The following is a 226,635-nucleotide window of genomic DNA, read 5'->3' as shown; positions in this document are numbered from 1 at the left end:
TCCTCCTGGAGGCACTGAGTTTCGTCGTCGACTTCCACCGCGACGACACGGTCCTGGAGTTCCTCGCGGTGCGCCGCATCCTGGAGCCGGCGGCCACCGCGATGGCCGTCGGCCGCATCACGGACGCCGAACTGGACGCGCTGACCCGGCAGTTGGACGCCCTGGGCGCCGCCCCTTCCGTGGAGGAGCTGGTCGCCTGCGACCTGGAGTTCCACCGCGGCATCGTGCAGTCGTCCGGGAACTCCGTCCTGTGCTCGCTGCTCGACGGCCTCTCCGGACCCACCACCCGGGCCCGCGTCTGGCGCGGCCTGACGCAGGAGGACGCCGTCAGCCGCACGCTCCACGAGCACCGGGCGATCCTGACCGCGCTGCGGGACCGCGACGCGGAGGCGGCCAGGTCGTGGGCGACGGTGCACATCGCGAGCGTGGAGCAGTGGCTGCGTTCGACGCTGTGACCCCGCCGCGCGCCCCGGCGCGAACCGAACCCGCGCGCCCCGCGCGAATCGGCCGTTTCCCGGCGATGTGGATGGGCAGTGATCACGCACTCCCCCACGCAAGGGGGCTGCGGACGGGCCCCGCCGACGCCGTAAGGTTGGGGCGTACGCAAGGGAACGTCGGAAGGAGGCCTGGGTGATCGAGCTCGAGGGGGTTCCCGAGCTGGTCGACCCGGTCATGGTGGCCGCGTTCGAGGGCTGGAACGACGCCGGCGACGCCGCCTCCACCGCGGTCGCGCATCTCGACAAGGAGTGGAAGGGCGAGGTGTTCGCGGCGCTCGACGCCGAGGATTACTACGACTTCCAGGTCAACCGCCCGACCGTCTGGCTGGACGGCGGGGTCCGCAAGATCACATGGCCGACGACCAGGCTCTCCGTGGTCCGCGTCGGCGGCGACAAGCCCCGTGACCTCGTCCTGGTCCGCGGGATCGAACCGTCGATGCGCTGGCGCTCGTTCTGCAACGAGATCCTCGGCTTCGCGCACGAGCTGGGCGTCGAGCTGGTGGTGATCATGGGCGCGCTGCTCGGCGACACCCCGCACACCCGCCCGGTACCGGTCAGCGGCGTCACGTCCGATCCGGACCTGGCCCGCACCATGGACCTGGAAGAGACGAAGTACGAGGGTCCGACGGGCATCGTCGGCATCCTCCAGGAGGCGTGCACGCACGCGGGTGTCCCCGCCGTCAGCCTCTGGGCGGCCGTGCCGCACTATGTCTCGCAGCCGCCGAACCCGAAGGCCACGCTCGCGCTGCTCAACCGCCTGGAAGACCTGATCGACCTGCGCATCCCGCTGGGCGAGCTGGCCGAGGACGCGCGCGCCTGGCAGCTGGGCGTGGACCAGCTGGCCGCCGAGGACAGCGAGGTCGCCGAGTACGTCCAGTCCCTGGAGGAGGCGCGGGACACCGCGGAGCTGCCCGAGGCCTCGGGCGAGGCCATCGCCCGCGAGTTCGAGCGGTATCTGCGGCGCCGTGACGGCGGCGACGGTGCGGCCTACCTGCGGGACGCGCCGAGCGACCGCACCCGGCCCCCGAAGCCGAAGCCCACGCAGCGGCCCGGACAGGGCACGGAGGGCGACGGCGACAGCGAGGACTCCGGAACCGGTGATTCCTCGGACGACTGAGGACCTTCTCCGGCACGGTCATGGGCGGCACCCGCGAGGGTGCCGCCCATGGTGCTGTTCATGAACGAAGTGCTGTTCATGAGCCAAGTGACGCTCATGAACCAAGTGCCGCTCATGAACCAAGTGCCGCTCATGGCCGAATTGCACGGGGTTCCCGCTTCAACTTCTCTTCAAACGCTGTTGCGGAAAAGAGGGGTGGACGCGCGGCCGAGCCCGTAGCAGGGTGTGCCCCGAAGGCGCGGCCCAGCGCACAGCACGGCACCCGAAGGACCGAAGGGAGCGGTGAAGCGATGACCGAGCAGGCAGACCCGGCGCGGGACCCCGGAGCCGGCGGACCGGGCCCCGACGGAATGGGATTCACCTACCGAGGAGCCGAGCAGGAGCTGATCGTCGTCGCCCGGCCCGAGGCCCGGCTGCGCGCCGGGGAGCGGGACGTACGCTCGGCATCCGGCTCCGACGTGTCGGCCCTGAACATGTTCCTCTCCGACGAACAGCTCGGCCTGGAGCCGCTGTTCGGCAACGAGGACCGGCTGCGGGCGGCGGCGCCCCCGGGCGCGGGCGAAGAGGACGTGCCCGACCTCGCCCTCTTCTACCGCGTGCGCGGCGGCGAGGACCGCGCCCAGGAACTGCGCTCGCGTATGGCGGCGCTGCCGGGGATCGACACGGCGTACGTCAAGCCGGGCGCCGTCCCCGCCGCCATCGACCCCGCGCACACCCAGCCGCAGGACCTCGACGAGGCCACCCGGCGCCGCAAGGAGGGCATGCCCGTCACGCCCGACTTCACCAGCCGCCAGGGCTACTTGAACCCCGCCCCGCAGGGCGTCGACGCCCGCTGGGCCTGGCAGCGCATCGGCGGCTCCGGCGAGGGCATCACCGTCATCGACGTCGAGGGCGCCTGGCAGCTGCGCCACGAGGACCTCGCCGCGAAGCTCGCGGGCGTCGTCGTCGGCACCCCCATCCAGGACGTGGCCTGGCGCAACCACGGCACCGCGGTGATCGGCGTCATCGGCGGCGACCGCAACACCCTCGGCGTCACCGGCATCGCGCCCCAGGCCGTGACCGCGGCCGCCTCCTTCCAGCCGCTCGGCACGGCGGCCACCATCCACGCGGCGGCCGACCGGCTCAGCCGCGGCGACATCATCCTGCTCGAACTGCACCGCCCGGGGCCGAGGTTCGACTTCGAGCCGCGCGACGACCAGAAGGGCTACATCGCCATCGAGTGGTGGCCGGACGACTACGCCGCGGTGCGCTACGCCACCGCGAAGGGCGTGCTCGTCGTGGGCGCCGCGGGCAACGGCGCGGAGTCCCTGGACGACGCGGTCTACGAGCGCAGGCCGGACGGCTTCCCGTCCTGGTGGCGCAACCCGTTCAACCCCACCAACCGCTCCTCCGACGCGGTCCTGGTCGGCGCGGGCGCGCCGCCGCCCGGCACGCACGGCCGCGACCACGGCCCCGACCGCTCCCGTCTGGCGTTCTCCAACTACGGCGCCCGCGTGGACGCGCAGGGCTGGGGCCGCGAGACCACCACGACCGGTGGCTTCTGGGACCGGCCAGGGGATCTGCAGGGCGGTGCCGAGGAGATCGCCTGGTACACCGACACGTTCTCCGGCACGTCCTCCGCGTCGCCGATCGTGGTCGGCGCCCTGGCCGCGCTGCAGGGCATGCTGAAGGCATCGGGCCAGCAGCTGATGACACCGGACCGGGCCCGCGCGGTGCTGCGCTCCACGGGCTCGCCGCAGCAGGACGCGCCGGGCAGGCCGGCGTCGCAGCGCATAGGCAACCGCCCCGACATCAAGGCGGCGGTCACGAACCTGCTGCCGTCGGCGGTGGGTTCGGGGCGGGCCGAGCGGTACTGGGACGAGCTGCTCCCGTACCCGCCGGAACTCCCGCCGAGGCTCCGGCTGTTCGTGGCCGGGGAGTGGCGCAATCTCGACAACCCGTCCCCCGAGACGCGGCAGGCGGTGCACGCCGCCTTCGCCGGGGGCAGTCCGGACGTACGCGTCTGGTTCGCGGACGACGAGGTCGTCGGCCTGGTCGTCACGGGCTGAGGCACCACCGGCACGCAAGCACGCCGGCACACCAGCACTGCTGAAGGACCACAACCATTGAGGGAAGGTGGCACCCGCATGAGCACCACCCCGCAAATGAGTCAGTTGGGTCAGCAACAAGGCCAGCAGTACGGACAGTACGGACAGCAGCACGGCCAGCAGCAGTACGGCCAGCAGAGCCCGAGCACGGCCCCGCCGCAGCAGTTCGGCCAGCAGCAGTCCCAGCAGCAGCCGTTCGGCCAGCAGCAGTACAGCCCCCAGCAGGGCATCCAGGGCCAGCCCGGGATCCAGGGCCAGGGCATGCAGGGCCAGCAGGTCCCGCCGCAGCTGCGCCAGCAGCTCCAGCAGCTCGGCCAGCAGCAGCCGTTCCAGCAGCTGCTGGAACAGTTCGGCCAGGAGCAGATCCCGCAGGCGCAGGCGCCGGAGATCTCCACCCAGGCCCTCACGTCGAACGTGGCGACGGCGTTCTGGGACGTCGTCCAGCCGCTGCCCGGCCAGGCGTCGATCCTCTACCTGTACGTCGACAACGCCTGGCGGGCGTTCATCAACCCCAACCCGCAGACCCACGACGAGGTCCAGGAGGCGTTCGCCTTCGGGCAGCAGGTGCGCGGGTACTACGACACCAACAACCCGAGCTACCTGCTGGCCATCGTGGTCACCAAGTGACCCCCGCGCTCATCCGACTCCTCGCGTGAACAGACGGCGGCGCCGGGCGGAGTCCTTCCCGCCCGGCGCCGCTCCCTGCCCTCTCAGGCGCAGGTGAACCGGGCCGCGGCCCAGTCCGCGTGGTCCCCGCTCTTGGAGCCGTTGGTGTCGGTCACCTTCAGCTCCACGTGCCGGGCGCCGCGCACGTCGACGTCCACCGGCACGGTCGCCGACGCCCCCGTCACCTTCGGCGACGTCCACAGCACCTTGCCGTCGGCCTCGACGGAGAAGGCCACCTCTCCATAGCCGTTGATCTCGTCGTCGATGCCCGCGTCCGCGGTGAACTTCGAGCAACGGCCGCCCGGATAGACCCCGATGACGGAGTCGGCGTGCGTGCCGATGCCCTTCTCGTACGTCTTTCCCGCGAGGGTCAGCGTGCGTCCGTCACCGGCGGCCGACTCGCCGTTGCTGCGGTCGCGTTCGGCGGGGCCGTAGCCGTTGGTGGACTTCAGCCACACCATGTCGCTCGCCCAGGTGTCCTTGCCCGGCGCCTCTGGCATCACGCCGAGCGCGAACCGGCCGGTGGCGGTGCGGTCCTGGCCCGCCGAGCGGTAGCGGGCGCTCGCGGTCAGCGACTTCTCGCCGGGGTCCGCGCCCTTGGCCGGGGTGAGCGCCACCTCGACGCGGCGCGTGGCACCCGCCGGGATCCGGTCGACCTCGGCGTCACCGACGGTCCAGCCCTCGGGGGCGTCGAGCGTGACGTCGACGCCGGTCGCGTCCTTGGTACCGGCCGTGACGTCGACAGCGACCTTGCCCTGCGTACCGGCGCCGAGCTCCTGGCCCGCGGGGACGCTCACAGCGGCGCTCGCCCCGGGCACGGCGCCACCGACGGCACTCGTGTCCTTCAGCCTCAACGTGAAGGCCCGGTCGGTGCGTTGGGACGCCGTCTTCACCTCGACGACGCCGCCGCGGTCGTCCCGGTCGTAGAACCAGCCCTGCCCGGCCCGCTCGTACGCGGCCTTCGACGTGAGCCGCGGCAGCCGGTGCCCGCCGAGTTCCACACGGCTGGGCGCGTCCCCGGTGTGCAGCGTGAAGGTATAGGGCCGCGAGCGCTGCTTCCCGGCGAACTGCCCCTCGCCGGCCCCGATCCGCACGCTCACGTCACCGGCTCCGGAGCGGGGTGCGTCGACCTCGGCGCGCTGCGTGGCGTACTTCCCCTCGCGGTGCTGCCGGGTCACGCCGTCGTCCTCGTACAGCTCGAAGGAGGAGTCGCCCTGCGGGTAGATGTCCCAGGCGAGCGGCGAGTCCGCCTTTCTGTCCTCGTAACTCCGGATGCCGCCCGGCCACATCGGCACGGTCGCGCCGCCCCTGACGAACAGCGGCAGGGTGTCGAGGGGCGCGCTGTAGCCGTCGACGGTGGTGGGCCCCTGGTAGGTCCGCCCGGTCCAGTAGTCGGTCCAGGTGCCCTTGGGCAGATAGATGCCGTCGCGTGTGGTCGTGTCCTTGTACACGGGCGCGACGAGGAAGTCCTCGCCGGTCAGGAACTCGTACTTGGCGGCGTCGGTCGCGGCCCTGGGGTCATGGGGGTACTCCAGGGCCAGCGGACGCACGGCGCCCACGCCGGTCTTCGTCGCCTCGTGCCCGTACGAGTAGAGGTAGGGCAGCAGCGACTCGTGCAGCTTCAGATACTTGCGGTTGATGGAGGTGTACGGCTCCCCGTACCTGAAGGGCTGCTTGTCGCTGGCGGCCCAGCCGTCCATCGTCATCGTGACCGGCAGGAACATCTTCCACTGCAGGTCGCGTACGTACGTCTTGGGACTGCCGCCGAAGATGCCGTCGACGTCACCGGTCGTGTAGGCGAGGCCGGACATGGTGGACCCCGCGTACGTCGGGATCTGCCAGCGGATGTACTCCCAGCTGCCGCTCTGGTCGCCGGACCACTGCACGCCGCAGCGCTGCGCGCCCGACCAACTCTCGGGGGCCCAGGTGAAGCCGCGGGCATCGCTGTTGTCCTCGATGCCCTTGTACGCGTCCTTGCAGCCGTCGAGCGCCTTCTTGTAGCCGTCGCCGACCCAGGCGACGTCCAGTTTGGCGACGCGCTGTCCTGCCTTGACCTGTTCGGCGATCTTGTCGAGGCCGTCCTCGGTCCACAGGCCCATCTTCATCTTGCGCTCGGCCAGGCCCTTGGAGGTCTCGGCGAGGTTCTCGTAGCCGCAGCCGTAGCCGTCGTTGACGAGCATCCAGCCATTGGGCATGTCGTTCTCCACGTATCCGTCGGCGACCTTCAGGGAGTCCAGGGTGTGGCGCTCGCCGCGGTTGGCGTTGTGGAGGTAGCAGTCGGCGTCGCCGATCTCCATGCCGTAGATCGGCGGCAGGAAGGGCTTGCCGGTGAGCTTCGTGTACTGCCCGATGACGTCCTTGGCCGCGTCGTCGCCCTTGCCCGCGAAGTAGTAGGCGTCGAAGCGCTGTTCCTTCGCGGTGGCGGTCACGGGCTCGGCGAAGTCGTAGGTGTTGGGCGCGTAGGTGTTCCTGTATACGCCGTATCCGGCCGAGGAGAGGTAGAAGGGAACGGAGTTGGGGTGCCCGCCGTCGTCCCAGTCGTAGTCGACGCTCACCTCGACCTTCTTGCCGCGGTGCGAGGTGTTGCCGCGGCCGTTCTGCATCCCGGCGCCGTAGAACTGCTCGTCGGCGCCGCGCGCGAGGCTCTGCGTGGTGGTGTCCTTGCTCCAGGACAAGCCCTTGGACTCGGCCCAGACCCGGCTGCCGTCGGCGCGGTACAGGGCGAAGCGGAGCGGTGACTTGTAGGCGCGCAGCGTCACCTTGGAGGTGCTCAGTTCGTATCGGTCGCCCTTGTCCGCCCACTTGGTGCGCGGCGCCTTCCCCTGCGGCAGGACGATGTCCTTGCCGGTGGGGTCGGTGAACTTCCCGTCGGGGGCGAGTTCGAGACGGAAGGTCTCCGTCGAGACGAAGCTGACGCGGGCCTCGGCCTTGCCCGCGGTCAGGCGGTAGACGGGGCCTTCGGCGTCGAAGCCGGTGACGTCGCCGACGGTGGTCGCGGGCTCGTCGGCGGCTCGTGCGGTGCCGCCGGGCCCCGCGAAGGCCGCGAGCAGGCCCAAAAGGGCGGCGGCCGCCGCCGATCTGAAGCGGGTGCGAGATCTCATGGCGGAGGTCTAGCGCCTCAACGGGTGCCAGGGCCATGGACTTTGATGGGCCGCTCCTGGATTTCCGGAGCGGCCCATTCGGGAAGGGTGAGCCGGACGATCTTCATTCGTGGACCCGTCCGACGAACGAGGACAGGACCACGAATCAGCCCGTCCGGCTTTTGAGGGCGAGCCCGAAGGGCGATCGGCCTCAGCGACAACCAGCGTTACAAGGCGACGCCCAGCAACGCGTCGACGGCACGCGAAACAACACCGGGCGCCCCCTCGTCCGTCCCGCCGTCGGCAGCCTGCGCCTCGGCCCAGCGGTCGACCGCGGCCAGCGCGGCCGGCGCGTCCAGGTCGTTCGCCAAAGCCTCGCGGATCTCCTCGACGAGCGCCTCGGCGGACGGCCCGTCGGGACGCGAGACGGCGGCGCGCCAGCGGCCGAGCCGCTCCACGGCCTCCTGAAGGACCGCGTCCGTCCACTCCCAGTCCGCGCGGTAGTGGTGCGCGAGCAGGGCGAGGCGGATCGCGGCCGGGTCCACGCCGTCGCGCCGCAGCTTCGACACGAAGACGAGGTTGCCCTTGGACTTGGACATCTTCGCGCCGTCCAGGGCGACCATGCCGGCGTGGACGTACGCCTTGGCGAAGGGGAACTCGCCGGTCAGGACCTGGGCGTGCGAGGCGCCCATCTCGTGGTGCGGGAACGCGAGGTCGGATCCGCCGCCCTGCACGTCGAAGCCCATCCCCAGGTGGTCGAGGGCGATGGCCACGCACTCGATGTGCCAGCCGGGCCGCCCGCGGCCCAGCGTGCCGCCGTCCCAGCTCGGCTCGCCCTCGCGGGCCGCCATCCAGAGCATCGGGTCGAGCGGGTCCTTCTTGCCCACACGCTCCGGGTCGCCGCCGCGCTCGGCGGAGAGCAGCTTCATGGCGGCGGCGTCGAGCCCGGACACCTCCCCGAAGTGGGCGTCGGACTCGACGGAGAAGTAGATGTCGCCCTCGAGTTCATAGGCGGCGCCCATGTCGCGGAGCCGTTCGACGAGCGGCACGATGCCGGGTATCGCCTCGACGGCTCCGATGTAGTGCTTCGGCGGCAGGAGGCGCAGCGCGGTCATGTCCTCGCGGAACAGGGCGGTCTCGCCCTCGGCGAGCTCGACCCAGTCCTTGCCGTCGCGGTTGGCGCGTTCCAGGAGCGGGTCGTCCACGTCGGTCACGTTCTGGACGTAGTGAACCTGCCGCTTGGTGTCGAGCCACACGCGCTGCACGAGGTCGAACGCGTTGTAGGTCGCCGCGTGACCCATGTGGGTCGCGTCGTACGGAGTGATGCCGCAGACGTAGATACGGGCGACGGGACCGGGGTCGAGGGTGACGAGTCCACCGGTCGCGGTGTCGTGGATCCGGAGGTCGCGGCCCTTGCCAGGAAGGGCGGGGACCTCAGAAGCGGGCCAGGCATGCATGCCTTGAGCCTAACCGGACGGGGCGTCCGCATACGAGTGGGGGATCACACGGGCGGCCAGGGAATAGCGGGCCAGTCACCGCTCGGCTCCGGGTGTCGCCCCGATTCCAGCAGGGCGGCCACCCGCGTGCGCAGCGCCTCGGTCTCCGCGCCGGTGATCAGCCCGCCGAGCCGCTCGGCCAGCGCCGCGCCCTCCTTGAGCCCGTCCTGAAGGCCCTGCAGGACCTCGACGGCCTCACCGGTCAGCGGCTCCCCCGCCCAGCCCCACAGCAGCGTCCGCAGCTTGTTCTCGGCGTGGAAGGTGACGCCGTGGTCGATGCCGTAGAGGCGGCCGTCGGCGGCGAGCAGATGGCCGCCCTTGCGGTCGCTGTTGTTGATCACCGCGTCGAGGACCGCGAGCCGCCGCAGCCGTACGTCGTCCGCGTGCACGAGCAGCGCCGTGCGCTCCTCGTCGACCTGGGCGAGGCCGACCGCCTTCCAGCCGTCGCCCGCCTCCTCGCCGTCCACCAGGGCGAGCAGCTCCGCGTCGCCCGAGGCGTCGATCCACAGCTGGCACATGCCCTCGCCGTGGGGCCCGTCCCGAAGGACGGTCGGCGGCACGAGGTCCCAGCCGGTGGCCCGCGACACCTCGTACGCGGCGACCTCGCGCTGCGCGAGCGTGCCGTCGGGGAAGTCCCACAGGGGGCGCTCCCCCGCGACGGGCTTGTAGACACAGGTGGCTTCCTGGCCCTCGTACGCGACCGTGCAGTAGAGCACCGCGTTCGAGGCCTCACGGATCCGGCCGCGCACGGTCAGCTCGCCGCGGGTGAGGAGCGCGACGGGGTCGGCGACGGTCACGCTCCCCGCCGGTATCCGTTCTGGCGCGGGCATACGTGTCCTTCCGGGTCGAGCGGGAGGCTGCACAGCGGGCACGGCGGGCGGCCGGCGTTCACGACGTCGAGGGCGCGCTTGGCGAAGGCGCGGGCCTGCGCTCCGGTGAGGCGGACGCGCAGCATCGGCGGGCCGTTCTCCTCGTCCTGCAGGAGCCTTTCCTCGGCCTCGGCGAGGTCGTCGTCGGAATCGGCGTCCAGCTCGACGAGCGCCTGCGCCTCGACGATCATCCGCTCCTGCTCGCCGTCCCAGGCGAGGGCCATCGTGCCGACGCGGAACTCCTCCTCCACGGGAGAGTCGAGCGGCGCGCTGTCGGTGATCTCGGCGGGCGCGACGGCCGGCACGGCGGCGTTGCCCCCGCTGCGGCGCACGACCTCGTCGAGGAGCTCCTCCATACGCTCGGCGAGCGCGGCCACCTGGGTCTTCTCCAAGGCGACGCTGGTCACCCTGATCCCTGCTGAGGCCTGGAGGAAGAAGGTACGCCGTCCGGGCAGCCCGACCGTTCCCGCGACGAAGCGCTCCGGCGGGTCGTAGAGGAACACCTGACGGGACACGTCCTGTCTCCATTGGATCGACTGCAATTGGATCGACTGCAAGGGGGCTGCTGTTTCAACCGCTTCACCCTACTGCGGGCGACGATCACGGTGCGCCCGCACCACCCCCCACCGTGGCGTCGCCGCTCGGCGGCTCCTCGCGCGGCGCGAGGGAGGCGAAGTCACCGGTGTCCCCGAGGCGTACGAGGAAGGGGCGCAGCCGGGTGTAGCGGATGACGGTGACGGAACAGGGCTCCACGGAGATGCGCTGGAAGAGGTCGAGGTGGAGCCCGATGGCCTCCGCGACAAGGGACTTGATGATGTCGCCGTGGGAGCACATCAGGTAGACGGCGTCCTCGCCGTGGTCGCGCTCCACGCGCGCGTTCCACTCGCGGACCGCCTCGGCCGCCCGCGTCTGCATGGCCCGCATGGACTCGCCGCCCGGGAACGCGGCGGCGGACGGGTGCCGCTGGACGACCTCCATCAGCGGCTCGTCGGCGAGCTCGGCGAGCTTGCGGCCCGACCAGTCGCCGTAGTCGCACTCCCCGATGCGGTCCTCGGTGTGCGCCTGCAGTGCGGGCCGCGCGGCGAGCAGCGGCGCGACGGTCTCCCTGCAGCGCTGCAGGGGGCTCGTGACGACCTCGGCGATGGGCAGCGGGGCGAGCCGTTCGGGCAGCGCGGCGGCCTGTGCGGCGCCTCGCTCGTCGAGGGCCACGCCGGGGGTCCACCCGGCGAGCAGACCCGCGGTGTTGGCGGTGGAGCGTCCGTGCCGGACGAGGATCAGCGTGGGCATGCGACTCAGCCTAAGCGTCCGTGAAGGTGCAACAGGTGGGGAGGCTGGGAAGAATGCGCAGTGTGATCGTCGACTGCGCCATCTATCGCGAGGGCCGTCGGACCGAAGGTCCCAAGGACTTCTCCGACGCCCTCGACGAGGCGCGGGCCACCGGCGACGCGTTCGTGTGGATCGGTCTGCACGAGCCGACGGAGGACGAGTTCGACACGGTCAGCCAGGAGTTCGGCCTTCACCCCCTGGCCGTGGAGGACGCCCTCAAGGCCCATCAGCGCCCCAAGCTGGAGGTCTACGACGACTCGCTGTTCATGGTCCTCAAGCCGGTCGTGTACGAGCCGGACAGCGACGCCGTCTCCTCCGGCGAGGTCATGATCTTCGTGGGCGACTCGTTCGTGGTGACCGTCCGCCACGGCGAGGGCGCGCCGCTCGGCGTCGTACGCCACCGCCTGGAGGCCGACCCCGACGTCCTCAAGCACGGCCCGACCGCTGTCCTGTACTCGATCGCCGACGCCTCGGTGGACCACTATCTGGAGGTCGCCGACGAGTTGCAGGCCGACCTGGAGGTCCTGGAGTCGGAGGTCTTCTCACCGGACGGCGGGGGCTCGCGCAACACGGCCTCCCGCATCTACACGTTCAAGCGGCAGATCCTCGAATTCCGCCGGGCCACGGGACCGTTGGCGCTCCCCCTGGCGCGCCTCTCCGGAGCGGGCCCCTTCGGCCCCGCCGTGCCGTTCGTGGACGAGACGGCCCAGCCCTTCTTCCGGGACGTCAACGACCATCTGACGCGGGTCAACGAATCCGTGGAGGGCCTGGACCGGCTGGTGACGGACATCCTGTCCGCGCATCTGGCGCAGATGAGCGTGCGGCAGAACGACGACATGCGGAAGATCTCGGCGTGGGCGGCCATGGCGGCGGTCCCCACGATGATCGCGGGGATCTACGGCATGAACTTCGACCACATGCCCGAGCTGCACTGGTGGTGGACCTATCCCGCCGTGATCCTCCTGATGGTCCTCCTGGAGGTCGTCCTGTACCGGATGTTCAAGCACCGCGGCTGGCTCTAGCGCGGCACCGCGTCAGGCGAACTCGGGGGCCGACGCGGCGGGTCCGCCCAGCGCGTCGCGCCGCTGGGGCATCTTCAGGGACACCATGCGCCGCCAGCCGCCGGACCTCTCGTACCCGTACATGGCGTGGATGCCGGCGGCGAGCAGTCTCTGCTTGGCCGGGGACCAGCCGAGGATGCGCCCCATGTGGTCCATCACGGCGAGGCTCACATCGCGGTAGACGCGGATCTCCGCGAGCGCGCACTCGCGCAGGGTGTGCTGGATGGCACGGCCGTGCCCGGCGTGCGCGAACCGGAGCAACTCCTCGTGGCAGTAGGCGAGATGGTTGTCCTCGTCGTTGGAGATCATCCGCACCGCGCGGCCGATGTCCGGGTGGTCGGCGAAGTACTTGAGCAGCAGCCGCATCTGTTCGGAGGCGCGCTGCTCGGTGACTCTGCTGTGGGCGAGGTAGGTGACGATGTCCTGCACGGTGAGCGGCTTGTCGGCCTTCAGCTGTTCGTGCGCGAGTCCGATGCCGTGCTTCTCCAGGAGCATCGTGTAGTCGGTCTCGTGCGGGATCTCGACCGGTTCCAGGCCGCGCTTCCTCATCAGCGCGTTGAAGATCCTGCCGTGCTTGTCCTCGTCGGCGCCGTGCCGGACGATCTTGGGGGCGAGCGCGCGCTCGCTCTCGGGGACGAGGGCGGCGATGCGGCCGTTCTCCCATCCGCCCTGAGCCTCACCGCTGGCCGCGATGGAGCAGAAGAGCCGGAACGACTCGTCGTGATCGAGGATCTCTTCGAAGACACTCTTGGCCGACAGCATCACTGGCACCTCCATGCCCTGTGCGCGAACCTCCGCAAAGAAATAGTCAAGTGCGTGGTTCACCAGTGGGCAACAGCTGTACAGGTCGGCTCCGCCGAACGAAGGACACGGGCGAGGCCCCGAAGCCGTAACCGAGGGCCTCGTGACGCGTTGTTCCCCGTGACGGCCGTGGCGGGGAAGACCCCCCGAGCCCCCACCACGGCCGCAGACTTCTCTTTCTTTCCTTGCGCTCTTTCCTAGCGTTCCCTACGCGAGGCCGGCCCGCTCCAGCGCTTCGGTGCCGGCCCGCAGCGAGGCGAGGCGGTCCTCCAGCGCGAAGCCCGCAGGGGCCAGTGTGAGCGTGGTGACACCGGCGGCGGCGTAGGCCCGCATCCGGTCGGCGATCCGGTCCACCGAGCCGAGCAGGGTCGTCGAGTCGATCAGCTGACGCGGGACGGCGGCGGCCGCGCCCTCCTTGTCGCCCGCCAGGTACTTGTCCTGGATCTCGGCGGCCTCCTTCTCGTACCCCATGCGCTGCGCGAGCTGGTTGTAGAAGTTCTGCTTGCGGCTGCCCATGCCGCCGACGTACAGCGCGGTGTACGGCCGGAACATGTCGGCCAGGGCGTCGACCTGGGAGTCCTCGCCGACCGCCAGGGGCAGCGTCGGGACGACGTCGAAGCCCTCCATGGTCTTGCCGGCCTTCTCGCGCCCGGCGCGCAGGTGCTTGATCGCCGTCTCCTCCAGGTGCTCGGCGGCCGGGAAGATCAGCAGGGCGCCGTCGGCGATCTCGCCGGTCTGCTCCAGGTTCTTCGGGCCGATCGCGGCGACGTACAGCGGGATGTGCTCGCGCTGCGGGTGGACGGTCAGCTTGATGGGCTTGCCGGGGCCGCCGGGCAGCGGCAGCGTCCAGTGCTCGCCCTCGTAGGAGAGGCGCTCGCGGGTCATCGCCTTGCGGACGATCTCCACGTACTCGCGCGTGCGGGCCAGCGGCTTGTCGAACTTCACGCCGTACCAGCCCTCGGAGACCTGCGGGCCCGAGACGCCGAGGCCCAGGCGGAAGCGGCCGCCGGAGAGCGAGTCGAGGGTGGCCGCCGTCATCGCGGTCATCGCGGGCTGCCGGGCCGGGATCTGGAAGATCGCGGAGCCGATGTCGATGCGCTCGGTCTGCGCGGCCACCCACGACAGCACCGTCGCCGCGTCCGAGCCGTACGCCTCGGCGGCCCAGCAGACCGCGTAGCCCAGCTTGTCGGCCTCCTTGGCGACCGCGAGATTGTCGGCGTCCATTCCGGCGCCCCAGTAGCCGAGGTTGATCCCGAGCTGCATGGCCGATCCCCTTACCGGTTTACTCATGAGTAACGTCCCTGTGCCGGGGACTGTAGCGCGCGGCGCCGGATCCGTCAGTGACGGATCGAACGAGTGCCGGAACAGGGCGGGAGCAGCGGCCGATTCCGGGGCGATGCCAGGTCGATTCCCCTCGAACCGGTGGTCGAGTTCTCCACAATCGCTGGTTTGTCCACAGCCTCGCCCGCCGCTGGGGTACGGCCAGTAATCTCAGCGCCCATGGAGCAGAGGCATCTCGGCCGGACCGGCCTGCGCGTGTCCCGCATCGGACTCGGCACCCTCACCTGGGGTCACACCGAGGAGAACGACGCCGCCGACCTGTTGAAGGTGTTCTGGGAGGCGGGCGGCACCCTCGTCGACACGGCCGATGTGTACGGCGACGGGGAGGCCGAGTATCTGCTCGGGCGTCTGATCGAGCGGCTCGTGCCGCGGCGCGACCTGGTCATCTCGACCAAGGCGGGCAGCGTGCCCGACCCCGAGCGCCGCTTCGACGGCTCCCGGGGGCATCTGCTGGCCGCGCTCGACGCGTCGCTCGCCCGCCTCGGCACGGACCACGTGGACCTGTGGCAGGTGCACGCCTTCGATCCGGACACGCCTCTGGAGGAGACGCTGCAGGCCCTGGACATCGCGGTCAGCAGCGGGCGGGCCCGCTATGCCGGGGTCTCCAACTTCTGCGGCTGGCAGCTCGCCAAGGCCGCGACGTGGCAGCTCGCGCTCCCGGGCACCCGCACCCGCCTTGCCGGCACGCAGATGGAGTACTCCCTGCTGCAGCGCGGCGTCGAGCGCGAGGTGCTGCCCGCGGCGGTCGACCTGGGGGTGGGCCTGCTGCCGTCGTCCCCGCTCGGCCGGGGCGTGCTCACCGGGAAGTACCGTCACTCCACCCCCGCCGACTCGCGCGGCGGCTCGGACCAGATGGCGCCCTTCGTCGCGCCCTACCTCGACGACACCGCGAGCCGCATCGTCGACGCGGTCGCCACGGCCGCGGACGGCCTCGCGGCGAGCCCGCTCCAGGTCGCCCTCGCGTGGGTGCGGGACCGCCCCGGAGTGACCGCCCCGATCATCGGCGCGCGCAACGCGCAGCAGCTCACGGCCGCATTGTCAGTGGAGACCCTTAGTCTTCCTGACGAGATCTGCCAGGCGCTCGACGACGTGTCGGCGCCCGTGCACCGCTATCCCGATCACGACTGGAGCACCCTGTGAGTACGGAACCCGCTGCCGCGGAGGAAACCGCGCCGGGGACGCCGGACGCCGCGGCCACGCCCCCCGCCGAAGCCGCGCCCGACGCCGCACAGGCCACCGAGAACACCCCGCCCACCGGGCCCGAGCCGGACGACGAGACCGAGCCGGGTGCGGCCTCCGAGGCCGCACCGGACGGGGCCGGAGCCTCGGAGGGTGCCGAGGACTCGTCGAGCGAGGAAGCCGGGGCGGACGCCGCGCAGGACGCCGGGGCCGCGGCGGACGGGACGGCGGCCGAGGGCGAAGCCGCTCAGGATGCCGAAGGCTCGGGCGAGGTGTCCGAGGCCGAGGCCGAGATTGCCGCGCAGCGGGAGCTTCGGGAGCGGATCGAGCAGCGGAAGGCCGCGAAGGAGGGGCCGATCGACGCCGGGGCGAAGCTGAGCGGGACGGCGGCCGACCTGCTGGCCGCCGTGCGCGCCGTGGAGAGCGGCGAGAAGCCCGTCGCGAGCGCCTTCAGGGAGCCGGAGCCCGCACCGCGCAGGCCCGCGCCGTCCCCCGCCCCCGAGCCCGTGCGCCCGCAGCCGTCCACGACCGCGGCGGCACCCCCGGAGGAGGCCGTCGACGCGGTCCGCGCCGTGCTCGCCGAGGGCGGCGCCCCTACCGCGCTCGCCGCGCCCACGGCGGCCGCGCTCGGCGAGGGCGCCGAGGAACAACTGCGCGCGGACCCCTGGCAGTTGCTGCGGGTCAGCGGCGTGCGGCCCGAGCAGGCCGACGGCTTCGCCAGGGCCCTGCTCGGCCCGCAGTGCGGGCCCGACGACGAGCGCAGGGGCCGTGCGATCACCGTATGGCTCCTGGAGCAGGCCGCCGTCGCGGGGCACACGGCCCTCGACGCGGCGGCCCTGACCGCGGCGCTCGGACAGCGCACCGTGCCCGATCCGGACGCGGCCGTGCAGAGCGCCCTCGCCGAGGGCGACGCCCTGGTCTTCCAGGACGCCGTCGAGGGCACCGAGCTGCCGGTCCAGCGGGCCGGGGAGGACGGCGAGGAGGGCACCGAGGAGGAGCCGGAGCGCCCGGTCCGCGTCCTGATCGGCCTCGAGCGGTACGCACTGGCGGAGGAGAGCCTCGCCGACGGCCTCGCCCGCGTGATCAACTCCCTGGCGAAGGACGACACTTCCGGCCCCGGGGACGCCGGCTGGGAGGCCGCCGCGGCACAGGCGTCGGGCTCCACCGCCGAGCTGATCCGGGCCGTCGCCGGGCACGGCCTCGTGCTGCACTCCGGCGGCGAGGAGGCCCGCGCCGAGCCCGCCGCGCTGGTGACCGCCGCGGCGGCACTGGGCCTGCGGGTGTGCGCCGCGACCCACAGCGCCGACGGCCGCCGCCGCCTCGCGCGGGCCACGGGCTCGGACGAGACCGCGGTCACCGTGGCCGGCCTGCTCTCCGGCGCACAGGGCCCCGGACGCGACGCGGACGGCGCGCTCGCGCTGGATCTCCTGGTCGTCCTGGACGCACCGCAGTTGGACGTGGAGACCGCGGCGATGCTCGTGGAGTCCCTGCCGGACGGCGCCCGTCTGGTGCTCAGCGGCGACCCGGGCGTGCTGTGGTCGGCGGGCCCCGGGCGGGTGTTCGCGGACCTCGTCTCGGCGCGCTGCTGCCCGCACGTCGTCTCGCGCGCCCCGGACCCCGGCCCCATCGGAGAGTTGACGTCCGGCATCGGCATCGGCGAGCTGAACCAGGTCGAGGCCCCCGGCAAGGAGGTCGTGCTCGTCCCCGTGCGCGACGCGGCCGAGGCGATCCACCGCACCGTGCAGCTCGTCGCGGACTCGGTGCCGAGGGCGATCGGGGTGCCCGCCGAGCAGACACAGGTCATCACGCCAGGACACGGCGGCGCCGCGGGCACCCGCGCGCTCAACGCCGCGCTGAAGGAGCGCCTCAACCCGGGCCCCGGCCGCTTCGGCGGCTTCGACCCCGGCGACCGGGTCGCCCACGTCCCGGCGGCGGGCCGCACGACGCTCGGCCGTGTGGTGCGGGCCGACGCGGAGGGGCTGCACCTGGAGTGCGACGGCGCCCCCGTCGTCGTACGCAAGGAGCGGGTGGAGCAGGAGGTGCGGCACGCCTGGGCACTCACCGCGCACCAGGCGACGGGGCTGCGCTGGCCCGCGGTGGTCGTGGTGCTGCCGGGTGACGCCGCGCAGTCGCTGACCCGGCCGTGGGTGTACACCGCGTTCAGCCGCGGCGAGCGTCATCTGTCGGTCGTGCAGGGCGTGGAGCAGGCACTGCCGCGCGCGGTGGCGGAGCGCCCCTGGAAGGACCGCACGACGCGCCTGCGGACCCTGCTGCGCCCGCAGGTGCCGACGGCGACGGCCTGACCTCGTCCGGTACGGCGTCGAGCCCCTCCCCAAGGGGAGGGGCTCGACGGTCGCAGGAGCGATTCGGCGCGGGCGGTGGGCGTCAGCGGCCGGTGCTTTGAGCTCCTCCTGCGCCGTGGCCCTCGCTCTCCTCGCTCTCCTCTTCGATCTCATCGATCTCATCGATCGGCACCGCCACGTCCGGGTCGATGTCGACGTCGACGTCGTCCGTGTCGAGGCCGTCCAGACCTTCGTCGTCCAGTTCGTCGTCGAAGACCGTGCTCACGTCGAAGCGGCACACCACCCGGTGCGGGTCGACCTGGTCGAAGGCGGCGTCGAGCCACTCCCCCGGCTCGGCGGGGGTGTCCGCCGCGGTGACCCAGAGCGTGGAGTCACCCTCCTCCAGGCCGAACTCCTTGTGGCGTGAGGCGATTTCGTCCGGTTCGAACTCCCCGAAGAGGACACCGAGCGCGCCGTGCACGGTGTCGGCGGGGCCCGTGCCCTCCTCCCCGCCCGCGTCGAGGTCGGCGACCCGCTGGGCCTGGGCGAGGAGTCGCTGCGGCTCGGCCACGGCGTAGTCACGGCGGATCAGCACGCTCAGCGCGTTCGCCTCCTCCGGGCCCTGGTACGGCGGCAGCGCGTCCTCCGTACCGGGGATCTCGAAGGGGGTGACCTCGTCATAGCGGTCGTAGAGGAGTTCGTCGTACTCCTCGGCCGCGGCGGCGAGTTCGTTGAACGCCTCGTACACGGCCGGATCGTCCTCGCCCGACCTGCGTTCGACCGCGGCCAGGTGGCGGTCGAGCGCGGTCTTGACCGCCTCGGCGGCGGCACGTACCTCGGCAGCGGTGGGCTGCGCAGCATCAGACATAGTGCAGACGCTATCCGTACCGGGCCCATGCCCGCACAATAGATGCGATGCCGGAATACGAATTTGTCGACGTGTATGTACCGCGCGGGGTCACCCGCAAGGAAGCCACGCGCCTGCTGACGGACCACGCGGAGTACGGACACTGGGAGTTGGACCGCCTGAGCCTGCACCGCGACGGCAGCCGCAGAGTGCGGCTGAAGCGGCGGATCATCCGCCAGGTGAGGGCCACCTGGTGAGCGCGGACAGGGGCGGCTGAACCGAGAGACGGAGAACGCGGGAACCTCGGCGAAGGCGGCGAAGGCGGGAAACAGGGAAACAGGGAAACGGAGCGGGCCCCGCTGACGCGGGGCCCGCTCCGTTCCTGCCTGCTCGGCCGTGCGGCTCAGGCGGTCGCCCGCGCCCTCCGGTAGAGCACGGTGCCCGCGAGCAGCGCACCGGCGCCCACCGGCAGCGCGAGCCCGAGCGGCACCTCACTGCCGGTCTCCGCGAGCTGCGACGTCCCCTCGGGCGGGGTGACGATCTGCGTGCCCGGGTGGTTCGGCGTTCCGCGGTCGACCGGGGTCTCCGGCTTCTGCGGGTTTCCGGGCTGCTCGGGCTTGCCGGGCTGTTCCGGCTTGCCCGGCTGCTCGGGCTTGCCCGGCTGTTCCGGCTTCCCGGGCTGCTCGGGGTTGCCCGGCTGCTCCGGCTTGCCCGGCTGCTCGGGTCCCGTCGGGGGCTTCTCGCCGCCCGGCGGGGTCACCGAGTCGTCGGACTCGTTGGCGCAGTCGTTGCCCGCGGTGGTGTTGCCGAGGCCGCCGATGGTGACGCTGTTGCCGCAGACGTTCACCGGGGCGTTCACCGGCAACTGCACGTCGTTGCCCGAGGCGACGCCGGGTGAGTCGCTGGTGCGGCCCTCCGCCTTCGCCCCGCCACCGGAGGGCTTGTGCGAACCGCCGCCCCCGCCGACCGAGGCATTGGTGCAGTTGTTGCCCGCCGCGGGGTTGAGGACCCCGACGACATTCACGGTGTTGCCGCACACGTTGACCGGAACGTCAACGGGAACCTGGACGGAATTGCCCGCCAGCACGCCGGGGGAATTCGAACTGCTCCCGTTGGCACCCGAGTCCGCGTGTGCGTAGCCACCGCTGACGGCGAGTACGCCGGTCGCGGCCGCCACGGTGATCAGGCCTTTGCGCGTGACCTGTCGCATAGCTGTTCCCTGCCTTTTACCTTCCGGAATACGTCCGGGCCTCCTTGCCAGGACGCGGAATGCCCGACGGCCCCGGAGCGCATGGCGCGCACTCCGGGGCCGACGGACTCAGACCCTCAAGGGGTGAGGCACAACAACGTCACTTGTTGATGCAGGTGTTGCCGAAGGTGGGGTTCAGCAGCCCGATCACGGAGACCGTGTTGCCGCAGGCGTTCACCGGCACGTGGACCGGCACCTGGATGACGTTGCCCGAGACAACACCGGGGGACTTCACGGCGGCACCCTGGGCACCGGCGTCGGCAGCGGCGACGCCCGCACCAGCGAGCACGAGACCACCAGTGGCAGCCGCAGCAGCGACGACCTTCTTGATCATTGTTCCTCCTTGTTGGCAATGCAGTCCCAGCCGCGGACTGCATCACCTGTAACGAGGAGAAACTTATGGGGCTACGAGCCTATGGTTCCTTTCACTCTTTTCAGTCAAGTACGTACGCGCTGGCGATTATTGGAGTGTCGTTTCAGCGCGCAAAGCGGCCGGTTCCCATCAGGAAACGTCGCGTCAGGAAGCGTCGATGAAGCGGTCGAGGACCCGGACCCCGAACTTCAGGCCGTCCACCGGTACCCGCTCGTCGACGCCGTGGAACATGCCGGCGAAGTCCAGCTCCGGCGGCAGCTTCAGCGGCGCGAAGCCGAAACCGCGGATGCCCAGGTCGTCGAAGGACTTGGCGTCCGTGCCCGCGGAGAGCATGTACGGCACGGCGCGGGCGATCGGGTCCTCGGCCCGCAGCGCCGTCTGCATGGCGTCGACCAGGGCGCCGTCGAACGTGGTCTCCAGGGCCTTGTCCGCGTGCACGTCCTCGCGCCGGACGTTCGGGCCGAGGATCCGGTCCAGGTCGGCGAGGAACTCCTCCTCGAAGCCCGGCAGGAAGCGGCCGTCGACATGCGCGGTGGCCTGCCCGGGGATCACGTTCACCTTGTAACCGGCGCCGAGCTGCGTCGGGTTGGCGGTGTTCTTCAGGGAGGCGCCGATGAGTTTGGCGATGCCGCCGAGCTTGGCGAGCGTCTCGTCCATGTTCTCCGGGTCGAGCTCGGTGCCCAGGGCGTCGCCGAGTTCGTCGAGGAAGTGGCGCAGCGTCTTGGTGACGCGGATCGGCCAGTTGTACCGGCCCAGGCGCCCGACGGCCTCGGACAGCTCGGTGATCGCGTTGTCCTTGTGGATCATCGAACCGTGCCCGGCGGTGCCGTCCACGGTCAGCTTCATCCAGTGCATGCCCTTCTGGGCCGTCTCGACGAGGTAGAGCCGCAGGTTCTCGTTGACGGTGAAGGAGAAGCCGCCGACCTCGCTGATCGCCTCCGTGCACCCCTCGAAGAGGTCGGGGTGGTTGTCGACGAGGTGCCGCGCGCCGTACGTGCCGCCGGCCTCCTCGTCCGCGAGGAAGGCGAGGACGATGTCGCGCGGGGGCTTGCGGCCGCTGCGCATGCGCTCGCGGACCACCGCGAGGGTCATCGCGTCCATGTCCTTCATGTCGACGGCGCCCCGGCCCCACACGCAGCCGTCCGCGATCTCGCCGGAGAAGGGGTGGTGCGTCCAGTCCGCGGCGTTGGCCGGCACGACGTCCGTGTGGCCGTGGATGAGGAGCGCGGGGCGCGAGGGGTCCTCGCCCTCGATCCTCGCGACCGTGGAGGCCCTGCCGGGGTGGGACTCGAAGATCTTCGGTTCGAGGCCCACCTCGGCGAGCTTCTCGGCGACGTACTCGGCGGCCTTGCGCTCCCCCGGGCCCGAGTGGTCGCCGTAGTTGCTCGTATCGATCTGGATCAGTTCGCGACAGAGGTCGACGACCTCGTCCTCACCGGTGACGGCCTTGCCCGTGCTGGACCCGCTCACGCTGGTTCCTCCCGCATTCGCTGCTGGTGGTCCCCTTCATCCTCTCTCCCCCGGGCCTCGGGCCCAAGGGCGGGCGGGGGTCGTCATCAGCCGTTCACAGGGGACGGCGGGGGTGATCGAGTACCCCCGGAAGCCTGGTAATGTTCTCTGTGTCGCCGCGGGAAACACCCCGCGAAGACAGACACCTTGTCCGGGTGGCGGAATGGCAGACGCGCTAGCTTGAGGTGCTAGTGCCCTTTATCGGGCGTGGGGGTTCAAGTCCCCCCTCGGACACCGGCAAAGACCCCAGTCGATCGACTGGGGTCTTTCGCGTTCCCCGCCTTGAGTGGCGGCCGCCTGAGCGGCCGCCCGTGGGGTTCCCCGGGCGGTGGGGTCCCCCGGGCGGCCACCCGCGGCTAGGTCGCCGCTCGCAGCGTGAGCGCCATCGTGAGGCCGCCGCCCGGGGTGTCCTCGGCGGTGAGCGTGCCGTCCATCGCCTCCGTGAAGCCGCGGGCGACCGCGAGGCCGAGGCCCACGCCCGCGCCGCGCGGGGCGTCGCCGTGGCGCTGGAAAGGCTCGAAGATCCGGTCCTTGGCCTCGTCGGGGACGCCGGGGCCGCGGTCCACCACGCGCAGTTCCACGCGGTCGGCGATGGCGCTGGCCGAGACCAGGACGCGGGAGCCCTCGGGGCTGTACTTCACGGCGTTCTCGACGATGTTGGCGACCGCCCGTTCCAGGAGCCCCTTGTCGACCGTGACCATCGGCAGGTTCTCGGAGATGTCCAGATCGACGCTGCCTTCCGGTACGCCGCCGAGGGCCATGGGGACCACCTCGTCGAGGTCGATCTCGCGGATCAGCGGGGTGACGGTGCCGGTCTGCAGGCGGGACATGTCCAGGAGGTTGCCGACCAGGTGCTCCAGGCGGTCCGCGCCCGCCTCGATGCCTTCGAGGAGCTCGGCCTCGTCCTCCTCGGACCACTCCACGTCCTCGGACCGCAGCGAGGTCACCGACGCCTTGATGCCCGCGAGCGGCGTACGCAGGTCGTGGCTGACGGCGGCGAGCAGGGCGGTGCGGATGCGGTTGCCCTCGGCGAGCGCGCGGGCCTCCTTGGCCTCGCCCTGGAGACGCTGGCGGTCCAGGACGACGGCGGCCTGCGCGGCGAACGCGGCGAGCACGCGGCGGTCCTCTGCGGGCAGGACGCGGCCGGACAGGGCGAGCGCCATGTGGTCGCCGACCGGCATGTCGACGTCGGCGTCCTCGGGGCGCAGGAGCGGACGGCCCTCGCCCACGCGGCCCGCGCAGGTCCAGGGCTCCACGTCGCTCGCGCGCTCCAGCAGGGCGACGGACTCCATGGCGAAGGTCTCGCGGACCCGCTCCAACAGGGCGTCCAGGCTGGTCTCGCCGCGCAGGACACTGCCCGCGAGGAAGGACAGGATCTCCGACTCGGCGCGCAGTCTGGCCGCCTGCGCGGTGCGCCGGGCGGCGACGTCCACGACGGAGGCCACCGACACCGCGACCCCGATGAAGATCGCCAGGGCGACGATGTTCTTCGGGTCGTTGATGGTCAACTTGCCGATGGGCGGCGTGAAGTACCAGTTCAGGAGCAGCGAACCGAAGGCCGCCGAGGCGAGGGCCGGCCAGGCGCCGCCGAGCATGGCGGCCGCGACGGTCAGCGAGAGGAAGAGCAGCATGTCGTTGGCGAGGCCGACGTCGGGCGCCATGCCGTGGAGCAGCGCGGTGAGCACCACCGGCCCCGCGACGCCGATCAGCCAGCCGGCGAGGCGGCGGCTGCGGCCGAGCCGCGCGGCCCTGGCCACCGGGAGGCCGCGGCCGCTGCCGACCGCGTCGTGCGTGACGAGGTGGGCGTCGAGGTCGGGGCCCGAGTCGCGGGCGACGGTCGCGCCGACGCCGGGCCCGAAGACGTACTGCCAGCTCTTGCGCCGTGAGACGCCGAGGACGATCTGGGTGGCGTTGACGCCGCGCGCGAAGTCGAGCAGCGCGGCCGGTATGTCGTCGCCGATCACATGGTGGAAGGTGCCGCCGAGGTCCTCCACGAGGGTGCGCTGGACGGCGAGTTCCTTGGGCGATGCCGAGGTGAGGCCGTCGCTGCGGGAGATGTAGACGGCGAGGACCTCGCCGCCCGCGCCCTTCTCGGCGAGGCGGGCGGCGCGGCGCAGCAGGGTGCTGCCCTCGGGGCCGCCGGTGAGGCCGACGACGATGCGCTCGCGGGAGCCCCAGATCTTCTTGACCCGGTGCTCGGCGCGGTATTCGTTGAGGTATTCGTCGACGCGGTCGGCGGTCCACAGGAGCGCCAACTCCCGCAGGGCGGTGAGGTTTCCCGGCCGGAAGTACTTGGAGAGGGCGGCGTCGACCTTGTCGGGCTTGTAGATGTTGCCGTGCGCCATGCGGCGGCGCAGCGCCTGGGGCGACATGTCGACCAGCTCGATCTGGTCGGCGCGGCGCACCACTTCGTCCGGCACCGTCTCCTTCTGACGTACGCCGGTGATCGATTCGACCACGTCGCCGAGCGATTCCAGGTGCTGGATGTTGGCGGTGGAGATCACGTCGATGCCGGCCGCGAGGAGTTCCTCGACGTCCTGCCAGCGCTTGGCGTTGCGCGAGCCGGGGATGTTGGTGTGCGGGAGCTCGTCGACCAGGGCGACCGCGGGGCGGCGCGCCAGGACGGCGTCGAGGTCCATCTCGGTGAACACCGAGCCGCGGTACTCCAGTTGCCTGCGCGGGACGATCTCGAGGCCGTGCAGCATGACCTCGGTGCGCGGCCGGTCGTGGTGTTCCACGAAGGCGACCACGCAGTCGGTGCCGCGCTCCACGCGGCGGTGGGCCTCGGAGAGCATCGCGTACGTCTTGCCGACGCCGGGAGCCGAGCCGAGATAGATCCGGAGCTTGCCGCGTGCCATGGGTGGGTGAGTCCGTCCGCCGGGTGTCAGCTCTCGAAGCGGTATCCCATGCCCGGCTCGGTGATGAGGTACCGGGGATGGGAGGGATCCGCTTCCAGTTTGCGTCTCAACTGGGCCATGTAGACCCGTAGATAGTTGGTCTTGGTGCCGTAGGAGGGGCCCCACACGTCCTGCAGCAGCTGCCGCTGGGTGATGAGGCGCCCCGGGTGGCAGATGAGTATTTCGAGGAGCTGCCACTCCGTGGGGGTCAGGCGTATGTCGTGGCCGCCTCGGGTGACCTTCTTGGCGACCAGGTCGACGGAGAAGTCGTCGGTGGTGACCACGACGGTCTCGTGGGCGGCAGGGGCCGATTCGGTGCGGCGGACGGCGGCGCGCAGCCGGGCGAGGAGTTCGTCCATGCTGAACGGCTTGGTGATGTAGTCGTCGGCGCCCGCGTCGAGCGCCTCGACCTTCTCGTCGGAGGCGCGCCGGGCGGTGAGGACGAGGACCGGCACGCGCGTCCAGCCGCGCAGTGCCCTGAGCACGTCGATGCCGTCCATGTCGGGCAGGCCCAGGTCGAGTATGACGACGTCCGGCTGCCGGGCGGCGGCCAGGCGCAGGGCGGTGGCCCCGTCGGGGGCCGCGTCCACTCCGTACTTGCGCGCCTGCAGGTTGATCACGAGTGCCCGTACGAGCTGTGCGTCGTCCTCCACCACAAGGACCCGGGTCATCGGTGTGCCGCCTTCTTCCGCGTGGCTCTCGTCGGTGTGGGTGTACGTGTCGTGGCCGCGGGAGCCGGCGGTGCCGGGCGTGTGCCCGGTCCGTCGGCTCCCGCCGGTGACGGTTAAGCCCATCAGCCCTTCTCGGCCAGTTCCTTGAGGGCGACGTTGAGCTGGAGGACGTTGACGCGCGGCTCGCCCATGAAGCCGAGGATCCGCCCGTCGGTGTGCTCGTCGACCAGCTTCTGGACCTGCTCGACGTCCAGGTGGTTCCTGGCCGCGACGCGGTGCGCCTGGAGGTCGGCGTACTGAGGGGAGATGTGCGGGTCGAGGCCGGAGCCCGAGGAGGTGACCGCTTCGGCGGGCACGTCGGAGGGCTTCACCTTGTGGTCCGCGGTGGAGTTGTCCTTGATGACGGCCGCCTTGGCGTCCTTCACCTGCTTGATCAGGTCCTTGTTGTCGCCGGCCAGGTTGGTGGCGCCGGACACGATCAGGTTGTACTGCGTGTTGACGCCGTTGGCCTGGTTGGAGCCGAGGCCGTTGGAGGGGCGCGGCTGGAACCACTTGAGGTCCGGCTCGGGCGTCTCCTGGCCCTTCTTGAGCGGCAGGTCGTAGCGCTGGCCGATGAGTTCGGAGCCGACGACCTTGCCGTCCGCCTTCACCTCGGAGCCGTTGGCCTTGTCGTTGAACAGGGCCTGGGCGACGCCGGTCACCGCGAGCGGGTAGATCACGCCGCAGATCACGGTGAGGACGAGCAGGGCGCGCAGGCCTGCTCCTATCAACCGGGCTGTGTTTCCTACGGAGTTGTTCATGGCGATCAGCCGATTCCGGGGATGAGGGAGATGAGTACGTCGATGATCTTGATGCCGATGAACGGGGCGACGAGCCCGCCCAGGCCGTAGATGCCGAGGTTGCGCCGCAGCATCTTGTCCGCGCTCATCGGCCGGTACTGCACGCCCTTCAGGGCGAGCGGCACGAGGGCGATGATGATCAGCGCGTTGAAGATGACCGCGGAGAGGATCGCGGACTCGGGCGACGACAGGTTCATGATGTTGAGCTTGTCGAGGCTCGGGTAGGCGACCGCGAACATGGCCGGGATGATCGCGAAGTACTTCGCGACGTCGTTGGCGATCGAGAAGGTCGTCAGGGCGCCCCGGGTGATGAGGAGTTGCTTGCCGATCTCGACGATCTCGATGAGCTTGGTCGGGTTGGAGTCCAGGTCCACCATGTTCCCGGCCTCCTTGGCGGCCGAGGTGCCGGTGTTCATGGCCACGCCGACGTCCGCCTGGGCGAGCGCGGGGGCGTCGTTGGTGCCGTCGCCCGTCATCGCGACCAGCTTGCCGCCGGCCTGCTCGCGCTTGATCAGCGCCATCTTGTCCTCGGGCGTGGCCTCGGCGAGGAAGTCGTCCACGCCCGCCTCGTCCGCGATCGCCTTGGCGGTCAGCGGGTTGTCGCCCGTGATCATGACGGTCTTGATGCCCATGCGGCGCAGTTCGTCGAACCGCTCGCGCATGCCTTCCTTGACGACGTCCTTGAGGTGGATCACCCCGAGGACCCGGGCACCGTCAGCGTCTTCCAGAGCCACAAGCAGCGGCGTGCCACCAGCCTGTGAAATCCGGTCGTTGAGCTCCTGCGCATCCTCGGCGACCTCGCCACCACGTTCCTTGACCCAGGCGATGACCGAACCGGTCGCGCCCTTGCGCACCTTGCGTCCGTCGACGTCCACGCCGGACATACGGGTCTGTGCCGTGAAGGGCACCCACTCCGCGCCGGTCAGCTCGCCCTGATGCCGCTCGCGCAGGCCGTACTTCTCCTTGGCGAGTACGACGATGGAGCGGCCCTCGGGGGTCTCGTCGGCCAGCGAGGAGAGCTGGGCGGCGTCCGCGACCTCGGCCTCGGTGGTGCCGCGCACCGGCACGAACTCGGCTGCCTGGCGGTTGCCGAGCGTGATGGTGCCGGTCTTGTCGAGCAGCAGGGTCGACACGTCGCCCGCGGCCTCGACGGCCCGGCCCGACATGGCGAGGACGTTGCGCTGGACCAGGCGGTCCATGCCGGCGATGCCGATCGCGGAGAGCAGGGCGCCGATGGTCGTCGGGATCAGGCAGACGAGCAGCGCCGTCAGGACGATCATCGAGGTCTGGTCGTCGGCCCCCGCGTAGATGGCGAAGGGCTTGAGGGTGACGACGGCGAGCAGGAAGACGATGGTGAGGGACGCGAGGAGGATGTTCAGCGCGATCTCGTTGGGCGTCTTCTGGCGGGCCGCGCCCTCGACCAGGTTGATCATGCGGTCGATGAACGTCTCGCCGGGCTTCGTCGTGATCTTGATGACGATGCGGTCGGAGAGGACCTTCGTACCGCCCGTGACGGCGGAGCGGTCGCCGCCGGACTCCCGGATGACGGGGGCGGATTCGCCGGTGATGGCGGACTCGTCGACGGACGCGACGCCCTCGACGACGTCACCGTCGCCGGGGATGATGTCGCCCGCCTCGCAGACGACCAGGTCGCCGATCTTGAGGTCGGTGCCAGGCACCCGCTCCTCGTTCTTGCCGACGAGCCGGCGGGCGACCGTGTCGGTCTTGGCCTTGCGCAGGGTGTCCGCCTGCGCCTTGCCGCGGCCCTCGGCGACGGCCTCGGCGAGGTTGGCGAAGACCGTGGTCAGCCAGAGCCAGACGGTGATCGCCCAGCCGAACCAGTCGGTGGGGTCCTTGATCGCCAGCACGGTGGTGACCACCGAACCGATCAGGACCACGAACATGACCGGGGACTTGACCATGACGCGCGGGTTCAGCTTGCGGAACGCGTCCGGCAGGGACTTCAGGAGCTGGGCAGGGTCGAAGAGACCCGCGCCGACCCTGCCTTCGTCGGCGGACTTGTGGCCGGTGGGCACGTCCTGGTGGGGGGCGAGGGTGGCGACCGAACCGGCGTCCGGCCCGTGCTCCTCTATGGCTTGCTTCTTGGTGTTTGTGCTCATGACGCCAGCCCCTCGGCAAGCGGTCCCAGCGCGAGGGCGGGGAAGTAGGTGAGACCGGTGATGATCATGATCGTGCCGACCAACAGCCCGGTGAACAGCGGCTTCTCGGTACGCAGGGTGCCCGCCGTCTTCGGGATCGGCTTCTGCTCGGCCAGCGATCCGGCGAGCGCGAGGACGAACACCATCGGCAGGAAGCGGCCGAGCAGCATGGCGAGACCGATCGTGGTGTTGAACCAGTTCGTGTCCGCGCTCAGGCCGCCGAAGGCCGAACCGTTGTTGTTGGCGCCGGAGGTGAAGGCGTACAGGATCTCGGAGAAGCCGTGCGCCCCGGAGTTGAGCATCGAGTCCTTGGGCGTGGAGAGCGCCATCGACACGGCCGTGAAGCCGAGCACGAGCGCCGGGGTGACCAGGATGTAGCAGGCCGCCAGCTTGATCTCGCGGGTGCCGATCTTCTTGCCCAGGTACTCCGGCGTACGGCCGACCATCAGGCCCGCGATGAACACCGCGATGATCGCCATGACGAGCATGCCGTACAGGCCGGACCCGGTGCCGCCGGGCGCGATCTCGCCGAGCTGCATGCCCAGCATCTCGATGCCGCCGCCGAAGCCGGTGTACGAGGAGTGGAAGGAGTTCACGGCGCCGGTGGAGGTGAGCGTGGTGGCCACCGCGAAGATCGACGAGCCGCCGATCCCGAACCGGGTCTCCTTGCCCTCCATCGCGCCGCCCGCGAGGTCGAACGCCGGGCCGCCGTGGTGGAACTCGGTCCACATCATCAGGGCGGTGAAGCCGATCCAGATCGTCGCCATCGTGGCGAGGATCGCGTAGCCCTGCTTGACCGAGCCGACCATCTTGCCGAAGGTCCGGGTCAGCGCGAACGGGATCACGAGGATCAGGAAGATCTCGAAGAGGTTCGAGATCGGGTTGGGGTTCTCGAAGGGGTGGGCGGAGTTGGCGTTGAAGTAACCGCCGCCGTTCGTGCCCAGCTCCTTGATGACCTCCTGGGAGGCGACGGCGCCCCCGTTCCACTCCTGCTTGCCGCCCATGAACTGGCCGACCTCGTGGATGCCGGAGAAGTTCTGCAGGGCGCCGCACGCGACCAGGACGAGCGCGCCGATCACGGAGATCGGGATCAGGATGCGGACCGTGCCGCGCACCAGGTCGGCCCAGAAGTTGCCGAGCTCGCCGGTGCGGGAACGGGCGAAGCCGCGCACCAGGGCCACCGCCACGGCGATCCCCACGGCCGCCGAGACGAAGTTCTGCACGGCGAGGCCGCCGGTCTGCACGACGTGGCCCATGGCCTGTTCGCCGGAGTACGACTGCCAGTTGGTGTTCGCCACGAACGAGGCCGCGGTGTTGAACGCCTGGTCCGGGTCGATGGCCTTGAAGCCGAGCGATCCGGGCAGCGAGCCCTGCAGGCGCTGCAGCAGGTAGAGGAAGAGGACGCCGACCGCGGAGAAGGCGAGGACGCCGCGCAGGTACGCGGGCCAGCGCATCTCCGTGTCCGGGTTGGCGCCGATGGCCTTGTAGATCCACTTCTCGGCGCGAAGGTGCTTCTTCGAGCCGTAGACCCGGGCCATGTAGTCGCCGAGCGGCCGGTAGACCAGGGCGAGCGCGGCTATCAGGGCGAGCAGCTGGAGCACACCAGCAAGGACGGGGCTCATATCCGTACTCAGAACCTCTCCGGGAAGACGAGGGCGAGGACGAGATAGCCCAGCAGGGCGACGGCCACGATCAGGCCGACGATGTTCTCGGCGGTCACAGCTTCGTCACCCCCTTGGCGACAAGTGCCACCAGCGCGAAGACCGCGATCGTGGTGACGACGAAGGCCACGTCGGCCATCGTGAGCTCCTGTAAGGAAGTGGATGGGTGAATTGCTTGGTTCGGCGGTCAATCGCTTGGCCCGCCGGTTAGAGGAAAGCGCCCTTTCGGCCGTGTTCGGCCGCCGTTGACGCCCTCCATACGGCGTCAGGAGTGCTCTTGACGGGTCTCTTACGAGAGCTCCTCACGAGAGGCGGAAGCGCAGACGGCAGATGGCGGCGTCGGTGTCCCTGCGGACGGCGTGGGCGACCACCGCGCCGCGCTGGTTCTGCAGGATGCGCTGCCAGGCACGGGCCGGTTCGGCCTCGGGGATCAGGACCGTGACGCGGGTGCCGGGCTCGGCGGCGGCGAGCGTGCGGACGTACGCGGCGATGGGGCGGCCCAGGGTGCGGCGCTCGGTGGGGATGCGGATCAGGTCCACGCCCGGGTTCCACAGCGCCCAGTCCCGCTCCAGGGCCTCGACCTGCGCGCGGTCCTCGGGGTCGGCGTGGCACACGGTCACCGCGCGCACCTCGTCGCCCAGCGAGACGGCGGCGGTCAGGGCCTCGCTGGTGAGGCGGGAAAGGGAGGAGACCGGGACGACGACGAGGGAGCGGTCGCGGTGGGGGCACTCGGGGACGCGGCCGAGGCCGAGGCGCTCGCCGATCTTGGCGTAGGCGCGGTGGACCGTCTCGAAGGCGGCGACCAGCAGGGGCAGGGCGACCACGATCAGCCAGGCCCCGTCGTGGAACTTGGTGGCGGTGACGACGATCGCGCTGACGCCGGTCAGGACCGCGCCCAGGCCGTTGAGGAGGGCCTTGCCCTGCCACCTCGGGCCGCGCTCACGGCGCCAGTGGACGACCATGCCGGTCTGGGCGATGGTGAAGCCGACGAAGACGCCGATCGCGAAGAGCGGGACGAGGGTGTTGGTGTCGCCGCCGGAGAAGAGCAGGAGGGCGGCGGAGATCCCGGCGAGGGTCAGGACGCCGTGCCGGTGGACCTGGCGGTCGGCCTTGAGGGCGAACACGTGCGGCAGGAAGTTGTCGCGGGCGAGCAGCTTGAGCAGGACGGGCAGGCCGCCGAAGGAGGTGTTCGCGGAGAGGGCGAGCAGGATCATCGTGGCGAACTGGATGACGTAGAAGGCCCAGTTGTGGCCGAGTGAGGCGTCCGCGAGCTGGGCGAGGACGGTGACGCCCTCGACCGGCTGGAGGTGGAAGCGGGAGATGAGCACCGCGAGGCCGATGAGCATGACGCCGAGGACGGCGCCGAGGGCGATCTCCGCGTGCTGGGCCCGCTTGGCGCGCGGGGCGCGGAAGGACGGGACGGCGTTGGCGATGGCCTCGACGCCGGTGAGCGCGGAGCAGCCGGAGGCGAAGGCCTTGAGCAGGAGCAGGGCGCCGACGGTGGTGGCGTTGTCGGCGAGGACCGAGGCGTGGCCCGCGGCGGCCTCGGTGCTGACGGGCGCGGAGCGGAAGAGGCCGACCACGATGAGGGTGAGCATCGAGAGTACGAAGATCGCGGTCGGGGCGATGAAGGCGCGGGCGGAGTCGACGATGCCGCGCAGGTTGACCGCGGTGATCAGGACGAGCACGGCCAGGCAGATCCACAGGCGGTCGCCGTAGAGCCCGGGGAAGGCCGAGGTGAGGGCGGCGACGCCGGCGGTGACGGCGACCGCGACGTTCAGGACGTAGTCCAGGACGAGGGAGGCGGCGGCCACCAGGGAGGTGCGCCGCCCCAGGTGCGTCTTGGCCACGGCGTAGGAGCCGCCGCCGTCCGGGAAGGCGGCGATGACCTGGCGGTAGGAGGCGACGAGGACCGCGAGGAGCGCGGCGATGGCGAGGGTGACCGGCAGCGTGAAGCCGAGCCCGTGCCCGCCGGCCGCGGCGAGCACGAGCACGATCGCCTCGGGCCCGTAGGCGACGGAGGCCATCGCGTCCAGGGACAGCGCGGCAAGCCCGGTGACGGCGGTGAGCCGATGCCGCTCCCCACTGTCCGGAGGCTCCTCGTCGAGGGGCGCGGTTCCCGGCTCGGAGGTCAGGACGGACATGCGTACTCCTTCTGAAGCCCCGGGGGTACGGGGCGGACGGGCCCCGGGGGTACGGGGCGGACGGGCCCCGGGGGTACGGGGCGGACGGGCCCCGGGGGTACGGGGCGGACGGCCCTGGGGCCTGAGGTGGCGGACGGATGGTGGTCGGGGTGGCGGACGGATGGGGGGTCGGGGGTGGAGGACGGATGGGGGGGCGGGGGTGACGGACGGATGGGGGGCGGGGGTGACGGACGGACGGGGTGGGCGGACGGACGGTCGGGGGTGACGGACGGACGGGGTGGGCGGACGGACGGTCGGGGGTGACGGACGGACGGTCGGGGGTGACGGACGGACGGACGGTCGGGGTGGGCGGGGCCGACGGCCCGGGGCGGTCGGGTCCGGCGCTCGGGAGCGGTCGGATCCGGCGCTCGGGAGCGGAGGACCCGTCGCCCGGGAGCGGAGGACCCGTCGCCCGGAGCGACGGAACCCGACACCCCCAAGCGACAGCCCCGCCCCCAGAGCCGGGCGGACCCGGCCCCCGGAACCGAGCGGACCCGGCACCCCCGAACAGACAGACCCACCCCCCGGAAGCAACCGGACCCGACAGCCGAAGCCGACAGGGACCGGTGCCACGGAACGGCAGACCCGTCGCCCGGAGCGACGGAACCCCACACCCCCAAGCGACAGACCCGACAGCCGGAGCCGACGGGAGCCCGTGCCACGGAGCGGTGGGGCCTCGTGTCAGGTGGTCGGGTCCGGGCTTGGGCAGGTGCGATCAGGTTCTGTCCGGATTCGGTTGATGCAGCGCACTCCTTGCGCGTTCTTCGCGCGGAACGGCCCGGTCTTCACGCACTTTTGACGCTCAGGGGCGACGATGAGGGGCATGGTCGTGAAGTCCCCCCGCCGTCTGCGCGCCTGGCTCCTCGAAGGGCTCACCGATCGGTCGTCTCGGCACCAGGGGCCGCACGGGACCCCGCCCGTCGACCACGAGGGCCACACGTGGTGGCGTGTCATGTGTCTGACCGGCGTGGACTATTTCTCCACGCTCGGCTACCAGCCGGGCATCGCGGCGCTCGCCGCCGGGCTGCTCTCGCCGCTCGCCACCCTCGTCCTGATCGCCCTCACCCTGCTCGGCGCGCTGCCCGTCTACCGCCGCGTCGCCCACGAGTCCCCGCACGGCGAGGGCTCCATCCACATGCTGGAGCGGCTGCTGCCCTGGTGGTCGGGGAAGATCTTCGTGCTCGTGCTGCTCGGGTTCGCCGCCACGGACTTCATCATCACCATCACCCTGTCCGCGGCCGACGCCTCGGCGCACGTCGTGGAGAACCCCTTCGCCCCGCACTGGCTGGACGGCGAGAACGTACTGATCACGCTCGTCCTGATCGCCGGCCTCGGCGCCGTCTTCCTCAAGGGCTTCCGCGAGGCGATCGGCGTCGCCGTGACGCTCGTCGGTGTCTTCCTCACGCTCAACCTCGTCGTCCTCGTCACCGCGGTCTGGCTGGTCCTCAGTGAGCCCGTGCACGTCGAGGACTGGTGGGGCGCGATGACCGCCGAGCACTCCTCGCCGTTCGTCATGGTCGGCGTCGCGCTGCTCGTCTTCCCGAAGCTGGCGCTCGGCATGTCCGGCTTCGAGACCGGCGTCGCGGTGATGCCCCAGGTGCGGGGCGACGCGACGGACACGTACGAGAAGCCCGCGGGCCGCATCCGCGACACCCGCAAGCTGCTGACCACCGCGGCCGTCATCATGAGCTGCTTCCTGCTGCTCTCCAGCCTGGCCACGACGATCCTGATCCCGCAGGACGACTTCAAGAGCGGCGGCCCCGCCAACGGACGGGCCCTCGCCTATCTCGCGCACGAACACCTGGGCGAGGCCTTCGGGACCCTCTACGACGTCTCGACCATCGCCATCCTGTGGTTCGCGGGGGCCTCCGCACTCGCCGGACTGCTCAACATCGTGCCGCGCTATCTGCCGCGGTACGGCATGGCCCCAGAGTGGACGCGGGCGGTGCGGCCGCTGGTCCTCGTCTTCATGGCGATCGCGGTCGGCATCACGCTGTGGTTCAACGCCGACGTCGACGCGCAGAGCGGCGCGTACGCCACCGGGGTCCTCGTCCTGATGCTCTCCGCCGCCTTCGCCTCGACCGTGGCGGTGCACCACCGCGGCAACCCCAGGGCCGCCCTCGGCTTCGGGCTGATCACCGCGGTGTTCGCGTACACCTTGGTGACGAACGTCGTGGAGCGGCCCGACGGCATCAAGATCGCGGCGCTGTTCATCCTCGGCATCGTGCTCACCTCCTTCGCCTCGCGCGTGCACCGCGCCTTCGAACTGCGCTCCGCGGGCGTGGTGTTCGACGCCGCGGCGGCGCGGCTGATCGACCAGGTCTCCGCCTCGGGCCCGGTGCGGATCATCGCGAACGAACCGCAGGAGCACAGCACCGTCGAGTACCGCGCCAAGGAGTACAGCCAGCGCGAGCAGACCCACATCCCCGGCGGGAAGCCCGTCCTCTTCCTGGAGGTCTTCGTCCGCAACTCCTCGGACTTCACCACGGAGTCGACGGTGCGCGGCGACGAGAAGCACGGGGCGCGCAGGCTGCGCGTGGCGGGTCCCGGGGTGCCGAACACGATCGCGGCCGTCCTGATCGCCATCCGCGACCGCACAGGCCAGGTCCCGCACGCCTACTTCAACTGGACCGAGGGCGATCCGCTCGGCCATCTCCTGCGCTTCCTCGTCTTCGGGGACGGCGAGGTCGCGCCGGTCACCCGTGAGGTGCTGCGCCGCGCCGAGCCGGACCCGGAGCGCAGGCCGCGGGTGCACGTCGGCTGACCGCTCGCCTCAGGGGACGGGGCGCGCGCAGGGCAGCGAGAGCACCATCGTCAGGCCGCCGCCCGGGGTGTCCTCCGGGGTGAGCGTCCCGTCCATCGCCTCCGTCAGGCCCCGCGAGAGCGCGAGGCCGAGGCCGAGGCCGGTGGCGTTGTCGGTGTCGCCGAGCCGTTGGAAGGGCTCGAAGAGCCGCTCGCGGCCGACCGCGGGAAGGCCGGGGCCGCGGTCGACGACGCGGAGTTCGACGCGGTCGTCGAGCGCGCTCGCACAGACCAGGACGGGCTCGTGGGGCGGCGAGTGGCGGGCGGCGTTGCCCATCAGGTTGGCGATGACGCGTTCCAGGAGCGGCGGGTCGGCGAGGACGTCGGGGATCCTCGCGAGGTCGTCCAGGTCCTGCACCTCGATGTCGGCTCCGTCCTGCGGCAACGAGTCCAGGGCGGGCGCGAGGACCTCTTCGAGCGCGGTGGCCCGCACCCTGAGGTGGAGCGCGCCCGCCTGCAGGCGGCTCAGGTCGAGGAGGTTCTCCACCAGGCGGTCCAGTTTGGCCAGGGACTCGTCGGCGGTGGCGAGCAGCGCGTCGCGGTCCTCGTCGGAGAATTCGACGTCACGGCTGCGCAGGGAGGCGACGGCGGCCCACCCGGCGGCGAGCGGCGTGCGCAGGTCGTGGCCGACCGCCCGCAGCAGCGCGGTGCGCATCCGGTCGGCGGCCTTGACCGGCTCGACCTCGGCGGCGGCCTCGGCGAGCCGGGCGCGCTCGACGGCGGCGCCTACGTGTGCGGCGAAGGCGGCGAGGACGCGGCGGGCGGAGGAGGGTAGGGGGCGGCCGCGCAGGACGAGGAAGGAACCGGTTCCTATGGGGACGGCCACCGAGGCGCGGCCGTCCCCGCTCCCGGCGCTGCCCTTGTCGCCCTCGCCGTCGGGGAGTCGGTCGACCAGTTCGACGGAGTCCATGCCGAACGTCTCCCTCGTACGTTCGAGGAGCGCGGGGATGGCGTGGTCGCCGCGGACGATGCTGCCCGCGAGCGAGGACATCGTCTCGGCCTCCGCGGTGGCCCGTGCCGAGCGGCGCGAAAGGCGCAGGGAGCGGTCGACGACGGCGGCCACGGTGGCCGCGACGACGGCGAAGACGCCCAGCGCCACCATGCTGTTGGGGTCGCCGAGGGTGAAGTGCCCGACGGGCGGCATGAACCAGTAGTTGAGCAGCAGCGATGCCGTGACCGATGCGATCACGGCGGAGGTGACGCCTCCTATGCAGGCCACGCCGACCACGGCGAGCAGGAACAGGAGTGCCTCGCTGGTGAGGTTCAGCGGGCCGCGCAGCCGGTCCAGCGCGAGGGTCAGGAGCACCGGCAGGGCGAGCCCCGCCACGGGGCCCGCGACGAGCCGCGAGAACGGCAGCGTGCGGCGGCGCGAGGGCAACAGCCTGCCGCGGCCCGCGCGTTCGTGGGTGACCATGTGGACGTCTATGTCCCCGGACAGCGCCACAACGGTCTCGCCGATGCCGCTGCCCGTCAGGAAGCGCTCCAGACGGCCGCGTCTGCTGGTGCCGAGGACGAGCTGGGTGGCGTTCTCCGCGCGGGCGAACTCGACCAGGGCGGTGGGGACATGGTCGCCCACGACCGAGTGGTAGCTGCCGCCGAGGCTCTCGACGAGGCGGCGCTGGCGGACGAGGGCGGCGTGCGAGGCGCCGGCGGCGAGGCCGTCGCTGCGGGCCACGTGCACGGCGAGCAGGTCGCCGCCCGCACCCGGGGAGCCGAGGGCGCGGGGCAGGAAGCCGATGCGGGCGGCGCGCCGGATGAGGGTCTCCCCCTCGGGGCCGCCGGTGAGGGCGACGACCACGCGTTCGCGGGCCTCCCAGACGCCGTCGATGCCGTGCTCGGAGCGGTAGCGCTGGAGCCGCTCGTCGACGTGGCCCGCGACCCAGCGCAGGGCGAGTTCGCGCAGGGCGGTGAGGTTGCCGAGGCGGAAGTAGTGGGCGAGGGCGGCGTCGACGTCCTCGGGCGCGTGGATGTTGCCGTGCGCCATGCGGCGGCGCAGCGCCTCGGGCGGCATGTCCACGAGTTCGATCTGGTCGGCGCGGCGCACCACGCGGTCGGGGACGGTCTCGCCCACGGGTACGTGGGTGATCTTCTCGACGACGTCGTTGAGGGACTCCAGGTGGCGGATGTCGAGGGCGGTGAGCACGTCGATACCGGCCGCGAGGAGCTCCTCGATGTCCTGCCAGCGCTTGGGGTTGCGGCCCGCGCCGGGGGCGTTGCCGTGCGCCAGCTCATCGACGACGGCGAGTCCGGGCCGACGGGCGAGCAGGGCGGCGAGGTCCAACTCGCCCGGGGCACGGTGGTGTTCGGGCCGACGGCCAGGACCTTCGGACCCGGCGGGGCGTCCGGCCCCGGCACGGCGGTCGGACCCGGCACGGCGGTCGGACCCGGCAGGCGCCAGTATCTCCAGGCCCTCCAGCATCGCCTCCGTGTGGGGGCGGCCGTGACAGGTGGCCAGGCCCACGACCACGTCGGTGCCGCGGGCCGCCCTGCGGCGGGCCTCGTCGAGCATGCGGTAGGTCTTGCCGACGCCGGGGGCCGACCCGAGATAGACCTTCAGCTTTCCGGGTCGTACGTCACTCATCGTCGTACGTCACTCATCGTTCCGGCGCTCCACATCCTCGGCCCGCGAGGCTCTCTCCCGGGCGGGCGCCCTTGGGGAGAGTGCCTCACCGGTGCCCCCAACGGCCGCCGGGGGCACGGCCCTTGACGTGGCTCTGGCGTCCTGGCCCCGGACCTTGACGGCGCCCTGACGCGGGCGGCTACGGCCGCAGCTCCGCGAGGCGCGCGAGGGCGTCGCGCGCGGACTCCCGCTCCGCTTCGCCGAGCGCGAGCTCCTGCGCCCGGGTCAGCATCCGCCCGGCCAGCTCGTCGTCGCCGAGCCGCTGGGCGATGTCGCCGCGCAGGACCAACAGGCGCAACTCCTGTTCGGGGGTGGGACGTTCGCCGGTGAGACCGAGGGCACGGTCGATGATCCTCGCGGCGCCCGGCAGGTCCTCCTTTGAGTCGGCGAACAGGTCGGCCATGTGCAGCGCCCGCGCGAAGGTCTCCTTGGGGGCGGGGCGGTGCGACTGGTCCTCGCCGATCGGCTGCCCGACGCGGATGCTGTTGCCGCCGGGGTCGGTCATCAGGAACTGCCGCATGCCGTAGGACATGTCCTTCAGCGGGCCGATACGGGGCAGGCCGCGACTGGGGATCCTTCCGTACGCGGCCTTGAGTCCGGCGCGGAAGGCGGTGTGCAGCGCTTCGACGTCGTCGGTGACGACGTAGCACCCGGAGTAGGACTCCTTGGGGTCGTACCCCTTCATGCCGAAGAACTGCAGCTCCATGACGCCGAGTTCGACGACGGCGTACGGATAGGGACTCTTCTGGACGAAGGTCGTCTCGAAGCCCAGCGCGGTGTAGAAGTCGACCACCGGCTGGATCGTCCGGCACGGGAGGAGGGGGGTGGTTTTCTCGGCCATGCCATCCACTCTAGTCAAATTTGAGTAGTGGCGCCCGTGGATAACTGCGCCCGCGGACAAGACGCCCGCCCGGCCGCGTCCCCCTCGTGATCGCGGCCGGGCGGCCGACGTCCCCCGTGGTGATCAGTCTGCGATGCCCCGAACACCGGTTCGCTCTTCCTTGACGCCGCCCTGACGCCGCACGCGGCGCCCTTGACGGAGGCTTGACGCGGAGTGCGCGACATCCGTATGGGAGGCGCAAATACCCCTCGTCACCGGGGGTTTCACCGCTCCCGGAGCCTTAGATTCCTCGGCATGCTTCCCCCCGCCCCCGCCCCCGCGGCACCGGCCGCCCCCGAGGCCCCGCCCTCCCCCGCCACCGCCCCGCGCGCCGCGCGACGCCGCCGCCCCGCCGGACTCTTCGAGCCCCGTCAGCTGATCGCCTCCTTCCCCGAGGCCGTGCGCAAGCTGCATCCGCGGGCCCTGGTCCGCACCCCCGTGCTCTTCGTCGTCGCGGTCGGCGCCGTGCTCACCACGCTCTCCGCGGTGCTGCACCCCGCGGTGTTCACCTGGGTCATCAGCGCCTGGCTGTGGCTGACGTTGATCTTCGCCAACCTCGCCGAGGCGGTCGCCGAGGGCCGCGGCCGCGCTCAGGCCGCCTCGCTGCGCAAGGCCCGCACGGACACGGTGGCCCTGCGCCTTCGCGACAACTGGCGGGTCGGCACCGACGTCGACCACGCGACGACGGAGGCCGTGACGGCCGCCGAGCTGCAGCCGTTCGACTTCGTCCTGGTCGAGGCGGGCGAGGCGATCCCCGCCGACGGCGAGGTCGTCGAGGGCGTCGCCGCGGTCGACGAGTCCGCGGTCACCGGCGAGTCCGCACCCGTCGTCCGCGAGTCGGGCGGCGACCGCAGCGGCGTCACCGGCGGTACGACGGTCCTCTCGGACCGGATCGTCGTGCGGGTCACGTCGCGGCCCGGCAACTCGTTCCTGGACCGGATGATCTCCCTGGTCGAGGGCGCGTCCCGGCAGAAGACGCCCAACGAGATAGCGCTCAACATCCTGCTCGCCGCGCTGACCGTCGCCTTCGTCCTGGTCGTCGTCTCGCTCCAGCCGATGGCCTCGTACGCGGGAGCCGCCCAGTCCACGACGGTCCTGGTCGCCCTGCTCGTCACCCTCATCCCCACGACGATCGGCGCGCTCCTCTCGGCGATCGGCATCGCCGGCATGGACCGGCTCGTGCAGCGCAACGTCCTCGCGATGAGCGGGCGCGCGGTCGAGGCGGCGGGCGACGTCAACACGCTGCTGCTCGACAAGACGGGCACCATCACGCTCGGCAACCGCGAGGCGGCGGCGTTCGTACCGATGCCCGGCGTCGACGAACTCGCCCTGGCCGACGCCGCCCAGCTCTCCTCACTGGCCGACGAGACGCCCGAGGGCCGCTCCGTCGTCGTCCTCGCGAAGAACGCGTACGGGCTCCGGGAGCCCGCGGACGGCGAGTTGAGCCAGGCGCGGTTCGTGGCGTTCAGCGCGCAGACCCGGATGAGCGGCGTCGATCTGCGCTGGGAGAACGGGGCGAGCTGCTCCATCCGCAAGGGCGCGGCGGCGCAGGTGATCGGGTGGGTGGAGATGTACGGCGGCCGCGTGCCCCACGAGGCGCGCGCATACACCGACGCCATCGCGCAGTCGGGCGGCACACCGCTGCTTGTCGCGGTGCACGACTGGGACGGGCCGCGGGTGATGGGCGCGATCCACCTCAAGGACGTCGTCAAGGACGGCATCAGGGAGCGCTTCGCCGAGCTGCGCCGCATGGGCATCCGCACCGTCATGATCACCGGCGACAACCCGCTCACCGCCCGCGCCATCGCCCAGGAGGCGGGCGTGGACGACTACTTGGCCGAGGCGCGGCCCGAGGACAAGCTCGCCCTCATCAAGCAGGAGCAGGAGGGCGGCAAGCTGGTCGCGATGACGGGCGACGGCACCAACGACGCCCCCGCGCTCGCGCAGGCCGACGTCGGCGTGGCCATGAACACGGGTACGTCGGCCGCGAAAGAGGCCGGGAACATGGTGGACCTGGACTCCAACCCGACCAAGCTCATCGAGATCGTCGAGATCGGCAAGCAACTCCTCATCACCCGGGGCGCCCTGACGACCTTCTCGATCACGAACGACGTCGCGAAGTACTTCGCGATCATCCCGGCCATGTTCGCGGGCGCGTATCCGGGCCTGGAGGCGCTGAACATCATGGGCCTGCACAGCCCGACCTCGGCGATCACCTCGGCGATCATCTTCAACGCGCTGATCATCGTCGCGCTGATCCCGCTGGCCCTGCGCGGGGTCCGCTACGTCCCGGCGTCCGCGCACGACCTGCTGCGCCGCAATCTCGCGCTGTACGGCCTGGGCGGGCTGATCGCGCCGTTCGTCGGGATCAAGGTGATCGACCTGCTCATCTCGATGATCCCCGGGCTCGCGTAGCCGTTCTCAGAGCCGGAGCGCGTGCCCCGTCGTCGCGTCCACGTGGTCCGGGACCTCCTCGTGCCGGTCGCCGACCGTCGGCGTCCCGGTGGGCTCGAAGAGGAGGATCCGGGCGCCGTCGGGGGCGTACGGCTTGTGCTCGGTGCCGCGCGGGACCGTGAAGACCGAGCCCCGCGCGAGCGTGACCCTGCGCTCCCCCGCCGGTTCGCGCAGGTCGATGTGGAGCTCGCCGCCGAGCACGAGGAAGAACTCGTCGGTGTCGTCGTGGACGTGCCAGAGGTGTTCGCCCTCGACCTTGGCGACGCGTACGTCGTAGTCGTTGACGGAGGTGACGATGCGGGGGCTCCAGAGGGCGTCGAAGGAGTCGAGAGCCCGGTCGAGGGAGATGGGTTCGCGGGTCATGGTGGCGGGTTCGCGGGTCATGGTGGCGGGTTCGCGGGTCATGGTGGCGGATTCGCGGGTCCTGACGGCGGATTCGCGGGTCCTGACGGCGGATTCGCTGGTCCTGACGGCGGATTCGCGGGTCCTGACGGCGGATTCGCTGGTCATGGCGGCGGATTCGCTGGTCATGGCGGCGGATTCGCGGGTCATGGCGGCGGGTTCGCTGGTCATGGGCCGATCCTCGGCCGTGGCGCGCCTTCCCCGTGAGTGCTAGAAATCGCATATGGCGCAAGAATCCTCTCAGCCCGCGGCGCGGACACCGCTCCACCGCGTCGTCGTCATCGTCGACGAGAACTCCAACCCCTTCGAACTCGGCTGCGCGACCGAGGTGTTCGGGCTCCGCAGGCCCGAACTGGGCCGGGAGCTCTACGACTTCGCGCTCTGCTCCCCCGAGCCGGACACCCTGATGCGGGACGGGTTCTTCACGCTCACCGGGGTCGCCGGACTCGACGCGGCGGACACCGCGGACACGGTGATCGTGCCCAACAGGCCGGACACCGAGGTGCCCCGGCGGCCCGCCGTCCTGGACGCCGTCCGCCGGGCGCACGCGCGCGGCGCCCGCCTGGTCGGCTTCTGCAGCGGCGCCTTCACGCTCGCCGAGGCCGGGGTGCTCGACGGGCGCAGGGCCACCGCGCACTGGCAGTGGGCGGACGCCTTCCGCGAGCGGTTTCCGGCCGTGCGGCTCGAACCGGACGTACTCTTCGTCGACGACGGCGACATCCTCACCGCCGCGGGCAGTTCGGCCGCGCTCGATCTGGGCCTGCACATCGTGCGCCGCGACCACGGCGCGGAGGTCGCCAACTCCGTGAGCAGGCGCCTCGTGTTCGCCGCCCACCGGGACGGCGGCCAGCGGCAGTTCGTGGAGCGCCCCGTGCCCGACGTCCCCGACGCCTCCCTCGCGCCCCTCCTCGCCTGGGCACAGGAGCGGCTCGGCGACGTCGCGAAGCCGGGGCGGGCGGGCGCGGGACCGCTCACCGTGGCCGGGCTCGCGGCCCGCGCCGGGGTCAGCCCCGCGACCCTGCACCGCCGTTTCCGCGCCCAGCTCGGCACCACCCCGCTGGCCTGGCTCACCGGCGAGCGCGTGGCCCTGGCCTGCCGACTCATCGAGCGCGGCGAGGAACGCCTCGACGTGGTCGCGCGCCGCAGCGGCCTCGGCACCGCCGCCAATCTGCGCGCCAGGCTGCGCCGCGAGACGGGGCTCAGCCCGTCCGACTACCGCCGCAGGTTCGGTCCCGGCACGCCCCCGGCGGCTGGCCGGATCCCGGCTGCCGCCCCGGCCCGCACCCCGTGAAGACTGGCCTCCCCCACGCACCGGGCGCAGCCGGCCATCGCGCGCCCTCGGCACCGAGCAGAGGCGGACCGCCATGCCGAACGGAGCGCAGATCCTGATCAACGGCCTCGTGGACGGGGGCGTCCGCGTGTGCTTCGCCAACCCCGGCACCTCCGAGATGCACTTCGTCGCCGCGCTCGACGAGGTACCGGAACTGCGGCCTGTGCTCTGCCTCTTCGAGGGCGTGGCGACGGGCGCCGCCGACGGGTACGGGCGGATGACGGGGCGCCCCGCGTGCACGCTGCTGCACCTCGGCCCCGGCCTCGCGGGCGGTCTGCCCAATCTGCACAACGCACGGCGGGCCGCGACGCCCGTCGTCAACGTCGTCGGCGACCACTCCCTGCACCACAAGCGGCTCGACGCGCCCCTGGAGTCCGACATCGGGGCGCTCGCCCGCACCGTGTCGGCCTGGACGCGACGTACGTATTACGCCACCGAACTGGCCGGTGACGTCGCCGCCGCCGTCGCGGCGGCGACCGGTCCGCCCGGCGCCATCGCGACGCTGGTCGTGCCCGCCGACGTGTCCTGGTCGCAGGCGGGCAAACCGCAGGCAGCCCCGCGTCCGCCCGCGGCGCGGCGCGGGCTCGTGTCCGTGGACGCGGTGACGGGCGCCGCCGCCGCGCTGCGGTCCGGCGAGGGCGAGGGCGTGGCTCTGCTGCTCGGCGGGGAGGCGGTGCGGGGCGCCGGGCTCGCGGCCGCGGGGCGGGTCGCCGCGGCCACCGGGGCGAAGCTGCTGTGCGAGACCTTTCCCGCCCGTCTTGAGCGGGGCGCGGGACGGCCCGCTGTCGAGCGGCTCGCCTACCTCGCGTCGGGCGCGCAGCGTCAACTCGCGGGCTTGCGGCACCTGGTGCTCGCCGGGGCCGCCTCGCCGGTCGCCTTCTTCGCCTACCCCGGGCAGAGCGGCGGCCTCGTTCCCGAGGGGTGCGGGGTGCATGTGCTCGCGGCGGGCACGGAGGACGTGACGGCGGCGCTCGAAGGGCTCGCCGAAGTGGTGGGGCCGTGCGCGAGCCCCGCGCGCGTGGAGGCGGCCCGGCCCGCGCTGCCCTCCGGTGATCTCACCGCCGAGTCGGCCGCCGCCGTGATCGGGGCGCTGCTGCCGGAGGGTGCCGTCGTCGTCGACGAGGCGAACACCTCCGGGATCTGGCTGCCGGGCGCGACCGCGGGGACGCCGCCGCACGACTGGCTGACGCTGACCGGCGGTTCGATGGGGCAGGGCCTGCCGCTGTCCGTCGGGGCGGCGGTCGCCTGCCCGGACAGGCCCGTGCTCGCGCTGGTCGGCGACGGGGCCTCGATGTACACGCCGCAGGCCCTGTGGACGCAGGCGCGGGAGGGGCTCGACGTCACGACGGTCGTCTTCGCCAACCGCTCGTACGCGATCCTGAATCTGGAGCTGCGGGCGGTGGGGGCGGTTTCCGACGGCGCGCGGTCCCGCCGCCTCCTCGACCTCTCCGACCCGCCGCTCGACTTCGTCGCGCTGGCGCGGGGAATGGGCGTTCCCGCGGAACGGGCCGCCACGGCCGAGGAGTTCGCGGCGCTGCTGAAGCGGGGCCTGGCGGAGCCGGGGCCGTTCCTGATCGACTGTGCGGTGCCCGCGCTGGCGTAAGGGCGGTTCCTCTCCCCGACCCCGCCCCTTCCCGAACATTCCGGCTCCGCCGGACGGGCTGGAGGATTCGGCCAGGCCGGAGAATCCAGCCTCCGGCGTTTGAGGAGCGGGGCCCGGGGCGGAGCCCCGTGGTGGACCAGCGTCAGGTGTCCCACAGGCTCTCGTGGCAACGGTGTGCATCCGTCAGGCCGTTGGTGAAGTACCTCTCGTAGTACTCCGACTCCACATGATGGACCTGGAGCCATACCCCTGGAACGTGGATCGCATCCGTATGCGCGGGAAAGCGCCGGTGCGTCGTCAGGATGTACTCGCAGATGTCCCGCGCACAGGCGACGACCCTGTCCTCGTACTCGCTCGCCTCCGCCAGGTACCGCTGGCCGTACTCCTCCTTGTAGATGCGGGCGAAGACGTCCTTGTCGCCGTAGACGCCGCCGGGGCCGAACTTGGCGCGGAGCACCGCGTCCACCGCCTCCCTCATCGTGCGGTGCGCGGGCGGGCACGCCGCCTCGATCAGGGGCTCGCCCTCGGGCGAGGTGAGTCCCACCGGGTGGGAGCGCACCGCCGCGTACTTGGGCAGCGGGACGTGCCAGCGCCACAGGTCCGGCAGACGCCAGCGCGGGGTGACGAAGGTGAATCCGAGCATCCGGCCGTAGGTGCGGGAGAACTTCGGGTCGCCCAAGGCTATTTGGGGGTTGATGGAGGCGTGGATCCAGGCGCCGAGGCCCATCGCCTCGGCGGTCAGCATGAGGTTCTGCAGGAGCAGGTCCGCCTCGATCTGGGTGCGCAGCGGGCCGAGCGCGCCCAGCGGCAGCTTGATGTCACCGTTGAGGAAGCCGTTGCGGACCCACTTCTTCACACCCGCCGGACGGTAGAAGTTGCGGTCGTCGACGAGCGTGGGACGGACGTCGTCCGGCTGGGTCAGCAGGTACATCAGGGCGTTGATGTACTGGTGGGAGAGGTCGACCACCGGGAACAGCACGGTCGTTCCCGGGAGGTTGGACAGGAAGCGGTTGGAGTCCAGGTAGGCCGGGAAGTCGCGCAGCCCCTCGGCGACGTCCAGGCGGTGGTCGAGGACCCGCACCTTCGCCTGCCGCGCCCGCTCCACCAGGCGCGTGGCGTCGAGGGGTTCGGAGGGCGCAGGGGGCAGTCTGCGCAGGAAGTACGTGCCCGAGTCGTTGATCAGGAAGAAGTGCGTGCCCTGCGCGTTGTCCGGGCTGCCGGCGGTGCGGCCCGCCATGGTCATGTTGGGCTTGGCCATGATCGGCTTGCCGTCACGCGGGTCGTCGAAGGGGCGGTCCGGCATGGTCAGGCCGGTGCAGCCGGTCAGCGCGATCAGCACCGCCTCCTCCAACTCGGTGAGCGGGCGCGGCTCGTGGGGCGAGCGGTAGCTCATCGAGCCAGCGGGGACGGCGGCGCCGCGGCTCACCCGGTGGGTGCGACGGCGCCAGACCGTCTCCAGGAGGGGCCGGCCGAACAGGTCGGCCAGCCCTTCATGTCCTGCCGTGCCCTCGTGGCCGTGGCCGCCCTCAGCCGCCGGCACGTCCGGTCCCGTCCTTCACCGGCTGCACCTGGCGCCACGGAGCGAACGCGCTCGCGTCGCGCGGCAGCAGGCCCGCGAGCTCCGGGCAGTGGCGCAGCAGCACGGACTTCATGCCGCCCTTCTGGACCCAGTCGATGCCGAGCGGGGTGTAGATCTCGGGGCGGAAGTCGACGGTCAGGAAGCGGTCGCTCTGCAGCCGCCGGGTGGCCATCAGGATGAAGATGCGGAAGGCCGTGTCGCTGAAGCCGAATCCGTGCGGCGGGTTCTCGGCGAACAGGCCGACCACGGTGTCGATCTCGTCGACCGAGCGGTAGACGTCCTTGAGGCGCGCGACGGTCTCGGGGTCCTGCGACAGGTCCTCGAAGCGCCGGATGCGCTGCTTGTGCAGGCCCTCGCGGAAGTCGTTGTACCGCGGCACGCCGCGCCTGCGGGTGCGCACCAGGTCGACGACGGACAGGTCGATGATCTCGCCCTCGCGCTCGAAGTGCTGCAGTGCGCGCGGGAAGTTGTGCAGGGTGATCGCGCCGGGGTGGGCGATGCCGAAGGAGTAGAGCGTGTCGGCGAGGCCCGTCTTGCGGATGGCGGCCTCGGCGGCGGCGCCCTGGATGTCGTTGAAGGTCAGGGTCTCCAGGCGCTGCCCGAAGTGGTGCTCGCGCATCTCGAAGTCGTCGGGGATGAGCGGGTGCATGCGGTAGACGGTGACGAAGTCCTCCGTCAGGGAGTACGGCGCGCTGTGGTGGTCCGGCAGCGTCTCGGGGATGCCCTTGAGCGAGTGGGACTCGAAGAGCCACAGGCCGAGCTTGTTGAGCCAACTGGACGGCGGGCCCTCCCAGTTGGTGTGCAGGCCGATGTCGATGGCCTCGGTGGCGAGGATCGCCGGGGTCCACTCCACCGTATGGATCTTGGCGATGAGGGCGGAGACGACGAGGCGCGCCGTGTGGTAGACGCTCTCCTGGCTCATCGACGGGTAGGCGTGCCGCAGCGCGTCGCAGACCGCGTTGTGCTCGCGGGCGAAGAGGGTGTGCATGGCGCTCAGGCCCATCCACCAGCTCTCGGAGAAGCCGGTCAGCGGGACGCCGTTCTGTCCGATGGGCAAGTGCCCCTCGTCCAGGCGGAGTTTGGCGCCGCCGTCGGCCTCGCGCAGGAACCGGGCGGTGTGTTCGTTCTCGCCGTACACCTCGGAGCCGTCCCACCAGTGCGACGCGGTGTTGGCGAAGAGGATGGGCGGCTGGTCGCCCGGCAGCTCGATGCCCTCGTTCTCGGCGAAGCGCATCACGCGCTCGGCGGGCCCGCCGGGGGTGTTGGTCCAGGTGCTGCCGGGCGGCAGCGGCACCTCGACGGACTTGCCGCCGATCTTGTGGCGGCGGTGGTTGACCCAGTCGTGCACCTGGAACTGGATCCAGGCCGCGGCAAGGACGTTCAGCGAGGTCGCGGGCAGGAAGGTGTCGCGGTGCAGGAGCCTGCGGCTGACCGTGACCGGGTTCGGGGTGTCGAAGAGGTCGGGCCGGTAGTCCGGCTTGAGGTTGCGCCCGAAGGCGGCGCCCACGGATCCCATCGTGGGCTTGGAGAGGTCGTTGTACGTGCCGTCGTAGGAGCGGGCGGTGCGCAGCTGTTCGTCGGCCGGGGCGGGCACGGGCACGGCCCTGGGCGGCGCCTCGTGGACGTCGGTGTCGATGAGGTTGAAGCGGCGCAGCGCCTTGCGCAGGAAGACGAGGTTGAGCAGACCGGCCTCCACCGGCAGCTTGTACCACGGCACATAGCGGTTCAGGAGCCGGAAGGCGGCGCCGACGGGAGCGCCGAGCACCTTGTTGCGCAGCGGCTCCTCGGTGACGAAGCGCACGCCGTGGCGGTACGCGGCACTCGCTTCGTACGCGGCCTTGCGGGCGCGGTTGAGGTTGCCGAGGGGGCGGAAGTCGTCGGTGGTGAACCACGGGTTGAAGCCGATCACCTCGACGCGTCCCCCGGCGGCCCGCGCGTCGGCCGTGTCGAGGTCCTGGCTCGGCACGGTGAGCGTGGCCACCGGCACGGCGGGCGCCACGGACTCCAGCCACTCCACCGAGCCGTCCTCCACGGGCGTGCGCCGCTCGTCGACGTACCGCTGGACGCAGAGGTCGAAGGCGACGTCCTGCCGGGCGAGGCGGGTCTCCAGCTCACGCCGCAGGTACTGCGGGTCGCTGTGCTCGCCGCCGGAGCGCGCGGCGCCGTTGCCCGCCGGGCGCAGCAGATAGCGCACCGGGCCCGCCTGACCCCACAGGATGGCGCTGCGGCTCCAGTACGTCTCGCCCGCGAGGCTGTTCACGGTGTGCCGGGCGGCGGCCTGGACGTTGCGGCGCATGCGGGTGGCCGTGGAGAAGCCGACGGCCAGCGGGAGCTTGACGAGGAGCCCGAACGCCTTCTGCAGCGGACTCGCCGCGCCCGCCATGGCCTTGGCGAAGGCGACGAACTCGCGGGCGTCACGGGCGTGCGAGACCGGGTGGTTGGTGGCGAGCAGGTCGTGGCTCTCCTCGGCGGAGACGGCCACGCGCACGGCGGCGCCGCGCAGATCGGGCGCGCCGTCGGCCTGCCGGATGCCGCTCGCGTTGGAGAGCCGCAGGGTCGCGGTGTACTCGGCGCCGGGCTGAGCGAAGCCGCAGCGCAGCGCGTCGGGCAGGTCGTCGTGGAAGCGGAGCCGGGCGTTCTCCACGCCGAGGGCGGCCTTGGCATGCAGGGCGCGCTCGGGCCCCGCGGCCTTGGCGGCGCGCCGGTTCTTCTCCTGAACCTTCATCAGTTCCTGCGCCAGGCGCTCGAAGAGGCGTCGCTCCGCTTCGGGGCTGCCGCCCATGTAGCGCTCGTAACTCTGACTCTGACTCTGCTGGTGCTGTCCGGTGTCGGTCATCGGGCGCCAACTTCCTTCGCGCGGCGTACGGGAGGGCTGCTTACGGGACAGGGGGCAGGCAGACGCTACTGGCGGCACCCGTCGGCCGCAGCGGCGGTTCCCGCCTATGTCCACGACAACCCCGAGACCTCGAACAGGCGGGCGGGCCAGGGCATTTGTGCCCGTGGGCGGCCCTCCCGCGCGCGCGAGGACGAGTGATGGGTGCCCCGTTCACACCCCGTGTGAATCCTCACTCCCCACCAGTCCCACGCGCGGTGTACACGGGATGGCCGGGTCCCGACGGGTGCCCGACGCGGCGTCGCCATCCGGTTGACGGTGCGCCGGGCCCGGTGGTGTGCTCGCAAGTCCGGTGCGCCCGAGGCCCGTCGGGGAGGACGCCATGCGGAACGACTTCGCCAGGGGACCGAGCTTCGCCGAGCTGCGCCCCTTCAAGACACCCACCGAGGGCGAGCCGGGGCGGACGGTCTTCCCCGTCCACCCGGACCTGGTGGACCTGCTGGCCGCGGACAAGGGGCCGCCGGACACGGAGGGCCCGGTCCCGCACACGATGGCGACCTGCGCCGCCTACGCGTACGCGGGTGCCGGCAGGGTGGGCGACCCCAGGACCGTCGCCATGATGATGTCGCGACTCGGCCTCGAGGAGAACCGCTGCCGCGTCTTCGAACAGCGCGTGGACGCCATGTACATCGCCTCCGCCGCGTACTTGGTGCAGGACAAGGACCGCCGTGTCGTGATCCTCTGCTACCGGGGCACCCAGCCCGAGGACATCATCAGCATCCTCACCGACGCCGACGTGCGCCCCGAGACGCTCGCCGTGGACCTCGCGGGCGAGCGGCACCAGGTGCACGCGGGCTTCTACCGCAACATGCGCGCCACCCGGCACCTGATCATGCAGGCCCTTGACCGGGCCGCGCGGGGCGAGTCGATCGACCCGGAGGAGAAGGGCGTACGCGGCCACGGCATGGAGGCGCTGTACATCACCGGGCACAGCCTCGGCGGCGCCATGGCCGCGCTGATGGGCGTCGTCCTGGCCCACGAGTCCCGCTACGCCGCGATCGCCGAACGCCTGCGGGCCGTCTACACCTTCGGACAGCCGCTGCTGGGCGGCCCCGACTTCGCCGACGCCTGCGCGCGGGCCACCGACCCGCGGGGCGAACACGTCCTGCGCGACCGCCTCCTGCGGTACATCTTCGACCGCGACGTCGTGCCCGCCCTGCCGCCGCGGCCCGTCGGGCCTTACGCGCCCTTCGGCCGGGAGTTCCACTACCGCAGGCCGCGCGGGACGGCCGACGGCGCGCTGGCCCTTGCGGCGGAGACGGCGATCGACGCGGTCTCGCTGCCGGGCGATCTGCTGCGCGGGCGGCTGCGGGAGATGGCGGGCCGCAGGGCGCGGGCGGCGGGGCGTTCGCTGGCCGCGCTCGCGCGGGGGCAGCGGCACGGCGGCTGGACCGAAGTGCGCGATCCGGGGCTGCACTATCCGCAGATGGACAGCCTCGCGGGGCTCGCGGTGGTGGCACCCCTCGCGTTCTTCGCGGCGCGGCTCGCGCTGACGCGGACCATCCCGTTCACGTACTCCTTCGAGGACCACGGGCCTGGGCACTACGTCAACGCGCTGGCTCCGCCGGGGGTGTTGAGCGAGTTCGGGGACGTGTTGTGACGGAACCCCAGGAACCCCAGGAGCCCTAGGAACCTCAGGAGCCTCAGTCGATGAACGTGCCGTCCACGTACACCCACGCCCCGTCCACGCGCTCGAACCGGCTCTTCTCGTGCAGTGCGTCCGGGCGGCCGCCGTCGGTGTACCGGGCCCGGAAGGTGACCGTGCCCGTGGAGTGGAACGCGGTGCCCTCGGCGGTCTCCTCGATGTCCAGGCCGACCCAGCGCATCCCGGGGTCGAACTCCACGCGGGGCGGCCGGGTCCGCGGGTGCCAGGTGCGCAGCAGATAGCCCTCGTCCCGCACCGCGAAGGCGCTGTACCGGGACCGCATCAGCTCCTCGGGGGTGCTCGCCGAGGCCTCGCCCCGGTGCAGCCTGCCGCAGCACTTCTCGTACGGGAGGGGGTGGCCGCAGGGGCAGGTCGTGGGGCGTGCGGCGCGGGAGGCGCGTGCGGTACGTCGGGACATGCCGCCCATTGTGGCTGACCGCGCGAGGGCGTCAGGCCTCAGCCCGCGGCCTCAGGTCCACGGCCTCAGGGCGCCAGGATGTCCAGCTCCTCCAGGGCTCCCAGCGCGATCTCCCGCGTCAGCGCCTCCGCGCGGACCGCGTCGCCCTCCCTGACCGCCTCCGCGACCTTGACGTGCAGGGTGACGGCGGGCGGGTCGGGGTCCTCGAACATCACCTGGTGCGCGGTACGGCCGGTCAGGACCTCGGCCACGACATCGCCGAGCCGGGCGAACATCTCGTTGCCGGAGGCGTTGAGGACGACCCGGTGGAAGGCGACGTCGTACTTGAGGTAGTCCTCCAGCTGGTGGCCGCGCGAGTGGGCGACCATGCCGAGCGCGCACTCGGTGAGCTCCGCGCACTGCGCCGCCGTGGCGTGCCGGGCCGCGAGCCCCGCGGCGACCGGCTCGACCGCCGAGCGCAGGACGGTCAGGGAGCGCAGCTGGCGCGGCCGGTCGGCGCCGGCCAGCCGCCACCGGATGACCTGCGGGTCGTAGACGTTCCACTCCTCGATGGGCAGCACCGTCACGCCCACGCGGCGCCGGGACGCGACCAGGTGCATGGACTCCAGGACCCGGACGGCCTCCCGCATCACGGAGCGGGACACCTCGAAGCGCTGGGCCAGCTCGTCCGTGCGCAACACGCTGCCCGCCGGATACTCGCCCGCCGTGATGGCGGGCCCGAGGCTTTCCAGTACGCGGGAGTGCAGCCCTCGGGCCTGTGCGGTCATGACGAAAGCCTACGAGGAGGACCACGGGAACAATAAGTCAGACTTTTATGTCACAGACTCTTGAATTCGTCAGACCTAATGGGTTTCAGTGACGTGAACGTGCGGACCGGGGTCCCCTCCGACCCCGGTCCGTACGTCCGATGTCGATGAGGACATGAAGACAGCGAGGCACCAGCGATGAGCACCCCCCACGTCGTCGTAGTCATGGGCGTGGCAGGCACCGGCAAGACCACGATCGGCCCCCTGCTCGCGGACAAGCTCGGCGTTCCCTACGCCGAGGGCGACGACTTCCACCCGGCGGAGAACATCCGGAAGATGTCCTCCGGTACGCCGCTCACCGACGACGACCGATGGCCCTGGCTCGACGCGATCGGCGCCTGGGCCCATGGCCGGGCCGGCAAGGGCGGGGTGGTGAGCAGTTCGGCGCTGAAGCGGGCCTATCGGGACCGGCTGCGGGCTGCCGCTCCGGGTGTCGTCTTCGTGCACCTCACCGGCGACCGGAAGCTCATCGAGGACCGGATGTCGCAGCGGCAGGGCCACTTCATGCCTACGGCGCTTCTCGATTCGCAGTTCGCCACGCTTCAGCCTCTCGGGGCGGACGAAGCGGGTGTCGGCGTCGATGTCGCCGGGACGCCCGAGGAGATCACCGCTCGGGCTGTCGAGGCGCTTCGCGGCCTCGAACCCCGCTAGCAGTATTTCGTCTGCGGGCCGGATGTGGCTGGTCGCGCAGTTTTTCGCGCCCCTGAAGGGGCACTCCCCCACCCACGTACAAGGAAACGACCGTGACCAGTCTCAGCGTCGAGATGCTGGCAGCGGACCCCGTCGAGCCGATCACCTCGGCGGGCCATGCCCAGCTGGGGATCGCCGTCCTCGCGGGCATCGCCGTCATCGTCCTGCTCATCACCAAGTTCAAGCTGCACGCGTTCCTCGCGCTGACCATCGGGTCGCTCGCGCTGGGGGCCTTCGCGGGCGCCCCGCTCGACAAGGCCATCAAGAGCTTCACGGACGGGCTCGGCTCGACCGTCGCGGGCGTGGGTGTCCTCATCGCGCTCGGCGCCATCCTCGGCAAGCTCCTCGCCGACTCCGGCGGCGCCGACCAGATCGTCGACACGATCCTCGCCAAGGCGGGCGGGCGCGCGATGCCCTGGGCGATGGTGCTCATCGCCTCGGTGATCGGACTTCCGCTCTTCTTCGAGGTCGGCATCGTCCTGCTGATCCCGGTCGTCCTGATGGTCGCCAAGCGCGGCGGCTACTCGCTGATGCGGATCGGCATCCCCGCGCTGGCCGGACTCTCCGTGATGCACGGGCTCATCCCGCCGCACCCCGGCCCGCTCGTCGCGATCGACGCGGTCAAGGCCAACCTCGGCGTCACGCTGGCCCTCGGCGTCCTCGTCGCGATCCCCACGGTGATCATCGCGGGGCCGCTGTTCTCGAAGGTCGCCGCGCGTTGGGTGGACGTACCCGCACCGGAGAAGATGATCCCGCAGCGCCCCTCGGAGGACCTGGCCAAGCGCCCCGGCTTCGGCGCCACCGTGGCCACCGTGCTGCTGCCCGTCGTCCTGATGCTGGCCAAAGCGCTGGTGGACATCGTGGTCGACGACCCCGAGGCCACCGTGCAGCGGGTCTTCGACGTCATCGGCTCGCCGCTGATCGCGCTCCTCGCCGCGGTGATCGTCGGGATGTTCACGCTGGGCCGCGCGGCCGGGTTCACCAAGGACCGGCTCTCCACGACCGTCGAGAAGTCGCTCGCCCCGATCGCGGGCGTCCTGATGATCGTCGGCGCGGGCGGCGGCTTCAAGCAGACGCTCATCGACGTCGGCGTGGGCCAGATGATCCTGGACTTCTCCAAGGACTGGTCGATCCCCGCGCTGCTGCTCGCCTGGCTGATCGCGGTGGCCATCCGGCTCGCGACGGGTTCCGCGACGGTCGCGACGATCTCGGCGGCCGGTCTGGTGGCGCCGCTGGCGGCGGACATGTCGACCTCCCACACGGCACTGCTCGTGCTGGCCATCGGCGCGGGTTCGCTGTTCTTCTCGCACGTCAACGACGCCGGGTTCTGGCTGGTGAAGGAGTACTTCGGGCTTGACGTCGGGCAGACGATCAAGACGTGGTCGGTGATGGAGACGATCATCTCCGTCGTCGCCGGAGCCCTGGTTCTGCTCCTGTCGTTGGTCATCTAGCGCGCCGTCTCCCGGGGCTCCGCCCGGACCCCACTCCTCGGACGCCGGAGGGGCTGAGTTCTTCAGCCCCTCCGGCGTCCGGCGTCACGCTTCGGGGCCGCCCGATGCCTTCTCCAGCTGGAACGCCTCGTTGCCGAGGCCGATCCGCGCATGCGCCGCCGGATTCCGGGAGCGCAGGATCGCTCCGTAGACCACGCCGATCACCGCCGCCGCGAAGACGATGCCCGGAAGCACCCAGCTGAGTGCCGAGCCCTCGCCCGCGCCCACGAGGACGTCGAAGTCCTTGACGGTGTAGCCCGCGATGACGAGCAGGCCGACCGCCGCGAGCGCGGACGCGGTGATCCGCCAGGCCTGGGCGCGCGCCGCGCCGCGGCGGGCGAAGAAGACGATGACGGCGACGGACGCCGTGGCCATCAGCAGGATCACGCCGAGCGCGCCGATGTTGCCGCCCCAGGTGAACAGGTGCAGGACGGGCGCGGTCGGGTCGCCCGCCTTGCCGTCGTCGGCGACGGCGAAGCCGATGACGACCGCCACGGAGACGACGGTCTGCAGCAGCGATCCCGTGCCGGGGGCGCCGGTGGAGGTGTTGGTCCGGCCGAACGCGGCGGGCAGCAGCCCCTCGCGGCCCATCGCGAACGCGTACCGCGCGACGACGTTGTGGAAGCTGAGGATCGCCGCGAACATGCCGGTCACGAACAGGACGTGGAGTACGTCGGTGAAGGCGCCGCCGAGCCGGGACTCGGTGAGGTTGAACAGCAAACCCGCGCTCTGTTCCTGGGCGGCCGGGACGATCCCCGAGGGGCCCGCCGCGACCGTGAGCGCCCAGGAGCTGAGCGCGAAGAAGACGGCGACGAACCCGACGGCGAAGAACATCACGCGGGCGACGACGACCTGCGGACGGCTGGTCTCCTCGGCGTACACGGGGGCCTGCTCGAAGCCGGTGAAGGCGGCGATGCAGAAGCAGAGCGAGGTGGCCACGCCCGCGCCGGTGAGCGTCTCCGGGTTGAACGCGTGCAGCGACAGGCCTTCCTCGGCCGGGTCGGCGATGGCCGCGATGTCGAAGATGACGACGAGCGCCACCTCGATGAGCAGCAGCACGCCGAGCACGCGCGCGTTCAGGTCGATCTTCAGCCAGGCGAGGACCGCGACGACGGCGACCGCGACGAGCGCCGGGATCCACCAGGCGACCTCGACATCGGCGTACGTCCGCAGGAGCCCGGACACCTCGAAGCCGAGCATGCCGTACAGACCCGCCTGCAGGGCGCTGTAGGCGACAAGGGCGACCAGCGAGGCACCCGCGCCCGCGGTGCCGCCGAGGCCGCGGGATATGTACGCGTAGAAGGCGCCCGCGTTGTGGACGTGCCGGCTCATCTCGGCGTACCCGAAGCTGAAGAGCGCGAGGACGACGCCGAGGACGAGGAAGAGCAGCGGCTGCCCGACCACGCCCATCACGCCGTACGTGGTGGGCATGACACCGGCGACGACCATCAGCGGCCCGGTCGCGGCGAGCACGGAGAGCAGCAGGCCCGCCGTGCCGAGCCGGCCGGCGCGCAGCGCCCGCTCCTGTCCCTTGTACGTGCTGATGCCGGTGTCACCCGTGGGGTCGCCGAGGGCTCTGGTGCCGCTCGTGCTCGAACTTCCCGTCGCCATGGCGCGGTCGTCCTTTCGGAGGTGCTGATCGGGGGTACGCATGGTCAGGCCGATCCGATTGCCGCGGCCCGCGCGGCGTCGAACGCCTGGAGCGGGTCCCGGTCCGGGTACGACCAGGGGGCCGGCGTCGCGTGCCGTCCGATGCGGTGGAAGAGCGCGGCGGCTTCGGCCGCCCTGCCCTCGCAGGACTTCGCGTGGGCAAGGAAGTTGAGGTCGACGTGGCAGCGCGGGTGGCCCGGCTCGTCCGGGGTCTCCCACTCCAGCCACCAGTCGAAGGCGGCCTTCATGACCCCGCGGGCGCGGCGCCCGGTCCAGTGCCCCGAGGCGACCGGATCGGTGGGCTCCAGGCCCGCGGTGGCAAGGACGCGGTAGCGCTCGGCGTGCGCGACGACGGGCAGGACCGCCAACGACGAGTCGGCGGGCGCCTGTTCCACGGCCCAGGACGCGAAGTCGTACACCTCGTGCAGCGGGTCCTGGCCCGCGCCGGGGCGCCGCTCGGCGAGCCGCGCCACCATCAAGTGGTGGGCGTGGTGGTGCTCGGGATGGCGGTGGCGGACCTCGTCGAAGAGGCGTACGACGTCCTCCTCGCGGCCCAGCGAGCGCTCCAGCAGGAGCAGCGCGAGCCAGGGAGTCGGGTCGGCGGGGACGCGCGCGGCCGCCTCGCGGCACTGGGCGCGCACCTTGTCCGAACGGGCCTTGCCGCGCAGCGCCTTGTGCACGGCGGCGAAGGCGAGCAGCACTTCGGCGTCGTGGCTCTCGGGTTCGGCGAGCCGCCAGTCGCGCGCCCACGCGGCCGTGGTGCTCTCCTGGCCGAGCACGTCGAAGCGGTGGCCCCTGCGGTCCCAGTCGTCGCCGGTGGCGGCGAGCAGCGCGCGGGCCTCGGTCCAGCGCCCTTGGGCCAACGCCGCTCGTGCGGCGACGAGTTCGGCGTCGTCGAGCGCGGCGTCGAAGACGTGCCCCGCGGTCTTCTTGCGGGAACGGCCCAATGGGGGTGGGGGTGGAGACACCGCGGGACGCCCTCCCCGGCGCGGCTTGCGTACGGATGATCACGCACAGCAAAGCGGTAGGCAGCACTCCACGTCAAGGCCCGGCGGTTCGTCCCCCCTTCACCAACTCGTTTCAAAATCCTCAGACTTCGCCCGCCACCTGGGAGAACCCCCTCTTGGCAAAGACGTGCTCAACTCACCTCGCGGGCGGCGGCGCGGCCCGCCGTGCGCCCCGAGAAGAGGCAGCCGCCGAGGAAGGTGCCCTCCAGCGAGCGGTAGCCGTGCACTCCCCCGCCGCCGAATCCGGCGGCCTCCCCGGCGGCGTACACACCCGCCAAGGGCTCGCCGCCCTCGGTCAGAACGCGCGAGGAGAGGTCGGTCTCCAGGCCGCCGAGGGTCTTGCGGGTCAGGATGTTCAGGCGCACGGCGACGAGCGGTCCCGCCTTGGGGTCGAGGATGCGGTGCGGGGCCGCGGCCCGGATGAGCCGGTCGCCGAGGAACTTGCGGGCGCCGCGGATGGCCGTCACCTGGAGGTCCTTGGTGAAGGGGTTGGCGATCTCGCGGTCGCGCGCGGCCAGCGTGCGGCGCAGTGCCGCCTCGTCGATGAGGGGGGCCGCTGAATGTCCGGTGAGGGCGTTCATGCCGCGCACCAGCGCGCCGAGCTCCTTCTCCACCACGAAGTCGACGCCGTGGTCCATGAACGCCTTGACGGGTCCCGGCACTTCGGCGCGCGCCCGGTCGATGACGCCCCGCACGGACTTCCCCGTCAGATCGGGGTTCTGCTCGGAGCCGCTGAGGGTGAACTCCTTGCCGATGATGCGCTGGTTGAGGACGAACCACGTGTGGTCGTACCCCGTCCTCATGATGTGCTCCAGCGTGCCGAGCGTGTCGAAGCCGGGGAAGAGCGGCACGGGCAGGCGCTCGCCCCGCGCGTCCAGCCACAGGGACGAGGGGCCCGGCAGGATGCGGATGCCGTGCCGGGCCCAGATGGGGTTCCAGTTCTCGATGCCCTCGGTGTAGTGCCACATGCGGTCGCGGTTGATGAGGTGCGCCCCCGCGGCCTCGGCGATGCCGAGCATCTTCCCGTCGACGTGCGCGGGCACCCCGGAGACCATCTTCTCGGGCGGAGTACCGAGCCGCTCGGGCCAGTTGGCGCGTACGAGGTCGTGGTTGCCGCCGATGCCGCCCGAGGTCACGATCACCGCCTGGGCCCGGAACTCGAAGGTGCCGGTGACCTCACGGCTGCTGGCCTTGCCGCGCTCGACGGCCGAGGGTTCCAGGACCTCGCCGGTGACGGTGTCGAGGCTGCCCGCGCTGCGCGAGAGCCCGGTGACGCGGTGCCGGAACCTCAGCTGGACGAGGCCGCTCGCGACCCCGGCCCGCACCCGCCGCACGAACGGCGCGAGCAGCCCCGGGCCCGTCCCCCAGGTGATGTGGAAGCGCGGCACGGAGTTGCCGTGCCCCTGCGCGTCGTAGCCACCGCGCTCGGCCCACCCGACGACGGGGAAGAACCTGACCCCCTGCCCGTGCAGCCAGGACCGCTTCTCGCCGGCCGCGAAGTCGACGTACGCCTCGGCCCACCTGCGCGGCCAGTGGTCCTCGGGCCGGTCGAACGCGGCCGTGCCCATCCAGTCCTGCAGAGCGAGCGCGTGGGAGTCCTTGATCCGCAGCCGCCGCTGCTCCGGGGAGTCGACGAAGAAGAGCCCGCCGAAGGACCAGTGCGCCTGGCCGCCGAGCGACTGCTCGGGCTCCTGGTCGACGAGGATCACCCTGCGGCCCGCGTCGACGAGCTCCGCGGTCGCCGCGAGCCCGGCGAGCCCCGCCCCGATCACGATCACATCTGCGTCGTACGCCATGGCGGTCGTCCTCCTCGACAGGGGCCCGCAAGGTTACCGGCGGGTCGGATTCCTCGACAGGTCAGATCCTGAACAGCCCGGTGACGCACGTCAACCGACAGACGCGGGGAAGTCGTCAAGCTCAAGTGCGCGCGGACGTCCCGGTGCCGCTATCGTCGGCCGGGTCTCCGCCTCGTGCCCCGGCTCGGGCGCCTCCGCGGCGCTTGGCGCACCACGGCCGCCGGGCCGTCCCCGTCTCCTCCCCCGGGTATGCGACGTGTCTCTCCTCGTCCTCGTCCTCGCCGTCGGTGCCGCCTGCTGCCTCGGCTCCGGCTTCGTGCTCCAGCAGAACGTGGCGCGCCACGCCCCGCTGGGCGACTTCCTCTCGCCACGACTCCTGCTCGACCTGGTGCGGGTGCCGCGCTGGCTCGCCGGGATCGGCCTGATGGTGTGCGGCATGGCGCTCGGCGCGGCCGCCCTCGGGCACGGCGAACTCTCGCTCGTCGAGCCGCTGCTCGCCACGAACCTGCTCTTCGCCCTCGCGCTCTCCCGCCACCAGAGCGGGCAGCCGGTCGGCCGGCAGGGCTGGGCCGGGCTCGCGCTGCTCGCGGGCGGCGTCACGGCGTTCATCGTGGCGGGCGAGCCGCGGGGCGGCGACGCGGTGACGGACCCGGTGCGGCACTGGCTGTTCATCGGTGTGATGGTGGGCGGCGCGCTGCTGCTCACGGCGTACGCGAAGCGGTCCAGGCTCGGCGCGGGGCCGGTGCTGCTCGCGCTCGCGGCCGGTCTTCTGTACGGGGTGCAGGACGCGTTGACGCGGGTGAGCGCACAGCGGTTCGCGGCGGACGGCTGGACCGGCCTCGTCACGGCCTGGCAGCCGTACGGGGTGCTCGTGCTCGGCGTCGCGGGGCTGGTCCTGGTGCAGAGCGCGTTCGAGACGGCACCGCTGCGGATGTCCCTGCCCGCGCTGACGGCGGCGCAGCCGCTGGCGGGGATCGCGTGCGGGGTGGGGTTCCTGGGGGACCGCCTGCGGGCCGACGCGGGGGCGTTGGCGTGGGAGGGGGGTGGCCTCGCGGCCGTGGTGGCGGGAGCGGTGTTGCTGGGGCTGCACCCCGCGATGCCGGGCGGGGCACAGGCGCCCCGTCAGGGGCGCGGGGAACTGCGCGACAAGCCACATCGAACCCGCAGGATTCCTACGGCCTCACAACTCTGACGAGTCGCTTTTAATAATGGCCATCATTAGAATGGCGGCATGGCCAGAACCTCAGGTCCTGAGACCCGCGACAAGCTCATCCGCGCCGGCGAGCAAGTCTTCGCCGAGCAAGGCGTGGACGGCGCCCAGCTGCGCGACATCGTGCGGCTCGCGGGACAGAGCAACCCTTCCGCGGTGCAGTACCACTTCGGCTCCCGCGGCGGCCTGCTCGACGCCGTGATGGCCACCCGGCAGTCCCGCACCGAGCGGGTCCTCGCCGCCGAGCTGGCCCGCGTCGGCGACGGCACCGACCTGCACGGACTGCTCACCGCCCTGGTGGCCGCCGAGGCCACCGAGCTCCGCACCGAGCGCGGGCGCCGCTGTCTGCGCGTCTCCGCCCAGCTCAGCCACGAGAGCGGCGTGCGCACCCGCACCCCGCACCCCACCATCGACGGCACCGTCTACTGGACGCTGATCGGGTGGCTCGAAGACCGCGTGGCCGACCTCGCCCCCGGACTGCCCGAACCGCTCCGCCTCGAACGGCTCGACCTCGCGCTCACGATGATCGGCGCCGCCATGGGCGACCGAGCCCGTCAGTACCTGACGGGCACCACCCCCCTGACCGGCGAGGAGCTCTTCCTCGCCGACCTCGTCGAGACCACAGCTGCTCTGCTGCTCGCCCCGCCACCCCGCCTTGGAGGCACCTCATGACCCAGCACGACCTCACCGGCAAGACCGTCGTCATCACCGGCGCCGCCCGCGGCCTGGGCGCCGAAGCCGCCCGCCAGGCCGTCGCCGCCGGAGCGAACGTCGTCCTCACCGACGTCCTCGACGACGAGGGCAAGGCCACCGCCGCCGAGCTCGGCGAGCGCGCCCGCTTCGCGCACCACGACGTGACGTCGGAGGAGGACTGGCAGCGCGTCGTGGACCTCGCGGTCGCCGAGTTCGGCGGCATCCACGGCCTCGTGAACAACGCGGGGATATCCACCGGGCAGTTCCTGGAGTCGGAGTCCGTCGAGCACTTCCGCAAGGTCCTCGACATCAACCTCACCGGCGTCTTCATCGGCATGAAGACCGTCGTCCCCGCGATGAAGGAGTCCGGCGGCGGGTCCATCGTCAACATCTCCTCCGCCGCCGGGCTGATGGGCCTCGCGCTCACCGCCGGGTACGGCGCCTCGAAGTGGGGCGTGCGCGGTCTCACCAAGATCGGCGCGGTGGAGCTCGGCACGGCCCGCATCCGCGTCAACTCCGTCCACCCCGGCATGACGTACACCCCGATGACCGCCCAGGTCGGCATCGAGAAGGGCGAGGGCAAGTACCCCAACACCCCGATGGGCCGCGTCGGCGAGGCGCACGAGATCGCGGGCGCCATGGTCTTCCTGCTCTCGGACGCCGCCTCCTACGTGACGGGCGCGGAGCTCGCCGTCGACGGCGGCTGGACGGCCGGACCCACCGTGAAGTACGTCATGGGGCAGTGAGGTTGGATGGTCGGCATGAGTGACTCAGCAGCCGGACAGGCCGACCCCCGAGAAGAGATGATCACCATCGTCGACGAGAACGACGAGGTGGTCGGCGAGTCCCCGCGCGGTGAGGCGTACGCGCGGGGACTGCGCCACCGCTGTGCGTTCATCCAGGTGCGGGACGCGCGGGGCCGTCTGTTCGTGCACCGCCGCACCCCGACCAAGCTGGTCTTCCCCTCGCTGTACGACATGTTCGTCGGCGGCGTGGTCGGGGCGGGCGAGTCGTGCGACGACGCGGCGCTGCGCGAGGCCGAGGAGGAGCTGGGCGTCAGCGGACTGCCGCGCCCCACGCCGCTGTTCAAGTTCCTCTACGACAACGGCGCCGGGCAGTCCTGGTGGTCGTACCTCTACGAGGTGCGCTGCGAGCTGCCGGTGAATCCGCAGGTCGAGGAGGTCGCCTGGCACGCCTTCGTCACCGACGAGGAGTTGGAGCGGCGGCTCGGCGAGTGGGAGTGGGTGCCGGACGGACTCGACGCCCATCACCGCCTGAGGGCCTTCCGCGCGGGCTGACCGGCGCGGCTTATCGTGCGGCCGTGAGCAATTTCGTACAGAACCTGAAGCTGTGGTTCGCCCCCGAGCGCATCCGCGAGGACGGCGACACCCCCGACTACCGCTTCTCGCTCGCCAATGAACGCACCTTCCTGGCCTGGCTGCGCACCGCGCTCGCACTGATCGGCGGCGGCTTCGCCGTGGACCAGTTCCTGCCGGACCTGCGCTGGGGATGGCGGATCGGGCTCGCGCTCGCGCTGCTCGCCGCGGGCGTCCTGTGCTCGCTGCGCGCGGTCAACCACTGGGTGCGCTGCGAGCGGGCCATGCGGCGCGGCGAGGACCTGCCGGCCAGCCGCTTCCCGACGGTGCTGAGCCTGGCGGTCGCGGTGGTCGCGCTCGCCATGGTGGTGGTCGTGCTCTTCGGGTGGGAGGGGTGACGCAGCCCGGTCGGGGCGCCGCCGGACACGTCCGCGACCCGGGCCTTCAGCCGGAGCGCACCCGCCTCGCCTGGCGGCGCACGACGCTGTCGGCCACGGTCGCCGCGGTCCTCGCCGCCCGCGCGGTCCTGCACCACGGGCCCACCGCGCTCGGCGTCCTGGCGTGCGCCCTGTGTCTGCTGCTCTGGCTCGGCTTCCTGACGGTGGCGCACCACAGGATGGTCGCCCTGACGGAGTGCCGCCCCCGGACACTGACGTTCCGGGCGGCCCGGACGGCGGCGGGGTGCACGGTGGCGCTCGCGGTGTGCGCGGCGGTGATGGTGCTGGTGTGACCCGGGACGGCCTCCACGGGCTGGTTCAGTCCCCCGAATCCACGGGTTCGGCCCCCCACTCCACCGTCACGACGATCTTGCCCCGCGTCCGGCCCTCCGCGCTCAGCCGGTGCGCGTCGGCCGCCCGCTCCAGCGGGAACGTCTCGTCGACGTGGACCGTCACGACGTCCTGCTCCGCGAGATCGGCGAGGCGCGCGAGGTCCACGGCGTCGGGGCGTACGAAGCAGTAGTGGCCGCCGAGCCCGATCACCCCGCCGTCCGCGATCGACGCGAGGCGGCCGCCGGGCGCGAGGAGCTCGGCGGAGGCCTTGAGCGTGTCGCCGCCGACGGTGTCGAACGCCGCGTCGACGCCCTCGGGGGCCAGCGCGCGCACACGCTCGACGAGCCCTTCCCCATAGGTGACGGGCTCCGCGCCGAGCTCCCGCAGGAAGTCGTGGTTGCGCTCGCTCGCCGTGCCGATGACGCGGGCGCCCGCGTGCCGGGCGAGCTGCACCGCGATCGAGCCGACGCCGCCCGCCGCCGCGTGCACGAGGACGACGTCGCCCTCGGTCACCGCGAGCGGCCCGGTGACGACCTGGTAGGCGGTGAGCCCGGCCAGCGGCAGGCCCGCGGCCTCCTCGAAGGTGAGGTTGCGCGGCTTGCGCGCGAGGGTGCGCACGGGCGCGGCCACGTACTCGGCGAAGGTGCCGCGCGAGAGGAAGTCCTCGCGTACGTATCCGATGACCTCGTCGCCGACGCTGAACTCCGGGACGGAGGCGCCGGGTTGGACCACCACGCCCGAGACGTCCCAGCCGGGGATGACGGGGAAGACCGGGTCGAGGGCGGCATCGAGGTAGCCCTCGCGGCACTTCCAGTCGACGGGGTTCACGGCCGCGGCCCGCACCTTCACCAGGACGGTGTCGGGGCCGACCTTGGGGTCGCGCACCTCGCCGTACTCGAGGACTTCGGGGCCGCCGTAGCTGCGGTAGCTGATCGCCTTCATGGGGTCGCCTTCGCGGAGGTCATGGAAACATCAACAAGGCTCCCATAACGGCACCAATAGGGCATCGAGGGCTAGCCTGAGAGGGTCACCCCTCCCCGGAAGTCACAGAAGGTGCGCGTCATGACCACGCTCCACCACGAACACCCGGTGCACGACCACATCCACGGCCCGGCCTGCGGCCACCCCGAGGTGCCGCACGGCGACCACGTCGACTACGCGCACGACGGCCACATGCACCGTCTGCACACCGACCACTACGACGAGTGCGAGCCGTCGGGCCACACGGCCCACCAGGGCCATGACCATCGCCACGGTGACGGCTGCGGGCACGATGCCGTGACGCACGGCGATCACGTGGACTACCTCCACGACGGCCACCGGCACGCGGAGCACGACGGGCACTGGGACGACCACTAGCCTCTGGACGGCATACCGACTGGTCGGCATCATGGGGTGGCAAGCCACCCACCACGCCGATCAGGAGCGAAGATGAGCTCAGACCACCCGCCGGGCCTCGACCTCGACCAGTTGCGCGGCCACCTCGACCGCGAGCGGCCCGGCCTGGTCGGCGGGCCCCTCACCGCCCGGCTCATCGAGGGCGGCCGGTCCAACCTCACATACGCGGTGACGGACGGCGCCTCGCGCTGGGTGGTGCGGCGGCCCCCGCTGGGCCACGTCCTCGCCACGGCGCACGACATGAAGCGCGAGCACCGGGTGATCGAGGCGCTGCACCCGACGGCGGTGCCGGTGCCCACGCCCGTGATCCTGTGCGAGGACGACTCCGTTCTCGGAGCGCCCTTCTACGTGATGGAGTTCGTGGAGGGCACCCCGTACCGCACCGCGGAGGAGCTCGCGCCGCTCGGCCCCGAGCGCACCCGCGGCGCCGTACTCGGTCTCGTCGACACCCTCGTCGACCTGCACGCCGTGGCCCCCGCGGCGGTCGGGCTCGGCGACTTCGGGCGGCCCGAGGGCTTCCTCGACCGCCAGCTGCGCCGCTGGGGCAAGCAGCTGGACGCGTCCCGCAACCGCGACCTCGCCGGCATCGACGAGCTGCACTCGGCGCTCGGCCGCGCGCTGCCCCCGTCCCCCGCGCCGACCGTCGTGCACGGCGACTACCGCCTGGACAACGTCCTGATCGGCGACGACGACCGGATCAAGGCCGTCCTGGACTGGGAGATGTCCACGCTCGGCGACCCGCTCACCGACCTGGGCCTGCTCGTGATGTACAGCGCGAAGCTGGAGGTGCCCGACTCCCCCGTCAGCACCACCGCGGGCGCGCCGGGCCACCCCGACCCCGCCGAGCTGATCGAGCGGTACGCCGCGCGCTCGGGGCGCGACGTGTCGGCCGTCTCCTGGTACACGGCCTTCGCCTGGTTCAAGCTCGCCGTGATCCTGGAGGGCATCCACTACCGCTACACGCTGGGCCAGACGGTCGGCGCGGGCTTCGACCGGATCGGCGAGCTGGTCCCCGTGTTCATCGAGCACGGCCTCACCACGCTCCAGGGACGACAGGAAGGCTGAGGCAGAGCCATGGACTTCGCATTCGACGCCCGCACCGAGGAGCTCCGCGGGAAGCTGCTCGCCTTCATGGACGCGTACGTCCACCCGGCCGAGGCCGTCGCCGACGAGCAGCGGACACTCCTCGACTCGCCGTGGCAAACCCCCGCCGTCGTCGAGGAGTTGAAGGCCGAGGCCCGCAGGCAGGGCCTGTGGAACCTCTTCCTGCCCGACGCGGAGCACGGCGCAGGGCTCACCAACCTCCAGTACGCTCCGCTCGCCGAAATAACCGGCCGTTCCCCGCAGTTGGCGCCGACCGCGCTGAACTGCGCGGCGCCCGACACCGGCAACATGGAGGTGCTCGCCCAGTTCGGCACGGACGAGCAGAAGAAGCGGTGGCTGGAGCCGCTGCTCGCCGGGGAGATCCGCTCGGCGTTCGCGATGACCGAGCCTGAGGTGGCGTCCTCCGACGCCACGAACATCACCACGCACATCGAGCGGGACGGCGACGACTATGTCATCACCGGCCGCAAGTGGTACATCTCCGGGGCGATGAACCCCGACTGCAAGGTCTTCGTCGTGATGGGCAGGACAACGGCTGCCGAGGGCCCTGACGGCGCCGACATCCGCCGCCGGCAGTCGATGGTGCTCGTCCCGCGCGACACCCCGGGGCTCGAAGTCCGGCGTGCCATGCGGGTGTACGGGTACGAGGACCACTACCACGGCGGTCACGCCGAGGTCGTCTTCGACCGCGTACGCGTCCCCGCCGCGAACCTGATCGGCGAGGAGGGCGGCGCCTTCGCCATCGCCCAGGCACGGCTGGGTCCGGGCCGGATCCACCACTGCATGCGGCTGATCGGCATGGCCGAGCGGGCCATCGAGCTGATGTGCCGACGGGCGGTGTCGCGCACGGCGTTCGGCAAACCGCTGGCCCAGCAGGGCGTCGTACAGGAGTGGATCGCGGACGCACGGGTCGCCGTGGAGCAGCTGCGCCTTCTGGTCCTGAAGACGGCCTGGCTGATGGACACCGTCGGCAACAAGAGCGCGCACACGGAGATTCAGTCCATCAAGATCGCGACCCCGCGCGCGGTGGTCGACATCCTCGACCGGGCGGTCCAGCTGCACGGCGCGGGCGGCGTCAGCCAGGACTTCCCGCTGGCCGAACTCTGGGCAGCGGCGAGGACGCTGCGCTTGGCGGACGGTCCTGATGAGGTGCATCAGCGGTCTTTGGCGCGGCGGGAGTTGAAGAAGTACCTGTGAGGGGCGCGGCGGGACGGCTCTTGGCTGCGGGTTCGTCGTGGTTGATCGCGCAGTTCCCCGCGCCCCTTACGGGGCGCGGATCAGTAGCCGCCCGATGGAGTATGGTCCGCCAGCGCCAGTGCGCGTACGAAGCGGCGTACGCGCAGGAGTTGGCGGGCCGTGAAGCGGACGGGGCGGGAGCGGCCGGGCGCGTACGCCGCGGCCCACAGGGCGGGTAAGCGGTCCATGCCTCCAGCTTGGCCACTTCGCGGCCGTCGCAGAAGAGGGCCGCTCACCTCACGGGCGCAGCGCCCTCAGCAGCAGGTCCGCCAGATGGTCGGCGACCTGCTGCGGGGTGAGCGGTCCGTCGGGGCGGTACCAGGTGGAGAGGTGGTGGACGGAGCCGAAGTGGTAGTCGACCACGAGGTCCGCCGGGGTCGCCGTGGAGAAGACGCCGGACTCCTGGCCCTCCTCGATCAGGGCCCGGAACCGCTCGTGGTACCGGCGCCGCTCGGCCCGCACCTGCTTGTTCTTCTCGGGGCTCAGGTGGTGCATGGAGCGGAAGAAGATCGACGCGTCGTCGAGGTTGTCGATGGTGGTGACCACGACGTCCGCGGCGGCGTCGCGGACCCTGCGCTCCACGGGGGCGTCCGCGTCCGCGATGGCGTCGAGCCGCTCCTGCTGGACGCGGAGCATCCGGGCGTAGACCTCGTGGAGGAGGTCGTCCTTGGACCCGAAGTAGTGGTACAGCGCGCCCTTGGTGACGCCGGCCGCCTCCACGATCTCCTGCACCGAGGTGCGGTCGTAGCCACGGTCGGCGAAGAGCCGGGTGGCGGCGGCCAGCAGCCGCTGCGGGACGGGCGTGCCGTCACCGTCCGTCGTCCTGGCCACTGCCGCCACCTGCCTTTCGCCTCACTGACTGTTCCGTGAGCGGGAACGCAGTTCCCGCCGGAGGATCTTCCCACTTGTCGTCTTCGGCAGCTCCGTCAGGATCTCGACCTCGCGCGGATACTTGTACGCGGCGAGCCGCTCCTTGCAGTACGCGGCCAGCTCCGCGGGGTCGGTGTCGCTGCCGGGACGCAGGCTGACGTACGCCTTGACGGTCTCCCCGCGGTAGCTGTCCGGCACCCCGACGACGGCCGCCTCGCGCACCGCCGCATGGGTGTACAGGACGTCCTCGACCTCGCGCGGCCAGACCTTGAAGCCGGACGCGTTGATCATGTCCTTCTTGCGGTCGACGACGTAGAGCCAGCCGTCCGGGTCCATGAACCCGATGTCGCCGGTGCGCAGTTCACCGCCGGGGAAGGTCTCGGCGCTGGCGTCGGGCAGGTTCCAGTAGCCGGGCACCACCTGGGGTCCGCGTACGACGATCTCGCCCTGCTCACCGAACGGGACCTCGCGGCCGAGGTCGTCCAGGATGCGTACGACCGTCTCGGGACCCGGGACACCGACGGCGAGCGTCCCGGAGGCCGGGTCGACCGGCGCCTGTTGTCCGGGCGGCACGGAGGCGCAGGGCGCGGTGCACTCGGTGAGGCCGTAGCCGTTGTGGAGGTAGGGCCCGAAGGCCGCGCGGAACCGCTCCACGAGGGCCGGCGGCAGCGGCGCGCCGCCCGAGGCGACGAGCACGAAGGAGTCGAAGTGCGCCCGGGTCGCCGCCGGGTGGGCGGCCAGTGCCATGAACGCCGTGGAGGGGCCGACCGTGAACGCGGGGCGGTGCTCGGCGAAGGCGTCGAGGACCACCCCGGCGTCGAAGCGGTAGGTGAGCGCGAGCGTGCCCGCGTTGGCGAGGCAGCCCGCGACCTGCGCGACCATGCCGGTGATGTGGAAGAGCGGCGCCATCGCGTAGTAGCAGGCGCCCTCGGGTATCCCGGACCCGGTGCGCTGGCGCTCGGCGTTGTAGGTGATGTTGCCGTGGGTGTTCATGGCGCCCTTGGGGGTGCCGCTCGTGCCGGACGTGTAGCTGATCAGCGCCACGTCGGCGGGGCCGAGGGTGCGTTCGGCGGGGGCGGGAAGGCCCTGGCGCGCGACCGCGAGGAGGTCGTCGGCGTCGGCGGCGACCGGCAGCCGCTCGAAGTCGAGGACCCGGGTGTCGTTCCGGCTCTGCAGGTCGAGCTGGCAGGCGGTGAGCACCACGCGCACCGGCGATTCCGCGGCCGCCTCCCGCAGATACGTCTCCCAGGCGCGGTCCGAGCAGATCAGCGCGGCCACGCCCGCGTCGGCGAGGACGTGGCCGACCTCCGCAGACTTGTACATGGGGTTGACGGGGACGACCGTGGCGCCCGCCTTCCACGCGCCGAGGAGCGCGAGCACGAAGTGCGGGGTGTTCTGCAGGAGGATCGCGACGCGGTCGCCGCGGGCGATGCCGCGCGCGGCCAGATGGCCCGCGACGGAGTCGGTGAGGGCGTCGGTCTCGCGGTAGCTCAGGCGGCCGTCGAAGTAGGCGAGGGCGGTGCGTTCGGGGGCGCGGGCGACGGCCTCGCGGAAGGCGTGCGGGACGGAGGGGGCGGGGCGCACGGGGGCGCGCTGGGCGTCGTTGAGGCGGGCGAGCCAGGGCTTCGCCGCGTAGCCGTGGTCGCCGTCCTGCCGGCCGCTCACCGCTGCGTCGCCTCCCACTTCTGCTGGATGTGGTTCATGCCCGTCAGCCACTTGTCGGGGGTGGCGGCGCGGGCCTGGTAGTACGCGTCGACCTCGGGGTGCGGCAGGATCAGGAAGCGGTCCTCGGCCATGCCCGCGAAGAGGGCGGTGGCGACGTCATCCGGCTCGATCGCGGTGGGCGTGAGCACGAGGTCGCCCGCGCTGCCGGTGGCGGCGAGCATGTCGGTGCGCACGCCCTGCGGGCAGATCGCGTGGACCTTGATGCCGCGGTGGCGATAGGTGAGCGAGAGCCATTCGGCGAAGGCGTACGCGCCGTGCTTGGTGACGCTGTAGGGCGCGGCGCCGATCATGGTGAGCAGTCCGGCAGCGGAGACGGTGGAGACGAAGCGGCCGCCGCCGCGCTCCAGCCAGCCGGGCAGCAGCGCGTGCGCCGCCCGCACATGCGCCATGACGTTGACGTCCCAGGCCGCGGCCCACACCTCCTCGGGCGCGGCCTCGGTGCCGCCGGAGCCGAGCCCGGCGTTGGCGCAGTACACGTCGACCGTGCCGCCGAGGGCCTCGGTGGCCTCCGGCACGATGCCCGACGCGTCGCCCGGCACGGCGATGCCGTCCACCTCGTCGGCGACGGCCTTCGCCTTGGCGCCGTCCAGGTCGTTGACGACGACGCGGGCTCCCTCGGCGGCGAAGCGGCGGGCGAGCGCGGCCCCGATCCCGCCTCCCGCCCCGGTGACGACGACTCCCTTGTCCTGCAGGGTCTCCACGATCGGTCTCCTTCGGCCTGCGGCTTCGGCTTGCGGCTCGACTGCGGCTTGCGGCTCGGCTCCGACGGCAGACTAACCAGTCGGTATGTCATGGCGAAAGAGGGCCGACCAGGCCGGGTTCGTTCATTTGCCCGGCCCCTGCCACTAGCGTGCGGGGCCATGAACCTCTCGCGACGCGGGCTGCTCGCCGCCACCGCAGGAACCGCCCTCGCGCCGTCCGCAGCGGCGTCGGAAGCCCCCGCCCACGGGCCGAAAGAGCCCGGGGCGCACGGGCCACACACCGGTTTCGAGCGCCTGGCCGCCGACGGCTACGCGCTCCTCGCAGGGCGGCGGGTCGGCGTGGTCACCAACCCCACGGGCGTCACGCGCGACGTGCGGCACGTCGTGGACGTCCTGCACGCCGACGAACGCGTCGACGTGGTCGCGGTGTTCGGCCCCGAGCACGGCTTCCGCGGGACCGCGCAGGCGGGCGGGTCCGAGGGGCGGTACGACGACCCGGCGACGGGGCTGCCCGTGTTCGACACCTACCAGAAGAGCGGCAAGGAGCTCGCGGAAATCTTCGCCGCCTCCGGCGCGGACACGCTCCTCTTCGACATCCAGGACGCCGGTGCCCGCTTCTACACGTACATCTGGACTCTCTACGACTGCATGGTGGCCGCGCGGCTCGCGGGCAGGCGCCTCGTGGTCCTCGACCGGCCGAACCCCCTCTCGGGCCGGGAGGCGTACGGGCCCGTCCTGCACAAGGAGTTCGCGAGCTTCGTGGGGCGCAAGCCGATCGCGCAGGCGCACGGGATGACGGTCGCGGAGCTGGCGCTGCTGTTCAACGGGGAGTTCCTCAAGCGCCCGGTCGAGCTGGAGACCGTGCTGATGCCGGGGTGGCGGCGCGCCGACTTCTTCGACGCCACCGGGCTGCCGTGGGTGCCGCCGAGCCCGAACATTCCGACGCCCGACACCGCCCTCGCCTACGCGGGCACCTGCCTCTTCGAGGGGACGAACCTGTCGGAGGGGCGCGGCACGACCCGCCCCTTCGAACTCCTGGGCGCGGAGGGCGTCGACCGGCGGTGGGCGGCCGCGCTCGGCCGGCTCGACCTGCCCGGCGTGCACTTCAGGGAGGCGTACTTCTCCCCCACGTTCTCCAAGTTCGAGGGGAAGACCGTCGGCGGCGTCCAGCTCCATGTGCACGACCGCGAGGCGTACGACCCCGTGCGCACCGGCATCGCGCTCCTGGTGACGGCCAGGAAGGCGTGGCGCGGCTTCGCATGGCGCTCCGACCACTGGATCGACAGGCTCACCGGGTCCGCGCGGGTGCGCACGATGATCGACGCGGGCGCGGACACCGACGAGGTGACGGGCGCCTGGGCGAACGAACTGGCCCGCTTCCGCGCGGTGCGCCGCCGGTATCTGCGCTATCCGTGAAGGGCGCGGTCAGACCCGCACGCTGCCGTGCAGGATCCTCGCCAGTTCCCGCGGACGGGAGAACATCGGCCAGTGCCCTGTGTCCATCTCGACGAGCCGCCAGCCCTCGCTGCCCAGCAACTCGGCCACGTCGTCCATCGGTTCGGCCCCGTCCAGCAGGCACTTGACGTACGTCGCGGGCAGCTCGGCGAGCGAGCCCGTGAGGACGGCGGGCTCGGTCAGGGTGGCGCCCGGGTGCGGCGTCGACCCGCTCGCGATCCGCGCGACCTGCTCGCTGTCGAGCCCCTGCCCGTCGAAGTCGGCCGCGGTCAGGGGCGCCCAGAAGCCGTCGTTCTCGGCGAGGGCGGCCTCGAACACCTCCTGGCCCTGCCACCAGCCGGAGGCGAACGACTCGCCGTCGACCGGGACGTTGGCGTCGACGAACACCACGCGGGCGAGCCGGTCGCCGATCCGCTCGGCGGCCTGGCCGACCGGGATGCCCGAGTAGCTGTGCCCGACCAGGACGACGTCACGCAGATCGAGGCGTTCGACTTCGCCGACGATGTCCTGGACGTGGGTCTGCTGCCCCGCGGGCACGTCCTGTCTGTCGGCGAGACCGGAGAGCGTCAGCGGATGGGCGCCGTGTCCTGCCGCCCGCAGGTCCTCCGCCACCTCCTGCCACGCCCACGATCCGAGCCACGCCCCTGCCACCAGTACGAATTGGGCCATGGCGGAGAACGTACACGCCCCGGCCGTGGTGGGGCAGACCCCACCGCGCATGTGGGTGCCCGCTCCATGGCGCCGCACCCGCCGCGCACGGGATCGTGATCTTCAGGTCGATTCAGGCGAGTTGAGGAGGTTCGGCATGACACGGGTGATGCGCCGGGGGGTTCCGCTCCTGGTGGTGGCGGCCGCCGGAGCGGGGGCGCTGATCGCCCCGCAGACGGCGGGGGCGACGCCGCGCCCCGCGGATCCGGTCGCGGCGATCGAGCGCGCGGCCCACCCCCTGCGGTCCACCGATCCTGGCGGGAGCACGCAGGACCTGCGGCCGCTCGACCGGATGGTCGGCGACGCCTCCGTGGTGGGCCTGGGCGAGGCGACGCACGGCTCGCACGAGTTCTTCACGATGAAGGAGCGGGTGTTCCGCCACCTCGTGGCGGAGAAGGGGTTCACCACCTTCGCGCAGGAGGTGAGCTGGACGACGGGCCTGCGCTTCGACGCCTATGTGCGGGGTGGTGGCGGCGACGCGCGCGAACTGGTCCACCGCGAGCTGGCGAAGACCCCGTGGGACACGGAGGAGTACGTCCATCTGCTGCGTTGGATGCGGGCGTACAACGACGAGCACCCGGAGCGGCAGCTGCGCTTCATGGGCAACGACCTCAACTACCCCGTGCAGGGCGTCGAGTTGTTCGACGGAGTGCGGGACTACGTGCGCGCGCACGAGCCGGACCTGCTGCCCCGGATCGACGAGCTGTACGCGCCGCTGCGGCGCCTGACGGACGGCGACACGTACATGGGACTTCCGCTCGCCGAGCGCAAGGCGCTGGCGAAGAAGGCGACCGCGGCGTACGACCTGCTGAAGACGCACCGGCCCGCCAAGAGGGACAACACCTTCGAACTCGCCCTGCACCACGCCCGGTCCGTCGCGCAGACCGGGGACATGTACGCCTTCCCGCTCGACACGGCAGAGGGCCGGAAGGCCGCGATGCTGTACCGCGACCGGACCATGGCGGACAACACCGCGTGGTGGCAGCGGTATGCGGGCGGCAAGGTGTTCCTCTCGGCGCACAACGCCCATGTCGCGTACGAGTCCTACGACCCGCGCTATCCGAAGATGCAGGGCGCCTTCCTGCGCGACCGGCTCGGGAAGCGGTACGCGAGCATCGGATTCACCTTCGACCAGGGGTCGTTCATGGCTCAGGGCCGGGACGACGAGAAGTGGAAGTCGATCTCGTTGGGCCCGGCGACGCTCGGGATGAACGAGCACACGCTCGACAAGGTGCGCTTCGACGACTACTTCGTGGACATGCGGAGGCTGCCCGCCGACACCAGGAAGTGGCTGAGCACCGCGCGCGAGACCCGCAGCATCGGCTCGGGATGGCCCGACGGCCCCTACAAGGTCCGCCTCGCACCGTCCCACGACATCCTCGTCCACCTCCACGAGGTCACGGCGGCCCACCGCCGGTCTCAGTGATCGAGACCGGCCGTACCAACTATTGACTGGCCCCTACATCCACCACGAGAGTGCCGCTCGTGCAGAGCGAAGCGACAGAGACAGCGAAACAGCAGGTCCAGGGCGAGAACCAGCCGTCGGACACCAGCCCCGAGAGCATGCGCCGGGTGGCCGTGGCCTCCTTCATCGGGACGGCCATCGAGTTCTACGACTTCTACATCTACGGCACGGCGGCCGCCCTCGTCCTCAACGAGGCGTTCTTCCCGACCCTCGATCCGGTCAACGCCACCCTCGCGTCGTTCTCCACGTACGCGGTGGCGTTCGCGGCCCGGCCCATCGGCTCGGTGATCTTCGGGCACTTCGGCGACCGGGTGGGCCGCAAGTCGGTCCTGGTGGCCTCGCTGCTCCTGATGGGCCTCTCCACCGCCCTCGTCGGACTCCTGCCCGGCTACGGCACATGGGGCATCTGGGCGCCGGTCCTGCTGATCCTGCTCCGCTTCCTGCAGGGCATCGGGCTCGGCGGCGAGTGGGGCGGTGCGGCGCTGCTCGCGGTGGAGCACGCGCCGAGGAGGAAGCGCGGGATGTACGCGGCCTTCCCCCAACTCGGCCCGTCCGTCGGGTTCTTCGCGGCGACCGGCGTCTTCTGGCTCCTCTCGTCCGTGCTCTCCGACGACGCGTTCCGCTCGTGGGGCTGGCGCGTGCCGTTCCTGCTCTCGTTCCTGCTGGTCGCCGTCGGCCTGTTCGTGCGCCTCAAGATCAGCGAGACACCGGTCTTCGCCAAGGTCATGGCGGCGCAGGAGGCCAGCAAGGTCCCCACGCTCGACGTGCTGCGCCGCCACCCGCGCGAACTGCTGCTCGGCGCGGGCGGGATGGTCGTCGCGTACGGCCTCTTCTACACGGCGACGACCTACTGCCTCTCCTACGCCACCGGCACCCTGCACATCTCCCGCAACACCATGCTGGGCCTGTCGCTGGTCGCCTGCCTCTTCCTCGCGGCCGGCACCTGGCTCGCCGCGACGCGCTCCGACGGGGACGGGCGGCGCAAGCTGGTCCTCGCGGGCGCGGGGCTCGCGGTGGTGTGGGGGCTCGTGCTCTTCCCGCTCCTGGACACCGAACAGCCGGTGCTCGTCGCCCTCGCGATCGGCGGCGCGCTGTTCTGCATGGGTGTGGTCTACGGCCCCATGGGCGCCTATCTGCCGGAACTGTTCTCCACGAACGTGCGCTACTCGGGCGCCTCGCTCGCCTACAACCTGGGCGGCGTGCTCGGCGGCGCGGTCTCGCCGCTGGTGGCCACCCGGCTGCAGTCGGCGTTCGGTTCCTCGTCGGTGGGCTGGTACGTGAGCGCCATGGCGGTCGTGTCGCTGCTCTGCGTCCTCGCGCTGCCGGAGACACGGGAACGGGAACTGGCGTGAGCTGCGCGCGAATTCACGTGACGCAGAATTCGCCACACGTCTAGACCACATATCCGGGAACGCGGAACGCCGAATTCAACGGCTGAGCCACCAGCGTTCGTTCTCCTTGGACAACGCGTCCCACAAGAGGTTCAACGGGTGTCCCGGACCGCACGACGCCCGGTCCCCGCGCCGCGTGAACACCCCTACCAGAACCTCCGTCCTCGGCCCGACGTCCCCGATGATGTCCAGGCGTCGCAGGCCCCCCGCCTCGGGCAGGCTGCCGCTCTCCGCGGCCTCCCCGATGCCCTGCGTGACCAGCATCGCCCCGCTGACCACGCCCGAGCGCAGCAGCTCGAAGCCGTAGTGCGCGGCCTCTATCTCGGCGGCCACGGACAGGTGTTGGCGGTAGTCGCTGCCGTACCAGGCGGTGAGGAAGCGGGCGATCAGGCCGCCCGCGGAGACGACCAGGGGCAGGCTGGTCAGCCTGCCCGCGGTGACGGAGGGGCCCGGAAGGCGCTCCTCGGGCAGGTTGGTGAGCAGGGAGAGGCCGCTGCGGCGCCACTCGATGATCTCGAACGGATCGAGCTCGGCCTCCTGGCCCTCGGTCACGACGATGGAGCCGCAGACCAGGTCCAGCTCCTTGGCCTGCAGTTTGGCGAAGAGGTCGCCGGTGCGCACATGGGTCACCTTCAGGTCGACGCCTCTTCGCTCGTACGCCTCGCTGACGCGCTCCACGGCGTCCAGGAGGAAGCCCAGGGTGTAGCGGGTCGAGCCCACGGAGAGGGTTCTGCCGAGCCGGCGTCTGGCGTCGTGGATGCCTTCCGTCCACTGCTCCAGAGTGCGGCGCGCGAGGTCGACCAGGGCCTCTCCGGTGGGGGTGAACAGGACGTCCTTGCCGCGGCCGCGCTTGAGGACGAGGGCCTCGCCGCAGAGCGCGCCGAACGTGCGGTTCATCGTGTCCAGTTGCTTCTGCACGCTGGACTGCTCGCGGCCGAGTTGGCGTGCGGCGGCGAGCGCGGTGCCGCTCTCGCGCACCGCGAGCAGCGTGCGCAACTGGTCCATCGTGGTGTCAAGGAGATCCGTGGGGTACTGCCGCGGTCCGGATGTGGGGTCCTGCTGCGGCTCTGATAATGCCATGTGCGAGTTCTCGCTCTCCGACTCCCTCGTCTTTTACGGCATTGCAGCATAACCACAGAGGGAAACTGATCCGGAGTTCAGCACAAATTATCTGGGGATTTCTTCCAGAAAATGCTGGATGCGTTCCCGGTACCCATGGAATGGTCGAGCCAATCCCACTCGTTCAATCATCTCTGCAAGGAGAGTTACGCTCGTGAGCCATTACCAGGCCGCCCCCGCGCACCCCGCACCCCCGGGTGCGGGCGCGCCCCCCACGCGGCGCGCGGCCAAGCGGCCCGGCACCCTCGCCGCGCTGTTCTGGACCACGATGGTCTCCGCGGTCACCGCCTTCATCGGCGCCGCCCTGGTCTTCGCCGGCGGCGAGGACATGGCCGAGGAGAACATCAACGACGTCATCGCGGACCACCCGGACGTCGTGGGCCTGCCGTCGGGGACGACGGCGGCCGACATCAAGGCCCTGACGGGGCCGATGTGGGACGAACTGGTCAGCGACCGGGCAGGAACGCTCTCGGCCCGTGCCGGATTCGCCGTTTTCACAGGGGTCTGCCTCCTGGTATTCGCCCTTGTCGCGCGCCGCGGCGCCGCCGTCTGGTCCCGGGTTCTTCTCACCATTTCGGCGGTGATCGCCCTTTTCCCGCATTTCCTCATTCTCGGTGACTACGAACCGGATTCCGTCGTCGTGCTGAGCCTGGTCTCCCTGCTCACCGCCATCGCCGCGGTCGTGCTGTGCTGGGTGCCGCCGGTCAACCGCTGGGCCCGCCACAGCAGGTCGGGCGGCTAGCCGCCGCGTCACGAGGACATGCGTAAGGACACGCGTCGGGACCGGAGCCTGCGGGGGTGGGAACCGGCACCGGCGCATGCTGCGCGACATCTGGCCAGGTGCCCCGGGCGGCAGGACCATACCGGCGTGGAGCCCTACTGGGAATTGACCTTCGACGCCGACGGCGACGTCGACACCGCGCAGCGCGAGGAACTGCTGTCCGGCGCGGAACGCGAACGCGTCACGGATCTGCTGGTCCTCGCGCACGGCTGGAACAACGAGCAGCGGGACGCACGGCAGTTGTACCGCCGCTTCTTCGCCCCCTGCCCGGATCTGTCGGGGGCGGGGGTGCGCCTCGGCTACGTCGGAGTGCTCTGGCCCGCCATCCGCTTCGCCGACGAGCCGATCCCCGACTTCGACCCCTCGGCCACCGTCACCGCCGCCGCGCCGCCGGGCGGGCCCGTCCTCGACGCCGCGACCCGGCGGGCGCTCGACCGCGCCTTCCCCGACCACCGCGCGACGCTCGACCGGATCGCCGAGCTGCTCGCGGAGCGTTCGGAAGTACCTTCCCGGGTCTATGAGTTCGGGCGGCATGTGCGCGAACTGGTCTCGCTGCGGGAGTCGAGCCCGGCCCGGCACTTCGGTGAGGACACCGGGGCGGGAGAGCCCGCCATGCTCACCGACGACGCGGTCCAGGTGTGCGAGGTGTTCGCCGCCGCCCTCGCGGAGAACGGGCGGCCCGAGCTCTTCGGCTCCCTGCGCAAGCGGCTGTGGGGCGGCGCGCACGAGCTGCTGAGGCAGGGCACCTACTACGCGATGAAGCGACGGGCGGGCGCCGTGGGCCAGTTGGGGCTCGGACCCGCGATCGGCCTGCTCGCCCGTGACGTGCCGACGGTCAGGGTGCATCTGATCGGGCACAGCTTCGGCGCCCGCCTCGTCTCGTACGCGCTGCGCGGCATGCCGGCGGACGTCCGCACGGTGAAGTCGGTGACGCTGCTCCAAGGGGCCTTCTCGCACTACGCGTTCGCCGAGCGGCTGCCGCACGACAAGGGGCGGGGCGGCGCGCTGCACGGCATGCAGAAGCGCATCGACGGCCCGCTGGTCTCCTGTTACTCGCACTTCGACGACGCGCTCGGGCGGCTCTATCCGCTGGCCTCGAAGCTGGCCGGCGACTCCACGGGCTTCCTGAACCTGTGGGAGCGGTGGGGCGCCATCGGCTACAACGGCATCCGGTCCGTGGAGGGGACCAAGCGCATCAAGCTCGGCGAGAAGGTGCCGACCAAGGGGTGCGTGAGCATCGACGCGGCGTCGGTGGTGCGGCGGGGCGGTCCACCCTCCGGCGCACACAGCGACGTGTGCCACGAGGAGCTGGCACGCGTCGTGTTCGCCGCGGGGCGGATCGCCTTCGCCTGACGCGCACGCGCACCACGGACGCGGACGCGCATCACCTGCGGGCGCGAACTACGGGCGGTGGCGCGGGAATTCGACGACCTGCTGGTACGTCGGACGGTTCTGCCACTGCATCGCGCGGTGCGTGATGCCGCCCAGCGGGCGGTGGATGACGGCGTCCGCGCACCACTGGTCGCCCGCCTTGCACGAGTCGTCACCGGGGTAGACCTCGGTGGCGGGCTTGGCGACCGCCTGCGCGAGGGTGGCGAGCAGGCTGTCGCGGCAGGCGTCGAGCTCGCCGGCGCCGCAGAAGGCGTCACCGAGCTCGCCCTCGACGGGCTCACCGAGGACCTTGCGCAGATCCTTGTCGGCATAGCCCCACCAGCCGTACTGGAAGGCCGATCCGGCGTGCGCGCCGGTGGGCCCGTGCCCGGCCGACGGCGCCTCGTCGGTGGGCAGTTGCGCCGTCAGGGCGTCGTACAGGTCCTTGCCGAGGCCCGGCTCGAACTCGGCCTCGATCAGCAGCGGCCACCAGGCGTCCATCACACGCACGGCGTCGGGGTGGGCGTACGTCCTGGAGCCCGCCGCGGTCTGGTTGCGCTGCGCGCCCGCCTTGCGCCAGGCCTCCAACTGCTGGACGACCCTGGCCAGTTGCGGATCGGTGACCGGCTTGCTGCGCAGCACCTTCAGAAGCTCGGGGAGGACCTGTTCGCCACGCAGGTCGGTGACGGCGGCCTCGGACATGGCCCGGGTGAGCGCGGCGCGGGTGACGCCGCCCTCCTCGGTGAGCTTCTTGACCCGCCCGTCGAGCAGATCCCCGCGGTGCACGGCGCCGGCCCCGAACCCGGCCGTGCTGAAGTCCTTGGCCTGCTTGTTGTTCCAGGAGATGTAGTAGTCCTGGTTGACGGACTGCGGGTGCGCGGCGGCCGGAGTCCGCGCGGAGGTGTTGTTCTCGGGGTCGAAGTCCCGCCACTCATAGGCCTGCCGGCCGAGGACCGGCAGGGCGGGGTCGACGTCCTTCGCGCGCTCGGGGTTGGCACCGCTGTTGTAGTACGCGATGTCGCGCGAGTCGGCGTAGAACCAGTTGAAGGCGTAGCTGATGTTCTGCGCGGCCTTCTTGAACGACGCGGCGTCCTTGACGTACGAGGGGTCGTTCAGCATCTGGAAGCCGATGATCGAGTCGGCCTCGTGGCGGTAGGTGGAACGCAGCGAGACATAGGCGACGGGCTTGGCGCCGACCGTGGCACGGTGCGTGACGATGCCGTACTTCGTGCGGAAGACCTGCAGGCGGTAGGAGCCCGCGGCCGTGGAGTCGGCGAGGGTCGGCTTCCAGGCGTTCTTGCGCTCCAGCTTCTCCATGGGCGTGCAGGTGCCGCGGTAGAGGTAGCCGGTCGACTGCTTGGTGGGCGTGCCGCCGCCCGGCTCGCACAGTTCGACGGCGTACGTGTCGGTGATGTCCTGTCCGGCGGAGGTGGCCGACCAGGCGTAGTCCTGGCCGCGGCCCAGCTGGACGTACATGCCGACGCCCGCGAAGGAGACGCCGCGGGCGCTGATGCCCGGCCCCTGGAGCTCCTGCTGCATCAGGAGCTGCGGCGCGAAGTAGCCGGTCTGCGGGCCGAAGACGGCGACGGGGTTGCCGCTGGCGGTGTGCTTCCCGGAGACGAGGAGGGCGTTCGACATGCCCTTCTTCTGGCCGTCCCGCTCGAACAAGTCGGCGGGCAGCACCCCGTCGTCGTACATCCCCTGGAGCGGCTTGAGCTTCTCGGGGGCCTTCACCGGATGCTTGGCGCCGGTCTTGGCACCGGTCTTGGCGCCGCCCTCGCGGTCGTACACGAGTTGCTCGCGCTCGACCGAGCCGGGGTCGGGCATCGCGGTGCCGCGAGCGTGCTCCGGCTTGCCCGCGTACGGGAAGCTCGTGCCGTCGTGGATGGTCTGGACGGCCTCGGGGTCGTTGCGGGCGCGGAACGACTCCCAGACCTTCGTGCCCTTCTCGACGCCGTACTTCTGCTGGGATTTCAGCAGAGAGAGGGCCGACTCGACCTCTCCGCCACCGCCGTTGCCGAAGAGGCCGCCGACCACGGAGGCCAAGGCGATCATGTCGGTGACCTTGAAGGGCTCGATCTCGCCGATGTTGGTGATCGCGTCGATCTTGCCGGTCAGGACGTACTCGCCGGGAAAGTAGCGGCCGTTCTTCGACTTCACGCGGTAGGCGTTGAGCCCGTCGATGTAGGCCTGCGCGTCCTCCATGGCCTGCTTGCCGCGCTCGCCCTGCGTCGACTTGATGTACTCGACCTGCTTCTCCAGGTCCTGCTCGGTGTACGGGGCCTGCGGCCAGAACTGCTGCTCAAGGCCCTGGTTGGCGAGCGCGCCGCCCGCGAACGAGGTCAACTGGCCGCGCCCGATGTGCCGGAACAGGTCGATGAGCCAGAGCCGGTCCTGCCCCGCCGCGTAGCCCGCGCCGAACTCGGTGCCGTAACGCGTGGTGCCCTTGATGTGCGGGATGCCGTACTTCTTGTCGCGCGTGATCGTCACGTCGTCGCGCGGCGTGGTGACGGAGGCGACCTGGCCCTCGCGCACGCCGAAGGAGGCGTCGTCGAAGAACTCGGTGAGGCGGTCGTCGGTGAGCGAGAGATAGCCGGAGGAGAGCGCGTCGTAGGGGCCCACCTGGTCGTCGGCGTGCGCGGGCCGGGTGCCGAGGACGCGGTGGGCGAGGATCTCGGCGAGCGTCGCGCTGCCGTTCGCGCCGGGCGGCAGGACGTCCACGCACTGGCCCGCGCAGTAGTCGACGGCCTCCTCCTTCGGCGCCGGTTCCCTCGGAGCCGCTCCGGCCCCCGGGAGCGGGACCAGGAGCGAGGCACCGAGCGCGAGCGCCGCTCCCGCCGTGAGAGTTCTGAGTCTGACGATGCGTCGTCGCATGGGTGCTCCTCCGGGTCCTGGGGAAGACCGACGCGGCGGAGGCTACTGGCGGGTTGACGAACCCGAAAGATGAACATGCGTCGCCTTCCCCGAATCACCACAACGCGCCCCCCTCCGACAGGCGTCAGCCCAGTTCAAACGGGCAAGCGAAAATCTGTCGCCCGATATGGGAGCCGAATCGCTTGTCGATACGTCTACTCGGCGACGTCGTTTCGAAGTCGGCCGGTCCCCGGTTCGACTTCGACACCGGCAGAAACGGAACACGGGGTACCAGTACGGAAGTACGTGTGACGGAGGTGCAGGGCGATGGCCGGATTCCGGAGTCTCGCGAGACAGGTGCGTGATCCGCAGAGCGATCTGGCACTGCGGCGCTACTCGCTGCGCAAGTGCCTGGAGAGGTTCGCCCCCTACGGCCACCGGGCGACCTGGGACCATCTGTGCGCCCGAGCGGGCTTCGGGCCCGAGGACAGGTCACCCGATCCGGTGCGGCTGGTGGCCGCGCTCGACGAACTGGAGGCCGCGCGGGCCGTCTGGCTCGCCTACGAGGCGGACTTCGCGGACCGCCGCCGCAAGGAGAAGCACGACGGGCTCAGGCGCCCCGGCAGCGAGGACGACTGGCACCGCTGCACCTGGGGCGGATGCGGGGTCGCCTGGTGCGACGATCCCGACGTCCACCCCCACGAACCCCTCGCCGAAGTCCTGCGCCGGCTCATCGCGGCGCTGGAGAGGGAGCCGGGCACCACTTGCCCCGTCTGTGCGGACACCGCCCTCGTCTGGAAGCACGGCCTGGCCCACGAGCCGTCCTCGGGGGCGGTCTGCACGGGCTGCGGCATCGTCGTGCCCGGCCCCGTCCTCACCCGGGACGCGGTGGCCCAGGCGCGGGCCCGGCGGCAGCGTCCCCTGGTGTCGGCGTGAGGAGCGGCGTCGGCGAGCGGAACAGCGCGGTCACGGCGTGGCCACGTCCGTGTGGATGGCCAGCTTGAACTGGGCGTGAATCAGCGGCGTGGCGAGCTTCACGTCTCCCACGCCGCGTGCCGAGACCTTCAGCCCGACGGGCGTGCCCGGGTGCACGAACATCTGCCAGACATAGGACCTGTACTGCCCGCCCCTGGTGGGCGCCGAGTCGGTCGTGGCCGTCGAGTCGTACCCGGTCGTGAGGCCCAGCGGATCACGGACGAAACGTGAGCGGTACTCGGTCGGATCACCGTCCGGTGCCCAGAAGACCATCGCGGAGAGCACGCCCCAGCCCTCGTGGCTGGGCCATATCAACCCCGAGCGGGCGTCCGGGAACTCCGAAGGGCTCGTGTCGCCCTTCGCGGGGTCGTGCATGCGCCAGGAGTCGTACGACTCCTGGCCCGTGCCGTACGGAAAGCGCACCAGGTGGTAACCGTCTCTGTCGTACTTGATCGTCTGCTTTCCGTGCCGTGCGGCATCCCACAGCAATGAGCAAATGGCGACCGACATCGCCCCTCCCCCGACAGGCGTCGACTTGCGCTGCTCGTGCTCTTCTTCGCGAATTCCCTTGCGTACACAACACGTTGATACGGCGTGCGCGGTTGCGGCTAGACGCAGCACAGGGAAATTCGAACTACCGCCGGTGCCGCGCCTCCACGAAGGCCCCTACGACGCCGACCGCGTCCAGGAGCTCGCGACGGGCCGCGAGACGGTGTCGGGGCGCAACCTCCACCCCCCGCTCACTTGGAGGACGCGGCTTTGCGCTCCGCGAGGAGCCGGGAGCCGGTGAGCCGCTCGCCGAAGACGTCGTCGGGGTTGGAGAGCACGCAGGTCTCCAGGGACAGGCAGCCGCAGCCGATGCAGTCCGTCAGGTGGTCGCGCAGGCGGCCCAACTGCTTGATGCGCTCGTCCAGTTCCGTGCGCCAGTGCTCGGAGAGGTGGGCCCAGTCCTCGCGGTTGGGCGTGCGCTCCTCGGGCAGCGAGTCGAGGGCCTCACGGATCGTGGCGAGCGGGATGCCGACGCGCTGGGAGGCGCGGATGAAGGCGACGCGGCGCAGCGTGTCCCGGTGGTAGCGGCGCTGGTTGCCCGAGGTGCGGCGGCTGCTGATGAGGCCCTTGGACTCGTAGAAGTGCAGGGCGGAGACGGCGACGCCGCTGCGCGCGGACAGTTGGCCGACCGTGAGTTCATGGACCTTCTCTGGGATCTGGGGCACCTCTCGAACCCTAATGGTCGGTCCGTTGACACGCGTCGGCGCACCCCGCATGCTGAGCAAGCGCTTAGTCGCATACGCGGATGACGTAGTCGCACACGTCTGGGAGGACCAGGGACATGGCGGAGCCGAGGATCTTCACGTCGGCCGAGGAACTGCGCGCCGGAGTCGGCGAGCAACTCGGGTACAGCGACTGGCTGGAGATCGACCAGAAGCGGATCGACCTCTTCGCCGACGCCACGGGCGACCACCAGTGGATCCACGTGGACCCCGAGAAGGCGGCCCAGGGCCCCTTCAGGACGACGATCGCGCACGGCTATCTCACGCTGTCGCTGCTGCCGAGCCTGGTGCCGCAGACCATGCGGGTCGAGGGCATGAAGATGGGCATCAACTACGGCACCAACAAGGTCCGTTTCCCCTCCCCCGTGCCGGTCGGCTCGCGGCTGCGCGCGACCGCCGTGCTCACCGAGGTCACACCGACCAAGGACGGCGGCGTGCAGGTGACGGCGCAGGTCACCGTCGAACGCGAGGGCGGCGACAAGCCGGCCTGCGTCGCGGAGTCGGTGTCCCGCTACTACTTCTGAGCCCCCACCATCCGCAGCACGAGGTCGGCGTAGAGCGCGCCGACCTCGTCGGGCGTCCGGTGCCCCGCCACGTTGAACCAGCGGGCCACGTCGATGCAGAGCGAGAGCACGGCGAGCGTGGTGCCCGGCACGTCGGGGACGTCGAACTCCCCCATGCGCACACCGTCGTTGATGATGTCCCGCACCGCCGCGTCGGACTTGCGGCGCAGCGCGACGATCTCCGTGCGGTGCTCGTCGCCGAGCGCGTCGAGCTCGTACTGCACCACGCGCGCGGTCATGTGGTGGGCGGCATGCCAGCCGACGAAGGAGCGCACGGCGGCGGCGAGCCGCTCGGCGGCGCTCCCCTCGCCGTCCGCCGCGGTCCGCAGGATGGCCAGGGCCTTGTCGTGGCCGATCCTGCTGATGCGGTGCAGCAGCTCTTCCTTCGTCTTGTAGTGGATGTAGAGCGCGGCGGGACTCATGCCGGCGCGGCCCGCGATGTCACGCGTCGTCGTCGCGTGATAGCCGCGCTCGGCGAAGGCCTCGACGGCGGCGATCAGCAGCCGCCGCGCCGCGTCGGGGCTGACCTCGCCCCACGGCTGCTCCTCGCCCTCGGTCTCCGCCGCCGATCCCATGTGCCCCACTCCTTCACCCCGTCGGGAGGGACACCATACCCCTGACGGTGAGCAAGCGCTTAGGGCGCCGGGCGAGGGGCCGGGCGGCGGTCACGGCTTGGCGAACGGGTCGTGCTCGGCGAGCAGCCTGTCGACGCGGGCCTGATCGACCCTGCTGACGAGTTGTTCCACCTCCTGTCGATCCCTGACCACCTTGGCCAGGGTGAACGCGGAAGTCGTCAGGTACAGCACGGAGATGGCGAGGAACGCCCGCACCCAGGCGGAGGCGTCGAGATAGCCGATGCCGATGGCCACCGCGCCCAGGGCGACGGCGAAGGACGCGACGGCCTGGCCGTAGAAGGCGGTCGTGGTCTGCTGCTTCACGGATGGCTCAGTCATGGCCGCAGCATCGGGGAGGGGTGACCCACGCCACATCCGCTCACGTACTCAGATGCGTACTCAGAAGGCCGAGACCCCCGTCAGCGCGCGGCCGATGACGAGCTTCTGGATCTGGCTGGTGCCTTCGTAGAGCGTCATCACGCGGGCGTCGCGCAGCAGCTTGCCCGCGGGGTACTCGTCTATGTAGCCGTAGCCGCCGAAGACCTGCAGGGCGTTGTTGGCGGCGCGCACGGCGGCCTCCGAGGCGAACAGCTTGGCCTTGGAGGACTCCGTGGTGAAGGGCTGCCCGCGGTCGATGAGGTCGGCGACCCGCCAGGTGAGCAGGCGGGCGGCGTCCACGTCCACCGCGATGTCGCTGATCAGCTCCTGCACCAGCTGGTGCCCTGCGATGCTCCTGCCGAACTGCTCGCGCTCGCCCGCGTACTTCACGGCCGCGTCCAGCGCGGCCTGCGCGATGCCCACGCAGCCCGCGGCCACCGACATACGGCCCTTGGCGAGCGCCGACATCGCGACGGAGAAGCCCTTGCCCTCGGGCGCCATCATGGCCGCCGCCGGGACGCGGACGTCCTCAAGCGCCAGCTCGGCGGTGGCCTGGCCGCGCAGGCCGAGCTTGCCGTGGACGGTGCGGCGGGTCAGGCCGGGGGTGTCGGTCGGGACGAGGAAGGCGGAGACGCCCTTGTGCCCGGGGGCGTCGTTCGTGCGGGCGAAGAGGAGGACGACATCGGCCCAGGTGCCGTTCGTGATGAACATCTTGGCGCCGTTGATGACGTAGTCGTCGCCGTCGCGCACGGCCCTGGTGGTGAGGTTGCCCGCGTCGGAGCCCGTGCCCGGCTCGGTGAGCCCGAAGCAGCCGACGAGCTCGCCCGAGGTGAGCCCCGGCAGCCACCGCCGCTTCTGCTCCTCGTCGCCCCAGTACGCGATGGTCTTGGCGACCAGGCCGAGGGAGACCGAGACGATGCCGCGCACGGAGGAGTCGCCGCGGCCGAGCTCCTCGGTCACCAGGCAGTACGCGAGGTGGTCGCCGCCCGAGCCGCCGTACTCCTCGTCGATGGTGAGGCCGAGGAAGCCGACCTCGCCGAGCTTCTTCACGATGGCCCGGTCGACGCTCTCGGCGCGGTCCCACTCGACGACGTGCGGGGCGATCTCGCGCGCGACGAAGTCCTTGGCCAGCTGCCGGACGGCGGTCTGCTCCTCGCTGAGCTCCAGGTTCATCGTGAGCACCTCTTCACGTCGAGATTTAAATTAGCACTGCTAGTTTCTTGCGGCAGCCCTACTATGTGCCGCATGGCCCGACCGCGCAAGCCCCTCCTCAGCAGAGATCGCATCGTCGACACGGCGCGCGCCCTCGTGGACGCCGAGGGCCTCGCGGCCGTCTCCACGCGCCGCCTCGCCGCCGAACTCGGCGTCAGCGGGCCGTCCCTGTACAACCACTTCCGCACCAAGGACCAGATCCTGGAGGCGGTCGCGGACTCGGTGAGCGCACAGGTCGACCTGTCGATGTTCGACGCGGCCGACGACCGCGACTGGCGTACGGCGCTGCACGACTGGGCGGTCTCCTACCGGGCGGCGCTCACGCTGCACCCGAACATCGTTCCGGTGCTCGCACAGGGCCCGGGGCGACGCCCGGCCGGGCTGCGGCTCGCGGACGCGGTGTTCGGGGCGATGGTCGACGCGGGGTGGCCCGCCGCGCAGGCCACGTCGATCGGCGCGCTGATGCGGTACTTCATCATGGGCTCCGCGCTCGGCTCGTTCGCCGGGGGCTTCGTGGACGACGAGGCCGCGTACGACCCTGCGGACTACCCGCACCTGGGCCAGGCCCATCTGCTCGCCGAGCGCCAGCAGGTCATCGACGAGCGGGCCTTCGAGGCGGGCCTGCGGGCACTGCTCGACGGGCTCGCGCTGCAGTACGAACAGGTGACGGCGCACGCCTGACGCTTCGGCGGGCGCCGAAGCCTTCCTGCCGCATCCTGGGTGCATGAAGCCGGGCCCCGAGAAGCACCCCATCGCGTCCGCCCTCGCCTCCTTCGCCTCGCTCGTCGCGGACGAGACGCGGGCGGCCTGTCTGCTCGCGCTGCTCGACGGGCGGGCCTGGACGGCCGGCGAGCTGGCCCGGCACGCGGGCGTCGCGGCGTCGACGGCCAGCGAGCACCTGGGCAAGCTGGTCGCGGGCGGCCTGCTGGCCGAGGAGCGGCAGGGCAGGCACCGCTATGTGCGGCTCGCCGACGCACGGGCGGCCCAGCTGGTGGAGGACCTCGCGGCGCACGTGACGCCCGGGACCCCCGCAAGGCCCCGCACGCTGCGCGAGGCGGGCGCGGGCTCCGCGATGGCGCGGGGCCGCACCTGCTACGACCACCTGGCGGGCCGCCTCGGGATCACGATCACCGCGGCGATGACGGCCCGGGGCCTGCTCCGTCAGGACACCGGCTTCGCCCTGACCGACCAAGGCATGGCCTGGTTCGGGGAGTTGGGCATCGAGCTCACCCGCACCGGACGGCGCCCGCTGGCACGGGCCTGCTTGGACTGGACCGAGCGCAGACCCCACCTGGCAGGGGCGGCGGGCGCCGCGCTGTGCCGCCACGCCCTGGAGACGGGCTGGTGCGAACGAATCGGCTCGGAACGCGCGGTACGGCTCACCCCCGCCGGAAGCCGAGCGCTCGCCGAGCGCCTCGGCATCGAGGACGTCTGAGGGTTCGCCCCGAGGGGCGGCCCGTCACTCCGTCACGATGCGCTCCACCGCCGCCGCCACGATCTCGTCGCGTTCGGCCTCCGAGAGCACGTCCGGCAGCGTCAGCTGTTCGACGATGAGCCAGTTGAAGGCCAGGTACAGGAGCTTGACCGCCATGGCGTCGCCCGGCAGGCCCGAGGCCTCGTGGTACGAGAGGTTGGCGTCCAGGTCGGCGCGGACCCGCTCGGTGAGGACCGCGCGCAGCTCGGGGCGGCGGGTCGCCTCCAGGCGCAGTTCGAGCAGGGCGAGGTAGCCGGTGCGGAAGCCGCTGACCCGGCCGACGACCTCGCGCATCAGCTCGACGTAGGTCTCCTTGTCGGGCTTGGCGGTGCGCTGCCGTTCGACCTCCGCGGGGTCGGGCGTGAGGCGCTCGTAGACCCGGGCGCCCGCCTGCGTCAGCAGGTCGTCGCGGTTGCTGAAGTAGTTGGAGGCCGTGCCGGTGGGGACGCCCGCCGCCGCGTCCACCGCCCGGAAGGTCAGCCCGCGGGCACCTTCCCCGGCGAGGACCTCGATGGCGGCGTCGACCAGGGCCGCCCGTCGCCCGTCATTCCTGCGCACCATTGACACCACTCCATATGTAGTACTACGTTTCCACCACTACAAAAGAAGTACTACAGGGGGAGTTACCAGATGCGCAAGCTCGTGTACTACATCGGCGCCTCCATCGACGGCTACATCGCGGGCCCCGGCGGCGAGGTCGACTTCTACCCCGTGGGCGACGAACGGCAGGCCACCGCCTACGCCGCGCGGATCAACGCCCGCTACCCCGAGACGGTACCGACAGCCCTGCGCCCGCACGTCGGCCTCGCGGACGCCCCCAACCTCCGCTTCGACACCGTGCTGATGGGCCACGGCACCTACCGCACGGTCCTCGACCTCGGCACCACAAGCCCGTACACGCACCTGCGTCAGTACGTGGTGTCGACCACCCTCGCCCCCTCCCCCGACCCGGCGGTGACCGTGGTCGGCGGCGACCCCCTCGCCCTGGTCCGCGACCTCAAGAAGCAGCAGGGGCAGGACATCTGGCTGTGCGGCGGCGGGCGGCTCGCGGCCTCGCTGCTCCCCGAGCTGGACGAGATCGCCGTCAAGAGCTACCCGGTGGTCGCGGGAGCCGGAATCCCCGTCTTCGACGGCGAGTTCAACCCCACCCGGTTCCGCGCGAGCGCCCGCGAGACGTTCGACAACGGCGTCCTGATGACCTGGTTCGAGCGCGTGGACACGTAGATGTAATCTACATCCGTCCTGTCGGACGAAACAGGGACGTAACACGGGAGGGGCCGTGGGGCACGCGACGGATGCGCTGGACGCCGGGGGCTCAAGTGACGGCGCGGGACGGGCGATCGGGCCACCCGGCGCCCGCGTCTTCGCCGCGCAGGTGCTGCGCGGCCAGGCCCAGGTCACCTTTCTGCCGAGCGTCGCCGCGGGCGCGGTCTTCTGCGTCGCGCTCTTCGCCGCGGGCTGGCAGTACGGGCTCTACGGCCTGGTCGGCACCGCCGTCGGCACGGCGACCGCGCGGCTCCTCGGCGCGGACGGCGAGCGCGTCGCGTCCGGCCTCGAAGGCTTCAACGCCTGTCTGACGGCACTGTGTTTCGCGGTCTTCCTGGGCGCGGGACACCTGTCGACGGCGCTGCTCGCGCTCGCGGGCTGCGTGGTCGTCACGGTCGTGACCTCGGCCGTGGCGAACCTGCTCGGCGTCTGGGGGCTGCCCACGCTCACCCTGCCGTACTGCCTGATCGCGTCCACGGCGACCATCGCCGCGCCCGGCTTCCAACGGGTGTGGCACCACGGCGCGGGCCTCGCGGCCCTCACCAGCCCGGCCTCGGGGCCCACCGCGCTCCAACCCGCCGATCTGGCCGAGGCGTTCTTCACCGCCTTCGCCGAGATCTTCTTCATGCCGCAGTGGTACGTGGGGGCCCTGCTGCTCCTCGGGATCCTGGTCGCGAGTCGTCGCGCGGCGGCCGTGGCATGCCTGGGCAGCGCCGTCGGGACCGCCACCGCGTGGGCCCTCGGCGCCCCCGCCGCGCAGATCACCGACGGCACGACGGGATACAACTCCGTGCTCGTCGCCCTGGCCCTGTGCGGCGTCTTCCTGCCCGCGCGGGCGGCGACACTCACGTACGCGCTCGTGGGTGCCGCCGCGGCGACGGCGGTCGGCTCGGCGATGTCGGCGCTCTTCGCGCCGTCCGGCGGGCACACCTTCACGTGGCCGTTCGTGCTGACCACGCTGGTGTTCCTGGCGGGCGCCAAGTCCTTTCCCCGGCTCACCGGTTCGCCGGAGGCGGACTGACCAGAGCAGGACCCGGACTGATCCGGGCAGGACCCGGACCGATCGGGGCAGAACGCGGACCGATCAGAAGACGACCAGTGCCCGGCCGCCCTTGCCCGCGATCATGTTGTCGAAGGCCGCCGGGATGCCGTCGAGGCCGATCCGGTCGGTCACCAGGACGCTCAGGTCCAGGCGCCCCGCGCGGATGTGGTCGGCCAGGACCGGCAGGTCGACCGTGGGGTCGGAGTTGCCGTACACGCACCCGGACAGCGTCCTGCCCCAGTGGAAGAGCTCCAGGGCGTTGAAGGTCACCTGCTGGTCCTTGCCGCCGATGCCGACCACCGTGGTGCGCCCGCCGCGCCGCGTGGACTCCCAGGCCGTGCGGATCGTCACCGCGCGGCCCACGCACTCCACGGCGACGTCGACGCCCTGCTTGCCGGTGAGGGCGCGGATGTCGCGGGCCGTCGTCTCGGAGGCGACCACGTAGTCCGTCGCGCCCGCCCGGCGGGCGAGCTCCTCCTTCTCCGGGGACACGTCCACCGCGACGATCTTCGAGGCGCCCGCGATCCTGGCCGCCTGGAGCGCGGCGAGGCCGACCCCGCCCACGCCGTACACGGCGACCGTCTCGCCCTTCTTGACCTGCGCGGAGTGGTGGACGGCGCCGTAGCCGGTGAGGACGGCGCAGCCCAGGAGGGCGGCGTCGGCGAGCGGGACGCCGTCCGGCACGGGCAGGACGCAGTTCGCGGCGACGACCGTCTCCTCGGCGAACGCGGCGACGTTCAGGCCCGGGTGGAGGTCGGAGCCGTCGGAGGCACGGCGGGCGTACACGTTCGCCGAGCCCTCGAGCGCGTGCGCGCACAGCCACACCTCGCCCAGCGTGCAGGCGTGGCAGCTGCCGCAGGACGGCGCCCAGTTGAGGACGACGCCGTCGCCGGGCGCGACATGCGTGACGCCCTCGCCGACGGAGACGACGGTGCCCGCGCCCTCGTGACCGAGGACGGCGGGGACCGGCACCCGCATGGTGCCGTTGGACAGGGACAGGTCGGAGTGGCAGACCCCGGCGGCGGCGAGCCGGACGCGGACCTGGCCGGGTCCGGGTTCGGGCAGGTCGATGTCGGCGATCTCCAACGGAGCCCCGACGGCGGGCAGTACGGCGGCGCGGACCATGGTGCGGGGGAACTCCCTTAGAACCGGAGGGACATGGCTAGAACTGAAGTGACTTGGTCTGGAGGTACTCGGTCAGGCCGTGCGAGCCCAGCTCCCGGCCGACGCCCGACTGCTTGTAGCCGCCGAAGGGCGCGAGCGGGTTGAAGTTGCCGCCGTTGATGTCGACCTGGCCGGTGTCCATGCGACGGGCGAACGACACCGCCTCGGCCTCGTCGGCCGCCCACACCGCACCCGCCAGGCCGTACACGGTGCCGTTGGCGATGCGCAGGGCGTCGTCCTCGTCCTCGTACCGGATGATCGAGACCACCGGGCCGAAGATCTCCTCCTGGGCGATGGTCATCTCGGGGGTGACGTCGGCGAAGACGGTCGGCTGGACGTAGTAGCCGCGCTCCTTGGGTGCGTCGGGGCCACCGGCCACGATGCGGGCGCCCTCCTCGACGCCCTTGGCGATGTAGCCGCGCACGCGCTCGTGCTGCTTGGCGTTGACGACGGGGCCGATGCGGTCGCCGTACTTGGCGGCGGCGGCCGCGGCCAGCTCCACCGCCTCGTCGTACTGGTCGGTGTGGACCAGCATGCGGGTCCAGGCGCTGCACGTCTGGCCGGAGTTGGACATGACGTTCGCGACGCCGACGTTGACCGCCTTGGCGAGATCGGCGCTCGGCAGGATGACGTTGGCGGACTTGCCGCCGAGCTCCAGGGCCACGCGCTTGACGGCCGCGCCCGCCGTGGCGCCGATCTGCTTGCCGACCGCCGTCGATCCCGTGAACGAGACGAGGTCGACGCCCTCGTGCTCGGCCAGGGCCTGGCCCGCGACCGGACCGAGCCCCGTGACCAGGTTGAACACACCCGCGGGCACGCCCGCCTCGTGTGCCGCCTCGGCGAAGAGCTGGGCGGTGAGCGGGGTGTCCTCGGCGGGCTTGAGCACGACCGTGCAGCCGGCGGCGAGCGCGGGGGCGACCTTGTTGACGATCTGGTGGAGGGGGTAGTTCCAGGGCGTGATCGCGCCGACCACGCCGACCGGCTCCAGATAGACGGTGGAGTTGCCCACCTTCTCCTGGAACGGGTACGTCGCGGCCAGCTCGGCGTACGAACCGGAGACCAGGATCGGCACACCGGCGTGCACGGCCTCGGAGAACGGCAGCGGGGCGCCGAGCTCGGCGGTGACGGTCTCGGCGACCTCGTCCTTGCGGGCGACGAGGCGGTCGCGCAGGGCGCCGATCAGGGCCGCGCGCTCGGCGGGCGGCGTGGCGGCCCAGCCGGGCAGGGCGGCGCGGGCGGCGCGGACCGCGGCGTCCACGTCCTCGGCGGTGCCGGCCGGGACCTGGCCGATGGGCTGCTCGTCGGCGGGGTTCAGGACCGTGATCGTGCCGGTGCCCGCAGCCGGGCGCCAGGCGCCGTCGATGTACATCCCGTCGTGGGCCTTCATCGCATTCCTCCAGGTTGTCGTCCGCGCTACAAACTAGCGCTGATAGTTTTCAAGCACCAGGGGCATCGGAGACCGCCCCCGATCCGGCCCTGGATCCGGCCCCGGCTGCGGTCCTACCCCGTCGGGCGGTGTTCATCGGCACAGAGCCGTGTCCACGACCTTCTCCAGGTGCTCGACGGCCGCTTTGTCCTTCGGCTGGACGGTCACCGCGACGTCGGCGGCGCGACGGCCCTCGTCGGTGACGCCACCCCGGGTCTCGTAGCCGGGGTAGCTCCCGCCGTGGCCCCAGGAGAGACCGCCGCATGACAGCGGCTTGCTCACGAGCCCCAGGCCGTAGCGGGCGCCGGGCCCGAAGTACTCGGCGGGGACGGTGGTGCGCATCTGGGCGAGCTGGGCCCGGGGCAGGAGACGGCCGCGCAGCAGCTCGGAGAAGAACCGGTTGAGGTCGGAGTTGGTGGAGATCATCTGGCCCGCCGCCCAGGTCCAGGAGGGGTCGAGTTCCGTGATGTCCCGCAGGGGCGCGCCCGCCGACTCCTTGAGGTAGCCCTTGGGGTGGGGCTCGCGGATCGTCGCGTCATGGGGAGCGGGGAAGTAGGTGTGGCGCAGCCCGATGCGCTTGATCACACGCCGGTCGATCTCCTCGGCGAGGGGGTGTCGCGTGACCTTCTCGATGATCATGCCTGCCAGCACGTAGTTCGTGTTGCTGTACGCCCATCCCTTCCCGGGGACGAATTCGGACGGGTGCTTGAGGGCGAAGCCGACGAGTTCGCGGGGTTCGTAGTAGCGGGGCTTGAGGTCCTCGTACTTGGTGTAGTTGGGCAGCCCGCTGGTCTGCTGAAGGAGGTGGCGAACGGTGATGCGGCGTCCGTCGTTGCCGTTGCCGCGGACCAGGTCCGGCAGATAGGTGTCGACCGGGGCGTCGAGGCGGATCTTCTTCTCGGCGACCAGCTGCAGGACGACCACCGCGGTGAACGTCTTGGTGTTGCTGCCGATCCGCACCTGCCCGTCCCTGGGCACCTTCGCCTTGGTGGCGAGGTCGCCGACCCCCGCGGTGTAGGTGCGGGTGCGGCCGTCGCGGCCCGTGACGCTCGCCAGTGCCGCGGGCATGCCGTCGGCGCGTACGAGAGAGTCCAGGCCCCGCTGGACGGAGTCCGGCCCAGCCGCGGATACCGATGCCGATGCCGACGCCCCTGCTTTCTCCGCGGGCGACATCAGCGCGCCCACCGCCATGACGCCGACGGCCACCGCGGCGGCCGGCACGATGATGCGCCGGGTGCCCCGCCGCCGGGAGGAACGGGGCCCGTGCCCTGTCTGCTCACGCATGAGTCAACTCCTGAGGAATGTCCGAGTCCCATCTGCCGCCCTCCGGTCGAAGGGGCAGGCCAGGATCATGGTTTTCAGGGGGTCGGGCGCGCATCGCGGAAAAGCGGGAAAAAGGCCTCCCTCGATCGGGGGAGGCTCCCGCTGGGCGAGCTGGCCATACTTGGCCCTTGTGATCAGAGGAATACGGCCGCTGCTGCGCGGCTCCACGTACACAGGCATGGCCTTCGCCCTGGGCGGCGCCTTCGCGAGCCTTCCGCTGCTGCCCTTCGCGATGCTGCCCGCGGTGGCGTGGCCGTCCGCGCCCCAAGGCGTTCTGATGGCGCTGACCCTGCTGGTCTGGGCGGCACTGATCGCCGCGGTCGGGACGGCCCGTGTCACGCGGCGGGCGCTGACAGCGGGGGCCCGTCGGCTGCTGAGGGTGCCGTTGCCGGACCCGCCGGCCCGCGGTGACCACCGGCGAACCCCTGTCTGGCTGCTGCTGCACGTGGCGCTGGGGTGGGCGGGGGCGCTGGTGGGCGGGTTGCTCCTGCTCGCGGGCCTGGCCTTGCCGTTCGACGGGCTCCGCTCGGAGGCGGAACTGAGTCTGTTCGGCTGGTCGGCACGGCCTGAGAGCGGCGTGGAGCGCTGGGCGGTGGGGCTCGGCTGCGTGCTGCTTGCTGCGGTCGTGTGCGTGGTGGTGACGTACGCCCTGCGGTGGGCGGCGCCCCGGCTGCTCGGGCCCTCGCCGGCCGAGCGGCTCGCGCTGGCGGCCGAACGGGAGCGGCACCTGGCCGAACGCAACCGTCTTGCCCACGAGTTGCACGACTCGATCGGGCACACGCTCACGGCGACCACGATCCAGGCCGCGGTGGCGGGCGAGGTGCTCTCCGACGACCCGGCGACGGCGCGGGCCGCCCTGCGCAGCATCGAGGAGTCGGCGCGCGCGGCGCTGGAGGACCTGGACTACGTCCTGGGCGTGCTGCGCGAGCAGCAGGCGGAGACGGCGCCGACCCGCACCCTTGCCGACCTGCCCGACCTGATCGACCGCCTGCGGCACGCGGGCGCGGCGGTGGAACCCACGCTCTCGGGCGACTTGGCGCAGGTCCAGGGGACGCTCTCACGGGCGGCGTACCGCATCCTGCAGGAGGGCCTGACGAACGCGCTGCGACACGGGTCCGGCGGGCCGATCGAGGTCCGGGTCGTGGCGGCGCCGGACGCGCTGGAGCTCTCCGTGGTCAACGGGGTCGGGGCGGGCACGGCCCGTCCGGGCCCGGACTCCTTCCCGACGTCCGGGCACGGCCTGCCCGGCCTTGCCGAGCGCGTGCGGCTGCTGCACGGCGAGTTCGCGTCGGCCCCGGAAGGACCGCGGCGCTGGCGGCTCGCGGTCCGGCTGCCGGTGCGGGTGTCGACATGATCGACTCGGCGGCAGGCGCGACGGGCCCAGCGGAATCCCCGGAGAGCGCGACGGGCCCAGCAGTACCCGCGGAGAGCGCGACGGGCCCAGCGACACCCGCGGAGACCGCGACCGTCACCCTCCTCATCGCGGACGACGACGAAGTGACCCGCAGCGGCCTGCGTACGCTGCTGGCGGCGCAGCCCGGGATCACGGTGGTCGCAGAGGCCTCCGACGGCACCGAGGCGGTCGAGCGGGCGCGGCTGCAGCGGCCGGACGTGGTCCTGATGGACGTACGGATGCCACGCCTGAACGGCATCGACGCCACACGGCAGTTGCTCGCCGGTGCGGCCGAGCCGCCGAAGGTCGTGGTGATCACCACCTTCGAGAACGACGACTACGTCACCGCCGCGCTCAGCGCGGGGGCCAGCGGGTTCGTGCTCAAGCGGCGCCCGGTCCGGCAGATCGCGGAGGCGGTGCGGGTGGTGGCGGCCGGGGAGACGATCCTCTTCCCCGCGGCGCTGCGCCGCATGGTGGCCGCCCGTCCGCTGGACTCCGCGGAGGCGTTGCCGAGGGCGGAGCTGACGGGGCGCGAGGAGGAGGTGCTGCGCGCGATGGCGACCGGTCTGTCCAACCCGGAGATCGCGCGGTCCCTCACGGTGAGCCTGGAGACCGTGAAGACGCACGTCGGCAATGTGCTCACCAAGCTCGGCGCGCAGAACCGCACCCACGCGGTGGTGATCGCCTACGAGTCGGGCCTGGTGGTACCGGGCTTTACCGGCTGACCGACCGCAGGTCCCAACGTGGCTCATTCCAGGCCGAGTTCACCGACGCGCTCGTCACCGCTGGTCTCCCCGGTCGGCTTGAATCCGAGCCCCAGATAGAAGCCCTCGGGACCGTCGTCGCCCGGTTTCCAGGTGACGGTCATCCGGGTGCCCCCGCGGCGCCGGATCTCCTCGGCCACGCAGTGCACCGCGAAGCGACCGTATCCATGCCCTTGTTCACCGGCCGCGATGTTCAACCGCCAGAGCCCCGACCGCAGATCGGTGCCCGTGCTGTCCTCGGCCCAGTCGATGTCGAAGAAGGCCATCACGAAGCCGACGGGGCGCTCGCCGTCCAGGATGAGCCGGGGCCAGGCCGTGCCGGAGTGGACGTACGCCTCGGCGAGCGACTTCACGACCGGCGCCACCAGGTGCTCCTGGTCCGGGCGCACCTTCAGCCCTACCGCGGCGTCGAAGTTGGCGGCGGTGATCTTTTCCAGTCGCGGTGCGGTCGTCGGCTCCGTAGCCGTCAGGGGCACAGTCGTCAGGGGCGCAGTCGTCATACGAAAACGGTAGAGCAGTGGATCAAGCGGTTTTCCGCCTCGGCCGCCAGACCATGTGGCCCCTCAGCCCCCTTTTCAGTCCCCTTTGCGGCCGAAGACGTACACACGGGTCCCGTAACCCACGTGCCGCCAGAGCGACTTGGCGTCGGCCGGGCGCATGTTGACGCAGCCGTGCGAGCCGGGCGGCTCGTAGATCGAGCCGCGGTGACCGTGGAAGGCCTGCCCTCCGGAGAAGAACTGGCTGTGGGGCATGGGGGCGTTGTCGTAGAGGGTCGAACGGTGGTGCAGTCGGCGCGAGTAGACGCGGAACCAGCTCTCGGACTTCGCCATCAGGGCTTCCATGCCCACCGGCGGCGCGAGCTGGCGCGGCTACGTGCAGGCGAGCGGAGGCGCCGTGGGCCATCAGTGGGCGGTCTACGCCGTCTGCGCCGAGGTGGCCTGAACACCCCCACCGCAAGGAGCCGTTCCTGGGAGGCCCCAGGGACGGCTCCCGTGCTCTCGCTCGACGGCGCCGGACCCAGCCCCCCTGCTGTTATCCGGACACACCCCGCATATTCGCCTTGGATTCGATTTCAAATACGTGACAGACGCATGACAACGCGTCAACTCCCTTGATCTAGACCATCGGAGGGGCCACGCTACTGATCGCGACGGGAGCGGCACTCACCGCTCCCTTCTTGTGTGTGCGATCCCGCGCACACCCCCCACAGTCGCGTCGCCCGACCCCGGGCGCGCCGCCTATGAGGAGGACTCCCTCGTAATGGCAATGCTGCGCAGCAAGAAGACTGTGATCGCCGCGGCGATCTCGACCGCCACCGCCGCCGTCCTCGGTGCGGTCACCGCTCTGCCCGCCCAGGCCGCCCCCGCCGAGGGCACCGTGATCGCGGCGAACTCCGCCGACGCGATCAAGGGCAGCTACATCGTCACGCTGAAGAAGAGTTCGGGTCTCAAGGCCGCCACCGCCCAGGGCAAGGACCTCATATCCGAGTACGGCGGCTCGGTGCAGAAGACCTTCAAGTCCGCGCTCAACGGCTACTCCGCGAAGCTGAGCGCGACCGAGGCGAAGAGACTCGCCGCCGACCCGGCGGTCGCCTCCGTCGAGCAGAACCAGAGACTCCACGCCACGGCCACGCAGTCCAACGCCCCCTGGGGCCTCGACCGCATCGACCAGGCGAAGCTGCCGCTGTCCGGCACCTACACCTACCCGGACAGCGCCGGTTCCGGCGTCACCGCGTACGTGATCGACACCGGCGTGCGGATCACGCACTCGGAGATCAGCGGACGCGCGGTCAACGGCTACGACGCGGTCGACGGCGACAACACCGCCCAGGACGGCAACGGCCACGGCACGCACGTCGCCACGACCATCGCCGGCAAGACCTACGGCGTGGCCAAGAAGGCCAAGATCGTGGCCGTCCGCGTGCTCGACAACAACGGCTCCGGCACGACCGCCGGCGTCGTCGCGGGCATCGACTGGGTGACCGGCAACCACGCCGCCGGAGCCCCGGCCGTGGCCAACATGTCGCTCGGCGGCGGCGCCTCCACCGCGCTGGACAACGCGGTGAAGAACTCCATCGCCGACGGCGTCACCTACGCGGTCGCGGCGGGCAACTCCAACACCAACGCCGGGAACACCTCGCCCGCCCGCGTCCCCGCGGCCATCACGGTCGGCGCGACCAGCAACACGGACGCCAGGGCCAGCTTCTCCAACTACGGCTCGGTCCTGGACATCTTCGCGCCCGGCGTGAACATCAAGGCGGGCTGGAACACCGGCGACACGGCCACGAACACCATCTCCGGTACGTCGATGGCCACCCCGCACGTCGCGGGCGCGGCGGCGATCTACCTGGCGGGCCACACCTCGGCCACGCCCGCGCAGGTCTCCTCGGCGCTGGTGAACGGTGCCACGCCGAACGTCGTGACCAGCCCGGGTTCGGGCTCCCCGAACAAGCTGCTCAAGATCGTTCCGTGACCTTGCCGGTCCGTGTAACTCTCTTGTTCTGACGGCGAGTTCGGTGACTGCGACTGGTCCTGTCGTCTGATCCGCCTGTTCCCCGGGGGCTGCCGGCGCCCCCGGGGGACTTGCGCGCGCCGAGGCCCGCCGCGACGAGCAGCAGTCCGCCCAGCATCACGAACGGCGCCGCCACGCCCGCCACTCCGGCGATCAGGCCCGCCGACGCGGGGGCGGCGACCTGGCCCAGGCGGTTGCCCGTGAGGCGCAGCGCGAGGGCCGTCGAGCGGGCGGCGGGCGGCGCGGCCTGGACGACCGTCGTCATCGACAGCGGCTGGCCCACGCCAAGGCAGAAGCCGAGCAGGACGAGCATCGCGCCAAGTGCCCACACCGGCACGGGAAGCGCGATCCCCCCGCACAGCAGCGCGGCGAGCACGCAGGTCGTGACGATCAGCGCGCTCCGGCCCAGCAGGTTGATCAGCGGCGTCATCACCAGGCGGCAGGCGATGGTCGAAGCCGCCCGCAGCGACAGGAGCAGCCCGACGGTGGCGGGCGCGATGCCCCGGTGCTCGCCGACCACCGGCAGATAGGCCGTGAGGATGTCCGTCGCCGAGAGCACGGCCAGGCTGATGAAGATGCCCGCGGGCACGCCCCTGGAGCGCAGGATGCCCGACACCGCTACCTTCGCGCCCCGTTCGCCGGTACGCGCCCCTGGCCGCACGTGCTCGATGCGCCACAGCGAGGCGAGGGAGACCGCCGCGACCCCCGCCGACACCAGCAGGGCCAGCGCGCTCGTGCGGTCCATGTCGGCGCCGATCAGGGCACCGGCGGCGATCGGCCCGACCAGTTGGCCGAGCGAGGCGCCGATGGTGAAGTGCCCGAAGTTGCGGTCCTGTTCGGCGGGCGCGGACTGCCGGGCGACGATCGACTGCGCCCCGATCACGAAGCACAGGTGCCCGAGCCCCATCACGCCGCTCCACGCGGCCATCGCGGCAAGGGAGTTCGCCGTGCCGCTCAGCGCGCAGCCGCCCGCGATCAGGACGACGCCGACAGGCAGCAGGGGCGCACACCGCCCGTGGTCCGTCCTGCGCCCGAGCGGTACGGCGGCGAAGAGCGGGAGCAGCGCGTAGACGCCCGCGATGACGCCGATGGCGCGCTCGTCGGCACCGAGCGCGAGGGCCCGGTAGGAGACGGCGGGCCGCGCCATCGACACCGCCCCCTGCGCGAAGCTGAAGGCGATGACGAGACGGAGCAGCCAGCCCCTGCCACCGGGCCCGGGTGTCGCGTCGGGCATCAGATGATGCCGAAGAGGATTCCGGAGCCGAGCACCACCAGCGAGGTGAGCACGGCCCATTTGACGGTGAACCGGGTGTGGTCGCCGAACTCGACCTTGGCCATGCCGACGAGGACGTACACGGCGGGCACGAGCGGGCTCGACATGTGCAGCGCCTGTCCCGCGATGGAGGCGCGGGCGATCTCCAGGGTGCCGACGCCGTGCGCCTGGCCCGCCTCGGCGAGGACCGGGAGCACGCCGAAGTAGAAGCCGTCGTTGGACATGAAGTACGTGAGCGGGATGGAGAGCAGACCGGTCACCAGGCCCATGTGCGGGCCCATGCCGTCGGGGATGGCGTCGACGAGCCAGTCGGCCATGTGGTCGACCATGCCGGTTCCGGTGAGGACGCCGGTGAAGACGGCGGCGGCGAAGACCATGCCGGTGACGTTGAGGACGTTCTCCGCGTGGGCGGCGATACGGGCCTTCTGGTCGGGCATGTGCGGGAAGTTGACGGTGAGCGCGAGCGCGGCGCCGAGCAGGAAGAGGACCGGGATCGGCAGCCACTCCATGATCATGGCGGTGAGCAGCAGGACGGTGAGACCGGCGTTGAACCAGTAGAGCTTGGGGCGCAGCGTGGGGCGGTTGGGGTCGAGGCCCTGGAAGCCGTCGTCATCGGAGTCGGCGCCGTCCGTGCCCGCGCCGCCCTCGGCCGGCTCGGCGTCGGCGTCGGTGCCGCCGTCCGGTCCCCCGGTGGCCTTCTTCGTGAGCGACGTACGCCCGTTACCGTTGCCCGACTTGCCTCCGGCGCCGACGAGGGCCGTCTCCTGCTCCCGCTCCAGAACCTCGTCCAGCGAGAGCACACCGAGCCGCTTGCGCTCGCGCAGACCCAGTGCGTACGAGAGGAGGAAGACGGCGACAAGACCCATGGCCAGCGCCGGGATCATCGGGACGAAGATGTCGGCGGCGTCGACCTTCAGGGCGGTCGCGGCACGGGCCGTCGGGCCGCCCCAGGGCAGGGTGTTCATGACGCCGTTGGCGGTGGCGGCGACACCCGTCATCACGACGAGGCTCATCTTGAGGCGCTTGTACAGCGGATACATCGCCGAGACCGTGATCATGAAGGTCGTCGAGCCGTCGCCGTCCAGCGAGACGATCGCGGCGAGCACGGCGGTGCCGACCACGATGCGCAGCGGGTCCGCCTTGCAGAAGCGCAGGATGCCCCGGACGATCGGGTCGAAGAGACCGACGTCGATCATGACGCCGAAGTACACGATGGCGAACATGAGCATGGCCGCCGTGGGCGCCAGATTGCCGACGCCTTCGAGGACGTAGTCCCCGAGATGGGCTCCCTTCCCGACGAACACGCAGAAGAGCGCGGGGATCAGCACCAGGGCCGCGATCGGCGACATCTTCTTCATCATGATCAGCACCAGGAAGGTGGCGATCATGACGAATCCGAGGATTGTCAGCATGGGGGCAACCTCACGTTCACCTTCGAACTCCCGCCAGCTCTGGCGGTCCGGTTGACCGTAGGACCCGCTATTGAGCGTTAACAAGACGTTGACGCGCGAGCAATAAGCGCAAAACTCCTGGTCACGGACGTGTCTCGGCCGCCTCTACGGCGCAGCCGCCGCGGGCACGTCCAGGAGGATCACGCCGCTGCGGGTGGCGACGACGAGCTCCCGGTGACCCGCCATCGCGCACGTCGAGCCGCTTCCCGCGCTCGGACGGGCCGTCGAGTGCGGCCAGCAGCAACCGGTGCCAGGTTCCGGCATCGACGAGGTAGAGGCCTGTGGATGTCGGGACGGCCGGCCGCGGCGGCACAGCGCTGGACCTCGGCGCGGACGGCCGCGTCGGTGAGGTAGGCCCGCACCTGCTCGAGGTCGAGGACCAGGGAGCGCAGCGCCACGTCGGCGAAGAACCGGGAGCGGCAGAGCGCGTTGAGGGCGCGCTGGACGGCGTAGGGAGTGCGGGCGAGGGTCCGGGCGGCGGCGCGGGTCAGTCCGTCGGCGAGCGCGGGGTGCCAGGAGGCGTACAACTGGTTCTCGCCCAGGTATTGTTGACCGATCCCGTGGACGCACACCACACGTGCCGTGTTCCCCCTCGGCCCCGTCGTCCGGCCCCGCCGTCGGGTGCGATCACCTTAGCAACGGACCGCGCCCCGGGGGCCGTTCAGTCCAGCGACCGCGCGAAGTAGGCGTGCAGCAGGATCCGCGCCTCGTCGACGAGTGCCGGATCGCCCGCCGGGTCCGCCCGGAACGCCAGCTGCAGCACCGCGTCCACCGCCTCCACGCCCACCAGCATCGTGCGGCGCAGCCGAGCGTCCAGGGGGCGGTCCAGGTGGTCGGAGAGCAGGGCGGCCACGCGCTCGGCGACCTGAAGGTTGGCGTCGGGCATCGCCTCGGGCGCGGAGGGTATGCCGAAGTCGACGAGGCCGAAGCCGGGGACGGTGCGCATCATCGTCAGGTACTCGTCGAACGCGACGTCGACCGCGCCGCGCCAGTCGCCGCGCTCCACGCCGTTCACGCGCGCGGCAACCCGCTCCGCGTACGCGTCGAGGTTGCGGTGGGCCAGGGCGTCGGCCAGGGCCCTCTTGTTGCCGAAGAAGCGGTACACCGAGCCGATCGGGACGCCCGCGCGCTGGGCGACGGCGCGGGTGGTGAGGCCTTCGTAACCGACCTCGTCCAGGACAGCGGCGCAGGCGTCGAGGATCCGGGCCAGGCGCTCCGCGCTGCGCTCCTGCACGGGGACGCGGCGCAGGGAGGCCGGGGGCTGCGGTTCCTTGGGCGGGTTCGGGTGGGGCGTCCCGGAAGAGTGGGGCATCCCGGGAGAGTAGAGCACCGCTCGTGGCGGGAGTAGAGCACCGCTCATGGCGGGAGTAGAGCACCGCTCACATTCCCGGCTTCCCCTTGCGGAAGGAAAACACGAATCCTACGGTGTTCCATAGGAATCATTGACGAGGGAGCGATGATGAGCGGGGACCACGCAAGCAGCCCGGATCGCACGGGCGAGAGCGACGCACGCAAGACCGCCGAAGGGCTGGCCTATCTCTCCGGCTTCGGCAATGAACACAGCTCCGAGGCGGTGCCCGGCGCACTGCCGCACGGCCGCAATTCGCCCCAGCGTGCGCCCCTCGGCCTCTACGCCGAGCAGCTGAGCGGCTCGGCCTTCACCGAGCCCCGCGCGCACAACCGACGCTCCTGGCTGTACCGCATCCGCCCCTCGGCCGCGCACCCGCAGTTCACGCGCGTCGACAACGGCGCGATCCGCACGGCCCCCTTCGCCGAGTCGGTGCCGGACCCGAACCGGCTGCGCTGGAACCCCCTGCCCGAGCCCGCGCCCGGCACGGACTTCCTGGCGGGCCTGTGGACGCTCGGCGGCAACGGCGACGCGGCGCAGCGCACCGGCATGGGCATTCACCTCTACCACGCCAACTCCTCGATGCGGGACAGGGTGTTCAGCGACGCGGACGGCGAGCTGCTGATCGTTCCCGAGCGGGGCGGGCTGCTCCTTCGCACCGAGTTCGGCCTGCTGCACGCGGAGCCCGGCGAGGTCGCGCTGATCCCGCGCGGCGTCCGCTTCCGCGTGGAACTGCTCGACGCGAGCGCGCGCGGGTACGTGTGCGAGAACTACGGCGCGCCCTTCCAGCTCCCCGATCTCGGCCCGATCGGCGCCAACGGCCTGGCGAACGCACGGGACTTCAGGGCTCCCGTGGCGGCGTACGAAGGCGACGCGGCCGTCGAGGGCCCGGTGGAGGTGGTGAACAAGTTCTGCGGCAACCTGTGGCACGCGACGTACGACCACTCGCCGCTCGACGTGGTCGCCTGGCACGGCAACCACGTCCCGTACGTCTACGACCTGCACCGCTTCAACGTGATCGGCACGATCAGCTACGACCACCCGGACCCCTCGATCTTCACGGTGCTCACCTCGCCGTCCGACACCCCGGGTCTCGCGGGCGTCGACTTCGTGGTGTTCGCGCCGCGCTGGCTGGTGGGCGAGGACACCTTCCGGCCGCCGTACTTCCACCGGAACGTGATGAGCGAGTACATGGGCCTCATCGAGGGTGCGTACGACGCCAAGGCCGAGGGCTTCGTGCCCGGCGGCGGCTCCCTGCACAACATGATGTCGGCGCACGGCCCCGACCGCGAGACCTTCGAGAAGGCGTCGGCCGCCGAGTTGAAGCCCCAGAAGATCGACGACGGCCTCGCGTTCATGTTCGAGACGCGATGGCCGGTGACGGCGACGGAGCAGGCAGCGACCGCGTCCCACCTGCAGCGCGGCTACGACGACGTATGGCAGGGTCTGGAGCGCCACTTCCGCAACTGACGCAACACCACTCTGATTCGGAGAGACCGTGACCGCTTTCGCCCCGGACTCGATCGTCCTGAATCGGAAGCTGCCGCTGTGGTACCAGGTGTCGCAGTCACTGCGCGCCTCGATACTCGGCCGCACGCCCGAGTCCCCGCTCCGGCTGCCCACCGAGGAGCAGCTGGCGGGGCACTACGGCGTGAGCGTGTTGACCATGCGGCAGGCGCTCAAGGAGCTGGAGGACGAGGGCCTCATCACCCGCCACCGGCGGCGCGGCACCTTCATCGAGCCGAGCGCGCAGCGCGGCTCCCCCGTCCGGCTGCTCGGCTCGGTCGACGCGATCGTGGCCCAGCAGTCGGGCATGACCACCGAACTGCTCGACCACGGCACGGCGGCGCCGTCCGCCGAACTCACCGAGTACTTCCCGGACTCGGCCGAGGTGGCGACGTACCACCGGCTGCGCAGCGACGAGAAGACGGGCGAACCGACCAACCACGCCCGCAACTTCATCCGCCCCGAACTGGCCGCGCGCATCGACCTCGACGACCTCGTGCGGTGGCCGATGACGAAGGTCCTGCGGGACGTGGTGGGCGTCCGCATCAGCCGGATCACCGACACCGTCGAGGCCACCCTCGCGGACCCGGAGACCGCCCGCCTCCTCCAAGTGCCGCTGCTCAGCCCGATCCTGCACTACACCGGCGTCACCTACGACGAGGACGGCCGGGCCCTCGACGTGGCCCGCATCCACTACCGCGGCGACCGCTTCTCCTTCTCGGTCACGCTCGACGCGACGTGACGGCCAGCGGCGGGTACGTCGTACGATGCCGGGCGTGACGCACGACGAAGCGCCGCTGCTCGCGGACCTCATGCCGTGGTCCGTCGCACCGCTCCGGCCGGGCCGCGGGTGGCCGATGGGCCCGGACGCCGCATCCCTCAGAGCCCGCTGGGACGCCCTGGTGCGCGCCGAAGGACCGGACCGCGAGGCGCTGTTCCGGCCGACGCGCTCCCGCACCCTGCACACGGCGGTGGCCGGGCTCCCCGGCCACCGCGGCGGAACGGGCCGCCTGGTCAGGGAGTCGGGCCCCTGCCCCGAGCCGGTCCGTGTGCTGCACGGCCCCTTCGACGAGCAGTGGCTGATCCCCGACCACCGCCTCATCGACGTCGCCCGCCCCGAGCTGTGGCGCGTCGCGGGCGAGGGCCAGCTCTTCGCCGTCGAGCAGGGGTACGTCCCCGGGGCCGCGGGGCCCGCCGTGCTCGCCTCGGCCGTCCTTCCTGACGGGCGCTCGCCGGCCGGGCGGCCGGGGCGCGTGCGTCCGCTGTTCCGCCGCCCCGGAGGCCTGGAGCCCAACGTGGCGCCGGGGTTGCTCGACCATCTGTCGAAGGTGCTCGACCAGGACGTCACGGCGCGCGACCTGCTCGCGTGGGTACTCGCGGCGGGCGTCGGTTCGACGGCGGGCTGCCGGGCGCCGCTCACCTGCGACGCCGCTGTCTGGGCGCGGGGTGTGGAGCTGGGGCGGCGGCTGCTCTGGCTGCAGCTGCGCGGCGACGGAGAGCGCCCGAAGCTGCCGGGCGGCCGCAGGCCGTATGTGCGGGCCCCGCTGCCCGCGCGCCCCGCCGCCCTGTCGTACGACGCCGAGGAGCAGGTCCTGTGGGTCGGCGAGGAGGGCGTCATCTCGCCGGTGCCGAAGGAGGCCTGGGAGTACGAGGTGAGCGGCGTACGGGTCGTGGAGCGGTGGTTCGCGCTGCGTACGGGAGAGGTGGAGGCGGGGACCCTGGAGGCGATCAGGCCCGCGGTGTGGCCCCAGGCCTGGACGTCGGAGCTGCTGGAACTGATCACGGTGCTCGCGCTGATCGCGGAACTGGCGCCGGACCGGGGGGAGTTGGCCGGATCTCTGGGCGCCGGAGGCTCCGCGATCACTGCGGACGCGCTGTCACGGGCGGGGGTGCTGCCGGTGCCGGATGCGGCGCGGCGCCCCGCGTCCGTGCTCGACCATCACGAAGAGGGCCCTGATGGGCAGTTCGCCCTGATCTGATACGGGAATGGGTGACGGGGAGGATCGGGTGGGTGGATGGGAGAGGTCCGCCATGGAGCGGCGGCCGTTACCCCCAGACCACCCGCGGTCAGCGACCCCCGAAAAGCGACCGACGCAACCTGCGCAGCGGCGCGAAGAGCGAGACACGCCTCACTCGGGCACCCCTGCTGCTGCGGGCGTGCGCGGCGTCACGCGACGTCAGCTCACGCATCAGCAACGTCGCCTCGTGCGACTCGCGCTGCGGGACGGCGGGGCCGCCCAGCACCGAGAGATGGCGGTCGAGACGCGAGCTGGTCGCACTGCTGCCACACGTGATCGCAGGGACACGCGCCCTGCTGCGCACTGTTATCTGTTCCATGTCACTCCCCACCCGTACGAGGGCACCCGGCCCAGGGCAGGTTAACCCTATCGCCCCATCGTGACACGCGTGTATCCCGGGCGCAGGATTCACCTCCTGGGCAAGGAGGTTGACGATTACTCTCCGAATATGAGTGATTCCAGGGCGAGTTGGACAAACGGCCGCACGGTGATCACCAAGGGCCTCCACGTGGACACCGAGGGCCGCGATGACGTGGGCTATCTCACGCGTGGCCGTCCGAAGGAAAGCGGGGCCAATCCGTCCGCCCCGCGGCCCCGAATGCGCTGTGTCAGTCAGGCACCCAGCCTGGGACACGTGTGTAAGGACGGACGCGATGACAGCAATAACCAGGAGTCGGACGGGGCGTCGCGGCCTCGCCACGCTGGTCTGCGGCGCACTCGCCGCCGGGGGGCTCGCAGCCGCGGGGGTGAGCGCACTGGAACCGGGGGCCGCGAAGGCCTCCAGCCACCGGGAGGCGCCGCTGATCTCGGGTCAGCCGCAGTACGACAACACGGACGTGTATGCGTTCGTCAGCCCCGACAAGCCGGACACCACGACGATCGTGGCGAACTGGACGCCCTTCGAGGAACCCGCGGGCGGGCCGAACTTCTACCCCTTCCCCGAGGACGCCCAGTACGACGTCCACATCGACAGCGACGGGGACGCGCAGGGCGATCTGCTCTACCGCTGGACCTTCGACACCAAGGTCAAGAACGGGAACACCTTCCTCTACAACACCGGGCAGGTGACGAGCCTCGACGACCCCGACCTCAACGTCACGCAGACGTACGACATCGACCTGCTGAAGCTGGACGACCAGAAGGTCGTCTCCACCAAGAAGATCGCCGACGATCTGCCGGTCGCACCCTCGCACGTGGGCAAGGCCTCCATGCCGGACTACAAGAAGCTGCGCGACCAGGCAGTGCGGAAGGTCTCGGGCGGCGGCACGTCGTACGTCGGGCAGGCCGACGACCCCTTCTTCCTCGACCTGCGGGTGTTCGACCTGCTCTACGGCGGTGACCTCTCCGAGGTCGGCCGGGACACCCTCAAGGGCTACAACGTGAACTCGGTCGCGCTGCAGGTGCCGAACGCCGACATCCGCCAGTCGGCGAAGCAGCCGACGGTCGGCATCTGGTCGACGACCCAGCGCAAGAACGCCAAGGGCGAGTGGACACAGGTGTCACGCCTTGGCAGCCCGCTGGTCAACGAGGTCGTCGTGCCGCAGCGCGACAAGGACAAGTTCAACGCGTCCTCGCCGTGGAACGACGCGGACTTCCTTTCGTACGTACAGAAGCCCGAGCTGGCGCGGCTCCTGGAGAAGATCTACGGCATCAAGGCCGCGGACGAGCCGAGGAAGGACCTGGTGTCCGTGTTCCTGACGGGCGTCAAGGGCCTCAACCAGCCGCCCAACGTGCGCCCGGCGGAGGCTCTGCGCCTGAACACCTCCATCAAGCCGGCCGCCGACCCCAAGCGGCTCGGCGTCCTCGACGGGGACAACGCGGGCTTCCCGAACGGGCGGCGGCTCGCGGACGACGTCGTCGACATCGAGCTGCAGGCCGTGGCCGGTGAACTCGTCGGCAACAAGAACGACTTGGGCGACGCGGTGAACGCCAACGACCAGGCGTTCGGCGGGACCTTCCCGTACCTGGCCCTGCCCACGCCCGGGTCGCGCGGCCCCCTGGCGAAGTCGGACGGGGACGGCACCTCGACACGTGACGCCCTGGCGGGCGGCGCCGTGACCCCGACGTCCTCGTCGTCCGACGCCCCGGACAACGCGGTCCTGATCGCCTCCGCGGCCGCGGGTGCCGTCGGCGTGCTGCTGGTGGGGCTCGGCCTCGCGTGGTGGCGGGGACGGAGGCAAGGGGTTTCCGGGGGGTCTTGAGAGGCCTGAGGGCTGCTGAGGGTTCCCTCCCGCCCCTCCTCGAACGGCGCGGCTCGCTGCCTCCCCTCCGGCGGGCCGCGCCATCCGCTCGTCCCTTCTCCTCCTGCTTCCTTCTTCTGCTTCCTTCCTCTGCTGCTTCCGGAAAGGTCTGGTCTCTTACTCATGGCTCGCAACTCCCTGCGGAACGCCGTGGCCGTCGCCGCTCTCGCTCTTGCCCTCACCGCGGGCGCCGTCGTACTCGGAGGTGAGGACGAGGGAGGGCGGGCGCCCGTCGGGGTTCCGGCCTCGGTCCCGCTCGAAGGGCTTCGCGGCGGGGATCTCGACCGAGGCGTCGACGCGCTCCGGGAGCATCTCCGCGCCCAGCCCAAGGACTTCACCTCCTGGGCCACCCTCGGCACCGCCTACGTCGAGCAGGCCCGCACCCGCGGCGACCCCGCCCTCTACCGCGCCGCCGACCGCGCCCTGGACCGCTCGCTGGAGCTGCGCCCCGGCAACGACGCGGCGCTCGCGGGGCGCGCCGCGGTGGCCGCCGCCCGGCACGACTTCCGCGACGCCCTGCGGTACGCGAACGACGCGCTCGCCGAGAACCCTTACGGCGAGCGGGCGTTGGCCACCCGCGTCGACGCCCTCGTCGAGCTCGGCCGCTACGACGCCGCGGCCCGCGCGGCCGACGAGGCGGACACACGGCGGCCCGGGGTCCCGGTGTTCACGCGGTACGCGTACGTACGGGAGCTGCGCGGCGACGTGACGACGGCCCGGCGCGTCCTGGAGCAGGCGCTCGACGGGGCCTCCGCGCCCGGCGACGTGGCGTACGTGGCGACGGCGCTGGGTCAACTGGCCTGGCGCCAGGGCGAGTACAAAGACTCCCTGCGCCACTGCGAGGCCGCGCTGCGGGCCGACGGCGGCTACGTCCCGGCGCTGGAGTGCCGGGCCCGTGCGCGGGCCGCGCGCGGCGGGACGGGCGCGGCGGTCGCCGGGCTGCGCGAGGTCGTGGACCGGCAGCCGCTGCCGGGGCCGTTGCTCGCGCTCGGCGAACTGTACGAGGCGCGGGGCGAGAAGAAGCGGGCCCGCGAGCAGTACCGGCTGGTGGACGCGTGGGTCGCGCTGGCCCGCGCGAACGGCGTCGAACCGGACCTGGAGACCGCGCTCGCCTCGGCCGACCACGGGGACGCGGCGGTGGCGCTGCGGGCGGCACGGGCGGAGTGGGGGCGACGGAAGACCGTGCATACGGCGGATGCGCTCGGGTGGGCGCTGCATGTGAACGGGCGGGACGGGGAAGCCCTGCGGTACGCGCGCCGGGCCACGGCCACGGGGTTCCGCGAGGCGGCGTTCCTGTACCACCGCGGAATGATCGAACGGGCCACGGGGGACACGGCCGCCGCGCGCCGCTCCCTGCGGGCCGCGCTCCGCCTGAACCCCGGGTTCTCTCCGGTGGGCGCGGAGGACGCCCGGGAGACCTTGGAGGCGCTCGGGGGTGGGGCGCCGTGAAACCACGGAGGAGCAAGAGGTGGGCATTCCTCGGGGCCGTGCCCCTCGGGACGCTGCTCCTGCTCGTCGCCCCCGCCGGCGAGGCGCACGCGCACCCTCTGGGCAACTTCACCGTCAGTCGGTACGACGGGCTTCTCGTCGCGCCGGGACGGCTCACCGTCGATCACGTCGAGGACCTCGCCGAGATACCCGCCGCCCAGGCCAAGAGCCGTATCCGGGAGGTGGGCCTCCGCCGGTGGGGCCGGGAGCGGTGCCGGGCCGCCGCCGAGGACGCCCGCGTCGGCGTGGACGGGCGGCGCGCGGAGTTCGGCATCGGCGCCACGCGGGCCCGCGTCCGCCCCGGCGAGGCGGGGCTCGACACCCTGCGTCTCGAGTGCGCGTTCACCGCTCCCCTGCCCCGGAGCGGCGAGTTCACCGTCCGGTTCCGCGGCGCCGACGCCGACCGCTCGGGCTGGCGCGAGGTCACCGCCCGGGGCGACCGGATGACCCTCGCCCGTTCCGACGTACCGAAGAGCTCCACCTCGAAGCGGCTCACCCGCTACCCGGAGCGGCAGCTCTCCGCGCCGCCGGACACCTCGTCCGCCTCGCTGCGGATCACGACCGGTGGCCCCTCCCTCAGGGACGACAGGCCGGAGGAGGGGGCCGCCTCGGTGCTGCCCCGCGGCGCCGACCGGTGGGCGCAGGCCCTGACCGGCCTCATCGGCAGACACCCGCTGACGCCGGGCTTCGCGGCGCTCGCCCTCGGCACCGCCGTGCTCCTGGGCGCCCTGCACGCCCTCGCTCCGGGCCACGGCAAGACGCTGATGGCCGCCACCGCCGCGGCCCGGGGTCGCGCGTCGGCCCGTGACGTCCTGCCGCTCGCCGGTTCGGTGACCGTCACGCACACCCTCGGCGTGCTCGCCCTCGGCCTGCTCGTCAGCGCAGGCTCCGCCGCGGGACCCTCGGTGGTCGCCTGGCTCGGCGTGGTGAGCGGACTGCTCGTCACCGGGGCCGGCGTGCTCCTCCTACGCAAGGCCTGGCTGCGCCGGCAACATCAGCACACCCATCACCACGAGCACCACCCTCATCGCCACGATCACCACCGTCATCACCAGGAGCACCAACATCATCACGACCACCACCATCACCATCCGCCTCAGAACAGCCTTCGCGGCACCCTCTTCCTCGGCTTCGCCGGCGGCCTCGTCCCCAGCCCCTCCGCCGTGGTCGTCCTCGTCGGCGCCGCCGCCCTCGGCGAGGCCTGGTTCGGGCTGCTGCTCGTGGTGGCGTACGGCATGGGGCTCGCCCTCACGCTGACGGCGGCCGGGTTCCTCGTCGTCCGCGTCGGGTCCCTCGCGGGGCAGCGGCTCGGGCCGCGGTGGCTGCGGCGCGGCACGGGGCGGTTCCTGCCGCTCGGGTCGGCCTGCGTGGTGCTCGCCCTTGGGTGTGGATTGGTGTTCAAGGGGGCCGCAACAGCGCTCGGTTGAGCTACTTTTGTGGAGAATCGCACCGCTGCGGATGGGGGCGCCAGTGAGCCAGCCAGAGCGCGTGATCGCCGGGCGGTACCGCCTCCTGGACCCCTTGGGCGAGGGCGGCATGGGCACCGTGTGGCGGGCCCGTGACGACGTGCTCGGGCGCGAGGTGGCCGTCAAGGAAGTGCGCGCGCCCGCCGGGCTCCCGGCGGGCGAGGTCGACCGGCTCTACGCCCGCCTGGAGCGCGAGGCCTGGGCCGCCGCCCGCATCCCCCACCGGAACGTCGTGACGGTGTATGACGTCGCGATCGAGGGCGGGCGCCCCTGGATCGTCATGGAGATCGTGCGAGGACTTTCGCTGTCCGATGTCCTGGACGGCGAGGGGGCGTTGTCGCCGCAGCGCGCCGCCCGCATCGGCGCCGAGGTCCTCGCCGCCCTGCGCGCCGCTCACGACGCCGGGGTCCTGCACCGCGACGTCAAGCCCGGCAACGTACTGATCGCGAACGACGGCCGCGTCGTCCTGACCGACTTCGGCATCGCCATGGTCGAGGGCAGCTCCGCGCTGACCATGACGGGGGAAGTCGTGGGTTCGCCCGAATTCCTCGCTCCGGAGCGGGCGTTGGGGCACCGCCCGGGTCCCGCGTCCGACCTGTGGTCGCTGGGCGTGCTGCTGTACGCGGCGGTGGAGGGCAGTTCGCCGTTCCGCCAGGACACCCCGTTGAGCACGCTGCGCGCGGTCGTGGACGAGGAACTGCCGCCCGCCCGCAACGCGGGACCGCTCGCCCCGGTCATCGAGGGGCTGCTGCGCAAGGACCCGGACGAGCGGATGTCCGCCGCCGACGCCGAGCGCGATCTGGGCATCGTCGCCTCGGGAGGTGCCCCGCGCGCGGAGACCGCGCTCCCGTACATGCCGACGGTCACGGCCGAGCGGCAGCCGTCGGGACCGCCCACCCCGCCCGCGCCTCTTCCCCTGACTCCGCCGGGGCCCGCGGCGTCCACCGCCGACACTGCGGTGACCCAACCGGCGGGACGGCGCCGCACGGTGGCCGTCCTGGTGGCGGGCCTCCTCGCCCTGGCACTCGCCCTCGGCGGACTCACGTACGCCTTGATCAATCGCGACGACGGAGGCGGCGGCAGCGGCGGCACCTCGGGGGGAGGCGACACGGGCAGCGGCTCCACCGGCGGCAAGAACGGAGGCGGCGGCACGACGGGGGGCTCGGACGGCGGTTCCGACGGCGGCGGCTCGTCGTCCAACGGGGGCAATGACGGCGGCTCCACCAACGGAAGCAACGGAAGCAACGGCGGGAGTGGCGGGAACGGAGGCAATGGAGGCAACGGCGGGACGAGCGCTCCCCCCGCCCAGACGGTGAAGGTGCACGTGTCCGGCGCCAACACCCAGTACGAGGGCTCCTGTCCGCCGACGGCCGGTCAAGCGCCGTCGTTCACCGCGACGTTCACGGTGGGGCGCGTTCCCGCGACCGTCGAGTACCGCTGGGTGACGTCGTCCGGCGAGCCGAGCGACCCCGGGTGGAAGACGCTGTCCTTCTCCTCGGGGGGCGGCAAGACGCGGCAGGTGAACCATGTCGAGACGGCGTACGACACGGACGGCGGGACGTACGAGAACGCGATCCACGTGGAGGTGCGCAAGCCGGTGACGGCCACCTCCAACTCGGTCGCGTACTCGGTGACGTGCGAGCAGGAGCCCCCGACGGACGGGGCCTCCTACACGCCGTACGCGATCTACACGCCGTACTCGTTCGAGCGGCCGGCCGGGATCAGGCCGCCGCGGTGAACACCGGGAGGTAGCCGCCGGACTGTCCGGAGGCGGTGGGGTGGTAGGACTCGGAGATGTTCAGCCAGTTCACGCTGTGCAGCCAGGCACTGCCGGAGCAGATCTCGTGCCCGGTGAAGGTCCTGGTGACGTCGCCGAAGGCGAAGCCGTGGTCCGCGGCCCGCTTGGCGGTCGCCGAGTTGAGGTAGTCCGCGGCGTCGTTGATGGCGGCCCGCTCACGCTCGGAGAGGCCGGCGGTGCAGCTGCCGTTCAGCTGGTAGAAGCGGGGGTATCCGAGGACGACGACGCGGGCCGAAGGAGCCTTCGCGCTGATCGCGTCGTAGACCTTGTCGAGGTTGCCGGGGAGCGTCGAGTCCACGTAGCTCCGGGCCTGGTCGATGCGCGCGAGGCAGTTGCTCTCGGACTGCAGCACACAGGTGGTCATGACGTCGGAGAAGCCCGCGTCGTTGCCGCCGACGGAGATCGAGACGAGTCCGGTGCCCGCGCCGAGCGAGCCGAGCTGGTTCGCCAGAACATCACCCGTACGAGCACCCGTACAGGCCGCGAAGTTGAAGCTGGAGGGTGAGTTGGCCGCCGCCCACAGAGCGGGGAAGGCGCGGGAGCTGCGCTTGCAGGAACTGCCGTCGTAGCTGCCCGCGCCGACGCCCGACGAGTAGGAGTCGCCGAGGGCCACATAGCCGGTGGCCGCGGCCCGCTGGTCGGCCGGCTGGTCTGCCTGTGCCGTCGCCGCCCCGGTGAGGGCGAAGGCGCCGGCAAGGAGGAGCGAGGACATGTATGCCGTGAATCGTGACAATTTCATGGAACCTCCCTTAGCAGGATTTCTGCCTCACCTGTGGTAGCACGCACCACTGGCCACCGATAGTGTTCATGTCAATGAATTCGTCAACAATTCCCTTTCCCGCAACGGGAGTTCATCCACCACGAGAGGGTCCCGCGGGGAACATCTGCACGCTTCCTCCGCACCTTGACGGGCCGCCCGGGACTGCGCGACATTGAAGCCCGGCATCCGGCGCGCTGGGGGGCAAAGTCGCCAATGCAGACCATCAGGATCAAGCCGCTGCCATCAGACATGGGGCAGCACACCGGGCAGGACCGCGACAGAACCCTGTTGCCCCTGCTCGCAGGGGCGGCAGTCGCCGTGGGTGCGGTGGGCGCGGTGCTCGCGCTCATCGATCTGAGCTCACCGCTGCGCGGCCCGTTCACGCTCTTCTTCCTCCTCGCCGCGCCCGGCGCGGCGATCGGCGCCGCACTGCGGTCACTCGAGCCATGGGGCCGCATCGTGGCATCCGTCTCCGGGGCCGTCGCGCTCGACCTCCTCGTGGCCCAGGGCATGCTGGCGCTGCACGTGTGGTCGGTGCGCGGCGGAGTCGCCGTCGTCGCCGCGCTCAGCTCGCTCATCCTCCTGCTGACAGTGGTACGGCGGCTGCGTCGCCGTACGGCGAGAAGGTGGACTTCCTGACGTGAACATCACCGTGCACCGCCCCGGCGAGCTCACCGCCGCCGACCGGGCGGCGTGGACCGCGCTGCAGTCCAAGGCGCATCTGAACGGCTCGCCCGACCTCGCCAACCCCTTCCTCTCGCCGGAGTTCGCGCTCGCGACGGGGCAGTGGCGGCGCGGGGTGCGGATCGCCGTCGTGCACGAGGACGGCGAACCGGCCGCGTTCTTCCCGTTCCAGAGATCCATCACCGGCGTCGGCCGGGCCGTCGGTCTCGGTGTCTCCGACTGCCAGGGCCTGGTGCACCGGCCCGGCTTCGACTGGGACGCCAGGCAACTGCTGCGGGCCTGCGGGCTCGCGGTGTGGGAGTTCGACCATCTGGTGGGCGGCCAGGGCCCCTTCGAAGCGGGTGGATCCGTCTCCTTCCCCTCGCCCGTCATGGACATCGACCAGGGCTACGACACCTATCTCGGCCAACTCCGCGAGCACTCACCGAAGTTCACCCGTACGACGCTCGCCAAGGACCGGAAACTGGCCCGCGACCACGGCGCGGTGCGCTACGTGCACGACGAGCGCGACCCCGAGGTCCTCGCCACCCTGATGGGCTGGAAGTCCGCGCAGTACCGCAGGACGGGACGCAGCGACCGCTTCGCGCACCCGTGGATCACCCAGCTCGTGCGCCGCCTCTTCCACACCCGTTCCGACTCGTTCGCCGGGATCCTCTCGGTCCTCTACGCCGGGGACGCACCGATAGCCGCCCACTTCGGGCTGCGTTCCGAGCGGATACTCGCCTGCTGGTTCCCGGCGTACGACCCCGCGTTCTCGAAGTACTCGCCCGGCCTGGTCCTGCATCTGCGCATGGCCGAGGCCGCCGCCGCCGAAGGGATCGCGTACCTCGATCTCGGCCGTGGCCAGAAGGCGTACAAGGACTCCCTCAAGACACGCGAACTCGCCGTGTCCGAGGGATGGGTGGCGCTCCGCCACCCGGTCGCGCTCGGCCATCGGGCGCGGCGCGCCCCGGTCAGGGCGCTGCGCAACACCGTGCAGTCAAGGCCCGAATTCTTCGAACCGGCCGACAAACTGCTCAAGAAGATGGGCAAATTCCGATCACACAGCAGGGAATAGGGCAGTCCGAATGTGACCGCATAGATTGCACAAATCATGAAAAACGTGAGGCCACGTTCCAGGTCTTGCCATACAGTCTCAATCATCAATACCGTCGTACATCCACCCGCAACGGTCCATCACGCAATGCGATCTAGGGGAGGGCTCAAGATCGCGATGGTTCCGGTGCGGGGCGCGGTAGGGGGGTGCCGTGCTCGGTGATCGCTCTTCATCCGAGTCACGTCCCGCGCAATGCCAGCTCACCCGGCATGCACGGAGATCTATTTCGTCATGCGTAAGTGAGAACCCCCCTTTCGAACCGGATCAATTTCCGGACTGCCCGGGGGCGGGCGGTCCACCGGACGAGAGGGATCACAGGACTCATGAGTTCTTTCGTGCGCCCGGCAGACGCCGGCCAAGACCCGTTAAACAAGATCCCGAGGAACTACCGCCCGATCTCGACGCACTTGGCGATCACTCCGCCGGTGAGCGTCGTGATACCGGCCATGAACGAAGCGGAGAATCTTCCCTACGTCTTCAAGACACTGCCCGACTGGATCCATGAGGTCGTCCTCGTCGACGGCAACTCCACCGACGACACGGTCGCCGTCGCCCGCGAGCTGTGGCCGGACGTGAAGGTGGTCCGCCAACTCGGCAAGGGCAAGGGCGACGCCCTGATCACCGGCTTCGAGGCGTGCACGGGCGACATCATCGTGATGGTCGACGCCGACGGCTCGGCCGACGGCAGCGAAATCGTCTCCTACGTCTCCGCCCTCGTCTCGGGCGCCGACTTCGCCAAGGGCTCCCGCTTCGCCAACGGCGGCGGCACGGACGACATGACGCCGATCCGCAAGCTCGGCAACCACGTCCTGTGCTCCGTCGTGAACGCCAAGTTCGGCGCCCGCTACACCGACTTGTGCTACGGGTACAACGCCTTCTGGCGCCACTGCCTCGACAAGATCGAGCTCGACTGCACCGGCTTCGAGGTCGAGACCCTGATGAACATCCGGGTCGTCAAGGCCGGGCTCAAGGTGCAGGAGATCCCGAGCCACGAGTACCTGCGCATCCACGGCACCAGCAACCTCCGCGCCGTCCGTGACGGCATCCGCGTACTGAAGGTGATCCTCACCGAGCGCTCCGACCGCGCCAAGCGCGCGGCACGGCGCAAGGGTGCGCGGGACCTCCCCTTCCGCACCGGCCAGGGAGAGGTGTCTTGAGCGCAGACATATCGGTCGTCATCTGCGTGTACACCGAGGACCGCTGGGAGGACATCCTCGCGGCGGTCTCCTCGGTGCGCGCGCAGTCACGGGCGGCCCTGGAGACCCTGCTCGTGGTCGACCACAACGCCACGCTCCAAGACCGGCTGGCCAAGGAGTTCAAGGAGACCGAAGGGGTGCGGGTGCTCGCGAACGCGGGCCCCCGCGGCCTGTCGGCCGGACGCAACACCGGGATCGCCGCGTCCCGCGGCGACATCGTCGCCTTCCTCGACGACGACGCCGTCGCCGAGCGGGACTGGCTGCGCCACTTCGCCGAGGGGTTTCAGGACCCGCGGGTCCTCGCCGTCGGCGGCCGCACCCTGCCCGCCTGGGAGTCGGGACGGCGTCCCGACTGGTTCCCCGAGGAGTTCGACTGGGTCGTGGGCTGTACGTACAAGGGGCTCCCCCCTGGCCGGGTGCGCGTGCGCAACGTCCTCGGGGGCAACGCCTCGTTCCGGCGCTCCGCCTTCGACGTGGCGGGCGGCTTCGCGACGGGCATCGGGCGGGACGGCGACAAACGGCCGCTCGGCTGCGAGGAGACGGAGTTCTGCATCCGCCTCACCCGCGCCGCGCCGGACGCGATCCTGCTGATCGACGACCGCTCGGTGATCCACCACCGGGTGCCGGCGGCACGGGAGCGGTTCGACTACTTCCGCACCAGGACGTACGCGGAGGGCCTCTCGAAGGCGCTCGTGGCCCGAAGTGTCGGCGCGGACAAGGGACTTGAGTCCGAGCGCCGCTACACCACGCGCGTCCTGCCCGCCGGAATCGCCCGCGGGCTGCGTGACGCCCTGCTCGGACGGGCGGGCGGCGCGGGCCGTGCGGGCGCCATCGTGGCGGGAGTTGCCGCCGCGGCCGGGGGGTACGTACTCGGCAGCGTCCGTGCGCGCAGGGGAGGCGCCACGTTCTCGGTCGTCGAGATCGACGAACGGCCTCCCGGCGACGACGACAAGGGCACCACGGGCGGCGAGGGGGCTGCCGCATGAGTGCGAGACCTGTGCCGATACTGATGTACCACGCGGTCGCGCGTGTGCCGAACGAGGCGACGCGCGACCTCTCGGTGTCACCCGACGCGTTCACCCGGCAGATGGAAGTCCTCGGCGAGCAGGGGTTCACCCCGCTCACCGCCTCCCAACTGGCCGACGTGTGGCGCTCGTCGGGTACCACGCTCCCCGAACGGCCGATACTGATCACCTTCGACGACGGCTACGAGGGCGTGCACCGGTACGCTCTGCCCGTGCTCGCCAAGCATGGCTTCGCCTCGACCCTGTTCGTCTCCACCGGCTGGCTGCGCGGGGAGTACGACATCGGCGGCGGCCTCGACCGCATGCTCGACTGGGACCAGGTGCGCGAACTCGCCGCCGCCGGCACGGAGATCGGCGGCCACAGCCACACGCACCCCGAGCTCGACCAGCTCTCCGACGACGAGCTGCGGTTCGAGCTGGGGCGTTGCCGCGACATAGTGCACGACGAACTGGGCACCCGGCCCGCCTCCTTCGCGTACCCGTACGGCTACTCCAGCCGCCGGGTGCGCGAACGCGTGCGGGAGACGGGCTTCGCCCAGGCACTCGCCGTCGGCAACGGCCTGGCGCGCCGCACCCAGGGCCCGTACGCGCTGCGGCGGGTCACCGTGCGCCGCTCCACCGGGACCGACGAGTTCGAGCGGCTCGTGGCGGGCCGCTCGATAGGCCGCACCTTCGCCAGGGACCGCGCGCTCACCAAGGGGTACGCGATGGTCCGCAGAGCCCGACAGGTCCGCCGGAAGGCAATCCTCTCCCGTGTCTGACACGTCCACGGCCCAGGCCGACGTCTCCGGGTCCGCGAGCACCGGGCGGTCACGGTCGTCCGGCACGTCCGGCAGGCCCCGCAGAATGCGCCTGCCGGGCCGGGGCGACGGCGGCAGCCCGCTGTTCCGCAACGCCTATGCGCTGATGCTCAACACCGGCATCTCCGGCGTGCTCGGCGTCGGCTTCTGGCTGGCGGCCGCCCGGTACTACTCGGAGTCGGCCGTCGGCCAGGGCTCGGCGGCGATCGCCGCGATGAAGCTCCTGGCGGGGCTCACCGCCGTGACACTGACGGGCGCCCTCGCGCGGTTCATACCGATCGCGGGACGCGCCACGGGAAAGCTCATCTTCCGTACGTACGCGGGAAGTTCGGTGGCCGTGGCGCTGGCCGCGATGGTCTTCCTGCTCACGCTCGACCTGTGGGGGCCCTCGTACCGCTTCCTGCACGGCCCCGTCCACGGCGTCGGCTTCGTCCTCGCCGTGGTCGCCTGGTCGGTCCTGACCCTGCAGGACGGCGTCCTGACCGGGCTGCGCAGCGCCTTGTGGGTGCCCGTCGGCAACACCGTCTTCTCGGTGGCCAAGCTCGGGCTGCTCATCGCGATGGCCGCGGCGATCCCCACGGCGGGCGTCTTCGTGTCCTGGGTCGCCTCGATCGCGGTGTCGGTGATCCCACTGGGCTGGCTGGTCTTCCGGCGTCTGGTGCCGCGGCACGTGAAGGCCACCGAGGGCAAGGCGCACCCGCCGTCGCTGCGTGAGATCGGCCGCTTCCTGGCCGGTGACTACACCGGCTCGCTCTTCTCGCTCGCCGTGGTCTATCTCGTACCGGTGATCGTCGCCTCGCAGGTCAGCTCGGTCGACAACGCGTACTTCTACATCACCACCACCATCGGCGGCACGGTCAACCTCCTGGCCATCAACATGGGCGCCTCGCTGACCGTGGAGGGCGCGCACGATCCGGCGCTCCTTGCCGCCAACACCCGCTCGGCGCTGCGCCGGATGGCGATGATCATGCTGCCGGTGTGCGCGATCCTCTTTCTGGCCGCGCCGTACGTCCTGAGCATGTTCGGGCAGGGGTACGCCGACGCGGCCACCCCCCTGCTGCGCTGGTTCGCGGTGGGGGCGCTGCTCCGGGTCGTCATGGAGACGTACTTCGCGGTGCAGCGCGCGCAGAGCAGGACCACTGGAATCGCCTGGCTGCAGGGCCTGTTGTGCGTCCTGGTGCTCGGCCTGACGCTGCTCCTGCTGCCGCGGATGGGCCTGACGGGCGCGGGCGTCGCGGAGATCTCCAGCCTGGCGGTGATCGTGGCGATCGCGGCGCCGAAGCTGTACCGCGTGGCGCGCGTGACGCCTTCGGGACGGTCGGCCGACGGGGCGGCGCCGGACGGGGACCTGGCCGACCTGGGGACACCGGACGCGCCCGCCGAGCAGGTGCGGGCGGAGGCCGCCGCCGCGCCGGCCAGGGGCAGGGAGCGCCACGGGCCCGCGTGGGCGCTGCGCGAGTCCCTCGACTCGGACACCTTGCAGCTCGCCGTGCAGCTCGACTTCGACCACCAGGAGCGCAGGCCGGACGTGCGGCCGGGTCCTGGCACGCCCGCCGCCGGGACTCCCGCGGCGCAGAGCGAGGGGGACGACATGGATCACCGGCCCACCTGGGCGCTGAGAACCACCCCGGCCTCCGGGGCCTCTTCGTCCGTGTCGACGCCGCCGGTGGAGGAGCCTGGGCGGGACGCCTCCGCGTCGGCTTCGGAGGCCGTGGGGGGCGTTGAAACCCCGGTGCCCCCAGAGGCACCCGCTCCCCCGGAAGAGCCCCCCTCCGTGGCAGGAGATCTGCCGGGGGAGCCGCCTGCCGAGGAGTCACCGCGCGCAGGGTCACTGCTCGAAGAACCGCTGTCCCAAGAACCGCTGTCCCAAGAACCGCTGCCCCAAGAGCCGCTCCCCGAAGTGCCGCTGTCCGAAGAACTGCTGCTCGAAGAGCCCGCCGCTCCCCCGCGCACCCCATGGGCCCGCATCCTCGTCATGGCGCTCCTCCTCGCCGCCGCGCTCGGGCTGTACTGGCTGCCCGCCCTCGGCCTCGGCGAGAAGGACCTGGACGACATGGGCGGCCTCGGGCTGATCTCCGTCCTGCCGATGCCGACGCTGCTCGGCGCCGCCCTCCTGATCGTCGTGTTCGCCGCGCTGCTCTGGATGGACCGGCCCCTCAAGGGCCTCCTCCTGGTGACACTGCTCGCCACCGTCGTGTCGCTGCACGCGCTGCCCGCCGTCATCGAGGCCGAGCCGCGGTTCGCCACCGCCTGGCAGCACCTGGGCTTCATGGAGTACATCGACCGGACGGGCACCGCGGTGCCCGATCTGGACGCGCGCTGGAGCTGGCCCGGCTTCTTCGCCGCGGCCACCTTCGTCGCCGAGGCCTGCGGCGTCTCGGACATGACCGAGGTGATCCGCTGGTGGCCGACGGTCATCCAACTGCTCTACCTGGCACCGATGTTCCTGCTCGTGCGCTCCATGCGGGCGTCCTGGCGCGCCAAGTGGGTGGGCCTGTGGATCTTCGTGCTCAGCGGCTGGGTCGGCCAGGACTACTTCTCCCCGCAGGGCTTCACCTTCCTGCTGTACATCGCCTTCGTCGCCGTACTCATGGTGTGGTTCCGGGCCCCGCGCGTGCTGTGGGCCAAGCGGCGGCCCGGCGAGACCGAGGTCGAACCGGCCGGGCGCCGGGAGCGTGCCGTGCTCCTGCTCGTCCTGGTCGGCCTGTTCGCGGCGACGGTGCCCGCGCACCAGCTCACGCCGTTCGTGATGCTCGGCGTGCTCACGGTGCTCGTCCTGGTCGGCCGCTCCGAGCTGCGCGGCCTGCCGATCCTCTTCGGCGTACTCGTCGTCGTATGGCTCGGCTTCCTCGCCGAGCCCTACTGGTCGGGGCATTTCGAGGAGCTGTTCGGCGGGGTCGGCGGCGTGGGCGGCAATGTGTCCTCGTCGGTCTCCGGACGTATCGAGGGCGGCAGTTCGACGCACCAACTGGTGCTGTACGTGCGCGTGGCGATGGCCGGCGCCGTCCTGGCGTTCGCCTGCTGGGGCTGGTGGCGGCGGCGCTTCTACAAGTACAGCGAACGCTCGCTGCTCGTCCTGACCTTCGTGCCGTTCCTGGGCTTCGCCATGCAGTCGTACGGCGGCGAAATGGCCCTGCGCGTCTTCATGTTCGCGCTGCCGGGCGCGGCTCTGCTCGCCGGTCTCGCGCTGTTCCCGCGCGCGGGCATCACGGCGGAGGAGCGGGACCGCGACCGCGTGAGCCTCGCGCCGCTGGCCGCACTGATGGCCGGGCTCGTCCTGATGGGCGGCTTCCTGGTGGCCCGCTGGGGCAACGAGCCCTTCGAGCGGATCCGCCCCGGTGAGGTCACGGCGATGGAGTACGTGTACGCGCACGACGACCCGACGGTGCGGCTGCTCTGGATGAGCAACGACACGGTCAACAACGTGACGCCCGCGATGCCGTGGGGCGCCCGGGACATGGAGAAGGTGGAGTACGTCCCCACCCTCGCGCCGGCCGACCCCGTCCTGGTGTCCGGCCTGGTGAAGGCCCTCAAGGACGCGGGCCCCCACTCGTATCTGATGATCAACCGCAGCCAGACCACCTATCTGCAGCTGGACGCGGGCTATTCGAGGTCGTGGGAGCCGCGGCTCATCCGCAACCTCGACGACCGCCAGGACCTCAAGAAGGTCTTCACCAACGACGACGCCACCATCTACACCCTGCGCGAGGAACCGGACGGCAGGGCGGCGGAGGCCGATCCCGGCCCGGTGGGGCCGAAGGTGACATGGACGCCGTGGTCGGTGGTGGGCGGGCTCGCCGCCATCGCGGTGGTGCTGCTCCTCGCGGCACGCGAGGTGGTGCGGGTCGCGGCGGCGCCCAGCGTGCGGCAGCAGCGGTGGCTGCAGAGCAGCTTCTGGTTCTCGCTGCCGCTGCTCGCGGTGCTGCTCGCGTCACTGATCCAGCGGTTCGTGACGATGGCGTGAGCGCCATGTGCCAGGGGTGAAGTGGGCTACCGCTTGAGCCACTTCACCTCGTACCCCTTCATGTCGAACCGCTGCCCGTCGACCTTCGCGCTGATCCGCCGGTCGAGGGCGTTCACCACGAGGACCGTCTCGTCGTCGGCGAGGACGCGGACGTTCGGCCGGTCGTCGGCGGCGATCTGCACCTTCTCGTAGCGCGTGCCGGGGCCGAACTCCTTGCCGAACCGCTCGACGAGGGCCAGCATCGGCAACGGCGCGCCACCGTCGGCGAGTTGGGTGGAGCTCCACAGGCAGCCCGCACACCTGGTGCCCTTCTTCTGCGGGTTCCAGTAGAAGCCGCTGGTCGCGCCGCCGCGGGCCATCGCCATCAGCCCCGAGGCCTGGACGGCGACGCGGTGCGCCTCGGACCAGTCGTCGCGGTTGTCCTGGCTGTCGCCCGGCTCCACGTAGTACTCGGCCCACCACAGCGGCAGGTCACCGGTCCGTCTGCGCACCCACTCGCCCACGGCCGTGAACTTCTCGGTGGCCTTGAACTCGTCGGGGAGCATCTCGTCGTCCACGGTGTAGCTGGAGCCGTCGACGACGACGAAGTCCGCGCCCGCCTTGTTCTTGTTCCAGTAGTCGAAGGCGTCGAGGACCCGCTGGTCCATGCGGCCCCAGGGGCCCTTCACCTCCTTGGAGACGCCGTGGGTCTGGCGGGGGTCGACGCTGTCCATGACGAGGTAGGGGCCGCCGACCATGATGTCCTTGTTGACCTTCTTCAGGGCCTTGTAGACGAGGTTGTAGAACTCCGTGTACCCCTCGTAGTCCCAGCGGCCCTTCTCACTGTTCCAGAAGCCCTTGAACTCGTTCCAGACGATGAAGTGGCGTACGTCCGGGTAGCGCTTGGCCACGGTCGCGGCGAGTTTCGCGTAGTCCTCGTAGTGCTCGCGGTCCGGGGCGGTCTCCAGGGACTGCTGGCTCCAGTCGGTGTGGTCGGCGCCGGACTCGCCGCCCTTCATCCAGTCCGGGGCGCAGCACAGCGTGACGACGGGAGTGCCGTCGCTGCCCCGGATGAAGTCCATGCGGCGGTCCATGCCGGAGAAGTCGTAGCGCCCCGGGACCGGTTCCGGGTTGCCGGCGCCCCAGCCCATGACGTGCTGGATCTGCGGGACGGGCCGCCCCTGGTCGGCGAGTTCGGAGCGGACGCGCCCGACGGCCTCGTCCTCGCCCTCGTCCGCGCTGTACTGGGTGTGGGTGAAGCCCCAGCCCACCTGCGGCTCGGCGTCGCCGGGAGGGACGGCGGGGGTGCCGTGCACCTTGTCGCCGTCGGGGGTGGTGCCCGCGGTGCTTCCCCCGTCCCCGGGCAACGTGCTGACCAGTGTGATCACCAGGGCCACCGCGGCCGCACCAACGCCGAGCAGGGCGGTGAGACGCCACCGCCGTGTCCCCGAATTCCACCCATGACGTCCCATCAGGGGCAAGAGTATCCGGGCATGTTGACGGTAGGGGAGGTTCCGTACCACAGGTCTGTAACCGTGGCCCGGAACGGGACACAAGGGACGCACCTCGGAAACCGGATGCACGAGGGCAGGTGTGTGCCGGATCATGGCGACATGTCTGCGAACCCTCAGGACGCCCTGCCGATCCGGCTGAACGTCGACGACAGCGACTCCCCGTCGGATGTCGTGGACGCGCTGTTCCTCGGCCGCTTCGCGACGGGCGAGCAGCCCTTCTCCCACAGCGCGAACATCGACCGGGTCAAGTCCGGTTCCACGCTGCTGCCGCCCGGGGCGAGGGTGCTGCGCGCGGCGCGCGACGACGACCGCAGCGCGACGCTCGCCGAGGGCGACGGCTGGACGCTGCTGATCTCCCGCTGGAACCGGGGCGCGGACGTCACGGTGACGGCGACGACCGCGGAGCTCGCCCAGAAGGTCCTGAAGCAGGCCACGGACGGCGCGCAGGACGAGCCCGAGCCCCAGCCGGAGAACGTGACCATGGGGTTCTGGTACGTGTCTCCGCGGCGCGGCCCGCATCGCACCACCCGGCAGATCTCGGCCGGTACGTGGGAGGAGGTCCGGCCCAACTACACGGCACCGGTGGCCGACGCGATGGACAAGCTGATGAAGACGACGCCGGAGGACATCTCGGGCCGGCTGCTCCTGCTCCACGGGCCGCCGGGCACGGGCAAGACATCGGCGCTGCGGACGCTGGCGCGGTCCTGGCGGGACTGGTGTCAGGTGGACTGCGTCCTGGATCCGGAGCGGCTGTTCAGTGACGTCGGCTATCTGATGGACATCGCGATCGGCGAGGACGACGGCACGGCGAAGGGGCGCTGGCGGCTGCTGCTCCTGGAGGACTGCGACGAGCTGATCCGCGGCGAGGCGAAGCACACGGCGGGCCAGGCGCTGTCCCGTCTCCTCAACCTCACGGACGGCCTGCTCGGCCAGGGCCGCAACGTCCTGGTGGGCGTCACGACCAACGAGGACCTGGAGCGCCTGCACCCGGCGGTCGTCCGCCCCGGCCGTTGCCTGGCCCGCATCGAGGTCGGCGCGCTGACCCGCCGGGAGGCGGTGGAGTGGCTGGGCACGGAAGAGGGCGTGAGCCGCGAGGGGGCCACCTTGGCGGAACTCTTCGCCCTCCGCCGGGGCACGACCCCGACGTCGGTCCCGGACCAGAGGGAGGGGGCGGACGCGGGTTTGTACTTGTAGCCCGCACCGCTACACACAGCCCTCCGGTCGCGGGCAGCCGTTCCACACGCCCCCTCCCACCCGAACCACCCCCCGTTGTGGGCAGGCGTTCCGCACGGCGGAACGGGTGGGCACAACACCAACGCCGCCGAGAACCGACGAACCACGCCTAGCCAGAACTCCCATAAGCCGCGCGCAACGCATCCCGCACCGCCGAAAGCGCCTCCTCCTCGGAGAGCCCCAGCCGCCGAGCCGTATCGGCATACGCCTGCGCAGCAGCCGACGCCCCCTTCACCGCCGCATCCCCCGCCGCGGCGACAAACGTCCCGTTTCTCCCCCGCGTCTCAACAACCCCATCCGCCTCAAGCGCCCGATACGCCTTGGCGACCGTATTCGCCGCGAGCCCCAAGGACTCCGCAAGCCCCCGCACCGTCGGCAACTTGTAGCCGACCGGCAGCACCCCCGCCCGCGCCTGCTCCGCGATCTGCGCCCGCACCTGCTCGTACGGCGCGTCGCCCGCGCCCCCATCAACATCGATCTTCAAAGTCACGCAGCGATTCTCCCGCACACCCACCCCACCCGGCCCGGACCACCCGCCGGAAAATGGGAAGCGCTCCCCGCACGCCCCCGCGTACCGTGCGACCCCATGACTGTGATCGTCCGCGCACTCGACCCCGCCACCCCGGCGGACGCCGACGGCTTCGCCGCCGTCCGCCGCGTCTGCGTCCCCGCCATGCTCGCCACCGCCGAATCGGTCGCGTTCGACCGGGCGCACGCCCATCCGGACGCCCGCTACCTCCAGTTGATCGCCGAGGCGGACGGCGAGGTCATCGGCACGGCACAGACCGGCCTCGCCTACGACAGCCCCCAGCCGGGCCAGGGCTTCGCCAACGTCTATGTACGTCCGGACCGCCGCGGCATCGGCGCGGGCTCGCTGATCCTGCGCACCGCCGAGGAACATCTGGCCGCCGAGGGCGCCACCACCGTCTACTCGTGGGTCCTCGACGAGCCGGCGAACCTCGCCTTCGCCGCCAAGCGCGGCTACCGCGCCAGCCGCAGCGCGCACTTCCTCCGCCTCGACCTGGCGGCCGGCACCCTGCCGCCGCTCCAGGAGCCGCCGTCCGACGTGGAGTTGGTGAGCGGTTCGGCGTACGCCCAGGACCCGCGCCCCCTCTTCGACCTCGACGCGGAGACGGTCGCGGACGAACCGAGCGACGTGGCCGCGGAGATGACGGACTACCAGCACTGGCTCGCCGAGACCTGGCACCACCCGCTGATCAGCCAGGAGCTCACGACCGTGGCCCTGGTGGACGGCCGCCCTGCGGCGTTCAGCCTGGCCCGCACCGACGGCGAGGGCCGCTACACCTCGGGCATGACCGGCACCGCACGGGCGCACCGCGGCCGCGGCCTGGCCAAGCTCGCCAAGAACGACTCCCTGCACCGGGCCCGCGCGGCCGGCTGCACGGAGGCGTTCACCGGCAACGACGCCGGAAACGAACCGATGCTGGCCATCAACAAGTGGTTCGGCTACGAGATCTGCGCGACGGAGGTACGTCATGTCCACGACCTCGGCTGACACGAGACCCGCGCACCCCACCACCCTGGAGATCACCCTCACCAAGGCGGGCCGCACAAAGATCCGCTACCCGGCGGAGCTGCTCCACGACGACGGCACACGGATCACGGTCCGCGCCCCCTGGGCGGCCCCCGACACCCGCGACTTCGGCTTCGTCCGCTTCGAGCCGGGCGACGTCTTCGTGGAGCACTACTGGCGCGACCGCTGGTACGCGATCAAGGAGGTGTACGCCGCCGACGGCACCCACAAGGGCTGGTACTGCGACGTGACCCGCCCCACGGTCCGCGACGGCGACGTCGTGACGGTGGTGGACCTGGACCTGGACCTGTGGTGCTCGGCGGACGGCACGACCGTACTGCGCCTGGACGAGGACGAGTTCGAGCAGAGCGACCTCCCCACCACGGACCCCGCAGCAGCCGCAGCGGCCCTCCAGGCCCTCGACGACCTGGAATCCACAGCCCGGGACAGGGGCCTGGCCACACTCTGACCGCCCGCACCCGAGCGGCCCGCCCTACTCGGCGACCAACTCCACCTCATAGCCCTGCCCGCACTCCAGATAGGCCGCGTACTGGCCCTCGCCGCCCGCGTGCGGGTGGCGCTCGGGGAAGAGCAGCGTCCAGCCGTGGCGGGGCGCCGCGGCCACCAGGCGGTCGAGCGCGGCCCGTCCCGCCACGTGGAACGCCAGGTGGTTCAGGCCGGGCCGCCGCCGGTCGTGGGCGCCGGGCCGCAGGTCCGGGGATCGTTCGAGGACGACGTACGCGTCGTCGCGCCGCCAGCTGCGGCCGTTCGCCCAGCGTTGGTGGGGCACATGGCCCAACTCGCCCAGGAGCCACCCCCACGATGCCTCCGCCGCCACGAGGTCGGGCACCCACAGCTCCATGTGGTGGACCGCTCCCGTCCGCGCCGGGGCCAGCGCGACCGGCGGGGCGGTGCGCCGGACGTCGTACGCGACCGAATCCTCGTCCCGCTGCCAGTGCACGACGAAGCGGTCGCCCGCGCGCCAGGCGGTCAGGGCCGCGCGGCAGTACGCCACCATGTCGTGCGGCAGCGCGGACAGGTCGTGCCAGGAGAGCCCCGCGCACTTGTCCGGCTCGGCGTTGAACGGCTCGCCGCCCGCGCCGTGCTCCGCGGAGAAGAACCAGCCGGTGCGCGCCGCCTCGCCGGGCCCTCGGTGCTGTACGACGGCCTCCGCGCGCAGGTCGGCCGGGGCGAGGCCGAGGCCGATCTCCTCGCGCGCTTCGCGGATCATCGCCGCGCGGACGTCCTCGCCGTCCTCCACGTGGCCCGAGGGGAGGTGCAACAGGCCGTCGCCGTAACCGGTGTTGGCCCGGCGGGCAAGCAGCACCTGTTCCCCTCGGCGCAGGATCAGGTGGACGTCGACGATCTCCGCGTGCCGGCCCGGTGCCTGGGCGGAGGCCGTCGCCTCGGCACCCCCGTCGACCTGCGGTGCAACCTCGTTCGTCGTCATTCCCCGATCGTGGCATCCGCCACTGACAATCGCCCCCGGATCAGAAACCGGCCCCGCGGAGGTCTAGCGGGCCCCTCCGGTGGAAATCGGTAGGACAGGACAGGGAGGCAGCCATGCGCCGAGTGACCGTGCACAAGCCCACTGGCAGGTCCAGCAGTCGACGTACGCGGGAGAGGCAGGAGTCGGAGGTCGCTCCGCGGGAAAGGCCCGAGGTCCGCAAGGACATTCAGCGGACCTGGTGGCCGGACGGGTGAGACGCGATGGACGAGATGACGCGGGTGAGACGCCACGGGTGCGACGACACGGGTGCGATGACACAGGTGCGATGCGACGGTCTCAGGTCTCCGTGAGGCGCTTGCGGTAGTGCAGGCGGTCGTAGGGGCCGTCCACTCGGCGCTCCACCAGCTCGTAGCCGTAGCGGGGGTAGATCTTCTGGTTCTCCCACATCAACGCGTTGGTGTAGAGCGTGACTTCGATGAAGCCCAGCGCACGCGCGTGTGCGTCCACGAAGGAGAGCAGTCGGCGGCCCACCCCCTGTCCCGCGGCATCGGGGTGGACCGCGATCGACTCCAGGAGGAGCCGGCCCTCGTACGGACGCGGGACGAGGACCAGAAGTCCGACCACCGGTTCCCCGGTGACGTACACCCGCCCCGCCGCCACGTCGGCCGTGTGGTCGGCCTCCATGGGGGCGGGCACCACCCCGATGCGTTCGATGTAGTGGTGGTACGCCGCGTCGGTCACCGCCCGCACGGCGGGCACGTCGGCGGCTGCGGCGAGGCGGACGTCGATGTCCGCGGATGTCTCGGGTGCTGCGCTCATGCCTCCACGTCTACGCCACGTCGGCGCACCCGCACCAGTGCCTTCTTCACCAACGGCCACGCCACGATCAGGACGATGAGTCCATAGACCGTCACGGAGAACGGCGTGAAGAGGCCGCTGACGCCGCCGTCGCTGATCTGCAGGGCGCGGCGCAGCTGTTGCTCGGCGTTGGGTCCGAGGATGACCCCGATGACGGCGGGCAGGATCGGCAGTCCGTAGCGCCGCATGCCGAAGCCGATCAGTCCGATGACCAGGAGGATGACGAGGTCGAGCGGTTCGCCGCCGACCGCGTACGCGCCGACCGCCGCGAAGAACAGGATGCCCGCGTAGAGATAGGGCCGCGGAATCCGCAGGAGCTTCGCCCAGAGCGGGGCCAGGGGGAGGTTCAGGGCCAGCAGCAGGACCATGCCGACGAAGAGCGAGGCGATCAGGCCCCAGACCAGGTCCGGTTCGCGTTCGAAGAGCAGCGGGCCCGGCTGGATCCCGTACTGCTGGAAGGCCGCGAGCATCACGGCGGCGACGGCGGTCGTGGGCAGGCCGAGCGTCAGCATGGAGACGAGGGTGCCCGCGGCGGACGCGGAGGACGCCGACTCGGGGCCCGCGACACCCTCGATGGCGCCCTTGCCCCACTCCTCCTTGTGCCGGGAGAGGCGTTTCTCCGTCACGTACGACAGGAACGTCGGGATCTCCGCGCCGCCCGCCGGGATCGCGCCGAACGGGAAGCCGATGAACGGGCCGCGCAGCCAGGACTTCCAGGTGCGCCGCACGTCCTGCTTGCCCAGCCAGGGGCGCCCGACGGGGATGGCCTCGCCGCTGGTGCGGCGCAGATGGGCGGCGACCCACAGGGCCTCGCCGATCGCGAAGAGGCCCACCGCGACGATCACCACGTCGACGCCGTCGGCGAGTTGGAGCGAGCCGAACGTGAGCCGCTGCTGCCCCGTCATCTGGTCCAGGCCCACCAGGCCGATGGTGAGGCCGATCAGCAGCGAGGCGAGGCCGCGGACGCGGGAGGAGCCGAGCACCGAGGTGACCGCGATGAAGGCCAGGACCATGATCGCGAAGTAGTCGGGGGCGCCGATGTCCACGGCCAGGTCGGCGACCTTCGGCGCGAGCGCCACCAGGAGGATCGTGCCGATCATGCCGCCCGCGAAGTGCCCGATGGCGGCGGCCGCGAGGGCCTGCGCGCCCCGCCCCGACCTGGCCATCGGATGGCCTTCCATGGCGGCGACGACGGCGGCGCTCTCGCCGGGGGTGTTGAGCAGGATGGAGGTGGTCGAGCCGCCGAACATCGCGCCGTAGTAGATGCCGGCGAACATGATGAAGGCGCCGGTCGGTTCGAGTCCGTACGTCACGGGGAGCAGCAGCGCGACCGCCATCGCGGGGCCGATGCCGGGCAGGACACCGATCGCGGTGCCGAGCAGCACGCCGACCGCGGCCCACAGGAGGTTGATCGGGGTCAGGGCCGTGCCGAAGCCGTCCATCAGGGAGTTGAAGGCGTTCATGTCACAGCACTCCCATCAGGGGACCGCCCGGCAGGGGCACCCCGAGCAGGTTGTTGAAGACTTCGTACGTGACGACGGAGAGTGTGGCCGCGATGAGCGGATCACGGTCGAAGCGGCGGCTGCCGAGGGCGTAGGCGGAGCCCCAGAAGAGCAGCGCCCCGGTGACGGGGAAGCCGACCGGTTCGATGAGGACGGCGGTGGCGAGGAAGACGCCGGCGAGCAGCAACACCGTGCGCCAGTCGGCCGGTTCGGACAGGTCGATGTCCTCGCCGCCCTCGGCCTCGCCGCGCCCGCCGCGCAGGACGTCGACGGCGAGCAGGAGGGCGACGACGAGCAGTCCGATCCCGACCACGACCGGCACGGTCTTCGGGCCGATCGGGCCGCGCTGGGCGATCTCCACGTCCATGGTGAGCGCGTCGGCGAGGACGAGCACGCCGAGGGCCAACAGCAGGACGCACACGCCGAGTTCGGAGTGCTCGCGCAGCCAGGAGCGGGAGGCCCGCGGCTCCTCTTCCGTTTCCGTGAGGTCGGTCGTGGTCACAGCCCCAGCTCCTTCAGCACCGACACGACGCGCTCGTCCTGGGCGTCCAGGAAGTCGCCGAACTCCTCCCCGGGCAGGAAGGCGTCGTCCCAGCCGTTGGTCTTGAGGGACTTCTTCCACTCGGGCGACACGTGCAGCTTCTCGATCAGCCCGATGAGCTTGTCGCGCTCGGCGTCGCTGAGTCCCGGCGGGGCGACGATGCCGCGCCAGTTGGTGAAGTTCACGTCGTAGCCGGACTCCTTGAGGGTGGGCCCGTCCAGGCCCGGCACCCGCTTCGGTCCGGTGACGGCGAGCAGCCTCAGCTCGCCCGACTTGATCTGGTCCAGGTACTCGCCGACTCCGGAGACGCCGAAGGCGACCTTGCTGCCGAGGATCGAGGCGAGCAGTTCGCCGCCGCCGTCGAAGGGAACGTAATTCACCTTCTTCGGGGCGATCCCCACGGCGCGCGCCATCAGCATCGGCGCGATGTGGTCGGGTCCGCCGGGGGCCGATCCGCCGCCCACGGGCAGCTTGCCCGGGTTCTTCTTCCAGGCGCCGACGAGCTGCTCGATGGTCTTGTACGGGGAGTTCTTGGCGACCACGACGACGTCCTGCTCCTCGGTGAGCCGGGCGATGGGAGTCGTGTCCGCGAGGGTCTTCGGCGAGTGGTTGGAGCGGGCGGCGCCCACGACGCCGAGGCCCATGGACATGGCGAGCTTGCCGTTGCCGTGCTCGCCGACGAGCCGGGTCAGGCCGACGGTGCCGCCGGCGCCGGGGAGGTTGAACACCTCGATGTTGTGCGTGAGTTCGGCGTCCTCGGCGTTCTTCGCGGCGGTACGGGCGGTGATGTCGTAGCCGCCGCCGGGCGTGTTGGGGACCATGAGGCGCAGGCCCGGGATCTGGGTGCCGGTCTCGGCGCCGCTGCCCGTGGTGAGCAGCGGCGGCGCCACGAGCACGAGGAGGGCGGCCCCGAGCAGGGCGAGGGGTGTGCGCAGGCGCACCGTGTGCCACCACCTGTCGATACGTAGTCGGGTGTGAGGTGGCCCACATGTTGCCCGCGCGTGAACAGCCTGTCTCTCTTCCGGAACCAACGGACGTTGTGGTCGTTGTGGTCGCGCCCATAGCCTGCGGCGATGACAAAGGTGCTGGTCGTGGACGACGACTTCATGGTCGCCAAGCTGCACAGTCGGTACGTCTCCGCGGTGGAGGGATGCACGGTGGTCGGCGTCGCGCACACCGGCGCCGAGGCGGTCGGCGCGGTGGAGCGCCTGCGCCCCGACCTCGTGCTCCTCGACGTGTATCTGCCCGACATGGACGGCATCGCGGTGCTGCGCGAGCTACGGGCCGCCGAGGAGCGGGATCCGGCGCGGCAGCCGGTGGACGCCCTCTTCATCACGGCGGCGCGGGACGCGGAGATCGTACGGGCGGCGCTGCGGGCGGGCGCCCTGCACTACCTCATCAAACCCTTCAACCAGGCGGCCCTGAAGGAGCAGTTGAGGCACGTGGCCGCCCTGCGGGCCCGCCTCGACGGCCTGGAGGAGGCTCGCCAGGAGGACGTCGACCACATCTTCGGCACCCGCCCACCGGGCTCCAGGGAACTGCCGAAGGGTCTGGCGGCCCACACGGCGGACCTGGTGGAACAGACCCTCCGCAACCACCCGGAGGGCCTCTCGGCCTCACAGTGCGCACAGGCGGGCGCCCTCTCCCGCGTGAGCGCCCGCCGGTACCTGGAGTTCTTCACGGCCACGGGGAGGGCCGAGGTGACGCTGCGGTACGGGGGGACGGGGCGGCCGGAGCGGCGGTATCGGTGGGTGGGGTGAGCCGTGGCCCCACAGCGCCAAATCGGGCATCGCGGGCGTGACCTGAGCGGAGCCTGAGCGCTCCCTTAAAGCGACCATAAGGATCTCCATCACCCGGCCTCAGCAGGCGATTTCACGGTTCTGAAGGGCTAGCTTTCTCGGCGCCGGGGCGGTTCCGAACCGTCGGTGCCGCACATGTTCGGGGGGCGGCGCCGGCCGTTCGCAGCCGTCTCGTGTCCCCACCCCTGAAACGTCGTTGAGGAGAACCACCCATGCCTGCTCGCCGCCGCAAGGTCGCCGCGATCGCCGCCGTCGGTGTCGCCCCGCTCGCCCTGACCGCCCTTTCGGTCACGCCCGCCGCCGCGCACGGGTCGATGACGGACCCGGTCAGCCGGGTCTCCGCCTGCTTCCAGGAGGGGCCGGAGTCGCCGAAGTCGGCCGCCTGCAAGGCCGCCGTGGCCGCCAGCGGTACCCAGGCCTTCTACGACTGGAACGGCGTGAACATCGCCAACGCCGCGGGCAAGTCGAAGGAGATCATCCCCGACGGCAAGCTGTGCAGCGCGAACAACGACAAGTACAAGGGCCTCGACCTGCCGCGCGCCGACTGGCCGTCCAGCAAGCTGGCCGCCGGCAACCACACCTTCCGCTACAAGGGCACCGCCCCGCACAAGGGCTCCTTCGAGCTGTACGTCACGAAGGACTCGTACGACCCGACGAAGCCCCTGAAGTGGTCGGACCTGGAGGACAAGCCCTTCGTCAAGGTCACCGACCCGAAGATGGAGAACGGCGACTACGTCTTCGACGGCACGATCCCCGCCAAGTCGGGCCGCCACCTCATCTACTCGATCTGGCAGCGCTCGGACTCCCCCGAGGCCTTCTACACCTGCTCCGACGTCGTCTTCGGCAAGGACACCGGCGGCTCGGGCTCCGCCCCCGCCCCGGCCGCGTCCGCCCCTTCCGAGAAGGACATCGCGGACGGCGCCGACAAGTCCTCCGTCGAGCACCACGGCCACGGCGACGCCGACGCCAAGACGGGCGCCGAGGTCACCGAGGCCGCCCCCGCGGACGAGCCCGCCGGCAACCGGCCCGAGGTGAACGGCGGCGCCGAGAAGCCGGCCACCACCAGCACCACCGCGAACGACAACCTCGCCGAGACCGGCGGCGACAGCACCACCCCGTACATCGCGATCGGCGGCGCCGCCGCCCTCGCCGTCGGTGCCGCGGCGATGTTCGCCACGACCCGCCGCCGCGCGGCGGGCCGCCACGGCCGCTGAGGCACACAGCAGTTGAGCCGAAAGGTCGCGCTCCCCTCCCGGGGGGGGCGCGACCCTTCAGCGCTCGCCCACCACGACAGACGCGTGCGCTACGACAGACACGCGCGCTACGACAGGCACGTGCTCGGCGTCGCGTGCTCCGGATCCAGTGCGTTCGCCACCTCGTGGTGGGCGACGCGGTCCAGGATCCCTATCGCCACGTGCTCCGCGATATTGACCGGGCACAGGTCCTGCAGGGTCACGTTGCGCACGCCGGGACCGTCGAGGAACTGGGAGCGGTACGGGGTGACCACCTCGTCGTACTTGGTGGCGATGACGGTGTAGCGCACGCCCGGCACCGTGTCCCCGCCCTCATTCAACTTGGCCAGGAACGGCGACCCCGCCACCTGGTCGGCGAGGCCCGGCGTCTTCGTGGTGAGCAGGTCCTCGACCCCGGGGAAGTACGGCAGCAGCCTGGTGAGGCCGAGCAGTGTCGTGCCGTGGTTGTCGGGCGCGAGGCCTATGAGGGCGTTCACCTTGTCGGCGCCCCCGAGGAACTTGAGGTAATGCCGCGGCATCATGCCGCCCTGCGAGTGGCCTACGAGGTCCGCCTCCTTCGCGCCCGTCGAGGCGAGCACCTTGTCGACGAAGCGGTCGAGCTGCTCGGCCGACTTGTCGATGGGGCCGAGCCCGTGGAAGAACGGCACGCCTTCCAACTGGCCGTAGTCCAGGGAGTAGACGCAGTAGCCGCGCTTGACGAGGTAGGGCGCGAGGACCAGCCAGTTGTCGACGGAGTTCCCGAACGTGCCGTGCACGAGGACGACCGGGCGGGGGTGCGCGGCGGACGGCTTGCAGTCGTAGTCGTTCCAGCCCCTCGACGTCGTGGCCGACGCGGTGTCCTGTGCGGCCGCGGCGGTGGGGGTGAGGGTCAGCGCGCCCGTGACGAGCAGGGCGGCGGCGAGCGCGCGCAGCGCTCGTCTCCAGGGCAGCATCGTGTGATCTCCTTGCGGCTCAAGGGAGTTGCGATGGCTGTACGCCCTGCGATCCGGATCACCGGGATGTTGCGTGCATGGCAAATTACGCGCGGGTAGGTGAGGAGTGAAGCTGCGCGTCGGTAAAAAGTTCCAGCAATCACTGGCACGGTCACGGCTGCCGCCCCCCAGAGGCACCGCGCCCGGTCAGGTCAGGTCAGGTCAGGTCAAGTCCCGGTCCCGGTCACCGCGTGGGTGCCACGAGCCCCATCTCGTACGCGATGATGACCAGTTGGACCCGGTCGCGGGCGTCCAGCTTCGTGAACAGGCGCGCCACATGCGCCTTGACCGTGGCCACGGTGATGAACAGTTCGGCGGCGATCTCGGCGTTGGACCGGCCCCGCCCGACCAGGGTGAGGACCTCGCACTCCCGGTCGGTGATGCCCTCCACCGCGCGGGGCTCCGGCGGCCCCGCGGGCTCGGGGCGCGCCGCGAACTCCTCGATCAGGCGCCGCGTGACGCCCGGAGCGATCAGCCCGTCCCCCGCCGCGACCACATGGACCGCCGCGAGGATGTCCTCCAGGGCCATGTCCTTGACCAGGAATCCGCTCGCGCCCGCCCGCAGCGCGCCGTAGACGTACTCGTCGTCGTCGAAGGTGGTCAGGACGAGCACGCTCGGCCCCGCCGGGTCCTCCTTGATCAGACGGGTGGCCTCGATGCCGTCCATGCCCGGCATGCGGATGTCCATGACGACGACGTCGGGGCGTACGTCCGAGGCGAGCCGCACCGCTTCGCCGCCCGTGCCCGCCTCCCCGACGACCTCGATGTCCGGGGCGTCGGCCATCAGCACGCGCAGGCCCGCGCGCACCAGCGGCTGATCGTCGGCGAGGGCGACACGGACGACACGCACGGCGCTCATCCGGCCTCCCCCTGCGTCCATTCGGCCTCCCCCTGCGTCCTTTCGGCCTCCCTCTGCGCCCATTCGACTTCCCCCCGCGGCACGGGCAGCCGGGCCGTCACACGGAAGCCGCCTTCGGGGCGGGGGCCCGCGGCGAAGCTGCCGTGCAGCAGGCCGACGCGCTCGCGCATGCCGACGATGCCGTAGCCGGCGCCTGCGGGCAGCCCGCCGCGGCCGTCGCCGTCGACCTCGACGGTCACCTCGTCGGCGCCGTGGCCGATGGTCACCCGGCAGGCGTCGGCACCCGTGTGCCGCACGACGTTGGTCAGCGCCTCCTGCAGGATCCGGAACGCGGCCAGGTCGATGTCCGGAGGCAGCGGCCGGGGCGTGCCGCGCCTGCGCACGTCGACACGCACCCCGGCGTCCAGCGTCGACGCGACCAGGCGGTCGACGTCGGCCGTGCCCAGGCCGGGGGCGGGGTCCAAGGGAGCGGCAGCACCTTCTTCGGCCCGCTCCGTGGGCCTGCGCAGCGCGACCAGCGTCCTGCGCAGCCCCGCGAGTGTCTCCCTGGAGGGCGCGCCGGGGCGCTACGCCGCCAGCGTCCCGGGAACGATCGCCCCGGGCCCGAACCTCGCCCGTGCCCGGTCGGCGACCTCCTCGATCCGGCGGGCCTTGTCGTCCGCCGGGTCGAACGTCAGCTGGTGGGCGGCGTGTTCGGCGGGGCCGAGCCCTTCGGCGCGCAGGGCGATGCCGCGCACCCGGGCGCGCTGCAGGCCGAGCGCCTCGTACATGCGGTACGCGGCCGTGGTCAGCGCGGTGGAGTGCGCGGTCGGCTCGGGCAGCGTCCGGGTCCTGGTGGTCGTGGTGCGGTCCGCGTACCGCACGGTGAGGGTCAGCGCGCGGCACACCTGGCCCTCGCCGCGCATCCCGACGCCCAGTTCCTCGGCGCAGGAGAGCAGGGCGCGGCGGTGCCGGAAGGGGTCCAACTCGTCGCGCGAGAAGGGACGTTCGGTGGAGACCGAGCGCGCGGCGGCGTTCGGCGTGACCCGGGCACGGTCGATGCCCCGCGCCTTCTCACGCAGCTCGCGGCCCGCGCGGGCGCCGACGAGCCGCTGCAGGGTGGACAGGGGCGCGGCGGCGACCTTGCCGAGGGAGTCGAGTCCGTACTCGCACAGGGTGCGGGCGGTGGCGCGGCCGATGCCGGGCAGCTCACCGACGGGCCGCTCGGCGAGGAACTCCCGTACTCCGTCCACCCCTTCGGGCACCGCGCGGGTCACGCCCGGCGCGGCGCCGCGCGCGGCCATCCGGGCCAGCATCGGGCCGGGGCCCGCGCCGATCGCGCACTCCACTCCGTACCGGGCGAGCGCCCGCACCCGTATCAGCGCGGCCAGCTCGACGGCGCTCCGCCCGAAGTACCGCCGCGCGCCGCGTACGTCGACGAGCGCGGCGTCGGGCGGCAGCGCCTCGACCAGAGGAGTGAACTCCCCGAGCAGGCCGAGGAGTTGGGGCAGTGCGGCTTCGTACATGGGAGGCAGCAGAAATCGTACGTAGAGAGTGCCCGCCCCACAGACCTCGACCACCCCGCGCTCCTCCGCCCCACAGACCTCGACCACTCCCCTCTCCTCCGCCCCACAAGCCCCAGTAACCGCCCCGCTCTCCCCCGTCACCGCACTCATCCCGCACTCCCCGGACTCCGATGCCACAACTTCCGTGTCCCCGCGGCGCCTTCGCCCGCCGGGCGCAGATCAGCCCAGGGATGCATCTCGTACCCCGTGGACATGCGGATGCGCCGCCCGTCGTCCGCCGCCTTCTCCTCCCCGGGGGCGGCCTCGGGCTCCGCCTCCGATTCCGCCAGACGCAGCGCCACCGCGTCGAGACCGCCCTCCTTCCGCACCTCCACCAGCTCCGCGAGGTTCCACGCCGCCGCGCCGACCACGCTGAGGCTGCGCGGCCCGCGCCGCTGCACCACGCCGTGTACGAGCAGCAGCCAGGAGTGGAAGACGGTGTGCGCGCACCGCTCGTGGGCGTCGTCGAAGAAGGCCAGGTCGACCAGGCCCGTGCCGTCGTCCAGGGTGGTGAAGATGACGCGCTTGCCGGAGCGGATCGGCGGGGTCTGCGTGGCGGCCTTGGCGCCCGCGACCAGGACGGTCGCGCCGTGCTCGGCCTCGCGCAGGCGCCGGGCGCTGAACACGCCGAGCTCCGCGAGGAACTCCTTGTGGTCGCCCATGAGATGGCGGGAGGAGTCCATGCCGAGGACGCCGAGCTCGGCGCTGAGCCGCTCCGCGTCGTCGAGATCGGGGAGCCCCGCGGAAGCGGTCCCGCGCCCGCCGGCCAGGGGCAGTTGACCCCCTGCCGCGCCCCGCGTCCCGCGCCGCAGCTCGGCCAGGTGCAGTTGCAGGTCACGGCGGTTGGCGCCGAACGCGTCGAGCGCGCCGACCCGCGCGAGCCGCTGCGCGACCGGCTTCGAGGGCCTGGCCCGCTCCCAGAAGTCGACGAGCGAGGCATAGGGCTGCCCCTCCGCGATCCGCGCGGCCTCGGCGTCGCTGATGCCGTGCACGTCGCAGAGGGCGAGCCGCAGACCCCAGACCTCCCGAGACCCAGATTCCTCGGACACCAGTTCGATGCGGTGAGCGACCGCCGACCGGTTCACGTCCAGCGGAAGGATCGGTACCCCCCGCCGCCGCGCGTCCGCGAGCAGCAGCCGCTTCGGGTACATCCCGGGGTCGTGCGTGAGCAACCCCGCGTAGAACGCGGCCGGATGATGGGCCTTCAGCCACGCCGACTGGTACGTCGGCACGGCGAAGGCCACCGCGTGCGCCTTGCAGAATCCGTACGACCCGAAGGCCTCGACGATCTCCCAGGTACGGGTGATCGTCTCCGCGTCGTACCCCCTGGCCGCCGCGTGCTGCGCGAACCAGAAGCGGATCCGCCCCTGCGAATCGGGGTCGGAGAGCCCGCGCCGCACCCGGTCCGCCTCGTCGCGCCCGCAGCCGGTCATGATGTCCACGATCTCGATGATCTGCTCGTGGAAGACGACGACTCCGTACGTCTCCTTCAGCGGCTCCGCGAGGTCGGGGTGCGGGTAGCGGACGGGCGCGCGGCCGTGCCGGGCCTCGATGAAGGGGCGCACCATGTCGGCGGCGACGGGTCCTGGACGGAAGAGGGAGATGTCGACCACCAGGTCGTGGAAGGTCGCGGGCTGGAGGCGTCCGACCAGGTCCCGCTGTCCCGGCGACTCGATCTGGAAGCAGCCGAGCGTCTGGGCCGACTTGATGAGTCGGTACGTCGCCGGATCGCCCGGCGGCACCGCGTCCACGTCCACCCGCTCGCCCGTGGCCCGCTCGACCTCCGCCACCGCGTGCGCCATCGCCGACTGCATCCGCACGCCGAGCACGTCCAGCTTGAGCAGGCCGAGGTCCTCGACGTCCTCCTTGTCGAACTGCGACATGGGAAAACCCTCGCCGCTGGTCGGCATCACGGGCGTGCGGGCGAGCAGCGAGGCGTCGGAGAGCAGCACCCCGCACGGGTGCATGGCGACACCGCGCGGCAGCGCGTCGAGGGCCTCGACCAGCTCCCACAGCCGGTCGCGGTCCCCCGATTCCTGGGCGATCTGCCGCAGTTCGGGCAGCTCGTCCATCGCCGCGCGGGCGTCGCGGGCGCGGATGTGCGGGAAGGCCTTGGCGATCCGGTCGATGTCGGCCGGGTCCATGGACAGGGCGGCGCCCACGTCGCGTACGGCGTGGCGGACCCGGTAGGTCTCGGGCATGGCGACCGTCGCGACCCGCTCGGTGCCGAAGCGGCCGATGATCGCGCGGTAGACCTCCAGACGGCGGGCCGACTCGACGTCGATGTCGATGTCGGGCAGCACGGCCCTCCGCTTGGACAGGAACCGCTCCATGAGCAGCCCGTGCTCGACGGGGTCGGCGTGCGCGATGCCGATGAGATGGTTGACCAGGGATCCCGCGCCGGAGCCGCGCGCCGCGACCCGGATGCCCAAGTCGCGTACGTCGTCGACCACTTGGGCCACGGTCAGGAAGTAGGAGGCGAAGCCGTGGTACGCGACGATGTCCAGCTCGCGGTGCATCCGCTCCCAGTAGTCGCGAGCCCCGGGGCCGCGGTCGTACCCGCGCAGCACCATGCCCGCCGCCGCCCGCGAGGCCAGGACACGCTGCGCGGTGCGGCGCCCGGCGCCGACCAGGCGCGGCTCGGGGAAGTGCACGGACCCGATGCCGATGTCGTCCTCGGCGTCGACGAGGCACTCGGCGGCCACCGCACGGGTCTGCTCCAGCAGGCGGTGGGCGGTGTCGCGGCGGAAGCCCGCGGCCTCGACGACGCGCTCGGCGACGCGGAACATGTCGCCCGCGCCCTTCAACCACCGTTCGCCGCCGTCGAGTTCCTTGGTCGGGTCGACGGGGACGAGGCGGCGCGCGGCGTCGAGGACATCGGCGACGGGGCCCTGCCCCGGGTCGGCGTAGCGCACGGCGTTGCTCAGGACGGGGCGCACGCCCTGCTCGGCGGCGAAGCCGACGGTGCGCGCGGCGAGCCGGAGCGATCCGGGACCGGTGCCCTCGCGGCCGTGCCAGACGGACTCCAGGCGCAGCGCGTCGCCGTACCGCTCGCGCCACGGGGCCAGGAGCCGCGCGGCCCGGTCCGGGCGCCCGGCGGCGAGCGCGCGCCCCACGTCGGACGCGGGGCCCAGCAGCACGGTCAGGCCCTCGCCGTGGTTCTCCTGCCACGGCAGGACGGGCTGCTGCCCCGCGCCTTCCCGGTGCGCGGCGGTGACCAGCCGGCAGAGCGTGGCCCAGCCGGTGGCGCCGTCGCGGGCGAGGAAGGTGACGCGCGGGGTCGATTCGTCGATGAAGGCGCCGCCGCGCACGGGCGCCCGCCGCCGCTCCCCCTTGGCGGGGACGGGTACCCCCACCGCGAGCTCGGCCCCGAACAGCGGCCGCACCCCGGCCTTCTCGCAGGCCTTGGCGAACCGGACGGCGCCCGCGAGGGTGTCCCTGTCGGTGAGCGCGAGGGCGTCCATGCCCCGCTCGGCGGCGCGCTCGGCGAGCCGCTCCGGGTGCGAGGCGCCGTACCGCAGGGAGAACCCGGAGACGGTGTGCAGATGCGTGAACCCGGGCACACGCACCTCCTGCAACCCTGAACCGATCCGATCTCACATCCCCCGTCTCCACCATAGACCACTTTCGAACTCACGTACGACACGAGTGTTCGATTACCTGTCGGAGGTCGTCCGTTCGGCCCATCCCACCTGCGGGAACGCCCGGGGCCCCCGAGCGTGGGGGCATGAGGTTCGCCGACGAATTGAAGAGCGCCGTCACTCCGCGAGCAGCCCTGCTCGTCATCGGCGTACTCGCCCTGCAGCTGCTGTTCATCGCCTCCTACGTAGGGGCCCTGCACAACCCGAAGCCGAGAGACGTCCCCTTCGGAGTGGTCGCCCCGGGACCCGCGGCCGAGCAGACCGCCGACCGGCTGAAGAAGCTCCCCGGCGAACCGCTCGACACCCGCGTGATCGAGAACGAGGGCGTGGCCCGCCACCAGATCATGAACCGCGACATCGACGGCGCCCTGATCGTCGACCCGCGCGGGACGACCGACACCCTCCTGGTCGCGTCCGGCGGCGGCACCGCGCTCTCCAGGACCCTGACCGAGCTCACCGCCAAGATCGAAGGCGCCGAGAAGCGCGCGGTGAAGACCGTCGACGTGGCCCCGGCATCGAAGCAGGACTTCAACGGACTCTCGTCCTTCTACCTGGTCGTCGGCTGGTGCGTCGGCGGCTATCTGTGCGCGTCGATCCTCGCGATCAGCGCGGGATCCCGGGCCGCCAACGTCCCGCGCGCGGTCATCAGGCTCGGCACCATGGCGCTCTACTCGATCGTCGGCGGGCTCGGCGGCGCGATCATCATCGGGCCGATCCTCGGCGCCCTGCCGGGCAGCATCATGGGCCTGTGGGGCCTCGGCGCCCTGGTGATCTTCGGGGTCGGGGCGATCACGCTCGCCCTGCAGTCGCTCACCGGCATCGTGGGCATCGGCCTCGCCGTCCTGCTCGTCGTCATCGCGGGCAACCCGAGCGCGGGCGGCGCCTTCCCGCTGCCGATGCTGCCGCCCTTCTGGGAGGCGATCGGGCCCTGGCTGCCGCCGGGCGCGGGCACCTGGGTGGCGCGCTCCATCGCGTACTTCGAAGGGAACGCGGTCACCGGACCGCTCCTGGTCCTCTCCGCCTGGGCGGTCCTCGGCGTCGTCGTCACCCTCGCCCTGTCCGCACGGCGCAAGAACAAGAACAACGGCTCGATCGACCTGACCGGCACCAGCTACGGCAAGGGCATCGCGTGAACTTCCCGCACCGCACGGGCCCCGCGGCCCAGGCGGTCTCCGTCAAACGCATGGAGCCCACCGCGCAGGCCCAGCTGGGCCCGCTCGGACTCACCGGCTTCATCGTCGTCACGATGATCGCCACCGGCATCGACGCGGGCGTCTTCCCCGAGAAGCTCCTGCACTCCGTCGTGCCCCTGGTCGGCTTCTTCATCGGCGGCCTCGCGCAGCTGCTCGCCGGGCTCTTCCAGGCCCAGCGCGGCGACACCTGGCACGCCACGGTCTTCGGCGGCTTCGGGCTCTTCTGGATGGCCAAGGCGCTGATGCTGCTCTGGGTTCTTCCCGGCCTCGACCCGTCGCTGCGCGGAGACACGATGGGCCTGTTCACCCTGCCCTGGGTGTTCGTGGTCTTCGTGCTGTGGATGGCGAGCTTCCGCATCCACCTGGCACTCCTGCTCACCTTCACCTGCGTACTCGTCGTGTTCGTGGCGATGACCTGCAACGGCTTCACGGGGTCGGTCGGCTGGAACCGGGTCGCGGGCTGGTTCGGGCTCGGCGCGAGCGCCGGGGCGCTGTATCTGCTCGCGGGCCAGGTGATGGCGTCCACCTGGGGCCGCCCGGTCCTGCCGATGGGCCGCTTCCTCGCGCCGGACGCGCCGGACGTGCAGCCGGAGACATGAGCCCAGGGCCTCGGAAGCGGGATTGTCAGACCCTGGTGCGAGGCTGGAACACATGATCCGCACACTCGCCGTCGAGAACTACCGCTCCCTGCGCAAACTGATCGTCCCGCTGGACCGACTGAACGTGGTCACGGGCGCGAACGGCACGGGCAAGTCCAGCCTGTACCGCGCCCTGCGTCTGCTCGCCGACTCCGCCGCGGGCGGCGCGGTCGCGGCCCTGGCCCGCGAGGGCGGCCTGCCGTCCGCGCTCTGGGCGGGCGAGCGCAAGGCCGAGCCGACCGGCCTCCGCCTCGGCTTCGCCGGCGACGAGTTCGGGTACGCGGTCGACTTCGGCCTCCCCCAGTCCAGCGGCGCGGGCCCCGGCGGCGCGCCCTCCATGTTCGCCCTCGACCCCGAGATCAAGCGGGAGTCCACCTGGGCGGGCCCGGTCCTTCGGCCCGCCGCGCTGCTCTGCGACCGCGCGGGCCCCGCCGTGCGCACCCGCACGGCCGACGGCGGCTGGCACCGCACACAGGGCCTCCGGCCGTACGACAGCATGCTGAGCGAGTTCGCCGACCCGCAGCTCGCCCCCGACCTGCTCAGGCTGCGCGAACTGATCCGCTCCTGGCGGTTCTACGACCACGTGCGCACCGACGCCGACGCCCCCGCGCGCGCCGCCCGGATCGGCACCCGCACCCCGGTTCTCGCCCACGACGGCGCGGACCTCGCCGCGGCCCTGCAGACCATCCGCGAGATCGGCGACGACGATGCGCTCGACGAAGCCGTTGCGGACGCCTTCCCCGGCAGCCGGGTCCGCGTCGTCGACAACGGCGGCCGGTTCGAGATCCAGTTGCACCAGCGCGGCCTGCTGCGCCCGCTGGGCCCGGCCGAACTGTCCGACGGCACCCTGCGCTACCTGCTGTGGACGGCGGCACTGCTCACGCCCCGTCCCCCGTCCCTCCTGGTCCTGAACGAGCCGGAGACGAGCCTGCACCCCGACCTCCTGCGCCCCCTGGCGGACCTGATCCTCACGGCGACAAAGGACACGCAGGTGGTCCTGGTGACCCACGCCGACCCTCTCGCCGAAGCGGTGGCCAAGGGAGCGGCCCGCCACCGGATCGACGTCAACTCCATAGAGCTGTTCAAGGAGTCGGGCGAAACATCCGTGGCAGGCAGGGAGAGCCTCCTGGACGAGCCCCTCTGGTACTGGCCCAAACGCTGAGACCCCGCGCCCCGTAAGGGGCGCGGGGAACTGCGCGCTCAGCCACACACAGCCCGCAGACGGCAACCGGGATCAGGCACCCGCCCCGTTCCCGTAGTACGCCTGCCGCATCAGCTGCTGCATCTCATCGATCATCGGCATACGGGGGTTGGCCGGCGCACACTGATCCGCATACGCATTCATCGCCTGCTGCGGCAACGCGGCGAGGAAGGCGGCCTCATCGACCCCCTCCTCCCGGAAGGAGGAGGGAATCCCGCACTTGGCCCGCAGCTCCTCGACGGCGCAGGCGTAGGACTCCACGCCCTCCTCGGGAGTCGCCGCCGGCAGGCCCAGCATCCGCGCGATCTCCTGGAACCGCTCGGGCGCCCGGTAGACCTCCGCCTTCGGCCAAGGCGTCGCCTTGCCGGAAACCGTGCCGTTGTGCCGGATGACGTGCGGCAGAAGCAGCGCGTTGGTGCGCCCGTGGGCGACATGGAACGTGTTGCCCAGGGTGTGCGCCATCGCGTGCACCAGGCCGAGGAAGGCGTTGGCGAAGGCCATGCCCGCGACCGTCGAGGCGTTGTGCATCTTCTCGCGCGCCTCGGGGTCCTTCGCCCCGTTCACCACGCACCGCTCCAGGTTCTCGAAGATGAGCTTGATCGCCTGGAGGCAGAGCCCGTCGGTGTAGTCGTTCGCGTACGCGGAGACGTACGCCTCGGTGGCGTGGGTCAGCGCGTCGAAGCCGGAGTCGGCGGTGACGGTCGCCGGAAGCTTCATCGGCAGGACCGGGTCGACGATCGCGACGTTCGGGGTGAGCGCGTAGTCGGCGAGGGGGTACTTCTGCGCGGCCTTCGGGTCGGAGATGACCGCGAAGGGGGTGACCTCGCTGCCCGTGCCCGAGGTGGTCGGGACGGCCACCATCTGCGCCTTCTTGCCGAGCCCAGGGAACTTGAAGGCCCGCTTGCGGATGTCGAAGAACTTCTCCTTGGTGTCCGCGAACTCGACCTCGGGGTGCTCGTACATCAGCCACATGATCTTGGCCGCGTCCATCGGCGAGCCGCCGCCGAGGGCGATGATCGTGTCCGGCCGGAACTCCCGCATCATGGCGGCACCGGCCTGCACCGTCGCCAGCTCCGGGTTGGGCTCGACGTTGTCGATGACCTGGACGGTGACGGCCTCGGGCCGCGCCGCGAGGATGTCGGTCACGCGGGCGACGAACCCGAGCGTCGACATGGTCTTGTCGGTCACGATCGAGACGCGCCTGATGCCTTCCATCTCCCCCAGGTACCGCAGGGAGTTGCGCTCGAAGTAGATCTTCGGCGGGACCTTGAACCACTGCATGTTGTTGTTGCGCCGTCCGATCCGCTTGACGTTGATCAGGTTGACCGCGGAGACGTTGTCGGACACCGAGTTGTGCCCGTACGAACCGCAGCCGAGGGTGAGCGAGGGGAGGAAGGAGTTGTACACGTCGCCGATGCCGCCGAAGGTCGAGGGCGCGTTGACGATGACGCGGACCGCCTTGACGCGCCTGCCGAACTCCTCGGCGAGTTCCTCGTCCTCGGTGTGGATCGCGGCGCTGTGCCCGAGGCCGTGGAACTCGACCATCCGCGCGGCGAGTTCGAGGCCGTGCTCGGTGGTCTCCGCCTTGAGCGCGGCCAGGATCGGGGAGAGCTTCTCGCGGGTGAGCGGCTCGCCCTCGCCGACCTCCGCGCACTCGGCGACGATGACCGAGGTGCCCTCGGGGACCTCGAACCCGGCCTGCTCGGCGATCCACCGCGGGGACCTGCCGACGACGGCGGCGTTCAGCTTGGCGCCCGAGCAGTTGTTGGCGAAGGCGGTCGTGCCGAAGACAAACTCCTCCAGCTTGGTCTTCTCGGCCGCCGAGACGACGTACGCGCCGAGCCGCTGGAACTCCGCGAGGCCCTCCTCGTAGATCTCCTGGTCGAGGATGACGGCCTGCTCGGAGGCGCAGATCATGCCGTTGTCGAAGGCCTTGGAGAGCACGATGTCGTGAACGGCGCGGCGCAGCCTGCCACTTCGCGTGACATACGCGGGTACGTTTCCGGCGCCGACGCCGAGCGCGGGCTTGCCGCAGGAGTAGGCGGCCTTGACCATGGCGTTGCCACCGGTGGCGAGGATCGTCGAGACGCCCTCGTGATTCATGAGAAGGCCGGTGGCCTCCATCGAGGGCTCCTCGACCCACTGCACGCAGTCCTCGGGCGCCCCGGCCTCGATCGCGGCGTCCCGCACGATCCTCGCGGCCTCGGCCGAGCAGTTCTGGGCGCTCGGGTGGAAGGCGAAGATGATCGGGTTACGGGTCTTCAGGGCGATGAGGGCCTTGAAGATCGTGGTCGAGGTCGGGTTGGTCACCGGGGTCATCGCGCAGACGACGCCGACCGGTTCGGCGATCTCGGTGATGCCGTTGACCTCGTCGCGGGAGATGACGCCCGCGGTCTTCAGGCCGCGCATCGAGTTGACGACGTGCTCGCACGCGAAGAGATTCTTGACGGCCTTGTCCTCGAAGAGGCCCCGCCCCGTCTCCTCGACCGCCTGCCGCGCGAGCTCCCCGTGGCTGCTCAGCGCGGCGAGGGAGGCCTTCGTGACGATGTGGTCGACCTGCTCCTGGTCGTACGACTCGAACCGCTCGAGCGCCACGAGGGCGTCCCGCACGAGTCCGTCCACCATCTCCTTGGCCTGCATGGCAGGTACTCCTTCATTGAGACCTTTTCTCTGCTACCTCAATTCGACACCTTTACGTTCCGTTGGGGCGCCCGAAAAAGGCCTCATCAGGCAGGCAGAAGGTCCCGGCGGGCCGCTCCAGAACTCCCGCAAAGCGGGTTTGACCTGCGTGAACACCGTGGGACTTAGGACCCTTGCGCGCTTGTGAATATTTTCACAAGGTTTGCGAAAAAGCCCCCGCCCCCGGCTTCCCGAGGGCGGGGCATAAAGCTTCGTACAGGCTCAGCCTATTTCCGCCCCGTAGGCCGACAGGGCCTCCGGCACCGGCTGGAAGAAGGTCTCGCCTCCGGAGGAGCAGTCGCCGCTGCCGCCCGAGGTGAGGCCCAGCGCGGTGTCGCCCGCGAAGAGCGCGCCGCCGCTGTCGCCGGGCTCCGCGCAGACAGTGGTCTGGATCAGACCGTCGACCTGGCCCTCCTGGTAGTTGACCGTGGCGTCGAGCGCGGTGACGTCACCGTCGTGGACCTTGGTGGTGCTGCCGCTGCGCGTCACCTTCTGGCCGACCGTGGCGTCCCCGGCCTTGCTGATCGCCTGGGTGCCGCCGTAGAGGTTGACCTCGCTCGGGTGCGGGGTGTCGGCCGTGTACTTCACGATGGCGTAGTCGTTGCCCGGGAAGCTCGACTCCTCCGTGGTGCCGATCTCCTGGCCGCCCTGCGAGTCGGACCAGCTCTTGACCGCGTTGCCGCAGTGGCCCGCCGTCAGGAAGTACGGCTGACCGCCCTTGACCACGTTGAAGCCGAGCGAGCAGCGCGAACCGCTCCCCCAGATCGCGTCGCCGCCGGCGATGAAGGCCTTGTACTCGCCCTTGCTGTGCTTGAGTTCGGCCTTGCCGCCGAGGCTCTTGACGATCGAGCCGACCTTGTCGAGCTTCGCGCCCTTGACCGTGCGGTCCGCCGTCACGACGATCTTGTTCGTGGTCGGGTCCATCGCCCACGAGGTGCCGGGCACGGCCGCCTTGTCGTCGAGCGTCGCGCGGGCGCTCTTCAGCTCGGCCAGGGAGTTCTCGACGATTCTGGCCTTGCCGCCCGCCGACTCGACGGCGTCGGCCGCGCTCTCGTTCAGCACGTTCACGACGAGGGACTTGGCCTTCGCGTCGTAGTACGTGCCCGCGGCGTCCGCGCCGAGGTCCTTGGCCAGGGACGAGGCGAGCTTTCCGGCCTTCGCCACCGAGAGGGTGTCCGGCGTGGGCTCCGGGGAGTTCTCGCTCGCGTTCGCAGTCTGGAAGGTGATTCCCGCGGCGACCAGCGCGGCGATGCCCGCGCCTGCCACGGCGGCACGCCGCTTGGGTATGCGTCGGTGCTTCAAAACTCACGACCTCCTGTGGGGGGATCGACCCGTCCGGCGTGGGGGCCTGACGGGCCGCAGGGCTTGCGTGGCACGGAGTTGTCACAGCGAGGCGGAGTTGCCACGGCGAGAAGGACGCGTCCATGCCAAGTTGGCCTCGCCCACTATCCCGATGCCCTCCGGTCGCACACAAGGTCTACTTCAGGACGCGCGAACGGCAACGCCCGTGCGCCCCCGGTCCGCCTGGCGCCCCTGTCTCGCCACGTCGGTTCCCGCTGCAAACACCGCGTGCAAGGGGACGGTCGCCAGGGGGTGAGGACTAGTCCTGTCCGGTTCTCGACCCTTCGGAAGGCCCCAGCTCTCCGACTTCCGCGTCCTGCGCTCCGGAATCCGGCAGCTTCGCGGGCTCCGCCGCGGGCTGCTGCGGCTGCTGCGGCAGCGCCTGCTGGGCCCGCTCCAGGAAGCGGAGCAGCTCCACAGGGAAGGGCAGGACGAGGGTGGAGTTCTTCTCGGCGGCGACGGCCACCACGGTCTGCAGGAGCCGCAGTTGGAGGGCGGCGGGTTCCTCCGACATCTCGTGGGCGGCCTCGGCGAGTTTCTTGGAGGCCTGGAGTTCGGCGTCGGCGTTGATGACGCGGGCGCGGCGCTCGCGGTCGGCCTCGGCCTGGCGGGCCATGGACCGTTTCATGGTCTCGGGCAGGGAGACGTCCTTGATCTCGACACGGTCGATCTGCACGCCCCAGCCGATCGCCGGGCTGTCGATCATCAACTCCAGGCCCTGGTTGAGCTTTTCGCGGTTGGACAGCAGGTCGTCCAGGTCGCTCTTGCCGATGATCGAGCGCAGCGAGGTCTGCGCCATCTGCGAGACGGCGAAGCGGTAGTCCTCCACCTGCACCACCGCCTCGGCGGCGTCGACGACCTTGAAGTAGATGACCGCGTCCACCCGCACCGTGACGTTGTCGCGCGTGATGCCGTCCTGCGCGGGCACCGGCATCGTCACGATCTGCATGTTGACCTTACGGAGCCGGTCCACAAAGGGAACGATCGTGGTGAACCCCGGTCCGCGCACCGACCGTTGCAGCCGGCCCAGGCGCAGCACCACGCCCCGTTCGTACTGTTTGACGACGCGCGCCGCGGCCAACAGATAGACCACTCCGGCCGACCCGACGACCAGTCCCGCCGTCACCAGCTCCTCGACCATGCCGGCCCCCCAGGGTCCGAATTGGGCGTGTTGGGCGTCCACTTCGAAGGTAGCTCGCCCCCCGGGGATAGGGCGAGCCCCCGCCCGGAAGCCGGGCGGGGGCTCGTCCTGCTGTCGGCCGCGGTCTCAGTGGCCGAACACGGGATCAGTAGACGCTCACGTTGTACGCGCGCAGCGCCTCGGTGACCGGCTGGAAGAAGGTCGTGCCGCCCGACGAGCAGTTGCCGCTGCCGCCGGAGGTCAGACCGAGCGCCGTGGAACCGGAGTACAGCGGGCCGCCGCTGTCGCCGGGCTCGGCGCAGACCGTGGTCTTGATCATGCCGTAGACGACGTCGCCGCCACCGTAGTTGACGGTCTGGTTCAGCGCGGTGACCCGGCCGCTGTGCGTGCCGGTCGTGGAGCCGCGCCGGGTCACGTTCTGCCCGACGGTGGGGTCGGCGGCGCGCGTGATGTCCTGGCTGCCCACGGTGCCGGACTTGGTGATCGAGGTGTTGGTGTACTTGACGATGCCGTAGTCGTTCGTGGGGAAACTGGAGCCCGACGTGGTGCCGAGCACGGTGGTCTTCGCCGAGTTGGACCACCAGGTGGTCGCGCCGTCGGTGCAGTGCCCGGCGGTCAGGAAGTAGTAGGTGCTGCCGTTGCGGACGTTGAAGCCGAGCGAACAGCGCCAGCTGGACGCGTAGATGGCGTCCCCTCCGGAGATGTACTTCTGGAACTTGCCCGGCGTGCGCTGGATCTTCAGGGCGTCCGCGTTGGACCCCGCCGCTTCCTTGATCCTGGCGATCTCGGCCTTGGAGACCGTGCTGTCGGCGGTGACGACGACCTGCTTGGTCTTCGGGTCGACGCCCCAGGCGGTGCCCGCGACATCGGCGTCGAGCACCGCGTCGTTGGCCTGTTCCAGCTGTGCCGCACTGAAGGTCGCCACACCGTCCTGGGCGTTCGCCGCGGGCACGACGAGCGCGCCGGCGGCCACGAGTCCACTGGCCACCGCGATCAGACGAGTGCGTCTCGCTATGCCACTGCGGGGGGTGGTGCGCTTGATCCTCACGTTTGTTCCTCCCGAGGGAAGTCAGTGGGTCCTTGTGGGTTGAGGACCCGTGAGGCGCAGCCAAAAGGCAAGACGAATTCCGGTTACGCCGTGCTCCTGACAAGCGCTGCTCGGGAGTATTGGGGGGCGGGACAGGCCGCACAAGGGCGTCTTTCGGCCGCCGACCGATACACGTCGACCGGCCCCGGTGGGTCTCGTACCTCTCGTACGCCACCGGGGCTCGGGCCATCGGCCGTCGTTGTGAGGCCGTCCGTGCCGAAGTCGTCCGTTCTGACGAGTCAGCGGTCCAGAAGGTTCCGCTCTCCCGCCGCGATCTCGGTGACCAGGGTGTTGCCGGGCGGCGGGAAGGGGCAGATGAAGTGGTCGGCGAAGGCGCACGGGGGCAGCAGCGACCGGTTGAAGTCGACCGTGGTGCGGCCCTTGGCGTCGGGGGCCGCGGGCCGCAGGAAGCGGAAGCGGTAGCTGGAGGTGCCGCTGGTCGCGTCGGCGAAGACGGCCCACAGGGATCCGTCGCCCTCCACCGCCACCTGGAGGGTGTGCTCGACTCCCCCGAGCCGGAAGGAGAGTTCACCGCCGAGGCCGAGGCCGCGCTCCTTGCCGTCCGCGTTGCCGACCGTGACGGTGCGGTGCTCGTCGTACGGCGTGAAGCGTCCGGGCACCGCCCAACGGGCGTCGTAGGGCGTGGCGTCGATGCCCTGGAAGGCGCGGCGCGCGGCGGCGTCCGGGTCGAAGTCCCGTACCGCCCACAGACCTTCGCGCCTGAGGACGACGAGGCGGCGCCCGCCGTGCGTCACCCGCGCCGCGGAGACGGGACCGGCGTCGGCGTCCAGGCGGGCCTCTCCGGCCAGGGGCTCTCCGTCGACGGCCAGGCCGTCGCCCCGGCCCGCGGTCAGGACGACCGCGTCGGGCGTCTCGGTCCACCGCCCGGGGATGCCCGGAAGGTGTCCGTCCGGATGGTCCGCGAGCCAGTGCGTGCCGGTGAGGGAGAGCGGCCCGTAAGGGGCCGATACCGTCTCCGTGCGCTGCTCGTGCCAGCGCTTCCAGTCCTGTGCGGCCTCGGCGTCCGCGACGGCGTCGTGTTCGGTGCTCATGATGATCAACCCTTCCATACGGGCTCGCGCAGCCCGAGGTGTGAGCGCAGCGTCGCGCCCTGGTATTCCGTGCGGTACACGCCGCGCTCCTGGAGCAGGGGCACCACCTTCTCGACGAACTCGTCGAGCCCGCCCGGCGTCAGATGCGGTACGAGGATGAAGCCGTCGGCGGCCTCGGTCGCCACGGACTCCGCGAGCTCGGCGGCGACCGTGTCCGGGGTGCCGATGAAGGACTGGCGGGTGGTGGTCTCGATGACGGTCTGGCGGATGGAGAGCCCCTTGGCCTCGGACAGGGCCCGCCACTTCGCGGCGACGGCAGTGGGGCCTCCCCCGCTCGAGCCAAGTCGAGAGCTTGGGGAAGGGTCCTTGATCTTCACGCGTCCCTGGACCAGCTCCGACTCCGGGTCCGGATCGATGTCGGGCAGCGGCCCGTCCGGGTCGTACGCGGACAGGTCGACGCCCCAGACCTGTTCCAGGGCGAGGATCGCGTTCTGCGGGGAGACCTGCTTGCGGCGGATCTCGGCGGCCTTCTCCTGGGCCTCGGCCGCGGTGTCGCCGAGGACGCAGGTGACCCCGGGCATGATCTTCAGGTCGTCGGCGTCCCGCCCGTACTTCGCGAGGCGGCCCTTGACGTCGGCGTAGAAGGCGCGGCCCGCCTCCGGTGTGCCGTGCCGCGTGAAGATCACGTCGGCGGCCGAGGCCGCGAACTCCCGCCCCTCGGGCGAGTCCCCCGCCTGGATCACCACGGGGTGCCCCTGCGGGGAGCGCGGCACGGTGAACTCGCCCTCGATCGCGAAGTGCCGCCCCTGGTGCGCGAAGGGCCGCGGCCTGCCCTCCGGCGTCCAGGAGTCCCACAGCTCGCGCGCGGTCGCGAGGAACTCGGCGGCGCGGGTGTACCGGTCGGCGCGATCCAGGTAGCCGCCGCGCCGGAAGTTCTCGCCGGTGAAGGCGTCCGAGGTGGTGACCACGTTCCAGGCGGCGCGGCCCGCGCTCAGATGGTCCAACGAGGCGAACCTGCGGGCCAGTTCGAAGGGTTCGTTGAAGGTCGCGTTCACGGTGCCCGCGAGGCCGAGCCGCTCGGTGACGGCGGCGAGCGCGGTCAGCACGGTGAGCGACTCGGGCCGCCCGACGACGTCCAGGTCGTGGATGCGCCCCTTGTGCTCGCGCAGGCGCAGTCCCTCGGCGAGGAAGAAGAAGTCGAACAGGCCGCGCTCGGCGGTGCGGGCCAGCGCCGCGAAGGAGGAGAAGTCGATCTGCGAGCGGGACCTGGGGTCGGTCCACACGGTGGTGCTGTTGACGCCGGGGAAATGGGCGGCCAGGTGCACCTGCTTGGGTCGCTCGGTCATGACGGCTCCCCCACGAGTGACGTCTCCTCCACGAGTGACGTCTCCTCCACGAGCGCGGCGTAACGGTTGGCGGGCCGGGCGAGCCCCAGGTGCTCCCTGAGCGTGCTGCCCGGATAGAAGGTGCGGAACAGGCCGCGGTGCTGGAGCAGCGCGACGGTGCCGTTGACGAGCCGCTCCAGATCACGCCGCGGCTCGACGGGCGTGAGGTGGAAGCCGTCCACGGCGCCCGCGCGGTGCCAGTCGGCGATCAGGTCGGCCAGGTCGACGGGCCCACCCCGGTAGGAAGGACCCTCGGCGGTGGGCAGCGGCCCCCCTCCGTGCCCCGGCTCGGCGGCACACTCCCCGCCGCCGAGGTCGACGACGAGGGCGGCGAGGACCCGCAGCGTCCGCGGGTCGCGCCCGAACCGCGCGGCCAGGCCCCGCAGTTCGGCCCGCGCGGCGTCGGCACGCTCGGCGGACGCGGCGCGCACGAGCACGACGTCCGCGTACCTGGCCGCGGTCTCGCGGGCCTGCGGCGCGGTCGCGTCGACCACGACCACGGGGTGGCCCTGCGGCGGCCGGGGCACGATGGAAGGGCCCCGCACCGAGAAGAAACGGCCCGCAAAGTCGACGTAGTGCAGCTTGTCCCGGTCGATGAAGCGACCGGTGGGCGCGTCCCGTATCTCCGCGTCGTCCTCCCAGCTGTCCCACAACCGCCGGGCCACGTCGGCGACTTCACCGGCCTCGTGCCACAGCTCCTCGCGGGGCGCGGCGTGGCGCCGGCCGAAGAGCTTGGCCTCGGCCTCGGTCGCCGACACGTCGACGGCCCAGCCGGCCCGCCCGCGGCTGACCCAGTCGAGAGTCGCCAGGGCGGCCTGCACATGGAACGGCTCGGTATGCGTGGTGGTGACGGTCGGCACGAGTCCGATGCGCCCGGTGCCGGGCGCGATCCTGGCGGCCACGCCGAGCGCGTCGAGCCCGGCTCGCGCGAAGGAGTCACCGAGGGTCACGAAGTCCAGGGCCCCGTGCTCGGCGAGCAGCGCCAACTCGGCGTAGGGAGGCGCATCGTAGACATCGGGCAGATCGATGGCGGCGGAGAGGTGGAGGGGGCCGCGGCCGGTTGGTGCGGTGGACATCAGCTGTACCTTTCTGGGCGAGGTGTGCGCCCCCTCAGGGGCGCGGGGCCGTATCGACTCGCGGCTCCGCCGCGTGGGCGCGACAAGCCACAGCGCGCCCGCAGACGAAATGGCTACGGCTTGGGCAATCCCGGCGGGTTGATCCGTGACTTCTCCACGGCCTCCCGCGAAAGCCCCCACCGCTTCAGCACCTCCCCGTAACTCCCGTCCGCGATCACATGGTTGAGAGCCGCGGCATACGCGTCGACAAGACCGCTCCCCTTCTTCGTGGTCGCGGCGATCTCCCCCTGGAGCGCCGCACCCCCACCGGAGAGCGAACCGACCACCTTCGTCTGCCCGGCGGAGGCCACGTGGTACAAGACCGAGGGGCTCGGCCCGAGATACGCGTCGATACGCCCCGACTGGAGGGCCAGGTAGTAGTCCGAGTCCTTCTGGAAGTACTTGATGTCGACCGGCTCGCGCCCGGCCTTCTCGTTCCGCCTGCTCCAGTCGACGAGGATCTTCTCCTGGTTGGTGCCGGAGGAGACCGCGACGGACTTGCCCGCCACGTCTCTTGGCCCCTTCACCGTCCAGTCGGCGTCCTTCCTCACCTCGAAGGCGATGTTGTCGAGGCGGTAGGTCGCGAAGTCGTACTTCTCCTTGCGCTCCTCGGTCACCGTGACATTGCTGAAGACGCCGTCGAACTTCCCGCTGTCCAGGCCGACGAAGAGGTTCTCCCAGGAGGCCTGCTCGAACTTCGGCTCGAGACCGAGCGTGTCGGCGACGAGGATCGCGAGGTCGACCTCGGAGCCGATCCGCGTCCTGTCGTCGGTGGCGTAGAAACCGAGCGGGGCGGCCGATTCGGCACCGCCGCCGAGCCGCAACGTGCCCCGCTCGCGGACCTCTTCGGGCACGAGCGCGGCGATCGAGGCGACCTTCTTGCCACGTACACGGTTCTGGTCGGGCCCGATGTTGATGGAGCCGACCTTCTTGGTGCCGGGCTCGGCGCCGCCGGTCGCGGCGTCGCTTTCACCGCCGCAGGCGCCGAGCAGGGGCACGGTGGCCAGCAGGGCGAGAGCGGCGGCGAGGGTGGTGCGTCGGGAATGCATCGAGGGGCTCCTAGAGGACCTTGGAAAGAAACGCACGCGTACGCTCGTGCCGCGGGGAGTCCAGTACGTCGCCCGGGGCGCCCCGCTCGACCACCCGCCCGTCGTCCATGAAGACGACCGTGTCTGCGACCTCCCGCGCGAAGCCGATCTCGTGCGTGACGACGATCATCGTGGTGCCCTGGCGCGCCAAGTCCTTGATGACGTCGAGGACTTCGCCGACCAGCTCCGGGTCGAGCGCGGACGTCGGCTCGTCGAAGAGGAGCAGCTTCGGCTCCAGGGCGAGCGCGCGGGCGATGGCGACGCGCTGCTGCTGCCCGCCGGAGAGCTGCTTGGGGTAGGCGCCGGCCTTGTCGGCGAGGCCGACCCGGGCGAGCAGGGCCTCAGCGCTCGCGACGGCCTCCTTGCGGGGCCGCTTCAGCGCGGAGACGGGCGCCTCGACGATGTTCTCCAGGACGGTCAGATGCGGGAAGAGGTTGAAGTTCTGGAAGACGAAGCCGATCTGCGTGCGCTGCTTGAGCACCTCGCGCTCGCGCAGCTCGTACAGCTTGTCCCCGGAGCGCCGATACCCGACGAGCGCGCCGTCGACGCTGACCCAGCCGCCGTCCACCTTCTCCAGGTGGTTGATGGTGCGCAGGAGCGTGGACTTGCCGGAGCCGGAGGGCCCGAGGACGACGGTGACCTCGCCCGCGGCGACCTCCAGGTCGACGCCCTTCAGCACCTCCAGGGCGCCGAAGGACTTGCGGACGGAGCGGAGTTCGACCATGGCGGTCCTGGTGTCAGCGACCTGTGCGCTCATCGCGCGGCCCCCTTGGAGTAGTGACGTTCGACGTAGTGCTGGAGGACGGAGAGCGCGCTGGTCAGGAGGATGTACCAGACGGTGGCGACCATCAGGAGCGGCACGACGCGGCCGTTGCGGCCGTAGATGACCTGCACTTGGTAGAAGAGCTCGCCGATCGCCATCACGGAGACGATCGAGGTGCCCTTGAAGAGGGAGATGATCTCGTTGGCGGCGTTCGGCAGGATCGACCGCATCGCCTGGGGAAGAACGATCCTGCGCAGCTGCCGCACCCGGGGGATGCCGAGCGCGGCCGCGGCCTCCGACTGACCGCCGTCGACGGCCAGTACGCCCGCGCGCACGATCTCCGCGGCGTACGCGGCCTGGTGCAGGGCGAGGCCGAGGACGGCTGCGCCCATCGCGCCGACGAGCCCCATCGTGTCGAAGGAGAGGAAGCCGGGCCCGAACGGGATGCCGAACCGCACCTCCTTGTAGAGGTAGGCGAGGTTGAACCAGAACAGCAGCTGCACGATGAGCGGGATCGAGCGGAACGCCCAGACGTAGGCGAAGGCGACCGAGCGCAGGAAGGGGCTCGCGGAGAGCCGCATGAAGGCGAGGACGATGCCGAGCGCGAAGCCGAGCGCCGTGCCGTAGAAGGTCAGCTGGAGGGTGACCCAGACGGCTTCGAGTATCACGTCGGCGGTGAAGAACTCGGCGAACACCCCCCACTCCCAGGCGGGGTTGGTGACAAGGCCGTGCGCGAACTGCGCGACCAGGACGGCGGTCGCGGCGACGGCGGCCCACCGCCAGGGGTGCCGGACGGGCACGACCTTCAGGGCGGCGTGGTCGTCATCTGTCGGCCGCGTGGCCCTGTCACCTTTGCTGACGGGTGGATCACTGGTCAGGGACATGGCTTCCTCGGGTCGTGGAGGTGCGCAGGAAGTCGAGTACGGCGCGCGCGGTGGCGTCGTTCTGCCGGAAGGTGGGGCTGTTGGTCCGCGGCCGGGTGAACGCCCCCGCGCCGCGCGCGTTGGTGTGCGGGCCGAGCGCGAAGCGGCGCGGGTGCGGCACTCCCGCGCGGTCGAGCACCCGCCCGTCGGCCGGGTCGACGGAGAGGAGTCCGGCCTCGGTCGACGCGGCCCCCTCGGCGTGCAGCGCGCGAAGGAGCGGGTCCTTGGCGCGGGCGAGGGTGGGCTGCGGCAGCCGCGCCTCGACGAGCGCGCGGGCCTCGGTGACCTGCCCCGGCAGAGTGGGGCTCTGCGCGCGGAACACCCCGTCCTCCGCGGCGACTTGGACGTCCGCGCCGAGGAACCGCACGACTCCGGCGCGCGAGAGGGCGAGCAGCTGCCTCAGCCGGGGGCCGGGCGGCCCGGACGCGAGATAGCTGAAGAAGCCGTGCCACCACTCCCCCACGTCCCCGAGCCGCACCAACTGCCCGTAGACGGAGAGCAGTCCGAGGAAGACGGCGAGGTCGGGGCTGTACTCGGGGTCGTGCCTGCGCGTGAGGTCGCTCTCGATGTAGCCGCGCAGGCCCTCCTGCAGCGCCTCGTAGGAGGTGTACCGCACCCCGGTCAGGGGGTGGTCGAGGTCCGTGAGGTCGAGCCGGTCGGCGGGGTCGGGCACGGCGGAGGTGACGAGGGCGTCCAGCTCGGGGCTGCCGGGCGCGCAGGCCTCGTACTTCTCGTCGAAGTCCGTCCAGGCGGTCCGGGTGCGTTCGGGGTGCGCGGCGAAGAGGCGGTGGTAGTGGGCGAAGCCGAGCTCCTTCTCGACGAGCGGCCAGACGTCGCGCCGGAAGTCGAAGCCTCCGGGGACGGCGAGGATTTCGTCGATCTGCCGTGGCCCCAAGTACCTTGGCAGCGGCGGCCGTTCGCCCTCCCAGTCGTAGCCGATCTTCGAGTGGTAGGGGACGCCGCGCCGCGAGCCGACGTACAGGACGGGCTCGCGCCCCGAGGGTGCGTACGTGTCCCCTTCGTGCCGTCCGCCGCGCCCCTCGGTGAGCAGCACCATCAGGTCGACGAAGGCGAGTCCGAAGCCGCGCACGATGACGGGCGCACCGGGCGCCAGCCGCGACAGGTCGCTGTCCGCGGTGAAGTCGGGGGGCAGGTGCACGAGGCCGTTGGACTCGGCGTACGCGGCCAACTCGGTCTGCTCCTCGTCGAGTTCGGCGTCCAGATGCCCTTGCGCGAGGATGACGAGGTCGGCGGCGAGCGGCGCCTCGACGCCTTCGAGCACCACCTCCTGGCGGGTGTCGCGCGCCCCGGCGACGCGCAGCGCCCTGCGCCGGTGGTGGTGGACGGTAACGCCCTCCGGCAGGGCGGCCACTGCCTTCTCGTACACCCAGCGCATGTAGCCGCTCTGTTCGCGGCGGCCGAGGAAGGCCCGCCCGTCGCGCCCGGTCCACTCGTGGAGCGCGGGGCCCGGCAGGACGGGGCCCGTCACCTCCACCGTCTCGTCGGTGAACATCGTGACGTCCTGGGCCTGCGAGTTCATCCAGAGCAGCGGCGACTGGTCGTGCCGCCAGATGCGCCCGCCGCCCGGCGGGTAGGGGTCGACGAGGTGGATGTCGAGCCCTTCGATGCCCGAACCCTCGTACAGCTCGGGCGCGTTGGCGCCGAGGCGCTCCAGGATGCCGGTGGCGCGCGGGCCCGCGCCCACGATCACCAGGGAGCGCCTCATCGGGCACGCTCCGAGCCGCGCGCGTAGTGCCGCTCGACGTAGTACTGGCCGACGCTGAGCACCGAGGTGACCACGACGTACCAGAGGGTGGCGACCATGAGGAGCGGGATGACCTGGTAGGTGCGGTGGTAGACGAGCTGCACGGAGTAGAGCAGGTCCTGCACGGCGATGACGGAGACGATCGAGGTGCCCTTGAGCGTGCCGATCAGCATGTTCCCCGCGGGCGGCACGATGGAGCGCATGGCCTGCGGCAGCACGATCCGCCGCCAGCGGCGCCACCGCCCGAGCCCGAGCGACTGCGCGGCCTCGACCTGCCCGCGGTCGACGGAGAGGATGCCGCCGCGCACGACTTCGGCCGCGTACGCGGCCTCGTGCAGGGTGAGTCCGATGACGGCGATGGTGACGGGGCCGAGCAGATTCACCGTCTTCACGCCGAACAGCTCCGGGTACAGCGCCCCGATGTTGAACCAGAACAGCAGCTGCACCAGGATCGGCATCGACCTGAAGAACCAGATGTACCCCCAACTCACCCCCCTCAGCACGGGGTTGGCGGAAAGCCTGGCCATCGCGAGCAGCGTGCCGAGCGCGAAGCCGAGCGCCATGACGAGGGCGGTCAGCCAGAGCGTGAGCCCGAGGCCGCGCAGCACGGACGCCGAGGTGAAGTAGTCGGCGACGACGTCCCACTGGAACGCCTCATTGCGTACGACGGAGTTGGCGACCAGCGCGAGCAGCACCAGGACGACGACGGCCGCCGTCCACTGCCCGGCGCGGGGCCGCGGCACGATGTGCGGCGTGGCGTCGAGTTCTTCGGAATCTTGGGGTGGAGGGGCGGTCGCGACTTTGGCGAGGGTGTCGGAAGACATGCGGAAGGCTCCGTGGATACAGAAGATCGAACACGGGTGGTGCCTTCACACGGACCGAGCCCCTCAGCACGATCCGCCCTTGAGATTACGGGGCGCTTCACGTGCACTGTCAAGACTGTCCAGGATATGAGCGGTACGTCTCACGGCAGTTGACGCGGAAACGGATGCCTGTTCCACTTAGCCCATGCATCCGCAGCAGTGGCTGGTCACGCGCTCCCACATCGACTTCGGTCGAGTGTGGTCGGCGTCTTGTTGATGCCCTCTTGAGCCGACCCCCCTGCGCCTCACGCACCCACTGAGCCCTTCGGGCCCATCGGAGTTCGGCTCCCGCGCGTCGTCTCTCTCCAACGTCCGCGCTCCCGCGCGCCGTTGACCCCGCCTTCACACGCGTACGTCACCGCTCTTGCATCTCTTGCGTCTCTTGTGTCTCTTGCGTCCCGAGCGGCGACACCCCTCCCCTCGTACGTCCGCTTCGCCCTGCCCTGCCGAGCTGGAGAACGTCACGCCATGAGCACGCCCCCGCATTCCCGCCGCATCCCGGCGGCCTTCGCCCTGATCACCGCCGCCACCCTCGCGCTGACCGGCTGCGGCTCCGACGACTCCGCACAGACCGCGTCGGGCGCGGCCCCGGCCGGCAAGAGCGCGAAGATCCCGACCACGGACGTGGTGTCCTCCGTCAAGAAGAACGAGGCCGCGGCGGACCTGCTGCCCGCGGACGTACGCGAGCGGGGCACGCTCGCCCTCGCCTCCTCCGTCGGCGGCACCCCGCCGGGCGCGCTCTACCTGGAGGACGGCAGGACGATCGTCGGCCAGGACATCGACTTCGCGGACGCGGTCGCCAAGGTCCTCGGCCTGAAGCTGAAGCGGGAGGCCGCGAGCTTCGAGGCGATCCTGCCCGCCCTCGGCAGCGGCAAGTACGACCTGGGCACCGGCAACTTCGGTGTCACCGACGAACGCCGCAAGACCATCGACTTCGTCACGTACATCAACGACGGCCAGGGCTTCGCCGTCCGCAAGGACAGCAAGCTGAAGAAGGTCACCGACTTCGAGCAGCTGTGCGGCCTGAACGTGGCGACCGGCGCGGGCACCACGTTCGAGGTCACCCTTGAGGACAACAAGCACGTCTGCGAGGACGCCGGCAAGAAGCCGTACAGCGTGAAGACGTACGCCGAGCAGAGCGCGATCTGGGCCGCGCTGCAGCAGGGCCGCGCCGACGTGGTGATGTCCACCATCAACGGCCTGCGGTACGCGGTGAAGCAGCAGGAGGGCCTGAAGTTCCTCGGCGAGTACCACCGGCTCGACGTCGGCTTCGCCTTCAAGAAGGGCACGAAGCTGGCGCCCGCGTTCCGGGCCGCGGTCGATCAGCTGATCAAGGACGGGACGTACGACCGCATCCTGGAGAAGTGGGGCACGCAGGGCTCGGCGATCGAGAAGTCCCGGATCTCCCCGCCGGAGATCAAGGACTGACCCCCGGCGACCACACCGTCCCTGCGGCTACAGCCCGCAGTCGCAGCAGGAGCAGCACTCGCAGATGCCGCAGCAGCCGCAGTCGCAGTCGCAGTTGTTGCAGCAGCCCTCGCGCTTCTTGCGGGACCAGGGGCCCTCGTAGTGGTCGGCGCAGCACACCTTGCAGGTGCAGCACAGCCCGATGGCGACGGCACACCCCGCCCAGAAGCCGCGCTTGCCCGGCTTCGGCGGCTGCGGCTCGAAGGCGGGCCCACCGCCGAAGCCACCGGGGCCACCCGGACCGCCGGGCCCCTGGGGACCGCCCGGCCCACCGGGCCCACCGCCTCCGTACGGATTGCCACCTCCGTACGGATTCTGCGGGCCGTACGGACCACTGGAGGGGGGTCCGTACGGCCCGCCCTGCTGCGGAGCCCCGTACCCACCGCCCTGCTGCGGCGGCCCGAAGGACCCGCCCTGATGGGCCGTCACCTCATGGCCGTGCCCGCACGCGTCGGTGCCGAAGGCCCGGTCGACCGACCGGCGCAGCTCGTGCGCGAGGAGCATGTGCGCGAGTTTGCCGTCGGTGAAATCGGCGTCACGCAGCGCGAGCCGGATGCCGTGCAGCGCGTCGTCGGCCAGGCGGCGCGCCTCGGCCAGGGACGTGCCGGTCGCGGCGAGCGGGTTCCACGCACCCGACGCGGCGTCAGCTTCCTTGTCCTCCACGGCGTCGAGCAGGTGCGCGAGGCGACCGAAGAGCCGTCCCGCCTCGGCGAGCGGCTCCGCGTTGCCGGGCCGCCCCGCGAGCACGGCGGTGTGCGCGAAGGCCGCGGCGGTCGCGGTCTCGGTCGGCTCGGTGACCGCGAGCAGCGAGGTGCCAGGACCCGCCAAGGCCTCGACGCCGGCCTGCCGTTCGACGGCGTCGAGGAGGACCGCCGTGTCGAATCCCACATCGGCGCCGGTCCGCGCCCCCGCCTTGTCCCAGTTCCTGGCCACGCGCCGGGCGGCGGCAGCCACCGGCCTGCGGGCGAGCAGCCCGTCCCCGTCCACGACATGGTCACGGACCTTGGCCGACGCCAGCACCAGCGAGACGGCGGCGGCGAGCCGCGCCCCCTCGCCCTGCGCGACGGAGGCCGTCCGCATCCCGCGCAGCGGACAGGGCCCCGCGGTGCGCCGCCAGCCGGTCGACCGCTCGGCCTGAGCCTCCGTCAGAACCGAGATGATGAGCCCGTCGTAGTTGGTGACGACGCGGGCGAACTGCCCGTGGTCACCGCGCAGTGCGAGGCAGAGCCCGCACAGGTGCGCCATCCACTGCGTCTTGAGTCCTTCGCCGAGACGGTGGCTGCAGGGCCTCACGATTCCGAACAAGACGACTCCCCCGAGAAGCCCGATGTCGATCAACTCCGGCATCGTAGCGAGGGTCCCGTTCACCCGGACGCACCGACCGTCACCCGTACGCCGTGAAGAATCATATTTCACTCTCCGTCAGCAGCCGTACACGGCAATACCCTTGGAGCGCCACGTGCGTCGGCGTGTTGACTCTGCACCAGTACCGTCACGAAAACCCCGCGCGGCGACTATCCACTTGGCGCACCATCCGCATCATGGACGACCATAGGGATGCGGAACGCAGGGAAACCGCTGTGAGAGGAGGCGTCCATGGGATCGGTGCGCAAGGCGAGTGCCTGGCTTGGCCTCGTCGACGACAACAACGACGAGCGTTACTACGACGACGGCTACGAAGACGACCGGACTGAGGGGCCCGACCAGCCCGAGGCCTGGGTCACCGACCCGCGGGTGCGGGTGGCGAGCGAGACGGCCGAGGAGCAGGGACACCGGATCGGGACCGTGACCCCGGACAGCTTCCGGGACGCGCGCGGCATCGGCGAGCTCTTCCGGGACGGCGTCCCGGTCATCATGAACCTCACGTCCATGGAGCCCACCGACGCCAAGCGCGTGGTCGACTTCGCGGCCGGCCTCACCTTCGGTCTGCGCGGTTCGATCGAGCGCGTGGCGACGCGGGTCTTCCTGCTGACCCCCGCCGACACGCAGATCGTCAGCGGCGAGGCCGCGAGCCGTCCCTCGGACGGCTTCTTCAACCAGAGCTAGGGGCAGGGCCGCTCACCGGAGCCGGGCCCGTGACCGGACCGGTCACCGGAAGGCGTCGAGACCGGTGAGCGCCTTGCCCAGTACCAGCTGATGCATCTCGACGGTGCCCTCGTACGTGAGCACCGACTCGAGGTTCGTCGCGTGCCGCATGACGGGGTATTCGAGCGAGATCCCGTTGGCGCCCAGGATCGTCCTGGACGTGCGGCAGATCTCGATCGCTTCTCGTACGTTGTTGAGCTTGCCGAAACTGACCTGCTCGGGACGGAGCCTGCCCGCGTCCAGGCGCCGCCCGAGGTGGTGGGCGAGCAGGATGCCCTTGTGCAGCTCGACCGCCATGTCGGCGAGCTTGGCCTGGGTGAGCTGGAAGCCGCCGATGGGCCGGCCGAACTGCTCGCGGGTCTTCGCGTACTCCACGGCCGCCTCGAAGGAGGAGCGGGCCGCGCCCATGGCGCCCCAGACGATGCCGTAGCGGGCGTGGGAGAGACAGCTGAGCGGGCCCTTGAGGCCGACGACCTCGGGGAGCACGGCGTCCGCGGGCAGCCGCACCTCGTCCATCACCAGCTCACTGGTGACGCTCGCGCGCAGCGACCACTTGTGCTTGATCTCGGGTGCCGAGAACCCAGGGGTGTCGGTGGGGACGACGAAGCCGCGGATCCCTTCGTCGGTCTGCGCCCAGACGACGGCGACGCCGGCCACCGACCCGTTCGTGATCCACATCTTCCGCCCGCTGAGCACCCAGTCGGTGCCGTCCTTCTTGGCGTGGGTCCGCATGGACGCCGGGTCGGAGCCGTGGTCGGGCTCGGTCAGGCCGAAGCACCCGATGATCGAGCCTGCGGCCATGCCCGGCAGCCACCGCTGCTTCTGCTCCTCGGAGCCGAACTTCCAGATCGCGTACATCGCGAGGGAGCCCTGCACCGAGACCAGGGACCTGATCCCGGAGTCCGCGGCCTCCAGCTCCAGGCAGGCGAGCCCGTACTGCACGGCGCTCGCGCCCGCGCAGCCGTAGCCCTCCAGGGACATGCCGAGCGCCCCGAGGGAGCCGAGCTCGCGGGCCAGCTCACGGATGCCGGGCAGCTCGCCCTTCTCGTACCAGTCGGCGATGTGCGGCAGGACGCGGTCCGTGGCCCAGGTGCGCACGGTGTCGCGGATCGCGAGGTCCTCGGGGTCGAGGAGGTCGTCGATGCCGAGGGGGTCGGTGGGGTCGAACGGCGGCAGAGGGGTGCGGACGCTTGCGGACATGCGGGCCTCCGGCGGCACAAAACTAGCAGTGGTAGTTAGCTACGGCTCGCGCTGACGTTACGACGCAGTGTCCCGCACGTCCAGAGTCTCCTTGCCGCCCGCCCCGCTCCCCGGCCACCCCCTGCACCGGACCGCGCACCGCCCTGAAACCCGGCCGCGCACCCGCCCCGAAAGGGCGGGTGGGTGGGGAAAGCGCCGGCCGCAGGCCGGACTCACCTCAGCGAAGAGACTCGGCGCCGACCCCGGCAGGGTCACGGGGTGCCGGCACTCCCTGCTCGAGCCGCGCCGCAGGCGCCCCGCACTCCATGGCCCGCGGCAGCTTCAGCGCCGCGAGGGCCCCGATGAGCAGCAGCCCCGCGCTGACCAGCAGGGTCACGTGCAGGCCGTGCACGAAGGCGTTCTGCGCCGCGGCCCGCAGGGCGTCGCCCGCGTCGCCGCCGAGCCGCGAGGCGACCCCGTAGGCCTCGCCGAGCGAGTGGCTCGCCGCGGCGCTGTCCGCCGCCGGCACGCCGTGGACGGAGGAGAGCCCCGGCGCGTACGCCGCGTTCATGACGCTGCCGAGCAGGGCGATGCCGATGCCCGCGCCCAGCTGGTAGGAGGTCTCGCCGATCGCGGCCGCCCCGCCCGCCTGCGACGGCGGTGCCTCGCTCAGCATCGACTCGTACGCGCCGAAGAGCGTGGTCTCCAGGCCGAAGCCGAGCAGGACGAAGCCGGTGAGGAGCAGCACGTCGTTGGCGTGGCCGCCCATGCCGGTGAGGAGCACCACGGCGAAGGCGGTGAGGCAGAAGCCTGCGCAGACCATCGTGCGCGGGCCGAAGCGGCTCAGGAGCTTCGACCCGGCGAGGCCCGCGGCCATCGCGGCGATGGTGAGGGGCAGCAGGCGCAGCCCCGTCTCCAGCGGGGACAGGCCGAGCACGAGCTGCAGGTACTGCGCGGCGATCAGTTCCAGGCCCACCAGGGCGAGCATGGCGAGGACGATGCAGCCGACCGACGTGCTGAAGGCGGGCCGCGCGAACATCGAGAGGTCGACCAGCGGGTGCTTGCGCCTGCGCTGTCTGCGGACGAAGCCGGCGAGCAGGACGATGCCCACGGCGAGGGAGACCAGGGTGGTGGCGCCGAGCGGCGACTCACCGCCGCCGAGCCGCTTCACGCCGAGCACGACGCCGAAGAGTCCGGCCGCGGCCATCAGCGCGCCGACCACGTCCCAGGGCCCGTCGCGGTCCCCGGTGGACTCGGGCAGCAGCCAGCGTCCGATGGGGAGGCTGACCAGCATCAGCGGGATGTTTATGAGGAAGACCGAGCCCCACCAGAAGTGCTCCAGGAGGAACCCGCCGAGCAGCGGTCCGACCGCCGCGCCCACGGCGGCCACGGCGCTCCAGATGCCGATGGCGACGGCCCGCTCGCGCCGGTCGGGGAAGACCTGGCGCAGGATCGAGAGTGTCGCGGGCATGATCATCGCGCCGCCGACGCCGAGCAGCGCCCGCGCCGCGATCAGGACCTGCGCGTTGTCCGCGAGGGCCGCGACCGCCGAGGCGACGCCGAAGAGGGCGTATCCGAGGAGGAGCACGCGTCTGCGCCCGACGCGGTCGCCGAGCGTGCCGAAGAGGATGAGGAGCGAGGCGCAGACCAGCGGATAGATGTCGACGATCCACAGCAGCTCGATCGCGCCCGGCCTCAGGTCCTCGGTGACCGCGGGCACCGCGACGTGCAGCACGGTGGCGTCCACGGCGACGAGCAGCAGGCTGACGCAGAGGACGACGAGCACGACCCAGCGGTTGGCCCCGGCACCGGCCCCGGATCCCCGACGGCCCTGCGGTGCTGCGGCCGTGGTCGTCCCGGACATGTGCGTACCTCCCAGTGATCCCTCGCATCGGCGGCCTGCGGGATAGAACTCCCTGCTCCGGCGGCGCAGACAAGGCGAGTGAGCCGTCAGAGTACGCGAGTTCACGCCTGGGGCGCGTGGCGGACCTCTCACGGTTGCACGGATGCGGTGTGGCGTACGCCACGCCCCCCACCTTTCGTCCACGCCCCTGGCGGGCTTCCAGTTCCCCCGACGGCCGATAATCGAGCCCGTGACCGATCTTGATCAAAACCTCCCGCCGGGCCGTGCGGACCGCGCGCTGCGCCGCGCGGCGCCCGCGCTCCTCGTGTACGCCGGGGTGCGTGCGCTGGGACTCGCCGTGCTCGCGGTGTGGGGCGCGGTGGCGGGCAAGAGTCCGCACACGCTGCTCACCGCCCGCTGGGACTCGCTCTGGTACACCCGCGTCGCCGAGCACGGCTACGGCTGGGAGGTGACACTCCCGGACGGCAGCGTCCACTCGAACCTCGCGTTCTTCCCGCTGCTGCCCTGGCTGGAGCGGCTCGTCTCGGCGCTGAGCCCTCTGTCGTACGCCGACGCGGGGCTCGTGGTCAGCTGGGTCGCCTCGCTCTTCGCCGCCGCGGGGATCTTCGCGGTCGCCGACCGTTCGTACGGGCGCCGGGCCGGGATCTGCGCGGCCGCGCTGTGGGCGGTGCTGCCCGTCGGCATCGTGCAGTCGATGGCGTACAGCGAGTCGCTGTTCACGGCGCTGGCGGCCTGGTCGCTGTACGCGGTGCTGAGGGAGCGCTGGGTGTGGGCGGGCGTGCTCGCCTCCTTCGCGGGTCTGACGCGGCCGGTCGGCGCGGCGGTGGTCGCCGCGATCTGGGTGGCGGCGGCCGTGCAGGTCCACCGGGAGCGACGGGCCGACTGGCGCATGCTCCTCGGTGTGGTCCTGGCCCCGCTCGGGGCCGCGGGCTATGTGCTCTGGGTCGGCCACCGCACCGGCGGCGGCCTCTTCGGCTACCTCGACGTACAGGCGGGCTGGGGCAACGGCTTCGACTTCGGCTACGCCTTCGCGCGCTTCGTCGGGGAGAAGTTCACCTCCGCGCCCGGGGCCTTCGCCGGGATCGGCCTCATCGTGGGCGTCGCCCTGGTCATATGGCTGTACGTCATCGGCGTACGGCAGAAGCAGCCGCTGCCGCTGCTCGTCTACTGCGGGATCGTCGTCGCGCTCGCGCTGTGCGCGGCCGGCTACTTCGGCTCGAAGCCGCGGCTCCTGCTGCCCGCCTTCCCGCTCCTGCTGCCGCTCGCGGTGGCGCTGGCCCGGCTGCGTACGTCCAGGTCGGCGCCGGTCCTGGCGGGTGTGGCCGTGGCGAGCGCGGTGTACGGGGCGTTCTGGCTGCACGGCTCGGGCCCACCGTGATCACGTCATGATCATTTCTGGGCCCCCGGCGACCGTACGGAAAATTCCACGCCAGGCCCCGGTGAACGAATTCATAAGCGCCATAAAACAGCACCGGAAATGATCAACGAATTGAGCAAGGGAGCATCCGGGAAATAAGGATTCCCGGAGGATTTCCGGGGAATAAACTTCGACCTGAGATCAATCCCACATCACATCGTCATCACAAAGCCACTGATTCGGCCTAGTGCCGCACTCACTCGCTGTAACGTCGATTGGGTGCGTACCGAACGAAACCTCACCCGTCTTGACCGGGTCTTCGCCCGGCTGGACCGTGAGCCGGAACGACCGGCCCACCTCGATGTGCCGAGGATGAGCCGGCACAGAGTCGTGCTCTTCAGCGCGACCCTGGCCTTCTACCTCGCCATCGTCGTCGCCGTGCTGACCACCTCGTGGCTGGTGCGGTTCGACTGGCAGGTCATGTTCTTCCGGCCCTACCAGCAGTGGCCCGAGATCCACGCCTTCCTGGACTACTGGGTCGTCCTCGGCCAGCGCGGCCCCACCGCCGTCATGGTCGCGGCCTGGCTCGGCTGGCGCTCCTGGCGGCAGCACACCCTGCGCCCGCTCCTGATGTTCGGAGCCGCGCTCCTGCTGCTCAACGTCACCGTCGGCGCCGCCAAGCTCGGCATGGGCCGCCTCGGCCCGCACTACGCCACCACCATCGGCTCGAACGAGATGTGGCTCGGCGGCGATATATTCCCCTCCGGCCACACCGCCAACGCCGTCGTGACCTGGGGAATCCTGGCCTACCTCGCCTCGACCCCGCTCACCCGCCGCTATCTGTCGGCCCTGTCCGCGGTGGTCTCCCTCAGCGTCGGACTCACCACCGTCTACCTCGGCACGCACTGGTTGAGCGACGTCTTCCTCGGCTGGGCCGCGGGCCTGCTGATCCTGCTCGCGCTGCCCTGGTTCGAGCCGCTGATCGCCCGGGTCGAGGCCATGATCTTCGGCCTCCGCGAGTCCTTGCGCGCCCGCCGCCCCGGTGTCGTCCTCGCGCCCGACACGGCCCCCGCGCCCATCGCGGCCTCCGCGATGGTGCCCCAGCGCCTCGCCACTGAGGACACGGCGCCCGCCCGCGAGACGGTCGGCGCCGCCCGTTCGGGACGGCCGGCCTATCTCGCGCCGGGCCCGCACACGGCCCGCTCCGAGCGGAGCCCGGTCACTCCCGCGGGCAGTCGCAGGCCGCCGCACTCCGACCGCGTCCCGCGCGGCACCACGTCGGCCCGCCCGGTGGCGGGGGGCTGACCCCAACACGGCGGGGGCCGGTACGCACAGCCCATCCCCCGCGTCGCGAAGGCCCCGGTTCCGCACAGGAGCCGGGGCCTTCGTCGTTCGGCCGCGGGGGCCGCAGGGGTCGCGGAGGTTGCGGGGGTCGCAGGGGTCGCGGGGGTCGCGGGGTGCCGCTCAGCCCTTCCAGCAGCGCTTCACGACGCCGTTGTCGACCTCGAAGTTCAGCCGCCCCGCGAGGTACTCCATGGTGATGATCGTGCCCGGCGCCAGCGACCTGACGGTGGACCAGCCGTGCTCGCGCGCCTGTCGCTCGGCGCCGTCGGCCGACAGGCCCACATAACGGTCCGGGCTGTCCTGGGGCTCTGTCGGAGGAGTGGGAATAGGTGCCATGGCCGCCACGTTAGGCGGCGCGGCACCGACGGGGAAGGCCGGGGCCGTGCACCATGCGTCACCGGTACCTCTCCGGTCACGCTTTTGTCACAGGATCACGACGTGCGTTTCGGTTGAACTCCGTCACACGTACGGGCGGTTCCGTACTTGCGGCAACGTAATTCAAGGGTGTCTTCACGCCACTCGAAAGCCATCTTGCCGATCACTTCGAAGGACCGTCCCGAATAACATCGCGGGTCCTTTACAGGCCCTCCGCATTTTTCGAATACCGGACGCCGCGCGGGATGTGACGGCGCATAGGGAATTCATGATTCCGGCGTGGACACCCGCGTGGACACGCCCTCACCGGACGTCCGGAAGCCGCGTACGCCCTCTGTCGCAGTCGAGTCGACGCGAGCATCATGGCGTGAGCTTCGAGCAGGCTTCGGGCAGGCCCAGGACGCGATGGCGAAGGGGCAAGCGATGGGGACCGAGACGGTGCGGGCGACCGAGCGGCCGGCGCGCGAGCGGGGGCCCGGACGGGTGGTCGTGGACTGGCTGACCACCACGGACCACAAGAAGATCGGCCATCTCTACCTGATCACGTCGTTCGTCTTCTTCCTGGCCGCAGGCCTGATGGCCCTGATGATGCGGGCCGAACTGGCCCGCCCGGGGCTGCAGCTGATGACCAACGAGCAGTTCAACCAGGCCTTCACCATGCACGGCACGATCATGCTGCTGCTCTTCGCGACGCCGACGTTCGCGGGGTTCGCCAACGAGATCATGCCGCTGCAGATCGGCTCCCCCGACGTGGCCTTCCCACGCCTGAACATGCTCTCGTACTGGCTGTTCCTCTTCGGCGGCCTGATGGTGCTCGGCTCGCTCCTGGTACCGGGCGGGCCCGCCGCCTTCGGCTGGTTCGCCTACGCGCCGCTCAACAGCCTGGAGCGTTCGCCGGGCATCGGCGCGGACCTGTGGATCATGGGGCTCGCACTCTCCGGCTTCGGCACGATCCTCGGCTCGGTGAACTTCCTGACGACCATCATCGGGATGCGCGCTCCCGGCATGACGATGTTCCGGATGCCCATCTTCACCTGGAATGTGCTGTTCACGTCGATCCTGGTCCTGATCGCGTTCCCCGTGCTCGCCGCCGCGCTGCTCGTCCTGGAGGCGGACCGGCGCTTCCACTCGCTCGTCTTCGCCTCGGAGAACGGGGGCGCGCTGCTGTGGCAGCACCTGTTCTGGTTCTTCGGGCACCCGGAGGTCTACATCATCGCGCTGCCGTTCTTCGGCATCATCACGGAGATCATCCCTGTCTTCAGCCGCAAACCGATCTTCGGCTACATGCCGCTGGTCGGCGCGACGATGGCCATCACCGGTCTGTCCGTGGTCGTGTGGGCGCACCACATGTTCGCCACCGGCGCGGTCCTGCTGCCCTTCTTCTCCTTCGTGTCCTTCCTCATCGCGGTCCCGACGGGCGTGAAGTTCTTCAACTGGACGGGCACGATGCTCAAGGGCTCGCTGTCCTTCGAGACACCCATGCTGTGGGCGGTCGGCTTCCTGGTGAGCTTCCTCTTCGGCGGCCTGACCGGCGTCATCCTGGCCTCGCCACCGCTCGACTTCCACGTCACCGACTCGTACTTCGTCGTCGCGCACTTCCATTACGTCGTCTTCGGCACCGTCGTCTTCGCGACCTTCGGCGGCTTCTACTTCTGGTGGCCGAAGCTGACCGGCAAGATGCTCGACGAGCGGCTCGGCAAGCTCCAGTTCTGGACGCTCTTCGTGGGCTTCCACATGACGTTCCTGGTCCAGCACTGGCTGGGCGCCGAGGGCATGCCGCGCCGCTACGCCGACTACCTCGCGGCGGACGGCTTCACGCTCCTCAACACCATCTCGACCCTCGGGGCGTTCCTGCTCGGCATGTCCACGCTGCCGTTCCTCTACAACATCTGGAGGACCGCCAAGTACGGCGAGAAGGTCGACGTCGACGACCCCTGGGGCTACGGCCGCTCCCTGGAGTGGGCGACCTCCTGCCCGCCGCCCCGGCACAACTTCGTCACGCTGCCCCGGATCCGCTCCGAGTCCCCGGCGTTCGACCTGCACCATCCCGAGTACGCGGCGTTCGCGGCGCGGGACGCGAACCGGGTGCCGCAGGATCCGCAGACGGAACACCCCGGTCCAGGGCCCGGCTGAGGAGGTCCCTCGCCGACCTGACCCGCTCGGACAGCTCGGCGGGCTCGATGACCTCGAACTCGAAGCCCATGAACATCACATGGAAGACCATCACGTCCAGGCTCGCCGCGCCCGTGCGCAGCAGGCAGGTCTCCTCGGACTCGGCCTCCAGGGTGCCGTCGGAGGGCGTGATGCGCTGGGCCGCCTCCTCCAGGGGCACGAGGAGGCGGACCACGGCCTGTGCGGCGTACGCGCGCGTGGAGACGCCCTTGGAGACGTACGCGGCGAGGTCGTCGGCCGGCGGGGTGCGCGGCGCGAACCGCGGACCGTGCGGCGGCCTCGGCTCGATGCGGTCCGCGCGGAAGGTGCGCCAGTCCTCGCGGTCCAGGTCCCAGGCCACGAGGTACCAGCGGCGCTCGGTGCACACCAGGCGGTGCGGCTCGACGATCCGGCGGGTCGAACTGCCCTGGTAGTCGCGGTAGTCGAAGCGCAGCCGCTCCGAGTCCCTGCACAGATGGGCGAGTTCGGTCAGGACCGCCGGGTCGACTCCCTGGGTCTGCGGGGTGCGCAGCATCGGCACCGTGAAGGCGTTCAGGGCACCGACGCGGCGGCGCAGCCTGTTCGGCAGCACCTGTTCGAGCTTGGTCAGGGCCCGTACGGAGGTCTCGCCGATGCCCTCGATGCCCTGCCCCGCGGCGGTGCGCAGGCCGACGGCGACCGCGACCGCCTCGTCGTCGTCCAGGAGCAGCGGCGGCAGCTCGGCCCCCGCGCCGAGCTGATAGCCGCCTCCGGTGCCGGGGCTCGCGTTGACGGGGTAGCCGAGCTCGCGCAGCCGGTCCACGTCGCGCCGGACCGTGCGCGGGGTGACGCCGAGCCGGTCGGCGAGGTCCGCGCCGGACCATTCGCGGTGGGCCTGCAGCAGGGAGAGCAGGCGGAGCAGTCGTGCCGATGTCTCCAACATGGACGTGATTGTGCCCTTGCTTCAGGACAGCCACGGTCCTCGGTGTCAGGGGTGTCAGGCCTCGGTGCCGTTCTCCCGTCCGCCCGTCTCCTCCTCGTCCCGCACCTCGCGGATGCGGACCGACAGGTCGTTGTCGTTGGTGTAGTACGGGCCCGCCTCGACCGCGCCGTGCGCCGCCGTCACCAAGCGCACCGCCGGGTAGGTGAAGATCGTCTTCTTGTCCGGGACGTCGTCCAGGAGCCGGGCGAGGCGCACCCGCGGCCCGCTCTCCCCCGCGGGGCGCAGCCACAGGTCCCAGGGCCCGGGACCGCTGTCGGCCAGCAGGCCGTGCCGCAGCCCGAAGGTGAACTCCGGCCCCTCGGCGGTGACTTCGACCCGGTGCGCGAGGTCGGGCTCGGCGCGCCGCACGGCCTCGGCGTACGCGGCTTCGGTGAGCGCGGTGCCGTAGACCCGGCCGTTGACGGTCATGGCCGCGTCGGCGAGCTCGATCTCGCCGGCCTCGGCGTGCGGCGCGCGCAGCCAGCTGCGCACGGAGAGGTTGCCCTGCTTCGTCGCGTACGGAATGCGCACCGCGACATGGCCGCGGCTACCGCTCGGCGCGCGGTCGACCAGCGAACGCAGGTCGTTCACACCCGGCATCAGACGGCGCGGCGCACCGCCCGCGACCTGCGCGTACGCATTCCAGCGGCCCTCGGCGAGCTGGACGCTGCTGGGCAGCGCGGCCCGCAGCCTGCCGTCCGCCGACGGCGAGAGCGGCAGGCGTACCTCGTCGTCCGACTCCCGGCGGCGCAGCAGCAGATAGGCCGCGTCCCTGGTGCCCGGCTCCCCCGGGTCGGTGACGTCGAAGGTGAGGCCTCCGGCGGAGTCGGCTATGCAGTCGGCATGCGGTGCCGTGGCCGACTCCTGGTCGTCCCCGGCGTGCGACGCCGCCTGCGAGGTGGCCAAGGCCGTCATGCGGTCGATCCCTTCGTCTGTACGCGGCCGAGATCCCGCACGGCGTACGCGCCCCCGAGCAGCGCGCCGCGCGTGCGGTGCAGGGAGCCGCGCATCCGGCCCCCCAGCGAGCTCCCGCGGGCGAGCATCCCGGAGAACATCGCGTCGTAGCGCTCGGCGATGCGTTCCGGGTCGAAGCGCTCGGAGTCCTGGAGCGCCGCGTCCGCCATCCGCTGCCGGAGCGAGTCGTTGTTGATCAGTTCGAGCAGTCCGCCCGCGATGGCGTCGGGGTTGCCGACCTCGACGAGGCGCCCGTCGACACCGTTGTCGATGATTTCGCCGGGCCCGTGCGGGCAGTCGGTGGCGACCACCGGGAGCCCGCAGCGCATCGCCTCGACGATCGTCATGCCGAAGGACTCCAGGCTGGAGGTGACGGCGGCGATGGAGCCCTTGGCCCACTCGGGCTCGATGGGGTGGGCGGGGCCCATGAGGAAGACGTGGTTGTAGAGGCCGAGCTCGTCGATCAGCGCGCGCAGCTTCTCCTTCTGCTTGCCGCCGCCGTAGATCCGCAGCCGCCAGTCGGGGCGCTCGCGGCGCACCTTGTCGAAGGCCCTGATCAGCAGGTCGTACCGCTTGACGGGCGCGAGTCTGCCGGCCGCCACGACCCACTTGTGGGAGCCGTCGGCCGGCTCGATGCCGGGCGCGGGTACCGGGTTCGGGACGGCCTGCACGTGGACGCCGGGCAGCCGCATCTTGCGCATGTAGGCGCGGGCGTCGGCCTCGGTCGTCGTGGTCAGGACGTCGAGGCGGGGGTAGACGCTGCGCAGCTGGCGGCGCAGTTCCTTGGAGTGGCTGTCGAGCGTGAGGTGTTCCTGGCCCACGCGCAGGGGGCCGCGCGCGGTCTGGCGGGCGATGTGCACGTTGAGGCCGGGGCGGGTGCCGACGACGACGTCCGCGTCGAGGGACGCGAGGTGGTCGGCGATGCGCCGGTCGGTGAGCGCGCTGTACTGGTCGTAGCGGCCTTCCGCGCTGGGGAATGTACGGGCGGGCCGCAGGTGCTCGGGGTCCTCGCCCTCGTAGCCCACGGTGCCCTTGCGGAGGTCGACGAGGTGGCTCAGCCGCACGCGCTGGTCGGGCGCGAAGACCGGCTCGTCACGGTGCCGGAAGACGGAGACGACCTCGACGTCGTGCTGCTGGGCCAGCGTGTTCGCCAGGTTGTACGTCGTCCGGATCGTCCCTCCGATTCCGTACGCGTTGTGAATCAGGAAAGAGATGTGCATGCGTCCCCGTATTCCGCGCTTCCGTGCGGACAGTCCCCCTCGTCCGCCTACCGATGGGTTAGACGGGGATTCCTGGCCAAGGGTTGGGTTTCATCATCATCCTGTTCTCAAACGGATGCATGATCGGTAGCCGGAGGCGGGAACCTTTCCGCGGCCCCACGCATCAAGGCTGGTAGGAGAGCTGGGGGACGTCGAAGCAGTTGTCGTTCATGTCCCCGCCCTGGGTGACCCAGCCCTTGCCGTCCTGCCAGCGTGCCACCGACACACACGTCCTGCGCGTCGTGGGCGGCTCCTTGCGGTGCTCGAAGACGGCCGGGAGAAGCAGCCCGCGCGCGGAGTACGGCTCGCCGCGGTTCATGAAGCGGTCCACGCACGCGCGCGTGACGTCACCGCCTCCACTTGTGCAGGACTTCGCCGCGTCGGTGAACCACATGGCGGCGGCCCAGCCCTCCAACTGCCACTGGGAGAGGTCCTTGTGCCCCTTCATGGCGGCGCGGAACTCCCGTACGGCCGGGTGGTCGGTGTCCTCGTAGTTCCGGCTCGCCCCGGTGGCCCACAGGGCGTTGCGGCAGCGCGGCGCGTCCTTGTAGTCGTCGCCCACGGAGGAGGTCCAGTTCTGCACGTTGGTGACCTTGGCGGTGACCTCCGCGCCGACGTCGTCCATCGCCTCGCACAGCTGGGCGTTGCCGTGCGTGTCCATCGCGTCGAAGACGAGGTCGACGTCCTGCTCCTTCAGATCGGCAGCGGCCGCGCGGAAGTTGGGCAGCGCGAAGTCGACCTGCTCGGTGACGACCTCGTACCCCTCGGCCTTCAGACCCCGGGTGACCAGGCGGGCGTACGCGGCGGAGGCGGCCTGGTTGTAGGAGACGACGGCGGCGGTCCGAGCGCCCTGCTCCCGCTTGAAGTAGCGGTACACCTCCGTCCCGCCGTACAGCTTGCCGCCCCACCCCGGCTTCCCCTCGCGCGGGGCGAGGCTGCCGTAGATCCCGTACAGATGCGGATACGTCTCGTACGCGGACCCGATGGGCTGGCCCCCGATGTCGGGCACGCCCGCGTCGGAGACCCTGGAGGCGCCCGCGTAGTCCAGGGAGGAGGTCGCCACGAGCGCGACGACCTTCTGCTCCTCGACCAGCTTGTGCACGCAGTCGTTGTTGCCGACGCCGCTGCCGCCGTCGTCGCAGGTGCGCACCTCGACCTTGCGCCCCGCGATGCCGCCGCGCGCGTTCAGCCGGTCGAAGTAGGCCTTGGCGCCGTCGCGCGGCCCCGTGAAGGCGGAGCCGCCGACCGGGCTGGTCGCGCTCGTGACGATGCCGACCCTGACCGGCGCTCCCCCGGCGGGTGCGGGCGCCGCGGAGCGCCGCTCGAAGTCGCTCTCGGGCAGCCGGCTCCCGCAGGCCGCGCTCGCCGTCAGGAGCGCGACGACGAGCAGCGCCTCAACAGCCCGGACCGGGCGACGCATTCCCGCTCAGCTTCACCAGGGCGCAGAGGGTCTTGACGGACACCTTCCAGGTGTCGTCCTGGTCGACGGCCGTCCCGGAGGCGTCGGGCAGCGCGGTGGCGCCCTTCAGCGTCAGTGCGTAGGTCACGGCCGCCTCGGTGGCCGAGGTGAACTCGACCTCGCCGACCTCCGCCGCGACCTGCTTGCCGCGCTCGTCGCCGCTGAAGCTCTTCAGTACGGCGCGCATCTTCGCCCCGTTCTCCAGGACGGTCTCCTTCTCCTTCAGCGAGACCTCGGGGTCGAAGAACTTCTCCCAGTTCTCCTCGACCTCCTTCTTGGCGGCCGCCGGGTCGGCGGGCGCGGTCGCGCCGTCCTGTGGCTCCTTCGAGGATTCGGTCGTCTTCTCCATGGAGGGCTCGGGCGGCTTGCTTCCGTCCCCGCCTCCGCTGTCGTCGCCACAGGCCGCGGCGGCCGGAACGATCAGCAGGACCGCGGCGGCCGCCAGCGCCGCGCTCCGCGCCCTTCCCCGCCCGCGAATCGCCCCCCGCCTGGGGCTGCTCCCGAGAACCATCTGGCTCACCACCGGGTGTCGGTCCGGGCCATCAGGGCCCGGTGCTTTCAGGGTCAGCTTCCAGAAGGCATAGTGCAAGCCATCGGCTGACATGGACAGCCCATTGACATCACTGACCAGACCGGCGTGATCCACATGACCGACGACGTGTCCCAGGGGGCCTCGATGCGGGCGGATCGGACAGCTCGGACAGGCAGCGCGCCCCGACCGGCCGGGCCGCGTGCCGTGCGCCCCGAGCTGTGGGCCGCGTTCGCGGCGCTCGCGGCCGGCGCGGTGCTCTGCGTGATCGGCTGGTACGGCATCTCCGGGGAGCGGTTCGCCGAGCGGCAGCTGCCCTATCTCGCGTCCTGCACGGTGCCGGGCGCCGCGCTGATCGTCGCGGGCGCGGTGCTGCTCACCCACGGCAGGAGCACCCTGGCCGCGGCGCGCGTCGAGGAGCTGTACGGCCTCCTGGTCGCGACCGAGCCCCCTGCGTCCGCGGAGCGGCCCCGGTCCCCGGTGGCGACCAGCGGCGAGCTCCTCATGGTCCCCGGCGGAACGCTCTGGCACCGCGCGGACTGCCCCCTGGTCGCCGGCAAGCCGGAGGCGGTCCCCGCGGACGCCACGGCCCTGTCGACGGGCGGTCTTGCCCCCTGCCCGATCTGCGAGCCGCGGCACTCGGTCTCCGTCGGCCCCGACGCACCGCCGCCCGACACACCGCCGCCCGACGCCCCTCCGACCGCCCAGGACCCCGAACCCGCCCCGGAGCGATGACCCGGTGGCGTCCCTGAGCTACGACCTGACGCTGGCCGGGCTCTCGGTCGGCAGCGCCGCCGCCCTCACCGGCATCGGCCTGATCGTCACGTACCGCGCCACCGGCGTCCTCAACTTCGCGCACGGCGCCATCGCGATGGTGTGCGCGTACGTCTTGCGGCAGTTCACGGCCGAGTGGCACTGGCCGCTCCCCCTCGCGGCGGCGGTCACGCTGCTCGTGGTCGCGCCCGGCATCGGTCTGCTCCTGGACCGCGCGGTCTTCCGCCCGCTGGCGGTCCTGGGCAGCGACCCGGCACAGACCCTGGTGGCGTCGATCGGTGTCTTCGTTCTGCTGGTGGGCGGCGCGGCCCTCGTCTGGGGTCCGGGCGCCCGCGACGACGCGCCCACGCTCCTGTCCTCCGATCCCTGGGCCCAGTTGGGCGCGGCTCTCGCCCTCGCCCTGGCCGTGGGGGCCGTGACGCGGTGGACGCGGTTCGGCGGCGAACTGCGTGCCGTCGTCGACAACCGCGGCCTCGCCGTGCTCTCCGGCATCGACGCGGACCGGGTGGCCGCTGCGGGCTGGGCGTTCGGCTCCTTCACGGCGGGTCTCACGGGCGTCCTGCTCGCCCCCTTCGTACGTCTGGACCCGTACGGCATGCCGTTGCTGGTCATGGAGGTGGTGGCCGTCGCGGTGGCGGCCGGGATGCGCAGCCTGCCCGCCGCCGTGGTGGCGGCGCTCGGCCTCGGCGTGGCCCAGAGCCAGTTGACCCGTCTGCACCCCGGCGGCTGGCAGGAGCAGCTCGTCCAGACCGCGGGCGCGAACCTCTTCGTGATCGCCCTGCTGGTCGCGGCCCTGATCCTGCCGGGCATCGGCTCCCAGGACGCCCTGCCCCGCACGGCGACGGCCCGCGTCCCCACGCCGCCGGGCGCCTGGATAGTGGCGACGATCCTCTTCCTCATCCCTCTCGGCTTCGCGGGCCGGGACCTGACGACCTCCGTGCAGGTGCCCGCGCTCGCGGTGATCCTCCTCTCCCTCGTGATCGTCACGGGCAGGGGCGGCCAGATCTCCCTGGGCCAGGCGGCGTACGCGGGCCTGGGCGCCCTCTTCACGGCGCTCCTGACGGCGGGCCGCTTCCCCGGTCTGCCCGAACTGCCGCACCTGCCCGCCCTGGCGGTGGCGGTCCTGCTCGTCGCGCCCCTGGGGCTGCTCACCGGCTGGCCCGCCATCAGCCGCCACGGCCTGGCCCTCGCCCTCGCGACGTTCGCGGTCGGCGTGGGCGTGAGCCGCTTCGTCTTCGCGCAGCCGTACGCGACGTCGGGCCTGACCGTGGACCGCCCTGCCGGTTTCGGCGGCGACCGCGCGTACTACGTACTCGAACTCGGGCTCCTGACAGGGGCGTTGCTCCTGGTGACCGCGTTGCGCCGGGGCCGCACGGGCCGTGCGCTGGCGGCGATGCGGGACCACGAGGCGGGCGCGGCGGCGGCCGGGGTGCCCGTCCGCACCCTGAAACTCACCGCGTTCGTCACCGGGGCGGCCCTCGCCGCGCTGGGCGGCGGCATGCTCGCCATGGGGCACCGGGCGTTCGACGCGGGGGCGTACGACCCCGTGCGCGGGCTCCTCTGGTTCGCGGCGGTGGTGGTCCTCGGCTCGGACAGCGTCCTCGGGGCGCTGGTCGCCGCGGCCCTCCTGGTCGGCCTGGACGCGGGCACGCGGGGCGGCGTGGCGGCGGCGCTGATCGGCGTACTCGCGGTCCTGATCGGCCGCTTCCCCGGCGGCCCGTACGAGGCACTGCGCGCGGCCACGAGACGGCTCCGCAGGACCCCGCGCCTGACGCCCCTCGGCAGGGCGGCACGGGAGGCCTTGGCGGGTGGCACCCGCGCCGGCCCGCCCCCGCGGCGCCCCGAGGGCGAGGCACCTGGCCGCGGGGACCGCCCGAAGACGTCCCTACGCGAGGCCCGTCCGAAGACGTCCCTACGCGAGGCCCGCCCGAAGGCATCCCTCCCCGAGGAACGCCCGAAGGCATCCGTCTACGAGGCGGCCCCGGAGAAACCCACCCACGAGGCGGCCCCGAAAGCACCTTCCCACCAGGCCGACCCGAAGACGCCCACCCACCAGGCCGACCCCAAAACACCCACTCACGAGGCAGCCCCCAAGACACCCACCCACCGGGCCGCCCCAAAAGCGCCCGCCCACGGAGCAGCCTCGAAGACACCCGACCGCAAAGCACTCCCGAAGGCACCCACCCGTAGGACGCCCCTGAAGTCACCCACCCGCCCGACGCGACCAAAGGCACCGCCCCACAAAGCGAACCGGCAAGCACCCCACCCCACCCTCGCCGCCCACCGCATCACCCTCGCCTACGACGGCTACACCGCCCTGGACGACGTGACGCTCACCGTCCCCCCGGGCCGCGTCACCGCCGTGGTGGGCCCCAACGGTGCGGGCAAGAGCACCCTCTTCCACTGCCTGGCGGGAACCCTGCGGCCCGACTCCGGCCGCATCACCCTCGGCACCCGCGACATCACCGGCCTCCCCGCCCACGCCCGCACCCGCGCCGGGATGGCCCGCACCTTCCAACAGCTCGCGGTCTTCCCGTCGTTGACGATCGCGGAGAACGTCCGGGTGGGCGCGGAACAGACCCTCGTACGACACGATCCCCGAGCCGCAGCCGAAGCCCTCCGCCTCCTGGACCTGACCGAGCTGCGCGCGCACCCCGCGGCCGACCTGTCCACCGGCACCCTCCGACGCACGGAACTGGCGCGCGCCCTCGCGGGATCGCCCCACACCCTCCTCCTGGACGAGCCGGCCGCGGGCCTGGACGCGGCCGAAGTGGCGGCGCTGACAACCCTGTTGCGGGCCCTCGCGGCCGACGGCACGGCCCTCCTGGTCGTCGAGCACGACCTGGACCTGGTGGCGGGCCTCGCCGACACCGTGCACGTGATGGCGGCGGGCCGCGTCGTCACGTCGGGCCCCGCGGACCACGTCCTGCGGAGCTGGGGAGAGGCCCACTGAATGCACGGCATCGAACTGCGCGGCGCGCACGTCCACTACGGCCCCCTGGAGGCCCTGCACGGCATCACCCTGGCCGCGCCCGCCGCCACCCTCACCGTCCTGCTCGGCCGCAACGGCTCGGGCCGCTCCACGACCCTGCGCGCCCTGGCCGGCACGGTCGCCCTCTCCGCGGGCGCGGTCGTCCGCGACGGGCGGGACATCACGCACCAGCCGGCCCACGTGCGGGCCGCGAAGGGCCTGTGCTTCGTCCCGGACCGCCAGGCGGTGTTCTCCGCCCTGACCGTCGAGGAGAACCTCGAACTCTCCAAAGCCGAGGGCGACTTCACCCGCGCCCTGGACGCCTACCCCGAGCTGCGCCCCCTGCTCCGCCGCCGCGCGGGCACCCTCTCGGGCGGCGAGCAGCGCATGCTGGCACTGTCCCGCGCCCTGCTCTCGGACGCGGCCGTGGTCCTCGTGGACGAACCGGCGCAGGGCATGTCGCCCGCCGTCGCGGCACGGACGTACGCCCTGCTACGCGACCTGGACGCGTGCGTGGTCGTGGCCGAACAGCGACTGCCGCCCGTCTTGCGCGAGAGCGCGAGCCGGACGGCAGTGGTGCACGAACTGCGCCGGGGCGCGGTCGTGTTCAGCGGAGAGCCGGGAGAGCTCAGCTCCGCCCGGGGGCACCGGAGGCGGTACGCCCCGGAATGACGAGCAGGGTGCCGACATTGAGCCGGTCGGGATGATCCCCGACCATGTGCCGGTTGGCCTTGTACAGGGCCTTCCACCCGCCCTTCACGCCGTACTTGAGCGCGATCGAGCTGAGCGTCTCCCCGGCCTTCACCACATGGACGCGCCGGTCGAAGCGGTCGATGCGCACCTCCTTGGAGCAGACGGGCCAGGCCTCCCAGCCCTGGGTGCGCAACACCTCCTCGGCGACCTTGATCTGCTGCTCCTTGGTGGCGAGGTCGGCACGCGGCGCGTACGTGAGCCCGCCGTGCTCCTCCCAGGTGGGCTGCCAGAACTGCAGCCCTCCGTAGTAGTCGTTGCCGGTGTTCACATGCCAGCGGCCGCTGCTCTCGCACTGCGCGAGGCAGTGCCAGGGCCCCTTGGTCAGGGAACAGTCGTACGTCGGGGACGGGGCGCCCGGCAGCGGCGGCGGAGCCGCGGACGCGGTGGCCGAGGGGAGCGCCACCGCCGCCAGGATCGCCCCGACGACCAGGGACACGGACCGGAGACGCTTGGTCAGCTTCGGGTGCATCGGGTCACGCTAGGCAGCTCCGCGGCGGGCCCAGGGCGTGCCGCGCCGCCGCGGAGGCGACCCCACCCGGTCGGACGACGCGGGTCAGACCCTGAGCCGCTGCCCCGGCACGATCACGTCCGGGTCGCCGCCGATGACCTGCCGGTTGGCGGCGTAGACACGCTGCCAACCGGTCCCGTGGCGGGCCGCGATGTTGCTCAGGGTGTCGCCCTGCCGGACGGTGTAGTTCCCGGGGACGCCGCGCGAGGACCCGCGATCGGAGTGACCGGGCGATGCGGCACGCGGCTTGAGCGCCTTGGGCGCCGGCTTGGCCGCCTTGGGCACCGGAGCCGCGGCGGACGGCGCGCTGCCGTACGCTCCCGCGCGGGCCGCGCAGGTGGGCCAGGCACCCCAGCCCTGCCCGCGCTGGACCTTGGTGGCGACAGCGATCTGCTGCGCCTTGGACGCCTTGTCGGCGGTGGGCGCATAGGCCCCGCCGCCGTACGCGCGCCAGGTACCGGCGGAGAACTGCAGCCCGCCGTAGTAGCCGTTGCCCGTGTTGATCTGCCAGTTTCCGCCGCTCTCACACCGTGCGATGCGGTCCCACACTCCGCTGTCCGCCGCTCCGGCCTGGCCGGTCGCGGTGAGCAGACCCAGCGGGGCCAGGAGAGCGGCCCCTCCGATCGCTGCCATGGTGCGGGTGCGCTTGGGACGTGCGGACATGAATATCCCTCTCGAAGGACCCGGGCTCCCCCTGGCCGTTCGGGCCCCTCACGCATCCGGCGCCTGGGGTCCGATCGGTCCCGCCCGCCGGTGTCGAGGCTTCGTGCTGGCTATGCGACCGGCGGACGTACCCGAGCGGTGCTCGCTGCACACGGCGGTGGAATCTATGAGCCCTCTCGCCCCGATAACAACCAACTCCTTGTCATTCCAGGCCAGTTGAGCGTTACCCCGGGTATCGGCGAGTTTCGGCCACCCACTTCATTCGCTGATGTCAGGATTTATCAACCACGCCACTCGGCGATCTGTGACTCAGCTCACCTCCCCAACTTCCGTGCACCCGGCACGTGTTGGCGCGGAGTGACGGATTCCAACGGCCAACTCACCCTCCGCTGCGGATGGTTCGATTCCGTTCGCCTTCGCGCGTGACTTGCGCCACTGATCCGCCGTTGTCTTCTTATGAGCCGGGCGCCGTCCGGCTCACCACACCCACCCCATGCACCCCATGTGACAATCCCGAGGAGCCACCCGTGCCGCGCATGCTCGACGTCAGCGACGACGTACGCGCCGAGATCGGCGACGAAGAAGCCGACCGACTGCTCGCCGGAGACAACACCCCGGGCAGCTACGACTGCACGTCCTGCCGCACCCCGGGCGACGCCGAACAGGAGCGCACCAGCACGGTCCTGTTCGTCGGCGACGAGACCGCCGTGCTCGCCTTCGCCCACGCCACCTGCCTGCCCTCGCAGATCGTCACGGTCTCCGAGGAGCAGCTGCAGGGCGCCGTGCGGTCGATCACCGGCGAGGACGGCGAAGGAGCCGCCGAGGTCACCCCGAGCCAGGCCGTCCTCGGTGTGACCAGCGGCCTCGTTCTGATCGAGGGCGAACTGCGCCCCGCCCTCGTCGTCGAGCCGACGGGCCCCATCGCCCGCCCCGGCACCGAACCGGGCACCGGCGGCGGCGACGACTTCCTGCCGCTCCTGATCGAGCAGGGCTTCATGCCGGTCACCTCGCTCGACGGCGTACCGCCCTCCCTGCCCGGCTGGTCCGTCCTGCTCGCCATGGGCCAGCTGCACGCCGTCCTGCAGCCCGGCACCGGCGGCGGCTCTCCCGTCGCCTGGTGGCAGGCGCACCAGCCGCTCCAGGTCACCGAGGCCTGGCGGGCCGCGGCCAACAAGACGCAGACGGTGCTGCTCTTCGCCGCGCCCGTCGGCTCCATCGGCCGCCAGCCCCGCGAGGACCTGCTGCGCGACGCCCTCGACAAGGCCGCGGCCCAGGGCAGGCTCGTCGCGTGCGCGATGCCGCTCGCCGGGACCTGAGCCGACCGCCCGCGAGACTCGAATGCGCCGGTCACGCTCCTGCCGGACGGGGAAAGCGGCGCGTGCCCCGCATCCGTCGGGCGCCGGTTTCGTTGGCACATACGTGCACCCATACGACCCCTCCCGCCACCGGCCGACGTACCAGAACCCCATCCCGTCCATGCGCACGGCGCAGGACTCGACGGGCGACCACTCGGCCACTCCCATCTACGACACGCTGTACTCGGAGTACCTGCGGGCCTTCAGGGCCCTGCCGGGTGACCGGACCGGCGAGGAGGAACTGGGGTTCACCGCCTTCGGCACGGGGCCCTACGGCATGCAGCACCGCGTCGACGGCAGGCACGACCCCCGCCACGACCAGCGCCACGGTTCGTACGGCCAGTTCCACGTGGCCCGCTACGGCCAGCACGACCACCACGCCACCGGCCACCACCAGTTCCCCGCGGCCCTGCCGCCGGGCCCGCGCCGCGAGCACTGAGCCCGCGTCCCCGGACAGCGAGATGCCCGGCTCCCCGCGAAGGGGGGCCGGGCATTCACGTACGAACACAGGGTTCGTACCGGTGGTTACTTCTTGCGGCCGCGCTTCTCACGCACCCGCACCGAGATGTGGATCGGCGTCCCCTCGAAGCCGAACTCCTCGCGCAGACGGCGCTCCAGGAAGCGGCGGTACCCCGCCTCGATGAAGCCCGACGCGAAGAAGACGAACCGCGGCGGCTTGGTGCCCGCCTGCGTGCCGAAGAGGATGCGGGGCTGCTTGCCGCCGCGCACCGGGTGCGGGTGGGCGGCCACGATCTCGCCGAGGAACGCGTTCAGACGCCCGGTCGGCACGCGCGTCTCCCAGCCCTCCAGGGCCGTCTCGATCGCGGGGACCAGCTTCTCCATGTGGCGGCCCGTGCGTGCCGAGACGTTCACACGCGGTGCCCAGGAGATCTGGGCGAGCTCGGTCTCGATCTCCCGCTCCAGGTAGTAGCGGCGCTCCTCGTCGAGGGTGTCCCACTTGTTGTACGCGACGACGATCGCGCGGCCCGCCTCGACCGCCATCGTGACGATGCGCTGGTCCTGGACCGAGATGGTGTCGGCGGCGTCGATGAGGATCACCGCGACCTCCGCCTTCTCGACGGCGGCGGCGGTGCGCAGCGAGGCGTAGTAGTCGGCGCCCTGCTGGAGGTGGACGCGCTTGCGGATGCCCGCCGTGTCGACGAACTTCCAGGTGACGCCGCCCAGTTCGATGAGCTCGTCGACCGGGTCGCGGGTGGTGCCCGCGAGTTCGTTGACGACCACGCGCTCCTCGTTCGCCACCTTGTTGAGCAGCGAGGACTTGCCGACGTTCGGACGGCCGATGAGCGCGATGCGGCGCGGTCCGCCGATCCCGGCCCCGAAGGTCTGCGCGGGCGCCTCGGGCAGCGCCTCCAGAACGGCATCCAGCATGTCGCCGGTGCCGCGGCCGTGCAGCGCGGAGACGGGGTGCGGCTCGCCGAGGCCGAGGGACCACAGGGCGGAGGCGTCGGCCTCGCCGGAGGGGCCGTCGACCTTGTTGGCGCAGAGCACGACGGGCTTGCCGGCCTTGCGGAGCAGGCGCACGACGGCCTCGTCGGTGTCGGTGGCGCCGACCGTGGCGTCGACGACGAAGACCACGGCGTCCGCGGCCTCGATCGCGTACTCCGCCTGGGCGGCGACGGACGCGTCGATGCCGAGCACGTCCTGCTCCCAGCCGCCGGTGTCGACGAGCTTGAAGCGGCGGCCCGACCACTCGGCCTCATAGGTGACGCGGTCGCGCGTGACGCCCGGACGGTCCTCGACGACGGCCTCGCGGCGCCCGATGATGCGGTTCACCAGGGTCGACTTGCCGACATTGGGACGGCCGATGACGGCGAGGACGGGCAGCGGGCCGTGGCCCGCCTCCTCGATGGCGCCCTCGACGTCCTCGATGTCGAAGCCCTCTTCGGCGGCGAGCTCCATGAACTGTGCGTACTCGGCGTCGCCGAGCGCCCCGTGGTCGTGCTCGGCGAAGCCGTCGCCCTCGGGCTGGATCTGGTCGTTCATGAAGTCCGTACCTCGTCGTTCATCGTGGTGATCGGTGCACCGGCCCGCGGATCAGGTCGGGGCACTACTTGATAAGTCTCACTCAGCGCCCGGTCAGGCGCCTGGCGTTTTCCAGGTGGGCGGTGAGCCGCTCCTGGATGCGCACGGTCGCCTCGTCGAGCGCCTTGCGCGTACGCCGCCCGCTGCCGTCGCCCGCTTCGAAGGGGTCGCCGAAGACGACGTCGACCCGGGTGCGCAGCGGGGGCAGCTGCTTTATCAACCGTCCGCGCCGCTCCGTGCTTCCCAGGACCGCGACCGGGACGATCGGGGCGCCGGAACGCACCGCGAAGTACGCGAGCCCGGCCCGCAGCGACGCGAAGTCGCCGTCGCCCCGGGTGCCCTCGGGGAAGATCCCGAGGACGCCGCCCTGATCCAGGACGCCGAGCGCCCGGGTGATGGCCGTGCGGTCGGCGACCGAGCGGTCCACCTTCAGCTGGCCGATCCCGTGCAGGAAGGAGCCGAGCGGCCCGATGAACGCTTCCTTCTTGATCAGGAAGTGCGTGGGCCGGGGCGCGACGCCCATGACCATCGGGCCGTCCACGTTGTGCGAGTGGTTGACGGCCAGGATCACGGGCCCGCTCGCGGGCACCCGCCAGGCGCCGAGCACGCGCGGCTTCCACAGGCCGTACATCAACCCGACGCCGATGCGGCGGCCGACCTCGGCACCCCGCTCGGAGGCGCCCCGCTCGGCGGGAGCCTCGCTCACTTGGCTGCCCGCTTCTCCTCGACGAGGGTGACGACGCACTCGATGACCTGCTGCAGCGTGAGCTCGGTGGTGTCGACCTCGACGGCGTCGCCGGCCTTGGCCAGCGGGGACGTCTTGCGGCTGGAGTCGGCCTGGTCCCGCTTGACCAGGGCCTCCTGGGTCGCCTTGACGTCGGCGCCCTTGAGCTCGCCGGAGCGGCGGGCCGCGCGCGCCTCGGGCGAGGCGGTGAGGAAGACCTTCAGGTCGGCGTCGGGCAGCACGGTCGTGCCGATGTCACGGCCCTCGACGACGATGCCCTTCTCGGCCGACTCGGCGATGGAGCGCTGCAGCTCGGTGATGCGGGTGCGCACCTCGGGGACGGCGCTGACCGCGCTGACCTTGGAGGTGACGTCGGTGGTGCGGATCGGGCCCGCGACGTCCGTGCCGTCCACCGTGATGGTCGGGGCGGACGGGTCGGTGCCCGAGACGATCTCCGGCTTCCCCGCGGCGGCCGCGATGGCGCCCGGGTCGGTCAGGTCGATGCCGTTGTGCACCATCCACCAGGTGATCGCCCGGTACTGGGCGCCCGTGTCCAGGTAGCTGAGGCCGAGCTGGGCGGCGACGGCCTTGGAGGTGCTCGACTTGCCCGTGCCGGACGGTCCGTCGATGGCGACGATCACGGCTGCCGGGGCGGCGTTTGTGGCGGTTTCCACGGGGCGGCGAACACCTTTCTCAGTACACGGAGCAGGAGGCGGGACGGAAAGGCGCCCCGCACAAGGTTACTGGCTCGCACACCCTGCCCCGACAGCCCCTTCGCGGGCCCCCTACTGCCGGATCGACCAGCCACGCTCCCGCAGCGCCGCGCTCAGGACCGGCGCGGACTGCGGCTCGACCATGAGCTGGACCAGGCCCGCCTGCTGGCCGGTCGCGTGCTCGATGCGTACGTCCTCGATGTTGACGCCAGCGCCGTCCGCGTCGGCGAAGATGCGGGCCAGCTGCCCCGGCTGGTCGTTGATGAGCACCGCGACGACCTCGTACGCGGCAGGGGCCGCGCCGTGCTTGCCGGGCACCCTGACCTGGCCCGCGTTGCCACGCCGCAGCACGTTCTCGACGCCGGCCGCGCCCTCGGTCCGCTTCTCCTCGTCGGTGGACTGCAGCGCGCGCAGCGCCGTCACCGCCTCGTCCAGGTCGATGGCGACCGCGGCGAGGAGGTCGGCGACGGGGCCCGGGTTGGCGGAGAGGATGTCGATCCACATCCGGGGGTCGGACGCGGCGATCCGCGTGACGTCACGGATGCCCTGGCCGCACAGCCGGACCGCCGACTCCTCGGCGTGCTCCAGGCGGGCCGCGACCATGCTGGAGACCAGGTGCGGCATGTGCGAGACGAGGGCGACGGCACGGTCGTGGGCGTCGGCGTCCATGACGACGGGGACGGCACGGCAGAGCGCCACCAGCTCAAGGGCGAGGTTGAGCACCTCGGTGTCGGTGTCCCTGGTCGGGGTCAGCACCCAGGGCCGCCCCTCGAAGAGATCGGCGGTGGCGGCGAGCGGGCCGCTGCGCTCGCGCCCCGACATGGGGTGCGTCCCGATGTACGGGGTGAGGTCGAGGCCGAGCGCCTCCAGGTCTCGGCGCGGGCCGCCCTTGACGCTGGCCACGTCGATGTAGGCGCGCGCGACACCGCGCCGCATGACGTCGGCAAGCGTGGCGGCGACGTGCGCGGGCGGCACGGCGACGACGCAGAGGTCGACGGCGCCCTCGGGGGCCTCGTCGGTGCCCGCGCCGAGCGCCGCGGCGGTGCGGGCCTGCGCCGGGTCGTGGTCGGCGAGGTGGACGGTGACACCGCGCGAGGCCAGGGCGAGGGCGGCGGAGGTGCCGATCAGGCCGGTTCCGATGACGAGGGCGGTTCTCACTGGGCGATGTCCTTGCGAAGTGCGGCCGCGGCGCCGAGGTAGACGTGCGCGATCTCGGAACGGGGGCGGTCGGTCTCGATATGGGCGAGGACGCGGACGACGCGGCGCATGGCCCCGTCGATCTCCAGCTCCTGCGCGCAGATCAGGGGTACGTCGACGATGCCGATGCCGCGCGCGGCGGCCGCGGGGAAGTCGGAGTGCAGGTCGGGCGTGGCAGTGAACCAGATGCTGATGAGGTCGTCCTGCGTCAGCCCGTTCCGCTCCAGGATCTCGGTGAGCAGCGCGGCGACCTGCTCGGCCATGTGCCCGGCCTCGTCCCGCTGGAGCTGGACGGCGCCCCTGACCGCTCGTACCGCCACAGTGCCGCTCCTCGCTCGCCTTCGTACGACTGTTGTACGGCAAGCGTAGTCAGGGCGGGCAAAGGGGTGCGCGGCGCCCGTCTGCCGAGACGGGCGCCGCGCGATCCCCGGGGAGGGTCAGAGGCGCTGCTGCCTGACGATGTCCTCGAGGGACTCGGTCGGTACCTGGCCCTCGGGGGTCAGTTTGTCGACGACCTGCGGCAACTGCTGCGCGATCTGGTCGGCGGCCTCGTCGCGGCTCACGCCCGCCTCGTTCGCCACCTTGTCCAGGGTCTCGTCGGGCACGGCCTGCTTGACCTGGTCCGGGGAGAGCGGCTGGTTGTCCCCCTTGCCGACCCAGGAGTCGAGCTGTGCCTGGTCGACCAGGCCCGACTTCGTGATCATGTCGAGCAGCCCGCCCAGCGGATTGCTCCCGGCCCCGGCCCCGCCCTGACCGCCGCCGGCCCCACCGGCACCGCCGCCCAGCAGGCCGCCGAGGAGCGAGCCGAGGATGTTGCCCCCACCGCCGCCGGACGCACCGCCCTGGCCGCCGCCGAGGAGCCCGCCGAGGAGGCTTCCCAGATCGTTACCCGCCATGGTCACGCCTTTCAGAGAGTGGCCGGGACCGCGCCGTGGGGGCCCCGCGCCTCGGGCCCTCGGGGCCCGGGCCTCAGACCATGCCAATGTCACCCGAATCGCCCCCTGTCGCCACTTGGGCCGATTGGGTGCCGTTTAGCTATGGACGGGCGGGGGCGGGTCCGCTTGCATGGAACGTCGGCAGGTGCCGCGCCTCGGGGGAGGCTCGTATGAAGCGCTCAGGTCCACTCCTCACCCTTCTCGGCGGGCTGCTGCTCGCCCTGTTCATGCTGTCGCTCAACGCGACGACAGGGACGGGCAGTTCGTCGTACGGAGGGGACGCACCCGACGCGGCGACGCCGACGCCCTCCCCCACCAGGAGCTCGCCCGAGCCCTCGCCCGAACCCACCGAGAGCGAGAAGCCCGACGAGAAGCCGCCGCCCGACGCCAGCTACGCGGGCCGCACCGACGACGACGCCTCCGCGATCTCCATCTCGGTCCGTGACGGCAAGGCCATCGCGTACTACTGCGACGGCCGCGACACGGAGTCCTGGCTGAAGGGCAAGGTCGAGGACGACGGCTCGATGCGGCTGACCGGCAAGCACGGCGCGAAGCTGAACGGCCGGATCGCCGACGAGAAGGTCCGCGGCACGGTCGACATCGACAAAGAGACCTCGAAGTTCACCGCCGAGAAGGCCGAGAAGCCCTCGGGGCTCTACCGCGCCACGACCGAGGTGCGCGGCGCGAAGCTCGACGGCGGCTGGATCGTCCTGCCCGACGGCAGCCAGGTCGGCATCCTCAACCGCGACGGCGAGCCCGGCAAGGCCCCGCGCATCGACCCGGGCACCGGCACCGTCCGGGTCGACGGCGACGACATCACCGCACGTCCCGTAACGCCGTAGCGTCCCGCAACGCCCCGAGGGAGCCCGCATGAGCGTCGACCCGAACGCCGCCACCCAGGGCGGCTTCCCCGTGCCCCCGCGCGCGGGTGAGCACCGCAGGGCGGGCGCCGCCCGCTATCTCCTGCCCGCGCTGGTCGCGGCGGCCGTGGCGGTCGGCCTCGGCGTGTACGGCAAGACCCACGACCCCGAGGGCACCGCCTTCAACCTGGCGGGGTTCAGCAGCACGAGCGCGGTGAAGTCCTGGCTGGGCACGACGGCGTTCGCCTTCGCGCTCCTCCAGGTCCTCTCGGCCCTGATGCTGTACGGCAAAGTCCCCGGCCCCTCCTGGTCGGCGGCCCTGCACCGCTGGTCGGGCCGGATCGCGTTCCTGGTCGCCGTCCCCGTGGCGGTCCACTGCCTCTACGCGCTCGGCTACCAGACGTACTCGACCCGCGTGATGTGGCACTCGCTGCTCGGCTGCTTCTTCTTCGGGGCGTTCAGCGCCAAGATGCTGCTGCTCCGCTCGGAGAAGCTGCCCGGCTGGCTCCTCCCGGTGGTCGCGGGCCTGGTCTTCGTGTCGCTCACGGTGATCTGGCTGACGTCGGCGCTGTGGTTCTTCCGCACGTTCGGGGTGACGACATGAGCGGCGGCGGGAGCACGCCCCGGCGGGCGGTGCTCGCGGCGGGCGCGGCGGCGCTGGCGGCGGGCTGCACCAAGTACGGTGACGAGGGCGCCGAGCCGGAGCAGTCCCCGACCACGGCGGCCGACAGCACGCCCGCCTCGAAGGAACCCTCCGAGTCCGGCGACAAGCCCTCCGGAGAGAAGCCGCCCGCGGGGCCCGAGCTGGCGAAGACCTCCGACATCCCGGTGGGCGGCGGCAAGGTCATCAAGGACAGGAAGGTCGTCGTGACGCAGCCGGAGAGCGGCGACTTCAAGGCGTTCTCCGCGGTCTGCACCCACCAGGGCTGCACGGTCTCCGAGGTGGCGGACGGCACGATCAACTGCCCCTGCCACGGCAGCAAGTACCGCGTGGCCGACGCCTCGGTCGCCGGTGGCCCCGCCCCGCGTCCACTGCCCCCGCAGAAGATCACGGTCACCGGAAATTCGATCACCCTCGGCTAGCGGCGCACCGTACGCTCGACCGCATGCACCCCCAGGACCCGACCCTCGTACGCGACCACACGATCTACTCCTGCGTGATGGGCTCGCGCGCCTTCGGTCTGGCCACGGACGGCAGCGACACCGACCGCAGGGGCATCTTCCTCGCCCCCACGCCACTCTTCTGGCACTTCGAGAAGCCGCCGACCCATGTGGACGGTCCCGCCGACGAGCAGTTCAGCTGGGAGCTGGAGCGCTTCTGCGAGCTCGCCCTGCGCGCCAACCCGAACGTCCTGGAGTGCCTGCACTCCCCGCTCGTGGAGCACGTCACGGACACCGGCCGCGAACTGCTCGCCCTGCGCGGCGCGTTCCTCTCCCGCCGGGCCCACGACACCTTCGCGCGCTACGCGCTGGGCCAGCGCAAGAAGCTGGACGCGGACGTCCGCACCCACGGTGCCCCGCGCTGGAAGCACGCGATGCACCTGCTGCGGCTGCTGATGTCCTGCCGCGATCTGCTGCGCACCGGCGAGCTGACGATCGACGTCGGCGACGAGCGCGAGCCGCTGCTCGCGGTCAAGCGCGGCGAGGTGTCCTGGCCGGAGGTCGAGTCCCGGATGAACCGCCTCGCGGCCGAGGCCGAGGAGGCGGCACCGCACAGCCCCCTCCCGGCCGAGCCCGACCGGGAGCGCATCGAGGAATTCCTGTTCCGTACGCGCCGCGCGTCAGCCCTGCGTCTCCTCGATGCGTACGCGGACGACGAGGTCGTGCAGGGCGTCGTACGCGCGGTGGACGCCCGGCAGCGCTGAGTCCTCCTGGGCCTCGTCCAGGAGGGCGTGCAGCCGCTCCACGTCGGCGGCCACGCGCGCGTGGTCCACGTCGGCACCGCCGTGCTCGGCCTCGACCTTGGCGGCGACGAGGTCCGTCAGGTAGGCGGGGGCGGCCGGGACCTCCCCAAGGAGCGTGGGCAGATGCGCGACCACGGCGCCGCTGCGCATCAGATGGATCCCGCTCAGCAGCACACGGAACGTGTAGAGCAGCGGCTTGAGCTCGCCGTTCTTCTCGAACAGCCGCCACTGGGTCTTGGCGAAACCCCGGTAATGGTGGGCGTGGTGGCTGGTGAGCACGGTGGGCGCGAGCGCGACGAGCTCCGCGTGGGCGTCCGTGGTGTGCACGACCAGCGGGGAGAGCAGCTGCTCCAGGACGTAGCCGTTGTGCCGCAGCATCAGGCGTGCGAACTTGCGCAGGTCGTGCGTGACGAGGTCCATCTCGACCCCGTCCCGGTCCCACATCCTGGACCGCGTCTCTTCCGGCTCCCTGAGCCCCACCAGATCGGCCACCGGCAGCAGGTGCACCCCGCGCAGGTCCACGTCCGAGTCGCGGGACGGGAAGCCGTACAGGTGCGCTCCGGAGACCGTCGCGAAGAGCAGCGGGTCACGCTGCTCGGCGACGACGGAGGTGAGGTCGATGTCCAGGTCGGGGCCCAGGTCCACAGTCATCCCTCAAGCGTCCCAGAGGGCCCCGAACTCCAGGAGCTCACCCCGGTGCTCGATCCGTTCCGTCCACGCGGCGGGCCACGCGTCGGCGCCGAGGTGGGCCCCCGCGAAGGCTCCCGCGAGGCATGCGATCGAGTCGGAGTCGCCCGCCGTACAGGCGGCCCTGCGCAGCGCGGTGACCGGCTCGTCGACGAACATCAGGAAGCACAACAGGCCGGTGGCGAGCGCCTCTTCGGCGATCCAGCCCTCGCCGGTGGCCAGGCACGGGTCGATCTCGGGGTTGGCATGCTTGAGGGCGGCCTCAAGGCGCTCCAGGACGGCCAGGCACTCGTCCCAGCCGCGGGTGATGAAGTGCTCGGGCGACGGGTCCTGGGAGCGGGTCCACAGGTCGCCGAGCCACGCCTCGCGGTAGTGGGTGCGGTTCTCCAGGGCGTACGAGCGCAACTGCCCGACCAGACCCATGGGTTCCGCTCCCCGGGCGAGCAGCTGCACCGCGTACGCCGTCAGGTCACCGGCGGCCAGCGCCGTGGGGTGCCCGTGGGTGAGCGCGGACTGCAGCTGGGCGGCGCCGGCCCGCACCTCGTCGTCGATGCGGGGCATCAGGCCAAGCGGCGCGACCCGCATGTTGGCCCCGCACCCCTTGGAGTGCAGCTGGCTGGCGTCCCGCCAGGCCCGCTCCTCGTCGGCGAGCAGCTCGCAGGCCCGTATGCAGGTGGTGCCCGGGGCACGGTTGTTGTCCGGCGACTCGTTCCAGGCGACGAACTCCCGGCGCGCGAGGTGCGCGAAGCGCTCGGGACCGCACAGCCCGCGCGCGGCGGCGGCCTTCAGGGCCCGGCTGAGCGCCAGCGTCATCTGCGTGTCGTCCGTGATGAACGCCGGGCTCGGCAGCTCCATCTCCCGCCAGGGCCCGCACTTGGCGAGGATCGACGGCACGTCGTTGAACTCGGTCGGGAAGCCGAGCGCGTCCCCGAGGGCCAGGCCGAGGAGGGATCCGGTGGCGGCGCGCTTCATGAGGAGGTTCCTTCCGAGGTGGGCCGGAGCAGGGGCGGGTGCAGGGCGGTGGCGGTGCCCGCCCGGAAGAGGGCCGCGGGCTTGCCGCGCCCGCCGGTCAGCCGCGCGGCGCCGGGGACCGCCTCGACGAGCCCGGCGGTGCCGACGACCTTGCGCCGGAAGTTGGCGGGGTCGAGCTCGGCGCCCCACACTGCCTCGTAGACCTGGCGCAGCTCGCCGAGCGTGAACTCGGGGGCGCAGAAGGCCGTGGCGAGCCCGGTGTACTCCAGCTTGGCGCCGACGCGGTCGTGGGCGTCGCCGAGGATCCGGTCGTGGTCGAAGGCGAGGGGCCGGTACGTCGCCGGTCCGTACGGCAGCCAGGCCGCGCGGGCCGCGTCGCCGCCCCCGCGCGCCTCGGGAGGATCGGGCACGAGCGCCGCGAAGGCGACGGAGACGACCCGCATGCGGGGATCGCGGTCCGGTGCGCTGTAGGTGCGCACCTGCTCCAGGTGGAGCCCGCTGACATCGGCGATGCCGGTCTCCTCGGCCAGCTCACGCCCCGCGGCCTGTTCGGCCGACTCATCGGGGAGGACGAATCCGCCGGGCAGCGCCCAGCGCCCGGCGAACGGCTCCTGGCCGCGCTCGACGAGCAGCACGTGCAGCGCGCCGTCGCGGATGGTGAACACCGCCAGATCGACCGTGACGGCAAAGGGCTCGAAGGCGTGCTTGTCGTACCCCTGCATGCACGACCACCCCCCTCTCTTTATGGTCTACCCGACTATAAAGAGAGGGGGGTGGTGCGCACAAGCGGTCACCCGCAGGTGATGTCTACAGGTCGACTTCCTGCATCAGCATCCCGACCTCGGTGTTGGAGAGCCGCCGCAGCCAGCCGGACTTCTGGTCGCCCAGCGTGATCGGCCCGAAGGCCACCCGCACCAGCTTGTCGACCGGGAAGCCGGCCTCGGCGAGCATGCGCCGCACAATGTGCTTGCGGCCCTCGTGCAGCGTGACCTCGACGAGGTAGTTCTTGCCGGTCTGCTCGACGACGCGGAAGTGGTCCGCGCGGGCGTACCCGTCCTCGAGCTGGATGCCGTCCTTGAGCTGCTTGCCCAGGTCGCGCGGGATGGGGCCCACGATGTGCGCGAGGTAGACCTTCTTCACGCCGTACTTGGGGTGGGTCAGGCGGTGCGCCAGCTCGCCGTGGTTGGTGAGCAGGATGACGCCCTCGGTCTCGGTGTCGAGCCGCCCCACGTGGAACAGCCGCGTCTCGCGGTTGGTCACGTAGTCACCCAGGCACTGGCGGCCCTCGGTGTCCTCCATGGTGGAGACGACACCGGCGGGCTTGTTCAGCGAGAAGAACTGGTACGACTGCGTGGCCACGGTCAGGCCGTCGACCTTGATCTCGTCCTTGTCGGTGTCGACGCGCAGGCCCTGCTCCAGGACGATCTCGCCGTTGACCTCGACGCGGGCCTGATCGACCAGCTCCTCGCAGGCGCGGCGCGAGCCGTAGCCCGCGCGCGCGAGCACCTTCTGCAGCCGCTCGCCCTCCTGCTCGGCGCCCGGGAAGGTCTTGGGCAGGTTCACCTTCGGCTTGCCCGCGTACCGCTCGCGGTTGCGCTCCTCGGCCCGCGCGTCGTACTCACGGGAGGTGGCCGGAGCCCAACGCCCCCGTCCGCTGCCGCCCTGGCCCTGCTTGGGGCCGCCCTTGGCACCGCCGCGCGCCGAGGCGCCACGGCCCGACTTCGGACCGTCCTGCGTGCCTCCGGAGCCCACGTCGTAGCGCCGCTCCTCCGGACGCGGCTTCTTCGGACGGCCGCTGCCGCCCTGCTTGTCGTCACGGCCGTTACCGGCACCCCGGTAATTGCCGCGGCCGCCGCCGCTCGCGCCACGACCACCGCTGTTGCCGCGGCCGCCGCTGTTGCCACCACGGCTCCCGCCGTTGTTTCCGCTGCTGTTCCTGCCGCTGCTGCTTCGCATCAAATGTTCCGTCTAGTCGGCTGCGTCCTCGTAACCCGGCGCATCGGGTGCGTCCGGGTCGAACGACGGGACGCCTTCCTGTGTCTCGCCCTCGATCGCGTCCGCCTCGGGGAGGAAGGGCGCGAGCTCCGGGAGCTCGTCCAGGCCGCGCAGGCCCATCCGCTCCAGGAAGTAGTTCGTCGTCCTGTACAGGATCGCACCTGTTTCGGGTTCCGCGCCCGCCTCCTCCACCAGACCCCTCTGGAGGAGCGTGCGCATCACGCCGTCACAGTTGACCCCGCGGACCGCGGAGACCCGGGAGCGGCTGACCGGCTGGCGGTACGCGACGACCGCGAGGGTCTCCAGGGCCGCCTGGGTGAGCCGGGCCTGCTGCCCGTCCAGGACGAAGCCCTCCACGGCGGCGGCGTACTCGGGCCGCGTGTAGAACCGCCAGCCGCCCGCGACGAGGCGCAGCTCGAAGCCCCGCTTCTGCACGGTGTACTCGTCGGCGAGCTCCCGCAGGGCGTCGGCGACCTGGCGCCTGGGCCGCTGCAGGATCTTCGCGAGGTGCTCCTCGGTGGCCGGCTCGTCGACCACCATCAGGACGGCTTCGAGCGCGGGCCGCAGCTCAAGCTCGGCGACGGCCCCGGCAAGCTCCCCCACAGGACTCTGCGCACTCACACCTTCTCCTCGTCCTTGTCCTCGCTCGGCTCGGGGGCCCGGTCGAACTCGTCGGTCACGGTCGGCTCGTCGGCGCCGTCCCCGCCGGTCCAGCGCACCATCAGCTCGCCCAGGGGGTCCTCCTGGTCCAGGGCGACGGCCTTCTCGCGGTACAGCTCGAGCAGCGCGAGGAAGCGGGCGACGACGGTGAGCGTGTCGTCCCCCGCGTCCTCGACGAGCACCCGGAAGCTGAGCTCGCCCCGCTCGCGCAGCCGGGCGATCACGACGGCGGCCTGCTCCCGCACGGAGACCAGCGGGGCATGGATGTGATCGACGTACACCTGCGGCTTCGCACGCGGCTGCATCGCCTTCACGGCGAGCTTCGCGAACCCCTCGGCCCCGATGCTGATGACGACTTCCGGCAGCAGCTCGGCATGGTGCGGTTCGAGCCCCACGGTCCGCGGATAGCGCCGCGCCTCCTCGTCGAGCCGCCCGCTGAAGATGTCCGCGATCTGTTTGTACGCGCGGTACTGGAGGAGCCGCGCGAACAGCAGGTCCCTGGCTTCGAGCAGCGCCAGGTCGGCCTCGTCCTCGACCTCGGCGGCGGGCAGCAGCCGCGCCGCCTTGAGGTCGAGCAGTGTCGCGGCGACGACCAGGAACTCGGTCGTCTGATCGAGATCCCAGTCGCTCCCCATGGCCCGGATGTGCGCCATGAACTCGTCGGTCACCTTGGACAGCGCGACTTCGGTGACATCGAGCTTGTGCTTCGAGATCAGCTGCAACAGCAGATCGAAGGGCCCTTCGAAGTTCGCAAGGCGAACCTTGAACCGCCCGTCATCGGGTTCGGCGGGAGTTTCCGGCTCAGGAGCCTCGGCCACAGGCACCGCGGGCGCCGACTCCGCAGGAGCCGCCCCGGGGCCCCGCCCCAGGGAACGCCGACGGACGGGCGGTACGGAGTAGTCGTTCGTGGCCATCAGGCGGGAACGCTACCCCTACCGCCCACGAAGCCGTCGTACGAGAATGCTCGCGTCCCCGCGGGACTCCAGATCGGCGAGGACGACGGCAACCGCCTCCCGCACGATCCGCCCACGATCCACCGCGAGCCCGTGCTCACCACGCAGCACGAGCCGCGCGTGCTCGAGGTCCATCAGCTCCTCGGCGGACACGTACACGGTGATCTTCTCGTCGTGCCGCTCACGCCCACTGGGCCGCCGGTTCGCGGCCCGCGCCCGCCGCCGCGCCTGCGCGGTCGACGAGCCGGACTTGCCGCCGCTCTGGGTGGCCGAACCTTCCTGCGCCGGGGCCGCACGGCGCCCGGCGCCCTTCTCGCCCTCGGCACGGCTGCGCGACTCGGCGCCCGACTCCGCGTCCGTGGCCGCGTGTTCGGCGGACTCGCCGCCGTCGCCCTGCGCCGCGGTCTCCTCTGCGGAGGCCGCCGTCTCGTCGCTCTCGCCCGCCGGAGCGGGCACCCTCGCATCGCCGTTCGCCTGGCGTCGCGGCGACGACGACTGGAGCGCCATCCCCCCGGTCGTACGGAACAGTTCGTCGGCCCCGGGCAGACTCACTCGGCGTGACACCGGGCGAGCACCTCCCTGGCGAGCTGGCGATAGGCGGCCGCGCCGACCGAGTTGGACGCGTACGTCGTGATCGGCTCACCGGCGACCGTGGTCTCCGGGAAGCGGACCGTGCGCCCGATGACCGTGTGGTAGACGTGGTCGTCGAAGGCCTCGACCACGCGCGCGAGCACCTCACGGCTGTGCACCGTGCGGGAGTCGTACATCGTCGCGAGGATGCCGTCGAGCTCCAGGTCGGGGTTGAGCCGCTCCTGGACCTTCTCGATGGTCTCGGTCAGCAGGGCCACACCGCGCAGCGCGAAGAACTCGCACTCGAGCGGCACGATCACCTTGTGAGCCGCCGTCAGGGCGTTCACGGTGAGCAGGCCCAGCGAGGGCTGACAGTCGATCACGATGTAGTCGTAGTCCTGCATGAGCGGCTTCAGGGCGCGCTGCAGCGTGGACTCGCGGGCGACCTCGCTCACCAACTGCACTTCGGCGGCGGACAGGTCGATGTTGCTGGGCAGCAGGTCCATGTTCGGGACCGCCGTCTTCAGGAGCACCTCGTCCGCGGACATGCCGCGCTCCATGAGGAGGTTGTAGACCGTCAGGTCCAGCTCCATCGGATTCACCCCGAGGCCCACGGAGAGGGCGCCCTGCGGGTCGAAGTCGACGAGCAGGACACGGCGTCCGTACTCCGCGAGAGCCGCGCCCAGGTTGATGGTCGACGTCGTCTTGCCGACGCCGCCCTTCTGGTTGCACATCGCGATGATCTTCGCGGGACCGTGGTCGGTCAGCGGGCCCGGGATCGGGAAGTACGGCAGCGGGCGTCCCGTCGGGCCGATGCGCTCACGGCGCTGACGGGCCGCGTCCGGGGCGAGCGTGGCCGCGTACTCCGGATCGGGCTCGTACTCGGCGTCGGGGTCGTAGAAGTGCCCCTGGGGCAGTTCCTCGTAGTCGGCGAGGTGGGTGTGGGTGTTATCGCCACTCCGGTCGCCGGCCATGGCGTTCACGTGATGGCCATCCATGCTCTGGGGTGCTGACTGTGTCGGCTGGGGGCTCTGCCGGGCTTCGAAGGTGCGGACAGCGACCGAGCCGACGGCCTCGAGCCCCACGGGTCCTTGGCCCCGCTCAGAGGTTCCTGGTTGACCACCCCCGGGAGCAAATGTCGACTCATTCACAAGTCGTCTTACCTCCTTGGTGACCAGGAAATTTCTAGATAGGTCAGCGTGGCACCATGCCGACGGTTGGCGACTCTATGGCGTGTCACCGCTCCGCAGCAACACAATCCGCCGGACCGGACCCGATGTGTCGGCAAAGGAACACCCTGATGTCAAGGGCGTGTGGCGTGGCATCGGCACGTTTCAGGGGTGGGCGAAACGGTTAAAGGGTTACGTTCAAGGCGAGTTGAGCGTGTCCGCACTGATACGCATACGGCCGGACCCCTCTCAAGGTCCGGCCGCGGGCGTGAGATTGACGACTTTCGTTGACGAAAGTGTCGATGACCGACGGGAGTCGATCGGGTGGGGTCAGCCGAGGAGCGACTCCAGCTCGATGTGCTCGAGACCGTGGGCCTCGGCGACCTCCTTGTAAACGACCTTGCCGTCATGGGTGTTGAGACCCAGGGCGAGCGCCGGGTCGCGGCGCAGGGCCTCGACCCAGCCGCGGTTGGCCAGCTCGACGATGTACGGCATCGTCGCGTTGGTCAGCGCGTACGTCGAGGTGTTGGGCACCGCGCCGGGCATGTTGGCGACGCAGTAGAAGACCGAGTTGTGGACCGGGAAGGTCGGCTCGGCGTGCGTGGTGGCGTGCGAGTCCTCGAAGCAGCCGCCCTGGTCGATCGCGATGTCGACAAGGACACTTCCCGGCTTCATGCGCGAGACGAGCTCGTTGGTGACCAGCTTCGGGGCCTTGGCGCCCGGGATGAGGACGGCACCGATGACGAGGTCGGCCTCGAGGCAGGCCTTCTCCAGCTCGAAGGCGTTGGAGACGACGGTCTGGATCTTCGTGCCGAAGATCTTGTCCGCCTCCTTGAGCTTGTTGATGTCCTTGTCGAGCAGGGTCACGTGGAAGCCCATGCCGATGGCGATCTGCGCGGCGTTCCAGCCGGAGACGCCACCGCCGATGACGACGGCCTTGCCCGCGGCCACGCCCGGGACGCCGCCCGGCAGGACGCCGCGGCCGCCGTTGGCGGCCATCAGGTGGTAGGCACCGACCTGCGGGGCGAGACGGCCCGCGACCTCGGACATCGGGGCGAGCAGCGGGAGCGCGCGATTGGCGGTCTCCACGGTCTCGTACGCGATGGCGGTCGTGCCCGACTCCAGGAGCGCGTCCGTGCACTCCTTGGAGGCGGCCAGGTGCAGGTAGGTGAAGAGGGTCTGGTCCTTGCGGAGGCGGTGGTACTCCTCCGCGATCGGCTCCTTGACCTTCAGGAGCAGGTCGGCGGTGGCCCAGACCTCGTCGGCGGTGTCCAGGATCTGGGCACCGGCCGAGACGTACTCGGCGTCCGTGATCGAGGAGCCGACGCCGGCGTTCCGCTCGATGACGACCTGGTGGCCGTGGCGCACCAGCTCGTGCACACCGGCGGGGGTGATGGCCACCCGGAACTCGTTGTTCTTGACCTCGCGGGGGATGCCGACCTTCATCGTCGATCACGGTCCTTGGCTCAGGGGATGTTTCGGGCAATGCGTTACAGACCGGTGCACACGAGGGCGCAACGGGGGACACCACGGATGGACGCGGCGGAGCCAGTCTAATGAAGGATTTCTCGCTGTCTAGCCTTTCAATGCTTCAATCTTCTGCAGATGCGCTACGGATTTCGTAGGCGGAAGGCTGTGCTCCACCGTTCGATTCAAGCCTTGCACCCTCCGGGAGCTCCGCTCCCAGCATGCGCTCGGCCGCGCCCCTGTGCAGCCGGGCCGCCGCGGGATCGCCGAGCCGCTCCAGGGTGTCCGCGAGGCGGAGCTGCAGCGCCGCCTGCAGTCGAACGTCCTTGGCGTGCCGCGCCCACTCGACGGCTTCCTGGCAGGTGCGCAGGGACTCCTCGGGCCGCCCCGCGTACTCCTGCACGCGCGCCATCTCGCTCAATGCCCTTGCCTGGGCGGCCACATCGCCGTTCTTGCGGTGCCCGGTGACCGCCGAACTCCAGCTGCGCAGGGCCTCGCCGTAGCGGCCCGCGTACGTGTGAACGGCGCCGATCCGGCCGTAGAGGCGGGCCGCGTCGGTGCGCTCGCCGCGGGCGAGCCGCTGGGCCAGCGCCCTGCCGAACCAGTCGGAGGCCCGCTGCCAGTCCCCCAGCTCCTGATAGGCGCCGCCTACGGATTCCATCGCGCGCCCGGTGGCGTACGGATCGCCCGCCGCCCGCCCCGCGTCCAGTGCCGCCCGATAGCGCGCGAGCGCGTCCTGCGTACGTCCCGTCTGCGCGTCCAGATCCGCGAGGTTCAGCAGCGCCGCGGCCTTCTCGCGCGGCAGGTTCCGCCGCTCGGCCACGTCCAGGACCAGCTGATGGATGCCGTAGAGCTCCGCGGCCGCGTCCTCCGTGCCGCGGTGCGCGACCAGGGCCCGCGTCAGGGCCGCCATCAGGCGCCGCGCGAGGGTGTCGAGCTCCCCGTCGGCCACCGCGAGGCGCGCGGCGGCGAGCAGCGCGGGCTGCCGGATCCGCAGCCACTCGGCGGCGGCGCGCGGGTTCGGGAAGCGCAGCGCGCGCGGCAGCCCCGCGAGCTTCTTGCGGGCGGCCGAGCCGTCCGCCTCCGTGATCGCCCTGCAGGACTGCAGCAGGCGCACGGTCCGCTCCAGCATCCTGGCCCTGGCCAGCTGGACCTCGGCGAGACGGTCCTGGCTCTCGGTGCGCGAGCGCAGCAGCGGCACCAGGCAGCCCGGCACCTCGTACTGCGGAAGCGGGGAGTCCACCGCCCGCACCAGCCCGAGGGCGACGAAGTCGTCGAGCGTGGTCCTGGCCGCGGAGACCGAGCAGCCCGCGAGCGCGGACGCCGTGTGCGGGTCGACGTGCCCTGTCGGGGCCAGGGAGAGGAATCGCAGTATCCGCGCGGCGGGCGCGGGCAGCGAGGCGTAGGTGTGGGCGAAGACACGGTCGAGGGGCGATCCCTCGTCCGGCATGTCGTGGACCTGCTTGGCCAGGTCGGCGACGGCCGCCTTGGGGCGTACGGAGAGCCAGCCGCCGGCCAGCACGAGGGCCGCGGGGTGCGCCGCGCACGCCTCGACGAGGGACTCGGCGGAGCGCGGGTCGACGGTGATGCGCACGGGCCCCGCGGCGCGTGCGAGCAACTCCACGGCGGCCGCCTTGTCCAGGCCGCCGAGCGTGCACGGCCTGACGTCGGGGATGCCGGTGAGCGGCCCCTCGGACACCGCGACGACCAGACAGTCGGGGGTGTCCGGAAGCAGCGGGTCGACCTGTTCGGCGTCCGACGCGTCGTCGAGGAGCAACAGCGCGCGGCGCTCCTTCAGGGCGTCCCTGAGGGTCTCGGCGAGTTGGTCCTCGTCGGCCCCGGGGGGCGCGGGCACGGCCAGGGCGTCGAGCAGTTCACGGGCGGTGCGCTCGGTCGGCACCGGGGCTCCGTCGGGCTCCGTGAGCCGGGCCCGCAGCACCGCGTCGGGGTAGTCGTCGGCGAGCTGCCTGGCGAGCTCCTCGGCGAGCGAGGTGCGGCCCGAGCCGGGGCGGCCAGCGACGAGCAGCACACGCGCGCGAGGAGCTTTGCGGCCCGAGAGCGTGTCGAGCCCGGCCCGGTCGATGTCCGCGCGGAGTTCCTTCAACTCCCGGCGCCTGCCGACGAATTGAGCCTTCGTCGACTCCAACGCGGCACTCGCGGGCGACGGCACCGCGCCGCCTGCCGCCGCACCGTCCGTGTCGACCGCCTGATCCGTCACGGGCCACGCTCCCGTCCCTGCGCACGAACCCGCCGGGACTCCGGTCGGGACGCTTTCAGAGCCTAGTTCAGGCCCTGCGGCGCTCCCGGCCGCGCGGCGCCCACAAGTCGCCCGATCGGATCAGTGGATCGTCATATCGGAATGTCGACGAAGCCCCGTGCCCCGAAGGGTTCCCGCGCGAAGTCCCTAGACCTCGAAGGGGCGGGCGGGCCAGGGCGCCTCGGCCGGGCGCAGCGACTCGACGCCGTCGCCGTTCAGGGCGGCGTACAGCGAAAGGACGCCCACCACCAGGCAGTTGTTGTGCAGCTCCCCGGCGAGGACGCCGCGCACGAGCTCCTCCAGGGGTACGCGCGCGAGCTCCATGTCGGACTCCTCCTCGGAGACCTCGAAGCGCTCGCCCTCGGCCTCGGACAGATCACGCGCGAGGAAGACGCGCACGGCTTCGTCGCAGCCGCCGGGGGTGGTGTAGACGTCGGTGAGAACGCGCCAGTCCTCGGCCTTGACGTGCGCCTCCTCGTACAGCTCGCGCTGGGCGGCGTGCAGCGGGTTCTCGCCGGGGACGTCGAGCAGGCCCGCGGGGATCTCCCAGAGCTTGTGGCGGACGGGGTGGCGGTACTGGTGGATGACCAGGACGCGGCCCGCGTCGTCGAGCGCGAGGACGGCCACCGAGCCGGGGTGGACCTGGTAGTCGCGGTGGACGACGGACCCGTCGGGCATGACCACGTCGTCCACGCGGACGGAGGTCTTGTTGCCGACGAACGGAGTCTTCGACTCCGTGATCTGCCATTCCTCGGCGGTGTCCTTGATCGTCATGTCGCTCTGCCCTCCCACACGTGCAAACAGAAACCGGGGCACGCGTCCCGAAAGACGCGCACCCCGGCAACCGTATCGCTCTGGTGTTACTTGCCGGACTTGCCGCCCGTCTTGCGCTCGACGGCGGCCTTCACGAGGCCGGCGAAGAGCGGGTGCGGGCGGGTCGGGCGGGACCGCAGCTCCGGGTGCGCCTGGGTGGCGACCAGGTAGGGGTGCACCTCGCGGGGGTACTCGACGTACTCGACGAGCTTGCCGTCCGGGGAGGTGCCGGAGAACTGGATGCCGGCCTTCTTCTCCAGGTCGGCGCGGTAGGAGTTGTTCACCTCGTAGCGGTGACGGTGGCGCTCCTCCACGTACTCCTTGTTGTCGTACACCTCGCGGACGATGGAGCCCTCGGCGAGCTTGGCGGGGTACATGCCCAGGCGCATCGTGCCGCCCATGTCGCCCTCGCCGGCGACGATGTCGAGCTGCTCGGCCATGGTGGAGATCACCGGGTGGGCGGTGGCGGCGTCGAACTCGGTGGAGTTGGCGTCGGGGATGTCCGCGAGGTTGCGGGCGGCCTCGATCACGATGCACTGCAGGCCCAGGCAGATGCCGAGCAGCGGCACCTTGTTCTCACGGGCGTACTGGATCGCGCCGATCTTGCCGTTCACACCGCGGTCGCCGAAGCCGCCGGGGATCAGGATCGCGTCGACGTCGCCGAGCTGCTTCTTGGCGCCCGCCGGGGTCTTGCAGTCGTCCGAGGTGACCCACTTGACCTTGACGCGGGCCTTGTTGGCGAAGCCGCCCGCGCGCATGGCCTCGGTGATCGAGAGGTAGGCGTCGGGCAGGTCGATGTACTTGCCGACCAGGGCGACGGTGACCTCGTGCTTCGGGTTGTGCACGCGGTCGAGCAGGTCGTCCCACTGGGTCCAGTCGACGTCGCGGAAGGGCAGGTCGAGCTTGCGCACCACGTAGGCGTCGAGGCCCTCGGTGTGCAGGACCTTCGGGATGTCGTAGATCGACTTGGCGTCGATGGCGGCGACCACGGCGGCCTCGTCCACGTCGCACATCAGCGAGATCTTGCGCTTGATGGCGGTGGGCACCTCGCGGTCGGCGCGCAGGACGATGGCGTCCGGCTGGATACCGATGTTGCGCAGGGCGGCGACCGAGTGCTGGGTCGGCTTGGTCTTCAGCTCGCCGGAGGGGCCGATGTAGGGCAGCAGCGAGATGTGCACGACGAAGACGTTGTCGCGGCCGACCTCGTGGCGGACCTGGCGGACGGTCTCCAGGAACGGCAGGGACTCGATGTCGCCGACCGTGCCGCCGACCTCCGTGATCACGACGTCCACGTCGTCCGTCGCCATGCGGCGGATGCGGTGCTTGATCTCGTTGGTGATGTGCGGGATGACCTGGACGGTGTCGCCGAGGTACTCGCCGCGCCGCTCCTTGGCGATCACCTGGGAGTAGACCTGGCCGGTGGTCACGTTCGCGGAGCCGTCGAGGTCGACGTCGAGGAAGCGCTCGTAATGGCCGATGTCCAGGTCGGTCTCGGCGCCGTCGTTGGTGACGAACACCTCGCCGTGCTGGAAGGGGTTCATCGTGCCCGGGTCGACGTTCAGGTACGGGTCGAGCTTCTGCATCGTGACACGCAGGCCACGCGCCTTGAGGAGCGCACCCAGGCTGGAGGCAGTCAGACCCTTGCCGAGGGAAGAGGCGACACCCCCGGTGACGAAGATGTGCTTGGTCGTCGTGGATTTGGGCTGCATAGCCAAAGGGGGGCTCCCGTGGTCGCGGTCTGGAGGTGCGTACCGGCGCTCTCACCAGGGATTCGGGGGAGGTGCCGTCGCTGCGGTTCGGGGGTTCTATGACCACCGGCTCACGGGCTACCAGGGTATCAGCGACATGGCGAGGCTGCTCCCGACCACGCTCCGCCACGGTGCGCACACAACACCGTCACCGCGCATCCACGCCCTCGTGTCGCCGGTGCACCGCCCCTCACCTGGCGCTCACCCGTTCGGCGGAGCCTCGTTGCCGAGAGGGGCGCACAGATCACCAGGGTGCGTCGTATCCTGCTCGGACACTCGCTGCCGAGCCCCCTCCGGCACACGGCATCACCCCGCCTTGCACCCGGAACAAGCGCTCGTCAACGATCACTTGACCGCTGACCAGTAAGCGCCCCGCGGGGCGAACGTGGCCGTTCGACTGGAGATGCACGTGGCCGGGCGCATCGAGGACTACGCACTCATCGGAGACATGCAGACCGCAGCGCTGGTCTGCCGGGACGGCACAGTCGACTGGCTGTGCCTGCCCCGCTTCGACTCCCACGCCGTATTCGCCGGCCTGCTCGGCACCGAGGAGCACGGCTTCTGGCGCCTGGGGCCCGCACACGCCCCGGGCGCGCAGCCTCCCGCTGCCGCGCGCCGCACCTATCGCGGCGACTCCCTGGTGCTCGAGTCCGAGTGGGACACCTCACGCGGCACCGTCCGCGTGATCGATTTCATGCCGCCGCGCGACACCGACGCCCCGCAGCTGGTGCGGATCGTCGAGGGCGTGAGCGGCCGCGTCCCGATGCGCTCCGCGCTGAGGATGCGTTTCAGCTACGGGCGCGTGGTGCCCTGGGTGCACAAGGTCGACGGGCGCACGGTCGCCGTCGCCGGACCCGACTCGGTGTGGCTGGACACCACCGCCGAGACCTTCGGCAAGGACCTCACCACGTACTCGGACTTCACGGTGGCGCCGGGCGACCGGATCGCGTTCACCATCTCGTGGCAGCCCTCGCACAAGGAGCCGCCGGCGCTGCCGGAGCCCGAGGCGGCGCTCACCGCCACGGAGAGCTTCTGGCGGGAGTGGGTGGAGCACTGTACGTACCACGGCCCCTACCGGGAAGCCGTGGTCCGCTCGCTGATCACGCTGAAGGCGCTCACCTACGCGCCGACCGGCGGGATCGTCGCGGCGCCCACCACCTCGCTGCCCGAGGACATCGGGGGCTCGCGCAACTGGGACTACCGCTTCACATGGCTGCGCGACGCCGCGATCACGCTCTCCTCGCTCCTGCGCACCGGCTACCGCGAGGAGGCCCGCGCCTGGCGCGAGTGGCTCCTGCGGGCGGTCGCGGGCGACCCGGACAACCTCCAGATCATGTACGGCATCGCGGGCGAGCGCGAGCTCGGCGAGACGGAGCTCGACTGGCTGCCGGGGTACGAGAACTCCCAGCCGGTCCGCGCGGGCAACGGCGCGGCCCACCAGCTCCAACTGGACGTGTACGGCGAGGTCACCGAGGCCCTGCACCTGGCCCACATGACGGGCCTGGCCCGCAACGACTACGCCTCACTCCTCCAGCTCAAACTGATCCGCTACCTGGAGGACCACTGGGACGAGCCGGACGAGGGCATCTGGGAGGTGCGAGGACCGCGCCGCCACTTCGTGCACTCCAAGGTGATGGCCTGGGTCGCCGTGGACCGCACCATCAAGCTCATCGAGTCCGGCGACGCGGACGGCCCGCTGGAGAAGTGGCGCGACCTGCGCGACGACATCCACCGCGACGTGTGCGAGAAGGGCTACGACAAGGAGCGGAACACCTTCACGCAGTCGTACGGCTCCAAGGAGCTGGACGCCTCGCTGCTGCTGATTCCGCAGATGGGCTTCCTGCCGCCCGACGACAAGCGCGTCATCGGCACGATCGAGGCGATCCAGCGGGAGCTGTCGACGTCGGACGGGTTCATCCTGCGCTATCCGACGTCCGGCGAGGACGAGGGCGTGGACGGCCTGGAGGGTGACGAGGGTGCCTTCCTCGCCTGCTCGTTCTGGATGGCCGACGACCTCGCGATGATCGGCAGGGTCGACGAGGCCCGCAAGCTCTTCGAGAAGCTGCTCGCCCTCCGCAACGACCTGGGGCTGCTCGCCGAGGAGTGGGATCCGCGGCTGCAGCGCCAGGTCGGCAACTTCCCGCAGGCGTTCAGCCACGTGCCGCTGATCGACACGGCGCTGCGGCTGACGGCTTCGGGGGCGTACGGAGGCTAGCGCGGAGGTTGGTTCCGCTCAGCTCTGGACGGCGACGGGCTGCTGCCCGTCGCCGTCCGCGCGTTCGGCCGCGTCCTCCAGGACGATGCGGCCGATGATCTCGTAGCGGTGCGGCCGCCTGGCCCGCAGGTACAGGCCGAGGCCGAGCCCTCCGAAGAAGACGAGGCCGACGGTCCAGGGGATCGCCTCGAAGAACAGGGAGTCGGCGGCCGCGCCCGCCGCCGTGTCCATGTTGACGACAAGAAGGACGACGACGGCGATCATGCCGATGCCGCCGAGCAGTGGGGCGAGCAGCGTCCTGAACCAGTGCCGGTCCTCGGGGTGGTTGCGCCGGAAGTAGCCGATCACGGCGAAGGAACACAGGGTCTGGACGATGAGGATCGCCATCGTGCCGAGGATCGCGAGCAGCGTGTAGAGGTGGGTGTACGGATCCTGTCCGGTGAGCCAGAAGGCACCCACCAGAACGACGGCGATGGCCGACTGGACGTAACCGGCGATGTACGGCGAGCCGTGCGCGGGGTGGGTGCGGCCGAGCGCGGGATGCAGGAATCCCTCGCGCCCGATCGCGTACAGATAGCGCGACGCGCACTGGTGGAAGGCCATGCCGCAGGCGAACGAGCCCGTGATGAGCAGCCATTGGAAGGCGTCGACCGCCCAGGCGCCGATGAAGCCGTGCGCCGGGTCGAAGAAGAGGTCGAGCGGGCTGGTGGACCGCGAGACCTTCACCGCGCCGCCGAGGCCGTTGCCCGCGATCGTCATCCAGGAGACGTAGATGTAGAAGAGGCCCACGCCGATCACCGAGACGAGGGTGGCGCGCGGGATGACGCGCTTGGGGTCGCGGGACTCCTCGCCGTACATCGCGGTCGACTCGAAGCCGACCCACGACCAGAAGGCGAAGAACAGACCGAGCCCGGCCGAGGTTCCGGTGAAGGCGTTCTTCGGGTTCACCGGCTCCATGGGGATGCCGTCCGGGCCGCCGCCCTGGATCAGCACGGCGGTGGCCACCGCGAAGAGGACGGCGATCTCCGCGACGAGCATCACGCCGAGCGCCTTCGCCGTGAGGTTGATGTCGAAGTGCGCGAGGACGGCCGTGACGGCGAGCATCCCGGCCGCGTACACGATCCACGGCACGTCGACGCCCAGCTGGTCGAGGACGGTGGTCCTGGCGAAGTACGCGAAGACGCCGACGATCGAGGCCTCGAAGACGATGTACGCGACGACGGCGAGCATCCCCGACGCCATGCCCGCGATACGGCCGAGGCCGTGCGAGATGTAGCCGTAGAAGGCGCCGGCGGCGGTGATCCGTTTGGCCATGGCGACGTACCCGACGGAGAACACCGTCAGGACGAGCGTCGCGAAGAGATAGCCCGCGGGGGCTCCGGTGCCGTTGCCCGCGCCGACCGCGATCGGGAGGTTGCCGGTCATCGCCGTGATGGGCGCCGCGGTGGCGACCGCCATGAAGACGACCCCCACGAGGCCGACGGAGTTCGCCTTGAGGCGGTGGACCTCGGGTGTGCTCGGTTGTTCTGGCATGGCGGGCACCCTGCCGTCGAGTGACGTACGCCACAAGTGACAGGGGGTCGCGCAATTGCCGCGCGGAGGCGACGAGTTGTCGGGCCCGCGGGGCCGCGAAGCACCGCCGTGACCGGCCGGAGATGTTCCGGGAACGTGCGCCCCGGTAGCGTCCGCGCCATGGACAGTCACGGCACTCCGGCCACTCGGAGCACCACCTCCCCGGGCGGCATCACCGTGCAGCGGGCGCTGGAGCTGCCGGGGCTGCGCGGCGGGCTCCCGGAGGTCGTCGCGGGCGCGGAACGGCTGCAGCGGACGGTGCGGTGGGTGCACGCGGGCGAGGTGCCCAACATCGCCTCGCTGCTCAAGGGCGGCGAACTGCTGCTCACCACGGGGCTCGGGCTCGGCACGCGCCCCGCCGAGCAGCGCGCCTTCGTGCGCAAGCTCGCCGAGCGGGGCATCGCCGCGCTCGTCGTCGAGCTGGGGCCGCGGTTCGCGCGACTGCCCGCGGCGCTGGTGGAGACGGCGCGGGCCGCCGGGCTCCCGCTGGTCCAGCTGCATCGCGAGGTGCCGTTCGTGACGGTCACCGAAGAGGTGCACACCGAGATCGTCAACGGCCACTACGCACTGCTGCAGCGGGCCGAGGAAGTGCACAGGCGCTGCACGGAGGCGCTGCTCGGCGGGGGCGGCATTCCCCAAGTCCTCGGCATCCTCGCGGAGTTCAGCGGCAACCCGGTGTTCCTGGAGACGGCGGACGGGCAGCTCCTGTACGCCGCGGGGGCGGACACCGAGTGCGCGGATCCGCTGCAGGTGTGGGAGGGGCTGCGGGGCCGCGCCGTGGACCGCGACGGGCCGCCCGCGAGCGCCGTCATCGTCGACGTGCCGGGCGGCGGCCCCGGCGGGGGCTCGGTACGGGCCCGCCTCGTGCTGCTCGCCGTGGAGTCGGCGCCGCTGCCGGTGCACCGCATCGCGGCGGAGCGGGCGGCGGGCAGCCTCGCGGTGGTGCTGATGCAGGCCCGCCAGGAGGAGGAGCTCGCGGCGCGCGGCCGCGGCGACTTCCTCACCGATCTCGCGGAGGGCCGGATCACCGCCGACGACGCGCCCGCGCAGGCCCGCGTCCTCGGCTTCAAGCCGGGCTCGGCGGGCGGCCCGCTGCTTCCGGTGGTGATGCGGCTCGCGGACGGGCTGCCGACCGGGGGCGGCTGGGCGGTGCTCGCGCGGGCGGTCGCGGAGGAGCTGGCGTCGGTGGGCGTACCGGCGCTTCTCGGCGTACGTCCCGTCGAGGGCCGCGTACCGCTGCTGCTCGGCCTGCGGTCGGAGTCGGAGAGGACCGCGGTGGCCGACCGTGTCGCCGCGGCGCTGCGGGCGGGCGTGGAGCGGGCGGGGATGCAGCGGCCAGGGGCGCAGCCGCCGGTCGTGGTGGTCGGCGTCGCGGGCGGCTGGGCGGCGGCGTCGGCGGGCCTGCGGCACGCGGCGGAGACGGCGGCGGCCGCGCAGGGCCTGTCCGACCGACCGTGGTACGACGCGCGGCGACTGGACATCGACCTGCTGCTGTGGCGGCTGCGGGACCACCCCGACCTGGCGGCGTTCGTGGACCGCGCGATCGGCCCGCTGCGCGCCCACGACCGGCGTTCGAAGCCGCCGCTGCTGCCCACGCTGCAGACGTATCTGGCGCACGCGGGCCGCAAGGCGGAGACGGCACGCGAACTGCACCTGAACCGGCAGACGCTGTACAACCGCCTCGCCCGCATCAGCGAGTTGCTGGGCACGGACCTGGACGACCCGCAGACGGTCCTGGCCCTGAGCCTGGCGCTGCGGGCGCGCAGGCACGTGGCGTAGCGGTGCAGCGGCTCAGTTGTACGGCAGCGGCTGGGTCAACTCGTCGTAGACGCTGAGGACTTGGGTGACCGTATCGTCCTCGGTCGGCCAGGTGGCGGCCTGGGCCACGCCCCTGTCCTTGAGCTCGGCGCGGCGTACGGGGTCGGCGAGGAGGCGTACGACGGCGATGGCGAGGGCGTCCGCGTCGCCGTAGGGGACGAGTTCGGCCGCGTCGCCGACCAGTTCGGGGACGCCGCCGACCGCGGTCGCCACGAGCGGCACGCGCGCGTGCAGGGCCTCCTGGGCGAGGACGGAGCGGGATTCCCAACTGCTGGGCAGCACCGCGAGGTCGGCGGCCGCGAGGAGGTCGGGTACGTCGTCGCGCCTGCCCACCAGGCGGGCCGGCAGCTGCTCGTCCTCGATTCGGCGCTGGAGGACGGCCCGTTCGGGTCCCTCGCCGGCGACGACGAGGAGGGGCAGCGGGTCCAGATGGCGCCACGCGCGCGTGGCGTCCAGGAGGACGTCGTAGCCGCGATGCCGTTCCAGGGCGCCGACGGCGAGGATCAACGGGCGGTCCACGGCGCCGAGTTCGGCACGCGCCTTGTGCAGGAGCCGATCGGGTTCCTCGGCGGTCTCGGCCGGGTCGGGGCGGCGCGGCGCGGGCAGCGCGACGGCCGCGAGGCGGGCGTCGCGTGCGCCTCTGCTGCGGGCCCGGTCGACGAGGTCGGACGAGGTGCCGAGGACCACGGCGGCGGCCTTGGCCACGCGCCGCTCCAGCAGGCGCAGGACGCGGGCACGGGCGCCTTCCGCGTGCGCGCGGGTGTGCCAGGTGACGACGAGCGGGGTGCGGCGTCCGGTGAGCGCGACGGAGGCCCGCAGGGCGGCGTGCAGTCCGTGCGCGTGGACGAGGTCGGCGTCGGCACAGGCTGCGCGGAGCGCGGCCACGGAGGCGGGGTCGCCGCTGCGGGGCACGGGGACGTGCCGGGCGCCGGTGCCGGTGAAGTCGTAGGCGCGGGCGGCCTCGTCGGGGGCGCACACCGTGACCCGCACGCCTCGGGCGGCGAGTCCCGCGGCCAGCGATCTGACGTGCGCGCTGCTGCCCGCACTGCCGCCGCCGAGGACTTGAACGGTGTGCAGCGGCGTCTGTCCGTGTGGCGAGTGGCTGCTCACGTGGCTCACGTGGCCGGGGCTCCTGGGTCTGCGTCGGTCGGTGCTCGGGCGGGTACTCGGGCAGATGCTGCGCCAAGGATGCCAGTCCGCACGGGCGTTCCGGCACCGCCGAAAGGTCACTTCCGCATTTGGATGGGCAACGCCGGGAACGGGACCACCCGAACGGGTGAGCCTTGCGGTGTTTGTGTACGGGGTTCATGCGTTACCCAGGGGCATCCCCTACCCCGCCGCTCCGCGGCGGATGTCTCCCACCCACCCGCCCGTTTGCCCGGTGGTGGACCTGCGCGAGTAGGAGCGAAGGGCTGCTGGGACGAGGCGAGAACGCCTCCCCCAGCAGCAGCGACGACGGCGTGCAGACGCGTACGAGACGCGAGGGGACGCGGGGGTATGTGCGCACGGAGCACCGAGCACAACGCCAACCCCAGCCGCAGCAACAACACCCCACAACAAAGATGGCGAGTACGGACATACCCCCGCGGCCCCGCCCCACAACCGAACCCCAGGCGCAGACGCCCGCCACAGGCAGCCCAGCCACGAAAGAACCCGCAGACAACCCCCGAGCCGCTACCCGTCCCCCCGAGCCGTAGCCAACAACTCCTCCGCATGCGCCCGCGCGGTCTCCGAGTCCTCCTGGCCCGCCAGCATGCGCGAAAGCTCCCGCACCCGGTCCTCGCCCTCCAGGACCTGGACCCCGGACCGCGTCACCATGCCGTCGTTCGTCTTCTCCACCAGCAGCTGCCGGTCGGCGAACGCCGCCACCTGCGGCAGGTGCGTGACGACCACGACCTGCGCCGACTTGGCGAGGCGTGCCAGACGACGCCCGATCTCGACCGCGGCCTTGCCGCCGACACCCGCGTCGACCTCGTCGAAGAGATACGTCGGCACCGGGTCCGTGCCCGCGAAGACCACCTCGACGGCGAGCATCACGCGCGACAGCTCACCGCCCGACGCGCCCTTGGCGATGGGCCGGGCGGGAGCCCCGGGGTGCGGGGCGAGCAGCAGCTCGACCTCGTCGACGCCCGCGGGACCGTACGCGACCGTGCGGCCGCCGATCTCCACGCCTTCGGCCCCCTCGGGAACCTCCGTGCAGCTGATCGCGATCGACACGCGCGCGTGCGGCATCGCCAGCGAGGCCAGTTCCTCGGTGACGGCCGCCGCGAACCGCGACGCCGCCTCCTGGCGTGCCTCGGTCAACGCCTGGGCCAGCCCGGCCAGTTCGGCACGGAGCGCGTCCCGCTCTGCGGTCAGCTCCTCCAACCGGTCGTCGTCGCCCTCCAGTTCGGTCAGGCGCGCCGCACCGTCCTCCGCCCAGGCGAGCACGGCGTCGATGTCCTCGCCGTACTTCCGGGTGAGCTGCGTCAGCGCGGCCCGCCGCTCCTCGACCGCGGCGAGCCGCAGCGGATCGGCGTCCAGGTCATCGGCGTACCCGGCGAGCTCACCCGCCACATCGCCCAGGAGGATGCCGATCTCCCCGAGGCGGTCGGCGAGCGCGGAAAGGGCGGAGTCGTGGGACCGCACGGCCTCGAGGGCCCGTGAGGCGCCGGCGACCAGCGTCGAGGCGTCGACGCCCTCCGGGTCCTCGGGATTGCCCGCGAGGGCGGCGTGCGCGGCCGTGGCGGCGGAGGCGAGGGCCTCGGCGTGGCCGAGCCGCTCGGCCTCGGCGGCGAGTTCGACGTCCTCCCCCGCGCGCGGCTCGACGCCCGCGATCTCGTCGAGCCCGAAGCGCAGCAGATCCGCTTCCTGCGCCCGCTCACGCGCGCGCGTGGTGATCTCCTCGACCTCGGCGGTGACGGCCCGCAGCCGTCGGTAGGCGGCCGTGTACTTGGTGAGGGGCACGGCGACCGCGTCGCCCGCGTACCGGTCGAGGGCGCCGCGCTGCCGGGCGGGCTTGAGCAGGCCCTGCTGATCGGTCTGGCCGTGCACGGCGACGAGGTCGTCGGCGAGTTCGGAAAGCAAACCCACCGGAACCGAGCGACCGCCGAGGTGCGCGCGCGAGCGCCCCTCCGCCGAGACGGTACGGCTGATCAGCAGCGCACCGTCGTCGAGTTCGGCCCCCGCCTCCTCCGCCCGCACGACCGCCGAGGCGTCGGCGGGCACCGCAATGCGCCCCTCCACCACCGCCGACTTCGCGCCGATCCGCACCAGGGCGGGGTCCGCGCGCCCGCCGAGCAGCAGGCCGAGGCTGGTGACCACCATCGTCTTGCCCGCACCGGTCTCACCCGTCACGGCGGTGAAGCCTGGCGACAGCTCGACGACAGCGTCGTCGATGACTCCGAGCGACCGTATCCGCATCTCCTCCAACACGGGACAAGACCTTACGAGGTCAGGGGCCCGGTGTGCGACGGGCCCTGGGCTCCTTCCACGAAGGCGCAGGTCGAGACGGCGCGACGGACGCCCCTTGTCACCCGCGGGGGTGGGGTTCCGCACAGGGCCGCGGGGGTGGGGTTATCCCCAGCAGGATCCACCGGCTCGCCTCATGGTCCTCCGCCCCTCCCCCGGCGGACCATGATCCACATGACAACAGGACTGGCACAGGCGGCCCTGCGCGCGCACCGCCCCGCGTTCGTGGGCACGGCGATGGCCGCGCTCTTCGCGGCCACCGTGGTGAGCGCGTCGACGATGATGCTCACCTCGACGAGCGCGGGCGGCACCGCCGGACTCTCCGCGGCGGCCCGTAGGCAGATCACGGAGAACGGCGTCGGGGACATGGCGGTCGTACTCCTGATCGGCTCGATCTACATGTCGATTTTCGTGGTCGCGTCGACGATGGGCACGGCCGTCGCACAGCAGCACCGCGAGCTCGCCATGGTCCGCTCCATCGGCGCCAAGCCCCGCCAGATACGCCGCGCGGTGGCCGGACAGGCCCTCGCCGCGTCGGTCCCCGCCGCGCTCGCCGGCTTCGTCCTCGGCGGCTTCGGCGCCCGCTGGTGGCACGCGGGCATGATCGACCACGGGCTGCTCCCCGCCGAGGCCGCCTTCCGCTTCAGCTGGCTCGCCCTGCCGGTGTGCCTGGGCGTGGCCGTGGTGACGACGACGGTGGCCGCCCTCCTCTCGGCCCTGCGGTTCTCGCTGCTCCGCCCGACCCGCGCCCTGTCCGAGGCGGCGACGGGGCGGCGCGGGCTCGGCTTCCTGCGGGCGCCGCTCGGCGTGCTCGCGGTCGCGGGGGCGTGCGTCGTCTCGGTGCTCCTGTCGAAGCAGCCCGCGGACGCGGCGAGCGAGGGTGCGTTCCTCGTCCTCATCCTGTTCTGCGTCGGCGCGGGGCTGCTCGGCCCCCGCATCATCGGCCCCGCGGCCTGGCTGGTGTCGGCGCTGGTCGGCCGGTTCGGTCCGAGCGCGCGGCTCGCGATGCTCAACGTCCGCTCGCAGCCCCGCCGTTTCTCCGCGGCGGTCGTCCCCCTCGTACTCGTCGTCGGCTTCGGACTCACCAAGATCGGCATGCATACGACGGCCCAGCACCACACCGGTTCGGCGGGCAGCACGGGCGAGGTCTGGCTCGACTACGTGGGCACGGGTCTGTACGCGGGCTTCGCCGCCATCGCCGCGGCGAACACCCTCGCCATGATCTCCTTCGAGCGCCGCCGCGACGTGGCGCTGCTGCGGGTCGTCGGCAGCCGACGGGCGCAGGTGGGGGCGATGGCGGCCTGGGAGGCCGTGGTCGTGGCGGGCACGGCGCTGCTGCTCGGCGCCGCGATCGCGCTGGCCACGCTGGCCCCGATCCTCAGCACGGCCTTCGGCAGCGCACTGCCGTACCTGCCCTGGGCGGTGCCGACCGGAGTCGCGACGGGCACCCTGCTCCTGACTCTGCTCGCCACCGGCCTGCCGGTGCGCGCCGTCATGCGCAAGCGCGCGATCTCCGTGGTCAGCGCGACGTGATCCGACAGCTCAGTGCGGGGCGGCTCAGTGCGGGGCGCCCCGCCACCCCGACACCGGCAGCGCGAACTTGGCGACAAGTCGATCCGTGAACGACGCGTGGTGCAGCCGCGCGAGCCGCACCGGCACCTCGCCCCTGCGCACCTCCACCCGCGCCCCCGAGGGCAGTTCGAGGGTCCGCCGCCCGTCGCACCACAGCACCCCGTTGGGCGCCTGCGGCTGGACCTCGACCGCGAGCACCGTGTCCGGCGAGGTCACCAGGGGCTTGGCGAACAGGGCGTGCGCGCTGATCGGCACCATGAGCAGCGCCTCGACCTCCGGCCACACCACGGGCCCGCCCGCCGAGAACGCGTACGCCGTCGAACCGGTCGGGGTCGCGCAGACGATGCCGTCGCAGCCGAAGCCGGTGACGGGCCGCCCGTCGATCTCCAGGACGACCTCGAGCATCCGCTCGGGCGACACCTTCTGCACGGCCGCCTCGTTCAGCGCCCAGTCGCGGTGCACGACGTCGCCGTTGCGGTGCACGACGACGTCGATCGTCATGCGCTCCTCGACCTCGTACGCCTTGGTGACCACCCGGTCGACGACCTTGTCGAGGTCGTCCCGCTCCGCCTCCGCGAGGAAACCCACGCGCCCGAGGTTCACGCCGAGCATCGGCACCCCGGAGGCCCGCGCGAACTCGGCGCCCCGCAGCAGCGTCCCGTCACCGCCGAGGACGACGATCAGCTCGCAGTCGTCGATGCACTCGGCGGTGGCTTCCTCGACCGTCTCGACCTCGTCGGGCAGCGGCAGATCCGCGGCCTCGGCCTCCAGGACCCGCACGCCGAGGCCGCTGCGCAGCAGTCCCTGGACGACGAGTTCGGCGCTGCGAATGGCCGCGGGCCGTCCGGTGTGCGCGAGCAGGAAAACGGTACGAGCTCGGGTCTGGGTCACTCGGGTCTGGGTCAACGGGGCCCCTCCGCCACGGCACGGTCAACGTCCGCCGGATCCAGCTCATCGGCCCCGGCGCGCAGCCACAGAAAGTACTCGACATTGCCGGAAGGCCCAGGCAGCGGGCTCGCGGTCACCCCGCGCACCCCGAGGCCGAGCCCCCACGCCTGCCGTGCCACACCGCGCACGGCCTCGGCCCGCAGTTCGGCGCTGCGCACCACACCGCCGCTGCCGAGCCGTTCCTTGCCGACCTCGAACTGCGGCTTGACCATCAGGACGAGGTCCGCGTCGGGCGCCGCGCACCGCACGAGGGCGGGCAGCACAAGGCCGAGCGGGATGAAGGAGAGGTCTCCGACGACCAGGTCGACGGGGATCTCGTCGATGGCTTCGAGCGTCAACTCACGTACGTTCGTACGGTCCTTCACGGTGACCCGGTCGTCGCTCTGCAGCGACCACGCGAGCTGGCCGTAGCCGACGTCGACGGCGACGACGTGCGCGGCGCCCGCGCGCAGCAGCACATCGGTGAACCCGCCGGTGGACGCACCCGCGTCGAGGGCGCGCCGCTTCTCGACGACGAGGCCCTGCGGCACGAAGGCGGCCAGCGCCCCCGCGAGCTTGTGCCCGCCGCGCGAGACGTAGTCGGGGTCGCTGTCGTCCTGCGAGACCACGATCGCGGCGGCCGTCTCGACCTGCGTCGCGGCCTTGGTCGCGACGGTCTTGCCGACCGTGACCCGGCCTGCGGCGATCAGCTGGCTCGCGTGCTCGCGCGAGCGGGCGAGCTTCCTGCGGACGAGCTCGGCGTCGAGGCGGCGTCGTGCCACTCCTGCCACGTTCGGTTCAGCTCCTGTCGTACGACGGTGTGGGCACCCCTGTGGGTGCCGGTGGGCCGGGGCGCGCGTCGAGCGCGGTCAGCGCGTCGCGCAGGCCCCGGTGTACATCCTCGTACACCTCGATGTGGCCGTCCGTGGCGAGGTGGTCGGCATCGCCGAGGCGGGCGAGCTGCGCGTCCACTTCGGCGTTGCCGGTGGGCGTGCGCTCGACGCCGAGGGGCGCCGGGGCGGCGGGGTCGTACGACGGCTCGTCCGGAACCTGAGGCTCCGGCTCCGCCGCCTCCCCCTCCTCGGGGCCCGCGTATGAGTCACTCATGGCACGACGCTACCTCGAAGGGCTGGGGTACCGTCGATCACGATGGCGACCATGGCGGAGTGCCGCACGGCACTCGACAGACTCTCGGACAATCTCGCGTCCGCCGACGGCGACGTGCGCAGCGCGGCTGCCCTGAACCGCTCGCTGAGCTGCCGCATCACCGATCTCGACGCCACCTTCACGGGCCGCCTCGAGAACGGCCGGATCACGGTGCACGACAGCCACCCCGGCCCGCCCCACGAGAAGGCGGAGATCCGCCTCGCGCTGACCGGCGACGACCTGGTCGCGATGGTGGACGGCAGGCTCAACTTCGCCAAGGCCTGGGCCTCGGGCCGGGTCAAGCTGGAGGCGGGCTTCCGGGATCTGCTGCGGCTCAGGTCGCTGCTTTAGCCGCAACGCCGGTCGCTGCTCCAGCCGCCGCCTCGGCCGGCGCCCTGCGCCCCGCCCGCCCCGCCGGGATCACCAGCGGCGTACCCGTCTCCGGGTCGTCGATGATCTGGCACTGGATTCCGAAGGTCTGCTCCACCAGCTCCGCGGTCACGATGTCGGACGGCGCGCCCTCGGCGATCACCGCGCCGTCGCGCAGGGCGATGAGGTGCGTGGCGTAGCGGGCGGCGTGGTTCAGGTCGTGCAGGACGGCGACGAGCGTGCGGCCCTGCTCCTCGTGGAGCTCGGCGCAGAGGTCGAGGACGTCGAGCTGGTGCTGGATGTCGAGGAACGTCGTCGGCTCGTCCAGGAGCAGCAGCGGGGTCTGCTGGGCGAGCGCCATGGCGATCCAGACGCGCTGGCGCTGGCCGCCGGAGAGCTCATCGACGTACCGATCGGCGAGCTCGCGGACGCCGGTCGAGTCCATGGACTCGTTCACGATCCGCTCGTCGTCGTCCGACCACTGCCGCAGCAGGCCCTGGTGGGGGTAGCGGCCGCGCGCGACGAGGTCGCCGACCGTGATGCCGTCGGGTGCGATCGAGGACTGCGGCAGCAGGCCGAGCGTCTTGGCGACCTTCTTCGCCGGCATCGACTGGATGACGTTCCCGTCGAGCAGCACCCGGCCCGCGGACGGCTTGAGCATCCGGGACAGGGCGCGCAGCAGCGTGGACTTGCCGCAGGCGTTGGGGCCCACGATCACCGTGAAGGAGTTGTCGGGGATCTCGACGGACAGCTTTTGAGCGATGACACGCTGGTCGTAGCCGAGGGTGACGTCGTCGGCGATGAGCCGGTTCACAGCAGCACGCTCCTGCTTCTGGTCATGGGGTGGTACGAGATCGTGGCGGGCCTTCGTCGGCTTCATATCCGTCCCGCCTTGCGCTGGGTGGCGAGCAGCCACAGCAGGTAGATGCCGCCGAGCACGCCGGTGACGACGCCGACGGGCAGCTGGTCCGCGCCGAAGGCCCGCTGCGAGGCCCAGTCCGCGACGATCAGGAGCGTGGCGCCCATGAACATCGCGGGCATCAGATTGGGTCCGGGCGAGCGCGTGAGGCGGCGCGCCAGCTGCGGCGCGGTGAGCGCGACGAAGCCGACCGGGCCCGCGGCGGCGGTGGCGGCCGCGGTGAGCAGCACGGAGGCGATGAGCAGGACGAAGCGGGTGCGCTCCACGCGTACGCCGAGGGAGTACGCGACGTCGTCGCCCATCTCCAGCATCCGCAGCGGACGTCCGTACACGAGCACGACGGGCACGAGGACGGCGCAGAGCGCGAGCAGCGGCCAGACCTGCTCCCAGTCGCGGCCGTTGAGGGAGCCGGTCATCCAGACCACGGAGCGCGCGGCGTCGACGAAGTCCGCCTTGGTGAGCAGATAGCCGTTGATCGCGGTGAGGAACGCGGAGACGCCGATGCCGACCAGGACGAAGCGGTAGCCGTGCACGCCCCGCTTCCAGGCCAGCAGATAGATGGCGACGCCGGTGACGAGGCCGCCGACGAGCGCGCCGCCCGCGACCTGCGCCGCGCTGCCCTGGAACAGGACGATCATCGCGAGCGCCCCCGCGGTCGAGCCCTGTCCGAGGCCGAGCACGTCCGGGCTGCCCAGCGGGTTGCGGGCGATGGACTGGAAGAGCGCGCCGCCGAGGCCGAGGGCCGCGCCCACCAGGAGCCCGACCAGGACCCGCGGCAGCCGCAGGTCGTTGATGATGAACTCCTGGCCCGCGTCGCCGTCGCCGAGCAGGGTGCGGATGACGTCGGCGGCCGGGATGGGGAAGTCGCCGGTGCCGATCAGGACGACGCTCGCGGCGAGCGCGGCGACGGCGAGCAGGGTGACGACCACGGCCGTGCGGACGTCGATCCTGACGGAGAGGCCGCGGGTGCGCAGAGCCTTCACAGCTGGGCCACCTTCCGGCGCCGTACGAGAAAGACGAAGACCGGCGCACCGATGGCCGCGGTCACGATGCCCACCTGGAGCTCCGAGGGCCGCGCCACGATGCGCCCGACGACATCGGCGCCGAGCAGCAGGACCGGCGAGAGGACGGCCGCGTACGGCAGGATCCAGCGCATGTCGGGCCCGGTGAAGGAGCGCACGATGTGCGACACCATCAGGCCGACGAAGACGATCGGACCGCAGGCGGCGGTCGCGGCCCCGCACAGCAGCGTCGCCGCCGCCATGGACAGGGCGCGCGTCCGCGTCAGATGGGCGCCGAGGGCGCGGGCGGTGTCGTCGCCCATGGCCATGGCGTTGAGCGGCCGGGCCAGGCAGAGCGCGAGCACGGTGCCGATCGCCAGGAAGGGCAGCACCTGCTTGATGGTGTCCATGTTGGCGGAGGCCAGCGAACCGACCGTCCAGAAGCGCATCTTGTTGAGCGCGGCCCCGTCCATGATCATGACGGCCTGCAGATAGCCGTAGAGCGCCGCGCTGATCGCCGTGCCCGCGAGGGCGAGCCGCACCGGGGTCGCGCCGCGCGCGCCGCCGAGCAGATAGAGCAGGAAGCCGACGAGCAGGGCCCCGACGAAGGCGAACCACACGTACCCGCTCAGCGAGGTGACACCGAAGAAGCTGATCGCGCTGACCACCGCGGCAGAGGCGCCGAGGTTGATGCCGAGCAGTCCCGGGTCGGCCAGCGGATTGCGGGTGAGCGCCTGCAGGACGGCGCCGGAGAGGCCGAGCGCGACCCCCGCGAGCAGCCCGAGCAGGCTGCGTGCCAGGCGCTCGCCGACCACCACGTCGGCGTACGTCCCCGAGTCCTGGAACAGCCCGTGCCAGACCTGGTCCATGGACATCGATTTCGCGCCGACCGCGACGCTCGCGAGGAAGACGAGCAGCAGGACGGCCACGGAGACGAGCAGCCCGATGCTGCGTATCGCGCGGCGTTCGGGAGGCGCTGCGGCGGTCTCCGCGCGCGGTTCAGGGGGACTGTCGACCAACACCAGGTTAGGTTAGCCTACCCTCGCACTGACCTTCGACGAGAGAAGCGCCACCGATGCACGCACCCCGTCGCGCCCTCGCGCCTGCCCCGAACCGCCGGAGCGCGCTCCTCGCGGCCGGCGCGCTCGGCATCGGCGGACTGCTCACCGCGTGCGGCTCCGGCGCCAAGAACAAACCGTCGGGCGGCGACGGCGGATCCTGGAGCTTCGAGGACGACCGTGGCACGACCGCACGGTCCGGGAAAACCCCCACGACCGTCGTCGCCTACATCGGCGCGGCCGCCGCGCTCCACGACCTCGGCGTCGAGTGTACGGGCGTCTTCGGCCCCACCAAGCTGAAGAACGGCGAACCCGACGTCCAGGCCGCCGACATCGATGTCGACGAAGTGACCGTCATCGGCAACGCCTGGGGCGAGTTCAGCATCGAGAAGTACGCCTCCCTGAAGCCGGACCTCCTCGTCAGCACCATGAACGCCGTACCCACGCTCTGGTACGTCCCCGAGGAGTCCGCCGAGAAGATCGCCTCGCTCGCCCCGAGCGTCGGCATCCTCACCGCGAAGAGCTCCCTCACACATGTGATCGGCCGCTTCACCGAACTCGCCGGGTCCCTGGGCGCCGATCTCGAGGCCGAGAAGGTCACCGCTGCCAAGAAGCGCTTCGAAGCGGCGTCCGAGACCCTGCGCAAGGCGGCCAAGGCGGCCGAGTCCCGCGGCGGCCTCAAGGTCATGGCGGTCTCCGCGCAGGACCCCCTCCTCTACGTCGGCAACCCCACCGCCTTCACCGACCTGCGCCACTACCAGGACCTCGGCGTCGAGTTCGTCACCCCCGACGACACCGACAACGGCACCTTCTTCCAGGAGCTGGGCTGGGAGAACGCCGACGCCTACGCCGCCGACCTGATCCTCGTCGACAGGCGCACCGGCAACCTCCAGCCCACCGACCTCAAGAAGAACAAGCCCACCTGGGCGAAGCTGCCCGCGGTGAAGGCCGGTCAGGTCATCTCCTGGTCCAACGAGGCCCAGTTCAGCCACGCCGGATACGCACCGCTCATCGAGCAGCTCGCCGCCGCCGTCGACAAGTCGAAGAGGCTCACGCGATGACCGCTACCGCAACCGCATCCCCGTACCAGTTCTTCGATGTCCAGGTGCTGCGCACCGAGCACATCACCCCCGCCATGATCCGCGTGACCCTCGGCGGCCCCGACCTGCCGCGCATGGCGTCCGGCGGCCGCGACCAGCGCATCAAGATCTTCCTCCCGCACCCCGGGCAGGAAGCCCCGGTCATGCCGGACACCGACACCGGCGACGCCACCGAGTGGTACGCCGACTGGCTCGCCCTCGACCCCGCGGTGCGCGGCATCATGCGCACGTACACCACCCGCGAACTGCGCCGCGACCCCGACGAGTTGATCGTCGACTTCGCCGTCCACGGCACGGCACCCTCGCCCACCGACGGCCCGGCCACCAGCTGGGCACGGACCGCGCGGCCCGGCGCCCGCATCGGCGTGCTCGCCCCGGTCGACGAGGAGAACGGGGCCTACGACTTCCGGCCCCCGCAGGACACCGACTGGCTGCTCCTGACCGCCGACGAGTCGGCGCTGCCCGCCGTCGCGAGCATCCTGGAGACGCTGCCGCCCGGCCTGCCCACCCGCGTCTGGGTCGAGGTCCACGACCTCGCCGACCGTCAGCCCCTGCCCACCAAGGCCGACGCCGAGATCCACTGGCTCACCCAGGAGGGCGCCACCAGGAACGCGATCCGCGGCGCCGACTTCCCCGCAGGCACGCCCTACGCCTGGGTCGCCGGCGAGTCCGCGACCGTCAAGGCAGTGCGCCGCCACCTCGTCACGGAGCGCGGCTTCGACCGCAAGAGGGTGTCGTTCTCCGGCTACTGGCGCAAGGACACGACCACGGACGAGCTGATCGAGCGCGGCGAGACCGCCTGACGCGACGCCCCGCAGGGCCGGATCGTCACGCCCGCCGCACTCTGCTCGCGCCCCTCAGGCTTCTCGCGCCCCTAGGGCTTCTCGCGCCCTCACACGCCGAGTCGCGACAGCGCCTTGCCCGCGTCCAGCGTGCAGGCGCCGTCCCCGGCCTCGGTCCAGGCGGCCGCGCACAGCGCCCGCAGTCCGTCCATGACCTCGCCCTCGCCGTCCAGCGCGAGCTCGCCGTCGCGCACCGAAGCGGTCCAGCCGCCGCAGCCGAACCCGCCCTGAACCGGGCCGACTTCGGGCTGGCCGGTCAGCATGCCGCGCAGATCCGCGTCCACATACGTCGGCCGGTGCTCGGGCGGCGCGGCAAGCAGCCGCGCGCCGTCGGTGACACCGGTAAGGACGAGCAGCGAATCGACCTCGCCGTTGAACGCCCCCTCGATGTCCGTGTCCAGGCGGTCGCCCACCACCAACGGCCGCTCCGCACCCGTCCGCAGGATCGTCTCGCGGTGCATCGGGGGCAGCGGCTTGCCCGCCACCTGCGGCTCGGCGCCCGTCGCGATCCGTACGACCTCGACGGCCGCACCATTGCCCGGCGCGATGCCGCGCGCGCTCGGAATCGTCAGGTCCGTGTTCGACGCGAACCACGGCACCCCGCGCGCGATCGCGTAACAGGCCTCCGCGAAGCGCCCCCACGCCATGTCAGGACCGCCGTACCCCTGCACGACCGCCGCCGGATCGTCGTCAGCCGAATCCACCGGCTCAAGACCCCGCTCGCGCAACGCGACCCGCAGCCCTTCGCCACCGATCACCAGCACCCGCGCCCCCGCGGGCACTTGCTCGCTCACGAGCCGGGCCGCCGCCTGCGCCGACGTGATGACGTCCGAGGCCCCGGTGGGAATCCCGAGCTCCGTCAGATGCGCCGCCACCGCGTCCGGCGTACGCAGCGCGTTGTTCGTCACGTACGCGAGATGCATGCCGCCCGCGCGCGCGGTACCGAGCGAATCGACGGCATACGCGATGGCCTGCCCGCCCGCGTACACCACCCCGTCCAGATCGAGCAGCGCCGTGTCGTAGGCCTCACTCAGCGCCCGCCGACTGCCCCCAGGACACGTCCTGACGCTCCGATCCGCACTCCGGCCCGCGGTCTGGCTCATTGCACTTCGCTCCTCGCTCGATCTCACCCCCCGATCATCGCCTACACGGCTCGGACACATACGATGCCCTAATGAATACAGCGGGTCACATGGACGCCAACGGTCTCGACCTGATCCCGTTCCGGGGGGTGCGGTATGTCCCCGAGCGGGTCGGCAGTCTCGCCGCGGTGACGTCTCCCCCGTACGACGTGGTCGTACGCCCCGACGGCCTGCTCCACCTGGAATCCGCCGACCCGCACAACATCGTCCGGCTGATCCTCCCGCAGGCCACCACCCCGGCCGCCCGCAACCAGCAGGCCTCGGACACCCTCCACCACTGGCTCGCCGAAGGCATCCTCGCCCCCGACACCGAGCCCAGCCTGTACGTCTACGAACAGCAGAACAGCGACATCCTGCAGCGCGGCATCATCGGCGCGCTCCGCCTCTCACAGGCCGCCGACGGCATCGTCCTCCCCCACGAGGACGTCATGCCCCACGTCGTCGAGGACCGCGCCGCCCTCATGCGCGCGACCTCCGCCAACCTGGAGCCGCTGCTCCTGACCTACCGCGGCGACGAAGGCGAACCCACGGGCGCGGCAGCCGTCGTGGAACGCACCGCCCGGCGCGAACCGCTCCTGTCGACGACCACGGAGGACGGCTTCCACCACCGCCTGTGGGCCGTGACGGACCCCGCGGAGATCGCCGAGATCCAGTCGGATCTCGCCCACCACCAGGCCCTGATCGCGGACGGCCACCACCGCTGGGCGACCAACCTGCGCCTGCGCGGCGAGCGGCCCTCGCCGAGCGCCTGGGACTACGGCCTGGTCCTCCTGGTGGACACCGCCCGCTTCCCGCTGCGCGTCCGCGCCATCCACCGCTACCTCCACCGGCTGCCGGTCTCCGACGCCCTCGCGGCCCTTGGGAACTCCTTCCGCGTACGCACCGTCGAGGGCCCGCTCAGCCACGCGCTGGACGCCCTCGCCGAGGCCGCGGCCAAGGGCAACGCCTTCGTCCTCGCGGGAGACGGCGCCTTCCACCTCATAGACCACCCGGCCCAGGACCTGCTCGACCGCACGGTCCCTGCCGAGTACCCCGAGGCCTGGCGCACCCTGGACGCGACGGTCCTGCACGCCACGCTCCTCGACCATGTCTGGCGGACCCCGGACACCCCGGAACACATCGCGTACATCCACGACACCGCGGCGACCGTCGAGAAGGCGGAGCGCGACGGCGGCACGGCGGTCCTGATGCACCCGGTCCGCGAGGAGGTCGTCCGCGACCTGGCCCGCCAGGGCGTCACGATGCCCCGCAAGTCGACCTCCTTCGGCCCGAAGCCGGCCACAGGCCTGGTCCTGCGGGACCTCACTTTCTGAGACTCCTGAAACACCTGGATACGTGAGAACGGGCGGTCCCTTTCGAAAGGGACCGCCCGTTCTCACGTACTGCTAACGACTACTACTGCCGTTGTTGCTGCTGTTGTTACTGCTGTGCCACTGCTCCTGCTCAGCGATCAGCGCTGGTCCTCGTCCGAGACGTCGGAGGCGTCGTCCGAGGCAGACGGCGTGACATCCGCCGCGGGAGCCTTCTCGGCGTCCGCGCCCTCCGGGCCCTCCACGCCCTCCTCGTCCTCCACCAGCGCGTCCACGAACTCGACGCCGTCCAGCTCGGCGAGCCGGTCCGAGGCGTCGGTGCTGCCGTCCTTGTCGGACTCGACAACCTTCGCGAACCACTCGCGCGCCTCGTCCTCACGACCGGCGGCGAGCAGCGCGTCGGCGTAGGCGTAGCGCAGTCGCGCGGTCCAGGGCTGCACGGAGTTCGAGGCGAGCTCGGGGCTCTGCAGCGTGACGATGGCAGCGTCGATCTGGTCCATGTCGCGCCGGGCACCGGCCGCCACGAGCCGCATCTCGACCTGGCCCGCCTTGTCCAGCTTCTGCACCTCGGGCGCGCCGGCCATCTCCAGCGCCTTCTCGGGCCGGCCGAGACCGCGCTCGCAGTCCGCCATGACGGGCCACAGCTCGACGCTGCCGGTCATCCGCCGCGCGGCCCGGAACTCGGCGAGGGCCTCGCTGTACTTCTGGTTCGCGTACGCGGCGAAGCCGGCGGCCTCACGCACGGCGGCGACCCTGGAGGCGAGACGCAGAGCGATCTTCGAGTAGGCGTACGCCTGCTCAGGCTCCTCGTCGATGAGCTTGGCGACCATCACCAGGTTCTTGGCGACGTCCTCCGCGAGCCCCTTGGGAAGGCTCTGCAGTTCCTGCTGTACGTCCTTGTCGATCTCGTACCCCGTGACGTCCTCGGGGATCGGCAGCCGCTTGATGGGCTCGCGGTCACGGTCACGGTCGTCGCGCCCGCCGCGGTACCCACCGCGGTCACCGTCACGCCGGTCGTCACGCCCACGGAACCCACCGGGCCGCCCGCCGCGGTCATCGCGCCGCGGCCCACGCCCACGGTCGTCACGCCCGCGGAAACCGCCACCACCACGGTTGTCGTCACGACGGAACCCACCACGGTCGTTGTCGCGACGATCATCACGGCGGTCGTCGCGGCGGTCATCACGCCGGAAAGCGGGACGGTCACCGTCGCGCCGGTCGTCGCGCCCCCGGTAGCCACCGCGGTCGTTGTCACGACGGTCGTCACGCCGATCATCACGGCGGTCATCACGACGGAAAGCAGGACGGTCACCATCACGCCGATCATCGCGACGGAACCCACCGCGGTCGTTGTCGCGACGGTCGTCACGGCGGTCGTCACGCCGGTCGTCACGCCGGAAAGCGGGACGGTCACCGTCGCGCCGGTCGTCGCGACCCCGGTAGCCGCCACGGTCGTTGTCACGGCGGTCGTCACGCCCGCGGAAACCGCCACCACCACGGTTGTCGTCACGACGGAACCCACCACGGTCGTTGTCGCGACGGTCGTCACGGCGGTCGTCACGCCGGAAAGCGGGACGGTCACCGTCGCGCCGGTCGTCGCGCCCCCGGTAGCCGCCACGGTCGTTGTCACGGCGGTCGTCACGCCCGCGGAAACCGCCACCACCACGGTTGTCGTCACGACGGAACCCACCACGGTC

The 226,635-nt window shown here is 71.6% G+C and carries 197 protein-coding genes, 1 tRNA gene and 2 pseudogenes (1 of these 200 running past the window's edge); 82 read left to right on the top strand and 118 right to left on the bottom strand.

The window, feature by feature from the left end; translation table 11 throughout:
* The 5 genes from AB0B50_RS08055 to AB0B50_RS08035 form a co-directional block, all read left to right on the top strand.
* Nucleotides 1-455, top strand: the 3' portion of a protein-coding gene (locus AB0B50_RS08055; protein WP_362327405.1) for a FadR/GntR family transcriptional regulator. The gene continues 217 nt to the left of window position 1, outside the view; 455 of the gene's 672 nt are visible here — the last part of the coding sequence; its start codon lies beyond the left edge, outside the window; the stop codon is at nt 453-455.
* 175 nt (nt 456-630) lie between these two features.
* A complete protein-coding gene (locus AB0B50_RS08050; protein WP_362327402.1) occupies nt 631-1,614 on the top strand; it encodes a PAC2 family protein in 984 nt (327 codons plus the stop codon).
* A gap of 48 nt (nt 1,615-1,662) precedes the next feature.
* Complete coding sequence (locus AB0B50_RS08045) at nt 1,663-1,833, top strand: hypothetical protein (RefSeq protein WP_362327399.1); 171 nt, start codon at nt 1,663-1,665, stop codon at nt 1,831-1,833.
* 71 nt (nt 1,834-1,904) lie between these two features.
* A complete protein-coding gene (locus AB0B50_RS08040) occupies nt 1,905-3,662 on the top strand; it encodes a S8 family peptidase (protein WP_362327396.1) in 1,758 nt (585 codons plus the stop codon).
* Nucleotides 3,663-3,740: 78 nt separating this feature from the next.
* On the top strand, nt 3,741-4,328 hold the full coding sequence (locus AB0B50_RS08035) for a hypothetical protein (protein ID WP_362327393.1): 588 nt from the start codon (nt 3,741-3,743) through the stop codon (nt 4,326-4,328).
* Nucleotides 4,329-4,411: 83 nt separating this feature from the next.
* Here AB0B50_RS08035 and AB0B50_RS08030 read toward each other — a convergent pair whose 3' ends face one another.
* The 5 genes from AB0B50_RS08030 to AB0B50_RS08010 all read right to left on the bottom strand — a co-directional run bounded on the left by AB0B50_RS08030 (nt 4,412) and on the right by AB0B50_RS08010 (nt 11,099).
* Nucleotides 4,412-7,468: an NPCBM/NEW2 domain-containing protein gene (locus tag AB0B50_RS08030; protein WP_362327391.1), complete on the bottom strand. Its 3,057-nt coding sequence runs from the start codon at nt 7,466-7,468 to the stop codon at nt 4,412-4,414.
* 206 nt (nt 7,469-7,674) lie between these two features.
* Nucleotides 7,675-8,904: a cysteine--1-D-myo-inosityl 2-amino-2-deoxy-alpha-D-glucopyranoside ligase gene (gene mshC / locus AB0B50_RS08025; protein WP_362327388.1), complete on the bottom strand. Its 1,230-nt coding sequence runs from the start codon at nt 8,902-8,904 to the stop codon at nt 7,675-7,677.
* Nucleotides 8,905-8,948: 44 nt separating this feature from the next.
* Complete coding sequence (locus tag AB0B50_RS08020; protein ID WP_362327385.1) at nt 8,949-9,773, bottom strand: SCO1664 family protein; 825 nt, start codon at nt 9,771-9,773, stop codon at nt 8,949-8,951.
* Nucleotides 9,737-10,327, bottom strand: coding sequence for a DUF3090 domain-containing protein (locus AB0B50_RS08015; RefSeq protein ID WP_362327382.1), 591 nt, complete (start codon nt 10,325-10,327; stop codon nt 9,737-9,739). The genes AB0B50_RS08020 and AB0B50_RS08015 overlap by 37 nt, the downstream gene beginning before the upstream one ends.
* A gap of 85 nt (nt 10,328-10,412) precedes the next feature.
* Nucleotides 10,413-11,099 carry a histidine phosphatase family protein gene (locus AB0B50_RS08010; RefSeq protein WP_362327379.1) on the bottom strand — a complete coding sequence of 229 codons (687 nt, stop codon included), beginning with the start codon at nt 11,097-11,099 and terminating at the stop codon, nt 10,413-10,415.
* A 62-nt stretch (nt 11,100-11,161) separates the two neighbouring features.
* Between AB0B50_RS08010 and corA the strand changes: the two genes are divergently transcribed.
* Complete coding sequence (gene corA / locus AB0B50_RS08005) at nt 11,162-12,160, top strand: magnesium/cobalt transporter CorA (RefSeq protein WP_362328218.1); 999 nt, start codon at nt 11,162-11,164, stop codon at nt 12,158-12,160.
* Nucleotides 12,161-12,172: 12 nt separating this feature from the next.
* On the opposite strand, the gene AB0B50_RS08000 is transcribed toward corA, so the two are convergent.
* Nucleotides 12,173-12,961, bottom strand: coding sequence for a ferritin-like domain-containing protein (locus AB0B50_RS08000; protein ID WP_362327377.1), 789 nt, complete (start codon nt 12,959-12,961; stop codon nt 12,173-12,175).
* A 246-nt stretch (nt 12,962-13,207) separates the two neighbouring features.
* Nucleotides 13,208-14,263, bottom strand: a complete 1,056-nt coding sequence (locus AB0B50_RS07995; RefSeq protein ID WP_362327375.1) for an LLM class F420-dependent oxidoreductase — start codon at nt 14,261-14,263, stop codon at nt 13,208-13,210.
* Between the two features lie 237 nt (nt 14,264-14,500).
* Here AB0B50_RS07995 and AB0B50_RS07990 point away from each other — a divergent pair, with 237 nt between their 5' ends.
* Both AB0B50_RS07990 and AB0B50_RS07985 read left to right on the top strand, forming a co-directional pair.
* Entirely contained in the window at nt 14,501-15,481 is a 981-nt protein-coding gene (locus tag AB0B50_RS07990; RefSeq protein WP_362327372.1) for an aldo/keto reductase, read from the top strand.
* A complete protein-coding gene (locus AB0B50_RS07985; RefSeq protein WP_362327370.1) occupies nt 15,478-17,823 on the top strand; it encodes a helix-hairpin-helix domain-containing protein in 2,346 nt (781 codons plus the stop codon). Before AB0B50_RS07990 ends, AB0B50_RS07985 begins: the two co-directional genes overlap by 4 nt.
* Before the next feature lie 82 nt (nt 17,824-17,905).
* On the opposite strand, the gene AB0B50_RS07980 is transcribed toward AB0B50_RS07985, so the two are convergent.
* Nucleotides 17,906-18,670 (bottom strand): hypothetical protein, encoded by a 765-nt coding sequence (locus AB0B50_RS07980; protein WP_362327368.1) that lies wholly within the window; start codon nt 18,668-18,670, stop codon nt 17,906-17,908.
* A 47-nt stretch (nt 18,671-18,717) separates the two neighbouring features.
* Here AB0B50_RS07980 and AB0B50_RS07975 point away from each other — a divergent pair, with 47 nt between their 5' ends.
* Nucleotides 18,718-18,906 (top strand): DUF5703 family protein, encoded by a 189-nt coding sequence (locus AB0B50_RS07975; RefSeq protein WP_055702557.1) that lies wholly within the window; start codon nt 18,718-18,720, stop codon nt 18,904-18,906.
* Between the two features lie 146 nt (nt 18,907-19,052).
* Here the strand turns inward: AB0B50_RS07975 and AB0B50_RS07970 are convergent, their stop codons facing one another.
* From AB0B50_RS07970 to AB0B50_RS07960, 3 genes are all read right to left on the bottom strand, one after another.
* Nucleotides 19,053-19,859, bottom strand: a complete 807-nt coding sequence (locus AB0B50_RS07970; protein ID WP_362327366.1) for a chaplin family protein — start codon at nt 19,857-19,859, stop codon at nt 19,053-19,055.
* A 139-nt stretch (nt 19,860-19,998) separates the two neighbouring features.
* Nucleotides 19,999-20,232, bottom strand: coding sequence for a chaplin ChpH (gene chpH, locus AB0B50_RS07965; protein ID WP_362327364.1), 234 nt, complete (start codon nt 20,230-20,232; stop codon nt 19,999-20,001).
* A gap of 183 nt (nt 20,233-20,415) precedes the next feature.
* A complete protein-coding gene (locus tag AB0B50_RS07960) occupies nt 20,416-21,741 on the bottom strand; it encodes a M20/M25/M40 family metallo-hydrolase (RefSeq protein WP_362327362.1) in 1,326 nt (441 codons plus the stop codon).
* A gap of 188 nt (nt 21,742-21,929) precedes the next feature.
* On the opposite strand from AB0B50_RS07960, the gene AB0B50_RS07955 reads away from it, so the two are divergent.
* Nucleotides 21,930-22,014 (top strand) — tRNA-Leu (locus AB0B50_RS07955).
* Between the two features lie 122 nt (nt 22,015-22,136).
* On the opposite strand, the gene AB0B50_RS07950 is transcribed toward AB0B50_RS07955, so the two are convergent.
* The 7 genes from AB0B50_RS07950 to AB0B50_RS07920 form a co-directional block, all read right to left on the bottom strand.
* Entirely contained in the window at nt 22,137-24,638 is a 2,502-nt protein-coding gene (locus tag AB0B50_RS07950; RefSeq protein WP_362327360.1) for a sensor histidine kinase KdpD, read from the bottom strand.
* Nucleotides 24,639-24,664: 26 nt separating this feature from the next.
* Entirely contained in the window at nt 24,665-25,348 is a 684-nt protein-coding gene (locus AB0B50_RS07945; RefSeq protein WP_362328216.1) for a response regulator, read from the bottom strand.
* Between the two features lie 122 nt (nt 25,349-25,470).
* The gene (locus AB0B50_RS07940) at nt 25,471-26,148 is read right to left on the bottom strand and encodes a potassium-transporting ATPase subunit C (protein WP_362327358.1); all 678 of its coding nucleotides are present in this window, start codon (nt 26,146-26,148) and stop codon (nt 25,471-25,473) included.
* Between the two features lie 5 nt (nt 26,149-26,153).
* The gene (kdpB, locus tag AB0B50_RS07935) at nt 26,154-28,307 is read right to left on the bottom strand and encodes a potassium-transporting ATPase subunit KdpB (RefSeq protein ID WP_362327357.1); all 2,154 of its coding nucleotides are present in this window, start codon (nt 28,305-28,307) and stop codon (nt 26,154-26,156) included.
* Nucleotides 28,304-29,968: a potassium-transporting ATPase subunit KdpA gene (gene kdpA / locus AB0B50_RS07930; RefSeq protein ID WP_362327355.1), complete on the bottom strand. Its 1,665-nt coding sequence runs from the start codon at nt 29,966-29,968 to the stop codon at nt 28,304-28,306. Before kdpA ends, kdpB (AB0B50_RS07935) begins: the two co-directional genes overlap by 4 nt.
* Before the next feature lie 8 nt (nt 29,969-29,976).
* A complete protein-coding gene (kdpF, locus tag AB0B50_RS07925) occupies nt 29,977-30,066 on the bottom strand; it encodes a K(+)-transporting ATPase subunit F (protein WP_055544543.1) in 90 nt (29 codons plus the stop codon).
* Nucleotides 30,067-30,309: 243 nt separating this feature from the next.
* Nucleotides 30,310-32,151, bottom strand: a complete 1,842-nt coding sequence (locus AB0B50_RS07920; RefSeq protein ID WP_362327354.1) for an APC family permease — start codon at nt 32,149-32,151, stop codon at nt 30,310-30,312.
* 862 nt (nt 32,152-33,013) lie between these two features.
* Between AB0B50_RS07920 and AB0B50_RS07915 the strand changes: the two genes are divergently transcribed.
* Nucleotides 33,014-34,954, top strand: coding sequence for an amino acid transporter (locus AB0B50_RS07915; protein ID WP_362327352.1), 1,941 nt, complete (start codon nt 33,014-33,016; stop codon nt 34,952-34,954).
* Between the two features lie 9 nt (nt 34,955-34,963).
* Here the strand turns inward: AB0B50_RS07915 and AB0B50_RS07910 are convergent, their stop codons facing one another.
* Together AB0B50_RS07910 and AB0B50_RS07905 are read right to left on the bottom strand one after the other, a co-directional pair.
* Nucleotides 34,964-37,573, bottom strand: a complete 2,610-nt coding sequence (locus AB0B50_RS07910; protein WP_362327350.1) for an ATP-binding protein — start codon at nt 37,571-37,573, stop codon at nt 34,964-34,966.
* A 178-nt stretch (nt 37,574-37,751) separates the two neighbouring features.
* Entirely contained in the window at nt 37,752-38,453 is a 702-nt protein-coding gene (locus AB0B50_RS07905) for a VOC family protein (RefSeq protein ID WP_362327347.1), read from the bottom strand.
* Between the two features lie 294 nt (nt 38,454-38,747).
* On the opposite strand from AB0B50_RS07905, the gene kdpB (AB0B50_RS07900) reads away from it, so the two are divergent.
* Nucleotides 38,748-40,907: a potassium-transporting ATPase subunit KdpB gene (kdpB, locus tag AB0B50_RS07900; protein WP_362327345.1), complete on the top strand. Its 2,160-nt coding sequence runs from the start codon at nt 38,748-38,750 to the stop codon at nt 40,905-40,907.
* Nucleotides 40,908-40,913: 6 nt separating this feature from the next.
* Here kdpB (AB0B50_RS07900) and AB0B50_RS07895 read toward each other — a convergent pair whose 3' ends face one another.
* On the bottom strand, nt 40,914-41,309 hold the full coding sequence (locus AB0B50_RS07895) for a cupin domain-containing protein (protein WP_362328214.1): 396 nt from the start codon (nt 41,307-41,309) through the stop codon (nt 40,914-40,916).
* Nucleotides 41,310-41,571: 262 nt separating this feature from the next.
* On the opposite strand from AB0B50_RS07895, the gene AB0B50_RS07890 reads away from it, so the two are divergent.
* Together AB0B50_RS07890 and AB0B50_RS07885 are read left to right on the top strand one after the other, a co-directional pair.
* Nucleotides 41,572-42,639 carry a helix-turn-helix domain-containing protein gene (locus AB0B50_RS07890; RefSeq protein ID WP_362327342.1) on the top strand — a complete coding sequence of 356 codons (1,068 nt, stop codon included), beginning with the start codon at nt 41,572-41,574 and terminating at the stop codon, nt 42,637-42,639.
* A 73-nt stretch (nt 42,640-42,712) separates the two neighbouring features.
* On the top strand, nt 42,713-44,281 hold the full coding sequence (locus tag AB0B50_RS07885; protein ID WP_362327339.1) for an acetolactate synthase large subunit: 1,569 nt from the start codon (nt 42,713-42,715) through the stop codon (nt 44,279-44,281).
* 142 nt (nt 44,282-44,423) lie between these two features.
* Here the strand turns inward: AB0B50_RS07885 and AB0B50_RS07880 are convergent, their stop codons facing one another.
* Together AB0B50_RS07880 and AB0B50_RS07875 are read right to left on the bottom strand one after the other, a co-directional pair.
* Nucleotides 44,424-45,821, bottom strand: coding sequence for a hypothetical protein (locus tag AB0B50_RS07880; protein WP_362327336.1), 1,398 nt, complete (start codon nt 45,819-45,821; stop codon nt 44,424-44,426).
* Nucleotides 45,808-48,696, bottom strand: a complete 2,889-nt coding sequence (locus AB0B50_RS07875) for a peroxidase family protein (protein WP_362327333.1) — start codon at nt 48,694-48,696, stop codon at nt 45,808-45,810. The genes AB0B50_RS07880 and AB0B50_RS07875 overlap by 14 nt, the downstream gene beginning before the upstream one ends.
* Nucleotides 48,697-49,075: 379 nt before the next feature.
* Between AB0B50_RS07875 and AB0B50_RS07870 the strand changes: the two genes are divergently transcribed.
* Complete coding sequence (locus AB0B50_RS07870) at nt 49,076-50,353, top strand: lipase family protein (RefSeq protein WP_362327331.1); 1,278 nt, start codon at nt 49,076-49,078, stop codon at nt 50,351-50,353.
* A 43-nt stretch (nt 50,354-50,396) separates the two neighbouring features.
* Here AB0B50_RS07870 and AB0B50_RS07865 read toward each other — a convergent pair whose 3' ends face one another.
* Both AB0B50_RS07865 and AB0B50_RS07860 read right to left on the bottom strand, forming a co-directional pair.
* Nucleotides 50,397-50,816, bottom strand: a complete 420-nt coding sequence (locus tag AB0B50_RS07865; protein ID WP_362327328.1) for a YchJ family protein — start codon at nt 50,814-50,816, stop codon at nt 50,397-50,399.
* Between the two features lie 65 nt (nt 50,817-50,881).
* Nucleotides 50,882-51,583, bottom strand: a complete 702-nt coding sequence (locus AB0B50_RS07860) for a FadR/GntR family transcriptional regulator (protein ID WP_362327325.1) — start codon at nt 51,581-51,583, stop codon at nt 50,882-50,884.
* Between the two features lie 177 nt (nt 51,584-51,760).
* Between AB0B50_RS07860 and AB0B50_RS07855 the strand changes: the two genes are divergently transcribed.
* Together AB0B50_RS07855 and AB0B50_RS07850 are read left to right on the top strand one after the other, a co-directional pair.
* Entirely contained in the window at nt 51,761-52,273 is a 513-nt protein-coding gene (locus AB0B50_RS07855) for a gluconokinase (RefSeq protein ID WP_362327322.1), read from the top strand.
* Nucleotides 52,274-52,365: 92 nt separating this feature from the next.
* Entirely contained in the window at nt 52,366-53,763 is a 1,398-nt protein-coding gene (locus AB0B50_RS07850) for a gluconate:H+ symporter (RefSeq protein WP_362327319.1), read from the top strand.
* Nucleotides 53,764-53,847: 84 nt separating this feature from the next.
* On the opposite strand, the gene AB0B50_RS07845 is transcribed toward AB0B50_RS07850, so the two are convergent.
* The 3 genes from AB0B50_RS07845 to AB0B50_RS07835 all read right to left on the bottom strand — a co-directional run bounded on the left by AB0B50_RS07845 (nt 53,848) and on the right by AB0B50_RS07835 (nt 58,255).
* On the bottom strand, nt 53,848-55,413 hold the full coding sequence (locus tag AB0B50_RS07845) for an APC family permease (RefSeq protein WP_362327316.1): 1,566 nt from the start codon (nt 55,411-55,413) through the stop codon (nt 53,848-53,850).
* 44 nt (nt 55,414-55,457) lie between these two features.
* Entirely contained in the window at nt 55,458-56,420 is a 963-nt protein-coding gene (locus AB0B50_RS07840) for a hypothetical protein (protein ID WP_362327313.1), read from the bottom strand.
* Between the two features lie 170 nt (nt 56,421-56,590).
* On the bottom strand, nt 56,591-58,255 hold the full coding sequence (locus AB0B50_RS07835; RefSeq protein WP_362327311.1) for an FAD-binding dehydrogenase: 1,665 nt from the start codon (nt 58,253-58,255) through the stop codon (nt 56,591-56,593).
* Nucleotides 58,256-58,511: 256 nt separating this feature from the next.
* On the opposite strand from AB0B50_RS07835, the gene AB0B50_RS07830 reads away from it, so the two are divergent.
* The 6 genes from AB0B50_RS07830 to AB0B50_RS07805 are packed head-to-tail and all read left to right on the top strand — an operon-like array spanning nt 58,512 to nt 62,204.
* Complete coding sequence (locus AB0B50_RS07830; RefSeq protein ID WP_362327308.1) at nt 58,512-59,447, top strand: DMT family transporter; 936 nt, start codon at nt 58,512-58,514, stop codon at nt 59,445-59,447.
* A gap of 39 nt (nt 59,448-59,486) precedes the next feature.
* Entirely contained in the window at nt 59,487-60,137 is a 651-nt protein-coding gene (locus AB0B50_RS07825) for a TetR family transcriptional regulator (RefSeq protein ID WP_362327305.1), read from the top strand.
* Nucleotides 60,134-60,904, top strand: a complete 771-nt coding sequence (locus AB0B50_RS07820) for a glucose 1-dehydrogenase (protein ID WP_362327302.1) — start codon at nt 60,134-60,136, stop codon at nt 60,902-60,904. Before AB0B50_RS07825 ends, AB0B50_RS07820 begins: the two co-directional genes overlap by 4 nt.
* A gap of 15 nt (nt 60,905-60,919) precedes the next feature.
* Entirely contained in the window at nt 60,920-61,456 is a 537-nt protein-coding gene (locus AB0B50_RS07815) for an NUDIX domain-containing protein (RefSeq protein WP_362327299.1), read from the top strand.
* A 23-nt stretch (nt 61,457-61,479) separates the two neighbouring features.
* Nucleotides 61,480-61,872, top strand: a complete 393-nt coding sequence (locus AB0B50_RS07810; protein WP_362327296.1) for a DUF202 domain-containing protein — start codon at nt 61,480-61,482, stop codon at nt 61,870-61,872.
* A complete protein-coding gene (locus tag AB0B50_RS07805; protein ID WP_362327294.1) occupies nt 61,869-62,204 on the top strand; it encodes a DUF202 domain-containing protein in 336 nt (111 codons plus the stop codon). The genes AB0B50_RS07810 and AB0B50_RS07805 overlap by 4 nt, the downstream gene beginning before the upstream one ends.
* Before the next feature lie 25 nt (nt 62,205-62,229).
* Here AB0B50_RS07805 and AB0B50_RS07800 read toward each other — a convergent pair whose 3' ends face one another.
* A complete protein-coding gene (locus AB0B50_RS07800) occupies nt 62,230-63,186 on the bottom strand; it encodes an NADP-dependent oxidoreductase (protein WP_362327292.1) in 957 nt (318 codons plus the stop codon).
* 120 nt (nt 63,187-63,306) lie between these two features.
* Here AB0B50_RS07800 and AB0B50_RS07795 point away from each other — a divergent pair, with 120 nt between their 5' ends.
* The 3 genes from AB0B50_RS07795 to AB0B50_RS07785 all read left to right on the top strand — a co-directional run bounded on the left by AB0B50_RS07795 (nt 63,307) and on the right by AB0B50_RS07785 (nt 65,943).
* Complete coding sequence (locus AB0B50_RS07795; protein ID WP_362327289.1) at nt 63,307-63,603, top strand: hypothetical protein; 297 nt, start codon at nt 63,307-63,309, stop codon at nt 63,601-63,603.
* A gap of 72 nt (nt 63,604-63,675) precedes the next feature.
* Complete coding sequence (locus AB0B50_RS07790) at nt 63,676-64,707, top strand: phosphotransferase family protein (RefSeq protein ID WP_362327287.1); 1,032 nt, start codon at nt 63,676-63,678, stop codon at nt 64,705-64,707.
* Between the two features lie 9 nt (nt 64,708-64,716).
* Entirely contained in the window at nt 64,717-65,943 is a 1,227-nt protein-coding gene (locus AB0B50_RS07785) for an acyl-CoA dehydrogenase family protein (protein WP_362327286.1), read from the top strand.
* 80 nt (nt 65,944-66,023) lie between these two features.
* Here the strand turns inward: AB0B50_RS07785 and AB0B50_RS07780 are convergent, their stop codons facing one another.
* The 4 genes from AB0B50_RS07780 to AB0B50_RS07765 are packed head-to-tail and all read right to left on the bottom strand — an operon-like array spanning nt 66,024 to nt 69,281.
* Nucleotides 66,024-66,170, bottom strand: coding sequence for a hypothetical protein (locus AB0B50_RS07780; protein ID WP_362327283.1), 147 nt, complete (start codon nt 66,168-66,170; stop codon nt 66,024-66,026).
* 49 nt (nt 66,171-66,219) lie between these two features.
* Nucleotides 66,220-66,813, bottom strand: coding sequence for a TetR/AcrR family transcriptional regulator (locus tag AB0B50_RS07775; protein WP_362327281.1), 594 nt, complete (start codon nt 66,811-66,813; stop codon nt 66,220-66,222).
* Nucleotides 66,814-66,834: 21 nt separating this feature from the next.
* Complete coding sequence (locus AB0B50_RS07770; RefSeq protein ID WP_362327279.1) at nt 66,835-68,517, bottom strand: AMP-binding protein; 1,683 nt, start codon at nt 68,515-68,517, stop codon at nt 66,835-66,837.
* Nucleotides 68,514-69,281, bottom strand: coding sequence for an SDR family oxidoreductase (locus AB0B50_RS07765; RefSeq protein ID WP_362328212.1), 768 nt, complete (start codon nt 69,279-69,281; stop codon nt 68,514-68,516). Before AB0B50_RS07765 ends, AB0B50_RS07770 begins: the two co-directional genes overlap by 4 nt.
* A gap of 156 nt (nt 69,282-69,437) precedes the next feature.
* Here AB0B50_RS07765 and AB0B50_RS07760 point away from each other — a divergent pair, with 156 nt between their 5' ends.
* Nucleotides 69,438-70,694, top strand: coding sequence for a DUF1343 domain-containing protein (locus tag AB0B50_RS07760; protein WP_362327277.1), 1,257 nt, complete (start codon nt 69,438-69,440; stop codon nt 70,692-70,694).
* A gap of 9 nt (nt 70,695-70,703) precedes the next feature.
* On the opposite strand, the gene AB0B50_RS07755 is transcribed toward AB0B50_RS07760, so the two are convergent.
* Nucleotides 70,704-71,402, bottom strand: a complete 699-nt coding sequence (locus AB0B50_RS07755; protein WP_362327275.1) for an alpha/beta hydrolase — start codon at nt 71,400-71,402, stop codon at nt 70,704-70,706.
* 136 nt (nt 71,403-71,538) lie between these two features.
* Between AB0B50_RS07755 and AB0B50_RS07750 the strand changes: the two genes are divergently transcribed.
* Together AB0B50_RS07750 and AB0B50_RS07745 are read left to right on the top strand one after the other, a co-directional pair.
* A complete protein-coding gene (locus AB0B50_RS07750; RefSeq protein ID WP_362327272.1) occupies nt 71,539-72,867 on the top strand; it encodes an erythromycin esterase family protein in 1,329 nt (442 codons plus the stop codon).
* A gap of 137 nt (nt 72,868-73,004) precedes the next feature.
* The gene (locus AB0B50_RS07745; RefSeq protein WP_362328210.1) at nt 73,005-74,258 is read left to right on the top strand and encodes an MFS transporter; all 1,254 of its coding nucleotides are present in this window, start codon (nt 73,005-73,007) and stop codon (nt 74,256-74,258) included.
* Nucleotides 74,259-74,333: 75 nt separating this feature from the next.
* Here AB0B50_RS07745 and AB0B50_RS07740 read toward each other — a convergent pair whose 3' ends face one another.
* The gene (locus AB0B50_RS07740; protein ID WP_362327269.1) at nt 74,334-75,377 is read right to left on the bottom strand and encodes a LysR family transcriptional regulator; all 1,044 of its coding nucleotides are present in this window, start codon (nt 75,375-75,377) and stop codon (nt 74,334-74,336) included.
* A 193-nt stretch (nt 75,378-75,570) separates the two neighbouring features.
* Here AB0B50_RS07740 and AB0B50_RS07735 point away from each other — a divergent pair, with 193 nt between their 5' ends.
* Together AB0B50_RS07735 and AB0B50_RS07730 are read left to right on the top strand one after the other, a co-directional pair.
* On the top strand, nt 75,571-76,158 hold the full coding sequence (locus AB0B50_RS07735; protein ID WP_362327266.1) for a hypothetical protein: 588 nt from the start codon (nt 75,571-75,573) through the stop codon (nt 76,156-76,158).
* Between the two features lie 126 nt (nt 76,159-76,284).
* The gene (locus AB0B50_RS07730; protein ID WP_362327263.1) at nt 76,285-77,550 is read left to right on the top strand and encodes a serine-threonine protein kinase; all 1,266 of its coding nucleotides are present in this window, start codon (nt 76,285-76,287) and stop codon (nt 77,548-77,550) included.
* A 48-nt stretch (nt 77,551-77,598) separates the two neighbouring features.
* Here AB0B50_RS07730 and AB0B50_RS07725 read toward each other — a convergent pair whose 3' ends face one another.
* A complete protein-coding gene (locus AB0B50_RS07725; RefSeq protein ID WP_362327260.1) occupies nt 77,599-80,442 on the bottom strand; it encodes a penicillin acylase family protein in 2,844 nt (947 codons plus the stop codon).
* A gap of 306 nt (nt 80,443-80,748) precedes the next feature.
* On the opposite strand from AB0B50_RS07725, the gene AB0B50_RS07720 reads away from it, so the two are divergent.
* A complete protein-coding gene (locus AB0B50_RS07720) occupies nt 80,749-81,357 on the top strand; it encodes a hypothetical protein (protein ID WP_362327257.1) in 609 nt (202 codons plus the stop codon).
* A 30-nt stretch (nt 81,358-81,387) separates the two neighbouring features.
* Here AB0B50_RS07720 and AB0B50_RS07715 read toward each other — a convergent pair whose 3' ends face one another.
* Together AB0B50_RS07715 and soxR are read right to left on the bottom strand one after the other, a co-directional pair.
* Nucleotides 81,388-81,906 carry a hypothetical protein gene (locus AB0B50_RS07715; protein WP_362327255.1) on the bottom strand — a complete coding sequence of 173 codons (519 nt, stop codon included), beginning with the start codon at nt 81,904-81,906 and terminating at the stop codon, nt 81,388-81,390.
* A 230-nt stretch (nt 81,907-82,136) separates the two neighbouring features.
* Nucleotides 82,137-82,610 (bottom strand): redox-sensitive transcriptional activator SoxR, encoded by a 474-nt coding sequence (gene soxR, locus AB0B50_RS07710; RefSeq protein WP_362327252.1) that lies wholly within the window; start codon nt 82,608-82,610, stop codon nt 82,137-82,139.
* A gap of 116 nt (nt 82,611-82,726) precedes the next feature.
* Between soxR and AB0B50_RS07705 the strand changes: the two genes are divergently transcribed.
* On the top strand, nt 82,727-83,191 hold the full coding sequence (locus AB0B50_RS07705) for a MaoC family dehydratase (RefSeq protein ID WP_362327249.1): 465 nt from the start codon (nt 82,727-82,729) through the stop codon (nt 83,189-83,191).
* Here AB0B50_RS07705 and AB0B50_RS07700 read toward each other — a convergent pair.
* The 3 genes from AB0B50_RS07700 to AB0B50_RS07690 all read right to left on the bottom strand — a co-directional run bounded on the left by AB0B50_RS07700 (nt 83,182) and on the right by AB0B50_RS07690 (nt 85,395).
* The gene (locus AB0B50_RS07700; RefSeq protein ID WP_362327246.1) at nt 83,182-83,805 is read right to left on the bottom strand and encodes a TetR/AcrR family transcriptional regulator; all 624 of its coding nucleotides are present in this window, start codon (nt 83,803-83,805) and stop codon (nt 83,182-83,184) included. The genes AB0B50_RS07705 and AB0B50_RS07700 overlap by 10 nt on opposite strands.
* A 90-nt stretch (nt 83,806-83,895) precedes the next feature.
* A complete protein-coding gene (locus AB0B50_RS07695) occupies nt 83,896-84,183 on the bottom strand; it encodes a YiaA/YiaB family inner membrane protein (protein WP_362327243.1) in 288 nt (95 codons plus the stop codon).
* Nucleotides 84,184-84,243: 60 nt separating this feature from the next.
* Nucleotides 84,244-85,395 (bottom strand): acyl-CoA dehydrogenase family protein, encoded by a 1,152-nt coding sequence (locus AB0B50_RS07690; protein ID WP_362327240.1) that lies wholly within the window; start codon nt 85,393-85,395, stop codon nt 84,244-84,246.
* 72 nt (nt 85,396-85,467) lie between these two features.
* On the opposite strand from AB0B50_RS07690, the gene AB0B50_RS07685 reads away from it, so the two are divergent.
* Complete coding sequence (locus AB0B50_RS07685) at nt 85,468-86,115, top strand: TetR/AcrR family transcriptional regulator (RefSeq protein ID WP_362327237.1); 648 nt, start codon at nt 85,468-85,470, stop codon at nt 86,113-86,115.
* A 43-nt stretch (nt 86,116-86,158) separates the two neighbouring features.
* Entirely contained in the window at nt 86,159-86,869 is a 711-nt protein-coding gene (locus tag AB0B50_RS07680) for a winged helix-turn-helix domain-containing protein (protein ID WP_362327234.1), read from the top strand.
* 24 nt (nt 86,870-86,893) lie between these two features.
* Here the strand turns inward: AB0B50_RS07680 and AB0B50_RS07675 are convergent, their stop codons facing one another.
* Entirely contained in the window at nt 86,894-87,469 is a 576-nt protein-coding gene (locus tag AB0B50_RS07675; RefSeq protein WP_362327232.1) for a TetR family transcriptional regulator, read from the bottom strand.
* A gap of 69 nt (nt 87,470-87,538) precedes the next feature.
* Between AB0B50_RS07675 and AB0B50_RS07670 the strand changes: the two genes are divergently transcribed.
* Together AB0B50_RS07670 and AB0B50_RS07665 are read left to right on the top strand one after the other, a co-directional pair.
* On the top strand, nt 87,539-88,132 hold the full coding sequence (locus AB0B50_RS07670) for a dihydrofolate reductase family protein (RefSeq protein WP_362327229.1): 594 nt from the start codon (nt 87,539-87,541) through the stop codon (nt 88,130-88,132).
* A gap of 55 nt (nt 88,133-88,187) precedes the next feature.
* On the top strand, nt 88,188-89,195 hold the full coding sequence (locus tag AB0B50_RS07665; protein ID WP_362327226.1) for an urea transporter: 1,008 nt from the start codon (nt 88,188-88,190) through the stop codon (nt 89,193-89,195).
* A 63-nt stretch (nt 89,196-89,258) separates the two neighbouring features.
* Here the strand turns inward: AB0B50_RS07665 and AB0B50_RS07660 are convergent, their stop codons facing one another.
* The 3 genes from AB0B50_RS07660 to AB0B50_RS07650 form a co-directional block, all read right to left on the bottom strand.
* On the bottom strand, nt 89,259-90,341 hold the full coding sequence (locus tag AB0B50_RS07660; RefSeq protein WP_362327223.1) for a Zn-dependent alcohol dehydrogenase: 1,083 nt from the start codon (nt 90,339-90,341) through the stop codon (nt 89,259-89,261).
* 37 nt (nt 90,342-90,378) lie between these two features.
* Nucleotides 90,379-91,767: an aldehyde dehydrogenase family protein gene (locus AB0B50_RS07655; protein WP_362327220.1), complete on the bottom strand. Its 1,389-nt coding sequence runs from the start codon at nt 91,765-91,767 to the stop codon at nt 90,379-90,381.
* A 132-nt stretch (nt 91,768-91,899) separates the two neighbouring features.
* Nucleotides 91,900-93,090, bottom strand: a complete 1,191-nt coding sequence (locus AB0B50_RS07650) for a serine hydrolase domain-containing protein (protein ID WP_362327217.1) — start codon at nt 93,088-93,090, stop codon at nt 91,900-91,902.
* Between the two features lie 169 nt (nt 93,091-93,259).
* Between AB0B50_RS07650 and AB0B50_RS07645 the strand changes: the two genes are divergently transcribed.
* Both AB0B50_RS07645 and AB0B50_RS07640 read left to right on the top strand, forming a co-directional pair.
* On the top strand, nt 93,260-94,483 hold the full coding sequence (locus AB0B50_RS07645) for a histidine kinase (protein WP_362327214.1): 1,224 nt from the start codon (nt 93,260-93,262) through the stop codon (nt 94,481-94,483).
* Entirely contained in the window at nt 94,480-95,247 is a 768-nt protein-coding gene (locus AB0B50_RS07640; protein ID WP_362327211.1) for a response regulator transcription factor, read from the top strand. The genes AB0B50_RS07645 and AB0B50_RS07640 overlap by 4 nt, the downstream gene beginning before the upstream one ends.
* Before the next feature lie 23 nt (nt 95,248-95,270).
* Here the strand turns inward: AB0B50_RS07640 and AB0B50_RS07635 are convergent, their stop codons facing one another.
* Nucleotides 95,271-95,786 (bottom strand): GNAT family N-acetyltransferase, encoded by a 516-nt coding sequence (locus AB0B50_RS07635; protein WP_362327208.1) that lies wholly within the window; start codon nt 95,784-95,786, stop codon nt 95,271-95,273.
* A 75-nt stretch (nt 95,787-95,861) separates the two neighbouring features.
* Complete coding sequence (locus tag AB0B50_RS07630) at nt 95,862-96,116, bottom strand: L,D-transpeptidase (protein WP_362327205.1); 255 nt, start codon at nt 96,114-96,116, stop codon at nt 95,862-95,864.
* A gap of 430 nt (nt 96,117-96,546) precedes the next feature.
* On the opposite strand from AB0B50_RS07630, the gene AB0B50_RS07625 reads away from it, so the two are divergent.
* A complete protein-coding gene (locus tag AB0B50_RS07625) occupies nt 96,547-97,758 on the top strand; it encodes a S8 family peptidase (protein ID WP_362327202.1) in 1,212 nt (403 codons plus the stop codon).
* Here the strand turns inward: AB0B50_RS07625 and AB0B50_RS07620 are convergent.
* From AB0B50_RS07620 to AB0B50_RS07605, 4 genes are all read right to left on the bottom strand, one after another.
* The gene (locus AB0B50_RS07620; RefSeq protein ID WP_362327199.1) at nt 97,742-99,031 is read right to left on the bottom strand and encodes an MFS transporter; all 1,290 of its coding nucleotides are present in this window, start codon (nt 99,029-99,031) and stop codon (nt 97,742-97,744) included. The two genes, AB0B50_RS07625 and AB0B50_RS07620, sit on opposite strands and share 17 nt — an antisense overlap.
* Nucleotides 99,031-100,482, bottom strand: a complete 1,452-nt coding sequence (locus AB0B50_RS07615) for a citrate:proton symporter (protein WP_362327196.1) — start codon at nt 100,480-100,482, stop codon at nt 99,031-99,033. Before AB0B50_RS07615 ends, AB0B50_RS07620 begins: the two co-directional genes overlap by 1 nt.
* A 179-nt stretch (nt 100,483-100,661) precedes the next feature.
* On the bottom strand, nt 100,662-101,096 hold the full coding sequence (locus AB0B50_RS07610) for a hypothetical protein (RefSeq protein WP_362327193.1): 435 nt from the start codon (nt 101,094-101,096) through the stop codon (nt 100,662-100,664).
* A gap of 86 nt (nt 101,097-101,182) precedes the next feature.
* A complete protein-coding gene (locus tag AB0B50_RS07605) occupies nt 101,183-101,833 on the bottom strand; it encodes a TetR/AcrR family transcriptional regulator (RefSeq protein ID WP_362327190.1) in 651 nt (216 codons plus the stop codon).
* 147 nt (nt 101,834-101,980) lie between these two features.
* On the opposite strand from AB0B50_RS07605, the gene hmgA reads away from it, so the two are divergent.
* The 3 genes from hmgA to AB0B50_RS07590 are packed head-to-tail and all read left to right on the top strand — an operon-like array spanning nt 101,981 to nt 105,354.
* Nucleotides 101,981-103,339, top strand: a complete 1,359-nt coding sequence (gene hmgA, locus AB0B50_RS07600; protein ID WP_362327187.1) for a homogentisate 1,2-dioxygenase — start codon at nt 101,981-101,983, stop codon at nt 103,337-103,339.
* A 28-nt stretch (nt 103,340-103,367) separates the two neighbouring features.
* Nucleotides 103,368-104,117: a GntR family transcriptional regulator gene (locus tag AB0B50_RS07595; RefSeq protein ID WP_362327184.1), complete on the top strand. Its 750-nt coding sequence runs from the start codon at nt 103,368-103,370 to the stop codon at nt 104,115-104,117.
* 25 nt (nt 104,118-104,142) lie between these two features.
* Entirely contained in the window at nt 104,143-105,354 is a 1,212-nt protein-coding gene (locus tag AB0B50_RS07590; protein WP_362327181.1) for a type ISP restriction/modification enzyme, read from the top strand.
* 88 nt (nt 105,355-105,442) lie between these two features.
* Here AB0B50_RS07590 and AB0B50_RS07585 read toward each other — a convergent pair whose 3' ends face one another.
* Nucleotides 105,443-105,712 carry a hypothetical protein gene (locus AB0B50_RS07585; RefSeq protein ID WP_362327178.1) on the bottom strand — a complete coding sequence of 90 codons (270 nt, stop codon included), beginning with the start codon at nt 105,710-105,712 and terminating at the stop codon, nt 105,443-105,445.
* A gap of 334 nt (nt 105,713-106,046) precedes the next feature.
* On the opposite strand from AB0B50_RS07585, the gene AB0B50_RS07580 reads away from it, so the two are divergent.
* From AB0B50_RS07580 to AB0B50_RS07565, 4 genes are all read left to right on the top strand, one after another.
* On the top strand, nt 106,047-107,594 hold the full coding sequence (locus AB0B50_RS07580; RefSeq protein WP_362327176.1) for a DUF4331 domain-containing protein: 1,548 nt from the start codon (nt 106,047-106,049) through the stop codon (nt 107,592-107,594).
* Between the two features lie 162 nt (nt 107,595-107,756).
* Entirely contained in the window at nt 107,757-109,082 is a 1,326-nt protein-coding gene (locus tag AB0B50_RS07575) for a tetratricopeptide repeat protein (protein ID WP_362327173.1), read from the top strand.
* A 38-nt stretch (nt 109,083-109,120) separates the two neighbouring features.
* Nucleotides 109,121-110,548, top strand: a complete 1,428-nt coding sequence (locus tag AB0B50_RS07570) for a sulfite exporter TauE/SafE family protein (RefSeq protein WP_362327170.1) — start codon at nt 109,121-109,123, stop codon at nt 110,546-110,548.
* A gap of 31 nt (nt 110,549-110,579) precedes the next feature.
* On the top strand, nt 110,580-112,325 hold the full coding sequence (locus AB0B50_RS07565) for a serine/threonine-protein kinase (protein ID WP_362327167.1): 1,746 nt from the start codon (nt 110,580-110,582) through the stop codon (nt 112,323-112,325).
* On the opposite strand, the gene AB0B50_RS07560 is transcribed toward AB0B50_RS07565, so the two are convergent.
* The gene (locus tag AB0B50_RS07560; protein WP_362327164.1) at nt 112,309-113,124 is read right to left on the bottom strand and encodes an SGNH/GDSL hydrolase family protein; all 816 of its coding nucleotides are present in this window, start codon (nt 113,122-113,124) and stop codon (nt 112,309-112,311) included. The genes AB0B50_RS07565 and AB0B50_RS07560 overlap by 17 nt on opposite strands.
* Before the next feature lie 234 nt (nt 113,125-113,358).
* On the opposite strand from AB0B50_RS07560, the gene AB0B50_RS07555 reads away from it, so the two are divergent.
* The 6 genes from AB0B50_RS07555 (at nt 113,359) to AB0B50_RS07530 (ending at nt 121,910) form a co-directional block, all read left to right on the top strand.
* Complete coding sequence (locus AB0B50_RS07555; RefSeq protein WP_362327161.1) at nt 113,359-113,784, top strand: hypothetical protein; 426 nt, start codon at nt 113,359-113,361, stop codon at nt 113,782-113,784.
* Nucleotide 113,785: 1 nt separating this feature from the next.
* Nucleotides 113,786-114,886: a GNAT family N-acetyltransferase gene (locus AB0B50_RS07550; RefSeq protein WP_362327158.1), complete on the top strand. Its 1,101-nt coding sequence runs from the start codon at nt 113,786-113,788 to the stop codon at nt 114,884-114,886.
* A gap of 362 nt (nt 114,887-115,248) precedes the next feature.
* On the top strand, nt 115,249-116,082 hold the full coding sequence (locus AB0B50_RS07545; RefSeq protein WP_362327155.1) for a glycosyltransferase family 2 protein: 834 nt from the start codon (nt 115,249-115,251) through the stop codon (nt 116,080-116,082).
* A complete protein-coding gene (locus tag AB0B50_RS07540; protein WP_362327152.1) occupies nt 116,079-117,107 on the top strand; it encodes a glycosyltransferase family 2 protein in 1,029 nt (342 codons plus the stop codon). The genes AB0B50_RS07545 and AB0B50_RS07540 overlap by 4 nt, the downstream gene beginning before the upstream one ends.
* Nucleotides 117,104-117,907: a polysaccharide deacetylase family protein gene (locus AB0B50_RS07535; protein WP_362327149.1), complete on the top strand. Its 804-nt coding sequence runs from the start codon at nt 117,104-117,106 to the stop codon at nt 117,905-117,907. The genes AB0B50_RS07540 and AB0B50_RS07535 overlap by 4 nt, the downstream gene beginning before the upstream one ends.
* An 85-nt stretch (nt 117,908-117,992) precedes the next feature.
* Nucleotides 117,993-121,910 (top strand): lipopolysaccharide biosynthesis protein, encoded by a 3,918-nt coding sequence (locus AB0B50_RS07530; protein ID WP_362328208.1) that lies wholly within the window; start codon nt 117,993-117,995, stop codon nt 121,908-121,910.
* 26 nt (nt 121,911-121,936) lie between these two features.
* Here the strand turns inward: AB0B50_RS07530 and AB0B50_RS07525 are convergent, their stop codons facing one another.
* Nucleotides 121,937-123,361: a xylan 1,4-beta-xylosidase gene (locus tag AB0B50_RS07525; protein WP_362327146.1), complete on the bottom strand. Its 1,425-nt coding sequence runs from the start codon at nt 123,359-123,361 to the stop codon at nt 121,937-121,939.
* A 141-nt stretch (nt 123,362-123,502) separates the two neighbouring features.
* Between AB0B50_RS07525 and AB0B50_RS07520 the strand changes: the two genes are divergently transcribed.
* Entirely contained in the window at nt 123,503-124,597 is a 1,095-nt protein-coding gene (locus tag AB0B50_RS07520; RefSeq protein ID WP_362327143.1) for a DUF5925 domain-containing protein, read from the top strand.
* A gap of 148 nt (nt 124,598-124,745) precedes the next feature.
* Here AB0B50_RS07520 and AB0B50_RS07515 read toward each other — a convergent pair whose 3' ends face one another.
* Nucleotides 124,746-125,126 carry a GntR family transcriptional regulator gene (locus AB0B50_RS07515; RefSeq protein WP_362327140.1) on the bottom strand — a complete coding sequence of 127 codons (381 nt, stop codon included), beginning with the start codon at nt 125,124-125,126 and terminating at the stop codon, nt 124,746-124,748.
* 96 nt (nt 125,127-125,222) lie between these two features.
* Here AB0B50_RS07515 and AB0B50_RS07510 point away from each other — a divergent pair, with 96 nt between their 5' ends.
* Nucleotides 125,223-126,152, top strand: a complete 930-nt coding sequence (locus tag AB0B50_RS07510) for a GNAT family N-acetyltransferase (RefSeq protein WP_362327137.1) — start codon at nt 125,223-125,225, stop codon at nt 126,150-126,152.
* Entirely contained in the window at nt 126,133-126,639 is a 507-nt protein-coding gene (locus AB0B50_RS07505) for a DUF402 domain-containing protein (RefSeq protein WP_362327134.1), read from the top strand. The genes AB0B50_RS07510 and AB0B50_RS07505 overlap by 20 nt, the downstream gene beginning before the upstream one ends.
* A gap of 24 nt (nt 126,640-126,663) precedes the next feature.
* Here the strand turns inward: AB0B50_RS07505 and AB0B50_RS07500 are convergent.
* The 5 genes and pseudogenes from AB0B50_RS07500 to AB0B50_RS07480 all read right to left on the bottom strand — a co-directional run.
* Nucleotides 126,664-127,557, bottom strand: a pseudogene (locus AB0B50_RS07500) (NUDIX domain-containing protein); the annotation flags it as partial.
* 399 nt (nt 127,558-127,956) lie between these two features.
* Entirely contained in the window at nt 127,957-128,439 is a 483-nt protein-coding gene (locus AB0B50_RS07495; RefSeq protein ID WP_362327131.1) for a GNAT family N-acetyltransferase, read from the bottom strand.
* Complete coding sequence (locus AB0B50_RS07490; RefSeq protein ID WP_362327128.1) at nt 128,436-129,941, bottom strand: tripartite tricarboxylate transporter permease; 1,506 nt, start codon at nt 129,939-129,941, stop codon at nt 128,436-128,438. The genes AB0B50_RS07495 and AB0B50_RS07490 overlap by 4 nt, the downstream gene beginning before the upstream one ends.
* A 1-nt stretch (nt 129,942) precedes the next feature.
* Nucleotides 129,943-130,482 (bottom strand): tripartite tricarboxylate transporter TctB family protein, encoded by a 540-nt coding sequence (locus tag AB0B50_RS07485; RefSeq protein WP_362327125.1) that lies wholly within the window; start codon nt 130,480-130,482, stop codon nt 129,943-129,945.
* Nucleotides 130,479-131,462, bottom strand: a complete 984-nt coding sequence (locus tag AB0B50_RS07480; RefSeq protein ID WP_362327122.1) for a tripartite tricarboxylate transporter substrate binding protein — start codon at nt 131,460-131,462, stop codon at nt 130,479-130,481. The genes AB0B50_RS07485 and AB0B50_RS07480 overlap by 4 nt, the downstream gene beginning before the upstream one ends.
* A 132-nt stretch (nt 131,463-131,594) precedes the next feature.
* Between AB0B50_RS07480 and AB0B50_RS07475 the strand changes: the two genes are divergently transcribed.
* Both AB0B50_RS07475 and AB0B50_RS07470 read left to right on the top strand, forming a co-directional pair.
* Nucleotides 131,595-132,281: a response regulator gene (locus AB0B50_RS07475; RefSeq protein WP_362327119.1), complete on the top strand. Its 687-nt coding sequence runs from the start codon at nt 131,595-131,597 to the stop codon at nt 132,279-132,281.
* Between the two features lie 251 nt (nt 132,282-132,532).
* Entirely contained in the window at nt 132,533-133,534 is a 1,002-nt protein-coding gene (locus AB0B50_RS07470) for a lytic polysaccharide monooxygenase (protein ID WP_362327116.1), read from the top strand.
* Between the two features lie 107 nt (nt 133,535-133,641).
* Here the strand turns inward: AB0B50_RS07470 and AB0B50_RS07465 are convergent, their stop codons facing one another.
* The 5 genes from AB0B50_RS07465 to AB0B50_RS07445 form a co-directional block, all read right to left on the bottom strand.
* Nucleotides 133,642-134,505, bottom strand: a complete 864-nt coding sequence (locus AB0B50_RS07465; protein WP_362327113.1) for an alpha/beta fold hydrolase — start codon at nt 134,503-134,505, stop codon at nt 133,642-133,644.
* A 223-nt stretch (nt 134,506-134,728) separates the two neighbouring features.
* Nucleotides 134,729-135,403, bottom strand: coding sequence for a response regulator transcription factor (locus tag AB0B50_RS07460; RefSeq protein WP_362327110.1), 675 nt, complete (start codon nt 135,401-135,403; stop codon nt 134,729-134,731).
* Complete coding sequence (locus AB0B50_RS07455) at nt 135,400-135,867, bottom strand: ATP-binding protein (RefSeq protein WP_362327107.1); 468 nt, start codon at nt 135,865-135,867, stop codon at nt 135,400-135,402. The genes AB0B50_RS07460 and AB0B50_RS07455 overlap by 4 nt, the downstream gene beginning before the upstream one ends.
* Before the next feature lie 102 nt (nt 135,868-135,969).
* On the bottom strand, nt 135,970-136,908 hold the full coding sequence (locus AB0B50_RS07450; protein ID WP_362327104.1) for a hypothetical protein: 939 nt from the start codon (nt 136,906-136,908) through the stop codon (nt 135,970-135,972).
* 146 nt (nt 136,909-137,054) lie between these two features.
* Complete coding sequence (locus tag AB0B50_RS07445; protein ID WP_362327101.1) at nt 137,055-140,510, bottom strand: DNA polymerase III subunit alpha; 3,456 nt, start codon at nt 140,508-140,510, stop codon at nt 137,055-137,057.
* 164 nt (nt 140,511-140,674) lie between these two features.
* Between AB0B50_RS07445 and AB0B50_RS07440 the strand changes: the two genes are divergently transcribed.
* Genes AB0B50_RS07440 through AB0B50_RS07430 form a run of 3 tightly spaced genes read left to right on the top strand, consistent with a single transcriptional unit; the run spans nt 140,675 to nt 143,581 of the window.
* Nucleotides 140,675-141,721, top strand: a complete 1,047-nt coding sequence (locus AB0B50_RS07440; RefSeq protein WP_362327098.1) for a DUF3533 domain-containing protein — start codon at nt 140,675-140,677, stop codon at nt 141,719-141,721.
* Nucleotides 141,718-142,380, top strand: coding sequence for an acetate uptake transporter (locus AB0B50_RS07435; protein ID WP_362327095.1), 663 nt, complete (start codon nt 141,718-141,720; stop codon nt 142,378-142,380). Before AB0B50_RS07440 ends, AB0B50_RS07435 begins: the two co-directional genes overlap by 4 nt.
* 52 nt (nt 142,381-142,432) lie before the next feature.
* Complete coding sequence (locus AB0B50_RS07430; RefSeq protein ID WP_362327092.1) at nt 142,433-143,581, top strand: AAA family ATPase; 1,149 nt, start codon at nt 142,433-142,435, stop codon at nt 143,579-143,581.
* A 72-nt stretch (nt 143,582-143,653) separates the two neighbouring features.
* Here the strand turns inward: AB0B50_RS07430 and adhE are convergent, their stop codons facing one another.
* From adhE to AB0B50_RS07370, 12 genes are all read right to left on the bottom strand, one after another.
* Entirely contained in the window at nt 143,654-146,260 is a 2,607-nt protein-coding gene (gene adhE / locus AB0B50_RS07425) for a bifunctional acetaldehyde-CoA/alcohol dehydrogenase (RefSeq protein ID WP_362327090.1), read from the bottom strand.
* Between the two features lie 261 nt (nt 146,261-146,521).
* The gene (locus AB0B50_RS07420) at nt 146,522-147,601 is read right to left on the bottom strand and encodes a S1 family peptidase (RefSeq protein ID WP_362327088.1); all 1,080 of its coding nucleotides are present in this window, start codon (nt 147,599-147,601) and stop codon (nt 146,522-146,524) included.
* Between the two features lie 298 nt (nt 147,602-147,899).
* Entirely contained in the window at nt 147,900-148,781 is an 882-nt protein-coding gene (locus tag AB0B50_RS07415; RefSeq protein ID WP_362327086.1) for a slipin family protein, read from the bottom strand.
* 145 nt (nt 148,782-148,926) lie between these two features.
* Complete coding sequence (locus tag AB0B50_RS07410) at nt 148,927-149,829, bottom strand: S1 family peptidase (RefSeq protein WP_362327084.1); 903 nt, start codon at nt 149,827-149,829, stop codon at nt 148,927-148,929.
* Between the two features lie 278 nt (nt 149,830-150,107).
* Complete coding sequence (locus tag AB0B50_RS07405) at nt 150,108-150,920, bottom strand: DUF1684 domain-containing protein (RefSeq protein WP_362327082.1); 813 nt, start codon at nt 150,918-150,920, stop codon at nt 150,108-150,110.
* 5 nt (nt 150,921-150,925) lie between these two features.
* Entirely contained in the window at nt 150,926-152,266 is a 1,341-nt protein-coding gene (locus AB0B50_RS07400; protein WP_362327080.1) for an NtaA/DmoA family FMN-dependent monooxygenase, read from the bottom strand.
* Nucleotides 152,263-153,381, bottom strand: a complete 1,119-nt coding sequence (locus tag AB0B50_RS07395) for an LLM class flavin-dependent oxidoreductase (protein WP_362327078.1) — start codon at nt 153,379-153,381, stop codon at nt 152,263-152,265. Before AB0B50_RS07395 ends, AB0B50_RS07400 begins: the two co-directional genes overlap by 4 nt.
* Nucleotides 153,382-153,494: 113 nt before the next feature.
* A complete protein-coding gene (locus tag AB0B50_RS07390) occupies nt 153,495-154,469 on the bottom strand; it encodes an ABC transporter substrate-binding protein (protein ID WP_362327076.1) in 975 nt (324 codons plus the stop codon).
* 10 nt (nt 154,470-154,479) lie between these two features.
* Nucleotides 154,480-155,265, bottom strand: coding sequence for an amino acid ABC transporter ATP-binding protein (locus tag AB0B50_RS07385; RefSeq protein ID WP_362327074.1), 786 nt, complete (start codon nt 155,263-155,265; stop codon nt 154,480-154,482).
* Nucleotides 155,262-156,155, bottom strand: a complete 894-nt coding sequence (locus AB0B50_RS07380) for an amino acid ABC transporter permease (protein WP_362327072.1) — start codon at nt 156,153-156,155, stop codon at nt 155,262-155,264. Before AB0B50_RS07380 ends, AB0B50_RS07385 begins: the two co-directional genes overlap by 4 nt.
* A complete protein-coding gene (locus AB0B50_RS07375; protein ID WP_362327070.1) occupies nt 156,139-157,920 on the bottom strand; it encodes an FAD/NAD(P)-binding protein in 1,782 nt (593 codons plus the stop codon). Before AB0B50_RS07375 ends, AB0B50_RS07380 begins: the two co-directional genes overlap by 17 nt.
* Nucleotides 157,917-158,783 carry an amino acid ABC transporter permease gene (locus tag AB0B50_RS07370; RefSeq protein WP_362327068.1) on the bottom strand — a complete coding sequence of 289 codons (867 nt, stop codon included), beginning with the start codon at nt 158,781-158,783 and terminating at the stop codon, nt 157,917-157,919. Before AB0B50_RS07370 ends, AB0B50_RS07375 begins: the two co-directional genes overlap by 4 nt.
* Nucleotides 158,784-159,290: 507 nt before the next feature.
* On the opposite strand from AB0B50_RS07370, the gene AB0B50_RS07365 reads away from it, so the two are divergent.
* Nucleotides 159,291-160,250 carry an ABC transporter substrate-binding protein gene (locus AB0B50_RS07365; protein ID WP_362327065.1) on the top strand — a complete coding sequence of 320 codons (960 nt, stop codon included), beginning with the start codon at nt 159,291-159,293 and terminating at the stop codon, nt 160,248-160,250.
* A 27-nt stretch (nt 160,251-160,277) separates the two neighbouring features.
* Here AB0B50_RS07365 and AB0B50_RS07360 read toward each other — a convergent pair whose 3' ends face one another.
* Nucleotides 160,278-161,594: a DUF5685 family protein gene (locus AB0B50_RS07360; protein WP_362327062.1), complete on the bottom strand. Its 1,317-nt coding sequence runs from the start codon at nt 161,592-161,594 to the stop codon at nt 160,278-160,280.
* A 291-nt stretch (nt 161,595-161,885) separates the two neighbouring features.
* Between AB0B50_RS07360 and AB0B50_RS07355 the strand changes: the two genes are divergently transcribed.
* Nucleotides 161,886-162,335, top strand: a complete 450-nt coding sequence (locus AB0B50_RS07355) for a cell division protein SepF (RefSeq protein WP_362327059.1) — start codon at nt 161,886-161,888, stop codon at nt 162,333-162,335.
* A gap of 42 nt (nt 162,336-162,377) precedes the next feature.
* On the opposite strand, the gene AB0B50_RS07350 is transcribed toward AB0B50_RS07355, so the two are convergent.
* Nucleotides 162,378-163,574, bottom strand: a complete 1,197-nt coding sequence (locus tag AB0B50_RS07350) for an acyl-CoA dehydrogenase family protein (protein WP_362327056.1) — start codon at nt 163,572-163,574, stop codon at nt 162,378-162,380.
* 217 nt (nt 163,575-163,791) lie between these two features.
* Nucleotides 163,792-165,417: an MFS transporter gene (locus tag AB0B50_RS07345; protein WP_362327053.1), complete on the bottom strand. Its 1,626-nt coding sequence runs from the start codon at nt 165,415-165,417 to the stop codon at nt 163,792-163,794.
* A gap of 229 nt (nt 165,418-165,646) precedes the next feature.
* On the opposite strand from AB0B50_RS07345, the gene AB0B50_RS07340 reads away from it, so the two are divergent.
* Together AB0B50_RS07340 and AB0B50_RS07335 are read left to right on the top strand one after the other, a co-directional pair.
* Nucleotides 165,647-166,795, top strand: a complete 1,149-nt coding sequence (locus AB0B50_RS07340) for a glycosyltransferase family 39 protein (RefSeq protein WP_362327050.1) — start codon at nt 165,647-165,649, stop codon at nt 166,793-166,795.
* 258 nt (nt 166,796-167,053) lie between these two features.
* The gene (locus AB0B50_RS07335; RefSeq protein ID WP_362327047.1) at nt 167,054-168,079 is read left to right on the top strand and encodes a phosphatase PAP2 family protein; all 1,026 of its coding nucleotides are present in this window, start codon (nt 167,054-167,056) and stop codon (nt 168,077-168,079) included.
* Nucleotides 168,080-168,238: 159 nt separating this feature from the next.
* On the opposite strand, the gene AB0B50_RS07330 is transcribed toward AB0B50_RS07335, so the two are convergent.
* Nucleotides 168,239-168,454 (bottom strand): I78 family peptidase inhibitor, encoded by a 216-nt coding sequence (locus AB0B50_RS07330; RefSeq protein WP_362327044.1) that lies wholly within the window; start codon nt 168,452-168,454, stop codon nt 168,239-168,241.
* Between the two features lie 462 nt (nt 168,455-168,916).
* On the opposite strand from AB0B50_RS07330, the pseudogene ctaD reads away from it, so the two are divergent.
* Nucleotides 168,917-170,554, top strand: a pseudogene (gene ctaD, locus AB0B50_RS07325) (cytochrome c oxidase subunit I); the annotation flags it as partial.
* On the opposite strand, the gene AB0B50_RS07320 reads toward ctaD, so the two are convergent.
* From AB0B50_RS07320 to AB0B50_RS07300, 5 genes are all read right to left on the bottom strand, one after another.
* Complete coding sequence (locus tag AB0B50_RS07320; protein ID WP_362327041.1) at nt 170,490-171,566, bottom strand: YafY family protein; 1,077 nt, start codon at nt 171,564-171,566, stop codon at nt 170,490-170,492. The pseudogene ctaD and the gene AB0B50_RS07320 sit on opposite strands and share 65 nt — an antisense overlap.
* Before the next feature lie 54 nt (nt 171,567-171,620).
* The gene (locus AB0B50_RS07315) at nt 171,621-172,520 is read right to left on the bottom strand and encodes a hypothetical protein (protein ID WP_362327038.1); all 900 of its coding nucleotides are present in this window, start codon (nt 172,518-172,520) and stop codon (nt 171,621-171,623) included.
* Nucleotides 172,517-173,779 carry a glycosyltransferase family 4 protein gene (locus AB0B50_RS07310; protein WP_362327035.1) on the bottom strand — a complete coding sequence of 421 codons (1,263 nt, stop codon included), beginning with the start codon at nt 173,777-173,779 and terminating at the stop codon, nt 172,517-172,519. Before AB0B50_RS07310 ends, AB0B50_RS07315 begins: the two co-directional genes overlap by 4 nt.
* A 163-nt stretch (nt 173,780-173,942) precedes the next feature.
* On the bottom strand, nt 173,943-175,238 hold the full coding sequence (locus AB0B50_RS07305; protein ID WP_362327032.1) for an ABC transporter substrate-binding protein: 1,296 nt from the start codon (nt 175,236-175,238) through the stop codon (nt 173,943-173,945).
* Nucleotides 175,213-175,788, bottom strand: coding sequence for a hypothetical protein (locus AB0B50_RS07300; protein WP_362327029.1), 576 nt, complete (start codon nt 175,786-175,788; stop codon nt 175,213-175,215). Before AB0B50_RS07300 ends, AB0B50_RS07305 begins: the two co-directional genes overlap by 26 nt.
* A gap of 165 nt (nt 175,789-175,953) precedes the next feature.
* Between AB0B50_RS07300 and AB0B50_RS07295 the strand changes: the two genes are divergently transcribed.
* Genes AB0B50_RS07295 through AB0B50_RS07285 form a run of 3 tightly spaced genes read left to right on the top strand, consistent with a single transcriptional unit; the run spans nt 175,954 to nt 180,223 of the window.
* Nucleotides 175,954-176,541, top strand: coding sequence for a hypothetical protein (locus tag AB0B50_RS07295; RefSeq protein ID WP_362328206.1), 588 nt, complete (start codon nt 175,954-175,956; stop codon nt 176,539-176,541).
* Nucleotides 176,542-176,545: 4 nt separating this feature from the next.
* On the top strand, nt 176,546-179,533 hold the full coding sequence (locus AB0B50_RS07290) for an ATP-binding cassette domain-containing protein (RefSeq protein WP_362327026.1): 2,988 nt from the start codon (nt 176,546-176,548) through the stop codon (nt 179,531-179,533).
* Complete coding sequence (locus AB0B50_RS07285) at nt 179,534-180,223, top strand: ATP-binding cassette domain-containing protein (protein ID WP_362327023.1); 690 nt, start codon at nt 179,534-179,536, stop codon at nt 180,221-180,223.
* Here the strand turns inward: AB0B50_RS07285 and AB0B50_RS07280 are convergent.
* A complete protein-coding gene (locus tag AB0B50_RS07280) occupies nt 180,180-180,773 on the bottom strand; it encodes a transglycosylase family protein (RefSeq protein WP_362327020.1) in 594 nt (197 codons plus the stop codon). The genes AB0B50_RS07285 and AB0B50_RS07280 overlap by 44 nt on opposite strands.
* Nucleotides 180,774-180,857: 84 nt before the next feature.
* Nucleotides 180,858-181,475 carry a transglycosylase family protein gene (locus AB0B50_RS07275; RefSeq protein ID WP_362327017.1) on the bottom strand — a complete coding sequence of 206 codons (618 nt, stop codon included), beginning with the start codon at nt 181,473-181,475 and terminating at the stop codon, nt 180,858-180,860.
* Between the two features lie 527 nt (nt 181,476-182,002).
* Between AB0B50_RS07275 and AB0B50_RS07270 the strand changes: the two genes are divergently transcribed.
* Together AB0B50_RS07270 and AB0B50_RS07265 are read left to right on the top strand one after the other, a co-directional pair.
* Nucleotides 182,003-182,791, top strand: coding sequence for a hypothetical protein (locus AB0B50_RS07270; RefSeq protein WP_362327014.1), 789 nt, complete (start codon nt 182,003-182,005; stop codon nt 182,789-182,791).
* Between the two features lie 160 nt (nt 182,792-182,951).
* On the top strand, nt 182,952-183,269 hold the full coding sequence (locus tag AB0B50_RS07265; RefSeq protein WP_362327011.1) for a hypothetical protein: 318 nt from the start codon (nt 182,952-182,954) through the stop codon (nt 183,267-183,269).
* An 86-nt stretch (nt 183,270-183,355) separates the two neighbouring features.
* Here the strand turns inward: AB0B50_RS07265 and der are convergent, their stop codons facing one another.
* The 6 genes from der to AB0B50_RS07235 all read right to left on the bottom strand — a co-directional run bounded on the left by der (nt 183,356) and on the right by AB0B50_RS07235 (nt 188,403).
* Entirely contained in the window at nt 183,356-184,834 is a 1,479-nt protein-coding gene (gene der / locus AB0B50_RS07260) for a ribosome biogenesis GTPase Der (protein WP_362327008.1), read from the bottom strand.
* A gap of 82 nt (nt 184,835-184,916) precedes the next feature.
* Nucleotides 184,917-185,618 (bottom strand): lysophospholipid acyltransferase family protein, encoded by a 702-nt coding sequence (locus AB0B50_RS07255; protein WP_362327005.1) that lies wholly within the window; start codon nt 185,616-185,618, stop codon nt 184,917-184,919.
* Nucleotides 185,576-186,271: a (d)CMP kinase gene (cmk, locus tag AB0B50_RS07250; RefSeq protein WP_362327002.1), complete on the bottom strand. Its 696-nt coding sequence runs from the start codon at nt 186,269-186,271 to the stop codon at nt 185,576-185,578. Before cmk ends, AB0B50_RS07255 begins: the two co-directional genes overlap by 43 nt.
* A gap of 111 nt (nt 186,272-186,382) precedes the next feature.
* A complete protein-coding gene (locus AB0B50_RS07245; RefSeq protein ID WP_362326999.1) occupies nt 186,383-187,468 on the bottom strand; it encodes a prephenate dehydrogenase in 1,086 nt (361 codons plus the stop codon).
* The gene (aroH, locus tag AB0B50_RS07240; RefSeq protein ID WP_362326997.1) at nt 187,465-187,827 is read right to left on the bottom strand and encodes a chorismate mutase; all 363 of its coding nucleotides are present in this window, start codon (nt 187,825-187,827) and stop codon (nt 187,465-187,467) included. Before aroH ends, AB0B50_RS07245 begins: the two co-directional genes overlap by 4 nt.
* Before the next feature lie 117 nt (nt 187,828-187,944).
* Nucleotides 187,945-188,403, bottom strand: a complete 459-nt coding sequence (locus tag AB0B50_RS07235; RefSeq protein ID WP_362326994.1) for a YidB family protein — start codon at nt 188,401-188,403, stop codon at nt 187,945-187,947.
* 209 nt (nt 188,404-188,612) lie between these two features.
* Between AB0B50_RS07235 and AB0B50_RS07230 the strand changes: the two genes are divergently transcribed.
* From AB0B50_RS07230 to AB0B50_RS07215, 4 genes are read left to right on the top strand one after another with little or no spacing between them, the layout of a single operon-like run.
* A complete protein-coding gene (locus AB0B50_RS07230; protein WP_362326991.1) occupies nt 188,613-189,284 on the top strand; it encodes a hypothetical protein in 672 nt (223 codons plus the stop codon).
* Nucleotides 189,285-189,312: 28 nt separating this feature from the next.
* Complete coding sequence (locus tag AB0B50_RS07225; protein ID WP_362326988.1) at nt 189,313-189,906, top strand: DUF6529 family protein; 594 nt, start codon at nt 189,313-189,315, stop codon at nt 189,904-189,906.
* Nucleotides 189,903-190,385: a Rieske (2Fe-2S) protein gene (locus tag AB0B50_RS07220; protein ID WP_362326985.1), complete on the top strand. Its 483-nt coding sequence runs from the start codon at nt 189,903-189,905 to the stop codon at nt 190,383-190,385. Before AB0B50_RS07225 ends, AB0B50_RS07220 begins: the two co-directional genes overlap by 4 nt.
* Before the next feature lie 23 nt (nt 190,386-190,408).
* Nucleotides 190,409-191,167 (top strand): nucleotidyltransferase domain-containing protein, encoded by a 759-nt coding sequence (locus AB0B50_RS07215; RefSeq protein ID WP_362326982.1) that lies wholly within the window; start codon nt 190,409-190,411, stop codon nt 191,165-191,167.
* On the opposite strand, the gene AB0B50_RS07210 is transcribed toward AB0B50_RS07215, so the two are convergent.
* The 12 genes from AB0B50_RS07210 to AB0B50_RS07155 all read right to left on the bottom strand — a co-directional run bounded on the left by AB0B50_RS07210 (nt 191,084) and on the right by AB0B50_RS07155 (nt 204,458).
* Entirely contained in the window at nt 191,084-191,845 is a 762-nt protein-coding gene (locus AB0B50_RS07210; RefSeq protein ID WP_362328204.1) for a nucleotidyltransferase domain-containing protein, read from the bottom strand. The two genes, AB0B50_RS07215 and AB0B50_RS07210, sit on opposite strands and share 84 nt — an antisense overlap.
* Before the next feature lie 15 nt (nt 191,846-191,860).
* Nucleotides 191,861-192,865: an ADP-ribosylglycohydrolase family protein gene (locus tag AB0B50_RS07205; protein ID WP_362326979.1), complete on the bottom strand. Its 1,005-nt coding sequence runs from the start codon at nt 192,863-192,865 to the stop codon at nt 191,861-191,863.
* Nucleotides 192,862-193,587 (bottom strand): NUDIX domain-containing protein, encoded by a 726-nt coding sequence (locus AB0B50_RS07200; RefSeq protein WP_362326976.1) that lies wholly within the window; start codon nt 193,585-193,587, stop codon nt 192,862-192,864. The genes AB0B50_RS07205 and AB0B50_RS07200 overlap by 4 nt, the downstream gene beginning before the upstream one ends.
* 85 nt (nt 193,588-193,672) lie before the next feature.
* Nucleotides 193,673-194,821 (bottom strand): pseudouridine synthase, encoded by a 1,149-nt coding sequence (locus AB0B50_RS07195; RefSeq protein WP_362326974.1) that lies wholly within the window; start codon nt 194,819-194,821, stop codon nt 193,673-193,675.
* A gap of 12 nt (nt 194,822-194,833) precedes the next feature.
* Nucleotides 194,834-195,481 carry an SMC-Scp complex subunit ScpB gene (scpB, locus tag AB0B50_RS07190; protein ID WP_362326971.1) on the bottom strand — a complete coding sequence of 216 codons (648 nt, stop codon included), beginning with the start codon at nt 195,479-195,481 and terminating at the stop codon, nt 194,834-194,836.
* Nucleotides 195,478-196,434 (bottom strand): segregation/condensation protein A, encoded by a 957-nt coding sequence (locus AB0B50_RS07185; RefSeq protein WP_362326968.1) that lies wholly within the window; start codon nt 196,432-196,434, stop codon nt 195,478-195,480. The genes scpB and AB0B50_RS07185 overlap by 4 nt, the downstream gene beginning before the upstream one ends.
* 18 nt (nt 196,435-196,452) lie before the next feature.
* Complete coding sequence (locus tag AB0B50_RS07180; protein ID WP_362326965.1) at nt 196,453-197,037, bottom strand: hypothetical protein; 585 nt, start codon at nt 197,035-197,037, stop codon at nt 196,453-196,455.
* Nucleotides 197,022-198,194: a ParA family protein gene (locus tag AB0B50_RS07175; protein WP_079043497.1), complete on the bottom strand. Its 1,173-nt coding sequence runs from the start codon at nt 198,192-198,194 to the stop codon at nt 197,022-197,024. Before AB0B50_RS07175 ends, AB0B50_RS07180 begins: the two co-directional genes overlap by 16 nt.
* A 348-nt stretch (nt 198,195-198,542) precedes the next feature.
* The gene (gene ald / locus AB0B50_RS07170) at nt 198,543-199,658 is read right to left on the bottom strand and encodes an alanine dehydrogenase (RefSeq protein WP_362326961.1); all 1,116 of its coding nucleotides are present in this window, start codon (nt 199,656-199,658) and stop codon (nt 198,543-198,545) included.
* A 145-nt stretch (nt 199,659-199,803) separates the two neighbouring features.
* On the bottom strand, nt 199,804-201,783 hold the full coding sequence (locus tag AB0B50_RS07165) for a tetratricopeptide repeat protein (RefSeq protein ID WP_362328202.1): 1,980 nt from the start codon (nt 201,781-201,783) through the stop codon (nt 199,804-199,806).
* Between the two features lie 300 nt (nt 201,784-202,083).
* Entirely contained in the window at nt 202,084-202,710 is a 627-nt protein-coding gene (locus AB0B50_RS07160; RefSeq protein ID WP_362326959.1) for an NUDIX hydrolase, read from the bottom strand.
* 86 nt (nt 202,711-202,796) lie between these two features.
* The gene (locus AB0B50_RS07155) at nt 202,797-204,458 is read right to left on the bottom strand and encodes a CTP synthase (protein WP_362326956.1); all 1,662 of its coding nucleotides are present in this window, start codon (nt 204,456-204,458) and stop codon (nt 202,797-202,799) included.
* Nucleotides 204,459-204,900: 442 nt separating this feature from the next.
* Between AB0B50_RS07155 and AB0B50_RS07150 the strand changes: the two genes are divergently transcribed.
* Entirely contained in the window at nt 204,901-206,712 is a 1,812-nt protein-coding gene (locus tag AB0B50_RS07150) for a glycoside hydrolase family 15 protein (protein ID WP_362328200.1), read from the top strand.
* An 18-nt stretch (nt 206,713-206,730) separates the two neighbouring features.
* Here AB0B50_RS07150 and AB0B50_RS07145 read toward each other — a convergent pair whose 3' ends face one another.
* Nucleotides 206,731-208,245, bottom strand: coding sequence for an APC family permease (locus AB0B50_RS07145; RefSeq protein WP_362326954.1), 1,515 nt, complete (start codon nt 208,243-208,245; stop codon nt 206,731-206,733).
* A gap of 159 nt (nt 208,246-208,404) precedes the next feature.
* On the opposite strand from AB0B50_RS07145, the gene AB0B50_RS07140 reads away from it, so the two are divergent.
* Nucleotides 208,405-210,063 (top strand): PucR family transcriptional regulator, encoded by a 1,659-nt coding sequence (locus AB0B50_RS07140; RefSeq protein WP_362326951.1) that lies wholly within the window; start codon nt 208,405-208,407, stop codon nt 210,061-210,063.
* Nucleotides 210,064-210,075: 12 nt separating this feature from the next.
* Here AB0B50_RS07140 and AB0B50_RS07135 read toward each other — a convergent pair whose 3' ends face one another.
* Both AB0B50_RS07135 and recN read right to left on the bottom strand, forming a co-directional pair.
* Entirely contained in the window at nt 210,076-211,221 is a 1,146-nt protein-coding gene (locus AB0B50_RS07135; protein ID WP_362326948.1) for a glycosyltransferase family 4 protein, read from the bottom strand.
* Between the two features lie 555 nt (nt 211,222-211,776).
* The gene (gene recN, locus AB0B50_RS07130; protein ID WP_362326945.1) at nt 211,777-213,504 is read right to left on the bottom strand and encodes a DNA repair protein RecN; all 1,728 of its coding nucleotides are present in this window, start codon (nt 213,502-213,504) and stop codon (nt 211,777-211,779) included.
* Between the two features lie 222 nt (nt 213,505-213,726).
* Here recN and AB0B50_RS07125 point away from each other — a divergent pair, with 222 nt between their 5' ends.
* Nucleotides 213,727-215,085, top strand: coding sequence for an FtsX-like permease family protein (locus tag AB0B50_RS07125; RefSeq protein ID WP_362326942.1), 1,359 nt, complete (start codon nt 213,727-213,729; stop codon nt 215,083-215,085).
* Between the two features lie 24 nt (nt 215,086-215,109).
* Here the strand turns inward: AB0B50_RS07125 and AB0B50_RS07120 are convergent, their stop codons facing one another.
* From AB0B50_RS07120 to AB0B50_RS07110, 3 genes are read right to left on the bottom strand one after another with little or no spacing between them, the layout of a single operon-like run.
* On the bottom strand, nt 215,110-216,015 hold the full coding sequence (locus AB0B50_RS07120) for an NAD kinase (protein WP_362328198.1): 906 nt from the start codon (nt 216,013-216,015) through the stop codon (nt 215,110-215,112).
* An 11-nt stretch (nt 216,016-216,026) separates the two neighbouring features.
* Nucleotides 216,027-216,842, bottom strand: a complete 816-nt coding sequence (locus tag AB0B50_RS07115) for a TlyA family RNA methyltransferase (protein ID WP_362326939.1) — start codon at nt 216,840-216,842, stop codon at nt 216,027-216,029.
* Nucleotides 216,843-216,849: 7 nt separating this feature from the next.
* Nucleotides 216,850-217,158 carry a hypothetical protein gene (locus AB0B50_RS07110; RefSeq protein WP_362326937.1) on the bottom strand — a complete coding sequence of 103 codons (309 nt, stop codon included), beginning with the start codon at nt 217,156-217,158 and terminating at the stop codon, nt 216,850-216,852.
* A 42-nt stretch (nt 217,159-217,200) separates the two neighbouring features.
* Between AB0B50_RS07110 and AB0B50_RS07105 the strand changes: the two genes are divergently transcribed.
* On the top strand, nt 217,201-217,548 hold the full coding sequence (locus tag AB0B50_RS07105) for an alkyl sulfatase C-terminal domain-containing protein (RefSeq protein ID WP_362326934.1): 348 nt from the start codon (nt 217,201-217,203) through the stop codon (nt 217,546-217,548).
* On the opposite strand, the gene AB0B50_RS07100 is transcribed toward AB0B50_RS07105, so the two are convergent.
* The 3 genes from AB0B50_RS07100 to AB0B50_RS07090 are packed head-to-tail and all read right to left on the bottom strand — an operon-like array spanning nt 217,532 to nt 220,508.
* Nucleotides 217,532-218,446, bottom strand: a complete 915-nt coding sequence (locus AB0B50_RS07100) for an ABC transporter ATP-binding protein (protein ID WP_362326930.1) — start codon at nt 218,444-218,446, stop codon at nt 217,532-217,534. The genes AB0B50_RS07105 and AB0B50_RS07100 overlap by 17 nt on opposite strands.
* Nucleotides 218,443-219,468, bottom strand: a complete 1,026-nt coding sequence (locus AB0B50_RS07095; RefSeq protein ID WP_362326927.1) for an iron chelate uptake ABC transporter family permease subunit — start codon at nt 219,466-219,468, stop codon at nt 218,443-218,445. The genes AB0B50_RS07100 and AB0B50_RS07095 overlap by 4 nt, the downstream gene beginning before the upstream one ends.
* Nucleotides 219,465-220,508, bottom strand: a complete 1,044-nt coding sequence (locus tag AB0B50_RS07090; RefSeq protein ID WP_362326924.1) for an iron chelate uptake ABC transporter family permease subunit — start codon at nt 220,506-220,508, stop codon at nt 219,465-219,467. The genes AB0B50_RS07095 and AB0B50_RS07090 overlap by 4 nt, the downstream gene beginning before the upstream one ends.
* 53 nt (nt 220,509-220,561) lie before the next feature.
* Between AB0B50_RS07090 and AB0B50_RS07085 the strand changes: the two genes are divergently transcribed.
* Nucleotides 220,562-221,605 (top strand): ABC transporter substrate-binding protein, encoded by a 1,044-nt coding sequence (locus tag AB0B50_RS07085; protein ID WP_362326921.1) that lies wholly within the window; start codon nt 220,562-220,564, stop codon nt 221,603-221,605.
* The gene (locus AB0B50_RS07080) at nt 221,602-222,447 is read left to right on the top strand and encodes a siderophore-interacting protein (protein ID WP_362326918.1); all 846 of its coding nucleotides are present in this window, start codon (nt 221,602-221,604) and stop codon (nt 222,445-222,447) included. Before AB0B50_RS07085 ends, AB0B50_RS07080 begins: the two co-directional genes overlap by 4 nt.
* 89 nt (nt 222,448-222,536) lie before the next feature.
* Here the strand turns inward: AB0B50_RS07080 and AB0B50_RS07075 are convergent, their stop codons facing one another.
* The gene (locus AB0B50_RS07075; RefSeq protein WP_362326916.1) at nt 222,537-223,589 is read right to left on the bottom strand and encodes an HAD hydrolase-like protein; all 1,053 of its coding nucleotides are present in this window, start codon (nt 223,587-223,589) and stop codon (nt 222,537-222,539) included.
* 71 nt (nt 223,590-223,660) lie between these two features.
* On the opposite strand from AB0B50_RS07075, the gene AB0B50_RS07070 reads away from it, so the two are divergent.
* Nucleotides 223,661-224,941, top strand: coding sequence for a DUF1015 domain-containing protein (locus AB0B50_RS07070; RefSeq protein ID WP_362326913.1), 1,281 nt, complete (start codon nt 223,661-223,663; stop codon nt 224,939-224,941).
* A gap of 137 nt (nt 224,942-225,078) precedes the next feature.
* On the opposite strand, the gene AB0B50_RS07065 is transcribed toward AB0B50_RS07070, so the two are convergent.
* Together AB0B50_RS07065 and AB0B50_RS07060 are read right to left on the bottom strand one after the other, a co-directional pair.
* Nucleotides 225,079-225,876: a hypothetical protein gene (locus AB0B50_RS07065; protein WP_362328196.1), complete on the bottom strand. Its 798-nt coding sequence runs from the start codon at nt 225,874-225,876 to the stop codon at nt 225,079-225,081.
* Nucleotides 225,768-226,635 (bottom strand): hypothetical protein (locus AB0B50_RS07060; protein WP_362328194.1); only part of this gene is annotated, 868 nt, incomplete at its 5' end. The genes AB0B50_RS07065 and AB0B50_RS07060, both read right to left, overlap by 109 nt.

Source organism: Streptomyces sp. NPDC041068, from assembly GCF_040647455.1.
Classification (GTDB): Bacteria; Actinomycetota; Actinomycetes; order Streptomycetales; family Streptomycetaceae; genus Streptomyces.
The sequence above is the reverse complement of the archived record's forward strand: the minus strand, read 5'-3'. Positions and strand labels throughout refer to the sequence as shown.

Excerpts from the sequence above, each read along its gene's own strand:
- AB0B50_RS08045 (WP_362327399.1), top strand. The coding sequence starts at position 1,663 with ATGGTGCTGTTCATGAACGAAGTGCTGTTCATGAGCCAAGTGACGCTC.
- AB0B50_RS08040 (WP_362327396.1), top strand. The coding sequence starts at position 1,905 with ATGACCGAGCAGGCAGACCCGGCGCGGGACCCCGGAGCCGGCGGACCG.
- AB0B50_RS08035 (WP_362327393.1), top strand. The coding sequence starts at position 3,741 with ATGAGCACCACCCCGCAAATGAGTCAGTTGGGTCAGCAACAAGGCCAG.
- AB0B50_RS08030 (WP_362327391.1), bottom strand. The coding sequence starts at position 7,468 with ATGAGATCTCGCACCCGCTTCAGATCGGCGGCGGCCGCCGCCCTTTTG.
- mshC (WP_362327388.1), bottom strand. The coding sequence starts at position 8,904 with ATGCATGCCTGGCCCGCTTCTGAGGTCCCCGCCCTTCCTGGCAAGGGC.
- AB0B50_RS08020 (WP_362327385.1), bottom strand. The coding sequence starts at position 9,773 with ATGCCCGCGCCAGAACGGATACCGGCGGGGAGCGTGACCGTCGCCGAC.
- AB0B50_RS08010 (WP_362327379.1), bottom strand. The coding sequence starts at position 11,099 with ATGCCCACGCTGATCCTCGTCCGGCACGGACGCTCCACCGCCAACACC.
- AB0B50_RS08000 (WP_362327377.1), bottom strand. The coding sequence starts at position 12,961 with ATGCTGTCGGCCAAGAGTGTCTTCGAAGAGATCCTCGATCACGACGAG.
- AB0B50_RS07995 (WP_362327375.1), bottom strand. The coding sequence starts at position 14,263 with ATGCAGCTCGGGATCAACCTCGGCTACTGGGGCGCCGGAATGGACGCC.
- AB0B50_RS07990 (WP_362327372.1), top strand. The coding sequence starts at position 14,501 with ATGGAGCAGAGGCATCTCGGCCGGACCGGCCTGCGCGTGTCCCGCATC.
- AB0B50_RS07980 (WP_362327368.1), bottom strand. The coding sequence starts at position 18,670 with ATGTCTGATGCTGCGCAGCCCACCGCTGCCGAGGTACGTGCCGCCGCC.
- AB0B50_RS07975 (WP_055702557.1), top strand. The coding sequence starts at position 18,718 with ATGCCGGAATACGAATTTGTCGACGTGTATGTACCGCGCGGGGTCACC.
- AB0B50_RS07970 (WP_362327366.1), bottom strand. The coding sequence starts at position 19,859 with ATGCGACAGGTCACGCGCAAAGGCCTGATCACCGTGGCGGCCGCGACC.
- chpH (WP_362327364.1), bottom strand. The coding sequence starts at position 20,232 with ATGATCAAGAAGGTCGTCGCTGCTGCGGCTGCCACTGGTGGTCTCGTG.
- AB0B50_RS07950 (WP_362327360.1), bottom strand. The coding sequence starts at position 24,638 with ATGGCACGCGGCAAGCTCCGGATCTATCTCGGCTCGGCTCCCGGCGTC.
- AB0B50_RS07945 (WP_362328216.1), bottom strand. The coding sequence starts at position 25,348 with ATGACCCGGGTCCTTGTGGTGGAGGACGACGCACAGCTCGTACGGGCA.
- AB0B50_RS07940 (WP_362327358.1), bottom strand. The coding sequence starts at position 26,148 with ATGAACAACTCCGTAGGAAACACAGCCCGGTTGATAGGAGCAGGCCTG.
- kdpB (WP_362327357.1), bottom strand. The coding sequence starts at position 28,307 with ATGAGCACAAACACCAAGAAGCAAGCCATAGAGGAGCACGGGCCGGAC.
- kdpA (WP_362327355.1), bottom strand. The coding sequence starts at position 29,968 with ATGAGCCCCGTCCTTGCTGGTGTGCTCCAGCTGCTCGCCCTGATAGCC.
- AB0B50_RS07920 (WP_362327354.1), bottom strand. The coding sequence starts at position 32,151 with ATGTCCGTCCTGACCTCCGAGCCGGGAACCGCGCCCCTCGACGAGGAG.
- AB0B50_RS07915 (WP_362327352.1), top strand. The coding sequence starts at position 33,014 with ATGGTCGTGAAGTCCCCCCGCCGTCTGCGCGCCTGGCTCCTCGAAGGG.
- AB0B50_RS07910 (WP_362327350.1), bottom strand. The coding sequence starts at position 37,573 with ATGAGTGACGTACGACCCGGAAAGCTGAAGGTCTATCTCGGGTCGGCC.
- AB0B50_RS07905 (WP_362327347.1), bottom strand. The coding sequence starts at position 38,453 with ATGGCCGAGAAAACCACCCCCCTCCTCCCGTGCCGGACGATCCAGCCG.
- kdpB (WP_362327345.1), top strand. The coding sequence starts at position 38,748 with ATGCTTCCCCCCGCCCCCGCCCCCGCGGCACCGGCCGCCCCCGAGGCC.
- AB0B50_RS07895 (WP_362328214.1), bottom strand. The coding sequence starts at position 41,309 with ATGACCCGCGAACCCATCTCCCTCGACCGGGCTCTCGACTCCTTCGAC.
- AB0B50_RS07890 (WP_362327342.1), top strand. The coding sequence starts at position 41,572 with ATGGCGCAAGAATCCTCTCAGCCCGCGGCGCGGACACCGCTCCACCGC.
- AB0B50_RS07885 (WP_362327339.1), top strand. The coding sequence starts at position 42,713 with ATGCCGAACGGAGCGCAGATCCTGATCAACGGCCTCGTGGACGGGGGC.
- AB0B50_RS07875 (WP_362327333.1), bottom strand. The coding sequence starts at position 48,696 with ATGACCGACACCGGACAGCACCAGCAGAGTCAGAGTCAGAGTTACGAG.
- AB0B50_RS07870 (WP_362327331.1), top strand. The coding sequence starts at position 49,076 with ATGCGGAACGACTTCGCCAGGGGACCGAGCTTCGCCGAGCTGCGCCCC.
- AB0B50_RS07865 (WP_362327328.1), bottom strand. The coding sequence starts at position 50,816 with ATGTCCCGACGTACCGCACGCGCCTCCCGCGCCGCACGCCCCACGACC.
- AB0B50_RS07860 (WP_362327325.1), bottom strand. The coding sequence starts at position 51,583 with ATGACCGCACAGGCCCGAGGGCTGCACTCCCGCGTACTGGAAAGCCTC.
- AB0B50_RS07855 (WP_362327322.1), top strand. The coding sequence starts at position 51,761 with ATGAGCACCCCCCACGTCGTCGTAGTCATGGGCGTGGCAGGCACCGGC.
- AB0B50_RS07845 (WP_362327316.1), bottom strand. The coding sequence starts at position 55,413 with ATGGCGACGGGAAGTTCGAGCACGAGCGGCACCAGAGCCCTCGGCGAC.
- AB0B50_RS07835 (WP_362327311.1), bottom strand. The coding sequence starts at position 58,255 with ATGGCGTACGACGCAGATGTGATCGTGATCGGGGCGGGGCTCGCCGGG.
- AB0B50_RS07825 (WP_362327305.1), top strand. The coding sequence starts at position 59,487 with ATGGCCAGAACCTCAGGTCCTGAGACCCGCGACAAGCTCATCCGCGCC.
- AB0B50_RS07820 (WP_362327302.1), top strand. The coding sequence starts at position 60,134 with ATGACCCAGCACGACCTCACCGGCAAGACCGTCGTCATCACCGGCGCC.
- AB0B50_RS07815 (WP_362327299.1), top strand. The coding sequence starts at position 60,920 with ATGAGTGACTCAGCAGCCGGACAGGCCGACCCCCGAGAAGAGATGATC.
- AB0B50_RS07800 (WP_362327292.1), bottom strand. The coding sequence starts at position 63,186 with ATGAAGGCGATCAGCTACCGCAGCTACGGCGGCCCCGAAGTCCTCGAG.
- AB0B50_RS07795 (WP_362327289.1), top strand. The coding sequence starts at position 63,307 with ATGACCACGCTCCACCACGAACACCCGGTGCACGACCACATCCACGGC.
- AB0B50_RS07790 (WP_362327287.1), top strand. The coding sequence starts at position 63,676 with ATGAGCTCAGACCACCCGCCGGGCCTCGACCTCGACCAGTTGCGCGGC.
- AB0B50_RS07785 (WP_362327286.1), top strand. The coding sequence starts at position 64,717 with ATGGACTTCGCATTCGACGCCCGCACCGAGGAGCTCCGCGGGAAGCTG.
- AB0B50_RS07780 (WP_362327283.1), bottom strand. The coding sequence starts at position 66,170 with ATGGACCGCTTACCCGCCCTGTGGGCCGCGGCGTACGCGCCCGGCCGC.
- AB0B50_RS07760 (WP_362327277.1), top strand. The coding sequence starts at position 69,438 with ATGAACCTCTCGCGACGCGGGCTGCTCGCCGCCACCGCAGGAACCGCC.
- AB0B50_RS07755 (WP_362327275.1), bottom strand. The coding sequence starts at position 71,402 with ATGGCCCAATTCGTACTGGTGGCAGGGGCGTGGCTCGGATCGTGGGCG.
- AB0B50_RS07750 (WP_362327272.1), top strand. The coding sequence starts at position 71,539 with ATGACACGGGTGATGCGCCGGGGGGTTCCGCTCCTGGTGGTGGCGGCC.
- AB0B50_RS07745 (WP_362328210.1), top strand. The coding sequence starts at position 73,005 with ATGCGCCGGGTGGCCGTGGCCTCCTTCATCGGGACGGCCATCGAGTTC.
- AB0B50_RS07740 (WP_362327269.1), bottom strand. The coding sequence starts at position 75,377 with ATGGCATTATCAGAGCCGCAGCAGGACCCCACATCCGGACCGCGGCAG.
- AB0B50_RS07725 (WP_362327260.1), bottom strand. The coding sequence starts at position 80,442 with ATGCGACGACGCATCGTCAGACTCAGAACTCTCACGGCGGGAGCGGCG.
- AB0B50_RS07720 (WP_362327257.1), top strand. The coding sequence starts at position 80,749 with ATGGCCGGATTCCGGAGTCTCGCGAGACAGGTGCGTGATCCGCAGAGC.
- AB0B50_RS07715 (WP_362327255.1), bottom strand. The coding sequence starts at position 81,906 with ATGTCGGTCGCCATTTGCTCATTGCTGTGGGATGCCGCACGGCACGGA.
- AB0B50_RS07705 (WP_362327249.1), top strand. The coding sequence starts at position 82,727 with ATGGCGGAGCCGAGGATCTTCACGTCGGCCGAGGAACTGCGCGCCGGA.
- AB0B50_RS07700 (WP_362327246.1), bottom strand. The coding sequence starts at position 83,805 with ATGGGATCGGCGGCGGAGACCGAGGGCGAGGAGCAGCCGTGGGGCGAG.
- AB0B50_RS07695 (WP_362327243.1), bottom strand. The coding sequence starts at position 84,183 with ATGACTGAGCCATCCGTGAAGCAGCAGACCACGACCGCCTTCTACGGC.
- AB0B50_RS07690 (WP_362327240.1), bottom strand. The coding sequence starts at position 85,395 with ATGAACCTGGAGCTCAGCGAGGAGCAGACCGCCGTCCGGCAGCTGGCC.
- AB0B50_RS07685 (WP_362327237.1), top strand. The coding sequence starts at position 85,468 with ATGGCCCGACCGCGCAAGCCCCTCCTCAGCAGAGATCGCATCGTCGAC.
- AB0B50_RS07680 (WP_362327234.1), top strand. The coding sequence starts at position 86,159 with ATGAAGCCGGGCCCCGAGAAGCACCCCATCGCGTCCGCCCTCGCCTCC.
- AB0B50_RS07675 (WP_362327232.1), bottom strand. The coding sequence starts at position 87,469 with ATGGTGCGCAGGAATGACGGGCGACGGGCGGCCCTGGTCGACGCCGCC.
- AB0B50_RS07670 (WP_362327229.1), top strand. The coding sequence starts at position 87,539 with ATGCGCAAGCTCGTGTACTACATCGGCGCCTCCATCGACGGCTACATC.
- AB0B50_RS07660 (WP_362327223.1), bottom strand. The coding sequence starts at position 90,341 with ATGGTCCGCGCCGCCGTACTGCCCGCCGTCGGGGCTCCGTTGGAGATC.
- AB0B50_RS07655 (WP_362327220.1), bottom strand. The coding sequence starts at position 91,767 with ATGAAGGCCCACGACGGGATGTACATCGACGGCGCCTGGCGCCCGGCT.
- AB0B50_RS07650 (WP_362327217.1), bottom strand. The coding sequence starts at position 93,090 with ATGCGTGAGCAGACAGGGCACGGGCCCCGTTCCTCCCGGCGGCGGGGC.
- AB0B50_RS07640 (WP_362327211.1), top strand. The coding sequence starts at position 94,480 with ATGATCGACTCGGCGGCAGGCGCGACGGGCCCAGCGGAATCCCCGGAG.
- AB0B50_RS07635 (WP_362327208.1), bottom strand. The coding sequence starts at position 95,786 with ATGACGACTGCGCCCCTGACGACTGTGCCCCTGACGGCTACGGAGCCG.
- AB0B50_RS07630 (WP_362327205.1), bottom strand. The coding sequence starts at position 96,116 with ATGGCGAAGTCCGAGAGCTGGTTCCGCGTCTACTCGCGCCGACTGCAC.
- AB0B50_RS07625 (WP_362327202.1), top strand. The coding sequence starts at position 96,547 with ATGGCAATGCTGCGCAGCAAGAAGACTGTGATCGCCGCGGCGATCTCG.
- AB0B50_RS07620 (WP_362327199.1), bottom strand. The coding sequence starts at position 99,031 with ATGCCCGACGCGACACCCGGGCCCGGTGGCAGGGGCTGGCTGCTCCGT.
- AB0B50_RS07615 (WP_362327196.1), bottom strand. The coding sequence starts at position 100,482 with ATGCTGACAATCCTCGGATTCGTCATGATCGCCACCTTCCTGGTGCTG.
- AB0B50_RS07605 (WP_362327190.1), bottom strand. The coding sequence starts at position 101,833 with ATGCCCCACTCTTCCGGGACGCCCCACCCGAACCCGCCCAAGGAACCG.
- hmgA (WP_362327187.1), top strand. The coding sequence starts at position 101,981 with ATGAGCGGGGACCACGCAAGCAGCCCGGATCGCACGGGCGAGAGCGAC.
- AB0B50_RS07590 (WP_362327181.1), top strand. The coding sequence starts at position 104,143 with ATGCCGGGCGTGACGCACGACGAAGCGCCGCTGCTCGCGGACCTCATG.
- AB0B50_RS07585 (WP_362327178.1), bottom strand. The coding sequence starts at position 105,712 with ATGGAACAGATAACAGTGCGCAGCAGGGCGCGTGTCCCTGCGATCACG.
- AB0B50_RS07580 (WP_362327176.1), top strand. The coding sequence starts at position 106,047 with ATGACAGCAATAACCAGGAGTCGGACGGGGCGTCGCGGCCTCGCCACG.
- AB0B50_RS07575 (WP_362327173.1), top strand. The coding sequence starts at position 107,757 with ATGGCTCGCAACTCCCTGCGGAACGCCGTGGCCGTCGCCGCTCTCGCT.
- AB0B50_RS07565 (WP_362327167.1), top strand. The coding sequence starts at position 110,580 with ATGGGGGCGCCAGTGAGCCAGCCAGAGCGCGTGATCGCCGGGCGGTAC.
- AB0B50_RS07560 (WP_362327164.1), bottom strand. The coding sequence starts at position 113,124 with ATGAAATTGTCACGATTCACGGCATACATGTCCTCGCTCCTCCTTGCC.
- AB0B50_RS07555 (WP_362327161.1), top strand. The coding sequence starts at position 113,359 with ATGCAGACCATCAGGATCAAGCCGCTGCCATCAGACATGGGGCAGCAC.
- AB0B50_RS07545 (WP_362327155.1), top strand. The coding sequence starts at position 115,249 with ATGAGTTCTTTCGTGCGCCCGGCAGACGCCGGCCAAGACCCGTTAAAC.
- AB0B50_RS07535 (WP_362327149.1), top strand. The coding sequence starts at position 117,104 with ATGAGTGCGAGACCTGTGCCGATACTGATGTACCACGCGGTCGCGCGT.
- AB0B50_RS07530 (WP_362328208.1), top strand. The coding sequence starts at position 117,993 with ATGCGCCTGCCGGGCCGGGGCGACGGCGGCAGCCCGCTGTTCCGCAAC.
- AB0B50_RS07525 (WP_362327146.1), bottom strand. The coding sequence starts at position 123,361 with ATGGGACGTCATGGGTGGAATTCGGGGACACGGCGGTGGCGTCTCACC.
- AB0B50_RS07520 (WP_362327143.1), top strand. The coding sequence starts at position 123,503 with ATGTCTGCGAACCCTCAGGACGCCCTGCCGATCCGGCTGAACGTCGAC.
- AB0B50_RS07510 (WP_362327137.1), top strand. The coding sequence starts at position 125,223 with ATGACTGTGATCGTCCGCGCACTCGACCCCGCCACCCCGGCGGACGCC.
- AB0B50_RS07505 (WP_362327134.1), top strand. The coding sequence starts at position 126,133 with ATGTCCACGACCTCGGCTGACACGAGACCCGCGCACCCCACCACCCTG.
- AB0B50_RS07495 (WP_362327131.1), bottom strand. The coding sequence starts at position 128,439 with ATGAGCGCAGCACCCGAGACATCCGCGGACATCGACGTCCGCCTCGCC.
- AB0B50_RS07490 (WP_362327128.1), bottom strand. The coding sequence starts at position 129,941 with ATGAACGCCTTCAACTCCCTGATGGACGGCTTCGGCACGGCCCTGACC.
- AB0B50_RS07475 (WP_362327119.1), top strand. The coding sequence starts at position 131,595 with ATGACAAAGGTGCTGGTCGTGGACGACGACTTCATGGTCGCCAAGCTG.
- AB0B50_RS07470 (WP_362327116.1), top strand. The coding sequence starts at position 132,533 with ATGCCTGCTCGCCGCCGCAAGGTCGCCGCGATCGCCGCCGTCGGTGTC.
- AB0B50_RS07465 (WP_362327113.1), bottom strand. The coding sequence starts at position 134,505 with ATGCTGCCCTGGAGACGAGCGCTGCGCGCGCTCGCCGCCGCCCTGCTC.
- AB0B50_RS07460 (WP_362327110.1), bottom strand. The coding sequence starts at position 135,403 with ATGAGCGCCGTGCGTGTCGTCCGTGTCGCCCTCGCCGACGATCAGCCG.
- AB0B50_RS07450 (WP_362327104.1), bottom strand. The coding sequence starts at position 136,908 with ATGTACGAAGCCGCACTGCCCCAACTCCTCGGCCTGCTCGGGGAGTTC.
- AB0B50_RS07440 (WP_362327098.1), top strand. The coding sequence starts at position 140,675 with ATGAGGTTCGCCGACGAATTGAAGAGCGCCGTCACTCCGCGAGCAGCC.
- AB0B50_RS07430 (WP_362327092.1), top strand. The coding sequence starts at position 142,433 with ATGATCCGCACACTCGCCGTCGAGAACTACCGCTCCCTGCGCAAACTG.
- adhE (WP_362327090.1), bottom strand. The coding sequence starts at position 146,260 with ATGCAGGCCAAGGAGATGGTGGACGGACTCGTGCGGGACGCCCTCGTG.
- AB0B50_RS07415 (WP_362327086.1), bottom strand. The coding sequence starts at position 148,781 with ATGGTCGAGGAGCTGGTGACGGCGGGACTGGTCGTCGGGTCGGCCGGA.
- AB0B50_RS07405 (WP_362327082.1), bottom strand. The coding sequence starts at position 150,920 with ATGAGCACCGAACACGACGCCGTCGCGGACGCCGAGGCCGCACAGGAC.
- AB0B50_RS07400 (WP_362327080.1), bottom strand. The coding sequence starts at position 152,266 with ATGACCGAGCGACCCAAGCAGGTGCACCTGGCCGCCCATTTCCCCGGC.
- AB0B50_RS07395 (WP_362327078.1), bottom strand. The coding sequence starts at position 153,381 with ATGTCCACCGCACCAACCGGCCGCGGCCCCCTCCACCTCTCCGCCGCC.
- AB0B50_RS07390 (WP_362327076.1), bottom strand. The coding sequence starts at position 154,469 with ATGCATTCCCGACGCACCACCCTCGCCGCCGCTCTCGCCCTGCTGGCC.
- AB0B50_RS07385 (WP_362327074.1), bottom strand. The coding sequence starts at position 155,265 with ATGAGCGCACAGGTCGCTGACACCAGGACCGCCATGGTCGAACTCCGC.
- AB0B50_RS07380 (WP_362327072.1), bottom strand. The coding sequence starts at position 156,155 with ATGTCCCTGACCAGTGATCCACCCGTCAGCAAAGGTGACAGGGCCACG.
- AB0B50_RS07375 (WP_362327070.1), bottom strand. The coding sequence starts at position 157,920 with ATGAGGCGCTCCCTGGTGATCGTGGGCGCGGGCCCGCGCGCCACCGGC.
- AB0B50_RS07370 (WP_362327068.1), bottom strand. The coding sequence starts at position 158,783 with ATGTCTTCCGACACCCTCGCCAAAGTCGCGACCGCCCCTCCACCCCAA.
- AB0B50_RS07365 (WP_362327065.1), top strand. The coding sequence starts at position 159,291 with ATGAGCACGCCCCCGCATTCCCGCCGCATCCCGGCGGCCTTCGCCCTG.
- AB0B50_RS07355 (WP_362327059.1), top strand. The coding sequence starts at position 161,886 with ATGGGATCGGTGCGCAAGGCGAGTGCCTGGCTTGGCCTCGTCGACGAC.
- AB0B50_RS07350 (WP_362327056.1), bottom strand. The coding sequence starts at position 163,574 with ATGTCCGCAAGCGTCCGCACCCCTCTGCCGCCGTTCGACCCCACCGAC.
- AB0B50_RS07345 (WP_362327053.1), bottom strand. The coding sequence starts at position 165,417 with ATGTCCGGGACGACCACGGCCGCAGCACCGCAGGGCCGTCGGGGATCC.
- AB0B50_RS07330 (WP_362327044.1), bottom strand. The coding sequence starts at position 168,454 with ATGGCACCTATTCCCACTCCTCCGACAGAGCCCCAGGACAGCCCGGAC.
- AB0B50_RS07320 (WP_362327041.1), bottom strand. The coding sequence starts at position 171,566 with ATGTTGGAGACATCGGCACGACTGCTCCGCCTGCTCTCCCTGCTGCAG.
- AB0B50_RS07315 (WP_362327038.1), bottom strand. The coding sequence starts at position 172,520 with ATGACGGCCTTGGCCACCTCGCAGGCGGCGTCGCACGCCGGGGACGAC.
- AB0B50_RS07310 (WP_362327035.1), bottom strand. The coding sequence starts at position 173,779 with ATGCACATCTCTTTCCTGATTCACAACGCGTACGGAATCGGAGGGACG.
- AB0B50_RS07305 (WP_362327032.1), bottom strand. The coding sequence starts at position 175,238 with ATGCGTCGCCCGGTCCGGGCTGTTGAGGCGCTGCTCGTCGTCGCGCTC.
- AB0B50_RS07300 (WP_362327029.1), bottom strand. The coding sequence starts at position 175,788 with ATGGTTCTCGGGAGCAGCCCCAGGCGGGGGGCGATTCGCGGGCGGGGA.
- AB0B50_RS07295 (WP_362328206.1), top strand. The coding sequence starts at position 175,954 with ATGCGGGCGGATCGGACAGCTCGGACAGGCAGCGCGCCCCGACCGGCC.
- AB0B50_RS07285 (WP_362327023.1), top strand. The coding sequence starts at position 179,534 with ATGCACGGCATCGAACTGCGCGGCGCGCACGTCCACTACGGCCCCCTG.
- AB0B50_RS07280 (WP_362327020.1), bottom strand. The coding sequence starts at position 180,773 with ATGCACCCGAAGCTGACCAAGCGTCTCCGGTCCGTGTCCCTGGTCGTC.
- AB0B50_RS07275 (WP_362327017.1), bottom strand. The coding sequence starts at position 181,475 with ATGTCCGCACGTCCCAAGCGCACCCGCACCATGGCAGCGATCGGAGGG.
- AB0B50_RS07265 (WP_362327011.1), top strand. The coding sequence starts at position 182,952 with ATGCGCACGGCGCAGGACTCGACGGGCGACCACTCGGCCACTCCCATC.
- der (WP_362327008.1), bottom strand. The coding sequence starts at position 184,834 with ATGAACGACCAGATCCAGCCCGAGGGCGACGGCTTCGCCGAGCACGAC.
- AB0B50_RS07235 (WP_362326994.1), bottom strand. The coding sequence starts at position 188,403 with ATGGCGGGTAACGATCTGGGAAGCCTCCTCGGCGGGCTCCTCGGCGGC.
- AB0B50_RS07230 (WP_362326991.1), top strand. The coding sequence starts at position 188,613 with ATGAAGCGCTCAGGTCCACTCCTCACCCTTCTCGGCGGGCTGCTGCTC.
- AB0B50_RS07225 (WP_362326988.1), top strand. The coding sequence starts at position 189,313 with ATGAGCGTCGACCCGAACGCCGCCACCCAGGGCGGCTTCCCCGTGCCC.
- AB0B50_RS07220 (WP_362326985.1), top strand. The coding sequence starts at position 189,903 with ATGAGCGGCGGCGGGAGCACGCCCCGGCGGGCGGTGCTCGCGGCGGGC.
- AB0B50_RS07215 (WP_362326982.1), top strand. The coding sequence starts at position 190,409 with ATGCACCCCCAGGACCCGACCCTCGTACGCGACCACACGATCTACTCC.
- AB0B50_RS07205 (WP_362326979.1), bottom strand. The coding sequence starts at position 192,865 with ATGAAGCGCGCCGCCACCGGATCCCTCCTCGGCCTGGCCCTCGGGGAC.
- AB0B50_RS07200 (WP_362326976.1), bottom strand. The coding sequence starts at position 193,587 with ATGCAGGGGTACGACAAGCACGCCTTCGAGCCCTTTGCCGTCACGGTC.
- AB0B50_RS07195 (WP_362326974.1), bottom strand. The coding sequence starts at position 194,821 with ATGCGAAGCAGCAGCGGCAGGAACAGCAGCGGAAACAACGGCGGGAGC.
- AB0B50_RS07185 (WP_362326968.1), bottom strand. The coding sequence starts at position 196,434 with ATGGCCACGAACGACTACTCCGTACCGCCCGTCCGTCGGCGTTCCCTG.
- ald (WP_362326961.1), bottom strand. The coding sequence starts at position 199,658 with ATGAAGGTCGGCATCCCCCGCGAGGTCAAGAACAACGAGTTCCGGGTG.
- AB0B50_RS07160 (WP_362326959.1), bottom strand. The coding sequence starts at position 202,710 with ATGACGATCAAGGACACCGCCGAGGAATGGCAGATCACGGAGTCGAAG.
- AB0B50_RS07155 (WP_362326956.1), bottom strand. The coding sequence starts at position 204,458 with ATGCAGCCCAAATCCACGACGACCAAGCACATCTTCGTCACCGGGGGT.
- AB0B50_RS07150 (WP_362328200.1), top strand. The coding sequence starts at position 204,901 with ATGCACGTGGCCGGGCGCATCGAGGACTACGCACTCATCGGAGACATG.
- AB0B50_RS07145 (WP_362326954.1), bottom strand. The coding sequence starts at position 208,245 with ATGCCAGAACAACCGAGCACACCCGAGGTCCACCGCCTCAAGGCGAAC.
- AB0B50_RS07140 (WP_362326951.1), top strand. The coding sequence starts at position 208,405 with ATGGACAGTCACGGCACTCCGGCCACTCGGAGCACCACCTCCCCGGGC.
- recN (WP_362326945.1), bottom strand. The coding sequence starts at position 213,504 with ATGCGGATACGGTCGCTCGGAGTCATCGACGACGCTGTCGTCGAGCTG.
- AB0B50_RS07125 (WP_362326942.1), top strand. The coding sequence starts at position 213,727 with ATGACAACAGGACTGGCACAGGCGGCCCTGCGCGCGCACCGCCCCGCG.
- AB0B50_RS07110 (WP_362326937.1), bottom strand. The coding sequence starts at position 217,158 with ATGAGTGACTCATACGCGGGCCCCGAGGAGGGGGAGGCGGCGGAGCCG.
- AB0B50_RS07105 (WP_362326934.1), top strand. The coding sequence starts at position 217,201 with ATGGCGACCATGGCGGAGTGCCGCACGGCACTCGACAGACTCTCGGAC.
- AB0B50_RS07100 (WP_362326930.1), bottom strand. The coding sequence starts at position 218,446 with ATGAAGCCGACGAAGGCCCGCCACGATCTCGTACCACCCCATGACCAG.
- AB0B50_RS07085 (WP_362326921.1), top strand. The coding sequence starts at position 220,562 with ATGCACGCACCCCGTCGCGCCCTCGCGCCTGCCCCGAACCGCCGGAGC.
- AB0B50_RS07080 (WP_362326918.1), top strand. The coding sequence starts at position 221,602 with ATGACCGCTACCGCAACCGCATCCCCGTACCAGTTCTTCGATGTCCAG.
- AB0B50_RS07075 (WP_362326916.1), bottom strand. The coding sequence starts at position 223,589 with ATGAGCCAGACCGCGGGCCGGAGTGCGGATCGGAGCGTCAGGACGTGT.
- AB0B50_RS07070 (WP_362326913.1), top strand. The coding sequence starts at position 223,661 with ATGAATACAGCGGGTCACATGGACGCCAACGGTCTCGACCTGATCCCG.